This is a genomic window from Nocardioides sp. NBC_00850, assembly GCF_045207335.1.
Classification (GTDB): domain Bacteria; phylum Actinomycetota; class Actinomycetes; order Propionibacteriales; family Nocardioidaceae; genus Nocardioides.
Map to the genome: position 1 here is coordinate 3,836,339 of NZ_CP108845.1, position 224,507 is coordinate 4,060,845.

Annotated in this window: 226 protein-coding genes, 4 tRNA genes and 1 riboswitch (2 of these 231 running past the window's edge); of the genes, 131 read left to right on the plus strand and 99 right to left on the minus strand. The window is 69.4% G+C overall.

Annotation, left to right across the window (positions count from 1 at the left end):
* On the plus strand, positions 1–4,690 hold the 3' portion of the coding sequence (pulA, locus tag OH802_RS18610) for a pullulanase-type alpha-1,6-glucosidase (RefSeq protein WP_406020886.1). It extends 602 nt beyond the left edge of the window; only the last 4,690 of its 5,292 coding nucleotides appear in the window; its start codon lies off the left edge, out of view; the stop codon is at positions 4,688–4,690.
* A 481-nt stretch (positions 4,691–5,171) separates the two neighbouring features.
* On the opposite strand, the gene OH802_RS18615 is transcribed toward pulA, so the two are convergent.
* The 3 genes from OH802_RS18615 to kstD all read right to left on the minus strand — a co-directional run bounded on the left by OH802_RS18615 (position 5,172) and on the right by kstD (position 9,344).
* Entirely contained in the window at positions 5,172–6,638 is a 1,467-nt protein-coding gene (locus OH802_RS18615) for an FAD-binding protein (RefSeq protein WP_406020888.1), read from the minus strand.
* 94 nt (positions 6,639–6,732) lie between these two features.
* Positions 6,733–7,629 (minus strand): MaoC/PaaZ C-terminal domain-containing protein, encoded by an 897-nt coding sequence (locus tag OH802_RS18620; protein WP_406020890.1) that lies wholly within the window; start codon positions 7,627–7,629, stop codon positions 6,733–6,735.
* Positions 7,629–9,344 (minus strand): 3-oxosteroid 1-dehydrogenase, encoded by a 1,716-nt coding sequence (kstD, locus tag OH802_RS18625; RefSeq protein ID WP_406020892.1) that lies wholly within the window; start codon positions 9,342–9,344, stop codon positions 7,629–7,631. Before kstD ends, OH802_RS18620 begins: the two co-directional genes overlap by 1 nt.
* Before the next feature lie 185 nt (positions 9,345–9,529).
* Between kstD and hsaA the strand changes: the two genes are divergently transcribed.
* From hsaA to OH802_RS18660, 7 genes are read left to right on the plus strand one after another with little or no spacing between them, the layout of a single operon-like run.
* The gene (hsaA, locus tag OH802_RS18630; RefSeq protein WP_406020894.1) at positions 9,530–10,723 is read left to right on the plus strand and encodes a 3-hydroxy-9,10-secoandrosta-1,3,5(10)-triene-9,17-dione monooxygenase oxygenase subunit; all 1,194 of its coding nucleotides are present in this window, start codon (positions 9,530–9,532) and stop codon (positions 10,721–10,723) included.
* 1 nt (position 10,724) lies between these two features.
* The gene (hsaD, locus tag OH802_RS18635) at positions 10,725–11,642 is read left to right on the plus strand and encodes a 4,5:9,10-diseco-3-hydroxy-5,9,17-trioxoandrosta-1(10),2-diene-4-oate hydrolase (RefSeq protein WP_406020896.1); all 918 of its coding nucleotides are present in this window, start codon (positions 10,725–10,727) and stop codon (positions 11,640–11,642) included.
* The gene (gene hsaC / locus OH802_RS18640) at positions 11,639–12,538 is read left to right on the plus strand and encodes an iron-dependent extradiol dioxygenase HsaC (protein WP_406020898.1); all 900 of its coding nucleotides are present in this window, start codon (positions 11,639–11,641) and stop codon (positions 12,536–12,538) included. The genes hsaD and hsaC overlap by 4 nt, the downstream gene beginning before the upstream one ends.
* Positions 12,539–12,568: 30 nt before the next feature.
* Positions 12,569–13,150, plus strand: a complete 582-nt coding sequence (locus tag OH802_RS18645) for a flavin reductase family protein (RefSeq protein WP_160023260.1) — start codon at positions 12,569–12,571, stop codon at positions 13,148–13,150.
* Positions 13,151–13,207: 57 nt separating this feature from the next.
* Positions 13,208–13,543 (plus strand): metalloregulator ArsR/SmtB family transcription factor, encoded by a 336-nt coding sequence (locus tag OH802_RS18650; protein WP_141804731.1) that lies wholly within the window; start codon positions 13,208–13,210, stop codon positions 13,541–13,543.
* The gene (locus OH802_RS18655) at positions 13,543–14,460 is read left to right on the plus strand and encodes a cation diffusion facilitator family transporter (RefSeq protein WP_406029343.1); all 918 of its coding nucleotides are present in this window, start codon (positions 13,543–13,545) and stop codon (positions 14,458–14,460) included. The genes OH802_RS18650 and OH802_RS18655 overlap by 1 nt, the downstream gene beginning before the upstream one ends.
* Positions 14,457–15,179 carry a cation diffusion facilitator family transporter gene (locus OH802_RS18660; RefSeq protein ID WP_406020901.1) on the plus strand — a complete coding sequence of 241 codons (723 nt, stop codon included), beginning with the start codon at positions 14,457–14,459 and terminating at the stop codon, positions 15,177–15,179. The genes OH802_RS18655 and OH802_RS18660 overlap by 4 nt, the downstream gene beginning before the upstream one ends.
* Before the next feature lie 32 nt (positions 15,180–15,211).
* On the opposite strand, the gene OH802_RS18665 is transcribed toward OH802_RS18660, so the two are convergent.
* Together OH802_RS18665 and OH802_RS18670 are read right to left on the minus strand one after the other, a co-directional pair.
* On the minus strand, positions 15,212–15,622 hold the full coding sequence (locus OH802_RS18665; protein ID WP_406020903.1) for an RpiB/LacA/LacB family sugar-phosphate isomerase: 411 nt from the start codon (positions 15,620–15,622) through the stop codon (positions 15,212–15,214).
* 22 nt (positions 15,623–15,644) lie between these two features.
* Positions 15,645–16,097, minus strand: coding sequence for a nuclear transport factor 2 family protein (locus tag OH802_RS18670; RefSeq protein ID WP_406020905.1), 453 nt, complete (start codon positions 16,095–16,097; stop codon positions 15,645–15,647).
* Between the two features lie 87 nt (positions 16,098–16,184).
* Between OH802_RS18670 and OH802_RS18675 the strand changes: the two genes are divergently transcribed.
* Positions 16,185–17,057: an alpha/beta hydrolase gene (locus tag OH802_RS18675; RefSeq protein WP_406020906.1), complete on the plus strand. Its 873-nt coding sequence runs from the start codon at positions 16,185–16,187 to the stop codon at positions 17,055–17,057.
* On the opposite strand, the gene OH802_RS18680 is transcribed toward OH802_RS18675, so the two are convergent.
* The gene (locus tag OH802_RS18680; protein WP_406020908.1) at positions 17,058–17,897 is read right to left on the minus strand and encodes an LLM class F420-dependent oxidoreductase; all 840 of its coding nucleotides are present in this window, start codon (positions 17,895–17,897) and stop codon (positions 17,058–17,060) included.
* 62 nt (positions 17,898–17,959) lie between these two features.
* Here OH802_RS18680 and OH802_RS18685 point away from each other — a divergent pair, with 62 nt between their 5' ends.
* Positions 17,960–19,567, plus strand: coding sequence for a GMC family oxidoreductase (locus OH802_RS18685; RefSeq protein WP_406020910.1), 1,608 nt, complete (start codon positions 17,960–17,962; stop codon positions 19,565–19,567).
* Positions 19,568–19,574: 7 nt separating this feature from the next.
* On the plus strand, positions 19,575–20,363 hold the full coding sequence (locus OH802_RS18690) for an enoyl-CoA hydratase/isomerase family protein (RefSeq protein WP_406020912.1): 789 nt from the start codon (positions 19,575–19,577) through the stop codon (positions 20,361–20,363).
* A 6-nt stretch (positions 20,364–20,369) separates the two neighbouring features.
* Here the strand turns inward: OH802_RS18690 and OH802_RS18695 are convergent, their stop codons facing one another.
* The 4 genes from OH802_RS18695 to OH802_RS18710 are packed head-to-tail and all read right to left on the minus strand — an operon-like array spanning position 20,370 to position 22,166.
* On the minus strand, positions 20,370–20,573 hold the full coding sequence (locus OH802_RS18695) for a hypothetical protein (protein WP_406020914.1): 204 nt from the start codon (positions 20,571–20,573) through the stop codon (positions 20,370–20,372).
* 6 nt (positions 20,574–20,579) lie between these two features.
* Complete coding sequence (locus tag OH802_RS18700) at positions 20,580–20,840, minus strand: BON domain-containing protein (RefSeq protein ID WP_406020916.1); 261 nt, start codon at positions 20,838–20,840, stop codon at positions 20,580–20,582.
* On the minus strand, positions 20,837–21,580 hold the full coding sequence (locus tag OH802_RS18705; RefSeq protein ID WP_406020917.1) for a metallophosphoesterase: 744 nt from the start codon (positions 21,578–21,580) through the stop codon (positions 20,837–20,839). Before OH802_RS18705 ends, OH802_RS18700 begins: the two co-directional genes overlap by 4 nt.
* Entirely contained in the window at positions 21,573–22,166 is a 594-nt protein-coding gene (locus tag OH802_RS18710) for a hypothetical protein (protein WP_406020919.1), read from the minus strand. The genes OH802_RS18705 and OH802_RS18710 overlap by 8 nt, the downstream gene beginning before the upstream one ends.
* A 71-nt stretch (positions 22,167–22,237) precedes the next feature.
* Between OH802_RS18710 and OH802_RS18715 the strand changes: the two genes are divergently transcribed.
* From OH802_RS18715 to OH802_RS18770, 12 genes are all read left to right on the plus strand, one after another.
* On the plus strand, positions 22,238–22,786 hold the full coding sequence (locus tag OH802_RS18715) for a TetR/AcrR family transcriptional regulator (protein WP_406020921.1): 549 nt from the start codon (positions 22,238–22,240) through the stop codon (positions 22,784–22,786).
* Position 22,787: 1 nt separating this feature from the next.
* A complete protein-coding gene (locus OH802_RS18720; RefSeq protein ID WP_406020923.1) occupies positions 22,788–24,020 on the plus strand; it encodes a cytochrome P450 in 1,233 nt (410 codons plus the stop codon).
* A gap of 145 nt (positions 24,021–24,165) precedes the next feature.
* Positions 24,166–24,942 (plus strand): SDR family oxidoreductase, encoded by a 777-nt coding sequence (locus tag OH802_RS18725; RefSeq protein ID WP_406020925.1) that lies wholly within the window; start codon positions 24,166–24,168, stop codon positions 24,940–24,942.
* Positions 24,939–26,294: a cytochrome P450 gene (locus tag OH802_RS18730; protein WP_406020927.1), complete on the plus strand. Its 1,356-nt coding sequence runs from the start codon at positions 24,939–24,941 to the stop codon at positions 26,292–26,294. The genes OH802_RS18725 and OH802_RS18730 overlap by 4 nt, the downstream gene beginning before the upstream one ends.
* Positions 26,291–26,485 carry a ferredoxin gene (locus OH802_RS18735; protein ID WP_406020929.1) on the plus strand — a complete coding sequence of 65 codons (195 nt, stop codon included), beginning with the start codon at positions 26,291–26,293 and terminating at the stop codon, positions 26,483–26,485. The genes OH802_RS18730 and OH802_RS18735 overlap by 4 nt, the downstream gene beginning before the upstream one ends.
* On the plus strand, positions 26,486–27,085 hold the full coding sequence (locus OH802_RS18740; protein WP_406020931.1) for a hypothetical protein: 600 nt from the start codon (positions 26,486–26,488) through the stop codon (positions 27,083–27,085). It begins immediately after the preceding gene.
* Positions 27,082–28,566 (plus strand): aldehyde dehydrogenase, encoded by a 1,485-nt coding sequence (locus OH802_RS18745; protein WP_406020933.1) that lies wholly within the window; start codon positions 27,082–27,084, stop codon positions 28,564–28,566. The genes OH802_RS18740 and OH802_RS18745 overlap by 4 nt, the downstream gene beginning before the upstream one ends.
* Complete coding sequence (locus OH802_RS18750; RefSeq protein ID WP_406020935.1) at positions 28,563–29,327, plus strand: SDR family oxidoreductase; 765 nt, start codon at positions 28,563–28,565, stop codon at positions 29,325–29,327. Before OH802_RS18745 ends, OH802_RS18750 begins: the two co-directional genes overlap by 4 nt.
* Complete coding sequence (locus OH802_RS18755) at positions 29,324–30,205, plus strand: NAD(P)-dependent oxidoreductase (RefSeq protein ID WP_406020937.1); 882 nt, start codon at positions 29,324–29,326, stop codon at positions 30,203–30,205. Before OH802_RS18750 ends, OH802_RS18755 begins: the two co-directional genes overlap by 4 nt.
* 16 nt (positions 30,206–30,221) lie before the next feature.
* Positions 30,222–30,647 carry a carboxymuconolactone decarboxylase family protein gene (locus OH802_RS18760; RefSeq protein ID WP_378840031.1) on the plus strand — a complete coding sequence of 142 codons (426 nt, stop codon included), beginning with the start codon at positions 30,222–30,224 and terminating at the stop codon, positions 30,645–30,647.
* The gene (locus OH802_RS18765; protein ID WP_406020939.1) at positions 30,644–32,257 is read left to right on the plus strand and encodes an FAD-dependent oxidoreductase; all 1,614 of its coding nucleotides are present in this window, start codon (positions 30,644–30,646) and stop codon (positions 32,255–32,257) included. The genes OH802_RS18760 and OH802_RS18765 overlap by 4 nt, the downstream gene beginning before the upstream one ends.
* A gap of 65 nt (positions 32,258–32,322) precedes the next feature.
* A complete protein-coding gene (locus tag OH802_RS18770) occupies positions 32,323–32,748 on the plus strand; it encodes a nitroreductase/quinone reductase family protein (protein ID WP_406020941.1) in 426 nt (141 codons plus the stop codon).
* A 3-nt stretch (positions 32,749–32,751) separates the two neighbouring features.
* Here the strand turns inward: OH802_RS18770 and OH802_RS18775 are convergent, their stop codons facing one another.
* The 4 genes from OH802_RS18775 to OH802_RS18790 are packed head-to-tail and all read right to left on the minus strand — an operon-like array spanning position 32,752 to position 38,399.
* The gene (locus tag OH802_RS18775) at positions 32,752–33,996 is read right to left on the minus strand and encodes a hypothetical protein (protein WP_406020943.1); all 1,245 of its coding nucleotides are present in this window, start codon (positions 33,994–33,996) and stop codon (positions 32,752–32,754) included.
* Positions 33,993–35,576 carry a succinic semialdehyde dehydrogenase gene (locus tag OH802_RS18780; RefSeq protein ID WP_406020945.1) on the minus strand — a complete coding sequence of 528 codons (1,584 nt, stop codon included), beginning with the start codon at positions 35,574–35,576 and terminating at the stop codon, positions 33,993–33,995. The genes OH802_RS18775 and OH802_RS18780 overlap by 4 nt, the downstream gene beginning before the upstream one ends.
* Before the next feature lie 34 nt (positions 35,577–35,610).
* On the minus strand, positions 35,611–37,233 hold the full coding sequence (locus tag OH802_RS18785) for a GMC family oxidoreductase (RefSeq protein WP_406020947.1): 1,623 nt from the start codon (positions 37,231–37,233) through the stop codon (positions 35,611–35,613).
* Between the two features lie 2 nt (positions 37,234–37,235).
* Complete coding sequence (locus OH802_RS18790; protein WP_406020949.1) at positions 37,236–38,399, minus strand: steroid 3-ketoacyl-CoA thiolase; 1,164 nt, start codon at positions 38,397–38,399, stop codon at positions 37,236–37,238.
* 200 nt (positions 38,400–38,599) lie between these two features.
* On the opposite strand from OH802_RS18790, the gene OH802_RS18795 reads away from it, so the two are divergent.
* Positions 38,600–39,823 carry a cytochrome P450 gene (locus OH802_RS18795; RefSeq protein ID WP_406020951.1) on the plus strand — a complete coding sequence of 408 codons (1,224 nt, stop codon included), beginning with the start codon at positions 38,600–38,602 and terminating at the stop codon, positions 39,821–39,823.
* On the opposite strand, the gene OH802_RS18800 is transcribed toward OH802_RS18795, so the two are convergent.
* The 4 genes from OH802_RS18800 to OH802_RS18815 are packed head-to-tail and all read right to left on the minus strand — an operon-like array spanning position 39,814 to position 43,565.
* On the minus strand, positions 39,814–40,320 hold the full coding sequence (locus OH802_RS18800; protein WP_406020953.1) for a GNAT family N-acetyltransferase: 507 nt from the start codon (positions 40,318–40,320) through the stop codon (positions 39,814–39,816). The two genes, OH802_RS18795 and OH802_RS18800, sit on opposite strands and share 10 nt — an antisense overlap.
* 53 nt (positions 40,321–40,373) lie before the next feature.
* A complete protein-coding gene (locus OH802_RS18805) occupies positions 40,374–41,537 on the minus strand; it encodes a thiolase domain-containing protein (RefSeq protein WP_406020955.1) in 1,164 nt (387 codons plus the stop codon).
* Positions 41,534–42,604: a thiolase domain-containing protein gene (locus tag OH802_RS18810; protein WP_406020957.1), complete on the minus strand. Its 1,071-nt coding sequence runs from the start codon at positions 42,602–42,604 to the stop codon at positions 41,534–41,536. The genes OH802_RS18805 and OH802_RS18810 overlap by 4 nt, the downstream gene beginning before the upstream one ends.
* A 10-nt stretch (positions 42,605–42,614) precedes the next feature.
* Entirely contained in the window at positions 42,615–43,565 is a 951-nt protein-coding gene (locus OH802_RS18815; protein WP_406020959.1) for a Zn-ribbon domain-containing OB-fold protein, read from the minus strand.
* 61 nt (positions 43,566–43,626) lie between these two features.
* Here OH802_RS18815 and OH802_RS18820 point away from each other — a divergent pair, with 61 nt between their 5' ends.
* The 5 genes from OH802_RS18820 (at position 43,627) to fadD8 (ending at position 49,241) form a co-directional block, all read left to right on the plus strand.
* On the plus strand, positions 43,627–44,676 hold the full coding sequence (locus OH802_RS18820) for an LLM class F420-dependent oxidoreductase (RefSeq protein WP_406020961.1): 1,050 nt from the start codon (positions 43,627–43,629) through the stop codon (positions 44,674–44,676).
* A 31-nt stretch (positions 44,677–44,707) separates the two neighbouring features.
* Positions 44,708–45,565: an SDR family oxidoreductase gene (locus OH802_RS18825; RefSeq protein WP_406020963.1), complete on the plus strand. Its 858-nt coding sequence runs from the start codon at positions 44,708–44,710 to the stop codon at positions 45,563–45,565.
* Positions 45,562–46,788: an NADH:flavin oxidoreductase gene (locus OH802_RS18830; RefSeq protein WP_406020965.1), complete on the plus strand. Its 1,227-nt coding sequence runs from the start codon at positions 45,562–45,564 to the stop codon at positions 46,786–46,788. Before OH802_RS18825 ends, OH802_RS18830 begins: the two co-directional genes overlap by 4 nt.
* Positions 46,789–46,879: 91 nt before the next feature.
* Complete coding sequence (locus OH802_RS18835; protein WP_406020967.1) at positions 46,880–47,596, plus strand: PaaI family thioesterase; 717 nt, start codon at positions 46,880–46,882, stop codon at positions 47,594–47,596.
* Positions 47,597–47,663: 67 nt separating this feature from the next.
* Entirely contained in the window at positions 47,664–49,241 is a 1,578-nt protein-coding gene (gene fadD8, locus OH802_RS18840; RefSeq protein WP_406020969.1) for a fatty-acid--CoA ligase FadD8, read from the plus strand.
* 6 nt (positions 49,242–49,247) lie between these two features.
* Here the strand turns inward: fadD8 and OH802_RS18845 are convergent, their stop codons facing one another.
* Positions 49,248–49,826 (minus strand): dihydrofolate reductase family protein, encoded by a 579-nt coding sequence (locus tag OH802_RS18845; protein WP_406020971.1) that lies wholly within the window; start codon positions 49,824–49,826, stop codon positions 49,248–49,250.
* Between the two features lie 11 nt (positions 49,827–49,837).
* Between OH802_RS18845 and OH802_RS18850 the strand changes: the two genes are divergently transcribed.
* Positions 49,838–50,323: a hypothetical protein gene (locus tag OH802_RS18850; RefSeq protein WP_406020973.1), complete on the plus strand. Its 486-nt coding sequence runs from the start codon at positions 49,838–49,840 to the stop codon at positions 50,321–50,323.
* Between the two features lie 7 nt (positions 50,324–50,330).
* Here the strand turns inward: OH802_RS18850 and OH802_RS18855 are convergent, their stop codons facing one another.
* Positions 50,331–51,134, minus strand: a complete 804-nt coding sequence (locus tag OH802_RS18855) for a crotonase/enoyl-CoA hydratase family protein (protein WP_406020975.1) — start codon at positions 51,132–51,134, stop codon at positions 50,331–50,333.
* A gap of 48 nt (positions 51,135–51,182) precedes the next feature.
* Between OH802_RS18855 and OH802_RS18860 the strand changes: the two genes are divergently transcribed.
* The 3 genes from OH802_RS18860 (at position 51,183) to OH802_RS18870 (ending at position 54,952) form a co-directional block, all read left to right on the plus strand.
* Complete coding sequence (locus tag OH802_RS18860) at positions 51,183–52,847, plus strand: acyl-CoA synthetase (protein WP_406020977.1); 1,665 nt, start codon at positions 51,183–51,185, stop codon at positions 52,845–52,847.
* Complete coding sequence (locus OH802_RS18865; RefSeq protein WP_218131216.1) at positions 52,844–53,953, plus strand: nitronate monooxygenase family protein; 1,110 nt, start codon at positions 52,844–52,846, stop codon at positions 53,951–53,953. The genes OH802_RS18860 and OH802_RS18865 overlap by 4 nt, the downstream gene beginning before the upstream one ends.
* 171 nt (positions 53,954–54,124) lie before the next feature.
* On the plus strand, positions 54,125–54,952 hold the full coding sequence (locus OH802_RS18870; RefSeq protein WP_406020979.1) for an alpha/beta fold hydrolase: 828 nt from the start codon (positions 54,125–54,127) through the stop codon (positions 54,950–54,952).
* A gap of 106 nt (positions 54,953–55,058) precedes the next feature.
* Here OH802_RS18870 and OH802_RS18875 read toward each other — a convergent pair whose 3' ends face one another.
* The gene (locus tag OH802_RS18875) at positions 55,059–55,478 is read right to left on the minus strand and encodes a hypothetical protein (RefSeq protein WP_406020981.1); all 420 of its coding nucleotides are present in this window, start codon (positions 55,476–55,478) and stop codon (positions 55,059–55,061) included.
* Between the two features lie 197 nt (positions 55,479–55,675).
* Between OH802_RS18875 and OH802_RS18880 the strand changes: the two genes are divergently transcribed.
* Positions 55,676–55,996: a hypothetical protein gene (locus OH802_RS18880; RefSeq protein ID WP_406020983.1), complete on the plus strand. Its 321-nt coding sequence runs from the start codon at positions 55,676–55,678 to the stop codon at positions 55,994–55,996.
* Between the two features lie 27 nt (positions 55,997–56,023).
* Here the strand turns inward: OH802_RS18880 and OH802_RS18885 are convergent, their stop codons facing one another.
* Positions 56,024–56,392: a VOC family protein gene (locus tag OH802_RS18885; RefSeq protein WP_406020985.1), complete on the minus strand. Its 369-nt coding sequence runs from the start codon at positions 56,390–56,392 to the stop codon at positions 56,024–56,026.
* A 62-nt stretch (positions 56,393–56,454) separates the two neighbouring features.
* Here OH802_RS18885 and OH802_RS18890 point away from each other — a divergent pair, with 62 nt between their 5' ends.
* Positions 56,455–56,907, plus strand: coding sequence for a MarR family winged helix-turn-helix transcriptional regulator (locus OH802_RS18890; protein ID WP_406020987.1), 453 nt, complete (start codon positions 56,455–56,457; stop codon positions 56,905–56,907).
* A 21-nt stretch (positions 56,908–56,928) separates the two neighbouring features.
* On the opposite strand, the gene OH802_RS18895 is transcribed toward OH802_RS18890, so the two are convergent.
* The 4 genes from OH802_RS18895 to OH802_RS18910 all read right to left on the minus strand — a co-directional run bounded on the left by OH802_RS18895 (position 56,929) and on the right by OH802_RS18910 (position 62,060).
* The gene (locus tag OH802_RS18895) at positions 56,929–57,588 is read right to left on the minus strand and encodes a hypothetical protein (RefSeq protein WP_406020989.1); all 660 of its coding nucleotides are present in this window, start codon (positions 57,586–57,588) and stop codon (positions 56,929–56,931) included.
* A 275-nt stretch (positions 57,589–57,863) separates the two neighbouring features.
* Positions 57,864–59,009 carry a DUF222 domain-containing protein gene (locus OH802_RS18900; RefSeq protein ID WP_406020991.1) on the minus strand — a complete coding sequence of 382 codons (1,146 nt, stop codon included), beginning with the start codon at positions 59,007–59,009 and terminating at the stop codon, positions 57,864–57,866.
* 697 nt (positions 59,010–59,706) lie between these two features.
* Positions 59,707–60,783 carry an acyl-CoA dehydrogenase family protein gene (locus OH802_RS18905; protein ID WP_406020993.1) on the minus strand — a complete coding sequence of 359 codons (1,077 nt, stop codon included), beginning with the start codon at positions 60,781–60,783 and terminating at the stop codon, positions 59,707–59,709.
* A 74-nt stretch (positions 60,784–60,857) separates the two neighbouring features.
* On the minus strand, positions 60,858–62,060 hold the full coding sequence (locus tag OH802_RS18910) for an acyl-CoA dehydrogenase family protein (RefSeq protein WP_406020995.1): 1,203 nt from the start codon (positions 62,058–62,060) through the stop codon (positions 60,858–60,860).
* A gap of 57 nt (positions 62,061–62,117) precedes the next feature.
* Here OH802_RS18910 and OH802_RS18915 point away from each other — a divergent pair, with 57 nt between their 5' ends.
* The 5 genes from OH802_RS18915 (at position 62,118) to pcaD (ending at position 66,252) form a co-directional block, all read left to right on the plus strand.
* Positions 62,118–63,302: a Rieske 2Fe-2S domain-containing protein gene (locus OH802_RS18915; protein WP_406020997.1), complete on the plus strand. Its 1,185-nt coding sequence runs from the start codon at positions 62,118–62,120 to the stop codon at positions 63,300–63,302.
* Positions 63,302–63,607 (plus strand): hypothetical protein, encoded by a 306-nt coding sequence (locus tag OH802_RS18920; RefSeq protein WP_350658522.1) that lies wholly within the window; start codon positions 63,302–63,304, stop codon positions 63,605–63,607. The genes OH802_RS18915 and OH802_RS18920 overlap by 1 nt, the downstream gene beginning before the upstream one ends.
* A complete protein-coding gene (locus tag OH802_RS18925) occupies positions 63,597–64,646 on the plus strand; it encodes a 2Fe-2S iron-sulfur cluster-binding protein (RefSeq protein ID WP_406020999.1) in 1,050 nt (349 codons plus the stop codon). The genes OH802_RS18920 and OH802_RS18925 overlap by 11 nt, the downstream gene beginning before the upstream one ends.
* Positions 64,647–64,795: 149 nt before the next feature.
* Positions 64,796–65,377, plus strand: coding sequence for a hypothetical protein (locus OH802_RS18930; protein ID WP_160023363.1), 582 nt, complete (start codon positions 64,796–64,798; stop codon positions 65,375–65,377).
* Positions 65,378–65,469: 92 nt separating this feature from the next.
* A complete protein-coding gene (pcaD, locus tag OH802_RS18935; RefSeq protein WP_406021002.1) occupies positions 65,470–66,252 on the plus strand; it encodes a 3-oxoadipate enol-lactonase in 783 nt (260 codons plus the stop codon).
* A gap of 17 nt (positions 66,253–66,269) precedes the next feature.
* On the opposite strand, the gene OH802_RS18940 is transcribed toward pcaD, so the two are convergent.
* The gene (locus tag OH802_RS18940) at positions 66,270–67,010 is read right to left on the minus strand and encodes an SDR family NAD(P)-dependent oxidoreductase (RefSeq protein ID WP_406021004.1); all 741 of its coding nucleotides are present in this window, start codon (positions 67,008–67,010) and stop codon (positions 66,270–66,272) included.
* A gap of 63 nt (positions 67,011–67,073) precedes the next feature.
* On the opposite strand from OH802_RS18940, the gene OH802_RS18945 reads away from it, so the two are divergent.
* The gene (locus OH802_RS18945) at positions 67,074–67,463 is read left to right on the plus strand and encodes a winged helix-turn-helix transcriptional regulator (RefSeq protein ID WP_406021006.1); all 390 of its coding nucleotides are present in this window, start codon (positions 67,074–67,076) and stop codon (positions 67,461–67,463) included.
* 4 nt (positions 67,464–67,467) lie between these two features.
* On the opposite strand, the gene OH802_RS18950 is transcribed toward OH802_RS18945, so the two are convergent.
* On the minus strand, positions 67,468–67,923 hold the full coding sequence (locus OH802_RS18950) for a nuclear transport factor 2 family protein (RefSeq protein WP_406021008.1): 456 nt from the start codon (positions 67,921–67,923) through the stop codon (positions 67,468–67,470).
* A 13-nt stretch (positions 67,924–67,936) separates the two neighbouring features.
* Positions 67,937–68,422 (minus strand): nitroreductase/quinone reductase family protein, encoded by a 486-nt coding sequence (locus tag OH802_RS18955; protein WP_406021010.1) that lies wholly within the window; start codon positions 68,420–68,422, stop codon positions 67,937–67,939.
* 46 nt (positions 68,423–68,468) lie between these two features.
* Here OH802_RS18955 and OH802_RS18960 point away from each other — a divergent pair, with 46 nt between their 5' ends.
* From OH802_RS18960 to uvrB, 7 genes are all read left to right on the plus strand, one after another.
* Positions 68,469–69,353 carry a TIGR03619 family F420-dependent LLM class oxidoreductase gene (locus tag OH802_RS18960; protein WP_160023369.1) on the plus strand — a complete coding sequence of 295 codons (885 nt, stop codon included), beginning with the start codon at positions 68,469–68,471 and terminating at the stop codon, positions 69,351–69,353.
* Positions 69,350–70,516, plus strand: coding sequence for a hypothetical protein (locus OH802_RS18965; RefSeq protein WP_406021013.1), 1,167 nt, complete (start codon positions 69,350–69,352; stop codon positions 70,514–70,516). Before OH802_RS18960 ends, OH802_RS18965 begins: the two co-directional genes overlap by 4 nt.
* Positions 70,517–70,595: 79 nt before the next feature.
* Positions 70,596–72,962, plus strand: coding sequence for a serine/threonine protein kinase (locus OH802_RS18970; protein WP_406021015.1), 2,367 nt, complete (start codon positions 70,596–70,598; stop codon positions 72,960–72,962).
* 40 nt (positions 72,963–73,002) lie between these two features.
* Positions 73,003–73,797, plus strand: a complete 795-nt coding sequence (locus OH802_RS18975; RefSeq protein WP_406021017.1) for an SDR family oxidoreductase — start codon at positions 73,003–73,005, stop codon at positions 73,795–73,797.
* Positions 73,790–74,944: a sulfotransferase family protein gene (locus OH802_RS18980; protein WP_406021019.1), complete on the plus strand. Its 1,155-nt coding sequence runs from the start codon at positions 73,790–73,792 to the stop codon at positions 74,942–74,944. Before OH802_RS18975 ends, OH802_RS18980 begins: the two co-directional genes overlap by 8 nt.
* A 72-nt stretch (positions 74,945–75,016) precedes the next feature.
* Positions 75,017–76,711, plus strand: coding sequence for a phospholipid carrier-dependent glycosyltransferase (locus OH802_RS18985; protein WP_406021021.1), 1,695 nt, complete (start codon positions 75,017–75,019; stop codon positions 76,709–76,711).
* 10 nt (positions 76,712–76,721) lie between these two features.
* Positions 76,722–78,863: an excinuclease ABC subunit UvrB gene (uvrB, locus tag OH802_RS18990; RefSeq protein WP_406021023.1), complete on the plus strand. Its 2,142-nt coding sequence runs from the start codon at positions 76,722–76,724 to the stop codon at positions 78,861–78,863.
* A 149-nt stretch (positions 78,864–79,012) separates the two neighbouring features.
* Here the strand turns inward: uvrB and OH802_RS18995 are convergent, their stop codons facing one another.
* Complete coding sequence (locus OH802_RS18995) at positions 79,013–80,203, minus strand: macrolide family glycosyltransferase (protein ID WP_406021025.1); 1,191 nt, start codon at positions 80,201–80,203, stop codon at positions 79,013–79,015.
* Between the two features lie 146 nt (positions 80,204–80,349).
* On the opposite strand from OH802_RS18995, the gene OH802_RS19000 reads away from it, so the two are divergent.
* The 4 genes from OH802_RS19000 (at position 80,350) to OH802_RS19015 (ending at position 86,961) form a co-directional block, all read left to right on the plus strand.
* Positions 80,350–81,975, plus strand: a complete 1,626-nt coding sequence (locus tag OH802_RS19000; protein WP_406021027.1) for an ArnT family glycosyltransferase — start codon at positions 80,350–80,352, stop codon at positions 81,973–81,975.
* A gap of 9 nt (positions 81,976–81,984) precedes the next feature.
* On the plus strand, positions 81,985–83,289 hold the full coding sequence (locus OH802_RS19005) for a nitrate/nitrite transporter (protein WP_406021029.1): 1,305 nt from the start codon (positions 81,985–81,987) through the stop codon (positions 83,287–83,289).
* A gap of 94 nt (positions 83,290–83,383) precedes the next feature.
* A complete protein-coding gene (locus tag OH802_RS19010; RefSeq protein ID WP_406021031.1) occupies positions 83,384–84,934 on the plus strand; it encodes an ArnT family glycosyltransferase in 1,551 nt (516 codons plus the stop codon).
* 41 nt (positions 84,935–84,975) lie between these two features.
* Positions 84,976–86,961 (plus strand): phosphocholine-specific phospholipase C, encoded by a 1,986-nt coding sequence (locus OH802_RS19015; RefSeq protein ID WP_406021033.1) that lies wholly within the window; start codon positions 84,976–84,978, stop codon positions 86,959–86,961.
* On the opposite strand, the gene OH802_RS19020 is transcribed toward OH802_RS19015, so the two are convergent.
* Entirely contained in the window at positions 86,958–87,575 is a 618-nt protein-coding gene (locus OH802_RS19020) for a DUF1707 domain-containing protein (RefSeq protein WP_406021035.1), read from the minus strand. The two genes, OH802_RS19015 and OH802_RS19020, sit on opposite strands and share 4 nt — an antisense overlap.
* A 129-nt stretch (positions 87,576–87,704) precedes the next feature.
* Here OH802_RS19020 and OH802_RS19025 point away from each other — a divergent pair, with 129 nt between their 5' ends.
* Genes OH802_RS19025 through OH802_RS19035 form a run of 3 tightly spaced genes read left to right on the plus strand, consistent with a single transcriptional unit; the run spans position 87,705 to position 90,852 of the window.
* The gene (locus OH802_RS19025; RefSeq protein ID WP_406021037.1) at positions 87,705–88,961 is read left to right on the plus strand and encodes a glycosyltransferase family 4 protein; all 1,257 of its coding nucleotides are present in this window, start codon (positions 87,705–87,707) and stop codon (positions 88,959–88,961) included.
* Between the two features lie 3 nt (positions 88,962–88,964).
* On the plus strand, positions 88,965–89,732 hold the full coding sequence (locus OH802_RS19030) for a class I SAM-dependent methyltransferase (protein ID WP_160023381.1): 768 nt from the start codon (positions 88,965–88,967) through the stop codon (positions 89,730–89,732).
* Positions 89,733–89,739: 7 nt separating this feature from the next.
* A complete protein-coding gene (locus OH802_RS19035) occupies positions 89,740–90,852 on the plus strand; it encodes a prenyltransferase (RefSeq protein WP_406021039.1) in 1,113 nt (370 codons plus the stop codon).
* A 17-nt stretch (positions 90,853–90,869) separates the two neighbouring features.
* Here the strand turns inward: OH802_RS19035 and OH802_RS19040 are convergent, their stop codons facing one another.
* The gene (locus tag OH802_RS19040; RefSeq protein ID WP_406021041.1) at positions 90,870–91,508 is read right to left on the minus strand and encodes a class I SAM-dependent methyltransferase; all 639 of its coding nucleotides are present in this window, start codon (positions 91,506–91,508) and stop codon (positions 90,870–90,872) included.
* A 75-nt stretch (positions 91,509–91,583) separates the two neighbouring features.
* On the opposite strand from OH802_RS19040, the gene OH802_RS19045 reads away from it, so the two are divergent.
* Positions 91,584–92,156, plus strand: a complete 573-nt coding sequence (locus tag OH802_RS19045) for a 2'-5' RNA ligase family protein (RefSeq protein WP_406021043.1) — start codon at positions 91,584–91,586, stop codon at positions 92,154–92,156.
* On the opposite strand, the gene OH802_RS19050 is transcribed toward OH802_RS19045, so the two are convergent.
* The 3 genes from OH802_RS19050 to OH802_RS19060 all read right to left on the minus strand — a co-directional run bounded on the left by OH802_RS19050 (position 92,120) and on the right by OH802_RS19060 (position 94,400).
* Positions 92,120–93,004, minus strand: a complete 885-nt coding sequence (locus tag OH802_RS19050; protein ID WP_406021045.1) for a DnaJ domain-containing protein — start codon at positions 93,002–93,004, stop codon at positions 92,120–92,122. The genes OH802_RS19045 and OH802_RS19050 overlap by 37 nt on opposite strands.
* 168 nt (positions 93,005–93,172) lie before the next feature.
* Positions 93,173–93,248: transfer RNA gene (locus OH802_RS19055), tRNA-Gly, on the minus strand.
* 57 nt (positions 93,249–93,305) lie between these two features.
* Complete coding sequence (locus OH802_RS19060; protein ID WP_406021047.1) at positions 93,306–94,400, minus strand: hypothetical protein; 1,095 nt, start codon at positions 94,398–94,400, stop codon at positions 93,306–93,308.
* A 100-nt stretch (positions 94,401–94,500) separates the two neighbouring features.
* Between OH802_RS19060 and OH802_RS19065 the strand changes: the two genes are divergently transcribed.
* The 3 genes from OH802_RS19065 (at position 94,501) to OH802_RS19075 (ending at position 98,859) form a co-directional block, all read left to right on the plus strand.
* Positions 94,501–95,463, plus strand: a complete 963-nt coding sequence (locus OH802_RS19065; RefSeq protein ID WP_406021049.1) for a tyrosine-type recombinase/integrase — start codon at positions 94,501–94,503, stop codon at positions 95,461–95,463.
* A 149-nt stretch (positions 95,464–95,612) separates the two neighbouring features.
* Positions 95,613–97,196 carry a GMC family oxidoreductase gene (locus OH802_RS19070; RefSeq protein WP_406021051.1) on the plus strand — a complete coding sequence of 528 codons (1,584 nt, stop codon included), beginning with the start codon at positions 95,613–95,615 and terminating at the stop codon, positions 97,194–97,196.
* Between the two features lie 52 nt (positions 97,197–97,248).
* A complete protein-coding gene (locus OH802_RS19075) occupies positions 97,249–98,859 on the plus strand; it encodes an AMP-binding protein (RefSeq protein ID WP_406021053.1) in 1,611 nt (536 codons plus the stop codon).
* Between the two features lie 15 nt (positions 98,860–98,874).
* Here OH802_RS19075 and OH802_RS19080 read toward each other — a convergent pair whose 3' ends face one another.
* Genes OH802_RS19080 through OH802_RS19090 form a run of 3 tightly spaced genes read right to left on the minus strand, consistent with a single transcriptional unit; the run spans position 98,875 to position 100,857 of the window.
* Entirely contained in the window at positions 98,875–99,645 is a 771-nt protein-coding gene (locus OH802_RS19080) for an anti-sigma factor family protein (RefSeq protein ID WP_406021055.1), read from the minus strand.
* Complete coding sequence (locus tag OH802_RS19085) at positions 99,642–100,145, minus strand: sigma-70 family RNA polymerase sigma factor (protein WP_406021057.1); 504 nt, start codon at positions 100,143–100,145, stop codon at positions 99,642–99,644. Before OH802_RS19085 ends, OH802_RS19080 begins: the two co-directional genes overlap by 4 nt.
* A gap of 40 nt (positions 100,146–100,185) precedes the next feature.
* Positions 100,186–100,857, minus strand: coding sequence for a YceI family protein (locus OH802_RS19090; protein WP_406021059.1), 672 nt, complete (start codon positions 100,855–100,857; stop codon positions 100,186–100,188).
* A gap of 137 nt (positions 100,858–100,994) precedes the next feature.
* Between OH802_RS19090 and OH802_RS19095 the strand changes: the two genes are divergently transcribed.
* Positions 100,995–102,179 (plus strand): acyl-CoA dehydrogenase family protein, encoded by a 1,185-nt coding sequence (locus OH802_RS19095; RefSeq protein WP_406021061.1) that lies wholly within the window; start codon positions 100,995–100,997, stop codon positions 102,177–102,179.
* Between the two features lie 956 nt (positions 102,180–103,135).
* Here the strand turns inward: OH802_RS19095 and OH802_RS19100 are convergent.
* Positions 103,136–103,564 carry a DUF4267 domain-containing protein gene (locus OH802_RS19100; protein WP_406021063.1) on the minus strand — a complete coding sequence of 143 codons (429 nt, stop codon included), beginning with the start codon at positions 103,562–103,564 and terminating at the stop codon, positions 103,136–103,138.
* Between the two features lie 102 nt (positions 103,565–103,666).
* Here OH802_RS19100 and OH802_RS19105 point away from each other — a divergent pair, with 102 nt between their 5' ends.
* A complete protein-coding gene (locus OH802_RS19105; RefSeq protein WP_406021065.1) occupies positions 103,667–104,245 on the plus strand; it encodes a TetR/AcrR family transcriptional regulator in 579 nt (192 codons plus the stop codon).
* 9 nt (positions 104,246–104,254) lie between these two features.
* On the opposite strand, the gene OH802_RS19110 is transcribed toward OH802_RS19105, so the two are convergent.
* Complete coding sequence (locus tag OH802_RS19110; protein WP_406021067.1) at positions 104,255–105,142, minus strand: diiron oxygenase; 888 nt, start codon at positions 105,140–105,142, stop codon at positions 104,255–104,257.
* A gap of 82 nt (positions 105,143–105,224) precedes the next feature.
* Between OH802_RS19110 and OH802_RS19115 the strand changes: the two genes are divergently transcribed.
* Complete coding sequence (locus OH802_RS19115) at positions 105,225–105,905, plus strand: TetR/AcrR family transcriptional regulator (RefSeq protein ID WP_406021069.1); 681 nt, start codon at positions 105,225–105,227, stop codon at positions 105,903–105,905.
* The gene (locus OH802_RS19120) at positions 105,902–106,177 is read left to right on the plus strand and encodes a DUF4873 domain-containing protein (protein ID WP_406021071.1); all 276 of its coding nucleotides are present in this window, start codon (positions 105,902–105,904) and stop codon (positions 106,175–106,177) included. The genes OH802_RS19115 and OH802_RS19120 overlap by 4 nt, the downstream gene beginning before the upstream one ends.
* A 14-nt stretch (positions 106,178–106,191) precedes the next feature.
* Here the strand turns inward: OH802_RS19120 and OH802_RS19125 are convergent, their stop codons facing one another.
* Both OH802_RS19125 and OH802_RS19130 read right to left on the minus strand, forming a co-directional pair.
* Positions 106,192–106,953 (minus strand): sulfite exporter TauE/SafE family protein, encoded by a 762-nt coding sequence (locus OH802_RS19125; protein ID WP_406021073.1) that lies wholly within the window; start codon positions 106,951–106,953, stop codon positions 106,192–106,194.
* A complete protein-coding gene (locus OH802_RS19130; protein WP_406021075.1) occupies positions 106,950–107,651 on the minus strand; it encodes a FadR/GntR family transcriptional regulator in 702 nt (233 codons plus the stop codon). Before OH802_RS19130 ends, OH802_RS19125 begins: the two co-directional genes overlap by 4 nt.
* 110 nt (positions 107,652–107,761) lie before the next feature.
* Between OH802_RS19130 and OH802_RS19135 the strand changes: the two genes are divergently transcribed.
* Genes OH802_RS19135 through OH802_RS19145 form a run of 3 tightly spaced genes read left to right on the plus strand, consistent with a single transcriptional unit; the run spans position 107,762 to position 111,831 of the window.
* Positions 107,762–109,090: an SLC13 family permease gene (locus OH802_RS19135; RefSeq protein WP_406021077.1), complete on the plus strand. Its 1,329-nt coding sequence runs from the start codon at positions 107,762–107,764 to the stop codon at positions 109,088–109,090.
* Positions 109,091–109,095: 5 nt separating this feature from the next.
* Positions 109,096–110,277, plus strand: coding sequence for a CaiB/BaiF CoA transferase family protein (locus OH802_RS19140; RefSeq protein WP_406021079.1), 1,182 nt, complete (start codon positions 109,096–109,098; stop codon positions 110,275–110,277).
* Between the two features lie 51 nt (positions 110,278–110,328).
* Positions 110,329–111,831: an MFS transporter gene (locus OH802_RS19145; protein WP_406021081.1), complete on the plus strand. Its 1,503-nt coding sequence runs from the start codon at positions 110,329–110,331 to the stop codon at positions 111,829–111,831.
* Between the two features lie 2 nt (positions 111,832–111,833).
* On the opposite strand, the gene OH802_RS19150 is transcribed toward OH802_RS19145, so the two are convergent.
* A complete protein-coding gene (locus tag OH802_RS19150; RefSeq protein ID WP_406021084.1) occupies positions 111,834–112,325 on the minus strand; it encodes an ion channel in 492 nt (163 codons plus the stop codon).
* Between the two features lie 142 nt (positions 112,326–112,467).
* Here OH802_RS19150 and OH802_RS19155 point away from each other — a divergent pair, with 142 nt between their 5' ends.
* The gene (locus OH802_RS19155) at positions 112,468–112,947 is read left to right on the plus strand and encodes an OsmC family protein (protein ID WP_406021086.1); all 480 of its coding nucleotides are present in this window, start codon (positions 112,468–112,470) and stop codon (positions 112,945–112,947) included.
* 53 nt (positions 112,948–113,000) lie between these two features.
* Positions 113,001–114,719 (plus strand): AMP-binding protein, encoded by a 1,719-nt coding sequence (locus OH802_RS19160; protein ID WP_406021089.1) that lies wholly within the window; start codon positions 113,001–113,003, stop codon positions 114,717–114,719.
* Here OH802_RS19160 and OH802_RS19165 read toward each other — a convergent pair.
* Positions 114,710–115,270: a TetR family transcriptional regulator gene (locus OH802_RS19165; RefSeq protein ID WP_350714125.1), complete on the minus strand. Its 561-nt coding sequence runs from the start codon at positions 115,268–115,270 to the stop codon at positions 114,710–114,712. The two genes, OH802_RS19160 and OH802_RS19165, sit on opposite strands and share 10 nt — an antisense overlap.
* A 97-nt stretch (positions 115,271–115,367) precedes the next feature.
* On the opposite strand from OH802_RS19165, the gene OH802_RS19170 reads away from it, so the two are divergent.
* Complete coding sequence (locus OH802_RS19170; protein ID WP_406021091.1) at positions 115,368–116,807, plus strand: MFS transporter; 1,440 nt, start codon at positions 115,368–115,370, stop codon at positions 116,805–116,807.
* A gap of 4 nt (positions 116,808–116,811) precedes the next feature.
* Here OH802_RS19170 and OH802_RS19175 read toward each other — a convergent pair whose 3' ends face one another.
* The 3 genes from OH802_RS19175 to OH802_RS19185 form a co-directional block, all read right to left on the minus strand.
* Positions 116,812–117,579 carry a thioesterase family protein gene (locus tag OH802_RS19175; RefSeq protein ID WP_406021093.1) on the minus strand — a complete coding sequence of 256 codons (768 nt, stop codon included), beginning with the start codon at positions 117,577–117,579 and terminating at the stop codon, positions 116,812–116,814.
* A 7-nt stretch (positions 117,580–117,586) separates the two neighbouring features.
* Complete coding sequence (locus tag OH802_RS19180) at positions 117,587–119,215, minus strand: AMP-binding protein (protein ID WP_406021095.1); 1,629 nt, start codon at positions 119,213–119,215, stop codon at positions 117,587–117,589.
* Positions 119,216–119,279: 64 nt separating this feature from the next.
* Entirely contained in the window at positions 119,280–120,596 is a 1,317-nt protein-coding gene (locus tag OH802_RS19185) for an MFS transporter (protein WP_406021097.1), read from the minus strand.
* 135 nt (positions 120,597–120,731) lie between these two features.
* Here OH802_RS19185 and OH802_RS19190 point away from each other — a divergent pair, with 135 nt between their 5' ends.
* The 5 genes from OH802_RS19190 to OH802_RS19210 are packed head-to-tail and all read left to right on the plus strand — an operon-like array spanning position 120,732 to position 126,208.
* Entirely contained in the window at positions 120,732–121,619 is an 888-nt protein-coding gene (locus OH802_RS19190; RefSeq protein ID WP_406021099.1) for a response regulator transcription factor, read from the plus strand.
* Positions 121,620–121,671: 52 nt separating this feature from the next.
* Entirely contained in the window at positions 121,672–122,640 is a 969-nt protein-coding gene (locus tag OH802_RS19195) for a helix-turn-helix domain-containing protein (protein WP_406021101.1), read from the plus strand.
* Positions 122,641–122,693: 53 nt separating this feature from the next.
* Positions 122,694–125,099, plus strand: coding sequence for a molybdopterin cofactor-binding domain-containing protein (locus OH802_RS19200; protein ID WP_406021103.1), 2,406 nt, complete (start codon positions 122,694–122,696; stop codon positions 125,097–125,099).
* A 28-nt stretch (positions 125,100–125,127) separates the two neighbouring features.
* Positions 125,128–125,607, plus strand: coding sequence for a (2Fe-2S)-binding protein (locus tag OH802_RS19205; protein WP_357351740.1), 480 nt, complete (start codon positions 125,128–125,130; stop codon positions 125,605–125,607).
* Positions 125,608–125,644: 37 nt separating this feature from the next.
* Complete coding sequence (locus tag OH802_RS19210; protein WP_406021105.1) at positions 125,645–126,208, plus strand: flavoprotein; 564 nt, start codon at positions 125,645–125,647, stop codon at positions 126,206–126,208.
* Between the two features lie 18 nt (positions 126,209–126,226).
* On the opposite strand, the gene OH802_RS19215 is transcribed toward OH802_RS19210, so the two are convergent.
* The 4 genes from OH802_RS19215 to OH802_RS19230 all read right to left on the minus strand — a co-directional run bounded on the left by OH802_RS19215 (position 126,227) and on the right by OH802_RS19230 (position 126,947).
* The gene (locus tag OH802_RS19215) at positions 126,227–126,400 is read right to left on the minus strand and encodes a hypothetical protein (protein WP_406021107.1); all 174 of its coding nucleotides are present in this window, start codon (positions 126,398–126,400) and stop codon (positions 126,227–126,229) included.
* A 262-nt stretch (positions 126,401–126,662) separates the two neighbouring features.
* Positions 126,663–126,734, minus strand: a tRNA-Val gene (locus tag OH802_RS19220).
* A gap of 34 nt (positions 126,735–126,768) precedes the next feature.
* A tRNA-Cys gene (locus tag OH802_RS19225) sits at positions 126,769–126,839 on the minus strand.
* A gap of 35 nt (positions 126,840–126,874) precedes the next feature.
* A tRNA-Gly gene (locus OH802_RS19230) sits at positions 126,875–126,947 on the minus strand.
* Positions 126,948–127,115: 168 nt separating this feature from the next.
* Between OH802_RS19230 and OH802_RS19235 the strand changes: the two genes are divergently transcribed.
* Entirely contained in the window at positions 127,116–127,937 is an 822-nt protein-coding gene (locus OH802_RS19235) for an aminotransferase class IV (RefSeq protein ID WP_406021109.1), read from the plus strand.
* A gap of 115 nt (positions 127,938–128,052) precedes the next feature.
* Here OH802_RS19235 and OH802_RS19240 read toward each other — a convergent pair whose 3' ends face one another.
* The 7 genes from OH802_RS19240 to OH802_RS19270 all read right to left on the minus strand — a co-directional run bounded on the left by OH802_RS19240 (position 128,053) and on the right by OH802_RS19270 (position 135,048).
* The gene (locus OH802_RS19240; protein WP_406021111.1) at positions 128,053–129,417 is read right to left on the minus strand and encodes an OFA family MFS transporter; all 1,365 of its coding nucleotides are present in this window, start codon (positions 129,415–129,417) and stop codon (positions 128,053–128,055) included.
* Between the two features lie 194 nt (positions 129,418–129,611).
* Complete coding sequence (locus OH802_RS19245; protein WP_378831664.1) at positions 129,612–130,049, minus strand: SsgA family sporulation/cell division regulator; 438 nt, start codon at positions 130,047–130,049, stop codon at positions 129,612–129,614.
* 101 nt (positions 130,050–130,150) lie between these two features.
* Entirely contained in the window at positions 130,151–131,059 is a 909-nt protein-coding gene (locus OH802_RS19250) for a 5'-3' exonuclease H3TH domain-containing protein (protein WP_406029345.1), read from the minus strand.
* 50 nt (positions 131,060–131,109) lie between these two features.
* Positions 131,110–131,922, minus strand: coding sequence for an ABC transporter permease (locus OH802_RS19255; RefSeq protein WP_406021113.1), 813 nt, complete (start codon positions 131,920–131,922; stop codon positions 131,110–131,112).
* Positions 131,919–132,779, minus strand: coding sequence for an ABC transporter permease (locus tag OH802_RS19260; protein ID WP_406021115.1), 861 nt, complete (start codon positions 132,777–132,779; stop codon positions 131,919–131,921). Before OH802_RS19260 ends, OH802_RS19255 begins: the two co-directional genes overlap by 4 nt.
* Positions 132,776–133,951 (minus strand): extracellular solute-binding protein, encoded by a 1,176-nt coding sequence (locus tag OH802_RS19265; protein WP_406021117.1) that lies wholly within the window; start codon positions 133,949–133,951, stop codon positions 132,776–132,778. The genes OH802_RS19260 and OH802_RS19265 overlap by 4 nt, the downstream gene beginning before the upstream one ends.
* 26 nt (positions 133,952–133,977) lie before the next feature.
* Positions 133,978–135,048, minus strand: coding sequence for an ABC transporter ATP-binding protein (locus OH802_RS19270; protein ID WP_406021119.1), 1,071 nt, complete (start codon positions 135,046–135,048; stop codon positions 133,978–133,980).
* 87 nt (positions 135,049–135,135) lie between these two features.
* Between OH802_RS19270 and OH802_RS19275 the strand changes: the two genes are divergently transcribed.
* The 3 genes from OH802_RS19275 to OH802_RS19285 all read left to right on the plus strand — a co-directional run bounded on the left by OH802_RS19275 (position 135,136) and on the right by OH802_RS19285 (position 137,110).
* Entirely contained in the window at positions 135,136–135,876 is a 741-nt protein-coding gene (locus OH802_RS19275) for a FadR/GntR family transcriptional regulator (protein WP_406021121.1), read from the plus strand.
* On the plus strand, positions 135,873–136,574 hold the full coding sequence (locus OH802_RS19280; RefSeq protein WP_406021123.1) for a cache domain-containing protein: 702 nt from the start codon (positions 135,873–135,875) through the stop codon (positions 136,572–136,574). The genes OH802_RS19275 and OH802_RS19280 overlap by 4 nt, the downstream gene beginning before the upstream one ends.
* Positions 136,575–136,666: 92 nt before the next feature.
* On the plus strand, positions 136,667–137,110 hold the full coding sequence (locus OH802_RS19285) for an Lrp/AsnC family transcriptional regulator (protein WP_355020057.1): 444 nt from the start codon (positions 136,667–136,669) through the stop codon (positions 137,108–137,110).
* A gap of 38 nt (positions 137,111–137,148) precedes the next feature.
* Here the strand turns inward: OH802_RS19285 and OH802_RS19290 are convergent, their stop codons facing one another.
* Positions 137,149–138,528: a KamA family radical SAM protein gene (locus OH802_RS19290; protein WP_406021125.1), complete on the minus strand. Its 1,380-nt coding sequence runs from the start codon at positions 138,526–138,528 to the stop codon at positions 137,149–137,151.
* A gap of 110 nt (positions 138,529–138,638) precedes the next feature.
* Here OH802_RS19290 and OH802_RS19295 point away from each other — a divergent pair, with 110 nt between their 5' ends.
* The 7 genes from OH802_RS19295 to OH802_RS19325 all read left to right on the plus strand — a co-directional run bounded on the left by OH802_RS19295 (position 138,639) and on the right by OH802_RS19325 (position 145,776).
* Positions 138,639–139,715 (plus strand): L-erythro-3,5-diaminohexanoate dehydrogenase, encoded by a 1,077-nt coding sequence (locus tag OH802_RS19295; RefSeq protein WP_406021127.1) that lies wholly within the window; start codon positions 138,639–138,641, stop codon positions 139,713–139,715.
* Positions 139,712–141,250 (plus strand): amidohydrolase, encoded by a 1,539-nt coding sequence (locus OH802_RS19300; protein WP_406021129.1) that lies wholly within the window; start codon positions 139,712–139,714, stop codon positions 141,248–141,250. Before OH802_RS19295 ends, OH802_RS19300 begins: the two co-directional genes overlap by 4 nt.
* Complete coding sequence (locus OH802_RS19305; protein WP_406021131.1) at positions 141,247–142,881, plus strand: lysine 5,6-aminomutase subunit alpha; 1,635 nt, start codon at positions 141,247–141,249, stop codon at positions 142,879–142,881. The genes OH802_RS19300 and OH802_RS19305 overlap by 4 nt, the downstream gene beginning before the upstream one ends.
* Positions 142,878–143,618, plus strand: a complete 741-nt coding sequence (locus OH802_RS19310; RefSeq protein WP_406021133.1) for an OAM dimerization domain-containing protein — start codon at positions 142,878–142,880, stop codon at positions 143,616–143,618. Before OH802_RS19305 ends, OH802_RS19310 begins: the two co-directional genes overlap by 4 nt.
* On the plus strand, positions 143,615–144,013 hold the full coding sequence (locus OH802_RS19315) for a hotdog domain-containing protein (protein ID WP_406021135.1): 399 nt from the start codon (positions 143,615–143,617) through the stop codon (positions 144,011–144,013). The genes OH802_RS19310 and OH802_RS19315 overlap by 4 nt, the downstream gene beginning before the upstream one ends.
* 534 nt (positions 144,014–144,547) lie before the next feature.
* Positions 144,548–145,300, plus strand: a complete 753-nt coding sequence (locus OH802_RS19320; RefSeq protein WP_406029348.1) for a polyprenol monophosphomannose synthase — start codon at positions 144,548–144,550, stop codon at positions 145,298–145,300.
* Positions 145,297–145,776 carry an FxsA family protein gene (locus tag OH802_RS19325; RefSeq protein ID WP_406021137.1) on the plus strand — a complete coding sequence of 160 codons (480 nt, stop codon included), beginning with the start codon at positions 145,297–145,299 and terminating at the stop codon, positions 145,774–145,776. The genes OH802_RS19320 and OH802_RS19325 overlap by 4 nt, the downstream gene beginning before the upstream one ends.
* Before the next feature lie 76 nt (positions 145,777–145,852).
* Here the strand turns inward: OH802_RS19325 and OH802_RS19330 are convergent, their stop codons facing one another.
* The 4 genes from OH802_RS19330 to OH802_RS19345 form a co-directional block, all read right to left on the minus strand.
* On the minus strand, positions 145,853–146,239 hold the full coding sequence (locus OH802_RS19330) for an RNA polymerase-binding protein RbpA (RefSeq protein WP_008359714.1): 387 nt from the start codon (positions 146,237–146,239) through the stop codon (positions 145,853–145,855).
* Between the two features lie 268 nt (positions 146,240–146,507).
* Complete coding sequence (locus OH802_RS19335) at positions 146,508–147,860, minus strand: MFS transporter (protein WP_406021140.1); 1,353 nt, start codon at positions 147,858–147,860, stop codon at positions 146,508–146,510.
* Positions 147,857–148,765: a glycerophosphodiester phosphodiesterase gene (locus tag OH802_RS19340; RefSeq protein WP_406021142.1), complete on the minus strand. Its 909-nt coding sequence runs from the start codon at positions 148,763–148,765 to the stop codon at positions 147,857–147,859. Before OH802_RS19340 ends, OH802_RS19335 begins: the two co-directional genes overlap by 4 nt.
* Before the next feature lie 184 nt (positions 148,766–148,949).
* On the minus strand, positions 148,950–150,476 hold the full coding sequence (locus tag OH802_RS19345) for a UDP-N-acetylglucosamine 1-carboxyvinyltransferase (protein WP_350844536.1): 1,527 nt from the start codon (positions 150,474–150,476) through the stop codon (positions 148,950–148,952).
* A 139-nt stretch (positions 150,477–150,615) separates the two neighbouring features.
* Here OH802_RS19345 and OH802_RS19350 point away from each other — a divergent pair, with 139 nt between their 5' ends.
* Both OH802_RS19350 and OH802_RS19355 read left to right on the plus strand, forming a co-directional pair.
* Entirely contained in the window at positions 150,616–151,644 is a 1,029-nt protein-coding gene (locus OH802_RS19350; protein ID WP_406021145.1) for a zinc-dependent alcohol dehydrogenase family protein, read from the plus strand.
* 57 nt (positions 151,645–151,701) lie between these two features.
* On the plus strand, positions 151,702–152,205 hold the full coding sequence (locus tag OH802_RS19355) for a GNAT family N-acetyltransferase (RefSeq protein ID WP_406021147.1): 504 nt from the start codon (positions 151,702–151,704) through the stop codon (positions 152,203–152,205).
* On the opposite strand, the gene OH802_RS19360 is transcribed toward OH802_RS19355, so the two are convergent.
* Positions 152,202–153,095, minus strand: coding sequence for a transglycosylase SLT domain-containing protein (locus OH802_RS19360; protein ID WP_406021149.1), 894 nt, complete (start codon positions 153,093–153,095; stop codon positions 152,202–152,204). The two genes, OH802_RS19355 and OH802_RS19360, sit on opposite strands and share 4 nt — an antisense overlap.
* A gap of 25 nt (positions 153,096–153,120) precedes the next feature.
* On the minus strand, positions 153,121–153,819 hold the full coding sequence (locus OH802_RS19365; RefSeq protein ID WP_406021151.1) for an alpha/beta fold hydrolase: 699 nt from the start codon (positions 153,817–153,819) through the stop codon (positions 153,121–153,123).
* Positions 153,820–154,544: 725 nt separating this feature from the next.
* Here OH802_RS19365 and OH802_RS19370 point away from each other — a divergent pair.
* The 5 genes from OH802_RS19370 (at position 154,545) to OH802_RS19390 (ending at position 158,196) form a co-directional block, all read left to right on the plus strand.
* Entirely contained in the window at positions 154,545–155,567 is a 1,023-nt protein-coding gene (locus OH802_RS19370; RefSeq protein WP_406021153.1) for an LLM class flavin-dependent oxidoreductase, read from the plus strand.
* Positions 155,568–155,686: 119 nt separating this feature from the next.
* Positions 155,687–156,184: a DUF4919 domain-containing protein gene (locus OH802_RS19375; protein WP_355019965.1), complete on the plus strand. Its 498-nt coding sequence runs from the start codon at positions 155,687–155,689 to the stop codon at positions 156,182–156,184.
* 7 nt (positions 156,185–156,191) lie between these two features.
* Complete coding sequence (locus OH802_RS19380) at positions 156,192–156,968, plus strand: SDR family oxidoreductase (protein WP_406021155.1); 777 nt, start codon at positions 156,192–156,194, stop codon at positions 156,966–156,968.
* 92 nt (positions 156,969–157,060) lie between these two features.
* Entirely contained in the window at positions 157,061–157,357 is a 297-nt protein-coding gene (locus OH802_RS19385; RefSeq protein ID WP_406021157.1) for a hypothetical protein, read from the plus strand.
* A 47-nt stretch (positions 157,358–157,404) separates the two neighbouring features.
* Positions 157,405–158,196, plus strand: coding sequence for a class I SAM-dependent methyltransferase (locus tag OH802_RS19390; protein ID WP_406021159.1), 792 nt, complete (start codon positions 157,405–157,407; stop codon positions 158,194–158,196).
* A gap of 16 nt (positions 158,197–158,212) precedes the next feature.
* Here the strand turns inward: OH802_RS19390 and OH802_RS19395 are convergent, their stop codons facing one another.
* From OH802_RS19395 to OH802_RS19415, 5 genes are all read right to left on the minus strand, one after another.
* Positions 158,213–158,893 carry a methionine ABC transporter permease gene (locus tag OH802_RS19395; RefSeq protein ID WP_406021161.1) on the minus strand — a complete coding sequence of 227 codons (681 nt, stop codon included), beginning with the start codon at positions 158,891–158,893 and terminating at the stop codon, positions 158,213–158,215.
* Positions 158,893–159,939, minus strand: coding sequence for a methionine ABC transporter ATP-binding protein (locus OH802_RS19400; RefSeq protein ID WP_406021163.1), 1,047 nt, complete (start codon positions 159,937–159,939; stop codon positions 158,893–158,895). The genes OH802_RS19395 and OH802_RS19400 overlap by 1 nt, the downstream gene beginning before the upstream one ends.
* Positions 159,936–160,874: a MetQ/NlpA family ABC transporter substrate-binding protein gene (locus tag OH802_RS19405; RefSeq protein WP_406021166.1), complete on the minus strand. Its 939-nt coding sequence runs from the start codon at positions 160,872–160,874 to the stop codon at positions 159,936–159,938. The genes OH802_RS19400 and OH802_RS19405 overlap by 4 nt, the downstream gene beginning before the upstream one ends.
* Before the next feature lie 149 nt (positions 160,875–161,023).
* The gene (locus tag OH802_RS19410; protein WP_406021168.1) at positions 161,024–161,857 is read right to left on the minus strand and encodes an ABC transporter permease; all 834 of its coding nucleotides are present in this window, start codon (positions 161,855–161,857) and stop codon (positions 161,024–161,026) included.
* Between the two features lie 23 nt (positions 161,858–161,880).
* Positions 161,881–162,789, minus strand: coding sequence for an ABC transporter ATP-binding protein (locus OH802_RS19415; RefSeq protein WP_406021170.1), 909 nt, complete (start codon positions 162,787–162,789; stop codon positions 161,881–161,883).
* Between the two features lie 132 nt (positions 162,790–162,921).
* Between OH802_RS19415 and OH802_RS19420 the strand changes: the two genes are divergently transcribed.
* A complete protein-coding gene (locus OH802_RS19420) occupies positions 162,922–164,106 on the plus strand; it encodes a sensor histidine kinase (RefSeq protein WP_406021172.1) in 1,185 nt (394 codons plus the stop codon).
* Positions 164,103–164,774, plus strand: a complete 672-nt coding sequence (locus OH802_RS19425) for a response regulator (protein WP_406021174.1) — start codon at positions 164,103–164,105, stop codon at positions 164,772–164,774. The genes OH802_RS19420 and OH802_RS19425 overlap by 4 nt, the downstream gene beginning before the upstream one ends.
* Here the strand turns inward: OH802_RS19425 and OH802_RS19430 are convergent.
* A complete protein-coding gene (locus OH802_RS19430; RefSeq protein ID WP_406021176.1) occupies positions 164,771–164,941 on the minus strand; it encodes a hypothetical protein in 171 nt (56 codons plus the stop codon). The genes OH802_RS19425 and OH802_RS19430 overlap by 4 nt on opposite strands.
* A gap of 128 nt (positions 164,942–165,069) precedes the next feature.
* Here OH802_RS19430 and OH802_RS19435 point away from each other — a divergent pair, with 128 nt between their 5' ends.
* The 6 genes from OH802_RS19435 (at position 165,070) to OH802_RS19460 (ending at position 170,048) form a co-directional block, all read left to right on the plus strand.
* Entirely contained in the window at positions 165,070–165,546 is a 477-nt protein-coding gene (locus OH802_RS19435) for a helix-turn-helix transcriptional regulator (RefSeq protein ID WP_406021178.1), read from the plus strand.
* Between the two features lie 5 nt (positions 165,547–165,551).
* The gene (locus tag OH802_RS19440; RefSeq protein ID WP_355021447.1) at positions 165,552–165,974 is read left to right on the plus strand and encodes a VOC family protein; all 423 of its coding nucleotides are present in this window, start codon (positions 165,552–165,554) and stop codon (positions 165,972–165,974) included.
* A 49-nt stretch (positions 165,975–166,023) separates the two neighbouring features.
* Positions 166,024–168,384, plus strand: coding sequence for an ATP-binding cassette domain-containing protein (locus OH802_RS19445; RefSeq protein ID WP_406021180.1), 2,361 nt, complete (start codon positions 166,024–166,026; stop codon positions 168,382–168,384).
* Between the two features lie 125 nt (positions 168,385–168,509).
* On the plus strand, positions 168,510–169,034 hold the full coding sequence (locus OH802_RS19450; RefSeq protein ID WP_406021182.1) for a DUF6069 family protein: 525 nt from the start codon (positions 168,510–168,512) through the stop codon (positions 169,032–169,034).
* Between the two features lie 39 nt (positions 169,035–169,073).
* On the plus strand, positions 169,074–169,544 hold the full coding sequence (locus tag OH802_RS19455) for a VOC family protein (protein WP_406021184.1): 471 nt from the start codon (positions 169,074–169,076) through the stop codon (positions 169,542–169,544).
* A gap of 21 nt (positions 169,545–169,565) precedes the next feature.
* On the plus strand, positions 169,566–170,048 hold the full coding sequence (locus tag OH802_RS19460) for a GNAT family N-acetyltransferase (RefSeq protein ID WP_406021186.1): 483 nt from the start codon (positions 169,566–169,568) through the stop codon (positions 170,046–170,048).
* A gap of 34 nt (positions 170,049–170,082) precedes the next feature.
* Here the strand turns inward: OH802_RS19460 and OH802_RS19465 are convergent, their stop codons facing one another.
* Positions 170,083–170,715 carry a class I SAM-dependent methyltransferase gene (locus OH802_RS19465; RefSeq protein WP_406021188.1) on the minus strand — a complete coding sequence of 211 codons (633 nt, stop codon included), beginning with the start codon at positions 170,713–170,715 and terminating at the stop codon, positions 170,083–170,085.
* Between the two features lie 74 nt (positions 170,716–170,789).
* On the opposite strand from OH802_RS19465, the gene OH802_RS19470 reads away from it, so the two are divergent.
* A complete protein-coding gene (locus OH802_RS19470) occupies positions 170,790–171,284 on the plus strand; it encodes a GNAT family N-acetyltransferase (RefSeq protein ID WP_355021441.1) in 495 nt (164 codons plus the stop codon).
* A gap of 13 nt (positions 171,285–171,297) precedes the next feature.
* Entirely contained in the window at positions 171,298–172,068 is a 771-nt protein-coding gene (gene ddaH, locus OH802_RS19475; protein ID WP_406021190.1) for a dimethylargininase, read from the plus strand.
* On the opposite strand, the gene OH802_RS19480 is transcribed toward ddaH, so the two are convergent.
* Complete coding sequence (locus OH802_RS19480; RefSeq protein ID WP_406021193.1) at positions 172,059–173,432, minus strand: lipase family protein; 1,374 nt, start codon at positions 173,430–173,432, stop codon at positions 172,059–172,061. The genes ddaH and OH802_RS19480 overlap by 10 nt on opposite strands.
* Before the next feature lie 118 nt (positions 173,433–173,550).
* The gene (locus OH802_RS19485) at positions 173,551–174,165 is read right to left on the minus strand and encodes a GyrI-like domain-containing protein (RefSeq protein WP_406021195.1); all 615 of its coding nucleotides are present in this window, start codon (positions 174,163–174,165) and stop codon (positions 173,551–173,553) included.
* An 81-nt stretch (positions 174,166–174,246) separates the two neighbouring features.
* On the opposite strand from OH802_RS19485, the gene OH802_RS19490 reads away from it, so the two are divergent.
* Both OH802_RS19490 and OH802_RS19495 read left to right on the plus strand, forming a co-directional pair.
* Positions 174,247–174,648 (plus strand): MmcQ/YjbR family DNA-binding protein, encoded by a 402-nt coding sequence (locus OH802_RS19490; RefSeq protein WP_406021197.1) that lies wholly within the window; start codon positions 174,247–174,249, stop codon positions 174,646–174,648.
* Positions 174,645–175,157, plus strand: a complete 513-nt coding sequence (locus OH802_RS19495; protein ID WP_406021199.1) for a putative immunity protein — start codon at positions 174,645–174,647, stop codon at positions 175,155–175,157. The genes OH802_RS19490 and OH802_RS19495 overlap by 4 nt, the downstream gene beginning before the upstream one ends.
* A 7-nt stretch (positions 175,158–175,164) precedes the next feature.
* On the opposite strand, the gene OH802_RS19500 is transcribed toward OH802_RS19495, so the two are convergent.
* The gene (locus OH802_RS19500; protein WP_406021201.1) at positions 175,165–176,397 is read right to left on the minus strand and encodes a low temperature requirement protein A; all 1,233 of its coding nucleotides are present in this window, start codon (positions 176,395–176,397) and stop codon (positions 175,165–175,167) included.
* Between the two features lie 259 nt (positions 176,398–176,656).
* On the opposite strand from OH802_RS19500, the gene OH802_RS19505 reads away from it, so the two are divergent.
* Entirely contained in the window at positions 176,657–177,013 is a 357-nt protein-coding gene (locus OH802_RS19505) for a TraR/DksA family transcriptional regulator (RefSeq protein WP_406021203.1), read from the plus strand.
* On the opposite strand, the gene OH802_RS19510 is transcribed toward OH802_RS19505, so the two are convergent.
* Complete coding sequence (locus OH802_RS19510) at positions 177,010–177,183, minus strand: hypothetical protein (RefSeq protein ID WP_406021205.1); 174 nt, start codon at positions 177,181–177,183, stop codon at positions 177,010–177,012. The two genes, OH802_RS19505 and OH802_RS19510, sit on opposite strands and share 4 nt — an antisense overlap.
* 62 nt (positions 177,184–177,245) lie before the next feature.
* On the opposite strand from OH802_RS19510, the gene OH802_RS19515 reads away from it, so the two are divergent.
* Positions 177,246–177,548: a hypothetical protein gene (locus tag OH802_RS19515; RefSeq protein ID WP_406021207.1), complete on the plus strand. Its 303-nt coding sequence runs from the start codon at positions 177,246–177,248 to the stop codon at positions 177,546–177,548.
* Positions 177,549–177,607: 59 nt separating this feature from the next.
* On the plus strand, positions 177,608–177,997 hold the full coding sequence (locus OH802_RS19520; protein WP_406021209.1) for a DUF1304 domain-containing protein: 390 nt from the start codon (positions 177,608–177,610) through the stop codon (positions 177,995–177,997).
* On the opposite strand, the gene OH802_RS19525 is transcribed toward OH802_RS19520, so the two are convergent.
* Positions 177,978–178,976 carry an alpha/beta fold hydrolase gene (locus tag OH802_RS19525; RefSeq protein WP_406021211.1) on the minus strand — a complete coding sequence of 333 codons (999 nt, stop codon included), beginning with the start codon at positions 178,974–178,976 and terminating at the stop codon, positions 177,978–177,980. The two genes, OH802_RS19520 and OH802_RS19525, sit on opposite strands and share 20 nt — an antisense overlap.
* 84 nt (positions 178,977–179,060) lie before the next feature.
* On the opposite strand from OH802_RS19525, the gene OH802_RS19530 reads away from it, so the two are divergent.
* Positions 179,061–180,074 carry a tyrosine-type recombinase/integrase gene (locus OH802_RS19530; protein ID WP_406021213.1) on the plus strand — a complete coding sequence of 338 codons (1,014 nt, stop codon included), beginning with the start codon at positions 179,061–179,063 and terminating at the stop codon, positions 180,072–180,074.
* Between the two features lie 9 nt (positions 180,075–180,083).
* Here OH802_RS19530 and OH802_RS19535 read toward each other — a convergent pair whose 3' ends face one another.
* Positions 180,084–180,923: a class I SAM-dependent methyltransferase gene (locus OH802_RS19535; protein ID WP_406021215.1), complete on the minus strand. Its 840-nt coding sequence runs from the start codon at positions 180,921–180,923 to the stop codon at positions 180,084–180,086.
* 210 nt (positions 180,924–181,133) lie between these two features.
* Between OH802_RS19535 and OH802_RS19540 the strand changes: the two genes are divergently transcribed.
* Positions 181,134–182,402 (plus strand): FAD-binding oxidoreductase, encoded by a 1,269-nt coding sequence (locus tag OH802_RS19540; protein ID WP_406021217.1) that lies wholly within the window; start codon positions 181,134–181,136, stop codon positions 182,400–182,402.
* Positions 182,403–182,482: 80 nt separating this feature from the next.
* On the opposite strand, the gene OH802_RS19545 is transcribed toward OH802_RS19540, so the two are convergent.
* Complete coding sequence (locus OH802_RS19545) at positions 182,483–183,304, minus strand: alpha/beta fold hydrolase (protein ID WP_406021219.1); 822 nt, start codon at positions 183,302–183,304, stop codon at positions 182,483–182,485.
* 105 nt (positions 183,305–183,409) lie between these two features.
* Positions 183,410–183,970, minus strand: a complete 561-nt coding sequence (locus OH802_RS19550) for a TetR/AcrR family transcriptional regulator (RefSeq protein WP_406021221.1) — start codon at positions 183,968–183,970, stop codon at positions 183,410–183,412.
* A gap of 69 nt (positions 183,971–184,039) precedes the next feature.
* On the opposite strand from OH802_RS19550, the gene OH802_RS19555 reads away from it, so the two are divergent.
* Entirely contained in the window at positions 184,040–185,086 is a 1,047-nt protein-coding gene (locus OH802_RS19555) for a GlxA family transcriptional regulator (RefSeq protein WP_406021223.1), read from the plus strand.
* Here the strand turns inward: OH802_RS19555 and OH802_RS19560 are convergent.
* A complete protein-coding gene (locus OH802_RS19560; RefSeq protein ID WP_406021225.1) occupies positions 185,009–185,380 on the minus strand; it encodes a hypothetical protein in 372 nt (123 codons plus the stop codon). The two genes, OH802_RS19555 and OH802_RS19560, sit on opposite strands and share 78 nt — an antisense overlap.
* A 118-nt stretch (positions 185,381–185,498) precedes the next feature.
* Between OH802_RS19560 and OH802_RS19565 the strand changes: the two genes are divergently transcribed.
* Together OH802_RS19565 and OH802_RS19570 are read left to right on the plus strand one after the other, a co-directional pair.
* Positions 185,499–186,029 carry a pyridoxamine 5'-phosphate oxidase family protein gene (locus OH802_RS19565; RefSeq protein ID WP_406021227.1) on the plus strand — a complete coding sequence of 177 codons (531 nt, stop codon included), beginning with the start codon at positions 185,499–185,501 and terminating at the stop codon, positions 186,027–186,029.
* Positions 186,026–187,231: a M20 family metallopeptidase gene (locus OH802_RS19570; RefSeq protein WP_406021230.1), complete on the plus strand. Its 1,206-nt coding sequence runs from the start codon at positions 186,026–186,028 to the stop codon at positions 187,229–187,231. The genes OH802_RS19565 and OH802_RS19570 overlap by 4 nt, the downstream gene beginning before the upstream one ends.
* A 9-nt stretch (positions 187,232–187,240) precedes the next feature.
* Here OH802_RS19570 and OH802_RS19575 read toward each other — a convergent pair whose 3' ends face one another.
* From OH802_RS19575 to OH802_RS19595, 5 genes are all read right to left on the minus strand, one after another.
* Positions 187,241–187,768, minus strand: a complete 528-nt coding sequence (locus OH802_RS19575) for a hypothetical protein (RefSeq protein ID WP_406021232.1) — start codon at positions 187,766–187,768, stop codon at positions 187,241–187,243.
* Between the two features lie 41 nt (positions 187,769–187,809).
* Positions 187,810–188,085, minus strand: coding sequence for a DUF202 domain-containing protein (locus OH802_RS19580; RefSeq protein WP_406021234.1), 276 nt, complete (start codon positions 188,083–188,085; stop codon positions 187,810–187,812).
* Positions 188,082–188,450: a YidH family protein gene (locus OH802_RS19585; protein WP_406021236.1), complete on the minus strand. Its 369-nt coding sequence runs from the start codon at positions 188,448–188,450 to the stop codon at positions 188,082–188,084. The genes OH802_RS19580 and OH802_RS19585 overlap by 4 nt, the downstream gene beginning before the upstream one ends.
* Positions 188,447–189,772 (minus strand): MFS transporter, encoded by a 1,326-nt coding sequence (locus OH802_RS19590; protein ID WP_406021238.1) that lies wholly within the window; start codon positions 189,770–189,772, stop codon positions 188,447–188,449. The genes OH802_RS19585 and OH802_RS19590 overlap by 4 nt, the downstream gene beginning before the upstream one ends.
* A 114-nt stretch (positions 189,773–189,886) precedes the next feature.
* The gene (locus OH802_RS19595; RefSeq protein WP_406021240.1) at positions 189,887–190,492 is read right to left on the minus strand and encodes a TetR/AcrR family transcriptional regulator; all 606 of its coding nucleotides are present in this window, start codon (positions 190,490–190,492) and stop codon (positions 189,887–189,889) included.
* 109 nt (positions 190,493–190,601) lie between these two features.
* Here OH802_RS19595 and OH802_RS19600 point away from each other — a divergent pair, with 109 nt between their 5' ends.
* From OH802_RS19600 to OH802_RS19615, 4 genes are read left to right on the plus strand one after another with little or no spacing between them, the layout of a single operon-like run.
* The gene (locus OH802_RS19600; RefSeq protein WP_406021242.1) at positions 190,602–192,158 is read left to right on the plus strand and encodes a class I adenylate-forming enzyme family protein; all 1,557 of its coding nucleotides are present in this window, start codon (positions 190,602–190,604) and stop codon (positions 192,156–192,158) included.
* Position 192,159: 1 nt separating this feature from the next.
* Positions 192,160–193,344 carry an acyl-CoA dehydrogenase family protein gene (locus tag OH802_RS19605; RefSeq protein ID WP_406021243.1) on the plus strand — a complete coding sequence of 395 codons (1,185 nt, stop codon included), beginning with the start codon at positions 192,160–192,162 and terminating at the stop codon, positions 193,342–193,344.
* Positions 193,344–195,164, plus strand: coding sequence for an alkyl/aryl-sulfatase (locus OH802_RS19610; RefSeq protein ID WP_406021245.1), 1,821 nt, complete (start codon positions 193,344–193,346; stop codon positions 195,162–195,164). Before OH802_RS19605 ends, OH802_RS19610 begins: the two co-directional genes overlap by 1 nt.
* Entirely contained in the window at positions 195,161–196,666 is a 1,506-nt protein-coding gene (locus tag OH802_RS19615; RefSeq protein WP_406021247.1) for an acyl-CoA carboxylase subunit beta, read from the plus strand. Before OH802_RS19610 ends, OH802_RS19615 begins: the two co-directional genes overlap by 4 nt.
* Here OH802_RS19615 and OH802_RS19620 read toward each other — a convergent pair.
* The 3 genes from OH802_RS19620 to OH802_RS19630 all read right to left on the minus strand — a co-directional run bounded on the left by OH802_RS19620 (position 196,663) and on the right by OH802_RS19630 (position 199,614).
* Complete coding sequence (locus OH802_RS19620; RefSeq protein WP_406021249.1) at positions 196,663–197,166, minus strand: DUF5994 family protein; 504 nt, start codon at positions 197,164–197,166, stop codon at positions 196,663–196,665. The two genes, OH802_RS19615 and OH802_RS19620, sit on opposite strands and share 4 nt — an antisense overlap.
* A 95-nt stretch (positions 197,167–197,261) precedes the next feature.
* Entirely contained in the window at positions 197,262–198,140 is an 879-nt protein-coding gene (locus OH802_RS19625; protein WP_406021251.1) for an LLM class F420-dependent oxidoreductase, read from the minus strand.
* Positions 198,141–198,192: 52 nt separating this feature from the next.
* A complete protein-coding gene (locus tag OH802_RS19630; RefSeq protein ID WP_406021252.1) occupies positions 198,193–199,614 on the minus strand; it encodes an aminopeptidase in 1,422 nt (473 codons plus the stop codon).
* Between the two features lie 150 nt (positions 199,615–199,764).
* On the opposite strand from OH802_RS19630, the gene OH802_RS19635 reads away from it, so the two are divergent.
* On the plus strand, positions 199,765–200,187 hold the full coding sequence (locus OH802_RS19635) for a PPOX class F420-dependent oxidoreductase (RefSeq protein WP_406021254.1): 423 nt from the start codon (positions 199,765–199,767) through the stop codon (positions 200,185–200,187).
* A gap of 63 nt (positions 200,188–200,250) precedes the next feature.
* Here OH802_RS19635 and OH802_RS19640 read toward each other — a convergent pair whose 3' ends face one another.
* Entirely contained in the window at positions 200,251–200,670 is a 420-nt protein-coding gene (locus OH802_RS19640) for an SPW repeat protein (protein WP_350713980.1), read from the minus strand.
* A 151-nt stretch (positions 200,671–200,821) separates the two neighbouring features.
* Between OH802_RS19640 and OH802_RS19645 the strand changes: the two genes are divergently transcribed.
* The 7 genes from OH802_RS19645 to OH802_RS19675 all read left to right on the plus strand — a co-directional run bounded on the left by OH802_RS19645 (position 200,822) and on the right by OH802_RS19675 (position 205,702).
* The gene (locus tag OH802_RS19645) at positions 200,822–201,187 is read left to right on the plus strand and encodes an MmcQ/YjbR family DNA-binding protein (RefSeq protein ID WP_406021257.1); all 366 of its coding nucleotides are present in this window, start codon (positions 200,822–200,824) and stop codon (positions 201,185–201,187) included.
* An 84-nt stretch (positions 201,188–201,271) separates the two neighbouring features.
* Positions 201,272–201,547, plus strand: coding sequence for a Fe-S cluster assembly protein HesB (locus OH802_RS19650; protein ID WP_357339827.1), 276 nt, complete (start codon positions 201,272–201,274; stop codon positions 201,545–201,547).
* Between the two features lie 96 nt (positions 201,548–201,643).
* Positions 201,644–202,393, plus strand: a complete 750-nt coding sequence (locus tag OH802_RS19655; RefSeq protein ID WP_406021259.1) for a VOC family protein — start codon at positions 201,644–201,646, stop codon at positions 202,391–202,393.
* A gap of 9 nt (positions 202,394–202,402) precedes the next feature.
* Complete coding sequence (locus tag OH802_RS19660) at positions 202,403–203,527, plus strand: endonuclease/exonuclease/phosphatase family protein (RefSeq protein ID WP_406021261.1); 1,125 nt, start codon at positions 202,403–202,405, stop codon at positions 203,525–203,527.
* Positions 203,528–203,610: 83 nt separating this feature from the next.
* Complete coding sequence (locus OH802_RS19665; RefSeq protein ID WP_406021263.1) at positions 203,611–204,891, plus strand: CehA/McbA family metallohydrolase; 1,281 nt, start codon at positions 203,611–203,613, stop codon at positions 204,889–204,891.
* 95 nt (positions 204,892–204,986) lie between these two features.
* A complete protein-coding gene (locus OH802_RS19670) occupies positions 204,987–205,178 on the plus strand; it encodes a hypothetical protein (protein WP_406021264.1) in 192 nt (63 codons plus the stop codon).
* Positions 205,175–205,702, plus strand: a complete 528-nt coding sequence (locus OH802_RS19675) for a DoxX family protein (protein ID WP_406021266.1) — start codon at positions 205,175–205,177, stop codon at positions 205,700–205,702. Before OH802_RS19670 ends, OH802_RS19675 begins: the two co-directional genes overlap by 4 nt.
* Here the strand turns inward: OH802_RS19675 and OH802_RS19680 are convergent.
* The gene (locus OH802_RS19680; RefSeq protein ID WP_406021268.1) at positions 205,657–205,794 is read right to left on the minus strand and encodes a hypothetical protein; all 138 of its coding nucleotides are present in this window, start codon (positions 205,792–205,794) and stop codon (positions 205,657–205,659) included. The genes OH802_RS19675 and OH802_RS19680 overlap by 46 nt on opposite strands.
* A gap of 479 nt (positions 205,795–206,273) precedes the next feature.
* On the opposite strand from OH802_RS19680, the gene OH802_RS19685 reads away from it, so the two are divergent.
* Positions 206,274–207,002 (plus strand): peptidylprolyl isomerase, encoded by a 729-nt coding sequence (locus OH802_RS19685; protein ID WP_406021270.1) that lies wholly within the window; start codon positions 206,274–206,276, stop codon positions 207,000–207,002.
* 119 nt (positions 207,003–207,121) lie between these two features.
* Here the strand turns inward: OH802_RS19685 and soxR are convergent, their stop codons facing one another.
* Positions 207,122–207,595, minus strand: a complete 474-nt coding sequence (soxR, locus tag OH802_RS19690) for a redox-sensitive transcriptional activator SoxR (RefSeq protein WP_355232463.1) — start codon at positions 207,593–207,595, stop codon at positions 207,122–207,124.
* Positions 207,596–207,656: 61 nt separating this feature from the next.
* Here soxR and OH802_RS19695 point away from each other — a divergent pair, with 61 nt between their 5' ends.
* Both OH802_RS19695 and OH802_RS19700 read left to right on the plus strand, forming a co-directional pair.
* Positions 207,657–208,355 carry an SDR family NAD(P)-dependent oxidoreductase gene (locus tag OH802_RS19695; RefSeq protein WP_406021272.1) on the plus strand — a complete coding sequence of 233 codons (699 nt, stop codon included), beginning with the start codon at positions 207,657–207,659 and terminating at the stop codon, positions 208,353–208,355.
* On the plus strand, positions 208,352–209,413 hold the full coding sequence (locus OH802_RS19700; RefSeq protein WP_406021274.1) for an S-adenosylmethionine:tRNA ribosyltransferase-isomerase: 1,062 nt from the start codon (positions 208,352–208,354) through the stop codon (positions 209,411–209,413). Before OH802_RS19695 ends, OH802_RS19700 begins: the two co-directional genes overlap by 4 nt.
* A 13-nt stretch (positions 209,414–209,426) precedes the next feature.
* On the opposite strand, the gene OH802_RS19705 is transcribed toward OH802_RS19700, so the two are convergent.
* Complete coding sequence (locus OH802_RS19705) at positions 209,427–209,864, minus strand: OsmC family protein (RefSeq protein ID WP_406021276.1); 438 nt, start codon at positions 209,862–209,864, stop codon at positions 209,427–209,429.
* Positions 209,865–209,901: 37 nt separating this feature from the next.
* Here OH802_RS19705 and pepN point away from each other — a divergent pair, with 37 nt between their 5' ends.
* The 3 genes from pepN to OH802_RS19720 all read left to right on the plus strand — a co-directional run bounded on the left by pepN (position 209,902) and on the right by OH802_RS19720 (position 216,546).
* Positions 209,902–212,367 (plus strand): aminopeptidase N, encoded by a 2,466-nt coding sequence (pepN, locus tag OH802_RS19710; protein WP_406021278.1) that lies wholly within the window; start codon positions 209,902–209,904, stop codon positions 212,365–212,367.
* Between the two features lie 61 nt (positions 212,368–212,428).
* A complete protein-coding gene (locus OH802_RS19715; protein WP_406021280.1) occupies positions 212,429–213,628 on the plus strand; it encodes an exonuclease SbcCD subunit D in 1,200 nt (399 codons plus the stop codon).
* A complete protein-coding gene (locus OH802_RS19720) occupies positions 213,628–216,546 on the plus strand; it encodes an AAA family ATPase (RefSeq protein WP_406021281.1) in 2,919 nt (972 codons plus the stop codon). Before OH802_RS19715 ends, OH802_RS19720 begins: the two co-directional genes overlap by 1 nt.
* Positions 216,547–216,596: 50 nt before the next feature.
* On the opposite strand, the gene gcvP is transcribed toward OH802_RS19720, so the two are convergent.
* The 3 genes from gcvP to OH802_RS19735 form a co-directional block, all read right to left on the minus strand.
* The gene (gene gcvP / locus OH802_RS19725) at positions 216,597–219,500 is read right to left on the minus strand and encodes an aminomethyl-transferring glycine dehydrogenase (protein WP_406021283.1); all 2,904 of its coding nucleotides are present in this window, start codon (positions 219,498–219,500) and stop codon (positions 216,597–216,599) included.
* A gap of 59 nt (positions 219,501–219,559) precedes the next feature.
* Positions 219,560–219,650: riboswitch (glycine riboswitch) on the minus strand.
* An 82-nt stretch (positions 219,651–219,732) separates the two neighbouring features.
* Positions 219,733–220,350 (minus strand): MerR family transcriptional regulator, encoded by a 618-nt coding sequence (locus tag OH802_RS19730; protein WP_350658253.1) that lies wholly within the window; start codon positions 220,348–220,350, stop codon positions 219,733–219,735.
* Positions 220,351–220,495: 145 nt separating this feature from the next.
* Positions 220,496–221,902, minus strand: coding sequence for an MFS transporter (locus OH802_RS19735; protein ID WP_406021286.1), 1,407 nt, complete (start codon positions 221,900–221,902; stop codon positions 220,496–220,498).
* Between the two features lie 142 nt (positions 221,903–222,044).
* Between OH802_RS19735 and OH802_RS19740 the strand changes: the two genes are divergently transcribed.
* Positions 222,045–222,881 carry a helix-turn-helix transcriptional regulator gene (locus OH802_RS19740; protein ID WP_406021288.1) on the plus strand — a complete coding sequence of 279 codons (837 nt, stop codon included), beginning with the start codon at positions 222,045–222,047 and terminating at the stop codon, positions 222,879–222,881.
* A gap of 12 nt (positions 222,882–222,893) precedes the next feature.
* Here OH802_RS19740 and OH802_RS19745 read toward each other — a convergent pair whose 3' ends face one another.
* The 3 genes from OH802_RS19745 to OH802_RS19755 form a co-directional block, all read right to left on the minus strand.
* Positions 222,894–223,361: a bifunctional nuclease family protein gene (locus OH802_RS19745; RefSeq protein WP_091042032.1), complete on the minus strand. Its 468-nt coding sequence runs from the start codon at positions 223,359–223,361 to the stop codon at positions 222,894–222,896.
* 64 nt (positions 223,362–223,425) lie between these two features.
* Positions 223,426–224,178, minus strand: coding sequence for a MerR family transcriptional regulator (locus tag OH802_RS19750; protein ID WP_350658248.1), 753 nt, complete (start codon positions 224,176–224,178; stop codon positions 223,426–223,428).
* A 3-nt stretch (positions 224,179–224,181) separates the two neighbouring features.
* Positions 224,182–224,507: the 3' portion of an FHA domain-containing protein gene (locus OH802_RS19755; RefSeq protein ID WP_160023650.1), read on the minus strand. The gene runs 157 nt beyond the window's last position; the window shows 326 of its 483 coding nt (coding positions 158–483); its start codon lies beyond the right edge, outside the window — the gene reads right to left on this strand; it ends in the stop codon at positions 224,182–224,184.

Genomic DNA, 224,507 nt, shown 5'->3' on the forward strand with positions numbered 1-224,507 from the left:
CGACGACGCCGACCCGTCCTCGGACAGCGTGAAGGTCGACGAGGACTCGTTCCCCTACACCCCGGCCAACACCGGCGAGATGGTGCCGTCCTGGCTCAACGACCCGACGCTCTACCACAACCGCGGCGACTCCACCTGGGAGGGCGAGTCGACCACGTACGGCGACTTCAGCGGCCTGGACGACCTGTGGACCGAGCGCCCCGAGGTCGTCGAGGGGATGACGAAGATCTACCAGCGGTGGGTCCGCGACTTCGACATCGACGGCTTCCGCATCGACACCGTCAAGCACGTCGACCTGGACTTCTGGACCGAGTGGGCGACCGCCCTGGACGCGTACGCCGCCAAGCAGGGTCGCGAGGACTTCTTCATGTTCGGCGAGGTCTACTCCGCCGACAGCGACATCACCTCTCCGTACGTCACCCGCGGCCGTCTCGACGCCACCCTGGACTTCCCGTTCCAGGACGCCGCCCGCGCCTACGCCTCGTTGGGCGCTCCGGCCGACCGGCTCGCCAAGGTCTTCGCCGACGACTACAAGTACGCCACCGACAAGGCCAACGCGTACGAGCAGGTCACCTTCCTCGGCAACCACGACATGGGCCGGATCGGCACCTTCCTCGCGGCCGACCACCCCGACGCGACCGACGCCGAGCTCGTCCAGCGTGCCCGGCTCGCCAACGAGCTGATGTTCCTCTCCCGCGGCAACCCGGTCGTCTACTACGGCGACGAGCAGGGCTTCACCGGCGCCGGCGGCGACAAGGACGCCCGTCAGACGCTGTTCGGCTCGAAGGTCGCCGACTACCTCGACGACGACCAGATCGGCACCGACCGCACCCATGCAGACGACGCGTACGACACCAATCACCCGGTCTACAGCGCGATCGCCGCGCTGGCGAAGCTTCGTGAGGACCACCCGGCGCTGACCGACGGCACCCAGCAGGAGCTCTACGCCAAGGACTCCGTGTACGCGTTCTCGCGCACCGGAGAGGACCGCGAGTACGTGGTCGCGGTCAACAACGCCACCGAGGCGAAGACCGTCAGCCTGCCCGTGGAGTCGGCCGCCTTCGAGACGATCTACGGCGGCGACGCCACCGAGACCGCGGCCGACGGCACGATCGAGGTGACCGTCCCGGCGCTCTCCTCGGTCGTCCTGCGCGCCGACGCGGAGCTCCCGGAGGCCGCCGCGAAGCCCACCCTGTCGCTGACCGCCCCGGCTGCCGGCGCCACCGGCACGGTGACCCTCTCCGCCGACCCGGGGGAGACCGCCGGTGCCCGCGTGGTCTTCGCCGCCCAGGTCGGCAACGGCAAGTGGCGCACTCTCGGCTTGGTCGACCACGCCCCCTACAAGATCACCCAGTACGTCCCCGCGACCGTCGCCGCCGGCACCGCCCTGCGTTACAAGGCCGTGGTGGTCGACCGCGACGGACGCACCGCGAGCGACCTGGCCGAGACCACGGCAGGACAGGCGCCCGAGGCCGAGAACCCGAGCGCCGTCGATCGCGACTACGCGGTCGTGCACTACCGGCGGGCCGACGGCGACTACACCGGCTGGACCCTTCGGGCCGGCGGCGCAGCTGGCGAGGGAAGCGGCGAGTTCAGCGGCCGCGACGCCTATGGCGCCTTCGCCTGGGTGAAGCTCCCCGACGGCGCGTCCTCGGTGACGTACACGGTCGAGAAGGACGGCACCGCCGACGGCGGCGAGCGGACGATCGATCTCGCCGAGACCGGCGAGGTCTGGGTCGAGGCCGGCAGCGACGGCCAGCAGACCACGAGGCCCGACGGCGTCTACCCGGCGCCCGACACGTCCAAGGCGGTCATCCACCTGCACCGCGCCGACGGCGACTACGACGGCTGGGGCCTGCACACCTGGACCGGCGCCGCCAGCCCGACCGAGTGGTCCAAGCCGCTGCAGCCCACCGGCGAGAACGCCTACGGCGTCACCTTCGAGGTGCCGCTGGTCGACGGCGCCACCTCGCTCAACTACATCGTCCACAAGGGCGACGAGAAGGACATCCCGAACGACCGCTCGCTGGACCTGACCACGTACGGCCACGAGGTGTGGCTCAACTCCGGCGACACCGGCTACCTGCTGCCGTCGGTCGGCTCGGCACCCGAGCTCGACCTCACCAAGGCGCAGGCACAGTGGATCGACCGAGAGACCGTGGTGCTGCCGAAGGAGATGGCGAGCGGCTCGGCGCTGTCGACGCAGCTGGTCTACGACCGCGACGGCGGCATCACCGTCGAGGACGGCGCCCTCAGCAGCGAAGGCCGCTGGCTGCGGCTGCAGGCCTCGACGCTGAGCGACGAGCAGAAGGCTCGGTTCCCGCACCTGAGCGACTACACCGCGTTCATCGTCGACACCCGCGACCGCGACCGGATCCGGGAGGCGCTCTCCGGCCAGGTCGTGCTCACCCAGCGCATCGGCAACGGCGCCCTGGTCACGGGCACCGGTGTCCAGACGCAGGGCATCCTCGACGACCTCTACGCCGCGAAGGCGAAGACGGCGTCGCTCGGACCGGTGTTCAGGGGCGGCAGGGTCACCCTGTCCGTCTGGGCGCCGACCGCCCACGAGGTCTCGCTCGAGCTCGGTGGCAAGAAGGTCCCGATGCGCCGTGACGACGCCAGCGGTGTCTGGTCGGCGACCAGCTCCGCCTCGGCCTGGCGCGGCAAGGAGTACCGCTACGCCGTGACCGTGTGGGCGCCGAGCGTGCAGAAGCTGGTCACCAACAAGGTGACCGACCCCTACTCGGTCGCGCTCACCGCCGACTCCGAGCGCAGCCTCGTCGTCGACCTCGGCGACAGGTCGCTCGTTCCCAAGGGCTGGACCACCCTGAAGAAGCCGAAGGCCGTGGCCATGAAGGACGCCCAGATCCAGGAGCTCCACATCCGCGACTTCTCGGTCGAGGACGAGACCAGCGACCATCCGGGCGGCTACCTCGCCTTCGCCGACGAGGACAGCGACGGGGTGAGGCATCTGCGCAAGCTGGCCGAGGCCGGTACGTCGTACGTCCACCTGCTGCCGGCCTTCGACATCGCCACGATCCCGGAGAGGAAGAGCGACCAGACCACGCCCGACTGCGACCTCGCGTCCTACGCGCCGGACAGCGAGGAGCAGCAGGAGTGTGTCGCCGCGGCGGCGGCCAAGGATGCGTACAACTGGGGCTACGACCCCTACCACTACACGGTTCCGGAGGGCTCCTATGCCACCGATCCGGACGGTACCGACCGGACGGTCGAGTTCCGGCAGATGGTGAAGTCGCTCAACGAGGACGGTCTGCGCGTCGTCATGGACGTGGTCTACAACCACACCACCAGCAGCGGCCAGGCGAAGACGTCCGTGCTCGACAAGATCGTGCCCGGCTACTACCAGCGGCTCCTCGCCGACGGCTCGGTCGCCAACTCAACCTGCTGCTCCAACACCGCACCCGAGAACGCGATGATGGGCAAGCTCGTCGTCGACTCGATCCTCACCTGGGCCAAGGAGTACAAGGTCGACGGCTTCCGCTTCGACCTGATGGGTCACCACCCCAAGGCCAACATCCTCGCCGTACGCAAGGCCCTCGACGCCCTCACGCTCGAGAAGGACGGCGTCGACGGGAAGAAGATCATCCTCTACGGCGAGGGCTGGAACTTCGGTGAGGTCGCCGACGACGCCCGCTTCGTCCAGGCCACCCAGAAGAACATGGCGGGCACCGGCATCGCCACGTTCAGCGACCGCGCCCGAGATGCCGTACGCGGCGGCGGTCCGTTCGACGCCGACCCCGGCGTCCAGGGCTTCGCGAGCGGTCTCTACACCGACCCCAACTCCTCGACCGCCAACGGCACCGAGGCGCAGCAGCGGGCGCGGCTGCTGCACTACCAGGACCTGATCAAGGTCGGGCTGTCCGGCAACCTCGCCGACTACGCCTTCACCGACACCGCGGGAAACCAGGTGAAGGGCTCGCAGGTCGACTACAACGGCTCGCCGGCCGGCTACGCGGACGAGCCCGGAGACGCGCTCGCCTACGCCGACGCCCACGACAACGAGTCGCTCTTCGACGCGCTCGCCTTCAAGCTGCCCGCCTCGACCAGCGCCGCGGACCGCTCCCGGATGCAGGTGCTCGCCATGGCCACGGCCGCGCTCTCACAGGGCCCGGCGCTCTCCCAGGCCGGCACCGACCTGCTCCGCTCGAAGTCGCTGGACCGCAACTCCTACGACTCCGGCGACTGGTTCAACGCCATCCACTGGGACTGCGACGCCGGCAACGGCTTCGGTCGCGGTCTGCCGCCGGCGGCCGACAACGAGGACAAGTGGCCCTACGCCAAGCCGCTGCTGGCCTCGACCTCGGCGCCGGGCTGCTCGGAGATCGACGGTGCCTCGGCCGCCTACCAGGACCTGCTGAGGATCCGTACGGACGAGCCGGCCTTCCACCTGTCCACCACCGGCCAGGTCCAGGAGAAGCTCGGTTTCCCGCTCTCGGGGAAGGACGAGACGCCGGGAGTGATCACCATGCGCCTCGGTGACCTCGTGGTCGTCTTCAACGCGACCACGACGACGCAGCAGCAGACGGCGAAGAACGCCGAGGGCGCCGGCTACCGCCTGCACCCGACCCAGGCCGAGGGCTCGGACGAGGTCGTGAAGTCGTCCTCGTTCGAGGCGGGCTCGGGCACCTTCACGGTGCCTGCTCGGACGGTGGCGGTCTTCAGCCGCTGATCCGGACCGGTCGAGAAACGTACGCGGCCCCGGCTCATCGAGCCGGGGCCTGCGGTTTCCTTGCCAGAAAGCTCAGGATCAGGAAGGGCTGTTGCCGGCGATTGCGCCGACCACCACGAGCGTGATGACAACCAGGGCGGCGATGACCATGAGGCCGGCCGGGCTCCGGAAGTCGAACATGGGGATTCCTTTCGGCTAGTTCGGCGACAGGCGTCGACTGGGGACCGATGGCCTGCGGACGCGGCGGGGGAGCCAGCACCGGCGATGCCCGTGGCGTCGCGTATACATAACCAGCCCGGCTCGCGATGCGCGTAGGGTCGAAAGGCCCAATTTTTACCAAAGCCATTCACGTCTGCAGAGTTATGTGATATGGCAACAGTTCGCTTGGTGAGCGTCTGTAAAGACTAGCCGGAACCTGGGGTCGGCCGGCGATCGGTCTCGCCGGACGACCCCAGGTTGTGAGGCCCGTCACCCGTGCCGGTCAGTCCAGCCCGGCCGCATGGCGCCCGGCGCGCCGGCCGAAGTAGGAGCCGTCGCCGAGCTGCATGCCGGATGCGTAGCCCTTGGCGTCCTGGGCGAGGTTGGCCGCGCAGGCACCGGCGGCGTACAGGCCCGCGATCGCGGAGCCGTCCTCGCGGCGTACCTCTCCTTCGACGGTGGTCGCCAGACCACCCATGGTGAACCCGGCGTACATCGCCTTGCCGAGGGAGAGGTCGTAGGCGCCCCACGGGCCGGTGTCCTGCGGCTCGGTCCACTCCGGCGCCTTGTGGAGCTCGGGGTCCTCGCCGTCGGCGGCGTGGGTGTTGTAGGAGGTCAGGGTCGCGTTCAGAGCCTCGAAGGGTACGCCCAGGCCGGTCGCCATCTCCTCGACCGTCTCCCAGCCGTCGATGAACGGGCACAGCGGCATCTTCGGGTGCTCGATGTGCGCCGAGTCGACGATCAGGAACGCCGCCGAGTCCGGCTGCTCCATGACGAAGGCGGCCGTACGCGCGTGGTAGGAGTCCTCGGCCACGAACCGCTTGCCGTGCTTGTTGACGATGATCCCGGTGAGCAGGATCGAGGGTGGGTAGAACGGCGCGGTCTGGAACGGCTCGTCCATGAACCGCCAGCGGCCGCCTGCGGAGGCGCCCAGGCGCAGCCCGAGGCCGTCGTCGTAGGTGGAGGCCAGCGGGAAGAGCTTCTCGCCGAGCCGGGGCGTGTGCTCGGCGACCATGTCGGCGTTGCCGACGAAGCCGCCGGCGGCCAGGATCACCGCCTTGGCGCGGAACGCGCCGCGCTCCTCGAACCGGCGCCAGGCTAGGCCGACGACGCGGCCGTCCTCGATCACCAGGTTGGTGGCACCGGTCTCGTAGCGGATCACCGCCGACGTCTCGGCCAGCCGGTCGGCCATCCGGTCGACGACCAGCTTGGCGCCGCCGGTGTCGCCCGGGACCGGCACCTTGTGACCGCGCGGCGCCGGGACGGCGAGGTCACGGAAGGGGTGGACCTTCTCATTGCCGGTGTACATGAGTCCCTCGGTGCCGGGCTGGATGACGGCCTTGCCCGGCCAGAAGGTCCGCTCGAACTCGAAGCCGAGCGCCTCGAGCCAGTCGAAGTGCTCGACCGAGTCGTCGCAGTAGGCCCGGATCTTGTCGTCCTCGGGCTCCTTGGAGACCGCGCGGATGTAGTTGAACATCTCCTCGGCCGAGTCCTCGATCCCGGTCGCCTTCTGCACCGCGGTGCCGCCGCCGAGGTAGAAGTGGCCGCCGGCCATCGCCGAGGTGCCACCGGGCTCGGCAGCGCGTTCCAGGAGGATCGTGCGGGCGCCGGCCCTGGCCGCCTCCAGCGCCGCGGCCCCGCCGGCCACGCCGAAACCGACCACGATCACGTCGGTCTCCTCCGACCAGCCGCCGAAGCGCTCCTCGACGTCGGCGGGGGAGAGTACGTCGGGCAGTGCTGTTCCGCTCATGCCGTCCCCCCGTGTAACACGTCGTTCGTAGGACTATCCGGTCGTTCTAGTAGGGCGAGTAGTCCTACGAACAGCGTGTTACAGCTCGCGCGGCTCATCGCACCTCCAGGTAGCAGTCGGCGAGGACCGGGGCGCCGTCGCGGGCCGCGTCTGCCGACGAGATCGTGGCTCTGATCAGGATCTTCCCGGCCTGTTGACCAGTTTCGTCCCAGGCCTCGATCGAGATCGTCTCGCCGGGGAAGACGATCCCGGCGAACCGGGCACCGAACCCGGCGACCCGGGTGGCGTCCCCGTCCAGGAGCAATGCGGTCGCCTCGCGCAGCACGATGCCGTAGGAGCACAGCCCGTGCAGGATCGGCTTGGGGAAGCCGGCCTTCGCGGCGAATGCAGGGTCGGCGTGCAGCGGGTTGCGGTCGCCGCACAGCCGGTAGAGCAGCGCCTGCTGCTCGGTAACGTCGTACGCACCCACAGCATCCGGCGCGCGGTCGGGAACCGGCAGCGACGTCGACGGCCCGCGCTCACCGCCGAAGCCACCCTCGCCGCGTACGAAGATCGAGCTCCTGACCGTCCACAGCGGATCGCCGGACGGGGTCGTGGCGACGCCCTCCTGGACGATGACGGCGGCCTTGCCCTTGTCCCAGACCTCGGCGATCCGGGTCGAGACGACGGCCTCTCCCGAGGTGGGGATCGGGCCGTCGACGTGGATCTCCTGGGAGCCGTGGAGCACCGAGGCCAGGTCGATGTCGCAGCCCGGCAGGTCGAGGGAGGGTGGCTCGGTGACGTGGAAGGTCGGTGCCACGACTCCGAACGACGGCAGCACCGTCAGAGCGTCGGAGTCCAGCGTGTAGCGCAGCGCTGCCGGGTCGGTCGCGTCGCCGGGACGCGAGCCGGCGCCGATGCCCAGGTGGTAGAGCAGAACGTCGGACGAGCTCCACGAGAACGACTGGGACGGCAGCTCCGCGCCGATGGCCTTGGTCGGGTCGATGGGCATCAGCTGTGCTCCTTGTCCTGGGGGTTCTGGGGCTTCTCGAGCGAGACGGCGCAGTCCTCGGCGGCCAGATAGCCGAAGACCAGGGCGGGGCCGATGGTGGCGCCGGGGCCGGCGTAGGTGCGGCCCATGACGGCGGCGGAGACGTTGCCGGCGGCGTACAGGCCCTCGATGACGGAGCCGTCGGGGCGCAGGACGCGGGCGCGCCTGTCGGTGACCAGGCCACCCTTGGTGCCGAGGTCGCCGGGAGCCATCTTGACGGCGTAGAACGGCGCCTGGTCGATGACGTTGAGCGAGCAGTTCGGCTTGACGGTGGGGTCGGAGTAGTACTTGTCGTAGGTCGACTCGCCGCGGTGGAAGTCCTCGTCGACACCGGACTCGGCGAAGCCGTTGAACCGGGCCAGGGTCTCGCGCAGGCCGTCGACGGGCACCTCGATCTTCTCGGCCAGCGCCTCCACCGACGAGGCCTTCACCACGACCCCGCTCTTGAGCCAGCGGCCCGGGAACGGCTGCCCGGGGCCGAGGCCGGCGAAGATGTAGCGGTTGCGGTAGCGCTGGTCGAAGACCAGCCAGGCCGGGACGTGCGAGATGCCCGTCTCCTGGCCCTTGTAGATCTCGTGGACGGCCTCGACGTAGGGGAGTGCCTCGTTCATGAACCGCTTGCCCGCGCTGTTGACGATGATCGAGCCGGGCAGGTTGCGCTCGGCGAGCGCGAACCACGGCCGACCAGGGAACGGGATCGTCGGACCCCACCAGGACTCGTCCATCAGGTCGGTGTCCGCACCGGCCGCGATCCCGGCCAGGATCCCGCCGCCGGTGTTGGAGAAGGCGCCGGTGGTCCATTCGACCGAAGTCGGGGCGGGCAGGTACTTCTCCCGCATCTCCAGGTTGCGCTCGAAGCCGCCCGAGCCGAGGATCACGCCGCGCCGGGCCCGGATCACCGTCGTCGGACCGGACTCCCCATGGCGCACCTCGACGCCGACGACGCGGCCGCCCTCGGTGACCAGGCCCACGAGCTCGGTCTGGTAGCGGACCTCGACGCCGGCATCCAGGAGCCCCTTGCGCAGCCCGATCGCGAGCGCCGCGCCCATGGCGTACATCTTCTTCCCGAGGAGTCCGGCGAGGATCCGCGCGACCGCGATCTTCACCATCGTGATCGGGCCTCTGATCGTGCGCATGCCGAGGCTGATCTTTCGGAAGTCTGCCTGGGTGACGACCATGTTGGCCGGCGACTTCGTATAGGGCGGATGCAGCCGCGAGAGCTCCTCGCCGATCACCCGGGCATCGAGCGGGACCGGCTCGACGGAGCGGCCGGCGCCGCGGCCGCCCGGGGCCTCGGGGTGGTAGTCGGCGTAGTCGGGGACCCAGCTGAACCGCACCGGCGTCTTCTCGCAGACGAAGGAGAGCACCTCCGGGCCGCGGTCCAGGAACGTCTCGCGCCGGTCGCTGGGCACGACGTCGCCGACGATCGACTCGAGGTAGAGGCTGGCGGCCTCGGGGGAGTCCTTCTGGCGGGCCGCCTCCAGGGCGTGGTTGCGCGGGATCCAGACCCCGCCGCCCGAGCGCGACGTCGACCCGCCGAAGTAGGCGCTCTTCTCGATGACGACGGTCTCGAGCCCGTGGCGGCGGGCGGCCGCGAGCGCGGCGGTCATCCCAGCGCCCCCGGCGCCCACGACGACGACGTCGTAGATCTCCTCGCCGTCGGCTGCCTCAGTCATCTTTCCCATGGTGCTCCCTCAACCTCGCCTATCCCAGAACTGAAACACGTTCTACCATAGACGACGGTCGACGAAACACGCCCAAGGACTCGACAAAACTGAAACGTGTTCTAGTATTGATCCATCGGCAGCGCACGAACCGCGCCGTCCGAGGACATTGGGACACCATGCAGGAAGGCAGAGCGGTGAGCGAACCGACACAGCGCCCCCACAAGGACGCACAGACCGTCAAGGACGGGGTGCAGGACCTGCTGCCCACGATCAGGGAGCGGGCCGAGGAGACCGAGCGTCTCCGGGTCGTGCCCGAGTCGAGCGTCAAGGAGCTCGAGGAGGTCGGCTTCTTCAAGCTGCTGCAGCCGGTCCGGTTCGGCGGTCTCGAGGCGGACCCGGTCGACTTCTACACCTGTGTGCGCGACATCGCCTCGGCGTGCGGATCGACGGGCTGGGTCTCCAGCGTCCTGGGCGTCCACCCCTGGCAGATCGCGCTCTTCGACGACGAGGCCCAGCAGGCGGTCTGGGGCGAGGACCCCGACACCCGGGTCTCCTCCTCCTACGCGCCGATGGGCAAGGCGGCGATCACCGAGGGCGGCTTCACGCTCTCCGGCCGCTGGTCGTTCTCCTCCGGCTGCGCCCATGCCACCTGGGTGCTGCTCGGCGGCCTCGTCTTCAACGACGAGGGCCAGGTGGTCGACTTCCGTACGTTCCTGGTGCCGCGCGAGCGCTACGAGATCGTCGACGTCTGGAACGTCGTCGGCCTCGCCGGCACCGGCTCCAACGACATCGTGGTCGAGGACGTCTTCATCCCGGAGACCTTCACGCTCTCGATGGCCGAGACCGGCCGCTGCAAGGGTCCCGGGCAGGCGGTCAACACCGGTGACCTCTACAAGCTGCAGTTCCACTCGCTGTTCACCACCACGATCACCACGCCGATCATCGGCATGGCCCGCGGCGCCTACGAGGAGCACGTGACCATGCAGCAGAACCGGGTCCGCGCCTCCTACGGTGAGAAGGCATCCCTGGACCCCTTCGCCGCCGTGCGCGTGGCGACCGCCTCCTCCGACATCGACGCCGCTTGGGCGTTGCTGATGGGCAACATCCGCGAGCAGCAGGCCTACGTCGCCCGCGGGGAGAAGATCCCGATCACCCAGCGGCTGCGGATCCGCCGTGACCAGGTCCTCGGCACCCAGCGCGCGATCGACGCGATCGACCTGCTCTTCGAGGCCTCCGGCGGTCGGGCGCTGGCCAACGGCACCCCGCTCCAGCGGGCCTGGCGCGATGCCCACGCGGGCCGCGTCCACGCCGCCAACGACCCCGAGCGGGCGCTGCAGATGTACGGCGCCTCCGAGTTCGGGCACAAGGTCGACCCGGGGATGTACTGAGATGGCGCTCGTGAAGGATGACGTCGCCCACGACGTCCGGATCAAGACCGAGGCGGCGGGCGAGATCTCGCTGCGCTACTACGACCTGGGTTCAGGCGGGGGCGACCGGCTGCCGCTGGTGATGCTTCACGGCGGGGGTCCCGGGGCCTCGTCGTGGTCCAACTTCGGCACCGCGCTGGAGGGCTTCGCGGCCGACTTCCGCACGATCCTGGTCGACCAGCCGGGTTTCGGCGCCTCCGACAAGCCGGAGGTGGTGGGCAACTACTACCGCTTCGCCGGCGATGCGGTGATCGCCCTCCTCGACGAGCTGGGCCTGAAGAAGGTGCACCTGCTGGGCAACTCGCTCGGCGGCGGGACGGCGATGCGGATCGCGCTGACCTACCCGGACCGGGTGGGGCGGCTGGTGCTGATGGGGCCGGGCGGGCTCTCGCTCAACCTCTTCCATGCCGATCCCACCGAGGGCGTACAGCGCCTGATGGACTTCTCCGGCGACCCGACCCGGGAGGCGCTCAAGGCGTTCATCTCGACCATGGTCGTCGACCAGAAGCTGGTCACCGACGAGCTGGTCGAGGAGCGGTTCGCGGACGCGACCGCGCCCGGCGCGCGCGAGGCGATGGCGTCGATGGGGTGGTCGTTCTACAACCCCGAGACCGCCGAGGACGGCATGCTGTGGCGCGAGGCGCACCGGCTCAAGCACCACACCCTGCTCACCTGGGGTCGCGAGGACCGGGTCAATCCGCTCGACGGAGCGTTCCCCGCCCTGAAGCTGATTCCCAAGGCACAGCTGCATGTCTTCCCGCGTTGTGGGCACTGGGCACAGATCGAGGCGGCCGACGAGTTCCGCGAGGTCGCGGTCACGTTTCTAAAACGGCACAGCCTGAAGCGGCACCGCGAACGTACTCCCAAGGAGAAGTCATGACGATCGACCTGAAGTCCATGGGCTACGTACGCGTCACCAGCACAGACCTGGAGGCGTGGCGTACGTTCGCCGGCAAGGTCCTCGGTCTGATCGAGGCCAAGGGCCCGAGCCAGGAGCGCCTCTACTACCGCATCGACGAGGTCTCGGCCCGGCTGGTGATCGAGCCGGGCGAGGTGGACCAGCTCAGCTGTGTCGGCTGGGAGGTCGCCGACCACACCGCGCTGGCGCAGGCACGCGAGCACCTGGAGAAGTCCGGGGTCGAGGTCGAGGAGGGCACCCCCGAGGAGCTCGCCGAGCGGCGGGTGCAGGAGATGCTGCGCTTCCGCGACCCCTTCGACAACGTCTTCGAGCTCTTCCACGGCATCACCTACGAGCGCCGCCCCGCGGTCTCGCCCTACGGCCACACCTTCGTGACCGGCGAGCAGGGGATGGGCCACGTCGTGATCCCGGTCTCCGACGACGTCGAGGCGCTGGAGTTCTACCGCGACACGCTCGGGTTCCGGCTGCGTGACTCTATGAGCATGCCGGGGGAGTTCGCCGGCAAGGAGCCCGGTACGAAGATCTGGCTGCGCTTCCTCGGGATCAACCCGCGTCACCACTCGCTGGCGTTCCTGCCGTTCCCCAACGACTCCAAGTGCGTCCACATCATGCTCGAGGTCGACAAGCTCGACGACGTCGGCCGGGCGCTGGAGCGGGTGAAGAAGTACGGCGCGAAGCTCTCGGCGACGCTCGGGCGGCACATGAACGACGAGATGGTCTCCTTCTACGTGAAGTCGCCGGGTGGTTTCGACATCGAGTTCGGCACCGAGGGACTGCAGGTCGACGACCAGAAGTGGGTTGCTCGGGAGTCCACGGCCGTCTCGTACTGGGGTCACGACTTCGGCGTAGGCCAGTGATCGGGTATGCGTATAGAGGTGCCTGATGGGATGTCTCCCGATGCCGCCGAGAGCTGGCCGCATCCGGAGCTGATCGAGTCCTTCCACGGTCGCTTCGACTTCGAGGCGCCACCGTCTCCACCGGAGACCCCTGCCGACGCGGAGGCGGACGCCCGGTTCCGTACGGTGCTGGGCCGGTTCGCCTCCGGGGTCACCGTGATCGCAGCGCAGACCGCGGAGGGCCCGGTCGGGATGACCTGCCAGTCGTTCTCCTCGGTGTCGCTGCGGCCGCCGCTGATCCTCTTCGCACCGACCAAGTCCTCGCGCGCCTGGGCCCGGATCCGTCGCGCCGGGCACTTCTCGGTCAACATCCTCGCAGCCGGCCAGGAAGCCGTCTCGAACCAGTTCGCCTCACGTGCCGCGGACAAGTATGCCGACATCTCCTGGACCCCGTCGGCCCATCACGGCGACCCGCATCTCGACGGGGCCGTCGGCTACCTCGACTGCGCGGTCCACTCGGTCCACGAGGAGGGCGACCACTATCTCGTCGTCGGCCGCGTCCTGGACCTCGAGGAGGGCACCGCCACCGAGCCGCTGCTGTTCTTCCGCAGCAACTACCGGGAGCTGGACTGACCGGTCCTACCATGGTTCAGCTTTTACTGAATACACGTTTCGATGTACTGTCACGGCATGGTCACCGCCACCACCTCTTCTCTGGATGCGCTCGCCCGGTTCGGGCACGCCCTCTCCGATGCCACCCGGGCCCGGGTCCTGATGCAATTGCGCGAGGGTCCGGCCTACCCGGCCGAGCTGTCCGAGTCGCTGGGTGTGACGCGCCAGTCGATGTCGAACCACCTGGCCTGTCTGCGCGGCTGCGGCCTGGTCGTCGCCGTCCCCGAGGGCAGGCGCACCCGCTACGAGCTCGCCGACGGCCGCCTCGCGCATGCGCTGGCTGACCTGCACGACCTGATCCTGGTCACCGATCCGGAAGCGTGCCGCGACTCCGCCGAGCAGGGCTGCTGCTGATGGGCCACGGACACGGACACGGGCACGGCGCCGCTGTGGGCCACGCCGGCGGCAGGCACCGGTGGCGGCTCGGCGTCACCTTCGCCATGGTGGCGGCGTTCCTGGTCGTCGAGCTCGTCGCCGGCCTGTGGTCGGGGTCGCTGGCACTGATCTCGGACGCCGGGCACATGACCGCGGACGTCGTCGCGCTGGGTGCGGCGCTGGTCGCGACCCGGATCGCCACCCGCGCCGATACCACCGGACGCCGCACCTACGGCTCCTACCGGGTCGAGGTGTTCGCCTCCGGGCTGACCGTCCTAGTGATGCTCGGGGTCGCGGTCTACGTCGTGCTCGAGGCGATCGGCCGCATCGGGGAGGGATCCGAGGTCCAGACCGGGGCGATGCTCGTGGTCGGCGCGATCGGCCTGGCCATCAACCTGGTCTCGATGCTGCTCCTGCGCGCGGGGGCGAGCGAGTCGCTCAACCTCAAGGGCGCCTACTTCGAGGTGGTCTCCGACGCCGCCGGCAGCGTCGGTGTGATCGTGGCGGGACTGCTGGTCGCCGCCACCGGGCAGCCGTTGTGGGACACGGCAGTCGCCGTCGCGATCGGGGTCTTCGTCGCCGTACGCGCCATTTCCCTGGGCCGTCAGGTCCTGGCGGTCCTCGGCCAGCACGTCCCCGAGGGCATGGAGGTCGACCAGGTCGTCGCCGACCTCGAAGCCGTCTCGGGCGTGGACGGCGTCCACGACCTGCACGTGTGGACGTTGACGTCCGGGATGCACGTCGCCACCGCGCATCTCGTCCTGGATGCCGGCGCCGATGCCCAGACCGTGCTGGCCGAGGCGCAGACCGCGCTCGCCACCCGGCACCAGATCGAGCATGCCACCCTTCAGACCGAGACCGCCCCGACCCGGCAGTGCCATGAGGTGAACTGGTGAGCTCCGAGCTTCCGATCCATGTCATCGGCCGACGCGAGGATGTGCCGCCGCCGGTCTCGGGCCACGATCCGTCTCGGCGGGCTGTCCTGGTGCGGCGGGTCCGCCTCCTGGTCGCCTTCACCATCGCCTACAACGTGATCGAGGCCGTGGTGGCGATCACGGCCGGAGCGATCGCCGGCTCCGCGGCGCTGCTCGGCTTCGGTCTCGACTCGGTCATCGAGGTCTCGTCCGCTCTCGCGGTCGCCTGGCAGTTCGCCGGCCGCGATCCCGAGGCCCGCGAGAAGGTAGCGCTGCGGATCATCGCGCTCTCATTCTTCGGGCTCGCCGCCTTCGTCTCCTATGACGCCGCCACCAGCCTGATCGCCGGGAACGCCGCCGACCACTCCGGTCTCGGCATCGGCATCGCCGCGCTGAGCCTGCTCGTCATGCCCGCCGCGTCCTGGATCCAGCGCCGCGCCGGCAACGAGCTCGGCTCCCATTCCGCCGTGGCCGACTCGAAGCAGACGCTGCTGTGCACCTACATGTCCGCCGCGCTGCTCGTCGGCCTGCTCGCCAACAGCGCCTGGGGCTGGTGGTGGGCCGACTCGGTCGCCGCGCTCGTCATCGCGGCACTGGCCGTGGGGGAGGGGATCAACGCCTGGCGCGGTGAGGTCTGCTGCACTCCGGCCGGGGCCCTCGCCGGCCATGATGGCTGCGACAAGGGCTGCGCCTGCTGCTGACCGAGCAGTCGTGGGGCGCCCCGGGATGGCGCTCACAGCTCGTCGAGGCGCTTGATCGCGGCTGCTTCCTCGGGGTCGGGCTCGGTCTCGTCGAGGAATGCCTGGGTGACCTCGACTGCGACGTCGGGGGCGAGGCGCTTGAGGCTCATCGCCAACACGTTGGCGTCGTTCCACAGGCGCGCGTTGCGGGCGATCCAGGGCTCCCAGGCGAGGGCGGCGCGTACGCCGGGGACCTTGTTGGCCGCGATCGCCGTGCCGGTGCCGGTCCAGCACATCACCACGCCGACGTCGGCGCGGCCCTCGACGACTGCCCGGCCGATGCCGGCGCCGAGGTCGGGCCAGGATTCGGTCTCGATGACCTCGACGTCCCCGCGATCCCGCAGCTCGGCGAGCACGGCTCGGGTCGTCTCGTTCTCGTCGTCGCTTCCGAAGGCGATCCGCATGGTGCCGAACCTACCGCCGTTCTCAGGCGTGCGTGGCCGGTCCGCCGGGTCCGGTCAGTTTGGCGCTGGGCTGGTCCTTCAGGCTGGTGGTCAGCTCCCAGGTGCGCTCGTAGCCGGTGTGGGCGATGCGCCAGCCGAGCGGCGTACGGGTGTAGCGGTCCTCGTAGAAGGCGGCGCCTTCGAGGGCGAACTCGTAGGCGGGGGCGAAGACCTTGTCGTAGAGATACCAGCGGCCGGTGGCCGCATCGCCGTCGATCGCGATCTCCGGGTGGTGGAGGTGGTGCATCGTGATGATCTCCGCGGGCAGGTTGGTCCGCATGTAGTCGACCAGCTCGGCGGGCGAGGTGAACGAGAGCCCGGCGTAGTCGGCGGTGGCGTCGTCGCTGAAGCAGGTGGCGAACTCGTCCCACTGCTTGGTGTCGAGGAGGCGTACGTAGCGGTACTTGAGCTGCTCTATCTCGCTGATGTCACTCATGGGCCGACCATAGTAGAACGTGTTCTATTCTGGGTGGCGTCTACGTGAGCTGTGCGGTGACGTTCGACCACCGGTCGGCCGTACGTCATGACGAATACCGCCGTCGAGGTGCAGGATCGCGGTGTGGACGGGATGGTCGAGCTGCGCGAGCGGCGGGCGGCGCTGTTGGCGAACCGCCGTCTGACCTGGGTGTTCGGAGCGGACGACCCGGGCGTGGTGGCGCGCGAGGCATGGGTCGGCGAGATCCGGCTGCGGGTCCACATCCCGCGAGCCCACTCGACCGAGGGGCGGCCGGTCGTGCTGGCCTTCCATGGCGGCGGCTGGTGCTGGGGATCGCCCGAGCAGTCGCGCTGGATGGCCGGCCGGATCGCGGCCCGCACCGGGGCGATCGTGGTCGCGCCTGCCTACCGGCTCGCCCCGGAGCACCCCTATCCGGCGGCGGTCGAGGACTGCTGGGCCGTGCTGACGTGGGTCGTCGCGAACGCCGGCGAGCTCGGCGCCGATCCGACGAGGATCGCCGTGCTGGGTGACAGCGCCGGCGGCACGCTGGCCGCGGTCCTGGCGCTGCGCGCCCGGGACGAAGGTGAGTCCCGGATCCGCGGCCAGGTGCTGATCTATCCGCTGGTCGATCTCGTCGGCCTGCGCGGTCGGGGGCTGGGTGAGGTCGTGAAGAACTACCTCGGCGGCGACGGGTCGCTCGCCGAGGAATGGCAGGCCTCGCCGCTGCGGGCGAGATCCCATGCGGGACTGCCGTCGGCCCTCGTGCTTACCGCACGGTTCGACCCGCTGCGCCCGCATGCCGAGCGCTACGCCGCGGCGCTGCGTACGGCTGGGGTGGAGGTGGCCTTGCATCGTCCCCGGTTGGCGACCCACGCCTACCTCACCCTGCCGGGCATCTCGCCGGCCTCGCGAGGCGGCCTTGCGCGGATCGTCGGCTTCCTGCGCGAGCGGCTGGGCTGATCAGCCGAGGTCGAGCCTGCCCGCGAGCTTGTCGAGGTAGGTGAGCACGCCGGCCGGCTCGGTGTCGGGGACGCCCCAGATCAGCTCGTCGGCCACCGACCACTCGGCCAGGTCGTCGGGTGTCGGCCGCTTCGCGACGAGCACGCGGACCTCGGGCTTGCCCTCGCGGCCGGCCGACTCCCACTCGTCCTGCAGCGTCTTCACCTTGTCGCCGATTCCGGCTTCGGTCGGGGTCGACATCCAGCCCTCCGCGTTGTGGGCGATCCAGCGCAGCGTCTTCGGGCCGCCGCCGGCGCCGACGATCGTCGGGATCCGGCCCTGTGGCGGCTTCGGGTAGGCCCACGACGGGCCGAAGGAGACGAACTCGCCTTCATAGGCCGCCTCCTCCTCGGTCCACAGTGCGCGCATCGCCTCCAGATACTCCTTCAGTGCGGTGCGCTTACGGTCGCCCGGGATGCCGTGATCGGCGAGCTCGTCGGTGTTCCAGCCGAACCCGACGCCCAGCGAGACCCGGCCGCCGGAGAGGTGGTCGAGGGTCGCGATCGTCTTGGCGAGCGTGATCGGGTCGGACTCGACCGGCAGCGCGACGGCCGTCGAGAGCCCGATCCGCGTGGTCACCGCGGCGCAGGTCCCGAGCGTGACCCAGGGGTCGAGCGTACGCAGGTAGCGGTCGTCGGGCAGCTCGGTGCCGCCGGTGGGGTGCAGGGCGTCGCGGCGCACCGGGATGTGGGTGTGCTCGGGCACGTAGAACGTGTCGAAGCCGCGCTCCTCGGCGGCGGAGGCGAGCTCGGCGGGCGCGATGCCGCGGTCCGAGGTGAACAGGACGATGCCGTGGCGCATGACACAACAGTAGAACGTGTTCTAGTCTTTGTGGAAGGGATCGCCGGGAGAGAGAAGTGAACATGGAAGCCGACTACATCGTCGTAGGCGCCGGGAGTGCGGGCTGCGCCACCGCCCGCAGGCTGGCCGAGAGCGGTGCCAGCGTGATCGTGATCGAGGCGGGCACCAAGGACACCGCCTTCGGGATCAAGAACCTGCTCGAGCTCCCCGGCGCGGTCGCCGCGATGCTCTCCACACCACAGCTGAAGAAGCTGGTCGACTGGGGCTACAAGTCGGTCCCGCAGAGTGCCGCCCTCGACCGGGTGATCCCGATGACCCGCGGCAAGGTGCTGGGCGGCTCGTCCTCGATCAACGGCATGCTCTGGGTGCGCGGCAACCGCCAGAACTTCGACGACTGGGCGCCCGACGGCGCGACCGGATGGTCCTACGACGACGTGCTGCCGGCGTTCAAGCGGATGGAGGACTTCGAGGGCGGCGGGGACGAGTTCCGCGGCCGGGGCGGGCCGGTGAAGGTGCGCTACCAGAAGGACCTCACCCCGGCGACGCAGACCTGGCTCGACGAGGCGCCCAAGCGGCTCGGGGTCAGCGCCCTCGACGACTACAACGGCAAGGAGCAGGAGGGTGTCGGCGTCGTCCAGCTCAGCGCCTCCGAGGGGCGCCGCTACTCGGCCTCGAAGGCCTACCTGCGCGAGCAGCCGCTGGACAACCTGCTGATCCTGACCAAGGCCCAGGTCACGCGCGTACGGATCGAGGGCTCGCGCGCCACCGGTGTCGAGGTCGTCGGTGCCGACGGCGACAAGCAGACCATCCGGGCGACCCGCGAGGTCATCGTGGCGGCAGGCGTCTACGGCTCTCCGCACCTGCTGATGCTCTCCGGAATCGGTCATTCCGACCACCTCCGCGACCACGGCATCCAGGTCCACGCCGACCTTCCCGTCGGCGACAACTTCCACGACCACCTCTTCGTGCCGGTCTCGTTCCGGATGGATTCGGCGCTGCGGCGGCCCACGCCCGCCTACTTCGCCGCCGGCTTCGCCAAGTCGCGGCTCACCCGCAAGGGCTGGGCTGCCGGCTCGCAGTTCGAGGCCTTCGGGTTCGTACGCAGCGCCCTGGCCGATCGGGTCCCCGACCTGCAGCTGCACGTCCTCTATTGGGTCTACCCGTTCCCGAACCAGGACGGCGACAAGGCCATCCGGCCGCCGACGAGCAAGCCCGGCCTGTGCATCCTGCCGACGCTGATCTACCCCGAGAGCCGCGGCACCGTACGCCTGGCCAGCGCCGACCCGCTCGCGCACCCGCTGCTCGACCCGGCCTACCTGAAGTCGGGCAAGGACACCGAGGTGCTCCTCGACGGGATCGCGAAGGTGCGCGAGATGATGGTCGGTCTCGGGGACAACCAGGGCGAGATCTCGCCCGGCCCGTCGTACGCCACCCCGGAGGCGACCCGTGAGCTGCTGCCCAACATCGTGCACAGCGTCTACCACGGCGTCGGCACCTGCCGGATGGGGTCGGACGAGCGCGCCGTGGTCGACCCGTCGCTGCGGGTGATGGGCATCGACGGCCTGCGCGTCGCCGACGCGAGCGTGATGCCCTCGATCACCGGCGGCAACACCAACGCGCCCGCCATCATGATCGGCGAGCGCGCCGCCGACCTGATCCTCGGTCGATAGGAGACACATGTCAGACCTGCTGCTGAGTCAGGACCGCGACCGCGTCCGTACGCTCACCCTCAACCGTCCCGACCAGCTCAACGCATTCAGCCAGGCGCTCTACGTCGCCCTGGCCGAGGCGCTGTGCGAGGCCGACGAGGATCCGGAGGTGGCCGTCGTGCTGCTGACCGGGGCCGGCCGCGCCTTCTCGGCGGGCACCGACCTGGTCGAGATGAAGGAGACCGCCTCGGGTGGCGACGAGAGCGCCGCCCACGGGTTCATCGGCCTGGTCGACTCCCTGGCGGCGTTCTCCAAGCCGCTGATCGTCGCCGTCAACGGCCTGGGTCTGGGCATCGGCGTGACGCTCCTCGGCTTCGCCGACCTGGTCCTCGCCTCGACGAAGGCGAGGTTCAAGACACCGTTCACCACGCTCGGGGTCGCGCCGGAGGCGGCCTCCAGCTTCCTGTTTCCGCGGCTGATCGGACGTCAGAACGCCGCCTGGATGCTGATGTCGGGGGAGTGGCTCAGTGCCGAGGAGGCTCACGAGATGGGGCTCGTCTGGCGGGTCACCGAGCCCGAGGAGCTCCTCGAGGTCGCCTGGGGCCACGCCGCCACGCTCGCCTCGAGGCCGATCAGCAGCCTGGTCGCGGTCAAGGAGACGATGACCGCGTCGCTGCGCCCCGGGATCGAGGCCGCCCGGGAGCTCGAGAACGCGAAGTTCGCCGAGCTGCTCGGCGGGCCGGCCAACATCGAGGCGCTCGTCGCCTTCGCCGAGGGGCGAGAGCCCGACTTCACCAGGCTTCCGCCTGGCTTCTGAGCGGGCTCAGCGGGCTCGGTGGGCTCCGTGGGGCCGCTGGTCGAAGCTTCCGTACCGGTCGCTGCCGTCGAGATGGTACTTGCGCTCCATCGCGGTCAGGTCGTCGTCGATCTGACGGCTGCGGCGCCGGTCCAGGAGTGCCGCGATGAGGGTCAGGACGCTCCAGAACAGGATCATCCCGACCACGACCGCGACGATCGTGCCGTTCATCGATGATCAGCTCCTCCGTGGGTCGATCTGCTCGTGGTCGGGTCCGCCCGGACCGGGCTCGGCGCTGAGCATGATGTGGTCGACGATGTCGAGGCCGGTGTCGTGCTCCCGGACGACCTCGATGACCGTGGCCCGGCGCTCCTGGGAGGCCACCTCGCCTGAGACGACGAGGTGGTCGCCGCGTACCTGGATCCGGATGCCCAGCTCGTTCGTGCGCGGGTCGGTCGCGATCGCGCGCTCGAGATCTCGCGCCTGCTGCTCGTTCATGCCGACCTCCTGGGGAAGACGTCGTAGACACGGAACGCTGCCTGGATGACGGGTTGGGCGACGTTTCGTACGGGCACCCCGGCCGGGGTGAGACCCTTCTCGCGCCCGGCGTGGGCGTGGCCGTGGACTGCCAGGTCCACACCCGTCTCGTCGATCGCCTCGCCGAGCCGGTAGTTGCCGAGGAACGGCCAGATCTCCTTCGCCTCGCCGATCAGCGTGTCGTCGACCGGGGAGAAGTGGGAGAGCGCGACGGTGACGTCCGGCTCCTCGGCCGCGAGGTCGTCGAGGGCCTGGCGCAGCAGGCCGGCGGTCTCGATGCCGTGCCCGGTGAAGGCCTTCATCTCGGGTTCGCCGAAGTCCGCTGCGCACCGGCCGACGAAGCCGAGGCAGAAGCCTTTGATGCCGGCGACGCCGAGGCGGCCGGAATCGGTGTCGAGGGTGGTCGAGGTGCCCTCGAGGACGGTCACCCCGCGGTCCTCCAACAGGTGGACGATGTCACGCTCGGCGCCGGAGTGGTAGTCGTGGTTGCCGAGCACGACGAGAACCGGTACGTCGGCGGCGTCGAACTCGTCGGCGAACGCCTCCGCCTCCTCGAGCGTCCCGTGCTGGGTCAGGTCTCCGGCGACCAGCAGCGCATCGGCCTCCTCGGAGATGTCCGTGAGCAGCGGCGCGTAGCGGCCGCGCAGGTCGTCGGCCAGATGTACGTCACCCACTGCTGCCACACGAATCGGGTCAGGCATCATCGCCTCCAATACTGCTTCCTTCCATGATGGCGAGCGCGTCCAGCAGGCCGATCGCGGTCTGCGCGAAGGGGCTGCGCTTCGCCTCCTGTCGCACCAGCCGCCAGTCGATCTGCTCGCGCAGGGCTCGGGCGGAGCCGAGAATCGGGGATAGGTCGCAGGCGTGCTCGCTCAGGGCCAGCATGCGCGAGATGAGCAGGTCCGTCGCGGACATGACGGGCATGGTGACGGAGTCGACCGGCAGGTCGGTGCACCGCGCCAGCAGGTCGTCATCGACGGGCCCGGTCGGGAGCCGGTGGATCAGGTCGACGACCACGGTGTCGCGCCCGACCTTCACCAGCCAGTCCTCCGGGGCGGCGACCGGATCCATCCCGTTCAGGACCAGAGCGCGCACGGCGTCCTCGACGCACTCCTGGGGGAGCACGAAGTCCACGTCGTGGGTGCTCTCCGGCCCGCCTCGCGTCCAGACCGCGTACCCGCCGGCGAGTGCGAACGGGATCTCGGCGGCCTTCAAGGTCGCACCGACCAGCTTGAGGACGTCGCGTTGTCGCTGGAGCTCCTCGCCCAGCACGTCTGTTCTCGGCATGAAGGTGCGGTACCCCGATTCGGTCGCCTTCACCCCTTGCCCGAAACGAGAACGTGTTCTAATCTGGACACGTGTCCAGCGCAACGAGCACCCGCCAGGCGGAGACGGTCGAGCGAGTATTCGCGGCAGGTCTGGCGGAGCTGCGGGAGGTCGGGCACGAGGCGCTGACTGTCCGTTCGGTCGCTGCCCGGGCCGGGGTCTCCCCGGCCACGGCCTACACCTACCTCGCCTCCAAGAACCATCTCTTCGCCGAGCTCTTCTGGCGCCACCTGGCCGAGACGCCGACGGTCGAGGAGACCGGATCCCGCGTGGAGCGGGTGCAGGCGGCCGTACGCAGCCTCACGACCCGGATCGCGGAGGAGCCGGCGCTCGCTGCGGCGGTCACGCCGGCACTGTTGGGCAGCGATGCCGATGTCGAGCGGCTGCGGCTGCGGATCGGGGCCGAGTTCGCTGCCCGGTTCGAGGCGGCGCTCGGCGAGGGTGCTGCCGAGGCGGAGCGAGAAGCCCTGCTGCTCGCCTTCTCCGGGGCGCTGCTGCAGGCGGGCATGGGCCTGATGACCTACGACGAGATGGCCGACCGGCTCGCCCCGGTCGTCGCCGTGATCGTCGGTGAGGAGTGAGATGACGAGCACCACCACCGAGATCTTCGACCCCTACGACTACGACTTCCACGAGGACCCCTACCCGGTCTATGCCCGGCTGCGGGACGAGGCGCCGCTCTACTACAACGCCTCCGACGACTTCTGGGCGCTCTCCCGGCATGCCGACGTGCACGCCGCGGTGAAGAACGACGTCACCTTCTCCAACCGGATGGGGGTCTCGCTCGACGCCAGCGCCTGGAACGCCGACGCCCATCGGGTGATGTCCTTCCTGGCTCTGGACGGCAAGGAGCAGACCCGTCTGCGCAAGCTGGTCTCAGCCGGGTTCACGCCGCGCCGCGTACGCGAGCTCACCCCGCAGATCCAGGCGCTCGCCGACCACTACCTCGACGGTTTGATCGCGGCCTGCGCCGAGACCGGAGAGGCGGACTGGATCGCCGAGCTCGCCGGCAAGCTCCCGATGGACGTCATCTCGGAGATGATGGGCGTCCCCGTCGCCGACCGCGACGAGGTGCGCCGCTTGGCCGACCTGGTGGTGCACCGTGAGGACGGCGTACGCGACGTACCGGAGGCCGGGATGACGGCCGCGCTCGAGCTGATCGGCTACTACGCCGAGATGGTCGCGCAGCGGCGCAAGCAGCCCAGCGAGGACCTCACCTCGGCACTCATCGAGGCCGAGGTCGACGGCGACCGGCTGCTCGATCACGAGGTGATCGCGTTCCTTTTCCTGATGGTCGTGGCAGGCAACGAGACCACCACCAAGCTGCTCGGCAACGCGCTCTTCCACCTCGGCGCCCACCCCTCCCAGCTCGCCGAGGTCTTCGCCGACCCCGAGGACACCGCGCCGGTCGGCGCATGGATCGAGGAGACCCTGCGCCACGACACCTCCAGCCAGATGCTGGCCCGCTACGTCGCCGAGGACGTAGAGCTCCACGGCCAGGTCGTTCCGGCCGGGTCGAAGCTGCTCGTCCTGCTCGGCTCGGCCAACCGCGACGAGCGCGTCTTCACCGCCCCGGACGTCTTCGACATCCATCGCCCCTCCGACGAGCTCGGCAGGATCATGAGCTTCGGCGTCGGCCGGCACTTCTGCCTCGGCGCCAACCTGGCTCGGCTCGAGGCCCGAGTCGTGCTGGCGGAGCTGGTGCGGCGTACGTCCGGGTTCGAGGTCCACGCCGACCGCGCTGTCCGCGTGCACTCCACCAGCGTGCGTGGGTTCGCCGAGCTGCCTGTCACGTTCACCCGGAGGGTGCGATGAGCGGGGCGGATGCTCACCGAGGTAACTCGGTCAGCGCGACGGATGCTCACCGAGGTACCTCGGTCGGCAGTCACCTACTTCGTGGAACTCCGCGAGGTCAGTACGCATTCGCCGAGTTACCTCGGTCAGCATCCAGGGAGGACGCGTGAAGTACGCACAGCCCGACCGCCGTCCGGCGGTGATCACCGGCGCCTCCTCCGGGATCGGCGCGGAGACCGCGAAGTCCCTGGCAGCGGCTGGATTCCCGGTCGCGCTCGGCGCCCGGCGGCTCGACCGGGTCGAGGAGATCGCCGCCGCGATCCGGGCCGACGGGGGAGAGGCGGTCGCGCATCCCCTCGACGTGACCTCGGACGAGTCGGTCGCCGAGTTCGCCGCGAAGGCGGTGGCGGACCTGGGCGAGGTCGAGGTCGTGGTCAGCAACGCCGGCGTCACCCATCCGGGCGCGACCGTAGACGTCTCCACCGAGACCTTCGGCGGCCAGGTCGACATCAACCTGCTCGGCGCCCACCGGATCCTGCGCGCCTTCGGGCCGGGGATGATCGAGCGGCAGCGCGGCGACCTGGTCTTCCTCTCCTCCGACGTGGCGGTCAAGCCGCGGCCGTTCATGGGAGCGTACGCAGCCTCCAAGTGGGGCCTGGAAGGCATGGTCAGCGCGCTCCAGATGGAGCTCGAGGGCACCGGCGTCCGGGCCTCCATCGTGCGACCCGGTCCGACGCACTCCGACATCGGCAACGAGTGGCCCGCCGAGCTCGGCGGGTTCGTGCTGGAGCAGTGGGTCAGGTGGGGCCTCGCGCGCCACCCGCACTTCCTCAAGGCCCAGGCGCTGGCCGACGCGATCACGTCGGTCGTGACCGCCAAGCGCGGTGTCCACATCAGCACCATCGACGTCAACCCCGAAGCCCCTGTGCAGGAGCCACGATGACGATCCCCACCGTCTCCACCGTCCTGGACGACCAGGACCCGAGCGTCCCCGAGATCATCCGCGGCACCGGACACCTGCCCGAGATGCGGGTCGACCCGATCTCACTGTTCTCCCGCGTCCGCGAGGAGTGCGGCGACCTCGGGCGCTTTCGCCTCGCTGACAAGGACGTCGTCCTGGTCACCGGTGCCGAGGCAAACGAGGCGTTCTTCCGGGCGCCCGACGACGTACTCGACCAGGCGGCGGCGTACCCGTTCATGACCCCGATCTTCGGCAAGGGCGTCGTCTTCGACGCCTCTCCGGAGGAGCGCCAGCAGATGCTGAAGAACCAGGCGCTGCGCGGCGACATGATGCGCGGGCACGCACAGACGATCGAGGCCGAGATCCGCCGGATGATCGCCGGCTGGGGCGATGAGGGCGAGATCGACCTGCTCGACTTCTTCGCCGAGCTGACCATCTACACCACCTCGGCGTGCCTGGTCGGGAAGCCGTTCCGCGAGGAGCTCGACTCGTCCTTCGCCCAGCACTACCACGAGCTGGAGCACGGCACGGACGCGATCGCGTACGTCGACGCCTACGCCGACATCGAGAGCTTCCGGATGCGCGATGACGCCCGGGAGAAGCTCGTCGCGCTGGTCCAGGCGATCATCGACAAGCGGGTCGCGCGGGGCAAGGTCGCTCGCGAGGAGCGCGACCTCCTCGACGTGCTCATCTCGATCGACATGGACACCGACACCATCACCGGGGTCTTCATCTCGATGATGTTCGCCGGCCACCACACCTCCTCCGGCACCGCGTCGTGGGCGATGATCGAGCTGCTGCGGAACCCATCGGTGATGGCCGACGTCGTCGGCGAGCTCGACGACCTCTACGCGGATGGCTCGGAGGTGAGCTTCCAGGCGCTGCGCTCCATCCCGGTCCTCGAGGCGGCGCTGAAGGAGACGCTGCGGCTGCATCCGCCGCTGATCATCCTGATGCGGCTGGTGCAGGAGGACTTCGAGCTGCTCGGCGAGACCATCCCGGCCGGCACCCTGCTCGCCGCCTCGCCGCGGGTCTCCAACCGGATCGAGGACGACTTCCCGAAGGCGGAGTCCTTCGACCCGAGCCGCTACATCGACCCGCGCCAGGAGGACATGCAGAACCGCTGGACCTGGATCCCGTTCGGCGCCGGCAAGCACCGCTGCGTCGGCAACGCGTTCGCGATGATGCAGATGAAGGCGATCTTCTCGGTCATCCTGCGCGACTACTCGTTCGAGGCGGCGCAGCCGCTGGAGTCGTACGCCGACGACTTCACCAAGATGGTGATCCAGCTCCAGCAGCCCTGCCGGGTCCGCTACCGGCGGCGGTCGTCGTGAGACTCGTTGCTGACCTGGGGCTGTGTCAGGGGCATCAGGAGTGCCTCGCCGAGGCCCCGGAGCTCTTCGCCTTCGACGACGACGCTTACCAGGTCGTCGTACGCATCACTGAACCGTCCGAGGAGCAGCTTCCCGCCGCCCGCGCGGCTGTGAAGTACTGCCCCGCTTTCGCTCTTACCTTGGAGGACTGAATGGACCGCGCCGAGATCGAGGGGTTCTGGGCCCACTGGCTCGACCTCAACCGGAAGGCGGAGGCCGACGGCAACTGGTCGCCGCTGGCCGACGTGTATGCCGAGGACGCGACGTACGGCTGGATGTACACGCCCGACGAGCACTTCATGGCGGTGGGCCGCGAGCAGATCCGGGAGTGGGCGCTCGGCACCGAGATGGCCGGGCTCGAGGGCTGGCACTACGACTACCAGGCGACAGTCATCGACGACGTCAACGCCATGGTGATCGGCTTCTGGCGGCAGCGGGCCGGAATCGTCGACGACGCGACCGGCGAGGAGTACGAGATCCTCGGGATCGGCGGTTCCTGGTTCGGGGTCGCACCGCGGCCGGACGGCGACGGGCTGGAGTTCGCCTGGCAGCGGGACTGGTTCGACCTCGGGTCCACCGCGACCACCTTCCTCGACATCGTCAAGGCCAAGAAGGCCACCGCCGGGCTGCTGGAGCGGATGTCGCTGAACGGCATCGAGCAGCCCGGCCACTACCGACTCGCCGACCTGCCCTCGACCGTCTGGCCGCCGCCGGTGGCGGCCGGGAAATTCGTGACCCAGGAGCCCGTGTGACGACCCGAACCCCCACCAATCCGCCCGCCCAGCAGCTCGTCGACGGCAAGCTCGGCGCGGCCAGCTCCGGCGAGACGTACGCCATCCTCAACCCGGCCACTGGTCAGGAGATCGGGCGCGCGCCCGACTCGACGGCCCAGGACATGGACGTCGCCATCGCCGCCGCGCGCAAGGCCTTCGACGAGACCGACTGGTCGACCGACGTGGGCCTGCGGATCCGGTGCCTGCGCCAGCTCCACCAGGCGATCCTCGACAACGCCGAGGCGTTGCGCGAGCTGACGACCGCCGAGGTCGGCGCGCCCGCGTTCCTGGTCGCCGGGCCGCAGTTCGACACCCCGGTCGAGACGTTGAAGTGGACCATCGACCTCGCCGAGTCCTTCGAGTGGGAGCGGGACCTCGGCGTCGGAGTCACGATGGGCATCTCCTCGCGGCGTACGGTGCGGCGCGAGGCCGTCGGTGTCGTCGCGGCCATCACGCCCTGGAACTTCCCCAACCAGATCAACCTGGCCAAGATCGGCCCGGCGCTGGCGGCGGGCAACACGGTGATCCTCAAGCCCGCCCCGGACACGCCGTGGCTGGCCGCGGAGCTGGGCCGGCTGGTGGCCGAGCACACCGATCTTCCGCCTGGCGTCTTCAACGTCGTCACCCCGCGCGACAACCGGGTGGCCGCGATGCTGGCCGAGGACCCACGGGTCGACCTGGTCTCCTTCACCGGATCGACGGCCACCGGCCGGGCGATCATGGCGGCCGCTGCACCCAGCCTGAAGAAGGTCTTCCTCGAGCTCGGTGGCAAGTCCGCGGCGATCGTCCTCGACGACGCCGACGTCGCCTCGGCCGCCTCGATGGCGGCCTTCTCGGTGGCCGTTCACGCAGGTCAGGGCTGTGCCCTGACCACCCGGCTGCTGGTGCCTCGTGAGTCCTACGACACGGCCGTCGAGGCGGCAGCGGCGACGATGTCGTCCCTCGGCGCGGGCGACCCGGCCGATGCCGGCACCATCTGCGGCCCGGTGATCTCCGCGGTCCAGCGCGACCGGATCCTCGGCTACCTCGCGCTCGCCGTGGAGGAGGGTGGCCGCATCGCCACGGGCGGAGCCGTCGCGGTCCAGGACGGCGACCTCGCCGGCGGCTTCTGGATCCAGCCCACCGTCGTCGCCGGCCTCGACAACACCGCCCGCGTCGCCCGCGAGGAGATCTTCGGCCCCGTGCTCACGGTGATCCCGCACGACGGCGACGACGATGCCGTACGCATCGCCAACGACTCGCCCTACGGTCTCTCCGGCTCCGTGGAGTCCGGGGCGCTGGAGCGCGCGAAGTCGGTCGCCGCCCGGATCCGCACCGGCACCATCGGCGTCAACGGTGGCCAGTGGTTCGGCCCCGATGCGCCTTTCGGCGGCTACAAGCAGTCCGGCCTCGGCCGGGAGATGGGCGTCGAAGGCTTCGAGGAGTACCTCGAGACCAAGCTGATCGCGGAGCCCGCATGAGCACAGGAGAGACCATGAGGTTCAAGGACAAGGTCATCGTCGTCACCGGCGCCGCCCAGGGGATCGGCGAGGCGTACGCGAAGGGACTGGCCACCGAGGGCGCCGCCGTCGTCGTCGCCGACCTGAACGAGGAGAAGGGGCAGCAGGTCGCCAAGGAGATCGAGGCGGCCGGCGGAGTCGCCAGGTTCGTACGCTGCGACGTCTCCGACCACGCGTCGGCGGCGGCGCTGGTGGCCGAGACGACCGAGGCGTACGGCGGGATCGACGGGCTGGTGAACAACGCCGCGATCTACGGCGACATGGCCTTCGACCTGCTGATCACCGTCGACTGGGACTACTACGAGAAGTTCATGAGCGTGAACCTCAACGGGGCCCTGGTGATGACGCGCGCCGTCTACCCGGCGATGCAGAAGCGGGGCGGCGGGGCGATCGTCAACCAGTCCTCGACCGCCGCCTACCTCTACTCCGGCTTCTACGGGCTGGCCAAGGTCGGCATCAACGGGCTGACCCAGCAGCTCGCCCACGAGCTCGGCGGGATGAACATCCGGGTCAACGCGATCGCGCCGGGGCCGACCGACACCGAGGCGACGCGCACCCAGGCCGGTGACGCGGCCAAGGAGATGACGAAGCAGATGGCGATCAAGCGCCTCGGCACGACCGAGGACATGGTCGGGACCGCGAAGTTCCTCCTCTCCGAGGACTCCTCGTGGATCTCCGGCCAGATCATCGCCGTCGACGGCGGCGGGACGTTCCGGCTGTGACCGCGGTGCCCAGGACGCGCGCCGGGTTCGTCGGGCTCGGCAACATCGGCAAGCCGATGGCGCTCCAGCTCGCCGGCACGGACGGGATCGAGCTGTGGGTGCACGACATCGCCGAGGAGCCCGTCGCCGAGCTCGGTGCCGCCGGTGCGAAGGCGGCAGGCTCGGTCGCCGAGCTGGCCTCGGCCGTCGACGTACTCAGCGTGATGGTGCGCGACGACGACCAGGTGCGCCAGGTGCTCGCCGAGGTGCTCACCTCCGTGGGTGACCGTCCGGGGCCAGACCCGCTGACGGTCCTGGTGCACTCCACGGTGGCCCCGGAGACACCGGCCGAGCTGGCCGCGATCGCCGAGCCACACGGGGTGAACGTGCTCGACGCCCCCGTCTCCGGCGGCCCGATGGGAGCCGCCGAAGGCACCCTGGCCATCCTCGTGGGCGGCAGCCCGGAGGCGTACGCAGCGGCCGGCCCGGTCCTGACCGCGATGGGCTCCAAGGTGGTCCATGCCGGCCCGGTCGGCGCCGGGACCAGGTTCAAGCTGGCCCGCAACCTGCTCCACTTCGCCTCCTTCACCGCCGCCACCGAGGCCCAGCGCCTCGCTGAGGCGGCCGGGCTCGACCTGGTGGCGCTCGGCGACGTCGTACGCCACACCGACGCGATCACCGGTGGCCCGGGCGCGATCATGCACCGCGACACCACCGCGCCGATCGAGGAGACCGACTTCTGGCACGGCGTCTTCGGCCACGTGGTCGCGCTGGGGGAGAAGGACCTCGGGTTCGCGATCGCGCTCGCCGACGAGCTCGGCGTCGAGGTGCCGCTCGCCCGGCTCGCGCTCGAGCGCCTGGCACCGGGGCTCGGCCTCCCCAAGGACTCATCCCACTGATCAAGGAACCATGGACATGAGTACAGAACACATGAGTGAAGGCCCCGACAAGTTCGCCGACCTCCCCGAGCAGCGCGCCAAAGGCCTGCGCAAGATGGAGGAGGTCTACGGCTTCGACATGGCCGACGGCGAGGGCGACTTCTTCCGCTACACCGCCGACCATCTCTTCGGGGACATCTGGCAGCGCCCGGGCCTGACCACCCGCGACCGCCGGCTCCTGCTGATCGGCCTGCTCGCCGGCCAGGGCGCCGCGGACGTCCTCGGGATCCAGATCCCCGCGGCGTACGCCAACGGCGAGCTCTCCGAGGACGAGCTGCGCGAGATCGTGGTGTTCCTGAGTCACTACGCGGGGTGGCCGAACGGTGCCAGGATGAACACGGTCGTCGAGGAGGCGATCGGCAAGGCCCAGAAGACGGCTCAGCGGAAGGCTCAGCGCTCATGACGTACGTCATCACCCAGTCGTGCTGCAACGACGCCTCCTGCGTGGAGGTCTGCCCGGTCGACTGCATCCACCCCGGGCCCGACGAGCCGGGTTTCGGCGCCGCCGAGATGCTCTACGTCCATCCCGACGAGTGCATCGACTGCGGAGCCTGCGAAGACGCCTGTCCGGTGAACGCGATCTTCCCGGACTACGAGGTCCCGGACGCGTTCGCGCCCTACGTCGACATCAACGCCGCCTTCTTCGAGTTCACCGGCGAGCAGGAGGAGCCCGCGCCGCTGCCGCCGCCGGGTGCCAAGATCACCGGCACCGGCCCGCTCAAGGTGGCAGTGGTCGGGGCCGGCCCGGCCGGCTGGTACGTCGCCGACGAGCTCGCCACCACCCGTCGCTGCGACGTCGAGATCACCGTCATCGACCGGCTCGCGACCCCTTACGGTCTGGTCCGCTACGGCGTCGCACCGGACCACCTGGACACCAAGGAGATCGTCTCCGGGTTCGCGAAGACGGCCCGCCACCGCCGCGTGCGGACGCGCTACAACGTCGAGATCGGACGCGACGTCACCCACGAGGAGCTGCTCGGCGCCCACCACGCGGTCGTCTACACCACCGGCGCCGGCGAGGGCCGCAGCCTCGGCCTGCCAGGGGAGGAGCTGCCGGGCTCGACCTCCGCGGCGGAGCTCGTCGGCTGGTACAACGGCCATCCCGACCGTGCCGAGCTCACCTTCCCGCTCGCGCACGAGCGGGCCGTCGTCATCGGCAACGGCAACGTCGCCCTCGACCTGGCCAGGCTGCTGCTGGCCGACGAGGCGGCCCTGACGGCTTCCGACCTGGCCCCGGCCGCGCTCTCCGCCCTGGCAGCCAGCGGCATCCGCGAGGTCGTCGTCACCGCCCGCCGCGGCGCCGAGCACGCCGCCTTCACCAGCCCGGAGCTGCGGGCACTGGCCGACTCCCCGGGCATCGACGTCGTCGTCGACGAGGCAGACCTGGCCGCCCTGCCGACCGAGGCGGACACGACCGAACGCAACGCCCACACCTTCGGGGCGCTCCAGAAGGCCGACCTGCTCCGCGACCTGGCCGCCCGGCCGCGTACCGACGCCGCGAAGCGGCTGGTCCTCCGCTTCGGCCTGACGCCCACCGAGATCCTCGGCACGGAGACCGTCACCGGAGTGCGCTTCGCCAGCGGCGAGGAGATCGAGGCCGGGCTGGTGGTCCGGGCCACGGGCTACCGCTCCGCGGGCGTCCCCGGCGTCCCGAACGAGGCGGGCACCGGCCGGTTCCTTCACGAGGCCGGCCGGGTGATCGGGGCCGAGGCCACCTACACCGCGGGCTGGGCGAAGCGCGGTCCCAGCGGTGTGATCGGCACCAACCGCGCCTGCGCAGCCGAGACCGTACGCACCCTCGTGGACGACTACGCCGCCGGCTCGCTCGCCGACCCGGCCGGAGAGTCCCTCGACGATCTCCTGGCCGAGCGCGGCGTGATCGTGGTCGACCAGACCGGCTGGAACACGCTCGACACCCACGAGTGCGAGTCGGGCAAGGAGATCGGCCGGCCGCGGGCGAAGGTGACCGACCGGGAGGAGCAGGTGCGGATCGCGGCCCTCGCTCGCGTTTGACCGGTTCTCGTTGGGGATGTCTGCAAGAGTGGTCGAAAACCGATTCCTCGGGGGAAAGGCACTCCATGTCAGGCAGCGACTACAAGGACTGGAACCAGTCGATCATCGATGAGTTCCGCTCGAACGACGGCAACGTGACCTCGGTGCCGTTCGGACGCGGGCTCGTGCTCGTGCACCACACCGGCGCCAAGACCGGCACCGAGAGAGTCTCGCCGGTGGCCAACCTCCACCCGGATCCCGACACCTGGCTGATCGCCGCCTCCAAGGCCGGCGCGCCCGAGAACCCGGCGTGGTACCACAACCTCCTGGCTCACCCGGAGACCAAGATCGAGACCCCGGACGAGGGGGTCGTCGAGGTCGAGGTGACCGAGCTGACCGGTGCCGAGCGCGACGACGCCTGGGAGCGCTTCAAGGCGATGAGCCCCGGGTTCGGCGAGTACGAGGCGAAGACCGACCGGGTCATCCCGGTCCTCGCGCTGCACCGCCGCTGAACCTCAGACCGGCGTGATCGGCAGCGACCGGCGCGGCTCGAAGTCGAAGTCCGCGCCGGTGCTGAACCTCACCACCGCGACCTCGGAGGCCTCGGGAGCGGGTTCGGGACGGCGTACGACCTCGACCCGCCAGCCGCCCTCGACCGCACCGACCTCGACGTCGAGGTGAGGGTCGAGAGCCTGCACCGCAGCCCGGAGCGGAACGAGCCATTCCGGCCCGATCAGCGAGACCCAGGCACCGTCCTCGTCGGCGGCCGACGGCCGGACGACCAACGCGTCGGTATCCACCTCGACCGAGACGTACGCAGCGGGGTTGAGCATCGGATGGAGCGCGAGCAGCCGCAGGGCGCCCTTGGTGTCCGGCGGCAGGGAGAGCGCCCGGGCGAGGCGTGAGCCGGCGATACCGGCGACCCCGACCAGCTGCTTGCGGCGGATGTCGCCGAGCTGCTCGGGCGAGGTCACCCGGGACTCCAGCGCGAGGGTGAAGCCGCGATCGAGCAGCGCCATCTGCAGGCAGACCTCGTCGGCGATGCGCACCAGCGCCGAGTGGGAGAAACCGGCCAGGTCGAGGTCGGAGACCAGCGGCCCGGCGTAGTCGGCGGCGCCGTCGTCGGACGGATCGATCGGCGCGAGCTCGAGCCGCGCTGCCCGGGAGAGCTCGTTGACGGCCAGCTCGGGGATCGCCACCGCCTCGGGATGGGCGTCGTCGATGGTCACGGTCCAGCGGCAGTGGGGCGTCCGGCCGGCCGGCGTCCGCGGCGGCCGGTGGACCGGGCGCACCTGGGCCCGGGGGTGGGTCGCGATGGCGGTGGCGTCGAAGGTGGGGTCCTCGATGTCGTGGCACATCCCGCGGACGTACTCCTCGCCCATCGGCTCGACGTCCATCAGCGCGCCGCAGTGGTCGAGGTGGAACTCGCCGTGGCGGGCGTCGTGGACGGTGTAGCGGAAGTCCATGAACTGCGGCGGCGCGCCGATGTCGAGCTGGAGGCCCTTGAAGATGGTCGGTACGTCACCCTGCCCGGCAACGGCCGGCGCGTAGCCCAGCGCGGTCTGCATCCGCCGGGTGTAGATCGGCGAGGCGGCGGCCCACTCGACGATCGCGATCCGGAGCATCTCCTCGCGCCCGAAGGCGGAGATGCACCACGCCATCCCGGAGCGGTCGATCAGCTGGCCGATCAGGAGGAGCTCGCGGACGACCTCGGCGAGCTCCTCCCGGGTCAGCTCGGCATAGCGGGAGACGGGCTTCAACGGATGTGGAGCTTCCGCATCCAGCGCAGCGACGCCTGCATCTGCTTGGCGTAGTCGTCGAAGGTCTGCTTGCCCTGCGGCCCCATGACCTGCTTCTTCAGGGTGGCGACGTTCTGGGTCTCGGTGTACTTCAGCAGCCCCTGGTCACCGTGACGGGCACCGACACCGGACTGCTTCATGCCGCCGGAGGGGGTGGACTTCGAGGCGTACGCGGTGGCGAGGCCGTCGTTGATGTTGACGTTGCCCGACTCGATGCGTGCCGCGATCGCCTGGGCGCGCTTGAAGTTCGTGGTCCACACCGACGCGTTGAGCCCGTAGTCGGTGTCGTTGGCCAGCTCGATGGCCTCCTCGAGGGTGGAGTAGCGGTGCAGCGAGACCACCGGCCCGAAGGTCTCGGTCACCCCGTGGAGCATCTCCTTGGTGGTGCCCTCCAGGATGGTCGGCTCGAAGAAGGTCGGCCCGATGTCGGGGCGCGCCTTGCCGCCGGTCAGCACGGTGGCGCCCTTGGCGACCGCGTCCTCGACGTGCGACTGCACCCGCGCCAGATGGTCGGGGGAGACCAGCGCCCCGAGGTCGGGCCCGAAGGCGTACGCCGCCTCGATCCGCATGCTCTCGACGGCGGCCACGAACTTGTCCCGGAACTCGTCGTACATGGCCTCGGGGATGTAGATCCGCTCGATGTGCATGCAGATCTGGCCGGTGTTGCCGAAGACGGCGAACATCGAGCCGCCGACGGTCTCATCGATGTCGGCGTCGTCGAGGAGGATCATCGGGTTCTTGCCGCCGAGCTCGAGGCAGGCGCCGATCAGGTTGCGCCCCGCCTGTTCGCCGATCACCCGGCCGGTCGCGGTCGAGCCGGTGAACATCGCGTAGTCGACGTTGTCCAGCATCGTCGGACCCACGTCCGGGCCCTCGCCGCAGACCACCTGGAACAGGCCCTTCGGCAGGCCCGCCTCCTCGAGCAGCGAGATCCCGAACAGCGGCGAGAGCGCAGTCTTGTTGTCCGGCTTGAGCAGCACCGCATTGCCGGCCATGAGCGCCGGGATCGCGTCGGAGAGACCGGTCGCGAACGGGAAGTTCCACGGCGCGATGATCCCGACCAGACCCCGCGGCGGGTGGCGCTCGATCGAGCTGGACAGCACCGGCATCACGCCAGGACGCTTCTTGTCCTTGAGCAGCTTCGGCGCCCGCTTGAGGTAGTGCGAGATCACCATCGGCGGGTCGCAGACCTCTTCGAACGCGATCCGCCGGGCCTTGCCCGACTCGGCCTGGATGAGGTCGGCGATCTTGTGCTGGTTGCGCAGGATCAGCTCGTGGGCGCGCTTGAAGACGGCCAGCCGCTCCCGGAGCGGGGTCGCCGCCCATGCGTGCTGGGCAGCCCGTCCGGCCTCGGCGGCCCGCTCGACGTCTGCCGGTGAGGACTGCGGCAGCGCCACGAGCACCTCACCGGTGTAGACCTCGGTCAGCTTCCAGGACGCACCCGTCGAGGACGGGACCCGGGAGACCAGCTCGGCCAGCAGCTCCTCGGTGATCCAGTCGGGGCGGCGTACGTCTGCTGTCTTCGCGGTGTCAGTGCTCATGTCTGCTTCCGATCAGCGGTTGTCGAGGACGGCTCTACAGATTTTCGTCGAGAATGAAGGTCGCGCAACGGTCACCGATCATGACCGCGGGAGCGTTGGTGTTGCCGCCGATGATCGACGGCATGATCGAGGCGTCGGCGACGCGGAGGCCGTCGATGCCGCGTACGCGGAGCTGCGGGTCGACCACGGCGCGCTCGTCGACGCCCATCCGGCAGGAGCCGACACCGTGGTAGATCGAGGTCGCGCGGTTGGTGACCTCGTCCTTCATCGCCTCGGCGTCGATCGCCTTGCCGGGGTGGATCTCCGACTTGACCTGGTCGCCGAAGGCCGGGGCGGCCATGATCTCGCGGATCATCTCCACGCCCTCGAGCAGGACGCGCTTGTCGTCGGGCTCGGCGAGGTAGTTGAAGTCGATCAGCGGCTCGGCGGTCGGGTCCGCGTTGCGCAGCCGCAGCGTTCCGCGCGAGCGCGGGTAGATCAGCGACGACATCACCGTCAGCGCCGCCCGCGGGTCGACCTCGTGGCGGATCGGCGCATCCTGGTTGGGGGAGGGGTAGGCCCAGGGGAGCACGTGCAGCTGCAGGTCGGGTACGTCGGTGGCCAGCGAGGTGCGTACGAAGCCGACCGTCTCGAAGACGGTGTGGCCGAGGATCGACCTGCCGACCGTCTGCTCCTTGAGGACCGCCTTGCCGAAGTAGCCGGCGGTGCCGTGGTGCAGCGCGGTCGGCATCTCCCAGGTGGTCGGCACGAACATGTGGTCGTGCAGGTTGTCGCCGACCGGCAGGTCGTGGACGGTCTGGATCCCGTGCTCGGCGAGGTGGGCGGAATGACCTATTCCGGAGAGCATCAGCAGCTGCGCGGAGCCGAAGACGCCCGCGGAGACGATGACCTCCCGGGTTGCCGAGATCGTCTGCGGGCCCTGCCTGGTGAGGATCTCGACGCCCTTCGCACGGCCGTTCTCGATCACGATCCTCGAGACGTGCACCTGGGTGAGCGTGGTCAGGCTCGGCAGCTCCTGGTCGTGAAGGTAGCCCCGCGAGGCCGAGTAGCGCAGCCCGTCGATCGCGCTCTGCTGGAACGTCGAGACGCCTTCCTGCTCGGCGCCGTTGTAGTCATCGAGCACCTTCACGTCGAGGGTCTCGGCTGCGGCGCGCTGGAAGGAGAGCGACGCCTCGGTCGGCCGCGGGTGCTTCATGACCTTGATCGGCCCGCCTGTGCCGCGGTAGTCGGAGCCACCGCCCTCGTAGTCCTCGACCCGTCGGTACGCCTCGTTGACCGAGTCCGCGTCCCAGCCGGTGTTGCCCTCGGCCGCCCAGGCGTCGTAGTTGGCCCGGTTGCCCCGGACCCACAGCAGGCCGTTGATGGAGGAGGAGCCGCCGAGCACCTTGCCGCGCGGCTGGGGGAGCTCGCGGTTGCGGGCGTGCTGCTGGGGGACCGTGTGGTAGCCCCAGTCGACGAGCTTCTTCAGCCGCGGCTCGGCGTGGAGCGGGCCGATCATGCCTGGCTTGGTCACCAGGTAGTTGCGCCTGTCGTTCTTCCCGGCCTCGAGGAGGATGACCGACTTGCCGGCCGCGGCCAGGCGGCCGGCGACGGCACAGCCGGCCGAGCCGGCGCCGACGACGACGTACTCGGCCTCGGTGAGTTTGGACTTGGGCACGATCAGATCCTCTCGATGATCGTCGCGGTGGCCTGAGCGCCACCGGCGCACATCGAGACCAGCGCGGTGCTGGCGTCGCGACGCTCGAGCTCGTGCAGCGCCGCGGTGAGCAGACGGGTGCCGGTCGAGCCGACCGGGTGACCGAGCGCGATCGCGCCGCCGTTGACGTTGATCTTCTCCTCGGGGACCTGATGCACCTTGGCCCAGGACATGACGACGCCGGCGAAGGCCTCGTTGACCTCGGCGATGTCGATGTCGCCGATCGTCATCCCGGTGTCCTTCAGCGCCTTCTCGGTCGCCTGGACGGGGCCGTCGAGGTGGTAGTAGGGGTCGGATCCGACCAGGTTGGAGGTGACGATCCGGGCCCGAGGCTTGAGCCCGAGCGAGGCGGCGACGGCCGAATCCATCAGCAGCAGCGCCGAGGCGCCGTCGGAGATCTGCGAGGAGGTGCCGGCGGTGTGGGTGCCGCCCTCGAGCACCGGACTGAGCCCGGCCAGCTTCTCGAGCGAGGTGTCGCGGATGCCCTGGTCCTCGGTGACGGTGCGTACCTCTCCGGTGGGCTTGCCCTCGTCGTCGAGCATGGGGGCTTCGACGGCGAAGATCTGGCTCTTGAAGTGGCCGGCGTCGCGCGCCTGGCGCGCCTTGACCTGCGACCACAGGCCGAACTCGTCGACCTCGTTGCGGGAGAACCCGCGGTTCTTCACGATCCGGTCGGCGCCCTCGAACTGGTTGGGCAGATCGATGTTCCAGTCTGCGGGACGGGGATCGCCGGCGCCCTTGGGCACGTTGGCGCCCAGCGGGATGCGTGACATCGACTCGATGCCGCAGGCGATGCCGACCTTGATCTGGTCGGAGGCGATCATCGCGTTGATCAGGTGCGTGGCCTGCTGGGCCGAGGAGCACTGCGCGTCGATGACGGTGGACCCGGTGTGGATCGGCAGGCCCGCGTGGAGCCAGGCACGACGGACCATGTTGTTGGACTGCTCGCCGGCCTGGGAGACGCAACCGCCGATGACCTGATCCACCAGGTCAGGGTCGATCCCGGCGCGCTTGAGCACCTCGACCTGGGCGGCGCCGAGCAGGACGCCCGGGTGCAGGCCCGCGAGCCAGCCCTTGCGCTTGCCGATGGGGGTACGGACGGCTTCGACGATGACGGGCGTGCCCATGGAACCTCGCTCTTCGGGGGTTTCGACAAGTCGCTGGTGCGCGGGCGCGCACCGCCACGCCTGATGACGTGACACCGGTTACACTCGATTGTTCCAAAGTAGAACGTGTTCTCGTTTGGCGCAACCCTTGTGTGATGCTGGGCACTGTGTGAACATAAACTAGAACGTGTTACAGAAAAAGACCTCGAAGGAGCACACCCGTGACCGCTCTCCCCGTGGATTTCGATCCGACTGATCCCGTGCTCAACGAGGAGCGCGTCCCGCTCCAGGAGTTTCTCGAGCTCCGCAAGTCCGCCCCGGTGTGGTGGGTGGAGCAGACGCCGGAGGCACGCGCTGGCTTCCTCGACACCGGGTTCTGGGCGGTGAGCAAGCACGAGGACATCCTTGCCGTCTCCAAGGACAGCGAGAACTTCGGCACCAACGAGAACGGTGTGATCATCCGGTTCGCGCCCGACATGACCCGCGAGCAGGTCGAGCTGCAACGCGCGATGCTGATCCACCACGATGCGCCCGACCACACCAAGCTGCGCCAGATCATCAGTCGCGGGTTCACGCCGCGTGCGATCAACGCTCTCAAGGACCGTCTGGTCGAGCGGGCACACAGCATCGTCGACGACGCCCTGGCCAAGGGCGAGGGCGACTTCGTCGCCGAGGTCGCCGCCGAGCTCCCGCTCCAGGCGATCGCCGAGCTGCTCGGCGTCCCGCAGGAGGACCGGCGCAAGCTCTTCGACTGGTCCAACCAGATGCTCGCCTACGACGACCCGGAGTACAACGCGGACCCCGAGGCCGCCTCCATCGAGATCCTGACGTACGCCATGACGCTGGCCGCCGAGCGCAAGGCGGACCCCAAGGACGACATCATCTCCAAGCTCGTCAACGCCGAGCTGGAGGGCGGGGCGCTGGGCGATGACGAGTTCGGCTTCTTCGTCATCCTGCTCGCGGTCGCCGGCAACGAGACCACCCGCAACGCGATCTCCCACGGCATGCAGGCCTTCTTCGACAACCCCGACCAGTGGGAGCTGTGGAAGAAGGAGCGCCCCGACACGATGGTCGACGAGGTGATCCGCTGGGCCACCCCGGTCACCGTCTTCCAGCGTACGGCGCTCAACGACGTCGAGGTCGGTGGCCAGCTCGTCAAGAAGGGCCAGCGCGTCGGCATCTTCTACGCCTCCGGCAACCACGACGAAGACGTCTTCGACGACCCCGACACCTTCGACATCACCCGAGAGCACAACCCCCACCTCGCCTTCGGTGGCCACGGCGCCCACTACTGCATCGGCGCCAACCTGGCTCGGATGGAGGTGCGGATCATGTTCGACGTGATCGCCGACCGGATGCCCGACCTGAAGCCCAACGGCGCACCGCGCCGCCTGCGTCACGCGTGGATCAACGGCATCAAGGAGCTTCCGGTCACCTACGCCTGACCAGGGATCTTCACATTGGAGAAGTGGGGCCGGCGAAACGGATAATTCGCCGGCACCCACTTCTTCAGCGCTTCGTGGACCACCTCGTAGAGCCCCTGCTCGTACGCCTCGGTGGTCACCCACCAGCTGACGTCGACGTCGTAGGCGGCCAGCTCCTCGCTCAGCTCCTGCCGGACACCCAGCGGGTAGAGATAGGCACACCCGACGTAGCCGAGCCCGGGCGTCTCCAGGACGTAGGAGAACGACTTGTTCTCCTTCCACTCGCCCTCATGCCAGACCAGGTCGATGTAGTCGTCCTCCTCCGACGTCGGCCCCTCCGGCCACCCGCCACCTCTGGTCGCGTTGATCAGGTCGCGGTCGGCGTTGATGGCGCGTACGTCATCGGCCAGGCACTCACGCGACAGCGGCCGCGCCGTCAGGTCGCCGTGGGTGAGCACCCGCGGCGCCTCGAACCCGTCGGGGACGACCAGCAGCTTGCTGAACCCTGCGTAGCTCATGCACACGAACGATAGGGCCCGGCGAGGAACGCCGGGCCCTATCGGTGGGTGTCTCAGTTCGAGGGTGGCTGCGACCCCACGACCCACATGGAGAAGAACTGCGACCCGCCGCCGTAGGCGTGCCCGAGTGCGCGTCGGGCGCCGCCGACCTGATGCTCGCCGGCCCGGCCCCTGACCTGCAGGGCGGCCTCGGCGAAGCGGAGCATGCCGGAGGCGCCGATGGGGTTGGAGGAGAGTACGCCGCCGCTCATGTTGACCGGGAGGCTGCCGTCGAGGGCGGTCTCGCCGGCCTCGGTGAGCTTCCAGCCAGAGCCCTCGGCGGCGAAGCCGAGGTTCTCGAGCCACATCGGCTCGAACCAGGCGAACGGCACGTAGATCTCGGCACAGTCGATCTCACGGGCCGGGTCGGTGATCCCGGTCGCCTTCCACAGTGCGGCCGCGGCCTCGCGGCCCGCCTGCGGGTTGACTTGGTCGCGTTCGGCGGCCGAGGTGGGCTCGGAGCGCATCACGGTGCCATGGATCCAGGCGGGCGCCTCGTACGTCTTGGCGACGTCCTCGGCGGCGATCACCATCGCGCAGGCACCGTCGGAGGACGGGCAGGTCTCGTCGTAGTGGATCGGGTCCCAGAGCATCTGCGAGGCCAGGACCGACTCGACCGTGGTGCCTTCGTTGTGGAGGTGCGCGTAGGGGTTCTTCAGCGCGTTGTTGCGATCCTTGGCCGCCACGATGGCGCCGATGTGCGAGGGCGCCTCGGAGCGGCGGATGTAGGAGCGTACGTGCGGAGCGAAGTAGCCGCCGGCGCCGGCGTGCACCGGCATCACGAACGGAATCGGCACCGAGAGCGCCCACATCGCGTTGGACTCCGACTGCTTCTCGAAGGCGACGGTGAGGACCTTTTTGTGTACGCCGGCCTGCACCAGCGAGGAGGCGACGATGGCGGTCGAGCCGCCCACCGAGCCGGCGGTGTGCACCCGGAGCAGCGGCTTGCCGGCCGCGCCCAGCGCCTCGGCGAGGTAGAGCTCGGGCATCATCACGCCCTCGAACAGGTCCGGTGCCTTGCCGATGACGATGGCGTCGACCTCGTCCAGGGTCAGCCCGGCGTCCTCGAGGGCCCGGTCCATGGCCTCACGGCACAGCCCGGCCATCGAGACGTCCTCGCGCTTGGCGCGGTGGTGGGTCTGGCCGATCCCGATCACGGCCGCGGGAACCTTGCTCACTTGCCACTCCCGTTCTCTTGGGCTTCCATCACGCACACGAGGTTCTGCTGCAGTGCCGGACCGCTGGTCGCGTGGCCGAGCACCTTGTCGGCCGACCCGTCCCAGATCCGCTTGGCTGCCTCGCCGATCCGGATCGCGCCGGCGCTGAACATCGGGTTGGCGGCGAGCGCACCACCCGAAGGACTGATCTGTACGTCGTCACCCAGCCCGAGCGCCGAGCGCAGGACGAGTTCCTGGTGGCTGAACGGCGCGTGCAGCTCGGCGACCTGGACGCCCGCGGTGCCGCCCACGGCGGTAGCTGCCCGCTGGGCCGATCCGGAGATCGTCAGGTCGCGCGTGCCGAGGTGGAGACCGTCGGAGCTGTGCGCGATGCCAGTGATCCAGGCCGGACGCTGGTTGGCGTCGTACGCCCGGTCGCCGGCGGCGAGCACGATCGCGGCCGCGCCGTCGGTCACCGGAGCGCAGTCGTGCTTGCGCAGCGGGTCGGCGAACATCGGCCGGGCGAGCAGCTCGCTCACCGAGGAGCCACCGGCCCGGACGGCGTACTCGTTCTTTTCCGCATCGGTCAGCGACCGGTTGACGACCTCGGCCAGCGCGGCCTCGTCCCAGAGCCCGGCGTCGAGCCCGAGGCGCGCCTGGAGCGCGGCCAGGGAGACGGTGTCGGGCCACAGCGGCGTCATCGTGTAGGGGTCGAGCTGCAGCGACAGCGTACGGCGCAGCACGCCGGCCGACGCCTTGCCGAAACCGAAGACCAGCGCGGTGTCGACCTCGCCGGTCTGGATCTTGATCCAGGCCTCGTAGAGGGCCCAGGCGGCGTCCATCTCGACGTGCGACTCGTTGACCGGAGGCAGCACCCCGATCGCGTCGATCGCGCTCACGAACGAGAACGATCGGCCGGCCAGGTAGTCGGAAGAGCCCGAGCACCAGAACCCGATGTCCTTCTTGGCCCATCCGGTCTGCTCGTAGCACTCGGCCAGGATCGGCACGAGCAGCTCGGCCATGCTCGGCGACCCGTCGAAGTCCTTCATCTGTCGCTGGGCGAACCCGACGACGGCAACGTCTCTCACTGAGCGCTCCTCACAGGTGGTGCTTGTAGCTGTCGAAGTCCGCGTCCGGCTCACCGGTCGGCGCGAAGTGGCTGATGTTCTCGATGCTGGTGCCCCACTCGTCGCGCGGCTTCCAGACCGCCTTTACCCGCATCCCCATCCGGACCTCTTCGGCCGGGATGTCCAAGATCAGGTGCTGCAGCGCGATGTCGGCGCCGTCGAGGAGGACGTACGCGGAGACGTACGGCGGTTTGATCTTCTGTCCCAGGAACGGGACGTTGACGACGCAGAAGGTGGTCACCGTGCCGACCTGGGAGAGCTCGATCTCCTCCGCGGTCGGCACCCCGTCGGTCGGGCAGGCGCCGCGTGGCGGGACGTAGACCTTCCGGCACTTCGGGCACCGCTGGCCCAGAATCCGGCCTTCGGCCAGGCCGCGGAAGAACGATGACTCCTCCGGTGAGGCCGCATAGTGGTAGTCGAGGCTGACCGGGGTCACGATCAGGCTGACGTCCTCGCCTCCGGCGGGCGCCGGGGTGCCTGGCTGGTCGCCGCCGTCGGCCTCGAAGACGAGGTCGTTGACCGAGCCGGTGCGCTCCTCGGCCCATCTGGCTCGGACCCTCATCCCGGTCTCGATGTCGTCGGGGGAAGCGACGTCGACGGCATGCAGCCACGGGGTGTCGGCGCCGTCGATGGTGATCAGGGCGTACGCGAACGGCCTCTCGAACGGCTGTCCGGCGACGGGCTCGCTGACCCAGGTCCACGAGGTGACCGTGCCGGTGTCGGGGAGCTCGACGAACTCGGTGACCGCCTGGTGTGTGACCGGGTCGTACTCAGGGGGTGGGACGGCGACTCGACCGTCGCCGAGCCGGCCGCCGACGATGGTGGTGTCTCGCAGTCCGGTGAGGAAGCGGCCGATCACCGGGCCTGTGGATCTGGTGTAGTCGAAGGCGACCGTCACGGGTGCCTGCAGGGTGCGACTCATGACAGAAAGTGAAACACGTTCTAGTATTGGCCACAACCCGTAAGAGGCGACGAAGGAGTCGATGAGAGTGAAGTTGGGGCTACAGCTTGGCTACTGGGGAGCACAGCCACCGACCGGTGTCGGCGAGCTCGTCGCCGCCGCGGAGGAGGCCGGGTTCGATGCGATCTTCACCGCCGAGGCGTGGGGGAGCGATGCGCTGACGCCGCTGGCCTGGTGGGGCCGGGAGACGTCCCGGGTCCGTCTCGGCACCTCGATCGTGCAGATGTCCGGGCGTACGCCCACCTCGATCGCGATGCACGCGCTGACGCTCGACCATCTCTCGGGCGGCCGGTTCGTCCTCGGGCTCGGCGTGAGCGGTCCGCAGGTGGTCGAGGGGTGGTACGGCCAGCCGTTCGGCAAGCCGCTGGCCCGCACCCGTGAGGTCGTCTCGATCATCCGGCAGGTGCTTGCCCGGGAGGCGCCGGTGACCAACGACGGGCCGCACTATCCGCTGCCCTTCACGGGCGAGGGCTCGGTCGGGCTCGGGAAGCCGCTCAAGCCGATCGTGCACCCGCTGCGCGCCGACATCCCGATCTGGCTGGGCGCCGAAGGCCCCAAGAACGTCGCCCAGACCGCCGAGATCGCCGACGGCTGGATCCCGATCTTCTACACCCCCAGGTCCGCTCCGATGTACGCCGACTGGCTGGCCGAGGGCTTCGCGCGACCTGGGGCGCGGCGTACGGCCGACGACTTCGAGATCGCCGCGACCTGCCACCTCCAGGTCGTCGCGGACGCGGAGGAGAAGCAGGCCGCGCTCGAGGCGATGAAGCCGTTCGCGGCCCTCTACATGGGCGGGATGGGCGCCAAGGAGCAGAACTTCCACAACCAGGTCTTCGAGCGGATGGGCTACGCCGAGCTCGCCGGGCAGGTCCAGGCGCTCTACCTGACCGGCGACAAGACCCAGGCCACCGCCCTCATCCCCGACGAGCTCGTCGACGACCTGCACATCATCGGCACCGAGGACGAGGTACGCGACAAGGTGGCGCAGTGGGAGGAGACCGGTGTGACGACCCTGCTGCTGAGCCTCGGCTCGGCCGCCGAGGTCCACCGCATCGCCGAGGTGCTCGGATGACGACGGCGCCCCTCTTGGGCGACGCCCGCTGATGGCGGTCTACGCCGTCACCGGATCGGCCTCGGGCATGGGGGCCGCGGTGGTCGAACGGCTCCTCGCCGCCGGAGACCGGGTCGTGACCGTCGACATCGCCGAAGCCGATGTCGTCGCCGACCTGTCGACAGCGGAGGGCCGTCGCGACGCCACCGAGAAGGTGCTCGCCGCCTGCGGTGGCCGGCTCGACGGCGCGGTCCTCGCAGCCGGGCTCGGGCCGGCGCCGGGGCGCGACCGGCCCGCGTTGATCACGCAGGTCAACTACCTCGGCGTCGTCGAGCTCCTCGAGGGCTGGCGCGAGGCGCTCGCCGTCACCGGGAACGCCAAGGTCGTGGTCTTCTCCAGCAACTCGACCACCACGATGCCTCTGATCCCGGCACGGGCGGTCGCGGCGCTGCTCGAGGGCGACGCGGAGCGGGCGCTGAAGGCGTACCGGATCTTCGGGAAGGGGGCGCCGGCGATGGCCTACGGCGCCTCGAAGGTCGCCGTGACCCGCTGGGTGCGGCGACGGGCGGTCGAGCCGGAGTGGGTGCGGGCCGGGATCCGGCTCAACGCGATCGCGCCGGGCGCGGTGCTGACGCCGCTGCTGGAGAAGCAGCTCGCGACGCCGGGGGAGGCGAAGGCGATCCGGTCGTTCCCGGTCCCGGCCGGCGGCTACGGCGACCCCGGGCTCCTCGCCGACTGGGTGATCCACATGCTCGGCCCGGCCGCGGACTTCATGGTCGGCAGCGTCGTCGTGGTCGACGGCGGCACCGACGCCTGGTTCCGGGCCGACGACTGGCCGCGGCCAGTGCCCGGCAGGCGGCTGCGGGGCTATCTGCGCAGGATGCGCGAGTTCAGGAAGGTGCGTCGATGACCGACTCGTCGACCGACCCGCTCGCTCCGGCGAGGCTGGGTCCGGTGACCCTGCGCAACCGGGTGATCAAGGCGGCGACCTTCGAGGGAGCCTCGCCCCGGGCGCTGGTCTCTGACCGGCTGATCGACTACCACCTCGCCGTCGCCGAGGGCGGCGTCGGGATGACCACGGTCGCCTATCTCGCGGTGTCCCCGGAGGGACGTACGCATGCCGACTGCATCTACTGGCGCCCGGAGGCGCTGGCCGGGCTGCGGCGGCTGACCGAGGAGGTCCACGCGACCGGCGCCAAGATCTCGGCCCAGATCGGTCACGCCGGTCCGGTGGCCAACGCCAAGTCCAACGGGGTGCCGTCGCTGGCGCCGACGCGGTCGTTCAACGCGCTGGGGATGGCGTTCAACCGCGCTGCGACCGCGGCGGACCTCGCCCGGGTCGTCGAGCAGCACGCGGACGCTGCCCGGATGGCGGTCGAGACCGGCTTCGACGCGATCGAGGTGCACTTGGGCCACAACTACCTGCCCAGCTCGTTTCTCAGCCCGCGCCTCAACCCGCGCACCGACGAGTTCGGCGGGTCGCTGGCCAACCGGGCCTCGTTCCCGCGCCGGATCCTGGCCGCGGTGCGGGAGGCGGCAGCCGAAGCAGGTGGCGGTCAGGTCGCCGTGCTGGCCAAGATGAACATGCGCGACGGCTACCGCGGCGGGTTCGACCTGCCGGAGTCGGTCGAGTTCGCGCGGCTGCTCGAGTCCGATGGCCACCTCGATGCACTCGAGCTCACCGGCGGCTCCTCGTTCATGAACCCGATGTATCTCTTCCGCGGAGATGCTCCCTACCGCGAGATGGCCGCCAACATGCCGCTGCACCCGGTGATCAGGATGGGCATGCGGATGGTGGGCAAGGGCTTCTTCAAGGAGTACCCCTACAAGCCGCTCTACTTCCTCGACAACGCCCGCGAGTTCCGCCGTGCGCTGAGCATGCCGCTGGTTCTCCTCGGCGGGGTCACAGACCTGACCGGGATGCGGACCGCGATGGACGAGGGCTTCGAGTACGTCGCGATGGCCCGCGCCCTGCTTCGCGAGCCGGACCTGGTCAACCGCCTCCGAGCCGATCCCTCGGCGGTGTCCCGATGCACCCACTGCAACCTGTGCATGTCGACCATCTATCCGGGGACCCACTGCCACCTCGATGCCGAGCACGTCTACGGTGAGGCCACGCCGTCGCCTCCGTAGCGCAAGCGCCAGAATACGGACGCGGCGGCGTGTTGTGCTGATGGTTCACTCGCTGACGCTCGCTCACCCGATCCAGGAGACGAGGACCTAGATGTCGATGCACTATGGACGAGCCCACCACCCGCAGGCTCCGGCCGGATACGTCCACGACGACATGACCGACGCTGAGGTCAAGGAGCGTGAGGCCACGCTGGTCCCGCTGACCGACTCGGTGCGCGGGCTCGTCGACGCCGTCGTACGCACCCAGGTCTCGGACTCGGTCCTCGATGACGTACGCCGCCGGGTCGAGGCGCTGACCGATGAGCTGCTCGCCGAGGCGCTGCCCGGCCCGCACGGGGTCCGGTTCGGGGCGGACGGCGGCTTCCGCAACTACGGCAACCCGGTGGTCGGGAAGGGCAACGCCTTCGCCCCGCCGCTGGAGGTCCAGCGCGACGGCGAGGACGTCTCGGCCGACTTTTCACTCGGGCCGGCCTACGAGGGCCCGCCAGGACTGGTCCACGGTGGTGTCTCGGCGCTGATCCTCGACCAGCTGCTCGGCGAGGCCGCCTCGGCGGGTGGTCGCCCCGGGATGACCGGCACCCTGACGATCGTCTACAAGCACGGGACCCCGCTGGGGCCGCTGCGCGGCGAGGCGCGGATCGCGTCGACCGAGGGAGTGAAGGCGGTCGTACGCGGCCGGCTGCTGACCCGGCCCGCCGACGGCTCCGAGCCGGTGGTGTGCGTCGAGGCCGAGGGAATCTTCATCCTGCCGCGCTGGGCACGCGAGGCGATGGCCGCCGCCGACCGGGACCACGTCGGCGACGCCTGATCGGCACCCGACGCAGCAGCCTTTCCCAGGGCTAGAACACGTTCTAGTTTCGCGGTAAGGTGCGGGCATGGATACCAGCCGCATCGGTCCCCACAACGGTCATCTGATGGTCTCGGCGCTGGAGCGCCACAAGAACCGTCCAATCATTCATCTCGGAGACGTGAGTCTGACCGGCGCGGAGGTGGCGGCGCGGATCAGCCAGTACGTCCAGGCCTTCGAGGCGCTCGGCGCCGGCACCGGCTCGGCGACCGCGTTGCTCGCGCTCAACCGCCCCGAGGTGCTCTTCATCCTCGGCGCCGGCCAGACCCAGGGATTCCAGCGCACGGCGCTGCACCCGCTGGGCAGCGCGGAGGACCAGGCGTACGTCATCAACGATGCCGGGATCACCGGTCTGATCATCGACCCGTACTTCGCCGATCGCGCCGTCGAGCTGCTGGAGATGTGCCCGGGGCTGAAGCGGGTGCTGACCATCGGGCCGGTCCCGCCGCAGCTGGCGGATGTCGGCGTCGATCTCGTCGCCGCCGCGGAGACCTATCCGGTCGAGCCGCTCGCGGCGAGGCTGCTCCCGCCCGACCACGTTACCTCGATCACCTATACCGGCGGGACGACCGGGAAGCCGAAGGGCGTGATCGGGCTGTCCGGGTCGTTCGCGACGATGACCCAGGTGCAGCTCTCGGAGTGGGAGTGGCCCGAGGCGCCCCGGTTCCTGATGTGCACACCGCTCTCGCACGCCGGTGCCGCCTTCTTCGTGCCCGTCGTGATCAAGGGCGGCACCCTCTTCGTGATGCCGAGGTTCGACCCGGCCGCCGTCCTGGAGACCATCGAGCGCGAGCGGATCTCCTCGCTGATGGTGGTCCCGACGATGCTGTACGCCCTCCTCGACCACCCGGACTCCCGCACCCGCGACCTGTCGTCGCTCGAGACCGTCTACTACGGCGCCTCCGCGATCAACCCGGTGCGCCTGGCGGAGGCGATCGGGCGGTTCGGGCCGATCTTCGCGCAGTACTACGGCCAGTCCGAGGCGCCGATGGCGATCACCTACTTCGCCAAGGGCGACCACGTCGACGCCGACGGGAAGCCGCTCACCCATCGGCTCACCTCCTGCGGCCGGCCGTCCGCCCTGGTCCGTACGGCCCTGCTCGACGCGGACGGTCAGCCGGTCGCTCCTGGCGAGCCCGGTGAGATCTGCGTCGCCGGACCGCTGCTCTCCGGTGGCTACTGGCAGCTGCCCGAGGTCACCGCCGAGACCTTCCGGGACGGCTGGATGCACACCGGCGACGTCGCCCGGGAGGACGAGGACGGCTTCTGGTACATCGTCGACCGCACCAAGGACATGATCGTCACCGGCGGCTTCAACGTCTTCCCCCGTGAGGTCGAGGATGTCATCGCGACCCATCCCGCAGTCGCCCAGGTCGCCGTCATCGGCACCTCGCACGAGAAGTTCGGCGAGGCCGTCACCGCCGTGGTCGTCCCTCGTCCCGACGCCGTCCTCTCGGACGAGGTCGTCGCCGAGATCCAGGCCCTGGTCAAGGAGCGGAAGGGCTCCGTCCATGCACCGAAGTCGGTCATCGAGATCGACGCGATCCCGATGACCGCCCTCGGCAAGCCGGACAAGAAGGCCCTCCGCGCCCGCTTCTCGCAGTGACGTACGTCAGGGGTAGCGCACCAGGTAGCGAAGGTGGGTCACCCCGCGCCCCTCGAGGCGCCGGGTGAGCTCGAGCTCGACGGGCCCGACGCCGTCGCCGGGAAAGAGCCGTCTGCCGGCGCCGAGGAGCACCGGCACCAGATGGATCTCGATCTCGTCGAGCTGGCGCGCGGCGAGGAGCGCCTGGGCGAGCCCGGCGCCGTGCGCCATGACGACCTTGTCGCCGGACGCCTGCCGGGCCTCGTCGGCGCACCGGTCGACGTCGGTGAAGTAGCGGGCGCTGCCCGGCGGGACGTCGTCGGGGTGATGGGTGAGCACGTGGATCGGCACGCCGTCGTGATGGTCGCCGCCCCAGCGGTCGGCGAGCTCATAGGTACGCCGCCCGGAGATCAGTGCCCCCGTGGCGAGGTACTCGCGATAGACGTCGCCGTTCACGCCGGCGCCGTGACGGTCGTCGAGCCAGTCGAAGATCCGCCCGCCACCCCGACCGAGCCCTTGGCCGTGGCGGTCGTCCGGCCCGGTCACGAAGCCGTCCAGGGTCATGGACATGGACAGACGGACGAGTGTGCGTGAGGTGCTGGACATGGATCCTCCTGGTGGGTGGTCAGGCACCGCGGACGGCGGCGCTCACCAACACCACGATCGGAGTCCTGTCGATCCGACACGATGAGCTCGGCGGTCCCGCTACGCTGCCTCCTGATGTCAGGCGCGTCGGCAACGGGCTATGGGGTCGTCGCCAAGACCCTGCACTGGCTGACCGTCGCCGCCTTCGTGCTGCAATTCGTGGTCGGCTACGCCATGTCGACAGAGACCGACTCGACCAGCCGGGGGAGGACCGCAGCGGCAGTGACACCTCCGACGCGGAGGAGGAGCGGATCGACCGCCTCGAAGAGGCCTGCGAGGCCCGGGTCGGCGACGAGGACTCGCTCGGCACTGCGTGGTCCGACCTGTGGGGCGGAAGCATCGCCGCCCACATCGCGTTCTTCGTCGCGCTCGGCGCCCATCTGCTGCTGGTGCTGCGGCGTGAGTTGCTTCCGCGGATGCTGCCAGGGGCTGCGTACGTCAGGAAGGGTGGGGTCTGACGGAGTCTCAGCGTCCCTTGAACTCGGGCTTGCGCTTCTCCAGGAAGGCCTTGGGGCCCTCCTTGGCATCCTCGGAGGCGAAGACGGCGGCGCCGACCTTGGCGTCGTCGGCCCAGGCCTCCTCCTCGTGCTTGCCCTCGGACTCGCGCATGGTGCGGAGGATCGCCTGGACGGCCAGAGGCCCGTTGGCGGCGATCATGTCGGCGAGCTCGTGGGCCTTCTCGAGCGCGGTGCCGTCGGGGACGACGTGGCCGATGAGGCCGAGCTCCTTGGCCTCGGGGGCGAGCAGCGTACGTCCGGTCAGGAGCAGCTCGGCGGCGACGGTGTAGGGGATCTGGCGGGGGAGACGGACCGCGGAGCCGCCCATCGGGTAGAGCGACCAGCGGGCCTCGGCGACGCCGAACTTGGCCGACTCGCCGGCGACCCGGATGTCGGTGCCCTGCAGGATCTCGGTGCCGCCGGCGATGGCGGGACCCTCGACGGCGGCGATCAGCGGCTTGGTGAGCCGGAAGCCCTTGAGCAGGCCCTTGATCACCGTCGGGTCGAAGCCCTCCTCGAACGACTCCGAGGGCGGCTTCTCGTCGGCCTTCTTCAGGTCCATCCCGGCACAGAAGTAGCCACCCGCGCCGGTCAGGATGCAGACCCGGATCTCGGGGTCCGAGTTCACCCGGTCCCAGGCGTCCTCCATGATCCGCAGCATCTCGGAGGAGAGGGCGTTGCGGCGCTCGGGACGGTTCATCGTGACGATGAGCTTGTGGCCGTCCTGCTCGACGATCGCGTGCGGCTGAGCAGAAGATTCTGTGATCGGCATAACATCAGACCCTAGCGGAAAACTGAAACGTGTTCTAGTCTCGCAGTCATGGCGCTGAACCTTGCTGACCTCTTCGAACACGCCGTCGACGCCGCGCCTGCGAAGGTGTCGGTCCAAGTCGGCGACCGCAAAGTGACCTACGCAGAGCTCGAGCGTGAGTCCAACAAGCTGGCCCACTACCTGGCGGGCCAGGGGATCGGAAAGGGCGATCACGTCGGGCTCTACTCCAAGAACTCCGTCGAGCACGTCGTCGCCCTGCTTGCGATCCTCAAGATCCGTGCCGTCGCGATCAACGTGAACTATCGCTACGTCGCCGGCGAGCTGGAGTACCTCTTCGGCAACGCCGACCTCAAGGCCCTGGTCCACGACCGCGTCTACGCGCCGCTGGTCGCCGAGGTCTCCCCGAAGCTGGAGGGGCTGAAGACGTTCGTCGCGGTCCCCAACCCGATCGAGCCCCACGACGACTCCGACCTGAGCCCGTTCGGCGGCATCACGCTCGAGGAGGCCCAGGCCGGGCAGTCCGACGTACGCGACTTCGGCGAGCGCAGCCCCGACGACATCCACGTCATCTACACCGGCGGCACCACCGGCTTCCCCAAGGGCGTGATGTGGCGCCACGAGGACTTCTGGCGCGTGCTCGGCGGCGGCATCGACTTCATGACGGGCGTGCCGCTGGAGGAGTACGACCAGTCCAAGCAGGCCGCCGGCGACGGGCTCATCACCCTGCCGCTCAGCCCGCTGATGCACGGCGGTGCCCAGGCGAGCCTGCTGATGCACCTCTTCGCCGGCCAGGTGACGATCCTGGAGCCCAAGTTCGACCCGGTACGCACTTGGGAGATCGTCGACCGCGAGAAGGTCCAGATGATGTTCATGACCGGTGACGCGATGGCGGTGCCGCTCATCGACGCGTACGAGGCCGGTCCCGGCAACGGGCAGAGCTTCGACGGCCAGTCGCTGTTCGCCATCGCCTCCTCGGCCGCGATCTTCTCCAAGTCGGTCAAGGAGCGCTGGATGAGGGCCTTCCCGAACGCGGTCTTCACCGACTCGATCGGCTCGACCGAGACCGGCTTCCAGGGCACCGGCCTGCAGGACGCCTCCGCACTCTCGACCGACGGCCCCGTGGTGACCGCGGGTGCCCACACCGCAGTGATCGGCGACGACGGCCACCCGCTCGACCTCGCCACCGACGTCGGCAAGATCGGCCGCACCGCCCGCAAGGGGCATGTGCCGGTCGGCTACTACAAGGACCCCGAGAAGTCGGCGAAGACCTTCGTGGAGATCGACGGCATCCGCTACGCGATCCCGGGGGACTACGCCCGGATCGAGACAGACAACCGCCTCACCCTCCTCGGACGAGGCTCAAACTGCATCAACACCGGCGGCGAGAAGGTCTACCCCGAGGAGGTCGAGGCGGCCGTCAAGGCGCACCCCGACGTCTACGACACGCTCGTCGTCGGCATCCCGGACGAGCGCTACGGCCAGGCCGTCGCCGCGGTCATCCAGCCGCGACCGGGCGCGACCATCGAGCTGGAGGGGCTGCGTACGTTCCTGCGTGCTCACCTGTCCGGCTACAAGCTGCCGCGCGCCCTGACCATCGTCGACGAGGTGCCCCGCAACGCCACGGGCAAGGCCCAGTATCCCAAGGCCAAGGAGATCGCCCTGGCCACCCAAGCGACCGCAACTGAGCAGGACCCCGAAGGAGCAAAGGCATGATCCGTACGGCACTGTGCGAGGCGTTCGGGATCGACTACCCGATCTTCGCCTTCACCCCCTCGGAGCACGTGGCCGCGGAGGTCTCCAAGGCCGGCGGGCTGGGCGTGCTGGGCTGCGTACGCTTCAACGACGCCGAGGAGCTCGACCGCACCCTGACGTGGATGGACGAGAACACCGACGGCAAGCCCTACGGCGTCGACGTGGTCATGCCGATGAAGGTGCCGACCGAAGGCACCTCGACCGACCTGTCCGCCTACATCCCGGCGGAGCACACCGAGTGGGTCGACAAGACGCTGCTCTCCCTGGGCGTACCGCCGCTGCCGGAGGGGGAGGGGCGCGAGGGCGTGCTCGGCTGGCTGCACTCGACCGCGCGCTCGCACGTCGACGTCGCGCTGCAGCACCGGCCGGTGCTGATCGCCAACGCGCTCGGCACCCCGCCCAACGACGTGATCGAGAAGGCCCACGAGCACGGGGTCAAGGTGGCTGCCCTCGCAGGAGCCCCGAAGCACGCGGTGTCGCACGTCTCGAACGGCGTCGACATCATCGTCGCCCAGGGCTACGAGGCCGGCGGGCACACCGGGGAGATCGCCTCGATGGTGCTCCAGCCCGACATCGTCGATGCGGTCGGGCCGGACGTGCCGGTGCTGGGTGCCGGCGGGATCGGCTCGGGCCGTCAGATCGCCGCCTCGCTGGCGCTCGGTGCGCAGGGCGTCTGGACCGGCTCCATCTGGCTCGGGACGAGCGAGTATCGCAACCTCAACACCCACGCCGGCTGGGAGAGTGCCTTCACCCGCGCCACGTCCGCAGACACCCGCCGGATGCGGATCTACACCGGCAAGCCCGCCCGGCTGCTGAAGTCGAAGTGGACCGACGCCTGGGAGGCCGAGGGCTCGCCGGCGCCGCTGCCGATGCCGCTGCAGAACCTGCTCGTCTCCGACGCCCACAACCGCATCAACGCCGCCGGCGATCCCGACGTCGTCGCGATGCCGGTCGGGCAGATCGTCGGCCGGATGAACGAGGTACGCCCCGTCGCCGCGGTCATGGCCGACCTCATCGCCGAGTTCGAGGCCACCGTCAAGCGCCTGGACGCGATCGCCGAGGGATAGTCCGAAAGCACCACGAAGGCGCCGGCTCGTCGACCGAGCCGGCGCCTTTCTCATGCCGTGGTTCCTTTGCGCCTTACCTCAGCGCGCTATCGCACACCCTGGTCGCTGCCGCCGCTAACGCACGCCGCAACCCCGCCGCAGAGGCGGGAGAGGCACTGACAGGATGGCCGCGTGACGATCTCGAGCTACGTACGTGATGGACTCACCTTCGACGTGATCGACTCCGGCCCGGCCGACGGCGACCCGGTCGTGCTCCTGCACGGTTTCCCGGAGCGGGCGACCTGCTGGCGCGAGGTGTCACCGATCCTGCACGAGGCCGGCTTCCGCACGATCGCCCCGGACCAGCGCGGCTACTCGCCGGGCGCCCGGCCGCGTACGCGTCTCGGCTACGGCGCCGGCAAGCTGGTCGAGGACGTGGTGGCGCTCATCGACGAGATCGGGCGGCCGGTGCACCTGGCCGGCCACGACTGGGGGAGTGCTGTCGGTTGGGGAGTGGCGGCCAAGCGACCCGACCTGGTCCGGAGCTGGACCGCGATGTCGGTGCCGCACCCGGTCCCGTTCGTGCGGTCGATGAAGGGTCCGCAGCGGCGCAAGTCGGTCTACATGGCACTCTTCAACATCCCGCTGCTGCCCGAGCTGGTCTCCGGGCGAGGCGGCCGGATGGAGCGGATGATGCGGGGGAGTGGCTGGAACGACGACGACGTCGAGCGCTTCCGGGAGGAGATCGTCGACTACGGCGCTCTCCCCGGCGGTTTGGGCTGGTACCGGGCCATGTTCCTGGCGCGGCGCGTCGGCCGAGTCTCGGTCCCCACGACGATGCTCTGGAGCGATGGCGACGTCGCGATCGGCCGGACGGCCCTGGAGGGCAACGAGGACTGTATAACCGGACCCTACGAGTTCATCGAGCTGACCGGGGTCAGCCACTGGATCCCCACCAAGGCGCCGCAGGCGGCCGCCGACGCGATCCTCTCGACCATCGTTAGGGCGACTCGGTCGTGAGTCAGGGCTCAGCCCTCCTCGGTCCCGCCGACCGTCGGAGAGGTCGACCGGGGCGTGGTGTCGCGAGCTGTGATCGCATCGCTGACACCGCGGATCGCCGTACGAATCATGTCGCCGTACGGCCCTTGCGGCAGCGCGGCCACACGCTCCTCTGCCTTGCCGATCTGCTCGGTGGCTGCCTCGAAGGAGCCCAGGCGACGCAGGTTGCGGCGATGTTGAGGTGCAGGCTCGGATAGAAGCCGGCGACCTCGAGGCCGGCATGGTGCTCACCGGCCCGATGGTCGGTGAGGGCGCTGGCGGCGTCGAGGGCGCGTACGTCCCAGATGAGTGCCTCGGCCGGATCGGGATACAGGTCGGCGAGGTAGTGGGCGAGCGTGCAGCGGTGAAGCGAGTCGCCCAGGACTCCGAGGTCTTCCCAGATGGCGAGCAGCTCCTGACGTGCTCTGGCGGTCTCGCCTTGGTGGCCGAGGGTCACGGCGGTGGTGATGGCGCCCATCGTGGGGTCAACTGCAGGGGTCGCGGTCATGTCTCGATGCTGGGGCTTCGACCGACCTGAAGGTCAAGAGTTGAGTACGCGGGCTCATCACGCCACGCCGCGGCGCCGCGAGACTCGTCGCATGCTCGCTTTCGACCGCCCGGCCAGTGTCCGCTGGCGCATCCGGGTTCCCCGTCACCACGGCTCTTGCGTCCGTCGTGGCTCTTCTCGCCATCGGGAATCTGGCCATGAACTGGCTGGACGTCTATCTCGTCTTCTTCGGTGAGCAGCCGGAGATCGACCCGGCGAACATCGCCGCGTACCGCGTCTGGGGTGCGATCGCGCTCGCCGCGCTCCTGTGCGGCGCGCTCGCCCACACGCTCAACCCCGACCGCCGAATGCTCGGGACCTTCTGGCAGGGCCTGTTGGTCATCGTCGGTACGGCGATGGTCCTGCTCTCCTACATCCCTGGCGCGGTGGATCTACCGGCGCCGGAGCGGGAAGATGACGGGTATCGCGCCCCGCCCTGCTACTCCGGCGGCGACAACGACGAGTGTGTCGGTGGCTGACGCTGCCGACCGTCCTTTCAGTTGCCGTCAGGCGCGGTCGTGGAGCGTGATCTGGTAGCCGTCGGGGTCGGCGAAGGTGAACGTACGCCCGAAGGGGCCGTCGATCGCGGGGGAGACGATGGTGTGCCCGTCGGCGACGAGAGCATCGTGGATGGCCTGGACGTCGGTGGCATGGAGCCAGATCGCAGCACCGATCCCAGGCTGGGCGACAGACGCGAGATCGGTGCCCGGCACGACCTCGCGAAGCGCGAACGCGATCGGCTTGGTCTCGAAGACGACGGCATGCGGAGGCCCGGCCGGCGAGCGGACGAGGCCGAGGTAGTGCTCGTAGAACGCCTGCGACGCGTCGAGGTCGCGCGCCTGCAGGGAGATGAAGTCGGGGCCGGTGACGGGCATGATGATGCTCCTTCGATGTGTGTCAGTTATCTGACACAAAGAAGCTATGTCAGAATACTGACATGAGTCAAGACGGCGTCGACCTGGACAAGTCACTGGGCTACCTCCTGAAGGAGGCGTCGAGCGCCCTGCGCGCCGCGATGGAGGAGGTTCTGCGCCCGCTCGGGATGAGCGTCACCCACTACGCCTGCCTCGAGCTGCTGGCGCAGCGGCCCGGTCTGTCGAACTCCGAGCTTGCCCGAGGAGCGTTCGTGACGCGCCAGACGATGAACGTGCTGCTCCGCTCCTTGGAGCGAGACGGCGACGTGACCAGGCCGGCGGAGGCCCCTGTCGGAAAGGTCCTCCCCGCGCGGCTCACGCCCCAAGGCCGGCGGAAGCTCGAGGAGGCCACCGTCGCGGTCCGATCTGTCGAGGTCAGGATGCTGACCGGCATGAGTCCGACCGATCAGTCCGACGCGTTCCGGATCCTGCAGGGCATGATCCACTCCCTGCGCGATGGTGGCGTCGGCGCCTGACCGACCTGCGGCTGCGAGGAGCTACGAGCGGACCCTCGAAGCACGCCAGAGCGCAGCGGCAAGCCATAGCGCCGCGATGGCGACGAGTACGCCCCAGACGATCCGCCAAGCGTGCGGGAGGAAGTACTGGGGGAGCATGGTGACCAGGAGAGCGGCGAGCGGGACGGCGCTCCAGCGGGGCAAGGTGCCCGAGCGCCAGACCGCGATCGAGGCGAGTACGGCGGCGACGGCGATGAGCAGCAGTCCGATCGCGAAAATGGTCATCGCGGTCGGGTCGAGGCGGAAGTCGTTGCCCACGTCGGTCAGGCTGGGGTCGCCGTCGGCCACGGCGCGCTCGCCGATGGCCTTGAGTCCGTAGACCTCTGCGCCGTAGTAGGAGATGGTCAGACCGGAGCCGATGTAGCCGATGACGGCCGCGAGGTGCGCGGTCCTCTCCTGTGGTGTGCCGTCGAGAAAGCCACGGATCGCCCCATAGCCGAGCGGAATGAGAATGAGGCCGACGATGGCACTGATGTGCGCGATGGCCCATCCGGCGGAAGCCCACGCCGCCGCTCCGTCGAGCGTGGTCTCGTCGGCGCGTGGGGCAACGACCTCGTAGACGGCAAAGAGGACACCGGCGATCGCGAACGCGACGGCGCCCATCTGGGTGCGGCGGTCGGGGTAGACGTGGGGGACAGGCACTGCGGAGCTCCTAGGTGGATGCAGTGAGAGCAGTGCTCTCAATTGCGAGCGATGATGACATGCATCCGCCTGCACCGCACGCGATTTGACCGGCATTCGTCCGAGACCGATCCGGTCGGCCTTCAGTAAGCGACGGATAGGCCGAGGCGCTATTGCACACGATGGTGATTTGGCGCGATACAGCACAGACAGCCGCCACGAAGATGGGGAATCGCGTCCATGCGCGCGTGTCTGATGGGCAGGCGGACATGCGGCCCCAGGTGATCCTGGAATCTCTATGTGCGTCTGGTGAAGCGGATGTCGCCGTTGGGTAGGCGTTCGTGGAGGTATGCGGTGTCGTGGGCGCGGTGGTGGTGATGGGAGCAGAGCAGGGCGGCGTTGTCGAGATCGGTGGCACCGCCTTGGGCCCATTCGATCCAGTGGTGGGCCTCGGCCCAGGTGCCGGGGATGTCGCACCCCTCGGCCTCACAGGTCGCCGAGCGCAGCAGGAGGGCGCGGCGTTGGGCGGCGGTGAAGAAGCGGTCCTTGCGCCCGAGATCGAGGACCTCGGAATCACCCCCGAGGACAGCCGGAATGATGTTGGCGGTGCAGGCCAGGCGTCGAGCCTCGGCGGCGGTGATCTGAGTTCCGCCAACGATGTCGCCGACGCCAGCCTCTTTGCGGAGCTGGTCGGTATCGATGGTGACGATCACCGTGGTGGCGTCCCCACCGTGGATCGGTAGCCGGGTCGGGTCGAGGGTTTCGAGCATTTGGCACAACGCCCGACCCAGGCGCCGGTCGTAGGGCAGGTATTCGCCGGTCTCGGTGCGGGTGCCGTCATCGCGCCGGGGTGAGGCGAAGGCCTCGAGGTTGGTGGCGAGCCGGTCCGCGGCCGCATCCGGGATGACCGCGGAGATGCGGGTGGTGCCGTCCCCGAGTCGGCGCATGGCCAGCCGGGTCTTCTTGCGGGCGTGGGTCTCCTCTGCGGCGAGGCGTCGGGCTTCTTCGGCCTCGGCGATCTCGGGCGCGATGACATCGAGGATCCGGCGACCGAGACGACGCAGTTGGGTGGGGTCGAACCGGGTCGCGTAAGCGACCAAGGCCTCCTCGGCCTTGGTCTTGATCTCGGGGTCGAGGTCGGCGGGCAGGTCGTCGAGGGCGTTGACGATGACGTGGGCTTGGGCCGGGTTGCAGTCCCCGCGGCGCATCGCGGCCGCGACCAGCCCGTAGGAACGGTCCAGGGCCTGGGCTAGCCGGAGGTCGGCGCGCAGGGTCTCGGGGCGTTGGTGGGTGTGGTGGTGCAGCCATGCCGCGACATCCCGGGCAGCGGACTCGGCGGCTACGTCATCGGCGGCCACCATCACGCGCAGCTCGAGCTCAGCCAACTGCGCCTTCGCGCGGGCGATCTCGAGCAGCGTGGCGGCCTTCTGATCGGTGGCCATGAACGAGGGGTTTCCGTCCGCAACCTCGCCAAGCGAGGCGGTAACCGAAACCACGGCCCCGAGCACAGGGTGTTGTGGCTGCTGCAGCATGGTCATCGAACCGGTCACCTCCCGAGGTACGAACTCTCCACACCCGCGCACACGGATGTGTTCTGGTTCGCTGGTCTCGGAGGCCCGGCAGTACGGGCTATTACTTACCCTCGCAGCTCAGCGTTCACGCCCCCGGTTCCCCTGGATTACCCCACACCCGTTATCTCCCGGGTGGATGGGGCACGCCTCATTCTGAGGTGGTCGGCCTTCACGTTTACGCCTGCGCCGAGCCTACCACATCAAAGCAAACCAAGGCCACGAAAAATTCTCGGGAACCCAATCAGGGACAGGTATCCCAAGCCAAAGCCAGACCGCTGCTGGAAGCCCGCAAGACAGCCAAATGGCACCCAACCCAGGCACCCTGTTTCTAAATCTCCCAACCCAGACAACGTATTGGCCCCACCCGCGCTGGAACTCCGCACGAGACCAACGGACACACATCCAGATCCCCACTCGAAGGCGTTCAGCCCTGGACGAGGAATTGACTGTGGTCAATAAGACGAAGCGCTATCGCACACAATGGGGACTTTCCGCGATACAGCACAAACACCAGCCACAAAAGAGAGGCCCCGGCAGCCGCCGGGGCCTCTCATGACGTCGGTACGAATCAGGACGCAGCGAGAGATCGTCCGATCCGCAAAGCCTGCTCGGTAGCCCCGCCAAAGACGAACTCGAAGCGCTTGGCGGTCGTGAAATAGCGATGGGCCTCGCCGTCGAGGTCGATGCCGACACCGCCGTGGACGTGGACGGTGGTGTGGGCGAGGCGGTGGGCGGCGTCGGCGGCCCAGAGCTTGGCGACGGCGACCTCGTCGGCGGCGGGGAGGCCGGAGGAGACCCTCCAGACGGCCTGCCAGAGGGTGAGTCGCTGGGCGAGTACGTCGATGAACCCGTCGGCCAGCCGCTGGGAGACGGCCTGGAAGGTGCCGATGGCGCGGCCGAACTGCTCCCGGGTCTTGGCGTACGACGAGGTGAGCGAGAGGGCTCCTTCGGTGATGCCCAGCAGCTCGGCGGCCGCCGCCACGGTCAACAGCGAGCCGAGCCGGGCAGCGGCCGAGGAGTCCCCGACACGTCGGGCGGGGGCCGAGGCGAACGAGACCAGCGCAGTGACGTCGCCGTCGCTGGTGTGCTGCGCACGGCGGTCGACACCCTCGGCGGATGCCTCGACCAGGAAGACCCCGATGGTGCCGTCCGGGGATGCCGCGGTCACCAGGAAGGCATCGGCGATCATCCCGGCCCTGACCAGCGTCTTCACGCCGGTGACCGTGTCCCCCGTGGCGACGACCATAGGGACGTCGGGCAGGTGGGAGTGCTCCTCGGCGACCGCGGCTGTCAGGATCCGGGATCCGTCGGCGACGCCGGTCAGTGCGTCCGCGGCGGTCTCGGCGAGGAACAAGCCGCACGGCCCGTGCGCGGCGAGCGGCACCGGCGCGACCTGCCGTCCGGCCTCGACCAGTACCCGGCACAACTCGACGAGCCCGAGCCCGGCCCCGTCGTACGTCTCAGGCAGATGCAGCCCGAGCAGCCCGGCCTCGCCGAGGGCGGACCAGAGGGAGGCGTCGAAGCGGCCGCGGTCGCCGGCAGCCGCCTCGACCGTACGCAGCCGGTCGAGCGAGGTCGCATCGCCGATGATCTTGGCCGCGAGCTCGGCGGCGTCGTCGGATTCGGTGGTGAAGGAGAAGTCCATGGTGTTCTCGCAATCGACTGTGTTGGTCTCGACACGCTCGCTGGCGCTCGCGGCTCGACCGACGGGTGGATGGGTCAGCGCTTGGCGGCGGGGAGGCCGAGGCCCACGTAGCCGATGATGTCTCGCTGGATCTCGTTGGTTCCGCCGCCGAAGGTCATGACCAGCGAGGAGCGGTGGAACCGCTCCAAGCGGCCGGCGAGCACGGCGCCGGGGGAGTCGGCCGTCAGGCCGGCCTGCGGTCCGACGATCTCCATCAGCGTGCGGTAGACCTCGGTCGCGAGCTCGGAGCCGTAGACCTTGGTCGCCGACGCCTCGGCCGGCGAGAGCGCGACCCCGTGGTCGGCGTCCGAGGCGAGCTTCCAGTTGATCAGCGAGAGCGCCTCGATGCGTGCATGCGCTCGCCCGAGGGCCAGCTGGACCCACTCGGCGTCGATCACTCGGCTGCCATCAGGGAGCACCGTGGTCAGCGCCCACTCCTTCACGAGTCCGAGCGAGTGGACCAGCGGTGCCGCCGAGGTGAGCGCGACCCGCTCGTGGTTGAGCTGGTTGGTCATCAGTGCCCAGCCCCCGCCGCGCGAGGAGACGAGGTTCGACGCCGGCACGCGCACGTCGGAGTAGTAGGTCGCCGAGGTACCCACCCCGGCCACGGTCTGCACCGGCGTGTACGAGAACCCCTCGGAGGACGTCGGCACCAGGATCATCGACAGCCCCTTGTGGCGCGACGCCTCCGGCTCTGTCCGACAGGCGAGCCAGATCCAGTCCGCATACTGGATCAGCGAGGTCCACATCTTCTGGCCGTTGATCACCCACTCGCCGGACCCTTCATCGAGCACCGCGCGAGTCTGCAGCGAGGCGAGGTCCGTCCCGGAGCCCGGCTCGGAGTAGCCGATCGAGAAGTGCAGCTCGCCTGCGAGGATCTTCGGCAGGAAGTACGCCTTCTGCTCCTCGGTCCCGAACCGCATGATCGTCGGTCCGACCGTGTTGAGCGTGAGATAGGGGATCGGCACCCCGGCCACGGCGGCGGCGTCGGTGAAGATCAGCTGCTCCACCATGGAGCGGTCCTGGCCGCCGTACTCCTTCGGCCAGCCGATCCCGAGCCAGCCGTCCGCGCCGATCTGCCGGATGGTCGAGAGGTAGACCTCCTTGTCCGCTTCATCCCCGAACTCGCCCGAGGCCCGCGCGAGAGCAGCCCGGCGCTCCGGCGTGACCAACTGGGCGAAATAGGAGTTGAGCTCTGAGCGAAGTTGCTCCTGGGCGGGTGTCAAGGCCACATGCATGTGATAAAACTAGAACAGGTTCCACTTCTTGGATAGACCCCAGCGGAAGGTACGACGATGGCCGACCCCACCACCCAGACCCGCACGCTCGACCACGGCTCCCAGCCGGAGCGCTTCGCGCGCGGTTGGCACTGCCTGGGTCTGGCCAGCGAGTTCAAGGACGGCAAGCCCCACGCCGTCGAGGCGTTCGGCGGCAAGCTGGTCGTCTGGGAGAACACCAAGGGCGAGCTGGGCGTGCTCGACGGCTACTGCCGCCACATGGGTGGCGATCTCACTCAGGGCACCGTGAAGGGCGACGAGGTCGGCTGTCCGTTCCACGACTGGCGCTGGGGCGCCGACGGCCGCTGCAAGCAGATCCCCTACGCCCGCCGCGTCCCGCTGCGCGCTCGCACCAAGGCGTACGAGACCGTGATCCGCAACGACTCGCTGCTGATCTGGCACGACCCCGAGGGTTCGAAGCCCGACTACGACATCCTGCCGCCGGAGCTGCCCGACGTCAGCAACCGCGAGGTCTACACCGACTGGATCTGGAACACCGTCCCGATCAAGGGCAGCCACTGCCGCGAGCTGATCGACAACGTGGTCGACATGGCGCACTTCTACTACGTGCACTTCGCCTTCCCGACCGACTTCCGCAACGTCTTCGAGGACCACACGGCCACGCAGTACATGGCCTCCCGAGGGCGGCCGGACGTGTCCGGCGGCTACGGTGACGCCGAGATGTTCCTCAAGTCCGAGGCGACCTACTACGGCCCGGCGTACATGATCAACTGGCTCGAGGTCGACTACAAGGGCTTCGTGACCGAGGTGATCCTGATCAACTGCCACATCCCGACCGGCCCCGACTCGTTCCTCCTGCAGTACGGCATCACCGTCAAGAAGCCCGAGGGTCTCGACGACAAGACCGCCAACTTCATCGGCAAGAAGTACGCCGACATGTTCGGCGACGGGTTCCTCCAGGACGTAGCGATCTGGGAGAACAAGGCGCCGGTGCAGAACCCGCTGCTGTGCGAGGAGGACGGCCCGGTCTACCAGCTGCGCCGCTGGTACGAGCAGTTCTACGTCGACGTCGCCGACATCGAGCCCGAGATGCGTGCCCGCTTCGAGTTCGAGGTCGACACCACCAAGGCCAACGAGTTCTGGCACGAGGAGGTCGCCGAGAACCTGCGCCGGATCGAGGCCGAGGCTGAGTCGTCAGCGAAGGGCGAGAACCCTGAGTCGAGTGACGCAGGGGTCAGTTGATGGCCTCGTTCGTCCCGACGTCCGAGGACACCGTCGAGGACCAGCGGCTCTACACCCAGGCCCGCCTGGTCGAGGTGGAGTGCCTCGACTGCCTCGCCTGCGTCGGGGTGAAGAAGAACAGCGAGCACCAGACCTCCGTCCAGTGGACGGCCGAGGCGCAGGCCCAGTGCCCGGACCTCGTACGTCGCAAGGCCGCCGCCAACGGCGAGCGGCTCGTCCACGCCCGCTGCCCTCGTCTGGCCGCGTCCATCGAAGCAGCCGTCGCCGACGGCCGGATCCAGATCGGAGCCGAGGATGGCTACTGACTCTTTCCTGCTGCCCGTCAGCGACGTGGTCAAGGAGACCGCCGACGCCCACTCGATCGTCTTCGAGGTCCCCGAGGACGTGAGGCACGCGTTCCAGCCGAAGCCGGGCCAGTTCCTCACCGTCGCCGTGCCGAGCGACCGGGACGGCCTTGCGGCGCGCTGCTACTCGCTCTCCAGCGCCCCGGGCGACCCGCTCACGGTCACCGTCAAGCGCACCGTGGACGGCTACGCGTCCAACTGGATCTGCGACAACCTCCGCCCCGGCGACACGCTGCGCGTGCTGCCGCCGAGCGGGATCTTCACCCCTGCCGACATCGACGCCGACTTCCTGCTCTTCGCCGGCGGTTCGGGCGTCACCCCGATCATCTCGATCGCCCGCACGGCCCTCCGAGAGGGCACGGGAAGGATCGTGGTCTTCTACGCCAACCGTGACGAGCGCTCGGTGATCTTCGCGGAGGAGTGGGCGCGACTGGCCAGCGAGCACCCGGACCGGCTCCAGGTGGTCCACTGGCTCGAGTCGATCCAGGGCCTGCCCACCGGTGAGCAGCTCAAGGCGTTCGCGGCCGACCGTCTGACGTACGACGCCTTCGTCTGTGGGCCGGCGCCGTTCATGAAGGCGACGATCGCGGCGCTCAAGGAGCTCGAGTTCCCGCGGGCGAGGCGGCACCAGGAGAAGTTCGCCTCCCTGGGCGGCAACCCGTTCGGCGAGGTCGCCCCGGTCAAGGAGGCGGAGACCGAGGTCGTCGACGACGGCCCCAAGCAGCCCGCCACGCTCGAGATCGAGCTGGACGGCACCACCACGACGTACGACGACTGGGACCCCGGCACCCCGATGCTCGAGTTCCTCGAGGCGAAGGGTGTGAAGGCGCCGTACTCGTGTCGCGAGGGCGAGTGCTCGGCGTGCGCGTTCCGGCTGCTCGAGGGTGAGGTGAAGATGGTGCGCAACGACGTGCTCGAGCAGGAGGACCTCGACGACGGGATCCGGCTCGGCTGCCAGTCGTTGCCGACCACCGACACCGTCCGCGGCACCTACTCCTGAGGGACTCGCGAGAGACACAGATCACCAACCGGTTGCCAGGTCGAGACGCGCGGCGCGATAGTGTCGCGCTGCCCGAACCACATCCCACCGTGTCACCCCGAGGAACGTCGTCGGCTGACCGGTAGGGCTCAAGCGAGGTTTCCCCCAACGTGTTCAATCGCAACTTCTACGCCGCCCAGGACGATCGGCGCTTCGTCGTCGGCTATGCCCTCGACCTCGGCTTCCGAGTCTTCGATGCCTACTCGGCACCTGGCCAGCCGTTGACCGAGATCACCACGACGGCATCAGCCTCGCTGCTCGCCGCGAGGCCCGCGTTCAAGCTGTACGCCCCCAACACCGGCCCCGAGCCGGTGATCACCCGGGTCGAGCTGGAGGAGTCGGAGTTCGGTCCCTCGGCCTTCGAGTACCGGTGCAACGGCTGGGGTCTGATCGGGCTCAACTTCGGTGGCGTCGTCGGTCTCGGCGGCCTCGGCTGGAGCACGCTCAACACGATGGCCGAGGCCCGTGCGGCTCGCTGGCACGCTGTGGAGCCGATCGGTGCCGCTCCCTCGGAGTGGAACTGGCCGGCTGTCGACGACGCCGCGATCAAGATGTTCGAGGCGATCGCCTCGATGGCCGGCTCCGCCGTGGGCGACAGCCCGATCCTGGCCGCCGCGGGCCAGCTCATCAAGGACAAGGGTCTGCTCTACGAGTCCGGTGGCGGGCTGCACGCCCGTCCGGGTCTCGGCTGAGCGCGCCGCGCGGAGGTTGATACGCCGGGCGTATCAATCGCCCGCGAATCGATACTTCCCAACAACAGGTCGGCGATCCTAGATTCTCGGGCATGGACGCCACCTACGAACCCATCCGAGTGCACCACGTCGTCTCGGGCCGGCCGGACGGTCCGGTGGTGGTGCTGTCCAACTCGTTGGGGGCGACCCACGCGATGTGGGACGAGAACCTGCCCGACCTCGAGCGGCACTTCCGCGTGGTGCGCTACGACACCCGGGGACACGGTCGCTCGCCGGTACCTCCCGGCCCGTACTCGATCGACGACCTGGCCGACGACGTCGTCGCCCTCCTGGACCGCCTCGGTGTCCAGCGGGCCCACTTAGTGGGCCTCTCGCTCGGTGGCATGACCGGGATGCGCCTCGCCACGCGCAACCCCGAGCGCGTCGACCGCCTCGTCCTCCTGTGCACCGGAGCACATCTGACCCCTTCCTCCGCCTGGCACGACCGTGCCGCCACGGTGCGAGCCGACGGCACTCAGGCCGTCGCCGAGGCGGTCGTCGCCCGCTGGTTCACGCCGGGCTTCCTCGAGGCGAACCCCGAGGTGAAGGCGACCTGCGAGGCCACGGTCGCTGCCACCCCGGACGAGGGCTACGCCGGCTGCTGCGAGGTCATCGCCGCGATGGACCTGCGCGGCGACCTCCCGGCGATCACCGCCCCGACCCTGGCCATCGCCGGTGCCGACGACCCCGCCACGCCGCCCCCGCACCTGGAGGCCATCGCCGATACCGTCCAGGACGGCCGGCTCCTGGTGGTCCCCGACTCGGCGCACCTGGCCAACGCCCAGCAGCCGGAGATCATCACCCGCGCCATCATCGACCACCTCGAGGCGCGTTGACGGACCCAGGAGCGATGTCAGCCCTCTGCCGGGTCCTGCGTGAGCACGTCGAAGACCACTTCGTCCTCGGTTCCTGAGGCCAGGCGCCAGACCGCGCCGGCGAGCTCGTCAGGGTCGAGAGTGGCGTAGGGGGCGGGGGTGGCGGGGTCGGTGAGCATCCGGTGGATGTCGCCGCGCTCGATCAGGCCGCCGACGACGAGGGAGCCGACGTGCACTCCGTCCTCGGCTGCGGCGGCGGCCAGCGTGCGGGCGTAGGTGCGCAGGGCGCCTGAGGCCGGGGCGTAGGGGCCGAGGAAGGGCAGGGGGACGAGTGCGCTGAGCCCGGAGACGTACACCAGCGCGCCGCGGCCGCGCGAGCGCATCGTGGGGAGGGCCAGGTTGGCCACCTCGACGGCCGGTTCGAGGGTCTCGGCCATGGCACGTCGGATGTCGGCAGGCTGGGTCTCGAGGATCCCGACCGTGGGTGCGCTCAGGTTCTGGGCGCCGGGGCCGTGGTAGACGACGTCGATCGGTCCGAGAGCCGCCGTGATCTCCGCGAGAGCATTCGCCGCGGCGCCTGGAGCCCGCAGGTCAGCGGCGACCGCGACAGCGGGTACGCCGCTCGCCGACAGCTCCTCCAGGTAGCCCGGGTGCCGGTCCGTGCTGCGTGAGACCAGCCCGACGGCGTACCCCTCCTTGGCGAACCTCCTCGCCACCGACATTCCGAGGCCGGGGCCGGCGCCGAGGACCGCGATCGTGCTCATCTTCTTCTCCCTCATGGATAGGTTGCTGATGTCAGCAACCCTCGCCGCCGAGCGGCGTTCGCGGAAGAAGGCACTTCAATGTCAGATGGGAACACCGATGTGCCCCGGCACATCGTGAGCGCGGCGCTCGGGCCAGGACTGCCGGCGAAGGTCCCGGCGGGTGAGTACGAGGACTGTCCGGTGACGCAGGCCGTGCAGATGCTCGGCGACAAGTGGACGCTGCTGATCGTGATGATGCTGGCCGAGCGCCCGCATCGCTACAACGAGCTGCGGCGCCGGGTCGAGGGGATCAGCCAGCGCATGCTCACCCGGACGCTGCGCGTCCTGGAGGAGGAGGGGATCGTGACGCGTACGGTCTTCCCGACGGTGCCGCCGGGTGTGGAGTACGGACTGAGCGAACGCGGCCGGGAGCTGTTGGTGCCGCTCTCCGGGCTCGCGGACTGGGTGATCCGGGGTCGCGCGGCCTGAGGGTTCAGAAGCCGCGGGTCCAGAAGACCTCCTCGTGGAGGTGGCGCGAGCGCCAACCCTCCGGCGTACGCACGAAGAAGTGGCGGTAGCGACCGCCCACCTCGACGACGCGCTCGCCGCCGGACCCGTCGGAGATGACCATCGGGTTGTCGAAGTACGCCACGACCTCTGCCGAAGCGAAGCCTGAGGCATCCGGTGCCGCGCCCTCGTCCGTGAACGTGATGCCGACCTGACCGATGGTGTGCAGACGCTTCTGGGAGAACGCGGGCAGCATCTCGGCGAGCCACTTCTTGACCTCGGCGAGCTCGCCGACCGTACCGCCGGACTCGGAGTAGTCGATCGTCGCGTCGGCGGCGAAGACCGTGTCGAGCGCGTCCCAGTCGCCGTCGTCGACGGCCAGGGTGTAGCGGGTCAGTGCGTCGGTGATCTCGGCGCGGTCGATCAGCTCTTGAACGTCCATGAATGTCTCTCCTTCAGCGGGGCGAGAGGACGATGACCGGGATCTCCCGGTCCGTCCAGGTCTGGTAGGTCTCGAAGTCGGCGTACGTCTCCAGCAGCCGCGGCCACAGCGCGGCCCGCTCCTCGGAGTCGGCGACGCGTGCCCGGACGAGCCGGCGCCCGCGACGAGGGACGCGGACCGCCACGTCGGGCTGAGCGCGCAGGTTGGCGACCCACTGCGGGTCCTTCGGAAGCCCGCCCTGGGAGCCGACGACCACGAGATCGGAGCCCGAGCGCATGAACAGCAGGGGAGTGGTGAAGGTGCGGCCCGACTTGCGGCCGATGTGCTCGAGCAGTAGGACCGGAGCGGGCTTGCGCCAGCCGGCCATCACCCGCCACGTGCCGCCGATCCGGCCGTTGGTCAGCTTGAACAGCGCGGTGTTGGCGCGGGCGGCGTACTTGATGAATCTCGCCGTCAGCGGCGAGTCGAGGCCTGCGGGACGTTCGAGAGAAGGCGACATGACGAACACTCTGGCAGAAACTTAGAACGCGTTCTAGTGTTGGCACATGCGCTTCACCTATGCCGAGGCAATGACGCAGGCCGACTACTACGCACCGCTCGCCCAAGCGGCGGAGGCCGCCGGCTACACCAGCATGACGGTGGCCGACAGCCTGATCTATCCCGAGGAGTCCGACTCCACCTATCCCTACACCGATACCGGCGACCGGGAGTTCCTGCAGGGCAAGGAGTTCATCGAGGCGTTCATCCTGTGCGCCCATCTCTTCGCGGTGACCACGACGCTGCGCCTGACGCCGTTCGTGGTGAAGCTGCCCGTACGCCCGCCGGTGCTGGCCGCCAAGCAGGCCTCGAGCCTCGCCTTCCTCTCCGGCAACCGGCTCGGACTCGGCGTCGGCCTGTCCCCGTGGCCGGAGGACTTCGCCGCCCTCGGCGTCGACTGGAAGCGCCGCGGCAAGCGGATGGACGAGTGCATGGACATCCTGCGCGGCCTCACCGATCCCTCCGGCGACTTCTTCGGCTATGAGGGCGAGTTCTACGAGTTCGCCCCGCTCCAGCAGCGCCCCGCGCCGACCGAGAAGATCCCGCTCCTCGTCGGCGGTCACGCCGACGCCGCACTGCGCCGAGCGGTCCTCAAGGGCGACGGCTGGATGCACGCCGGCGGCGACGGTGAGGAGCTCGACCGCCTCCTGGTCCGCCTCGCCGAGATCCGGCGCGAGGAGGGTGACACCCGGGACGATTTCGAGGTCCACGTGATCAGCTACGACGCGTACGACCTCGACGGGATCAAGCGGCTCGAGGACAAGGGCGTCACCGACTGCATCGTCGGATTCCGCGACCCGTATGTGAAGGGCGCCGACCCCGAGCCGCTGGAGAAGAAGATCAAGCACCTGGAGTGGTACGGGGAGAACATCATCGCGAAGGCTGCACAGTGACCGAACAGAGCGCGGCGTACGGCCTGACCGAGCCGCTGCAGCGGGCGATCGCGGAGGCGGAGGAGCTGATCGCGAACGCGCAGTTCATCCGCACCGAGGCAGACCGGCTCGAGGGATATGAGTATCTCTCCGGCCGGATCCGGATGGCGATGCAGACGGCGTTCGACTACGACCTCGAGCAGCCGCTCTTCGTGAATCCGACCCACCAGTTCTCCAAGCAGGGTCTCGACAACCCCGACGCCATCTACTTCAACGCCTACCTGCGAGAGGGCGTCGAGTACGTCGTCCGCGGGCGGCGCGGGACGAGCGCCGACCTCTCCTTCCAGGTGATGGGCGGCGCCTACACCGCGGACTCCGCCGCGACCAGCCTGATGGCGTTCGACGACCGCAAGCTCCAGCTCGACGACAACGGGTCCTTCGAGTTCACCTACACCGCCGAGCCGGGCGCGAAGACCCTGATCGTGCGCGAGGTCTTCAACGACTGGGACACCGAGACCCGCGGCACGATCACCATCGAGCGCCCCGACACCCTCGGCCGGCCGCGCCGCCCGCTCACCCAGGAGCTGCTCCGGAAGAAGTACGAGGTCGCCGCCCGGTCGCTGACCGGCTCGATACAGACCTGGTTCGCCTTCCCCCAGTTCTTCCAGTACAAGGAGCCGGTCAACACCCTCACCTTCCCGGCCCGGACGCCGGGCGGGCTGGAGTCGCAGTTCTCCTCGATCGGTCACTACGAGCTGGCCGAGGACGAGGCGCTCGTGGTGGAGGTACCGCGCTGTGACGACTGCAGCTACCAGGGCATCCAGGTCGGCTCCGACTGGTACGCCTCGACCGACTACGAGACCCACCAGACCAGCCTCACCAAGGCCCAGGCCGTCACCGATCCCGACGGCGTGATGCGCTTCGTGATCTCCGAGCACCCACCCCTGGATGGCAAGCCGATCGCGAACTGGCTCGAGACCACCGGCCACCGCACCGGCTCGCTGATGCTGCGCTGGCAGCGGCTCGAACGCGACCTCACTGCCGCCGACGGGCCCGTGGTGCACAAGGTGGCCATGGATGACGTACGCGACCTGCTGCCGCACACCGAGACGTTGAGCCCCGGGGGGTATGCCGAGCGGATCACTGCACGTCAGCGGTCGGTTGCGCGCAGGATGCTTAGCTGAAGCGGTAAGCCCGAAGCCATTCAATTCAGCTGAGGAGGGGGCGCGACGCGAAGGCGTAGGACGCCTATGCTTGCCGCCCATGGCCAGTCCCCACCACGAGCCACCGACGATCCCGGGCTTCCGTCATCGTCGGCTGATCGGCGCAGGCGGCTCCTCCGAGGTCTTCCTCTACGAGTGGCCGCAGGAGAAGGTCGACGTCGTCGTCAAGGTCTGGAACGACCGGCTCAGCGGCGAGACCCAGGACGCGCTCGCCAAGGAGACCAAGGAGGTCGCCGAGCTCGCCGCCCATCCCCATGTGCTGCCGCTGCACGCTGTCGGCGTCAGTGACGACGACCGGTGCTTCGTGGTGATGGATCATCGCGCCGGGGGCGATCTGCAGGCCCGCTGGCAGCGCGAGCGGCTCTCGGTCGCCGAGGCCTTGAGCATCACGATCAAGATCGCGGGCGCGCTCGACGTCGCCGCTCGGCACGGGATCCTGCACGGCGACGTCAAGCCGGCCAACATCCTGCTGACCAGTGGCGGTGAGCCGCAGCTGGTCGGCTTCGGAGGTCTCTCCTCGGCCGGGCGCCCCGGCGGCACCGATTCGACCTCGCTGCCGTGGATGGCTCCGGAGATGCTCTCCGATCCGCCCGAGCCGAGCGGCTGGGCGGACATCTGGAGCCTGGCCGCGACCTGCTACACGCTGTTGGCGGGACGTACGCCGTTCGAGGGGCCGGGCGGTGGCAACGCCCCCGCGGCGCTGTCGGAGCGGATCCGGGAGTACGACCCGCTGCCCATCGAGCGCGACGACGTCCCGGCGTCGTTCGACGAGGCGCTGCGCAAGGCGATGTTCAAGCGCCGGGCCGGACGGCACTGGAGTGCCGCCGACTTCGCCAAGGCTCTCCAGGCGGTCGAGGAGGAGCTCGGGCTGACGGTCACGCCGCTCGCGGACATGTCCGAGCCTCGGGACGATGTGATCGAGGTCGCCGAGGTCGCTCCGGACCCGGTCGTGTCGCCGACCGAGTCGCCGGGGGCGGGGGACACGGCCGAGGTGCCGATCGTCACCGGCCCTGTGATCGAGCCCGTGATCGAGCCCGTGATCGAGCCGGTGGCGGCACCCGTGATCGCCCCCGCGCCGGTGCTCGACCAGACCGACGACGACGTCCTCGGACACCGGGCCGACGTCGACCGGCTGGCCCGCCTGCTCGCCTCCGCGCGCACCCAGCTCCCGATCTCGGTCGCCGTCCAGGGACAGCCCGGCAGCGGCCGGTCGACCTTCCTGCGGAAGGTCCAGGAGCGCATCGAGTGGCTCGCCGAGAACGACGAGACCTACCCCGCCCGCACCACCCACGTACGTATCGACGCCCGCCAGTACGCCGAGGGAGACGTGGCGGGCGCGGTGCTCGAGAGTGTGCGGAGCGCCGGGAAGAGCGAGCCGCCGCCGCTGGTGGCGAAGCATCAGGCCGCACAGCGGCGGACCGCCGAGCTGCGGGCCGCGCTCGCGGGCGTACCGGAGGACGACGGGCACCGCGGGAAGCGGCGCGCGCAGCCGATGAGCACCACGATGGCCCTGGCGGCCATGGACCGTGAGGTCGCGGCCTACGAGGCAGCGCTGCGGGCAGCCCCGCCCGGACCACCGCCGCGCCCGCCGGCCGGCTCGCCGAGAGGGCCGGTGGCGAGCCGCACCATCGTCTACGTCGACGACCTGGACAGGTGCGACCCGGCCACGGCGGCCGGGGTGCTGCAGGCGATCGACGAGCTGAGCAGCCAGGAGGGTGTCGCGGTTGTGGCGGCCGTGGACGCCCAGACGCTGCGTCGAGCGATCGGGGGCCGAGTGGCGGAGCCCGCGGCGTACCTCTCCCGGGTCTTCGACGTGCCGTTCGGGCTGCGGGCGTTCGCGGGTGACCCCGCGGTGCGGTTCATGCGGTCGCTGATGCGTCAGGCGGTGCCGTCGTGGCCGGCCGCGCTGGCCGCCGGCACGGGCGATCGGACCGGGCGTACCAGTCCGGTCGAGAGCTTCGAGATGACCCCGGGCGAGGCGCTGTTCGCGAGCGAGCTGGCCAGGTTCTGCCCGACGCCCGGAGCGGCCCGGAAGCTGCTCGCGGTCTATCGGCTGGCGCGCACGGCCCCGGTGGCGAGCGTGAGCACCGAGCCGGCCGGCCACCAAGCCCTCGGGATCCTGATGGCGATCCTGGTCGGGGCGCCGGCGCAGGCCGTCCAGGTGCTCGGGGCCGTCGTCGAGTCGCTGGCGGCGGGCGAAGACGGGACGACGTTCCGGAAGCTGCTCGAGAAGGTCGCGCGCGAGCACACCGCGGGCTGCGGGCGGGCCACCTGTGGCTCGTGCGCCGACTGGTCCCGTGTGCTCCGTGCCCACGCCGACCTCGTCAGGGCTCAGCAGGTGCCGCAGGAGGTCGGGGCGTACGCCGCCTGGGTCGACGAGGTCGCCAGGTTCAGCTTCCCGACCTGACCCCTTCCGCAAAAGTGAAACACGTTCTAGTCTAGGCGCCATGACTGGACTCCTGGATGGCAAGGTCGTCGTGCTCTCGGGGGTCGGCCCCGGCCTCGGCCGCTCGCTGGGCGAGCAGGCTGCGCTGATGGGCGCCGACCTGGTGCTCGCCAGCCGCACCGAGAAGCGACTGCAGAAGATGGCCGGCGTCATCGAGGAGCATGGACGACGTGCGCTGGTGGTGCCGACCGACATCACCGACGAGGATGCGCGCCGACACCTGGTCGACGCCGCGCTGGAGGAGTTCGGGCACGTCGACGTGCTCCTCAACAACGCCTTCGGCATCCCGCCGATGGATCCGCTCACCCAGATCCCGCTCGACGCGCTCCGGCTGGCCCAGGAGTCCAACGTGTACGCCCCGCTTCGGCTATCGGCGCTCTTCGCCGACACGCTCGCGGCCACCCCGGACAAGCCGGGTGGCGCGATCGTGATGATCAACTCCGCGGTGCTCTACCAGAGCCAGCCGGAGTTCGCGGGCTACAAGCTCTCCAAGGGCGCCCTCGCCCATCTGGCCTCCTCGCTGGCCACCGAGCTCGGCCCGCGCGGCATCCGGGTCAACTCCGTCGCGCCGTCCTACATCTACGAGGACGTCAACAAGGCCTACTTCGACTGGATGGCCTCGGAGTCGGGGCGTACCCACGAGGAGGTGTACGCCGAGAAGGCCGCTCCCACCGACCTGAAGCGCCTCGCCACCCCCGAGGAGGTCGCCCGGGCGGCGCTGTTCCTGGGCAGCGATCTGGCCTCCGCGGTCACCGGGACGGTGCTCAACGTGGACTGCGGGGAGTTCCATGACTGAGGCGGCGCCCCGTGAGCGGGCGGATGTCGGGACGTACGAGGACATCTGCGCCGCCGCTGTCCGCACCACCGGGCTGAGCACCTTCGGCGGGACCGACCACGAGGAGGGGCTTCGGCTCCTGGTCGAGGACCTCGCCTCGCCCGAGGCCGGGCTGACCCCGGTCGGCAACTACTTCCATCGGTCCCAGGTGAAGTCGGCCCTCGTGGGCCGGCTCATGACGCAGGCCCGGCTCGCGGAGTTCCCCCAGCACCAGGACGTACGCATCGAGCGTCCGATCTTCGTCACCGGCCTCGTCCGCACCGGCACCACCGCCCTGCACCGGCTCCTGGCCGCCGACCCCGCGCACCAGGGTCTGGAGACCTGGCTGACCGAGTTCCCCCAGCCACGACCTCCGCGCGAGACCTGGGCGCAGGACCCGGTCTTCAACGCCCTGCAGGGCGCCTACCGGCAGCACCACGTCACCAACCCCGAGTTCATGGGGATCCACTACATGGACGCCACCAGCGTCGAGGAGTGCTGGAGGGTGCTGCGCCAGAGCGGCAAGTCGATCTCGTTCGAGTCGCTGGCCCACGTCCCGCGCTACTCGGCCTGGCTGGCGAAGCAGGACTGGCGCGATGCGTACGAGCTGCACCGCCGCACCCTGCAGCTCATCGGGCTCAACGACACCGACAAGCGGTGGGTGCTCAAGAACCCCTCGCACCTGGTCGCCCTCGAGGCGCTGATGGAGGTCTACCCGGACGCGCTCGTGGTGGTCACCCACCGCGACCCGGTCGTCTCGGTCGCCTCCGGCTGCTCGCTCTCCGCCGAGGCGACCACTGGCATGTCGACCACGTTCGTCGGGGAGACCATCGGCCAGACCCAGCTCGAGATGCTCTCCCGCTCGTGGCGCTCCTTCGGTGAGACCCGGAAGCGGTACGACCCGGCGCAGTTCCTCGACGTCGACTACCGCGGGTTCGTCAAGGACCCGGTCGGCACCGTCGAGAACATCTACGCCCACTTCGACATCCCCTGGAGCGACGCGGCGCGAGCCGAGGTCTCCCGCATCGACGCCGAGTCGCGTTCGGGGAGCGCCCGGCCCAAGCACGCCTACAGCCTGGCCGACTACGGGCTGACGGAGGACGAGGTTCGCCAGGCGTTCACCCTCTGATTCCGCACGGCGTCCACCACTGCTCCATCGAGGTGTCCTACGGTTCGACGCGAGCTCACGGGGGTGCGGCTCATGACGCCGTCCGACCACGGGAGCCATGTGATGAGCCATGCCGCTGCGGTGCTGAGCGCCGAGCCGACGGACGCGCCCGCCAGGCCGTCGGCCAGACTGGTCACGGTGCTCGCCCTGCTGGCCGCGTTCGCGGCCTCGATGAGCCTCTACGTCGCCACCACCCAGGCGCTGTCGTACCACGCGCGTGACGAGGGCCCGAACGCCTCGTACGCCATCTCGCTCCACGCGGGCGACCTGCCCACGATCGACACGCCTGTGGCGCACGATCGGGACCGCTTCCCGCAGATCACCCGGGGCGCGAACCGGGAGGAGTTCGATCGCCACCGGTTGATCTGGACCGCCAACCACCCGCCGCTCTACTACCTCCTCGGCGCGCCATGGGTCGCCCTCGCCGACGCGCTCGACAGCCCGCAGGTGCTGATCGCCGGGATGCGGGCGATGAGCGCTCTGGCGTACGCGGTGCTGGTGTTCCTGGTCGGGCTGATCGCCTTCGAGGTCACCCCACGGCGCCCGGCCGCCGCGATGCTCGCCACCGCGATCACGGCCTCGCCGGCGGTGCTGGCGATCGCGGCGGGGTTCATCATGAACGACAGCATGGCGGTGGCGGCCTCGTCGCTGACCGTGCTCGCGACCCTGCGCATCCTCCGCCTCGGGGTCACCCGGAACCGGATGATCGTGATGGCTGTCGCCGGCACCCTGGCCGCCGCGACGAAGGCGCCCGGCGTGATCACGGTGATCATGTGCGGTGCCGCGCTCGGGGTGACGCTGCTGCTTCGCGACCGCACCTGGAAGGGCTTCCTCCGGGCGACCTGGCTGACCGCGATCGCCACCGGGGTGCCCGGCCTGGCGATCGGCTGGTTCTACGTACGCAACATCGTGCTCTACGGCGATGCGACCGCGAGCTCGGCGCTCTTGGAGCGCTACCAGCGGGTGCAGGTCGACACCTGGTTCGAGGTGATGACCGCGCCGCGCTTCTGGCACGGCTGGTACGACCACCTGTGGGTGCCGATCCAGCTGCGCGGCACGTCGCTGCACTGGGTGATCGACGCCATCACCTTCGTCGCTCTGCTCGGACTGGCCCTGGGGGTCGTCGCGCGTCTGCGGGACCACGGTCGCGAGCGGGGTCTCGTCGTCAGCGCTCCCCGAGTCCCCTCGGTGGCGACCGTCGGTCTGCTCGTGCTGATCGCGCACGCCTTCGTCATCATCGTCAACCTCGCCCAGTTCCGCTCCGGCGGCGGCAACCCGCACGAGCGCTACCTGATGACGATCATGCCGCTGGTAGCGATCGTGCTCTCGGTCGGCCTGCTGGCCATCGTCGACGCGCTGCCGTGGGGCGAGATCCGTCGGCGTGAGGAGATCGCGGCAGTGCTGATCTCGGCGTTCCTGGTGGGGATGGCGGCCGCCACCTTCGCCGTCTGGGTGCGCACCCAGATCCGTCTCGGGGTCGATCTCATGCTTCCCGAGATCCGACCGGTGCCGTACGTCATTCTTCTAGTTGGCGCATTCTGTGCGCTCGCTGCCCTGCTCCTCCCGCTCGCCTGGCGGCCGCGTGGTGATGCTCCGGGAAACAGCACGGGTCTCGACCCGCTTCGCGGGTTCGCAAGCTCACCCGCTGCGCTCGCTCGACCTTCTCGCGTTGCGCCGTCGCTCGTTCCTCGCGACGGCGCAGGCTCGAATGTCGGTGGTCCCGCGTAGCCTGGTTGTCATGCGTCCTGTCACCGATCTCGAGCGTCGTGTCGCCCCGTTCAAGGTGGTCTCCGACTACCGGCCCTCGGGCGACCAACCCGCCGCGATCGCGGAGATCACCAAGCGGATCGAGGGCGGCGTCAAGGACGTCGTCCTGCTCGGCGCGACCGGCACCGGAAAGACGGCGACGGTCGCCTGGACCGCCGAGCAGCTGCAGCGCCCGCTGCTGGTGCTACAGCCCAACAAGACCCTCGCCGCTCAGTTCGCCAACGAGCTGCGCCAGCTCTTCCCGGACAACGCGGTCGAATACTTCGTCTCCTACTACGACTACTACCAGCCTGAGGCGTACGTCCCCCAGACGGACACCTACATCGAGAAGGACTCCTCGATCAACGAGGAGGTCGAGCGGCTGCGCCACTCGGCCACCAACTCGCTGCTGACCAGGCGCGACGTCATCGTGGTCTCGACCGTCTCCTGCATCTACGGCCTCGGCACCCCGCAGGAGTACGTCGACAGGATGCTCCGGCTGCGGGTGGGGGAGGAGCACGACCGCGACTCGATCCTGCGGCGACTGGTGGAGATCCAGTACACCCGCAACGACCTCTCCTTCACCCGGGGCACGTTCCGAGTGCGCGGCGACACCCTGGAGATCTTCCCGGTCTACGAGGAGCACGCGGTCCGGATCGAGTTCTTCGGCGACGAGATCGAACGGCTGATGACGCTGCACGCCGTCACCGGAGAGGTCCTCACCGAGGACCAGGAGCTCTACGTCTTCCCCGCGACCCACTACGTCGCCGGCCCCGAGCGCATGGAGCGCGCTATCAACGGCATCGAGGCCGAGCTCGACCAGCAGCTGAGCACCTTCGAGAAGCAGGGCAAGATGCTCGAGGCGCAGCGGCTGCGGATGCGTACGAACTATGACATCGAGATGATGCGCCAGGTCGGGTCCTGCTCCGGGATCGAGAACTACTCGATGCACATCGACGGCCGTGAGCGGGGCTCGGCGCCCAACTGTCTGCTCGACTACTTCCCGGAGGACTTCGTCCTCGTTGTCGACGAGTCCCACGTCGCGGTCCCGCAGGTCGGCGGGATGTACGAGGGCGACATGTCCCGCAAGCGAAACCTGGTCGAGCACGGCTTCCGGCTGCCCAGCGCCCAGGACAACCGCCCGCTGAAGTGGGAGGAGTTCCTGGAGCGGATCGGCCAGACGATCTACCTCTCCGCGACCCCGGGCAACTACGAGCTGGACCTGGTCAGCCGCGACGGCGGCGACCCTGATGTGGTCGAGCAGATCATCCGCCCGACCGGCCTGATCGACCCCGAGGTGATCATCAAGCAGACCAAGGGCCAGATCGACGACCTGATCGGCGAGATCAACGACCGGGTCGCCAAGAACGAGCGCGTCCTGGTCACCACGCTCACCAAGAAGATGTCCGAGGACCTCACCGACTATCTCCTCGATGCCGGGATCCGCACGCGATATCTCCACTCCGAGGTCGACACGCTCAAGCGGATCGAGCTGCTCCGCGACCTGCGGCTGGGGGAGTACGACGTCCTGGTCGGCATCAACCTGCTCCGTGAGGGTCTCGACCTTCCCGAGGTGTCGCTGGTCTCGATCCTCGACGCGGACAAGGAAGGCTTCCTGCGCTCGGACAAGTCGCTGATCCAGACCATCGGCCGTGCGGCCCGAAACGTCTCCGGTCAGGTGCACATGTACGCCGACAAGATCACCCCCTCCATGGAGTCGGCGATCGAGGAGACCAACCGCCGCCGCGCGATCCAGACGGCCTACAACGAGGCCAACGGCATCGACCCGCAGCCGCTGCGCAAGAAGATCGCCGACATCACCGACATGCTCGCCCGCGAGGAGGAGAGCACCCAAGAGCTGCTCAACACCTGGGCTGGCACCGAGGCCAAGGGCCGCGCCGGCAAGACCGCTGCCAAGTCCCCGACCCCGATGCTCGGCGACGCCGCCCGCGAGGCCCGCGAGCGCGGCCTCGTCGGCCTCCCCTCCTCCGACCTGGCCCAGCTCATCGGCGACCTCACCGAGCAGATGAAGGGCGCCGCCGCCGAGCTCCAGTTCGAGGTCGCCGCCCGTCTGCGCGACGAGATCTCCGACCTCAAGAAGGAACTCAGGCAGATGATGGAAGCAACGAAGTAAAACCGCTGGTCGAGCCGCCGGAGCCGCTAGGCGAAGGCGTGTCGAGACGAACACGGTCCCATCGGCGCTCGATGGGACCGTGTTGGTCTCGACCCGCTCGCTCACCCGAGGGTCTGAACGAAGTGGCCCTCGACCAGCGGGGTGCTGGATCAACCAGCGAGCATGGACTCGATCAGGTCCGCGGCGCGACTGGTGCCGCCCTCGGCGATCGCGTCGGCACGCAGCTGAGCCGAGCGCGCGGCGCGGTCGGGGTCGTCGAGCAGCTCGAGCAGTGCCGTACGCAGTGCAGCGGCAGTGACGTCCTCGGCGTCGATCCGGCGGGCGACGCCGAGCTCGACGAGACGGTCGGCGTTCATGAACTGGTCGACCGCCTGTGGGACGGCGACCATGGGGACGCCTGCCATCAGACCCTCGCTGCTTCCACCCATCCCGGCATGCGTGACGAACGCGTCGGCACGGGCGAGGACGGCGCGCTGCGGCAGCCAGGAGTGGACCTCGACGTTGCCGGGGAGGTCGCCGAGGTCGGCCGGGTCGAGCTGGGTGCCGATCGACATCACGACGTGCCAGCCGGGGAGGGCGGCGTACGCCTCGATGCAGGCGCGGAAGAAGCCCGCGTCGGCGGTGTAGGCCGAGCCGAGGGAGACCAGCAGGACGCGATCGGCGCCGGCGGGGCGGGTCCAGGTCTCGTCGGAGTCGAGCGCGAAGCACGGTCCGACGAAGGTGACGACCTCCTCGTCGACCTTGTCGGCGTTGGGCTGCATCGCCCGCGGAATGAGGGCGAGGGCCCGCTTCGGTGCCCCGGCGAACGTCTCCGGGTCACGAGTGCTTGCCCCGGCGTCCGCGAGCCAGGCCCGGAACCGGTCCAGGTAGCCGCCGTAGCCCGGCAGCTGCCGCACCTGGGCACCGACCTCCTCGGCGTACCCGTCCCAGGCGACGAACGTCGGCGAGAGCTGCACGAACGGACGCTGCTGCTTCTCCGCGAGAGCCCGGGCGGCATAGCCGCCGATGTCGTAGAGGTAGAGGTCGGCCGGCTCGGCTCCGTAGAACGCCTCCAGATGCGGGAGCACCTGAATGGCGTCATCGAGGAATACGCCCATCCCGGCGACCGGGTCCTCGGGCCAGAGCCGGTCCTCGACGGGCAGCACCGTCGGCACCGGAACCAGCTCGGCCCCGGTCGGCTTGATCGCGTCGGACATCGACTCGTGGGTGGCGTAGGTGACCCGGTGGCCGCGCGCGACCAGCTCCTTGATCAGCTCGACACTCGGCAGGAGATGGCTGATCGCGGGGGAGGCGACCATGGCGATGTGGTGCGGCGACGACCGCTGCGGTGAAGTAGTCATGACACCTCCGGACGCTATCGGCCCGTCAAGGACCGATGCGACCGAGTTTTGCGTCAACCTTCGCTCACCCTCCCGTCGCGTGCTGTTCACCGCCCGTGAGCCGTGGCTCGTGTGTCTCGTCAGTTTCGGCGATTACCGTCGTTGGCGTGACTGTTCCACGGGTCTCGATGTCCCAATCCACGATCTGCGTCCTGCTGCTGGGTGTGCTCGGCTTCGCGATGAGCGCCCAGGTGGCGATCGCGATGCCGGCCCTGTTCAAGGCCGACGAGCGGGCCCATGCGGCGTACGCGGTGGCGCTGTCCCAGGGGACTCTGCCGACGATCGACACCGACATCCCCGACGACCCGGCGCGCTACCCGCAGCTGGCCGAGAGCCTGTTCGGGGCCGATGAGGCTCACCGCGACATCTGGGTCGCCAACCACCCGCCGCTGTTCTACGCGATGAGCCTGCCGCTGGTCTGGCTCGGCGACGCGGTCGGATCGCCGGGCCTGACGCTGCTCGGGATGCGGCTGCTCAATGCCCTCGGGTTCGCATTGACCACGATCATGGTCGGCCTGCTGGCGCGCGAGCTGGTGCCACGACGCCCGGCGGTGCCGGTGATCGCCTCGGCGATGTGCATCGGCTGCGGCGCGATGACCTTCGTGGGAGGCGGGATCTACAACGACGGCTGGTCCTCGGCGGCGGCGTTCATGACCCTCTATCTCGGGTTCCGGATGATCCGCCGGGGAGTGACCCGCGAGCGCCTGATCGCCGCGGCCGCGGTCGGTGTCGCGGCCGCCGGGTTCCGCTCCACCGGCCTGGTCGCGGTCCTCTTCCTCGGCGTCTGCGTGCTGGTGGCCATGTGGCTGCGGGAGCCGTCGCTGCGTACGTTCCTGCGCGGTACGTTCTGGCGCGCTGTCGGGATCGCGGCCTGTATCGGGATGGCGCCGGTGGTCGTGTTCGGCTGGTTCTACGTGCGCAACATCCAGATCTACGGTGACCCGACCGCGTCGGGCTCGCTCTTCGAGAAGTTCGGGCGCGAGCCCAACGGCACCACCCTGTTCCAGCTGGTCAACCCGGAGTTCTACGGGCATCTGCTCGGCAGCCTGTGGACCGACGGCAACATCGCCAACACCTGGAGCCAGGCGGCCGTCATCGTGCTGACGCTCACCGTGGTCGGCCTGGTGCTCGATGCCGCCGCGAAGGCCAACCCGCGTCGTACGGGAGTCCTGCGGCGCATCCAGCTCGCCCCGCAGAGCACGATGCAGCACCGCCAGGACCTGGCCATCTGGGCGCTCCTGGGTGGCTACTGCCTGCTGATCCTGGTCAACGTCGCCGGCTTCATCGCCGGGGGCGGCTGGATCCATGCTCGCTACGCGGTGCCGTTCCTGCCGTTCCTCGCCGCCGGCGCCGGGATCGCCGCGCTGCGCCTGGGACGGCTCCTGCCGCTGCGGATCCCGACCGGCTCGCGCACCGGCGTCACCGCGATCGACGAGGCGCGCGACCTGCGTATCGGCCTGGGTGTCTCGCTGGCCTTCATGGTCGTCGGCCTGGTCTGCCACCTCGACACCGAGCAGTACGTCGACGGGCCGGTCAGCAGCACCTTCGCGCTCGTCGCCCTGGTGGCCGCCGACCTGGTGATGTTCGCGGTCGCCGCGTACGTCGCCACCGAGCTGCGCCGGCGGATGCGGCCGAGCACCTTCGACACTCCCCGCACTCTCGCCGCGCCTGTGACCGAGATCGCGCGTCCACGCCAGGACGCCCGTACCTCGACGGGCCAGCAGGCAAAGTAGCCTCTCTATGTGAACGAGCACGATCCCCAGCAGACAACACGAGCATGGGTCGTGTGGGGTATCGCCCTCGCGGTCTACGGCTTGGCCGTCTTCCACCGCAGCAGCCTCGCGGTGGCCGGTCTGGTGGCGACGGAGCGCTTCGGGATCGGCGCCGGACAGCTGGCGACCTTCGTCATGCTGCAGCTGCTCGTCTATGCCCTCATGCAGGTGCCGGTCGGACTGCTGGTCGACCGGTTCGGTTCGCGTACGGTCCTCTCCGCGGGTGCCCTGATCCTGGCGGTCGCTCAGGTGGGTTTCGCGTTCGCGGACTCCTACGCGCTGGCTCTGCTCGCACGTACGTTCGTGGGGATGGGCGACGCGATGACGTTCATCTGCGTGCTGCGCCTGGTCCCGTCGTGGTTCCCGCGTCGACGGGTGCCGCTGATCAGCCAGCTGACCGGCACCGTCGGACAGCTGGGCGCGATCGCGGCCGCGGTCCCGATGACGTGGGCACTGAGCCATCTCGGCTGGACCCGGGCCTACCTCACGGCCGCGTTGATCGGCCCGGTGCTTCTCGTGCTGCTGCGCCTCTTCGTCCACGACGGACCCGGTGACCGGCACCGCCGAGGCACCACCCTCAAGCCGCGCGAGCTCAGCCGGAGCCTGATGGCGTCCTGGTACCAGCCGGGCACCCGCCTCGGGTTCTGGATCCACTTCTCCACCCCGTTCAGCTCCCACCTGATGGGGCTGCTGTGGGGCTTCCCGTTCCTGGTGACCTCCGAAGGGCTCTCCGACACCCTCGCCGGCACCCTGCTCTCGGTCACCGTCGTCGCCGCCCTGGCCGCTGGTCCGGTGATGGGCATCCTCGCCGGACGCCACCCGTGGCACCGCTCGACGGTGGCGCTGACGATGATCGCCGCGCTGGTGTCGGTGTGGACGCTCGTGCTCGCCTGGCCGGGCGAGGCGCCGCTGCCGGTGCTGCTGCTCCTGATGGCCGTGGTCGGCTTCGGCGGACCCGCCTCGATGATCGGCTTCGACGTCGGCCGCACCAGCAACCCGCCCGCGCGGATGGCGAGCGCCAGCGGGATCATCAACCAGGGCGGCTTCGTCGCGGCGCTGCTCGTGATCGTGCTGGTCGGCTGGATCCTCGACTGGCGTACGCCGGGGGCCTCGACCTCCTACACGCCGGAGGCGTTCCGCTGGGCGATGTCGGTGCAGTACCTGTTCTGGGGCCTCGGGGTGGTGCAGATCTGGCGTCACCGGCGCGACGTGCGGCGGCGTACGACCAGGGAGCAGGTCGCCTCTGGCTCCTCGATGGTCGCCGACCGAGGCTAGGCCCGATAGGGAGCGAAGAGTTTTCGCCCACTCGTCACCTGAGCGCAAACCACGACGGCGGCTGAACGACGTCTGGGCCCACTAGCTTGTCGAGGTGCTCACGCCCTCGCGCTCGCTCTCCCAGGTGACCTTATGCCTGCTCCTGCTCGGGGTGCTCGGCTTCGCGATGAGTGCGCAGTACGCGATCGGGATGCCGGCGCTGCTGAAGGCCGACGAGAAGCAGCACGCTGCCTACGCCATCGTGCTGTCCCAGGGCGTCCTGCCCACGATCGACACGAACACACCTGCCGACCCGGTGCGCTACCCGCAGTTCGCCGAGGCGCTCTTCGGTCTCGACGAGCCGCGCCGCGACATCTGGGTCGCCAACCACCCGCCGCTCTTCTACGTGATGAGCCTGCCGCTGGTCTGGCTCGGCGACGCCGTCGGCAACGTCGGGGTGACCCTGCTCGGAATGCGGCTGCTCAACGCGCTCGGCTACGCGCTGAGCATCATCCTGGTCGGGCTGCTGGCGCGCGAGCTGGTGCCCAGACGTCGGGTGGTCCCGGTGCTCTCCGCGGCGATGGTGCTCGGCTGCGGTGCGGTGACCTACGACGGGGGCGCGATCTACAACGACGGCTGGGGCACGGTCGCCGCCTCGCTGACCCTGCTGCTCGGCTTCCGGATGGTCCGCGAGGGCGTCACCCGGGACAGGCTGATCTGGGCGACGGTCGCCGGCGTCGCGGCGGCCAGCTTCCGCTCGACCGGCCTGGTGGTGGTGCTCGTGCTCGGCGCTTGCGTGCTGGCCGCACTGTGGCTGCGCGACCCGACGCTGCGTACGTTCCGCCGGGGTGTGGTCCTGGCGATCCGGATCGGGCTGGCGCCGGTGGTGGTGATCGGCTGGTTCTACGTACGCAACATCGTGCTCTACGGCGACGCGACCGCCTCCGCGGCACTCTTCGAGAAGTTCTCCCGCCAGACCCACGGCGACACGCTCTTCCAGCTGGTCAACCCGGAGCTCTACCTCCATCTGTACGGCTCGCTGTGGGCCGATGACGTGATCCCGAAGATCTGGATCCTCGCCGCCGCGGCCACGCTGGCCGTCACGGTCACCGGCATGGTGCTCGACGTCAACGCGAAGGCCCGGCCGAGACCGGACGGGCTGATGCGCCGCGTCGTGATCGCCGGGCCGGAGCAGACGCCGCTGGAGCGCCGGCTCGAGCTGGCCGTGCGGGTGCTGATGGGGATCTACTGCGTGATCATCGTCGTCAACCTGGCCTCGTTCCACGCCGGCGGCGGCTGGATCCACGCCCGCTACGCGGTGCCGTTCCTGCCGGTGATCGCGGCGCTGACCTCGCTCGCGATCCTGCGGGTCGGCCGCCACTGGGTGCGCGGCGTCGATGAAGAGGGAGTGGATCTGCGCATCACCCTCTATGCCAGCGTCGGGTTCATCGTCTCGGCGATGGTCGCCCACCTCCACATCCAGCAGCGGATCGACGGACCGGCCGACGCCTCCTGGCTGTTCGCGCTGATCGCGGCCGACCTGGTGATGTTCGTCGTCGCCGCGTACGTCACCGCGCAGCTTCGCCGCCGGCTGCGCCCGGACGGCGAACTCTTCGCCCGCCGGTCATCTGGCGACCAGTCACCTGTTGCCGCGGCGAACATCTGAGCCGCGATGGTGGCCGTCCACCCCCACGTCAAGGAGCTTCTGTGGTTGACATCGATCGTCGTCGGTTCCTAGGTCTCGCCGGCGGCGCAGCCGCGCTGACCATGCTCGACCAGAGCATCGCGCGAGCCGCCTCCATCCCCGCCGCCCGCCGGACCGGCACGATCCGGGACATCGAGCACGTGGTCGTCCTGATGCAGGAGAACCGCAGCTTCGAGCACTACCTGGGCACCCTGCGCGGCGTACGCGGCTTCGGCGACCCGCACCCGGCGATCCTGCCCTCGGGCAAGCCGGTGTGGCACCAGCCGAACGGTGACGGCGAGCTGCTCCCGTTCCACCCCGAGGTCGACGACCTGGGCGCCGCCTTCCTCGAGGGCCTCCCGCACGGCTGGACCGACGGCCAGCAGGCGATCAACGGCGGTCGCTACGACCAGTGGGTGCCGGCCAAGGGCACCACCACGATGGCGTACCTCCAACGGCAGGACGCCGCCTTCCACTTCGCGCTGGCCGACGCGTTCACGGTGTGCGACGCCTACTACTGCTCCTTCATCGGCAACACCGACCCCAACCGCTACTACATGCTCTCGGGCTGGACCGGCAACGACGGCAAGGGCGGCGGGCCGGTGCTCTACAACGACGAGGCCGGCTACGACTGGACCACCTACGCCGAGCGGCTCGAGAAGGCCGGGGTCAGCTGGAAGGTCTACCAGGACGAGGGCACCGGCCTCAACGCCGAGGGCGACAACTGGTGGGGCTGGACCAAGGACGCCTACATCGGCAACTACGGCGACAACTCGCTGCTCTACTTCAACAGGTTCCAGGACGCCCAGCCCGGAGACCCGCTCTTCGAGAAGGCTCGCACCGGCACGCGTGCGATCGACGGCCAGGACTACTTCGAGATCCTGCGTGCGGACGTCGAGGCCGACAACCTGCCCTCGGTCAGCTGGATCGCGGCGCCGGAGGCGTTCTCCGAGCACTCGAACTGGCCGACGAACTACGGCGCCTGGTACATCGCCAAGGTCCTCGACGCGCTCACCTCCAACCCCGAGGTGTGGGCCAAGACCGCGCTGTTCATCACCTACGACGAGAACGACGGCTTCTTCGACCACCTGGTGCCGCCGCACATCAACAGCCCGCTGGTGCCGGGGGAGTCGACCGTCTCGACCGAGAACGAGCTCTACACCGGCTCCCACGGCGACGGCCACTACGGCCTCGGGCCGCGGGTGCCGATGTTCGTCGTCTCCCCGTGGAGCGTCGGCGGCTGGGTCTCCTCGGAGACCTTCGACCACACCTCGATCCTGCGGTTCATGGAGAAGCGCTTCGGTGTCGCCGAGCCCAACATCACGCCCTGGCGTCGCGCCGTCTGTGGTGACCTGACCTCGGCCTTCGACTTCTCCCGCACCGCCGAGCCGCCCGCGCTCCCTGACACGAGCGGGTGGGAGCCCGCCGACCGCGAGCGTCACCCGGACTACGCCCCGGAAGCGCCGGCGAACGGGACGATGCCGACGCAGGAGCGCGGCACCCGCCCGGCTCGTCCGACCCCCTACCGGCTCGAGGTCGTCGAGACCGCCGCCGTCGGCGAGATCGCCGTCGAGATCCACAACACCGGCAGCGTCGGCGCCCACTTCCAGGCTCGGCTGCTCGCCCCGGAGGGTGCGCCGCACAGCTACACCGTCGGCGCCGGCGACACCCTCTCGGTGCGCTGGCCGGTCAGCGGCGACTACGAGATCCACCTGCACGGGCCCAACGGGTTCTTCCGCTCCTACACCGGCACCGCAGGCGCCGACCCCGCGCCCGCGAACCTGCGGCGGGAGGGCCGCTCGCAGCGACTCACCGTGACCGCGCCCCGCAAGGCCGAGATCACCAGTGCGTACGCCGGCCCGATCCGCTCCCGCCACCTGGACACCCGCGCCACCGGGGGCTGGTACGACCTGACCCTCACCGTCCCGGGCACCACCTGGGCACGCGGGTTCGCCGGCCACCTGGAAACCGGACGTCCCTCCGTGAGCGACCCGCAGCTGGGCGCTTAGGTGGGATCGCCGGGCCGGTCCTTTTCGGGCTGGGCCGGCGGGTCGAGGATCGGGGCAGCTGTCTCGGGGGCTGCCTCGATCTCGGCCTTGGCCGCCTTCTTCGCCGCCTTCTTGGCGGCCTTCTTCTCGAGGCGGTGCACCTCGCGCTGGACGATCGCCTCGCGGCGTACGCCGGTGCCGACCAGGTTCACCACCAGGAACAGCATCGGGTAGATCGGCCACGGATGCCCGTCAGGGGCTGCGGTGAACAGCCAGATACCCCAGGTGATGAGGCTGACCATCAAGAAGGTGGCGATCGCCTCCTGGAGCTCCTTGCGGTACGCGGCCGCGCCCTGCTCGCGGAAGCCGAGGGTCTCGGGCAGGTTCGCTCCGGGTTCGCCGGGAGCGGGTTCGACGATCCCCAGATCGTCCACGAGCCCGGGCAGTTCCCCGAGCGTACGGGCCTCGAGCAGGGTGCCGATTCGCTCGTCGTGCTCCTCGCGGGTCAGCCTGCCGTCGGCGAAGGCATCGGCGAGAACGTCGCGCACAACCTCCCGATCGGCATCGGAGGCGCGCATGCGTGCGTTGTCGGCCTGCCTCGGGTCGAGACGGAACCGGGTCCAGAAACCCTCCACACCACCAGCCTAGACGCCAAGCCCGACACCGTCTGTTGAAGCGCCTGCATTAGAGTGACTCGCGCTGGCTACCTGCTAGTATAGAACACGTTCTAGTTTTGCTCTGCCTAGGTTTGAGGGAGGTGGCGGATGCGGATCGCTCTGCTGTCGTATCGCAGCAAGCCGCACGTCGGCGGTCAAGGCGTCTATATCCGCCATCTGAGTCGGGAGCTAGCCAAGCTCGGGCACACCGTTGAGGTCTTCTCCGGTCAGCCCTATCCCGATCTCGACCTCGTAGGGGAGGGCGTCACCCTCACCAAGGTGCCGAGCCTGGGCCTCTACGAGGAGCCCAACCCGTTCGGCAACCCGAAGCTCTCCGAGCTCCGCGACCTGGTCGACGTCGAGGAGTGGGCCCGGATGCGTACGGGCGCCTTCCCCGAGCCGCTGACCTTCGCCAAGCGCGTCCTGAAGGTGCTGAAGGAGCGGAAGGACGACTTCGACATCGTTCACGACAACCAGACGCTGGCCACGCCCCTGCTGAGCATCGAGCCCGAGGTCGGTCTGCCGCTGGTGACCACGATCCACCACCCGATCTCCTTCGACCGACGCATCGAGCTGGACAGCGCGGTGGGCTGGAAGAAGAAGTTCGGCGTCTGGCGCTGGTACTCGTTCGTGAAGATGCAGGCGAAGGTCGCCTCGCAGCTGCGGCACGTGATCACGCCCTCGGACAACTCCAAGCGCGACATCCTCACCGACTTCGGCGTCCCCTCCGAGCGGGTGCAGACCGTGCATCTCGGCGTACCGGAGGAGTTCGTCCCGCCGACCGGACCCCGCATCCCGGGCCGGATCCTGGCCATGGCCAGTGCCGACGCCCCGCTGAAGGGCATCGCCTTCCTGCTCGAGGCCTTCGCCAAGCTGCGTACCGAACGTGACCTGGAGCTGGTCCTGGTCTCCAAGCCCAAGAAGGGCGGTCCGACCGAGCAGCTCATCGAGAAGCTCGCGATCAAGGACCACGTACGTTTCGTCAACGGCATCTCCGACGCCGAGCTCGTCGAGCTGATGGGCTCCGCGGAGATCGCCTGCGTGCCCTCGCTCTACGAGGGGTTCTCGCTGCCCACCGCCGAGCTGATGGCGTGCGGCACCCCGCTCGTCGTCTCCCGCGCCGGTGCGATCCCCGAGGTCGTCGGCCCCGACGACCTGTGCGCGAAGCAGGTCACCCCGGGGGAGACCGAGGAGCTCGAGCAGGCCATCGCGGCGCTGCTCGACGACCCCGAGCGCCGGGCCCGTTACTCCGCCGCCGGACGCGCCCGGGTTGAGGAGCACTTCTCCTGGCACGCCGTGGCCGAGCGGATGACGGCCCTGTATCAGCAGTCCATCGACGAGTTCACCACAGACGAGAGGAAGTGAGCCGTGCTCACCGTTGACTTCGACCGCCTTGGCCTTCAGGCCGGAGAGCGCGTGCTCGACATGGGTGCCGGCGGTGGCCGGCACGCCTTCGAGATGTACCGCCGCGGCGCCGACGTGATCGCGTTCGACCAGGACGCCGAGGAGCTGGCCAAGGTCAGCGACTGGTTCTTCGCGATGCGCGACGAGGTCCCTGAGGGCGCGAACGCGGAGGTCAAGGAGGGCGACGCCCTGTCGCTGCCCTTCGCTGACGGTGAGTTCGACCGGATCGTGGCCGCCGAGGTGCTCGAGCACATCCACCGCGACGTCGACGCGATCAAGGAGCTCGTCCGGGTGCTGCGTCCCGGTGGCACCCTCGCCATCTCGGTGCCGCGGTGGCTGCCCGAGGTCGTCAACTGGAAGCTCTCCGAGGACTACCACAACACCACCGGCGGCCACATCCGCATCTACACCGACCACGAGCTCATCGACAAGGTCACCAAGGCCGGCCGGCCCAACGACGGCACGCCCGGTGAGGCGATGATCTTCGAGGGCAAGTCCTACGCCCACGGCCTGCACGCGCCCTACTGGTGGCTGAAGTCGGCCGTCGGCGTCGACAACGACAAGCACGTCCTGGTGAAGGCGTACCACCAGATCCTGGTCTGGGAGATCATGAAGAACCCGCTGCCGCTGCGCCTCGCCGGGAAGGTCCTCGACCCGATGATCGGCAAGAGCATGGTTCTCTACTTCCGCAAGCCGGGCCCCATCGCCACCGACCCCACCTCGGCTGCCTGATTCGCGGATGAGAGTCGAGATCCCGTACGTCGACGGGGTGCTGACCCCTGCCCAGATCGTCGCCACGGCCGGGTCGATCGCCCGCGCTCAGGAGGCGTCGGGCGCGATCCCGTGGGTCCCCGGTCAGCACACCGACATCTGGAACCACGTCGAGGCGGCCATGGGCCTGCTCGTCGGTGGCCTGGTGGAGGAGGCCGAGGCTGCGTACGACTGGATCCCGTCCCTGCAGAACGGCGACGGGTCCTGGCCGATGAAGATCGTCGCCGGCTCGGCGGTGGAGACGATCGGCGAGTCCAACATGTCGGCCTACTTCGCGGTCGGGCTCTGGCACCACTGGCTGATCCGTCGTGACCGTACGTTCGTGGAGCGGCTGTGGCCCTCGGTGCGCGCCGGACTCGACTTCGTGGTCGGCCTGCAGCTGCCCTTCGGCGGGATCGCGTGGACCCCGCGCGACCCGTTCGCGCTGCTCACCGGCTCGTCCTCGATCTACCAGTCGCTGCGTGCCGGGGTCGCCTTGGCAGACCTGATGGACGACCCGCAGCCGGAGTGGGAGATCGTCGGCGGCAGGCTCGGTCACGCCCTGCGCCACCACCGTGACTCGTTCGAGGACAAGTCGCACCACTCGATGGACTGGTACTACCCGGTCCTCGGCGGCGCCGTCGTCGGTGCCGACGGGCACGACCTGATCGCGTCGCGCTGGGACCATTTCGTACGCCCCGGCCTCGGGGCTCTCTGCGTCGACACCAACCCGTGGGTGACCGGCGCGGAGACCTGCGAGCTGGCGATGGCGCTCGACAACATCGGCGACCACCGCCGCGCGCTCCGCCTGCTGACCGAGATGCAGCACATGCGCGCGGACGACGGCGGCTACTGGACCGGCTGGGTCTACGAGTCGCCCGACTACCCCAACCCCAACCCCAACGCCTACTGGCCCGAGGAGCACTCCACCTTCACCGCCGCCGCCGTCATCCTGGCCGCGGACGCGCTGGGGGAGCGCTACGGCGGGTCCACCCCGGGCTCCGCCATCATGCGCGGCACCTCCCTCGCCGCTCCGTTCGAGGAGCTGGCGCTGGAGTGCGGGTGCGAGACGAGTTCGGCTGGGATACCCCGATCGATGTGACTCCTGTTGCGCCTGGGTCAGCTGAGCCGACGCAGGACCCGCAGCGACCCGACGGCGTCGATCTCCTCGAACTGCTTCGAGGCGAGAGCGGGGAGGTAGATCTCCTCGTACGGCGGCCGTCCGCCTTCGGCCGGGTCGGGGAACACGTCGTGGACCAGGAGCAGCCCGCCGGGCATGACCTTCGGGGCCCAGCCGCGGTAGTCCAGCTGCGCGGGCTCCACGCCGTGGCCGCCGTCGATGAACAACAGCGAGACCGGCGTCGTCCACCACCGGCTCACCGTCGTCGAGGCGCCGATCACCGCGACCACCTCGTCCTCGAGGCCGGCCTGCTCGATCGTGCGCCGGAAGGTCGGCAGCGTGTCCAGCCGCCCGGTGCGCTCGTCGACCAGGGTCGTGTCGTGGTGCTCCCAACCCGCCTGGTTCTCCTCGCTGCCGTGGTGGTGGTCGACGGTGAACACCGTGCCTCCGGTCAGCTTCGCCGCGGCGCCGAGATAGACCGACGACTTTCCGCAGTAGGTCCCGATCTCGACCGCCGGCCCGTGCGGCAGTCGCTCCACGGCGTACTCGAACAGCGCCATGCCCTCCTCAGGAGGCATGAACCCCGTCGCGTCGAGAGCGTGCTTCAGCAGTTCCGCGGGCATCTCAGGCGTAGACACCCGGGCACCTTAGCCGAGTGGCGCGCGGCCTGCGTCGAGTGGTCATCAACCTGGGGTCACGGCGAGAATCCCGCCATGAGCAGATCCTCCGCCGGACACTCGGTGATCGTCGTTCCGGTGCCCGAGCTGGAGGCGTACGTCCTGGAGCGGACGCGCCACTATGACGACTCGTTCGTCTCCGCGGACCCCAGGTTCGTGCACGCGCACATCACGCTGCTCGCACCGTTTCTGACCTCACCGACCTCCGACGATCTGGAGGGGGTCGGCAAGATCGCGGCCGCGGCGACCGCGTTCGGCTTCGTGCTGGACGACGTACGCCTCTTCGCCGGCGGCACTATCTATCTGCATCCTGAACCCGCGGAGCCCTTCGCGGCGCTGACCGCCGAGCTGAGCGCGGCGTTCCCGCAGTGCCCGCCTTATGACGGCCTCTTCGAACCGGTGCCGCACCTGACCGTCGACCACATCGCCGGGGGAGTGGACCTCGACTCGACACGTACGTCCCTGGCGCCGTTCCTCCCCGCGCGATGTCACGCGGACCGAGTCAGCCTGCAGTGGTACGCGAACCACGGCTGTAGGACTATCGCCGATTGGCCGCTGGGACGATCACCGCGTCAGGGCGAAGGGGCGGACATCGCCTGCATCACGTAGCCGACGGCGACGAGCATCGTCAGGCTGCTGATGGCGATGCCGGCGACCGCGGCCCAGCGGCCGCGACGCTTGTCGTCGGCGGTGCGGGCCAGGCCGATGATGCCGAGGATGAAGCCGAGCGGGCCGCACATCAGCACGCTGGCGAGCAGCGACGCGACCGAGACCGCGTCGAGCGGCACCGAGTAGAGCGACCAGGCGTTGGCCGGCTTGTCCGCGGACGGTGCGGTCTGCTGCTGCGGGGCAGCCGGCTGCGGAGCCACCGGCTGAGGGTTCGGGTGGTGTGGCGCGGCGGGCTGGGCCTTCATCGTCTGCTGCTCGACGGGCTGTGAAGGAGGCGGCTCCGTCACGGTGTGAGGAGGCTTCGGCGCCGGGGTCCGCTGTCGCGAGGACAGCGCGGCGTTGGCCGCTCGGGCCTGCCGCGTGGCCTGCCGCAGCCGGTTGGCCGACGGTCGCACCCGGGCGGGCGGAGGAACAGGGGCAGGCGAGCTGCCTCCGGGCGCCGGGGCGGGCCGCGGAGTCGCGGCACCCCACTCGGCTCGCCAGCGCCGGTCGCGGCTGAGCGGCGGAGTAGAAGAAGCAGACGCGGGCGCCTTCCCCGCGGCCGCCGAGGCAGCGGCCTTACGGCGGCGCCGGGCGAGCTCCTCATCGAGGGTGGCTCTGGCGACCGGGTCGAGCAGCACATCGCGCGCCCTGTTGATGCGCATCATCAGCTCGCCGTCGGCGGCACGACCGCCACGGTCGGGATGAAACTGCTTGGCGAGCTCACGATGGCGAGCTCGGACGGCCGCGTCGTCCGCGTCCGGACCGATCTCGAGCACGGCATAGGCGTCGATGAACTTCCCGCTCACTCAACGCCCCCCACGCACAGTCCTTCGGTTGTCGGCTTCGCCTCCGGGCTGACCCACACCCGGTGCACAAGAATCCCAGAACAGTGAAATCCTAGAGCAGTTGCGGCGAGATGCTGGTTTCGCCACGGGAAATTGATCGAGGGCCGCCCGATCGGGCGGCCCTCGAAGTGGAGCGGACGACGAGGCTCGAACTCGCGACCTCAACCTTGGCAAGGTTGCGCTCTACCAACTGAGCTACGTCCGCTTGCGAGAAGAACAGTAGCGGATGTGGTCCGTTCACCTCCAACTGGGGTCCCGCGTGTCACGCACCCTCTTCCGGCACATCGGGTGGTGCCGTACGCCGCTCGATCTGCTCCACCAGCTGCGCGACCTGGGCCTGGTGTGCCGACCGCAGATCCTCGAGCCGTTCGCTCGCATGGGCGCGTTCACGGTCCAGCTCGGCGCGGGTGGCATCGCGATCCGCCTTCGCCGCCGCCTCGCTCCCGCGAAGGTCGGCCACCTGGTCCCGCAGGGCGTCGATCTGCTCGCGGGCGGCGTCGCGCTGCGTACGCAGCCCAGAGATCGTCGCCTCCGCACTCGCCGCCGCCTTCTCAGCGGCCTTCTTCTCCGCGATCAGCTGCTCCTGGAGCCGTGCCATCGCCTTCTCGGCGTGATCGGCACGCGCGGTCTCACTCCGCCGGCGCTGGACGGCCGAGGCGTGCTCGGCCTGCAGCGCCTCGAGCTTCTCGACGAGGGCATCGTGCGCCGAGGCCGTCTCGTCGAGACGCCCCTCGAGGGACGCGATCGTCGCGGAGGCGGTCTTCGCCGCGGCTGCCGCGTCGGACTCTGCTCTCTCCCGCGCCGCCTGCGCGGCCTGACGGGACTCCTCGGCCGCGGTCGTGGCGGACAGCGCCTCCCGCAGGATCTCGGCGGAGCGCTCCGACTCCTCCACCGCCTCCGCAGCAGCGGCGTCTGCCTCGTCGCGCTCAGCCTCGGCCGTACGTTGCGCCTGCTCGGCGCGCACGGCACGAGCGCTCGCGGCGGCGATTTGCTCCTGTGCCTCGCTCTGCACGGTCGCGATCTGGGCCTCGGCAGCGGTCAGGTCGCCGAGCGTACGCAGCTCATCGAGTGCCTTCGGGAGCTGGTCGAGGAACCTGTCGGCGAGCTGGGTCAGCTGGGTGGTGATCTCCGCGGCCCGCTGCTGGGCGGCCTGCACCGGTCGCGCGGTCTCCTCGGGATCCCGTGTCTCGACGAGCCGCTGCAGGCGCTTCCGCTCGCGCCAGGCGGCGGCTCGGTTGTGGGTGGGGTCGTCGCAGTACTCCGGCGGCCGGCCGCTTCCGCTCTCCGACGCCGCCGCGGGCAGCGGACAGCCGGGGAAACGGCAGAGCTTCTCATCGACAGCAATCGCTTCCGTCATTACGTCAGCATAGCGTGACGAAAGACGTAACGAATACTCAATGTCCTCCAAATGAGATCCCGATGAGGCACACAACATAACCGGCATTATGATGTGTGGCGTGAGCACGCTCGAGCACCGTCCGCAGACCCCCTCCACAGACCTGGCTGTGACGGAATCCGTCAGAGAGCTGTTCCTCGAAGACCTCAGGGAACTGCCCCGCGAAAAACGTGCCGAGGCTCTCGCCAGAAGGTTCCTGCTCTCGTACGCAGGGCACACCCGCGCGGCGTACGGACGAGACCTCGCCGACTGGTTCGGCAGGTGCGCCGCGCTGGAGATCGACCCGCTCGCCGCCAACCGGGCGATGGTCGACGGCTACGCCCGTCATCTCGAGACGCGACGGAGCCCGGCGACGATCGCCCGACGACTGTCAGCGATCGCCGGCTTCTACCGCTACGGCGTGGCGGAGGACGTCCTGAGCGCCTCACCGGCCGAGCACATCAAGCGCCCCAAGACCAGCAACGACTCCCAGACCCTGGGCATGGACAGGGGAGAGGCGCGCGCCTTCCTCGCCGCCGCGCGTGACCACTCCAGCCGCGCCGCCGCGCTGGTGACCCTCCTGCTCCACGACGGCCTGCGCATCTCCGAGGCCCTGGGCGCCGACGTGACCGACCTCAGCCACTCCCGCGGCCACCGCATCCTGACGATCACCCGCAAGGGCGGCGCCCGGCGCGACGTCGTCCTCAACCCGGCGACCTCCCAGGCGCTCGACGCCTACCTCGACGCCCGCGCCGACGGCCCGGTCTTCATCACCGGCACCGGCAACCGCTGGCACCGCTCCGAGGCCTTCCGGCTCATCCGCAAACTCGGCGCCTCTGCCGGCATCGAGCACGGCGACAAGCTCTCCCCGCACAGCCTCCGCCACACCTTCGTCACCCTGGCCCGCGAGGCCGGCGTACCTCTCGAGGACGTTCAGGACGCCGCCGGGCACGCCGACCCCCGCACCACCCGCCGCTACGACCGTGGCCGCCACAACCTCGACCGCCATCCCGCCTACGCCCTGGGCGCCTTCCTCGCCGACTGACCCCACGCCGAAGCGTCAGATCTTGACCGCGAGACGTCAGAAATCCTGACTTCTCGCGATCAAAAACTGACTTCTCGCGATCGAGAAATGACGTCTCGACGGACGGTAGGCTTTCGGAAGCCCGTCATCGTTGACGAAGGAGATCCGGTATGAGCCAGGAACTGACCAGCGACTACGTGGTGGTGGGGGCCGGATCGTCAGGGGCCGTGCTCGCGGCGCGTCTCAGCGAGGACCCGAGCGTCAAGGTGACGCTGCTCGAGGCGGGACCGCGCGACAAGAGCATGAACATCCACATCCCGGCGGCGTTCTCGAAGCTCTTTCAGTCCGAGCACGACTGGGACTACTCCACCGAGCCACAGCCTGCGCTCGGCGGCCGGCGGATCTACTGGCCACGTGGCCGGATGCTCGGCGGCTCGTCCTCGATGAACGCGATGATGTGGGTCAAGGGCCTCCAGGCCGACTACGAGGAGTGGGGCGCGGCGGCGGGGCCCGAGTGGGGCTGGGACGTCGTCAAGAAGACGTACGCGAAGCTCGAGGACGTCGAGGACGCCACCGCGCTGGACGGCACCGGTGGTCCGGTCCGCGTCGAGCGGCAACGGAGCCCCCGTCCCTACACCGAGTCCTTCCTCCAGGCCGCCGAGCAGGCCGGCTACCGGCGCGGACGGGCCAACGGCCCCAACCCCGAGGCGTACGCCGAGACCATGGTGACCCAGCGCCGAGGCGCCAGGTGGAGCACGGCCGCGGCCTACCTCAAGCCCGCCGCCAGGCGCGCCAATCTGAACGTGGTGACTGGCGCCCTGGTGTCGCGGGTGACCTTCGACGGCACCCGCGCCACCGGTGTCGAGGCCGTCGTCGACGGCCAGCAGACGACCATCACCGCCCGGCGCGAGGTGATCCTCTCCGGCGGCGCGATCAACACCCCGCAGCTGCTGATGCTCTCGGGGATCGGTCCGGCGGCCCACCTGAAGGGCCTCGGCATCGATGTCGTCCGTGATGCGAAGGAGGTGGGGGAGAACCTCACCGACCACCTCGTCGCCGGCATCGGCTGGGAGGTCGAGCAGGGTTCGCTCGCGACCGCGGAGTCGGCACGTCACCTGCTCAACTACCTCCTGCGCAGGCGCGGGATGCTCACCTCCAACGTCGGCGAGGCGTACGGCTTCATCCGCTCTCGCCCCGACCTGGAGGCGCCCGACATCGAGATGATCTTCGCCCCGGTCGGCTTCTTCGACGAGGGTCTGATTCCGTACGTGGGTGAGGCGGTCGTCGCCGGTCCGATCCTCGTCGACCCGGCCAGCCGCGGCAGCGTCACGCTCACTTCCAAGGACCCGGCGGCCAAGCCGATCATCGACCCCCGCTACCTCTCCGACCCCGAGGGCCGGGACCGCGCTGCCATCGTCGAAGGTGTCCGGGTGGCGCTGGAGATCGCCTCCCAGCCCGCGCTCAAGCCGTTCCTCGGCAAGTTCCTGCGCCCCGACGTCCCGGTGGACTCGTCCGCGGAGGAGGTCGCCGACGCGCTCCTGGCACGTCACGCCCACACCCTCTACCACCCGACCGGAACCTGCCGGATGGGCACGGACGAGGCCAGCGTGGTCGACCCCCGCCTTCGCGTACGCGGCGTCGAGGGCCTCCGCGTCGCCGACGCCTCGGTCATGCCCAGGATCGTGCGCGGCCACACCAACGCGCCCGCGATCCTGATCGGCGAGCGCGCTGCGGAGCTCATCACCAGCGACTGACACCCTCAGCTGACCCTTGGAACCCACCCGTGACTCAGGTCACACTGGGCTCATGACGGATTCCTACGCTGCCGGAGAGACCACCACCCCGCTGCTGGAGGAGACGATCGGCGCGAGCTTCGACCGCACCGTCGCCAGATGCGGTGACCGGGAGGCCTTGGTCGAGGTGGCGTCCGGTAGACGCTGGACGTACGCCGAGATGAGCCGTGACGTCGACGCGCTGGCCGTCGGGCTTCGCAAGGCCGGGATCGGGAAGGGCGACCGGGTCGGCATCTGGGCACCGAACTGCGCGGAGTGGACGCTGACCCAGGTGGCGACCGCGAAGATCGGCGCGATCCTGGTCAACATCAACCCGGCCTACCGCACCCACGAGCTGGCGTACGCCCTGACCCAGTCGGGCATCAGGCTGCTCGTCTCCGCGCCCGCGTTCAAGACCTCCGACTATCGCTCGATGGTGGCCGACGTCCGGGGCGACTGCCCCGACCTCGAGCAGACCGTCTTCATCGGCGACCCGGAGTGGACCGCTCTCCTCGAAGCCGGCGCCGGGGCGCGGCTGACCGACCACGTCACCTATGAGCTGAGCCCCGAGGACCCGATCAACATCCAGTACACCTCGGGCACCACCGGCTATCCCAAGGGCGCGACGCTGAGCCACCGCAACATCCTCAACAACGGCTACTTCACCACCGAGACGATCAGGTTCACCGAGAACGACCGGCTGGCGATCCCGGTCCCCTTCTACCACTGCTTCGGGATGGTGATGGGCAACCTGGGCTGCATCACCCACGGAGCCACGATGGTGATCCCGGGCCCCGCCTTCGATCCGGCGGCCACACTGAAGGCGGTCCAGGACGAGCGCTGCACGGCCGTCTACGGCGTACCGACCATGTTCATCGCGATGCAGAGCCATCCCGACTTCGCCGCCTTCGACCTCAGCACGCTGCGCACCGGGATCATGGCAGGCAGCCCGTGCCCGGTCGAGGTGATGAAGCGGTGCGTCAACGAGATGCACATGAGCGAGGTCTCGATCGCCTATGGGATGACCGAGACCTCGCCGGTCTCGACCCAGACCCGGATGGACGACGACCTCGAGCACCGCACCGCCACCGTCGGCCGGGTGCACCCGCACGTCGAGGTACGCGTCGTCGACCCGACCTCCGGCGCGGTGCTGCCCCGGGGCGAGGCGGGCGAGTTCCAGACCCGCGGCTACTCGGTGATGCTCGGCTACTGGGCCGACGAGGAGAAGACCCGGGCGGCGATCGACGAGGACGGCTGGATGCACACCGGCGACCTCGCAGTGATGAACCCCGACGGCTACTGCAACATCGTCGGCCGAATCAAGGACATGGTCATCCGTGGCGGCGAGAACATCTACCCCCGCGAGATCGAGGAGTTCCTCTACACCCACCCCGACATCGAGGACGTCCAGGTAATCGGCGTGCCCGACGAGACCTACGGCGAGGAGCTCTGCGCCTGGGTCCGCCTGCGCCCGGGCGCCGAGCGGATGACCGCCGAGACCCTGAAGGCGTACGCCACCGGCAAGCTCGCCCACTACAAGATCCCGCGCTACGTCCTGGTCGTCGAGGAGTTCCCGATGACCGTGACCGGCAAGGTCCGCAAGGTCGAGATGCGGGAGAAGACGGTCTCCGAGCTCGGACTCTAGGGGCTCTTCACAGCCTCAGGTCAGCGAGGCCGCCGCGACCGCGGTGTCCTCGCCGACCAGGGTGATCTCGACCCGCTCGACGTCGGCGATCGGCACCGCGGAGGAGGCGTCCAGCCCGAGCGTCTCCCCACCCGACCAGGTCCACGACCCAGCGACGGTGCGTGCGCCGTCACGGCCGACCAGCACCAGGTCGTACGTCACCGGCTCACCCGGATAGTCGGACGGCCCCGGCGGGCTCTTGCCGGGCTCGGGCGGGTAGTGGCAGCTCCACTTGAGCTTGGTGCCCCAGGAGGTCGGGGTGACGACGAGCTGGGCCCACATGTCGACGCTGCCCACGGGGCGCAGGTCGACGGTGCGTACGTTCGCGCCCGCAGAACCCGATGGCGTGGCGGAGGTCGACGGGGCCGCGACCGGCGGCTGGGTGCCGTCACGACCGAGCGCCAGACCGCCGATCGCCGTGCCGCCGGCGAGGAGGATGACGGCGGCCGCGACCGCGAACACCCGGCGGCGCAGCCGCGACCTGCGTACGGCTCCGGCCAGCTCCGCCAGCGGCGGAGTCACGACGGCGGCAGGCTCCTCGAGCAGCTCCTCGGCCTCCTCGCGCGAGAGCGCGCCGAGCAGCCCGGGCATCCCGGCGAGCTCGGCGACGGCGTCGTGGCACACGCTGCAGCTGGTCAGGTGCCGCTCGTAGGCCCTCCGCTCGCTCGGGCTCAGCGCCCCGAGCACGTAGGACGCGTCCCAGTCGGCGTACGTCTCGTGTGCGGAGGCGTCCAGGTCGTCGTTCATGAGGTGACCCCCTTCTCTTGCAGGGCGAGACGCAGGGCTCGCAGACCGTAGTGCAGCCGGGACTTGACCGTGCCGGGCGGGATGTCGAGCTCGTGGGCGAGCTCGGTGACCGACCGGCTGCCGTAATACGCCCCCACCACCACCGCACGGTGCTCGGGGGAGAGGGCGAGCAGCGCATCGGCGACGACCCAGGAGTCGAGCACCGCCTGGGTCTGGTCAGCTCGGGTCTCCTCGGGCGGCGACTCGGCGGCGTACTCCCGCTTCCGGCGGGCGCTGCGCAGGTCGTCGATGACGAGGTTGCGGGCGGTGGTGAACAGCCAGGCGCGTACGCCCTCGTCGGGCCGCTGCAGCACCTCCGGATGACGCCAGGCGCGCAGCAGCGTCTCCTGCACCACGTCGCGCGCCTCCTCGGCGTCACCGGTGCGGCGTACGACGTAGCGGTAGAGCGCCTCCGAATGGGCGTCGTGCACCGCTACGAGCAGGTCGTCCTCCGCACCCATGTCACCTCCCGCCACGCACCCAGGATCCCAGAGACCCGGATCAGCCCTTGGCCAGGTCGAGGGAGAACTCGACGCTGCCGGTGTCCTCGACGCTCACGAAGCCCAGGTTCGGCGCCTCGACGCCGAAGTCCGCGAAGGTGATCGGGACGCTGCCGACGACCTGGAGCGCGTTGGTGCCGTCGCCGCCGACCTCGGCGTCGACGGTCACCGACTTCGTCTCGCCGTGGACGGTGAGGTCACCGACCAGCTCGACCTCGGTGGCGCCCTCCTCGAGTGCGGCGGGCTCGGTCAGCTCGAAGGTGGCGGTGGGGAACTGGTCGGCCTCGATCGCGTTCTCGCGGAAGTAGCCGTCGCGGTTGCCGGAGTCGGTGGCGATCGTGGCCACCTTCACCTCGATGTTCGCCTCGGTGACCTCACCCTCGGCGATGGTGACCTCGCCGGTCACGTCCTCGGTGCGGCCGGTGACGGTGACGTCCTCGCCCTGCAGCACCTCGTCGAGGCGGTAGCCGGCGTAGGAGCCGTCCGAGACGGTCCAGGTCCCGCTGCTGTCGGCGCCATCCGCGGGCGCCGCCGACGCGCTGAGGCTGGGCTCGTCCGCGGCCGCGTCCTCGGCTCGGTCCGCGTACCAACCGGGTCCGAAGATCACCGCGGCGCCTCCGACCACGACCACTGCCGCACCGATCCCGACTGCTGCTTTCGTACGTGTCCGCACGCCGTTTCCTCTCGCCTGGAGGCTGACCCGATGCCGGCCTTCACCCCTACTACGGAGCGCGGTGGCGAACGGTTCAAACGACTTCCAGTGACGGGTGACACAATCGGCAGCGCCCTCTCTCGACCCAAGGAGACCCCATGCCCCAGACCCCGCTCGAGCTCTTCGGCACCGAGGCCCTCATCGGCGATGAGGACCGCGCGATCCGCGACACGGTGAGATCCTTCGCGGAGAAGGAGATCAAGCCGCACCTCGCGGGCTGGTTCGAGGCCGGCGAGGTCCCGGTCCGCGAGCTCGCTCCCGAGCTCGGCAAGCTGGGCGTGCTCGGGATGCACCTGGAGGGCTACGGCTGCGCCGGCACCAGCGCCACGGCGTACGGCCTGGCCTGCATGGAGCTCGAGGCGGCCGACTCCGGGATCCGCTCGCTCGTCTCCGTGCAGGGTTCGCTGGCGATGTTCGCGATCTGGAAGTGGGGGAGCGAGGAGCAGAAGCAGGAGTGGCTGCCGCGGATGGCCGCCGGCGAGGCGATCGGCTGTTTCGGGCTCACCGAGCCCGACTTCGGCTCCAACCCCGCCGGGATGCGGACCCGGGCGCGCCGAGACGCCTCGGGCGACTGGATCCTGTCCGGCACCAAGATGTGGATCACCAACGCCCCGGTCGCCGACGTCGCGGTGGTCTGGGCCCAGACCGACGAGGCACCCGACGGCAAGGGGATCCGCGGCTTCGTGGTCCCCACCGACACCCCGGGGTTCTCCGCGCCGGTGATCAAGCAGAAGCTGTCCCTGCGTGCCTCGGTCACCGGCGAGATCGTCCTCGACGACGTACGCCTCCCGGAGTCTGCCGCGTTCCCCGACGTCAGGGGCTTGAAGGGTCCGCTGTCGTGTCTGAACGAGGCCCGCTTCGGCATCGTCTTCGGCGCAGTCGGCGCGGCCCGCGACTGCCTCGAGTCCGCGATCGCGTACGCCGGCTCCCGCGAGATCTACGACAAGCCCCTGGCCGGATTCCAGATCACCCAGACCAAGCTCGCCGACATGACTCTCGAGCTCGGCAAGGCGATGCTCCTCGCGCTCCACCTGGGCCGCCTGAAGGACGAAGGCACCCTCCGCTCCGAGCAGATCTCCCTCGGCAAGCTCAACAACGTCCGCGAGGCCATCGCCATCGCCCGCGAGTGCCGCACCATCCTCGCCGCCGCCGGCGTCACCCTCGAGTACCCGATCCTCCGCCACGCCAACAACCTCGAGTCGGTCCTGACGTACGAGGGCACCAGCGAGGTCCACCAGCTGATCATCGGTCAGGCGCTCACGGGGGAGTCCGCCTTCCGCTGACCCGTTCTCGCTCGCTCAAGTACCGCCTCACGGGGCGAACGAAAATTCGTTCGCCCCGTGAGGCGCTTCGATCAACTCACCGCAGGTGAGTTGATCGGTGAAAGAAACATTTCTTTCAGCGCCAGGACCCTTCTCCTCGAGAGGAAGCGGCAAGCGAACGAATTTTCGTTCGTTACAGAGTGCCGCTCGCGACGGCCGCCCCGTGCATCAATCATCTAGGGCAACTTGATCCCCGTCAGCTGTACGTAGAGCGATGCCGCACCGACAAGCAATGCGAGGACAGCGACAGGGCCGCCGATGACAGCCCATCGTTTGACCGATTCAGCGGATGGGTTCCAGCGCGTGAGCCTGTGACTAGCGCTGAGTGCGGCAGGTATCGTGATTGTGCTGGTCCATCTCGGGGTAAGGATGACATCGATCATCCAGAAGAATGACAGCGTCACCACACCAACCGTGATCCAGCCGGTCGGACTAGTTTTCGGGTTGCCCTCTGCGTCGACGGGGAACCAAGAGAGCCTGGGCGGCCCGCAGCAGCAACTCGGCGGTACGCGGATCTGAATGCCTGATCGTGGTGGTCGTGATCGCGCGCCGCCATCGAACTTGAGCACCGACGTCGACCTGAACGCTGCCCCTCGTCCCTGCAGCACGCAGATCGCAGCGCAATGCGCCAACGTACTTGGACTCTCCGCGCGGGCGCTTTAAAGGTCTGTCGAATGGACCCGCGTCCCGAAGGCCAGCAAGCGACTCGACGGTCTCCTTGAAAGAGAAATTGTCGCTGAGGACCGCGCGTACGGTCAGATCGTCTCCAAGACTTGATGATGCGGTCTCGACGAACTCAGCCAGTTCATCTATCGGCACGCGGCCGCAGATCTGGGACGTCCGACGCAGCTGTACTCGCACGACTGACGATCTTAGATGCACTCGGCCCGCTCTCTGACCGATCGACGCTCCGAGCCTCAGACTGCAAGAATCTCGGAGCTTGGGATGGAGGCATCAGCGGGCTTGCGCGTCTCCCAGAGGATCAACAGGCCGCTGATCGCGATCACTACGGCGGTCAGGCCATGGATGCCGAGGGCGGCCGCGACGGTGCCGTCGTGGGTCAGAACGTTGATCATGTCGCCGAACGGGGCGACGGCCTCCATCAGCAGGACCAGACCTAGGGCACGGCGATGGCCGGTCACCAGCAGGATGGCGAGCACCAGGCCCATCGAGAACTCGCGGATGCCCTTCATCACGAGGAAGCCGTCGCCGTCGCCCTCGGGCCAGGTCGGCAGCCCGACGCCCGGCGCGGACGACTCGGGGATCAGGATGAACGACAACCCGAGGTAGAGCACGAACAGAACGACGATCGCGGCCAGGACGGTGTTGATCTTCTTCAATGACATGGGGGCTCCTCAGCAGGAAGGGATCACATCTAGCGGCGCTAGCAGATGATGTGACGCTAGCACTGCTATCGCTCGGATGTCTAGCAATGCTAGGATGGACTCATGTCCGTACAGGAACGCAAGCAGCGCGAACGCGCCGACCGGGAACGCCTCATCCTCGCGACGGCCCGCGAGCTCGCCGAGCAGCAGGGCTGGGACGCGGTGACCACACGCCGGCTCGCCGAGCGCATCGAATACAGCCAGCCGGTCCTCTACAGCCACTTCCGCGGCAAGCGCGAGATCATCGGCGCCGTCGCTCTCGAGGGCGCCTCGGAGATGGCTGTGGCGATGCGGTCGGCGACGGCCGCCGCGAGCACCCCGCGCGAGCGGGTCGCCGCCCTCGCCCGCGCGTATCTCGACTTCGCCGAGCGCAACCCGGCGGTCTACGACGCCCTGTTCCAGCTCGACGGCGGCCTGGCGTACGCACAGGAGGACACTCCCGAGCAGCTGAAGGATGCCTTCGCGGCGCTGATGGAGACGCTGGGCGAGGTCGCCGGCGACGGCGTCGCGCCGGAGCTGTTCACCGAGGTCTTCTGGGCGTCCCTGCACGGAGTGGCGACCCTGACCCGGTCGAGGCGTCTCCTGCCGGAGGACGCCGAGCGCCGGATCGAGCTGCTGGTCGACCGCCTCGCCGTGCTCTGACGCGCCGCCTCAGTCGCGCGGCACCAGGAAGGACGCCCGCCAGAGCTTGCGGTCCTTCTCCGAGACCATCCCGTGCTCGGTGAGGTACGGCATCATCTTCTCGCCCATCCAGGCCAGCGTCGCGCGGTAGTGCTCGTTGCCGAGCGCCTCGCGGCGGGCGGCCATCGGGTCGAGGCCGACGGCCGCGTAGCAGTCCGGGTGGACCAGCGAGCGCGCCATCACGTAGGCCGAGCGGGCGGTGAGGTTCTGGTGCATCCGGAGCTGCGTACGCCCCATCTTCTGCGACATCGCCGCGGCGAGCTCCTCGCGGGCGAAGGTGACGTGGCGGGCCTCCTCGGTGACGTGGATGCGGGAGGCCATCCGGGTCAGCGGCTGGCAGCGCTCGTCCTTCATCAGCTCGCGCTGCCATCGGTCGAGCGGCTCCTCGCCGACCAGGGTGGCGGAGAAGACGCTGGGTCCGTGCAGCAGCGGAGCGAACTTCCCGATGCGCAGGACGGCGGGCCGGGGGCCGTACGCCGGTGCGCCCATCGCCGCGATCGCCCGGCCGAACATCACCGAGTGGCGGGTCTCGTCCCCGATCTCGGTCAGCGCGTACTGGGTCCGCGCCGTGCGCGGGTCCGCGCCGTAGACCTCGCGAAGCAGCAGCTGCATCAGCAGCACCTCGAACCACAGCCCGACGCTCATGATGCTGGCCAACTCGTGCCGAGAGAGCTCGATCTGCTGCTCCTGGCTGAGCCGGTCCCAGGTCGGGGTGCCGTAGAGGGAGACGCGCTCGGGCTGCATCCACCACAGTCCCTCGACCGGCGCGGCATCCCAGTCGAGGTCGACCTCCGGGTCGTAGGACTGACGCGCGGTGGAGCGTAGGAGCCGGTCGGAGGTCGGGTCGGCGATGGTCATTCTTCTCCCTGACTGAGCGGTCTGACTGAGCGATGGAACTAGGTGTTACCCAGAGTTACGGGTAGTTGCTAGAGTGCAGGACATGACACGGAAGGTCAAGGACGACGGCCGCTCCTCGCGCTGGGACGCCCACCGCGAGACCAGACGGGCGGAGCTGGTGGCCGCAGCCGTACGCGCCGTCGACTCGGCGGGGGCGGAGGTGTCGATCGCCGACATCGCCGCGGAGGCCGGGGTCAGCAAGCCGGTGCTCTACCGCTACTTCGCTGACAAGGCCGAGCTGCACGGCGCGGTGGGGATGTGGGCCGCGCGGCAGATCCTCGACGCGGTCGTCGACGCCGTGCTCGCCCCCGCACCGACCCGCCAGCGGGTCGAGGCCGGGGTCGCGGCGTACGTCGAGACCATCGCCGAGCACCCCAACGTCTACCTGCTCCTGGTGCGCCAGCACACCGGCGGCACCGACCCGCTGGCGGACGGCAAGCAGCTCATCGCGGCGACCTTCGCGCGGCTGCTCGGCGACACCTTCGGCCGTCTCGGCGTCGACGCCGCCGGCGCCGAGCCGTGGGCGCACAGCCTCGTCGGGATCGGTGAGTCCGCTGGCCAGTGGTGGCTCGACCGGCGCACCATGTCCCGCGCCGCGTTCACCCGCTATCTGAGCGAGTTCGTCTGGCACGCGCTCGAGGGCACCACTGCCGAGTACGGCGTCGACCTGAGCGCCCTGGACCGTCCCGCGATCGTCACCCCGCTGCGAAAGAGCCCCCGATGAGCGACCACGAGCCCCAGCACCTCTACGACGGTCCCGCGCGCCTCGAGTCCGAGCAAGGCACCTGGGAGGTCGATGTCGCGCTGCGCGGCGTCTTCCAGCCGATCGACGGCCACTTCCACTGGTACGGCCGCGTCGGCACGGCCCTCGACGGCGTACGCAACGGCCAGACCGTCACGGTCCGCACCGACCACGGCGAGGCCGAGGGGCGGCTCTCCGACATCGACCCCTGGGGACGGTTCCGTGTCTCCGGGACGGGAAAGCCGCCGTTCTGACGCCCAGAAGAACCTCAGCGCACGAGCATGAGCGTCGCGGCGCCGATCCCGACGACGACGATCAGTGACCTCAGGACCGTGGCCGGCAGCCGGCGGCCGATGTGCGCCCCGACGTACCCACCCACGACCGATCCCGCGGCGAGCAGGCCGACGGCCCGCCAGTCGAGGTCGGCGATGGCCACGAAGATCACCGTCGCGACCACGTTCGAGGCCATCACCGCGAGCGTCTTGAGCGCATTGACCGTACGGAACTCCAGGTCGGTCCCGAGCCCGAGCACGGCCATCATCATCACCCCGGAGCCGGCACCGAAGTAGCCGCCGTAGGCGCCGGTCAGCGTCGCGAAGACCGTGGTGAACCCGGAGATCCGTACCCGCGGCTCGTCATCGGTGGCGTGCTGGCGCAGGAAGCGGCTCAGCCGCGGCTGCGCGCCCACGAGTACGCAGGTGCCCAGGATCAGCCACGGCACGACCGCCTCGAAGACCGATCCCGGCAGCCACAGCAGCAGCAACGCTCCGGCGATGCTGCCGGCGCCCGCGGTGATCAGCACCGCGGCGGTCGCTCCCGGATGTTCGGCCAGCTCGCGCCGGTAGCCGAAGGAGCCGCTGAGCCCGGCCGGCGTCATCCCGACCGTGTTGGACGTGTTGGCCACGACCGGCGGGAGACCGACCGCGACCAGGACGGGAAAGCTGAGCAGCGAGGCGACGCCGACGGTGGAGGTGAGGATGCCCGCGCCCAGGCCCGCGGCGAGCACCACGAGCTGGTCGAGCGGCGTCATGCGTCGCGGAGCAGCGCCACGTCGCTGACCATCATGACGTGGCCGTGCATCGCGGCGGCGGCACGTTCGGCGTCACCGGCAGCGATCGCGTCGGCGATCTTCCGGTGGCCGGCGAGCGAGGTCCGAGGGCGGTCGGGCTGGGAGAGCGACTCGATGCGGGTCTCGCGGATCAGCTCGCTGATCTCGGACATCATCTGCTCGAGCAGAGGGGAGTGGGCCGCCTGGGTCACCGCCCGGTGGAAGAGCTCGTCGCCGTGGACGCCGCGCCCGCCGCCCGTGATGTCCTCGTCCATCGCCTTCAGCGCCGCATCGATGCGGTCCAGGTCCTCCTGCGTACGCCGCTGCGCCGCCAGTGCGGCGAGCTTCGTCTCCAGCGCGTCACGCGCCTCGATGACGTCGGGGATCCGCTCCGCGTGCGCCCGGATCGCATCGGTGATGCGCTCGACCCGCGGCTTGTCGGTCAGCACCGTTCCGTCGCCGTGGCGTACCGCGACGACGCCGATGACCTCGAGCGCGACCAGGGCCTGGCTGAGGGTCGCTCGGCTCACGCCGAGGCTGGTCGCGAGCTGTCTCTCCGGCGGCAGACGGTCTCCGGACTTCAGATCGTTCTCCGAGATCCAGGCCGTGATCTGCTCCGCGACCTGCTCATACAGGCGGGTTCGCTGCAGTGGACGTGGAAAGCGCGCGGACTCACTCATGGCTACAGGGTATTGACGTTCGGCCGATTGTCCTATTGGCTAGGCCACTGAGCCGAGGGTGATGCGAGTCACACCGGTGCCAGACGGGGGCCAAACAGAAGGGAAGTCCGATGGGACCGGAATGGGTGGCGATCATCGCGCTGGTCGCCTTGTTCGTGGCAGGCACGTTACTGCCGATCAACATGGGAGCGCTCGCGTACGTCGCAGCGTGGCTTGTCGGGATGTTCGCGCTGAACCTCGACGAGAAGGAGATCCTGGCCGGAGTCAGTGCCGACCTGATCCTGACACTGATAGGCGTGACCTATCTGTTCGCGATCGCGAGGAACAACGGCACGGTCGACCTGATCGTCAGCAGTGCCGTACGCGCGGTGGGCGGCAGGGTCGCCCTGATCCCGTGGGTGATGTTCGGCGTGACCGCACTGTTGACCGCCATGGGTGCCGCCAGCCCGGCGGCCTGCGCGATCATCGGGCCGGTGGCGCTCGGGTTCGCGGGCCGCTACAAGATCAACCCGCTGATGATGGGCATGTTCGTCGTCCACGGTGCCCAGGGCGGTGGCTTCTCGCCCATCAGCATCTACGGCACGATCACCAACTCGGTCATGGTCGACAACGGCCTGCCCGCCAGCGAGATGACGATCTTCGTGGCCAGCCTGGTGGTCAACCTGATCATGGCGACCATCCTGTTCTTCGCCCTCGGCGGACGATCGCTGATGAGCATGCGGCTCGACCCGGCCGAGGCGGCCAACGCCGCCGCCGGCGTACCGAACGAACTGAACGAGGGCGGCGTGACCGTCCCGGCCCGCGGCTACGGCACCGTCGCCCCGACCGGGACCAAGCCTGGCATCCGCACCGAGCAGGTCCTCACCCTGGCCGCCTTCGTGATCGTCGCCGCCGTCGCCCTGTTCTTCGACAAGAACATCGGCTTCGCCTCGATCACCGCGGCGACCGTCCTGGCGGCCCTCTCGCCGAGCCAGCACAAGGACGCCATCCGCCAGATCGCCTGGCCGACGGTCCTCCTGGTCGCCGGCGTCTCGACGTACGCCACGATCCTCAACACCGCCGGATCGCCGGAGTTCGTGGGTGGCTGGGCGGCGGGCCTGGGCGTCGCGGCCATCGGCGCGCTCATCCTCTGCTACGTCGGCGCGGTCGTCTCCGCGTTCGCCTCCTCGACGGCACTGCTCCCCATCATCATCCCGATCTCGGTGCCGCTGATCGCCGAGGGCGGGATCGACGCCGCCATGTTCGTGGCCGCGCTGGCGATCTCCTCGACCATCGTCGACGTGAGCCCGTTCTCCACCAACGGTGCGCTGATGCTGGCCAACCGGCCCGACACCATCACCGAGGAGCGCTACTACAAGCAGATCCTCGGCTACAGCGTCATCGTGGTGCTCGTCGGTCCCCTCCTGGTCTGGGCCACCATGGTCCTCCCGGGCTGGTGACGGGCATGCGTGGACCACTCGACGACGTCGTCGTCCTCGACCTCTCCCGCGCCCTGGCCGGGCCGCACGCCGCGATGATGATGGGCGACCTCGGCGCCCGCGTGATCAAGGTGGAGGCGCCCGGGCACGGCGACGACACCCGGGGCTGGGGACCGCCGTTCGTGGGGGAGGAGGGGCAGCGGGAGGCGACGTACTTCCTCTCCGCCAACCGAAACAAGGAGTCGATCACCCTCGACCTCAAGGACACCGACGACAAGGACGTGCTGCTGCGCCTGGTCGACCGGGCCGACGTGCTCATCGAGAACTTCCGCACCGGCGTCCTGGACCGGCTCGGGCTCGGCATCGACGAGCTCCAGGCCCGCAACCCGCGCCTCGTCGTGCTCTCGATCACCGGGTTCGGCCACGACGGCCCCGAGGGCGGCCGGTCCGGCTACGACCAGATCGCGCAGGGCGAGGCCGGTCTGATGTCGCTCACCGGATCGGGTCCCGACGACCCCCAACGGGTCGGCACCCCGATCGCCGATCTCCTGGCCGGGATGTACGGCGCCTACGGTCTGCTCGCCGCTCTCCACGAGCGGGACCGCAGTGGCCACGGCACCGTCGTACGCACCTCGCTGCTCTCCGCCGTCGTCGGCGTCCACGGCTTCCAGGGCACCCGGTGGACCGTGGCAGGCGAGGTCGGGCGAGCCCAGGGCAACCATCACCCGAGCATCTCTCCGTACGGCCTGTTCCGCTGCGCCGACGGGACCGTGCAGATCGCGGTCGGGAGCGAGGGGCTGTGGCGGAGGTTCTGCACCGCCTTCGACATCTCACCGGACCTCGAGGGAATGGCCACCAACCCCGAGCGGGCCGCCAACCGGGAGAAGGTCGTCGAGCTGGTCGAGGCGCTCTTCGCGCCCTGGCCGGCCGAGGAGCTGCTCGCCAAGCTCGCCGAGGCCGGTGTCCCGGCGGGCAAGGTGCGCTCCCTGGACGAGGTCTACGCCTGGGAGCAGACCGCCAGCCAGGGTCTGCTGATAGACGTCGACCACTCCACCCTCGGCCACCTGACCCTCCCCGGACCGCCGCTGCGGTTCTTCTCTGACGGGTCGGAGGTCACTCCCACCAACCATGCCGCGCCACCCACCCTCGACCAGCACGGGCCCCGGCTGCGTACGTGGGTGGCGGACCAGCCTGAACCCGGCCCCTGACTGGGATACTGCTCGCACCGCGTCTCTGTCGCCGAGGGAAGGAGCCCGATCATGAAGGAATCCACGAGTGATCGGGCTCCTCTCCGGCTGGGTACCGCCCGGGGCCGCTGGGTGCTGGCGACGACCGTGCTGGGCTCTGGCCTGGCGATGCTCGACTCGACCGTCGTCAACGTCGCCCTCGGCCGGATCGGGGAGGACCTCGACGCGGGCTTCTCCGGTCTGCAATGGACGGTCAACGCCTACACGCTGAGCCTCGCGTCCCTGATCCTCCTCGGCGGTTCCCTCGGTGACCGCTTCGGACGGCGCCGGGTGTTCCTCGTCGGTGTGGTGTGGTTCGCCGTCGCCTCGCTGCTGTGCGGGCTCGCTCCCGACATCGAGCTGCTGATCGCCGCGCGGGCGCTGCAGGGGGTCGGCGGCGCGCTGCTGACACCGGGGAGCTTGGCGATCATCGCCGCGTCGTTCCATGTCGACGACCGTTCCGCGGCCGTGGGCGCCTGGTCGGGTCTGAGCGGCATCGCGGCTGCGGTCGGACCGCTCGTCGGCGGCTGGCTGGTCGAGATCGACTGGCGGCTGGTCTTCCTCATCAACGTGCCGGTCGCGGTGCTCATCGTCATCGTCGCCCTGCGCCACGTCCCGGAGAGCCGAGACCCGGACGCCGCCGGCCGGCTCGACCTGATCGGCACCCTGCTCGCCGCGGCCGGGCTCGGCGTACTCACCTTCGGGCTGACCCGGGCGGGCGACGTGGGGTTCAACGGCTCTGTGGCGCTGACCGCCGCAGCCGGAATCGCCTGCCTGGTCGCCTTCGTCGTCGTCGAGGCCCGCTCCACCCACCCGTTGGTTCCGCTAGAGCTGTTCCGCAATCCCCAGTTCAGCGCGGCCAACGCCGTCACCCTGCTCGTGTACGCGGCACTCGGCGTGATCTTCGTGTTCCTCGTCCTGCAGCTCCAGGTCGTCAGCGGCTGGTCGCCCATCGCCGCGGGATCGGCGCTGCTGCCGGTGACCGTGGTGATGTTGCTCTTCTCGTCGCGTGCGGGCGCGCTGGCGCAGCGCATCGGTCCGCGCCTGCCGATGACACTCGGGCCGCTGCTCGCGGCCGGCGGCGCCCTCTGGATGGGGCAGATCGGCCCGGAGGCGTCGTACGTCGGCGACGTGCTGGCGCCCGTCCTGCTCTTCGCCATCGGGCTGACGCTGCTGGTCTCGCCGCTGACCGCCACCGTGCTCGACGCCGCAGACGACCGGCATGCCGGGATCGCCTCGGGCGTCAACAACGCGGTGGCCCGGACCGCCGGGCTGCTGGCAGTCGCGGTCATCCCGGCGGCGGTCGGGATCGCCGGCGACGACTACACCGACCCGCAGACCTTCGACGAGGGCTACGGCATGGCGATGATCATCAACGCCGCTCTCCTGATCCTCGGCGCGGCACTCTCCGTGGTGTTCGTACGCCGCCCCCTCGCCGCCGGATCCGAGGCCGAGGAGCACCGGGTGCACATCGAGACCTGTGCGCACTGCGGTGTGACCGGCACCCAGCTGCACCCCGCCGACCACGACCACTGACATCACGGTCTCGGTGGAGTGGGGGGAGTCGGGGAACGAGTCTGGGCCCGGACGAGCGACGCCACCACCACGATGTTGAAGACGATCATCACGCACACCAACGCCCGCGCGATCTGACCCTCGGCGTGGACATCGCCGTACCCGACCGTCGTCATGGTGCTCAAGGTGAAATAGAGAGCATCGGTCCGCGTATCCAGACCGGTGATCTCGTGAGGACGAATCTGGTCGAGCAGGAAGAAGGTCAGGGATGCCGCCATCACCAGCACGATCAGCAACATGGCCAGCACCCGCGTGCTGCGTCCAGGCGCGCCCCTGCGGACGGAGCCGAGCTCTTTGACCATCACCGTCCCGACGAGTGAGAGTGCCCCCACTGTCGCCAGCAAGCTCGTGCCAACGGCCAGCACCGAGTCTGCCGCCCACCTCAAAGGGAAAGCGTAGTAAGCGACCAGTAGGCCGACGAAGATCCAGATCGGACGCCACTTGGCTTTCCCCATGGAACTCTCGATTCATCGTACGACTGAGTCCTCAGGATGCGTTCGCGGGTCGAGTGACGCGTCACCCGTCCTGGGTGACACCGGATCCAGTCAGCCGAAATGCAGGGTCGATCACCGGACAGACCGGCACTAAGGTGTGCGCATGGCTCTGACCCATGACTACACGGTCTCGGTTGAGTGGACGGGCAACCGAGGCACCGGGACAAGCGGCTACCGCGACTACGCCCGAGACCATGTCGTACGCATCGAGGGCCTGCCCGACATCCTGGGCTCGTCCGATCCGACCTTCCGCGGCGACGCGAGCCGGCACAACCCTGAGCAGCTGCTGCTGACCTCGCTGGCGCAGTGCCACATGCTCTCCTACCTGCACCAGGCGGTGACGGTTGGCGTGGTCGTCCTCGACTACCACGATGCCGCGACCGCCACCATGGAGACGCAGGGGACCGGCGGCCGGTTCACCCGCGCCGTGCTGCACCCGGTCGTCACCGTCGCGGACGCTGCGATGATCGAGGCCGCGACCTCCGCCCACCACCAGGCCCACCTGGACTGCTTCATCGCGAGCAGCGTGAACTTCCCCGTCGACGTCGAACCGACCGTGATCGTCGGTGGACTGACGCCGTAGTCCCCTCTTCCGGGGGTAGGGCGGGTGTCGGCCTCGCGACGATGATGACCGCCATGACTGGATCGACCTCGACCGACGCCCTGCTCGCCGCCCGGGACGCGCTGATCGCCCAGCGCCTGGACTACGCCGAGGCGCTCGACACCTTCCGCTGGCCCGACGTCGGGGAGGGCTTCAACTTCGCCCACGACTGGTTCGACCCGATGGCGCGGGGCAACGACGCTCCGGCGCTGGTCATCGCCGAGTCGGACGGGGCGCGGGCTGCGTACTCCTTCGACGAGCTGGCGCGTCGCTCGGATGCGGTGGCCCGCTACCTTCGGCGTCTCGGCGTCGGCACGGGCGACAGCGTGGTCGTCATGCTGGGCAACCAGGTCGAGCTGTGGGAGACGATGCTCGCGGCGATGAAGGTCGGTGCGGTCCTGATGCCGACGACGACCGCCGTCGGCACCGCCGAACTGGTCGACCGGCTCGCCCGGGGCCGGGCCAAGGCCGTGGTCTGCAACGCCGAGGACGCGGACAAGTTCGACGGCGTCCCCGGCGACTACGTACGGATCGGCGTTGGGCTCAGTGCGGGGGAGCGGGAGGGCTGGAACGACTACGCCGCGGCCGCTGCCGAGGCCCAGGAGCCGCTCGAGCACCCCGGCAATGCCACCACCGATGCTCTGCTCCTCTACTTCACCAGCGGCACCACGAGCCGTCCGAAGCTGGTCGAGCACACTCACTACACCTACCCGGTCGGGCACCTGTCGACGATGTACTGGCTCGGGCTGCGCCCCGGCGACGTCCACATGAACATCTCCAGCCCGGGGTGGGCCAAGCACGCCTGGTCGAACTTCTTCGCGCCGTGGCTCGCCGGCGCGACCGTCTTCGTCCTCAACTACGCGCGCTTCGAGGCGGCCACGCTGCTGCAGCGGATCCGCGAGGAGCACGTGACCAGCATGTGCGCTCCGCCGACCGTGTGGCGGATGCTCATCCAGGCCGACCTCTCCGGCGGCTGTGGCTCGCTGCGCGAGGCGATCAGTGCCGGTGAGCCGCTCAACCCCGAGGTGATCAGCCAGGTCCAGCGCGCTTGGGGCCTGACCATCCGCGACGGGTTCGGGCAGACCGAGATGACCGCGACGATCGCCAACAGCCCGGGCCAGCCGGTACGTCCGGGGTCGATGGGCCGGCCGCTGCCCGGTGTCCCGGTCGTGCTCGTCGACCCGATCGAGGGCAGCGTGATCGAGGGGCCGGGTGAGGGCGAGCTCTGCCTGGACCTCTCGATGAAACCCGCCACCCTGATGACCGAATACCGCGACGACGAGAAGCGCACCGCCGACGCGATGCGCGGCGGCTTCTTCCACACCGGCGACGTCGCCAGCCGCGACGAGGAGGGCTACATCACCTACGTCGGCCGCACCGACGACGTCTTCAAGGCCTCCGACTACAAGGTCTCGCCCTTCGAGCTGGAGTCGGTCCTGATCGAGCACCCCGCGGTGGCCGAGGCGGCGGTCGTACCGGCCCCGGACCCGGTGCGACTCGCGGTCCCCAAGGCGTACGTCTCACTCACCGCCGGCCACGAGCCGACCGCCGAGACCGCCCGGGCCATCCTCGAGTTCGCCCGCGACCACCTGCCGCCCTACCTCCGCGTACGCCGCCTGGAGTTCTTCGACCTGCCCAAGACGATCTCGGGGAAGATCCGGCGCGTCGAGCTCCGGACCCGCGAGCAGGAGGCCGTCGACCAGCGGCCGCCGGGGGAGCACCGCTACGAAGACTTCTTCTCCCGTCAGTCCTGAGCCACCAGGCGCCGGACGCTCTCGACGACGATCTCCCGGCACCGAGCGCGGCTGGGCCGGCGCACCAGGGCCAGCTCGGGCGTGTGCAGGTGCCAGCTCATCGCCAGCGCGCGAACCTCGGTGAGCAGCTCGAGCGGCGAGTAGGCGGTCGTCAGCTTCCCTGCCTGCTGCGCCTCCTCGATCTTGGCCAGCTTGGCGTCGTTGGAGGCGACGATCGCCGGGAGCTTCCCGGTCGGGCGCTCGAGCTGGTACCAGGTCGTCAGCCGTAGCGTCGTGGGGAAGCGCTCGTAGAGGTCGAAGGACCGCCCGGCGTAGGCGGGAAGGTCGGTGGCGTCGAACTCGACCTCGTCGACGAACGCGAGCACCCGGTGGGCGAAGACGGCGTCGAAGAGCTCGTCCTTCGTGCCGAAGTACTTGTAGATCAGCGCCTTGTTCGCCAGCGCCGTCTCCGCGATCCGGTCGACGCGCGAGCCGGCGATGCCGTACGCCGCGAACTCGGCCTCGGCGGCGTCGAGGATGCGTGTACGGGTCGCCTCGGAGTCTCTGGCCATGCGTCCACCCTAAAGCAAGTAACTAGTTAGTTGCATTTCGTGGCACTCAGTGCTTCACTGAAATAACCAACTCGTTAGTTACTTAGGAAGTGCACACATGTCTCCGACACCCCCGCGCGCCGGTGCCCGTCACCGGGCGGTGGTCCTGATGGTGATCCTCGGCTGCCAGCTGATGATGACCCTCGACGCCTCGATCGTGACCACGGCGCTCACCCACATCAAGGCGGAGCTCGGCTTCACCGACTCGTCCTTGTCGTGGATCCAGAACGCCTACGTGCTCGCCTTCGGCGGGCTCCTGCTGCTCGGCGCACGAGCCGGTGACCTGCTCGGTCGGCGCCGCGTGTTCATCGCCGGGACGGCGCTCTTCACCGCAGCCTCACTCCTGGCCGGGCTCGCGCCGTCGGCCGAACTTCTCATCGTCGCGCGCACGCTGCAGGGGCTGGCGTCGGCCTTCGCGATCCCGTCCACGCTGGCGCTGCTGATCACGAGCTTCCCCGAGCCCGAGGAGCGCACCCGGGCGATCGCGATCTACAGCGCGGTGATCGGTGCCGGAGGCAGCGTCGGGATCATCGTCGGCGGCGTCTTCACCGAGTACCTCTCCTGGCGCTGGGGTCTCCTGGTCAACGTCCCGCTCGGGATCCTGATCCTCGCCCTCTCACCGCGCTACCTCCCCGAGACCGAGCCCCGGCCCGGCCGGGTCGACATCCTGGGCGCGCTGAACGTCACCGTCGGCATGTCGGCGCTCGTCTACGGCCTCGTCGAGGCAGCTGAGATCGGCTGGGGCAGCGCCCGGACCCTGCTCCCGCTGACCGCGTCAGTAGTCCTGCTCGTCGCCTTCGTGCTCATCGAGCTGCAGGCCGCCCAGCCGATCGTGCCGATCCGGCTCTTCTTCAGCCTGCAGCGCTCCGGGGCGTACCTCGGCCGGATCCTGATCGTCGGCGCGATGTTCTCGACGTTCTACTTCCTCTCGCAGTATCTCCAGAACGTACGTGGTCTCAGCCCGCTCGCCACCGGACTCGTCTACATCCCGATGACCGGCATGTTCTTCGCCATGGTCTACGCCGTGCGCTGGGCCGGACCGAGGATCAGCAAGCCCGTGCTGCTGCTGACCTCTCTGGTCACCGCGGGGGTCGGCATGGCCTGGCTGAGCCGGATCGACGCGACGACCCCGGTGGCGTCGATCCTGCCGCCGCTGCTCGTGCTGGGCATCGGCCAGGGCATCGCGATCATCCTCCTCACCGACTTCGGGATGGCCGAGGTCGACCCGGGTGACGCCGGGGCCGCCTCCGGCCTGGTCAACACCGCCCACCAGATCGGTGGCTCGATCGGACTCGCGCTCCTCACCGTCGTCTACGGCAGCGCGGTGCACCACGACTCCGCGCCGGGCGCCGTCGCCCAGGCCCATGGCTACTCGACCGTCTTCGACGTCGCGACCGGCTTCTACGCCCTTGCCGTGATCGTCGCCCTGGTCATGCTCACCGCCCAACGGCGTGCCAGCAGGTCGACCGCGCCGGTCACGGTCGCGGCCGCCAGCTGAGCCGTCAGGGACGGACCGTCAGGCACTGCGTACTGACGCCGAAGGCGCCCTGCTCGTCATGGAGCACGGATGTGGTCACACCGGCTCCCTCCGGGCCGAACGAGACGGTCGTGTCGAGCCCCAACCAGCCGGGAGCCGGAGTACGGAACAGGTGCGCGGTCAGGTCGAGATTGGGGAAGCTGACGACCTTCGGGTCGACCCGGACGGCGACACCGTTGGTGATGTCGAGCAGCCCGGCGACCTGCGCCAGCCGGCTCACCTCCTCGTCGGCGACGAGGGGGTGAGCCGTACGCACCCAGGACTGTGCCCGCCCAGGACCGAGGTCGTGGCGGCGCACCTCCACCGAGGCGATGAAGCCCCCGTCCCACAAGGTGGTCATGTCCCAGGCCGGCACCTCGTCCGGTGCGGACATCGGCAGGTGGCGGGTGCCCTCGAGCTCCGCGGTCGGGTAGCCGGCGGTCAGCCAGGCACGCAGGAGCACCACGGGCCGGCCGCCGTGGCAGGCTCGGGCCTCGACGAGCTCGATGGTGCGCCCGGCGCGGAGCACGGTGACCTCGATGTCGACCGGCTCGAGCGGGACGGTGCCAAGGATGTCGTAGCTGATCCGGGTGATCTGGAGCCCGTCGCCGCGGCGGGCGTCGCGGTCCCGTTCGACCTCGTGCGCGAGCACGCCGAGCAGGGTGGCGATGTGCTGCGTGTCCAAGTCCCACGCGCCGCCGACGTGCTCGGTCGGGGCGAAGGTGCGCGGACCGGTTCGGTGCCAGTACGTCATCGGCCGCTCAGAGCCCGAGCAGAGCGACGCTCTGCTCGCGCATGTCGATCTTGCGGACCTTGCCGGTCACTGTCATCGGGAACTCGTCGACGAGCAGCACGTAGCGCGGTGCCTTGTAGTGGGCGAGCTTGCCGCTGGCGAAGGCGCGGACGGCCTCGACGTCCAGCGGCTCGGCGCCGGGTCGCATCCGGATCCAGGCGCAGAGCTCCTCGCCGTACCTCTCGTCCGGGACGCCCACGACCTGGGCCTCGGCGATGTCGGGATGGGTGAAGAGGAACTCCTCGATCTCGCGCGGGTAGATGTTCTCGCCACCACGGATCACCATGTCCTTGATCCTGCCCACCACCACGCAGTAGCCGTCCTCGCGCATGACCGCCAGGTCGCCGGTGTGCATCCAGCCGTCGGCGTCGATCGCGTCGGCGGTCTTCGTCTCGTCGTCCCAGTAGCCAAGCATCACCGAGTAGCCGCGAGTGCAGAACTCACCCGCCGTACCGCGCGGGACCACCTCACCGGTGGCCGGGTCGACGATCTTGATCTCGACGTGCGGGGCAGCGCGGCCGATCGTCTCGGTACGCCGCTCGAGGTCGTCGTCGGTGCGGGTCTGGCAGGAGACGGGCGAGGTCTCGGTCATCCCGTACGCGATCGCGACCTCGCTCATGTGCATCTCGCTGACGCACCGCTTCATGACCTCGATCGGGCACAGCGCCCCGGCCATGATCCCGGTACGCAGCGTCGAGAGGTCGTAAGAGGCGAAACCCGGGTCGTTCTGCATCGCGATGAACATCGTCGGCACACCGTACAGCGCCGTGCACCTCTCGTCCTGGACCGTCTGCAGCGTCGTAGCCGGGTCGAAGCCGGGTCCGGGGATGACCATCGTCGCGCCGTGGGTGGTGCAGCCCAGGTTGGCCATCACCATGCCGAAGCAGTGGTAGAAGGGCACCGGGATGCAGAGCCGGTCCTGCTCCGTGAAGTGGATCGTCTCGGTGACGAAGAAGCCGTTGTTCAAGATGTTGCGGTGCGACAGCGTCGCGCCCTTCGGGAAGCCCGTGGTCCCGGAGGTGTACTGGATGTTGATCGCGTCATTCGGGTCGAGCGTGTAGTCGACGTGATCGGCCAGCCGCTCGCCACGGCCGGCGGCCAGCAGCTCATCCCACTGCGGCGTACCCAGGAAGATGGTCTGCTCGAGAGCGCCGCAGTCGCCCGCCACCTCGCCGACGAGCGAGACGTAGTCGCTGCTCTTGAACTCGGTCGCGCTGATCAGCAGCCGCACCCCGGACTGGTTGAGCGCATAGGCGAGCTCGTGGGTTCGGTAGGCGGGGTTGATGTTGACCAGGATCGCGCCGATCTTGGCCGTGGCGAACTGGACCATCGTCCACTCGGCGCAGTTCGGAGCCCAGATGCCGACGCGGTCACCCTTCCCGATGCCGGCCTTGCGCAGGCCGACCGCGAGGGCGTCCACGTCGGCATTCAGCTCGGCGTAGGTCCAGCGTCGTCCGGTGGCGATCTCGACGAGCGCCTCACGGTCTCCGTGGCGGGCGACGGTACGCTCGAAATTGGCTCCGATCGTCTCCTCGAGCAGCGGAACGTCGATGTCGCCACGAGCCGACGAAGCGGTGATGGATGAGGTCTCGGTCATGCCGCGAGCATGACCGAGACCGCGGTGGCAGCCACACCCCCGAAAGAGGGTGAGCGGTGCCGGATCAGGCGAGTGCTGGCTCCGCGTCTAGCTCCACGCGGCTGGTCTCCTTGGCCACCAGCAGGCAGCCGATGCTCAGCACGGCCAGGGCGCTGAGGAAGTACGCGATGCCGTCGGTGCCCCACCGGGCCAGCAGGTCCTCGGCGATGACCAGCGGGACGGCGCCGCCGAGGATGCCCGCGATGTTGTAGCCCAGACCGGCTCCGGTGTAGCGGTACTTCGCCTGGAACATCTCGGGCAGGAACGCCGCGATCGGACCGTAGTTGAGGCCGAGTACGCACAGCATCAGGCTGTTGCCGAGGGCGAAGCTCGCGAAGCTGCCGGGCTCCATGATGGCGAACGACAGCGGGCCGGCGACGAGGCCGAAGGCGGCGCCGATGAGCAGGACCACGCGGCGGCCGAGCACGTCGGAGAGCCACGCGGAGGCGATCACCGTCACGCTCATCGCGAAGGCCGCGACGATGACGCCGAGCAGGGCCTGGCTCATGCTCAGGCCGAGGGTGCCGACCGCGTGCGCGACCATGAAGCTGGCGCCGGTGTAGAAGGCGCCGAAGACCACCGCCATGATGCCGCCGCCGAGCAGCACCTGCCGCCACTGGTCACGGATGCAGCCGACGAACGGCAGCGCGCTGCGGGTGCCTGCCGACTGGACCTTCTTGAACGACGGCGTCTCGGCGATCTTCAGCCGGACCCAGAGGCCGACCGCGATGAGGACGGCGCTGGCCAGGAACGGGATCCGCCAGCCCCAGGCCGCGAACGCAGCGGGCTCCATCAGGCGGAAGGTGATGAGCATGGCTGCGGCGGCGAGGATCAGCCCCAGGCTGGGGCCGAGCTGCGGGAACATGCTGTAGCGCCCGCGCTGGCCGCGGGCGGCGTACTCGGTGGTGAGGAGTGCCGCTCCCGCCCACTCGCCACCGAGCGCGATGCCCTGCAGTGCGCGCAGCAGAACGAGGATCACCACGGCGCCCTTGCCGATCGAATCCACGCTCGGGAGCAGGCCGATCGCGAAGGTCGAGGTGCCCATGATCATCAGGGTGGTGATCAGCGTGGCCTTGCGACCGATCCGGTCGCCGTAGTGGCCGAACAGGATCGCTCCCAATGGGCGAAAGACGAACGCGACGCCGAAGGTCGCGATCGAGGCCAAGGTGCCCTCGGGTCCGCCCATCGACGGGAAGAAGACGGCATTGAAGACCAGGGCTGCCGCGAGCCCGTAGATGAGGAAGTCGTAGAACTCGATGGTGGTGCCGGTCAGTGACGCCGTCGCGACGCGGCGCATGGTGCGCCCGTCGACCTCGGCTCGGTCAGCCGCGATTTGGGCCATGATCGTGCCTCCTACTCGGATTGGTGAACCGAGTGTGGGACCGACACCACCAGCCCGATACCCCCGGACGAGTGCCCTCGAAAGAGGGGGTACGCCTCTTGTTGCCTGTGATCGTCGTCACTTACGCTCAACACCATGAGCACCACCGCCATCGCCCCAGAGGCGCCGTACGACGGGTCCCGGATCGCCCAGACGCTGGCCTCCTTCCGGACCGCGTCGGGGCTGGACCTCGCCTTCGGTGGCCCGGTGCGCGGTGACGGCACGGCCATCGACATCACCGCGACCTGTGGCGCGAAGGGCGCCTCGCTGCGCGGCCTGCGGGTGGTCAACGGGGAGGGCCTGGGCGGCAAGACCCTGCAGACCCGGCAACCCGGCTCCGTCGACCACTACTACACCGCTCGCGGGATCACCCACCTCTACGACACCGCCGTCGCTCAGGAGCAGATCCAGACCGTCGCCGCCCTGCCGATCATGGTCGACCGGGCCCCGCGGATGCTCATCTACCTCGCCTCCCGCTCGCGGCTCGGTCTCGGCGGCGTCTGGTTCGACTCGCTTCGTCCGCTGATCCGCACCCTCGAGCGCGAGATCCTGATCGACGACGAGGTCCGCAACCGGCTCTCCCGGCTGGCCCCCGCGCCGAGCCGGGCTCCTCGCCCGGACGAGACGGCCGCGAAGCGCGATCTCGCCGAACGCCGGGAGATGGCGGCCGAGCTCACCGATCTGGCCGGCCAGGTGGTCGACCCCGAGGTCCGCAGCCGCCTCGAGGCCATGGTCCTGCGGCTCACCGCCGCACCGGGGGAGAAGCAGCCGGCTCAGCTCGCTCCGGCCGTACGTCTGGCCGCCCGCGAGCTCGACGTCCTGCGCCAAGTGGCGCTCGGCAGCAGCAACCGGCAGGCCGCCGAGGCGCTCGGGATCGTGGAGAGCACGGTGAAGTCCTACCTCAAGAGCGCCACCCGCAAGCTCAACGCCAACAACCGCGTCCACGCCGTCCGGATGGCGCGCGAGGCCGGCCTGATCGACTGACGCCCCTCGTACGGGGGTACCGCTCGGCCCGTGACATACGCAGTATCACGGCATGACGCATGGGGACTCGGGCGACGTGTCGGAGAGGTGGCGGACCGCGCTGGCGGCCGCCTTCGCGGGCTTGCAGTCGGAGCGGTTGCCGCCCGGCCTGCACGTGGTGTCCGGGCCGTTGGCAGGGGCGATCGAGCACGCCAGCCTGGGACGCGTCGACGCGTTCCGGGTGGGCGGCACCCCGCAGGTCGTACGCCGCACCCGCCGCTCCCTCGCGGACGTACCCGACGATCCGTTCAAGGTGTGCATCCAGCGCCGTGGGCAGTCGGTCGTCCGGCAGGGTGACACCGAGCTCGTCCTGGCGCCCGGGGACATCGCGATCTACGACACCAGCCGCCCCTACGAGCTGCGCTTCGACGAGGGGTGGGAGTGTCTCGCGATGACGCTTCCGCGCCGTGCACTGGCGGCGTCGGACGCCGTGATCGAGCGGTCGATGTCGCGCGGCTGGACGTCGCTCGACGGCCGGACCGGGGTACTCGGGCATCTGCTGGGGAGCGCCGTTCGCGAGGTGCCGCAGGCCGGGGGAGCGGCGCATCTGGGCGAGGCCGCCATCCAGCTGCTCTCGTGTCTGGTCGGGGGCGTGGACCAGGGCGACCCGGGGGAGGCGCTCCGCACGCGAATCATCGCCTACGTCGAGGCGCACGCCTCCGACCCCGACCTCGGCCACGATGCGGTGGCGGCCGCCCACGGGCTCTCGCCGCGTAGCCTGCACCGGCTCTTCGAGGACCAACCGCGCTCCGCGATGGCCCATCTGCGGGAGTTCCGGCTGCTGGCGATCCGGGACGCGCTGCTCGACCCGGCTTACGCGTCCTATTCGACAGCGGCGATCGCCGCCCGTTGGGGCTTCCTCGACCCATCGCACTTCGCCCGGACATTCCGGGCACGCTTCGGAATCACACCAGGCGCGCTCCGGCGCGAAGGTGGCGCGGAAAGTCAACGAGGTTGGCGTTCCATGGCGACACAGGTGTGACGGCGCGCACATAGCGTGACGGGGACCCGACCGGACCAACGGAGGTAACCGCCTTGTCAACACATCCCGAGACGTCATCAGGCCTGTCGGTATCCGGCCTGGCCGAGCACGAGATCGGACGCCGTCGCTTCGTCGGCTACCTCGTGGCCGCTGCCACCGTCACCGGCGCGGCCCAGCTCGGGATCGGCCTCGGCAGCCCGGCCGCGGCAGTCGTCCCGGGGGTGCCGCAGCCGGCCGACCTCTACGACCTCAACGACCTGCTGACCGATGCCGCCCGCCCGACCGCGAACCTGATCCAGGTCGTTGTCGACAAGGACGGCACCGCGTCGTTCGAGCTGCCCCGCGCAGAGGTCGGGCAGGGCATCACCACCTCGATCGCGATGCTGATCGCCGAGGAGCTCGACCTGCCCCTCAGCAAGGTGAACGTGACCTTGTCGAAAGCGCGCCCCGAACTCATCTGGAACCAGATGACCGGCGGCTCCAACACGATCCACGCGATGTACACGCCCGTACGTGTGGCCGCCGCCATCGCTCGTGGCGCCCTGCTCGACGCCGCGGCGATCGCGCTCGCGCAGCCGCACGACACCCTCTCCGTCTACGAAGGGGTGATCACCGCACCCGGCGGTGCCTCCATCTCCTATGGCGAGCTCGCCACCTCCGCCGCGGCTCTGGTGACGAAGGTCGTCGACGTCGACCTCAAGCCGAAGTCCGACTTCGCGGTCATCGGCACCCCGCAGCGCCGCAAGGACGCCATGGACGCGGTCACCGGCACGAAGCAGTTCGCCATGGACCTGGACGTCCCCGATGCTCTGCCCGCGATGGTCTGCCGCGCCCCCGAGCACAACGGCACGGTGCGATCGGTCCGCAACCAGAAGGACGTCGAGGCGATGCCGGGTGTGACGCATGTCGTCACCATCCCGACCGGGGTCGCCGTACGCGCCGGGACGTTCGGTCAGTGCATCAACGCCGTCCGTGCCCTCGATGTCGAGTGGAATCCGGGTTCGGTGAGCGGCAGGTCCGACGCCGATGTCCTCGAGGAGCTCCGCGGCATCCAGCGCCCGATGCTGGTGCCGGACGTGGACGAGCTCCTCGGCACGGTGACCGACGCGGTCGGCGGCCTGACCGGTGGGCTCGGCGCGGCCGACGTCAAGACGCTCGACACCGACTTCGTCTTCTACACCCGCAGCGGCTCGCCGCTGGAGACCAACTGCGCCGTGGCCGATGTCCGTGCCGACGAGGCGACTATCTGGGCGGGCTCGAAGACGCCGATCGTGGCTGCCGAGGACATCGCGCTGAAGCTCGGCCTGCCGCCGACGGCGGTGACGTTCAACGTCGTGGAGTCCGGCGGCTCCTTCGGCCGCAAGCTCTTCTGGGACGCGGCGCTCGAGGCCGCCCTGATCTCGCAGAAGTGCCAGGCACCGGTCCGGCTGATGTGGCACCGCGCCGACGAGCCACGCCAGGGCCGCAACCATCCGATGGCGACGTCCCGGGTGCGTACGGTCTGGGCGGGGGACAACATCCTCTCCGTCGAGCAGCAGCACACCTGCACCGCCACCGACTACCGCCACGGCTTCGGCGAGATCCTGACCTCGTCGGCCATCTCGCTCCCGGCCGGGGTGAGCAACCTGGGCGTGTCGGAGACCATCTTCGTGACCTCCCAGCAGGTGCCGTACGACTTCGGCGTGACCACCCAGGGACTCATGGAGACGACCAGCCGCGCGATCAACTCCGGCGCGGTGCGCAACGTCTACTCGCCCGACGTACGCACGGCGCTCGAGCTCACGATCGACCAGGTCGCCAAGAAGATGCGGCTGAGTCCGGTCGAGTTCCGGCTGAAGTACGCCAAGGAGGACCGCCTGCGGCGAGTCATCAAGCAGGTGGCGGCTGCCGGCAACTGGGGCAGGTCGATGCCCGCCGGCACGGCCCAGGGGATCGCGGTCCACCAGGAGTACAAGGGCTACTCCGCCTGCCTCGTCGAGATCGACTGCCGTCCCGAGACCGTCAACCGCAAGGTCTACAACGGCGTCACGGGTCCCCGGGTCACCAAGGTGACCTTCGCGATCGACTGCGGCGAGGTGATCAACCCAAAGGGCGTCGAGGCGCAGATGCAGGGCGGGATCATGGACGGCATCGCGCTCGCGCTGACGGCGAGCACCCACCTGGAGGACGGTCACTACCTCGAGGCCAGCTGGGACAACTACTTCTACACCCGCCAGTGGAACACCCCACCCGACGTACGCGTCTTCGTGATGGACCCGGTCACCGACATCCCCGGCGGGGCGGGGGAGGCCGGCGTCGCCGCGTCGTTCGCGGCGGTGGCCTGTGCGTACGCCCGGGCGACGGGCACCACGCCGACCTCGTTCCCGATCAACCACCACGACCCGATCTCCTTCGAGGTGAAGTCCTTCGCCCCGCCCGTGCCCGCCTCGCCGACCGACGGCCTCAGCTACACCTACTGACCAGAGACTGATCGAAAGGGATTGGCCAATGCCCAACTACACCTTCAAGCTCAACGGGGAGAAGGTCACGGTCGACGTCGAGGACAGCGAGCGCCTGCTGTGGGTGCTGCGCGACGTACTCGGCGTGCGTGGCCCCAAGTACGGCTGTGGCATCAACGTCTGCAAGGCCTGTACGTCGCACATCAACGGCAAGGCCTTCAACCCCTGCGCCACCCCGATCAGCGCCCTCGACGAGGACGACGAGATCACCACGATCGAAGGCCTCGCCGCCTCCGTCGGAAAGGATCTGCACCCCATGCAGGAAGCCTGGCTCGACGTCGATGTCGCCCAGTGCGGCTACTGCCAGCCCGGTCAGATCATGGCCGCTGTCGCGACCGTCAACAAGGCTCACGCCGAGGGCCGTTCGGTCACCGACGCCGACATCGACCAGATCCGCAACATCTGCCGCTGCGGCACCTACGTACGGATCCGGGAGGCGATCAAGGCCGGCGCCGGCAAGATGGGCTGACCCCTCGGCCCCGGTCCCCGTCACGTACGCTCGCGGGGTGGCCATCGTCGGAGTCATCGCCTGCGCTGCAGGAGGCGTGGAGCAACTCTGCGACGAGCTGGTCACCCCGCTGGCGGAAGCCGGCCACCAGGTGCCGGTGACCCTTACCCCGACGGCCTTCACCTGGCTCAGGGCGAACGGCGAGGCCGACCGGATCGAGGCGCTGACTGGGTTCCCCGTGCGGGGACCGAGCCGCCTCCCGTGGGAGCCCCGCACGCACCCGGCACAGCTCGACGCAATCGTCGTCGCCCCCGCGACCTTCAACAGCACCGCCAAGATCGCCCTCGGCCTGGCCGACAACCAGGCCCTCACCGTCGTCACCGAGAGCCTCATCACCGTCCCGGTCGTGCTCTTTCCCCTCATCAACGCCGCCCACGCCGATCACCCCGCCTGGCCCTCCCACGTGGCAGCCCTACGCGCCGCCGGCGTCGACGTCATCGAGGGCCCCGACGTCTGGCCCCTCCACCCGCCCCGCCAGATGCCACCGGACCAGAAACTGCCGTGGGAAGCGATTGTCGGGGCCACCCAGCGGGGACTCAAAACAGCCGGACAGCGTGGGTGACCGCGTCCAGCCTGGTGTTTAGCCGCCGCAGCCGCTGGTGATCGTCCCGGCTCCGTCGGTGTCGATGCCCCACTCGCAGAGCCACCCGTCATGGCCGCCGCTCGCTTCGAGCAAGAGCAGGCACCAGGCGAGGAGAAGCAGGCCGACGGCGAGGCTCACCCCCCAGACGGCCACCTTGACGAGCGTCTTCATGCCAGCAGTCTCGTGGCACCGTCGCGCGCGGTGCCCGACTTCGCACCCTAAGTCCCGAATCCCGGGGAGGCGTCGCTTCCGCAGGCGCCGGACCGGCGCACAAGGCATGGACGACGTCTTTTCGCGATCTCGCGACGGAAGAGCGCTCCGGAGATGCACTTAGTCAGGCACGTAGTCAGGCATCGCTCAAACGTACTTTCGACGGCTGAAAACGAACTGACCCCTGACTCGCGTTTCCGCAGGTCAGGGGTCAGTTTCTCGGTGGACGATACTGGGTTTGAACCAGTGACCTCTTCCGTGTCAAGGAAGCGCGCTACCGCTGCGCCAATCGTCCGGGGTTATTCAGTTTATATCAGGGTGGTGCTTCGAGGTGGGTACGGGATTTGAACCCGTGTACACGGATTTGCAGTCCGTTGCCTCGCCTCTCGGCCAACCCACCGCTGGAGGCAATGCCTCCGGTGGAGACCTACTCCGAGCGGACGACGAGGCTCGAACTCGCGACCTCAACCTTGGCAAGGTTGCGCTCTACCAACTGAGCTACGTCCGCTTGCTGCTTCAGGCCCGGTTTCCCGTGCCCTTGGCGACGAGAAGAACATTATCTGAGCCGGTGCCCGAGGCCAAATCCGGGGTCACCTGCGTGTCATTCACTTGTCATCTCCAAGGTCACACCGGCGCGCTTTCCGGCCTCTGACCAGGGACGTTTTAGAGTTGCCGCATGCGCGCGTGGATCGATGGTCAGCTTCTCGACAACCCAACCGCCCCGGCGGTCTCCATCAGAGACCACGGTCTGGTGGTCGGCGACGGCGTCTTCGAGACGCTCAAGGTGATCAAGGACCAGCCGTTCGCGCTCGCCCTTCACCTCGACCGCCTCGAGCGCTCCGCGAGCGGCCTCGGCCTGCCGACCCCCGACCGCTCGCTCATCACCAAGGGCGTCGAGGCCGTGGTGGGCGCGGCGCCGACGGCGTATGGACGGCTGCGGATCAACGTCACGGGCGGGCCGGCGCCGTTCGGGTCTGGCCGCGCGGACGTGGCGCCCACGATCATCATCGGCCTCGAGGACGCGGACCCCACCCCGGCCGAGACCAAGGTCGTCAGCGTGCCGTGGCGCCGCAACGAGCACGGTGCGACGACCGGCCTGAAGACGACGTCGTACGCCGAGAACGTCATCGCCCTCGCCGAGGCCCGTAAGCACGGGGCCAGCGAGGCGATCTTCGCCAACACCGTGGGCGATCTGTGCGAGGGCACCGGGAGCAACATCTTCTACGTGCTCGACGGCGCACTCAAGACTCCGAGGCTCTCCAGCGGCCCGCTGGCCGGGATCACTCGCGCCCTGGTGCTGGAGTGGTTCGGTGCCGAGGAGACCGACGAGCCGCTGGCCGAGGTCGAGGAGTACGCCTCGGAGGTCTTCCTCACCTCCAGCCTGCGCGACGTCCAGGCTGTGACGGAGTGGGGCACGCGCACGCTCCCGCACGGCCCGGTCACCCGGGCGGCGCAGGAGGCGTGGCGTACGAACGAGCCGAGCCTGCTCGGCCTCTGACCTGACTGGAGCCGAGCTCAGCCCGTGAAGAGCTGCGCCGCACGGCGCAGCGTCTCGATGACTCCGTAGGCCAGCGGGATCCCGACCAGGGCCCAGGCACCTGCGATCTTGGCGTTCATGCTGCGCTCCTCTCGGTCTCGGTGGAGTCGGCGGACTTCGGCTCGTGGAACCGGTCGGGGACCTGGTGCACCAGCAGGTTGGCGATGAAGCCGACCGCGAGGACGCCGACCATGGTCAGCAGCGCCGGCCGGTAGGCGGCCGCGGTGAGCGTGCCGGGTTCACCCTGCGCGTCGAGAAAGGCGTTGATGATGAGCGGTCCGGCGATGCCGGCAGCCGACCAGGCGGTCAGCAGCCGGCCGTGGATGGCGCCGACCTGGAAGGTGCCGAAGAGGTCGCGTAGGTAGGCGGGGACGGTGGCGAAGCCGCCGCCGTAGAAGGACAGGATCACGACGGCGAGCAGCACGAACAGCGCCATCGAGGTGTCCCCGATGGTCGCCAGCAGGAGATAGAGCACCAGTCCGACCCCGAGATACATCATGTAGATCGGCTTGCGACCGATGACGTCGGAGGTCGAGGACCAGATGAACCGGCCGCTCATGTTGGCGATCGAGAGCAGCCCGACGAAGCCACCGGCCGCGACCGCGCTGACCGAGGAGACTCCGTCGGTGCGGAAGAAGTCCTGGATCATCGGAGCCGCCTGCTCGAGGATGCCGATGCCGGCGGTGACGTTGCAGAAGAGGACGATCCACACCAGCCAGAACGACCGGGTCCTGATCGCGTTGTTCGCCGAGACGCTCGCCGTGGTGACGAGCTTCTTCTCCTTCACGCTGGCCGGGTCCCAGCCCGCCGGCGTCCAGCCCTCGGGTGGGACGCGGACGGTGGCCGCGCCGAAGGACATGAAGACCAGGTAGACGACACCGAGGGTGAGGAAGAGCATCATCACCGCGTGGCCGTCGGGGACGGTGCTGGCGTCACCGGTGTAGGACGGGTCGTAGAGCGCCAGCAGCCGGCCGCTCAGCGGGCTGGCGATCATCGCGCCGCCGCCGAAGCCCATGATTGCCATGCCCGTGGCCAGGCCCGGTCGGTCCGGGAACCACTTGATCAGCGTGGAGACGGGGGAGATGTAGCCGATCCCGAGTCCGATGCCGCCGATGACGCCGTAGCCGAGGTAGACCAGCCACAGCTGGCCGGTGCCGATGCCGAGGGCGCCGACGAAGAAGCCGGAGGACCAGAAGATCGCGGCCGCGGTCATCGCCGCACGCGGTCCGTTGCGGTCGACCCAGGTGCCCATCACGGCGGCCGAGAGGCCGAGCATCACGATCGCGATCGAGAAGATCACCCCGATCGCGGTCTGGCTCGTGTCGAAGTGCTCGACCAGGGCGGACTTGTAGACGCTGGTGGCGTACACCTGGCCGATGCAGAGGTGTACGGCGAGGGCGGCGGGCGGGATGAGCCAGCGACTGAAGCCGGGACCGGCCACCGTTCGCTCGCGAGAAAGGAAAGCTGGCAGCACTGTGACCTCCGAGGTGGTGGTGCGGGTGACGCACATCACTACCACAGTTGACGTGGCAACGGCGAGCGATCGCTTCCGACCAGCGAAAAGAACGAACCCTCCAGCCCCGGGGAATCCGGGACGGGAGGGTTCGTGAACGAATGAGCAGGCGGGCGGAGTGCCTACTCAGCGTCGAACGAGCTGCCCAGCAGGTCTGCGATCAGCGCGTCGAGATCCAGGTGCTGGCTCTCGGAGCCGACCGGAACGGCCGAGAAGGACTTGCCGAGGAACATCTGCACCTCGCGCGAGTCGGCGGTCGCGATCAGGCGGCCGTCGGGGGAGCTGAAGTCGAAGACGGCGACGGCCTTCGCGTCCTCGTCGATGCTGGGGTAGATCTTCACGTCGCCCTCACCGGCGGGGGCGGCCAGGCCCTGCAGCATCAGCGTGCGCGACACGACCCACTCGACGTCACCGGCGCCGGAGTGGAAGGTCAGGCTCACTGCGTACGGGTCGTTCTCGCGGTAGCCGAGGGTCGTCGGCACCTCCACGGTCCGACCCCAGGGGTCGAGGCACGAGATCTTGATGTCCTGCTGCACTGCCGGGTGCTTGATGTCGCTCATTCGTCCGCTCCTTCTTGGTGGTCTTGCCAAGGAGACGGAGCGGTACGCGGCTGATGATGCCGTTTCTACGAACTTTCTGAATCGAGTTGTGGAGACCTGTGTCACGCCCGCGCGAGAGCGGCTTCCAGGCGGGCGACCGGGGAGGCGAGGTTGTACGTCGCGGCCAGCTCGTGCAGGCGTTCCGGGTCGGCCGGAGCGCTCGGCAGAGCGGTGCCGGTGCGGTCCAGCGGGATGTCCCGAGCGACCGCCACGACCTTCGGCGCGACCGCCAGATACTCGACGGCGTCGATGAACTTCTGCCGCTGCGCCTTGGTGATCGGGGTGGTCGGGTCGGCGACGGCGGCGATGATCCCCTCGAGGTCCCCGTACTGCTCGAGCAGCTTGGCGGCGGTCTTCTCGCCGACGCCCTTCACCCCCGGCAGCCCGTCGGAGGTGTCACCACGCATCGTGGCGAAGTCGGCGTACTGCGCCGCGCTGATGCCGTACTTGGCGAGCACCCACTTCTCGTCGACAAGATCCGGGTCGCTCACGCCCCGGGTCGGATAGAGGATGCGTACGCCGGCAGCGTCGTCGACGAGCTGGAAGAGGTCGCGGTCGCCGGTGACGACGTCGACCGGCATCCCCGCGCCGGTCGCGAGGGTTCCGATCACGTCGTCGGCCTCGTAGCCGTCGGCGCCGATGACGCAGATCCCGGCCGCGGCGAGCACCTCGCGGATGATCGGCACCTGCACCTGCAGCGGGTCCGGGACCTCCTCGACGTCGGGGGCGGTCTCGACCTCCTCCACCACCCGGTGCGCCTTGTAGGACGGGATCAGGTCGACCCGCCACTGCGGTCGCCAGTCGTTGTCCCAGCAGCACACCAGGTCGGTGGGGGAGTAGTCGTTGACCAGCCGGGAGATGAACTCCAGCAGGCCGCGGACGGCGTTGACCGGAGTGCCGTCCTCGGCTCGGATGTCGGGCACGCCGAAGAAGGCGCGGAAGTAGAGCGACGCGGTGTCCAGCAGGAGCATTCGAGGTTCAGCCACGCTCTGCACATTATCCGCTGACGCGGAGGGCAAGCCTAGTGAATCGCCCTCGTCGTATCGCTCGGGTCGGACGAGAGTCGCTGGGCGAGCCAGATCGGCGCGACCGAGACGACGATCATGACGACCGCCACGACGTTGACGATCGGCGCCTGACCGGGTCGGAACAGGTTGGTCAGGATCCAGACCGGCAGCGTGGTCACACCGGGGCCGGCGGCGAACGTCGTCACGATGATCTCGTCGAAGCTGAGCGCGAACGCCAGCAGCCCTCCGGCCAGCAGCGCCGAGCGCAGCTGGGGGAGCGTGACCAGCCGGAACGTGGTCCACATCCCAGCCCCCAGGTCGGCGGAGGCCTCCTCGAGGTTGCCGCCCATCCGCCGCAACCGCGCCTGCACGTTGTTGAAGACGGTCACGATGCAGAAGGTCGCGTGGGCCACCACGAGCGTGAAGAACCCCAGGCGTACGCCGAGGATCGAGGAGAACGCGTTGGACAGCGCGATCCCGGTGACGATGCCGGGCAGGGCAATCGGGAGCACCACCAGCAGGTTGACGGTGTCCTTCCCGAAGAAGGAGTAGCGCTGCATCGCCAGGCCGAGCAGGGTGCCGAGGAGGAGCGCCATCACGGTCGCGCACGCGGCCACCGTCAGTGAGGTGAGGATCGCGTCGTGGGCTCCCGGGTTGACCGCCGCCCGCTGCCACCACTGGGTGGTGAAGCCGCTGGGCGGCCAGGTCAGCGCCTGGGAGGTGTTGAACGAGTTCACCACGACCAGGGCGAGCGGCGCGTAGAGCATGGCGAGCACCAGGCCGGTGATCACGGCGAGCAGGCGCCGGGTCGATCTCGAGATGGTCATAGGTTCTCCAGAGCTCCGGTGCGGCGTACCAACGCCAGGTAGATCATGATCACGACGATCGGGATCAGCGCGATCGCAGCAGCCAGCGGCAGGTTGGACCCCGAGTTGATGAAGACGAGGTTGCCGAGCATCTGGTTCGCGCCGCCGACGATGTTGACCGTGATGTAGTCGCCCATGGTCAGGGAGAACGAGAAGATCGAGCCCGCCACCAGCCCCGGGACGACCAGCGGCAGCACCACCGTGCGGAACGTCAGCGCCGGCCGGGCACCGAGATCGCCGGCGGCGTCGAGCAGCGAGTCCGGGACACGTTCATAGGACGCGTAGACGGGGAGGATGACGTACGGAAGCCAGATGTACGCCTGGGTGAGCACGATCGCGGTGAGGCCGAATCCCGGCGTACCGAGACCGACCAGGCCACCGGCCCAGTCCAGCAGTCCGCCGTTGGACAGCAGCGAGCGCCAGGCGAGCGCCTTGACCAGGTAGGACGCCCACAACGGCATGAGGAACGCGATCACCAGCAGGTGGCGCGAGCGCCGCGAGGCGACCTTGGCCATGTAGAAGCCGACCGGCAGCGCGATCAGGCAGTCGATGAGCGTCACCAGGAGGGCTACGCCGATGGTGCGCAGCGTGACGGTCCGGTAGAGCGCCTGACCGGTGATCTCACGGATGTTGTCGAGGGTGAAGGTGCGCTCGAGCTCGTTGGTGAAGGAGTCGATCGTCCAGAAGGCCGTCACCAGCAGCGCGGCGAGGGCGACGACGTAGACGAGCACCAGCCAGGTGAGGGGTGCGGCCAGCAGGAGGCCGAGGCGGAACCCCGGCCTCCTGCTGAGCGTGCTGCTGACAGAGCTCAAGGTCACCCCTTGATCTCTGCCCAGGCCTTGGTCCAGTCCTGGTAGTCGGTGCACTTCACGTCGGTCCGGCCGTCCAGGCACTTCTCGATCGGCGTGTTCCAGAACCAGATCTTGCTGGCATAGTCCTCGTCGCCGGCGTGGAAGGTCTCGCAGTGACCCTCGGAGGCGAACTCGCAGGCCTCGTCCGAGTTGGGCGCCTCACCGAAGTACTCGGTCGCCTGGGCGTTGGTCTCCGGGTCGGAGATGTGGTTGAGCCAGGCGTAGGCGCAGTTGGGCGACTTCGCGTTCGAGGAGACCATCCAGGTGTCGTTCCACCCGGTCGCTCCCTCGGAGGGGAGGATCGCCTCGACCGAGGCCTTCTTCGGGTCGATCAGGTTGGCGATCACCTGCCAGGTGGTGCCGACCACGGTGTCACCGGTCTCGAAGGAGGCCTGCGTCTTCGTGTAGTCGGACCAGTACTCACCGACGGAGGCCCGCTGCGACTTGAGCAGATCGACGGCCGCCGCGAGCTGCTTCTCGTCGAGCGAGTAGGGGTTCTCGATGCCCAGGTCGGGCTGGTGCGCCATCAGGTAGACCGCGGCGTCGGCGATGTAGATCGGCGAGTCGTACGCGGTGACCTGGCCCTTGTGCTTCGGCGCGTCCTCGAAGACCGCCTTCCACGAGGTCGGGGCCGGGGTGACGTCCTTGGTGTTGTACATCAGCAGGTTCGCGCCGTAGCCGTGCGGGATGCCGTAGTTCTTGTCGTCCACGGTGTTCCACTCGCGGTCCTTGAGGAAGTCGTAGATGCCCTCGTAGTTGGGGATCAGGTCGGTGTTCACCTCGGCTGCCTCGCCCGCCGCGATCATGCGCAGGGTGAGGTCGCCGGAGGCGGCCACGACGTCGTACTCGCCCGACTTGGCCAGGTTGAAGGCCTCGTCGGAGGTGCCGTAGACCTTCGCGGTGACCTGACAGCCGGTCTCCTCCTCGAAGCCGGAGACCCAGTCGACCTCGGGGTCGGTCGAGCCGTCCTCGACGTAGCCGGGCCAGGCCAGGATCGAGACCTCGCCCTCGTTCTCGCCGAGCTTCTCGACCGCTCCGGTCGAGGAGTCGCCGTCGTCCCCACCACAGGCGCTCAGCGTGATCAGGGACAGGGCCGCTAGGGCGCCCCCGATGGTGTGTCTGGTTCGGATGTTTCGCATGGTCAACCTCTCTGGTGTTCTCTGGCTCATCGGTGTTGCACGGCACGGGACGAATCGGTGCCCAGGGGGACCAGGTCGCCCGGCGACCAGGAGGCGACCACGCGGTCGCCCCGAGACTCTGGTTCGGAGGCATCCGGGTGCAGCGAGCCACGGCTCTGCTCGAGGGCGACCAGCCTGGTGCCGTCCTCTAGCTCGATGTGGACTCGGTGCCCGGTGCCGATGTAGATGGACTCGGTGATCACGCCGGCGGCGGTCATCGCGCCGACCGGGGCGCTCTCGGTCTCCGGGGACAGCAGGATCTTCTCGGGCCGCAGGGCGAAGGCGCCGTCCATCTTCAGCATCCGCTTCGACGCCTGCTCGTCGAAGACGTTGGAGGTGCCAACGAAGTCGGCGACGTACTGCGAGGTGGGCCGCTCGTAGATCTCCTTCGGCGTGCCCAGCTGCACGATCTGGCCGCTGTCGAAGACCGCGATCCGGTCGCTGAGGGTGAGCGCCTCCTCCTGGTCGTGGGTGACGAAGACGAAGGTGATCCCCAGCTCGCGCTGGATCTGCTTGAGCTCGACCTGCATCTGCTCGCGGAGCTTGAGGTCGAGCGCGCCGAGCGGCTCGTCGAGGAGGAGCACCCGAGGACGTACGACGATGGCGCGAGCCAGCGCCACCCGCTGGCGCTGCCCGCCGGAGAGCTCGGTCGGCTTCCGGTTCGCGACGTGGCCGAGGCGGACCATCTCCAGCGCCTCGCGTGCCCGGGCGCTTCGCTCGGCCTTCGGCACGCCACGCACACGTAGGCCGTACGCGACGTTCTCGAGCACGTTGAAGTGCGGGAAGAGCGCGTAGTCCTGGAAGACGGTGGTGACATCGCGGTCGAAGGGCGCCAGGGCGGTGACGTCCTCGCTGCCGAGGCGGATGGTGCCGGAGTCGGCGTGCTCGAAGCCCGCGATCAGGCGCAGCACGGTCGTCTTCCCGGAGCCGGAGGGCCCGAGCATCGAGAAGAACTCACCATCGCTGATGGTCAGGTCGAGGGCGTCGACAGCCATCACGTCGCCGTACGCCTTGGTCACAGCTTCGAGCTGGATCTGCGGAGATTCGGTCGGTCCCATTGCTGAATCATATGGAACCAGATCTTAGATTTTAAAGGGTATCTGCGTAAGTTCTTTGTAAACCCACTCGAAGGAGGGACCCGGATCGTGGCCAACGCCCGTGCGATGACCTCGCGCGCCCGGTCGGCGATCTTCGCGCCGATCGGCGACGAAGGCAGAGCCGTACGTGTCGAGAACCGTCTGGCGGAGGCGATCCGCTCGGGCGTGCTCGCCGACGGTGACCGGCTCCCGAGCGAGCAGGAGCTCGCCCAGATGCTGGGAGTGGCCACGGTGACCGCTCGGGAGGCGCTGGTCTCGCTGCGGGCACAGGGCCTGGTGGTGACGACACGAGGCCGCGGCGGTGGCTCCTTCGTGCGTGCGCCCGACCCCGGCGACGTCGTGAAGGGGCGGCTCGCCACCATGTCGCGGGTGGAGCTGCGCGACCGGGCGAGTCTCTATCAGGTGGTGCTGACCGGCTGTGCGGAGCTCGCGGCCGAACGAGCGGCCCCCGACGAGGTCGAGGACCTCCAGGACCTGCTGATCCCGATGGGCGAGGACGACCTCGGTCGGTGGCGCGACGCGGAGAGCGAGCTCTATCTCTCCGTGGCGGCGCTGACCCAGTCGGCGCGGCTCACCCGGGAGGTGGTGCGACAGGAGGCCGACTTCGGTACGTTGCTGCGCGTGCCGCTGAGCGAGTCGGACTTCCGTCAGGCATCCGCCGCGCGGCATCGGGCGCTCGTCGCCGCGCTGGAGACGGGCGATGTCGCCGCGGCGCGGGGGAGCGTACGCGACCACGTGACCCACGCCGTTGAACGTCTGACCGAGATCCATGAGGTGGTACGACCGTGAACATCGATGTGTCGGCCGACTGTGCCGTCCGGATCGAGCAGCACTTCGGTTCCATCCTCACCGAGCTCGAGCGGGTGCGCGCCCAGGTCGGCGCGCTCTTCGCCGCGGGACCGGTCACCTCGGACGAGCTGATCGCGCAGGTCGAGACGAGCACGCTGGCCTTCCTCCAGGACCCGAGCCTCCTGGGCGGCGGGTTCGTCGTCGCACCAGACGCGCTCGCCGACCGGCGGCTCTACCTGGCCTGGTGGCAGGGTGCCGGCCGTGACTTCCTCGGTGACGCAGTGGTGCCGGCGACGGGCGAGGTCCTCGATTACACCCGGCAGCCGTGGTTCCGGATCCCGGCGCGCACGGGAGCGCTGCACCTCGCCGGGCCCTACGTCGACTTCGTCTGCACCGACGAGTACGTCATCACCATGACGCTGCCGGTCTACGCGGACGGCCGGATGGTCGGTGTCGCCGGCGCCGACACCTCGGTCGAGACGCTCGAGCGGATGCTGCTGCCCGGCCTGCGCGAGGTCGTTGCGACGCTGGTCAACTCGCACGGTCGGGTCGTCGTCTCCGCCGACCCGCACCTGGCCACCGGCGAGGTCATGAACGCCGCCCCCGACAAGGCTCGTGGCGAGCGGCTGCTGTCGGTGGTCCAACCCTCTGCGGACGGTCACGGCGACCTGAAGACGCTCGCCGGCTGGCCCTCCTGAGGCCGGAAATCTTTCGACATCAACTACTTTTTTGGACGTTACGGCGGAGATATTGCTGTTGTGGGTACGCTGTCGCCGTGACTGCACCTGAGATCGAGGCCACCGACCGTAAAATCCTCCAGCTTCTCGCGGAGGACGGTCGGATGTCCTACACCGACCTGGGCAAGGCGACCGGCCTGTCGACCTCGGCGGTGCACCAGCGCGTCAAGCGGCTGGAGCAGCGCGGTCTCATCACCGGCTATGGCGCCACCGTCAACTACGCCGCGATCGGCGTGCCGCTGACCGCGTTCGTCGCGGTGCAGCCCATGGACCCCTCCCAGCCCGACGACACCCCTGAGCGGGTGGCGGACCTCCACGAGGTCGAGGCCTGCTGGTCCATCGCCGGCGTCGAGTCCTACATGCTCAAGGTGCGCGTCGCCACGCCCGAGGCGCTCGAGGAGCTGCTCGGCCGGATCCGCTCGGTCGCCAACGTGTCCACGCGCACCACGATCGCGATGTACACCTACTACGAGAACCGCCCCACCATGACGCACTGAGACCCGGCGCCCAGCGCCGGGTCCCAGTCACGCCCGGGTCACTCCCCGTGCGTACGCCACCACTCCTGGCCCGACTCGGGCAGGGTGTGGATCGGGTCGTAGTACTCGTAGGTCCTGGTCAAAGCCTCGGAGTCCGATGCCTCGATCGAGGTGCGATAGTTCTTGGTCCAGTAGGAGATGCCGCGCTCGGTGTCGTAGTCGGCGATCTGGTGGACCCAGCGCTTGCCGACGAAAGGTACGTCGCACACGATGCGCGGGGTGGCGAACCCGGGCAGGTAGCCCATGATGTCGTGCTGCAGCCGCTGCGCGTCGGCGACCGAGACCCGCCAGTGCTCGCTGAACGGGATCATGTCGCACATGTAGAAGTAGTAGGGCATGATCTGCGCGCCGTCGAGCAGGCGGAAGCTCAGGTCGAGCAGGCTGTGGCTGTCGGCGTTGACGCCGGCCAGCAGCACTCCCTGGTTGCGTACGTCGCGAACCCCGGCCGCCAGCAGCGCCTTGGACGCCTCGGCGACCAGCGGAGTGACCGAGTTGGCGTGGTTGGCGTGGGTGTGTATCGCCAGCGAGACGCCGCGCTCACGGGCGATCGTGGTCACCCGGTTCATCCCCTCCAGGAGCGGCTCCTGGAGCCAGTGCTGGGGGAGACCGATCAGGCCCTTGGTGGCCAGCCGGATGTCGCGGATGTTGTCGATCGCCATCAGCTTCGTGAGGAAGTCCTCCAGCCGCGGCCAGGGCAGGTTGGCGACGTCGCCGCCGGAGACGACCACGTCGCGCACCTGCGGGGTGTTGCGGAGGTATTCGAGCATCGCCTCGTGGCGGTCGACCGGCTTGCCGGTGAGCTTGAGCTTGTCGATGACCGGGGTCGAGTTGCCGACGAGGTCCATCCGGGTGCAGTGGCCGCAGTACTGCGGGCAGGTGGAGAGCAGCTCGGCGAGCACCTTGGTCGGGTAGCGGTGGGTCAGCCCCTCGGCGACCCACATGTCGTGCTCGTGCAGCGAGTCGCGGCTCGCCTGCGGGTGTGACGGCCAGTCGGTGCGGCGGTCGGAGAAGACCGGGATCATGTAGTGCCGGATCGGGTCGGCGTAGAACGCCGCGGTGAACTCCTCGCCCGCCGACGCGCCCGAGGGCACCATCGTGTTGACCATCTGCGGCGGCACCAGCATCGACATCGTCGCCCGCTCGGCCATGTCGCGCTCGAGGTCGGCGTAGAACCGCTCGTCGAGAAGATCGCCCATCAGCGCGCGGAGCTGGCGGATGTTCTTGATGCAGTTGACGCGCTGCCACTGCACGTCGCGCCACTGCTCGTCGGTGATGTCGGCCCAGCCTGGGAACCGGGTCCAGTCAGGTTCGACCAGCTCTACGCGCTGGTAGGCGTAGGGCTGTCCGTCTCGGGTCGTAGGCTCGATGGTTGCCGTCATGTCCTCCACCATAGCGGGAGATCCTGCGGCATCTGCAACCATCGGCCGCAATTCTTCCCGCAACCGCTGGTAGGGTCCGCCGTGAGATGGACGCAAGGAGGCGTACGACGATGACCACTTCTGACCCGACAGGCCTGCACCGAGTGCTCGATGAGCCGGTGAGCGGCTCGTTGCCGCTGCCCCAGGCCGCCAGGAGACTCGACACCCGCAAGACCTTGTGGCCCGACGAGGTGCGGATCCGGGTGGAGCGTCTGAACCTGGACGCCGCCTCGTTCCGGCAGCTCGAGTCCGCGCACGACGGAGACGGAGAGGCCGTACGCCGCGAGGTGCTCGACATCGTCGCCGAGCGCGGCAAGATGCAGAACCCGGTGACCGGGTCTGGCGGCATGCTCGTCGGTGTCGTCGAGGAGGTCGGCCCCGAGTCGCCTCTGGGGCTGAAGGTCGGGGACCGGGTCGCGACGCTGGTGTCGCTGACGCTGACGCCGTTGGTGATCGAGGACGGGCTCGTCGGCTGGGGCGGTGATTCCGAGCAGGTGCCGTGCGACGGCTACGCGATCCTCTTCGGCCGCTCGATCGCAGCCGTCCTGCCCGACGACCTCGCCCCCGAGCTCGCGCTGTCGGTGATGGACGTGTGCGGTGCCCCGGCACTGACCCGGCGGGTCGTCTCGGAGCGCTACGCAGGGGGCGTCGTCGCAGTGATCGGTGGCGGCGGCAAGTCCGGATCGCTGTCGCTGGCCGCCGCCCGCGACGCGGGAGCCGGCCACCTGATCGGCATCGTCCCGACCGAGGCCGAGGCCGAGCGGCTTCGCGACGCCGGCCTGGCCGACGAGGTCGTGATCGCCGACGCCCGCAACCCGGTGGCGCTGCGCGACGCGGTCGCCAAGGCCGCGCCTTTTGCCTCGGGCTCCGCTTCGGCAGGTGGCCCCGCCGACGTCACCGTCGTCTGTGTCGACGTACCCGGCTGCGAGGGCGGCGCCATCCTCGCCACCGCCGACCGCGGCACGGTCATCTTCTTCTCGATGGCCACCTCCTTCTCCGCCGCCGCGCTCGGCGCCGAGGGCCTTGCCGCGGACGTCACGATGCTCGTCGGCAACGGCTACGTCCCCGGGCACGCTGCGTACGCACTGGATCTTCTCCGCGCGCACGCGGGCGTTCGGGCGCTCTTCGAGGGCAGACTGGCGCCGTGACCCGCATCCTCCTGCGCAACGGTGTGTTCCACACCGGCCTCGCTTCGGGCGAGCCGGTCTCGGCGATGGCCGTCGAGGGCCGGCGCATCGTCTGGACCGGAACCGACCCCGGTGCCTTTGCCGGCCCCGACGAGGTGGTCGACCTCGAGGGGCGCCTGGTCACGCCGGCCTTCGTGGACGCTCATGTCCACGTCGTCGAGACCGGAGAGCAGATCCTCGGGCTCGATCTCGTCGGCCTCTCCAGCCGCGAGGCGGTGCTCGAGAAGGTCGCGGCGTACGTCACCGACCTCGGACCCCAGGACCTGGTGCTCGCCCAGGGGTGGGACGAGACCCTCTGGCCGGACCCGACCCTGCCGACCGCGGCCGAGCTCGACCGCGCCTCGGACGGGCGCAAGGTCTATCTCAACCGCATCGACGGTCACTCCGCCGTCGTCTCCACCGCACTGATGGCCCAGGTGCCCGGCATCGCCGGGCTCCCGGGCTGGGCGGCGGACGGACGGGTCGAGCGGGAGGCGCTGCGCGCACTGCTGCCCCTGCTCGCCGACTTCACCCCGGCCGGCCACGCCGAACGTGGTGCGCGAGCGGCGCTGCAGAGCATGGCTTCCCTGGGCATCGGTGCCTTCCATGACAACGCCGGACCCGCGATCGGCCCCGAGTCTGACCTCGAGGCCGTGCAGTCGGAAGCGACCGCGGCCGGCCTGCACGGCACCTACTACTGGGGCGCTCACCTCGGGTTCGGCGACCTCGACCGCCTCCGCGACATCTCCGGTCTCGCCGGCGATCTCAGCGCGGACGGCTCCATCGGATCCCGAAGCGCGGCCCTGACCAGCGACTATGCCGACCTGGCCGGACATCGTGGCCACGCCTACCTCGACCCCGAGGAGCTGGCCGAGCACATCATCGGCTGCACGCGGCGCGGCATCCAGGCCGGCTTCCACTGCATCGGCGACCAGGCGATCGACAACATCGCTCAGGCGTTCCGGCTCGCCGAGGCGGAGCTGGGCGCCGAGACCGTGCGAGCCCGGCGCCACCGCCTCGAGCATTGCGAGCTGCCCTCGCCGACGGCGATCAAGACCTTCGCCGACCTCGGGGTCATCGCGAGCGTGCAACCGATGTTCGACGGGCTGTGGGGCGGCCCGGAACGGATGTACGCAGCCCGGCTGGGGGAGCGCTGGCAGGAGATGAACCCGTTCCGGACCCTGCTCGACGCCGGTGTCCGCGTCGCCTTCGGCTCCGACTCGCCGGTCACGCCGCTGGACCCGTGGGCGGCCGTCCACGCGGCCGTGCATCACCGCACGCCCGGCCAGGGCATCACCCCGGCCGAGGCGTTTGCGGGCCACACGGTCGGCGGCTGGTACGCGGCCGGCGTCGACGATGCCGGCACGCTCGCGCCCGGGCAGCGGGCGACGTACGCCGTCTGGGACCGCGCCGCGTTCCCCGACCTGACCTCATCCGACGTCGCCGACGTCATCACTCCCTGCCTGCAGACCGTCGTCGACGGCAGAACCGTATTCGAGAAGGAGGGTGTCCGGTGAGACTCGATCTGGACCCACGCACGATCGCCCAGGCCCGCGCGCTGGCCGCGAAGGTCGGCGACCCGATCGTCGAGATGGCCAAGAAGCACACCACGGTCGCCGTCGAGCGAGCGACGCTGCGCCTGGCCGGGCTCGCCGGAGCCGACCCGGACGGCACCCCGTGGGTGAACCACCTGGTCGACGCGGTGCGCGCCGACATCGGGCTGGAGCACGGCGTCGCGCTGCCGGTGTGGCAGGCGCTGGCCGCCCACGAGACGACCGGAGTGAGGCCGAGCGGCGAGCTTGCTCGTCCGCTCGCGCCGAACGAGGGAGTAACCGCGCGGAGCGCGGCCAACGATCTCTCGCGGCTCGCCGAGGAGGCCGCCGCCGGGCAGGTGACCTTCAACCTGCCCGAGGGCGCCGAGGCCGAGCTGGCCGCGAAGCACGCCCGCGAGGCGGTCGGGGTCGGCATCGCCCGCCTCGACGCCAGCCGGGTGGCGCGCGAGCGGATGATCGCCGAGATCGGCGACGCACCCCGCAAGCCGTGGATCTACCTGATCGTCGCGACCGGCGACATCTACGAGGACATCCCGCAGGCGCAGGCAGCCGCGCGTGAGGGCGCCGACATCATCGCGGTGATCCGCTCGACCGGCCAGTCGCTCCTCGACTACGTGCCCGAGGGCGCCACCCGGGAGGGGTTCGCCGGGACGTACGCGACCCAGGAGAACTTCCGGCTGATGCGGGCCGCGCTCGACGAGACGAGCCGCGAGCTCGGCCGCTACGTGCGGCTCACCAACTACGCGAGCGGGCTGTGCATGCCCGAGATCGCCGCGCTGGCGGGCATGGAGCGTCTCGACATGATGCTCAACGACTCGATGTACGGGATCCTGTTCCGCGACATCAACCCGGTGCGTACGTTCGTCGACCAGCGGCTCTCGCGCCAGATCCACGCCCGGGCGGGGATCATCATCAACACCGGCGAGGACAACTACCTCACCACCGCCGACGCGGTCGAGGCGGCGCACACGGTGACCACCTCGCAGCTGCTCAACGAGTACTTCGCCAAGGAGGCCGGCCTCGAGGACTGGCAGCTGGGCCTGGGCCATGCCTTCGAGATCAACCCCGACGTACCGGACTCGTTCCGTCTCGAGCTCGCGCACGCGCTGCTGGCGAAGACGATCTTCCCCGACGCCCCGCTGAAGTGGATGCCCCCGACCCGGCACATGACCGGCGACATCTTCAAGGGCTACCTGCTCGACGGGTTCTTCAACCTGGCCGGCGCGATGACCGACCAGGGCATCCTGCTGGTCGGGATGATGACCGAGGCGGTGGTGACGCCGTGGATCTCCGACCGCGACCTGGCCCTGCAGAACGTCCGGTACGTCATGGACGCGGCCGGACGTCTCGGCGAGGACTTCCACCCGGCCCCCGACGGCTTCATCGCCAACCGGGCGCGCGACGTCCTGGGGGAGTCGATCGACCTGCTCGGAAAGATCATCGACGAGCCCAACGGGCTCCTCGACGCGATCGCGGACGGCACCTTCGGCCTGATGAAGCGCCCCGCCGACGCCGGCAAGGGCCTCGAGGGCGTGGCCGTGAAGTCCGAGGCGTACTACAACCCCGCGAGCACCATTCTGGAGGGCGAGGAATGAGCATCATCAGGCCGTACGGCGACACCACGGGCGACGGGATGGTGCAGGTCTCCTTCACGTTGCCGATCAAGCACTCGAAGGTCGCCGACGGCGCCGCGCTGCAGCTGGCCAACAAGATGGGCATGGAGCCGGCGATGGTCGTCCACTCCAAGCCGATGGGCGACGACTTCACCTTCTTCGTCGTCTACGGGCAGGTGAACCATCTCGTCGACACCGACAAGGTGCAGGTCGTCGAGCGTGACTTCCCGCTGCTGACGCCGAAGGAGGCCAACGCGGTGATCAAGGAGACGCTGCGGCGTCCGATGGTCGTCGTCGGCGCCTGCATCGGCACCGACGCCCACACCGTCGGGATCGACGCGATCCTCAACATCAAGGGGTTCGCGGGGGAGAAGGGGCTGGAGTACTACAAGGAGATCGAGGTCGTGAACCTCGGCGCCCAGGTCTCCGTGCCCTCTCTGGTCGAGGCTGCCGTCACCCGGCGCGCCGACGCCGTGCTCGTCTCCCAGGTCGTCACCCAGCGTGACGCGCACCTGCTCAACACCCGGGAGATGTCGGCGGCGTTCCGTGAGGCCTATCCGGCGGGGGAGCGGCCGCTCCTGGTCGCCGGTGGTCCACGATTCGACGAGTCCATGACCGCCGAGCTCGGCGTCGACCGTATCTTCGGCCGCGGCACCACCCCCGCCGAGGTCGCCTCCTACCTCGTCCACCGCACCACCTCGAAGGAGCCCGCGGCATGAGCAGTCCCAAGGTCGGCCCCGAGATCGGCACCAAGGTCGTCCACCGCCGCTACGTGCCCTACTCCCACGCCCACTACGCCGGGAACCTGGTCGATGGCGCTTACAGCTTGGGACTGTTCGGCGACGTCGCGACCGAGATGTGCATCCTCACCGACGGCGACGAGGGTCTGTTCGCCTCCTACGACGACGTGCAGTTCAAGGCACCCGTGCGGGCGGGCGACGTCCTGGAGATCACCTGCGAGCTGATCAAGGCCGGGACCCGGTCCCGGGTGATGGAGTTCGCCGTGTACGTCGTCGCCCGAGGGGCCGCGACCGAGGCCCGTCCTGGGGCCGCTGAGATACTGGGGGAGCCGCTCCTGGCCACCTCCGCACGCGGTACTGTCGTCGTTCCGTGAGTGCTGTAACGAGTACGCGAAGGCGACACGCCGAAGTTCCTCGATAATTCGTCACTTTCTCGCGCTCCGCAGGCTGTGGTTGACCTGCGGAAACACATGTTTCCGCAGGTCAGAGGCTTGTTGACTTCTGCGGAGCCAGCGGGTGATGGTGGCAGCGTTCGCCCATGCAGAGTTGCGGTCGGCGGACCGGCGCTCGACGAATCGGGTCGGGGGGTGTCGAGCCAGGCATGCCTTCGACGCGTTTTCGTGGGCGCGGTCAACGGCCGCGAGGGCAACGCGGGAGGGCCAAGGCGCCCTTAGACAACGATCGTCCCCTTGCCGCCAGCAGGGATCGGAACGGCCCGAAGAACGTCTTGCTCCTCCCGCGCTCTGTCTGTCTGCGATCGCCTCGCCATCGCGCCGTCCCGCTCGATCGGGATCTTGGGATCAACCGGTGGGCGGATATCCTGTGATCTCCACCCCCATTCCTTGACAAGGCCGGCGTACGTGACGAACGAGCAGCTTCCACCCTGGACCGAGATCGGCCGGGCGGTGATGGTCATCCCGACCTACAACGAGGCGGACAACCTCGCCTGGATCGTCGGGCGGCTACGCAAGGCGCAGCCACGTGTCGATGTGCTGATCGTCGACGACGGCTCGCCCGACGGAACCGGCACGATCGCCAACGAGCTGGCCGACAACGACGAGCAGATCCATGTGCTGCACCGCACCGAGAAGGCCGGGCTGGGGGCTGCGTACCTGCACGGCTTCGGCTGGGCCCTCGAGCAGGGCTACGACGTCGTCGGGGAGATGGACGCCGACGGCTCGCACCAGCCCGAGGAGCTCCACCTGCTGCTCGAGGCGATCAGCTCCGCCGACCTGGTGATCGGCGCCCGCTGGATCCGCGGCGGCTCGGTGGTCAACTGGCCGCTGTCGCGCCGCGTGCTGTCAGTGGGCGGCAACTTCTACGTCCGGCTCCTGCTCGGCATCGGCGTCCACGACGCCACCGCGGGCTACCGCCTCTTCCGGCGTACGACGCTGGAGAAGCTGCAGCTGAACAGCGTCGAGTCGACCGGCTATGTCTTCCAGACCGAGATGGTGACGCGTACGCTGCGGGCCGGCCTGACCGTCAAGGAGGTCCCGATCCAGTTCATCGAGCGGGTCCGGGGCGAGTCGAAGATGAGCCCCGCGGTCGCCGCCGAGTCGATGCGCCGGGTGACCCGCTGGGGCCTGGCCGAACGTCGCGACCAGATGCTTCGCCTGCTGCGCCGATTCGGGCTGGACCGTTTCGTGGGGGGCCGTCGATGACGACGCGTCGCCGCCGGTTCTCCTGGGTGCTGGTGCTGCTGTTCCTGGTGATGCCGCTGGCCGAGCTGTTCGTGCTCATCCAGGTCGGCCAGGTCATCGGCGTGTGGTGGACGATCCTGCTGCTGGTCGCCGACTCGATCTTCGGTGCGTGGTTGATGCGCCGCGAGGGCTCCCGGGCCTGGTCGGCGCTGTCCACGGCGCTCTCCTCGGGCAAGCTGCCGTCCAATGAGATCGCCGATGGCGCGCTGATCCTGCTCGGTGGCGCGCTGATGCTGAGCCCCGGGTTCGTGACCGACATCTTCGGCATCGTGCTGATCCTGCCGTTCACCCGCCCGTTCTTCCGCCGCATCCTGGCCAAGGTCGTGCAGAAGCGCCTGGTGGCCGCCGCGATGCCCTCCACGTTCGGTGCCGGAGCCAGGCCGCGCAACGACGACATCGTCACCGGCGAGGTCATCGACAAGGACAACCTGGCCTGACGATCTGGCCCGAGATACGCCGAAGGCGGCCTTCCTGATGGAAGGCCGCCTTCGGCGTATCTGGCTGTGTCAGAAGTCAGGCGTTGGCCTTCTTCTTCCCCGGTCCCTTGCGGTGCAGGTGAGCCGGGCCGATCTCGCCACCGCGAAGCAGGTCGAGGCGCTCCTTGAGGATGTCCTCGAGCTCCTTCTCGGAGCGCCGCTCCAGGAGCATGTCCCAGTGCGTACGCGCCGGCTTCTCGGCCTTCTCCTCCGGCTTGGCACCGGAGAGGTTGAGAGCTTCCATGCCGCAGCGCGGGCACTCCCAGATGGCCGGAACCTCGGCCTCGTCCGACATCGTGATCTCGAAGTCGTGACCCTGCGGGCAGCGGTATGCCACCTGCTGACGACCCGCGAACTCGATCCCGCGTTCGTCCTCAAAACTTTGTCCGCCCAGTCGGGCGCCGCGCAACGTGCGCTCGGCCATGAAGCACCTCCTGAGTCGATCGTCCCCCGTTGAATGAGCTGAAGAGCGAAGCGGTCTGCGGACTCATGACGCAGGCCGGTCAGGCCTCTTCACATCGTCAACGGTACAGAGGAGGTGATGATTCCGTGAATTGTCGAGATCCTCGCCGTGTTGTTCGACACAGGACCCGCCTGACCTGCGGATCTCTCTGAGAAAGTCCTGAGCGGCCGATGTCCCGAACCCGCCAGCCGCCCGGCGCGGTCTGGCACCCTCCGGGCGCCTTGCTCCCTCAGACTCGTTCGGGCGCCCGGTTGCCCGCCTGCTCGATGCCCTTCGCGGTGTTCACCAGCGCGAGCAGCCCGCCGCCGAGGACGAAGAAGGCGATCAGGGCCAGGATCGCGGGCCGGTAGGAGTCGGTGATCTGGTAGACGAGGCCGAAGACCAGGGTGCCGAGCCAGGAGGTGCCGCGGTCCATCGCGTGGTAGAGGCTGAAGTACTCCGCCTCCTTGCCCGCCGGGATGAACAGCGAGAAGTAGGACCGGGCCAGCGCCTGGGTGCCGCCCATGACCAGACCGATCCCGACCGCGACAACCAGGAGCGGCAGCAGGGTCTGCTCGGGCACGAAGTAGGCCGCGACGACGATGACCATCCAGCCGACCAAGCCGCCGAGGATCACCCGCTTGGCGCCGAAGCTCTTGGCCAGTCGACCGAAGAAGATCGCCCCGCCGACGGCGACGAACTGCACCAGCAGATAGATGCCGAGCATCGTGCCGGTCTCGAACCCGAGCTCCTCGACGCCGTAGATCGACGCCGAGCTGATCACCGTCTGGATGCCGTCGTTGAAGAAGAGGTACGCCAGCAGGAACGTCAGCGCGACCGGATACTGAGGCAGCTCCCGGAGCGTCACGAACAGCTGACCGAAGGAGCGCGCCACGACACCGCCGGAGACGTCCTCGACGTCGGCCGGCTCACGCCGGCGGATCCGGCGCCACGGGATGATGATGAACCCCGCCCACCACAGCCCGGCCGAGAGCATCGAGATCCGCACCGCCAACGCCGTCCCGAGCCCGAGTGGGTCGGCGAAGGTGACCAGGAGGAAGTTGATCGCGAGCAGCAGCCCGCCACCGGCGTACCCGTAGGCCCAGCCGATCGAGGAGACCCGGTCGCGCTCGTCCTCGGTCGAGATCAGCGGCAGGATCGAGTCGCTGACCACCACCGCCGCGCCGGCGCACAGGTTGGCGATGATGAACATGATCGAGCCGAACCACCAGTTGTCCCCGGTCATGAAGAACAACAGCGCCGCGCAGAGCGCGCCGGCCCAGGCGAATCCGGCCATCAGGTCCGGCTTGCGCGAGGTGCGGTCGGCGATCGCGCCGACCAGCGGGTAGATGATCGCCGACAGGATCGTCGAGAAGGTGATGACGAACGACGGCAACGCGCCGGGCGCGATCGAGAGCCCGAGGACGTCGATCCGGTTGTCGACGGCAGCTGCCTTCGCGATCTCGATCAGGTAGGGCGCGAACAGCACGCCGGCCACCGTCGTCTGGAAGGCGGAGACGGCCCAGTCGGTGAAGAACCAGCCCTTCTGCTCCCGCGCCCGCTCGACCGGCGTGAAGTCGCCGATCCCGGCTGATGTGGTCACTTCTCGGGCTCCTCGTTGTTTTCGCTGGGCTCAGCCCGAGACGGCTCCGCGCTTCGCGCGGTCACTCCCTCGCTCGACTCGGGCGGACGAGCAAGCTCGCCGCCCGGCCTCGCTCCGGTCGTAGCAGCCTCCCATAGGCCACGTTCCTCCAGGAACGCTTTCAGTACGTCGGTGCGATCGGTCATCAGACCGTCGACATCGCGCTCGAGCAACCGCTCCATCTCGGCCGGGTCGTCGACGGTCCAGACATGGACCTCCTTACCCGCCTTGTGGGCGCGGCGGACGAGACCACGAGATGCCACCCGGATCGACAGCGGCCCGCGAAGGCGCTGGTGATGGGGGATCTGGAAGGCGTCGAACCGTGACCCGACGAGTCTCTTGGCGATCCCGGTGGTCGGCGCCAGCAGGTAGGCCAGCACCTCGCGTGGATGCGCCGAGGTCCGCACCCGCCCCTCGGTCAGCCGGCGGAACGCCTTCAGTCGCCGGACCGAGAACGAGCCGACGATGACCTGGTCCTCGTGGTCGGTCGCGGCGAGCAGCTCGGCCACCGCGCCGACCGCGCCGTCGGACTTGAGGTCGATGTTGAAGGTGACCTCGGGGAACGCCTCGAAGAGCTCCGCCAGCGTCGGTACCCCGTGCAGACCGCCGATCCGGGCGGCCCGTACCTCGGCGTACGTCATCTCCGCGATCAGTCCGCTCACGTCGGTCACCCGGTCGAGCGCCTCGTCGTGGAAGGCGAGCAGGACACCGTCGCGGGTGACGTGCACATCGGTCTCGAGATGGGTGTAGCCGAGCTCCACCGCATGCCGGAACGCCTCCATGGTGTTCTCCATCCCGACCAGGTCGGGATGGAGCGCTCCACCACGGTGCGCATAGGCGCGTACGCGTCGTTGCTGCTCCCTCACGGGGAGCATCTAACCACCCGTGAGTCCCGGATCACATGAGCCCGCAGACTCAGATGTCGCCACAACCCAGCAAGCGCGTCGAGTCGGCTCGTCCTGACCCAAAATCCAGTCGAGCCGGCGCGTCATGACGCGCCGACTCGACGGGGAACTCGGTCAGGATGAGCCGACTCGGCCCGATCTTCGATCAGATGTCGCGGAAGGCGGTGATGTTCGCGCCGAGCTGGTTGAGCCGCTCGGCGAGGTCCTCGTAGCCGCGGGCGATGACGTAGGTCGAGCGGAGCACGGAGGTGCCCTTCGAGGCGAGCATCGCGAGCAGCACGACGACGGCGGGACGCAGCGCCGGCGGGCAGACGATCTCGGTGCCGGAGAAGTGGGTCGGCCCCTCGATCATCACCCGGTGCGGGTCCATGAGCGTGACGTTGCCGCCGAGCTTGTTGAGCTCGGTCAGGTAGATCGCCCGGTTCTCGTAGACCCAGTCGTGCAGCAGCGTCTGACCCTGCGCCACCGCGGCGATCGCGGCGAAGAACGGCAGGTTGTCGATGTTGAGGCCCGGGAAGGGGAGCGGGTGGATCTTGTCCAGCGGGGCGTGCAGCACCGAGTGCTTGGTGTTGATGTCGACCAGGCGGGTCTTGCCGTTGAGCGCCAGGTACTCCTCGGAGAGGGTGTAGTTGAAGCCCATCTCCTCCAGCGTCGCCAGCTCGATCTCCATGAACTCGATCGGGACGCGCTTGATGGTGATCTCGGAGTCGGTCACGATCGCGGCGGTCAGCAGCGACATCGCCTCGATCGGGTCCTCGCTCGGCGCGTAGTCGACATCGACGTCGATGACCTCGCGGCCGGTGACGCGCAGCGTGGTGGTGCCGATGCCCTCGACCTCGACGCCCAGCTTCTGCAGGTAGAAGCAGAGGTCCTGGACCATGTAGTTGGAGGACGCGTTGCGGATCGTGGTGGTGCCCGGGTGCAGCGCGGCAGCCATCAGGGCGTTCTCGGTGACAGTGTCGCCACGCTCGGTCAGCACGATCGGGCGGCCCGGCTGGATCTCCCGGTTGACGCTCGCGTGGTAGGCGCCGTCGGTCGCCTTGACCTCGAGGCCGAAGGGGCGCAGGGCCGACATGTGCGGCTCGACGGTGCGGGTGCCGAGGTTGCAGCCGCCGGCGTAGGGCAGCTCGAAGGTGTCCAGGCGGTGCAGCAGCGGACCGAGGAACATGATCACCGAGCGCGTACGGCGCGCGGCGGCCTCGTCCACGGCGTCGAGGCGCAGCTCCTTCGGCGGCACGATCTCGAGGTCGTTGTCGTCGTTGAGCCAGCGGGTCTGCACGCCGATCGAGTTGAGCACCTCGATGATCCGGTTGACCTCTTCGATGCGTGCGACCTTGCGCAGCGTCGTACGGCCTCGGTTGAGGAGAGAGCCGACCAGGAGGGCGACCCCGGCGTTCTTCGAGGTCTTGACCGTGATCTCACCCGAGAGCGTCGTCGGGCCGGTGACGCGCAGGTGCGTGGGGCCGGCGCCGATGTCCACGAGGGAGGAGTCCAGAGCGGCACCCACCCGGGCGATCATCTCGAGCGACAGGTTCTGTTGCCCCTGCTCGATGCGGTTGATCGCGCTCTGACTGGTGTTGAGAAGGTCGGCGAGCTGTGCCTGGGTCAGGCCCTTGTGCTTGCGCGCATCGCGAATCAGATTCCCGATACGACCTTTGTATCCGTCGGTCATGGTGCACCACCGTAACTCATATATGAGATAAGCCTGGATTCCCCGCGAAGTGTCGGCGTTTCGTTTCAGGTCTGTTGCTCCGGAGCCCGCGAGGGCCACCATGTGCAACATCTCGTACGCCGGGTGACAGGATGCCACCATGCGCGCGACGACTATCCATGGGGTGGGCGACATCCGCTTCACCCAGGTACCCGATCCTGCTCTTACGAAGCCCACGGACGCAATCGTGAAGGTCGTGGGCTCCTGCATCTGCGGCTCCGATCTGTGGAACTACCGCGGCTCCAACGGCGACATCGAGGAGCCGCGCACCATCGGCCACGAGTGCATCGGCGTGATCGAGGAGGTCGGTGCCGACGTACGCGACTTCAGGGTCGGCGACTTCGTGATCGTCCCCTTCGACCACTGCGACAACACCTGCCCGCACTGCCTGGCCGGAGTCCAGTCGGTCTGTGAGAACCTCGGGTTCACGGTCAGCGGACAGAGCGAGTACGCCCTGGTAAACCAGGCCGACGGCTCGCTGGTCAAGCTCGACGAGACGCCGGACCCGTCGATGTACCCCGACCTGCTGGCGCTCACCGACGTGATGGCCACCGGCTGGCACGCCGCGGTCATGTCCGGCCTCGGCAACGGAGCCAAGGGCGGCACCGCGGTCGTGGTCGGCGACGGCGCGGTCGGTCTGTGCGGCGTGCTGGCTGCTGCCCAGCTCGGCGCCGAGCGGGTGGTGGCGATGTCGCGCCACGAGGCCCGCCAGGAGATCGCCAAGAAGTTCGGCGCCACCGACATCGTCGCGGCCCGCGGCAAGGAGGGCGAGGCGGCCGTACGCGAGCTCACCGGCGGCATCGGCGCCGACTACGTCCTGGAGTGCGTGGGCACCGACCAGTCCTTCAAGACGGCCTCCAAGGTGGCTCGCCCGGGTGCGACCGTCGGGTTCGTCGGCGTCCCGCACGACGTCAACCTTCCGGTCAACGCGCTCTTCCGCACCAACGTCGGCCTCAAGGGCGGAATGGCGCCGGTACGCCGCTACCTCCCCGACCTCCTGCGCCTGACGCTGGAGGGCACGATCAACCCCGGTCTGGTCTTCGACAAGGCGCTGCCGTTCTCCGAAGCCGCCGAGGGCTACCGCCTCATGGATGAGCGGCTCGCGACCAAGGTCCAGCTCACCTACTGATCCACGCTGATCCCGGGCGGGGGATCGGCCGAGCGCCTCATCTGAGAGACTCGACCGATGCCCCGCACCGACACCATGCGCCTGCGCCCGCTGTCACCGGGCGACGAACACGTCTTCGCCGACTGGGCACACGATGAGGAGTTCCGGGTGGCCAACGGCTGGCCGGAGCGCGACCGTGACGGTCACCTCCGCCACTGGCGCCGGTTGATCGATGCCCCGCCGCCCGAACTGATCAGGCTCGCGGTCGAGCTCGACGAGGAGGTCGTCGGCTACGCCGATCTCCACGGCCTGGCCCCCGACACCCGCGAGCTCGGTCTCGCCATCGGCCCCAGCTCGCGGTGGGGCCATGGTCTCGGTCAGCGAGCCATCAAGACCGCGCTCACCTACGGCTTCTCCGTCCTCGACCTGACCCGGATCTGGGCCGAGACGCACGAGACCAACACCCGCGCCAAGAAGCTCTTCGACGCGACCGGCTTCATCGAGACCGGCCGCCACGGCTCCGACACCTACCGCGGCGAGGACGTCAGCCTCGTCCAGTACGCCGTCGAGCGCCCCTACTAGTCGCCGATGCGTACGGGCTTCTTCTGGGGGTAGCCCTCGGGGAGGAGCATGGTGCCGTCCTGGTGGCGGTAGAGCACCTGCCAGTGCCAGTACAGGTCGTACGCAGCGGGGGACCGCTTCATCTGCTCGGCGTAGGCCCTGACGGCCGCCACGTAGCGGTCTGAGTGGTTGTAGGACCACAGGGCGCCGGCCATGTCGCCGGGAGCGCCGTTGTTGGCGAGCATGCGGCCGGCGGCCATGATCGCGTCGGCGGGGTCGTTGATGTCGCCGCCGGCGCCGTACTGGGCGAAGGTCGAGGGCAGGAACTGCATCGGGCCCTGGGCGCCCGCGGTGCTGGTGCCGCGGATGCGACCCATCCGGGTCTCGACCAGATGGACGGCGGCGAGGTACTCCCACGGCGTCCCGGTCTCCTGCTGCGCCGTGCGGTAGAGCGGGCGCAGATCGTTCGGCGTCGGCGGTGTCAGGATCCTCCAGTCCGGGAGCTCGGGCTGAGGGTCGGTCATCACCATGAGCTCGCGCGCCGCGGTGATGTCTGACTCGAGCTGGGCGCGGTCGGCGCGGCCCAGCGCACCCAGCACGTCGTCGGCCTTCGCCTTCGACCCGCGGGCGAGGTCGCGGGCGGTCGTCTGCTCGAACAGCGCGGCGTCGCGTACGTCCTCGGCTCCTGGCTCTCCAGCGGCGACCGTCGCCATCGCCTGGGTGAGGCGGTCTGCCAGTGGCACCGACGCGTCGTCCAGAGGGACCGTCGTCGGTGACGGGACTGGCGTCGAGGACGGGGCGCGCGATGATGCCGACGGGCTGCCGGCCGGATCCGAGGTCGGCTCACCGCCACAGCCGGCGACGAGCGCCAGGGCTGTGACGGTGGTCAGGGCAGCGAGCCGAGTGCGCACGCGATCGACGCTACCCGACGGCCGCCTAGGCGCCGCTGCGGCCGACGCTCTGCCCGATGATGGCCGCGAGCTCGGCCGGCTTGGTCAGCTGCGGCCAGTGTCCAGTGGGCAGGTCGACGAAGGTCGCGTCCTTGTGCTTCGGGATGGCGGCGACCGACTCGGTGCCCTCAGCGATCCACCCCTTCAGATCGGCTGCGGTGTATTCGGGGCAGACGAACACTGCCGGGACCGAGTAGCGACGTTCGTCGCTGAGCTCGAACGGCTCGGAGGTGAGGCTGGCGGGGGAGGGCCGCAGCAGCGCCTCGAAGGTGGCGCGGTCCAGGTCGCGTACGTCGGCCTCGTCGAACTCCTCCCACGGCACCGGCGGCAGGTCGGCGCCGTCGGTGGGGAAGTTCTTGGCCGGGATCATGCCCGGCTCGGCCGGCCAGCCGCCGACGTAGACCACGGCGGCGACCTTGTCGACGCGAGCATCGAGGGCGGCGCCAGCCACCGCGCAGCCCATCGAGTGGCCGACGAGGATCACCGGCGCAGCCGACTCGTCGATGGCCGCCACCACTGCGGCGACCTGGTCAGCGACATGCACGTCGGATCGGTCCGTCTCGGCCGACTCGAGGCCGGGCAGGGTGAGCGGCCGCGGAGTGTGGCCGGCGTCGGTCAGATGGGGGACGACGAGGTCCCATGAGGAGGCGTCCAGCCAGAGGCCGGGTACGAGAACGATGTCCATGAATCGATCCTCCACCTGGTTGCGGACGATCTACTTCCGCCACCGAGCCGTCTTTGAGATTTCCGGCTTTCGAACAAAAGAACGGTGACCACCGCGACTGCGGTGGTCACCGTTTCTGGACGCCCGAGACAGCTGACGCCAGTGGTTCAGCGAGCGCCGGCGACCTCCAGTAGCTCCGCTACCTCGTGGGCGCGGCAGTCGCAGTCGGAGTCGCACGGCAAGAAGCGGTGACGTGCGTGACCGCAGTCGCGGCACGGCATGTCGTGAGAAAGCGTGAAGCTCTGCACCTCAACGGTGTCCCACATAATTAATTCATCCCCCAGAGAATGTTGGTCGGTCTTTATCGGTGAAGCTGCCTGATATGTAACACGATAATCCGCGAGTTCGGAAGAGCTCGGACAACACGCCGAGACATTGTTTTCCCTGGTCAGTCGACCGATATGATTATTCGGTCGACCGATAGATAAACTCATAAGGGGCTGCTGTTGATGCCGTGTGGACGTCCGCTTTACCGGGCGCACGAACGTGCTCCTGCGTGTTGATGGAATGAGAACAGAACGCAGAACTGCAGGTCACCACCGACAAGCTGGTGTCAGTTCGGAGCCGATTCCGGAGTGCAGAACAGTCAGAGGCGAAGGTCCCAGCCGCCCTGGGCCACCCGACCCGGTCGTCGTCTGCGGCCGCTCTGAGGGAATCCTGGCGGACTGTTGAGAGTTCTACTAGTCGTGAAGAACATCGGATTCTTGTCTTTCGGCCACTGGACACCGTCGCCCTACTCGCAGACGCAGTCGGCACGCGACGCGCTGATCCAGGGGATCGAGCTCGCGGTCGCCGCAGAGGAGCTGGGGGTCGACGGTGCGTACTTCCGGGTTCACCACTTCGCCCGCCAGTACGCCTCGCCCTTCCCGCTGCTGTCCGCGGTCGGCGCCCGCACCTCGAAGATCGAGATCGGCACCGGTGTCATCGACATGCGCTACGAGAACCCGCTCTACATGGCCGAGGACTCGGCGGCCGCCGACCTGATCTCCGGCGAGCGCCTGCAGCTCGGGATCAGCCGCGGCTCACCCGAGCAGGTCATCGAAGGCTGGCGCTACTTCGGCTACGACCCCGGCGAGAACGCCTCCGAGGCAGACATGGCCCGTGCTCACACCGAGACGTACCTCAAGATCATCGAGGGGGCGCAGTTCGCCGAGCCCAACCCGCGGCCGATGTTCCCCAACCCGCCGGGCAAGCTCAGGGTCGAGCCCTACTCCGAGACGCTGCGCGACCGGATCTGGTGGGGTTCGAGCTCGCTGGCGACCGCGCGCTGGGCCGCGGGGCTCGGCATGAACCTGCAGAGCTCGACCCTCAAGAACGACGAGAACGGCAAGCCGTTCCACATCCAGCAGCGCGAGCAGATCGAGGCCTACCGCGAAGCCTGGAAGGAGGCTGGACACGAGCGTGAGCCGCGCGTCTCGGTCTCGCGCTCCATCTTCGCCCTCGTCAACGACGAGGACCGGCGCTACTTCGGCCTCGACCGGCAGACCAAGGACCAGATCGGCAACATCGACGACCAGACCCGCGCGATCTTCGGACGCTCGTACGCCGCCGAGCCCGACGTCCTGGTCGATGAGCTCGCCGAGGACGAGGCGATCCAGGCCGCGGACACCCTGCTGCTCACGGTGCCGAACCAGCTCGGCGTCGACTACAACGCGCATGCCCTGGAGAGCATCCTGACCCACGTAGCCCCTGACCTGGGCTGGCGGTAGAAACCTGTGGACCGCGCAACTTCCGGGTCACAAAAGGGCGCATAATCGTTGTCAACCGCCCCACGTAGCCGCGCTATTGGCTACCGTGCACGGCGACCGTTATTCAAGGGGGACCCCTGTTGGCTACGTACGCTGAGCTGCTTGACGTCTATCTTCGCGAACCGAGCCCGGAGTCGCTGAGAGCCCTGCGGGAGGCGATCCTCGAGGCTCCGAACTTCCGGCCCGATCTCGAGATCACCGAGATGATCGCTCCGATGATGTCGGTCGGTGACTACGCCGGCGCGATCGCCGCCGTCCACGGGCTGATGCCCGGCGCGATCTTCAGCCCGTCGGCCCACGCCGCCCTCGCCGACGCTCAGCGCGGCCTCGGCAACCTCGAGCAGGCCCAACGCGAGTCGATCCTGGCCCAGTCAGCGCTCGACAGCATCATCAGCACCGGAGAGGGCACCGAGTCCGAGCCGTGGTCGGTGCTGCGGACCAGCGACGCCTACGACGTGGTGCTGGCCTCGGGCAAGACGCCGCGTTCACAGGTCGCGGTCGGCAAGCTCGACCGGATCGTGTGCACCGACTCGACGGTCTGGTTCTTCGACACCAGCAACGACTTCGCCAGGGCCTGACCGCGGCGTGCCGAGATCCGTACTGATCACCGGCGCGGCCGCCGGCATCGGCCGGGCGACCGCGCTGCGTTTCGCCCGTGAGGGATGGCTGGTCGGCGCCTACGACATCGACCTCGGTGGCCTGGCATCGCTGGCGACCGACGTCGAGCCGCTCGCCGGGGAGCTGGTCACCGGAACCCTCGACGTACGTGACGCCGTGTCCTGGCAGACCGCCTTGGACGGCTTCGTCGCCGTGAGCGGCGGCAGCCTCGACGTACTCGTCAACAACGCCGGCATCATCCAGATCGGCAAGTTCGCCGACCTGCCGCTGGACCGGCAACAGGCGATCATCGACGTCAACGTCAAGGGCTTGGTGAACGGCTGCCACCTCGCGCGCCCGTTCCTGCGGCCCGGCTCCCACGTCGTCAACCTCGCCTCCGCCTCGGCCATCTACGGCCAGCCGGGCATGGCGATCTACTCCGCCACCAAGTTCGCCGTACGCGGCCTCTCCGAGGCCCTCGACCTGGAGTGGTCCGGCGACGGGATCACGGTGACGGCTCTGTGGCCGCTCTTCGCCGACACCTCCATGGTGTGGGGTCATGACTTCCCGGCGCTGCGGCGGCTCAAGGTCTCGCTCACTCCCGACGACGTCGCGGAGTCTGTCTACGCCGCCGCGACCAGCGGCCACGGCCTCCTCGGTGGAGTCCATCGCGGCGTCGGCACCAAGGCGCGCGTCCTGCTCGGCCTCTCCGGAGTCACCCCGAGCTGGGCCAACCGGGTGTTCAACCGGCTGATCTCGACCTGATCGACGCCTCCTGATTGTTCACCGGGTTGTTGCCGGTAGGGACGGTGTGCGTCGGGTTCCTGACGGGCCCGGCGCGCACGCTCGGGAGCATGATGAGTCGCACCTTGCGGATTCTGCTCGCCGGGATGGTTGCCGTCGTACTCGCCTCCGCGGCGCTGAGCGCGGCTACGGCCGACGAGCCCCGGGCCTCCGACCAGGAGCAGGTCGTGTTCGACCGTCACGAGGTCCCGCCCGAGGATGCGCGGCCGGGCGGTGGCGCGGCGCCCTTCGAGACCGGCGTGGTCATCGTGCTCAACACGCTGCTCCTCGGCGGGCTCCTGGGCGGGATGCTCTGGGCCCGACGGCGGCTCGGCTGCGCCGACTCGACACTCCAGCGCGTGTCCGTATAGTGATATTTACGTCTCACCTTTCGGGATTCTACGCGTAGAGTCGATGCATGTCGACCTACACCCATGGCCACCACGAGTCGGTCCTGCGCTCGCACAGGTGGCGTACGGCGGAGAACTCCGCTGCGTACCTGCTGCCCCGGCTGAGCCCTGAGCAGCGGCTGCTCGACGTGGGTGCCGGACCGGGGACCATCACGCTCGATCTCGCTGGCCGGGTCGCTCACGTGACCGCCACGGAGATCGGGGAGCCCGAGCTCGAGCTCTCCCGGCAGTCCGCCGAGGCCGGGGGAGTCACGAACGTCGACTTCCGGGTCGAGGACGTGCACGCACTGAGCATCGAGGACGATACGTACGACGTGGTTCACGCCCATCAGGTGCTGCAGCACGTGAAGGACCCGGTGCAGGCGCTGCGGGAGATGCGACGGGTGACGAAGCCCGGAGGCATCGTGGCGGCACGGGACAGCGACTACGCGGCCTTCGTCTGGTGGCCGGAGTCGGCCGAGCTGGCCGAGTGGCTGCGCCTCTACCGTCATGCCGCGCGGGCCAACGGCGGTGAGCCCGACGCCGGGCGCCGGCTGGTCTCCTGGGCGCGCGCGGCCGGGTTCGACGACATCGAGGCCACCTCGAGCACCTGGTGCTTCTCCACCCCCGAGGACCGGGCCTGGTGGGGCGGGATGTGGGCCGACCGGTTCACCGACTCGGCGGTCGCTCGCCAGCTCGTCGACTCCGGAGACGCCACGACCGCCGACCTCGCCCGGGTCGCGGACGGGTGGCGGTCGTGGGCTGAGGCGGAGGACGGTTGGTTCTCCGTCCTCCACGGCGAGATCCTGGCTCGCGCCTGAGGGTCGTGGCCGAGCCTCAGCGGCGCAGGATCCGCGCCGAGAGCGTGTTGCCGAGCAGCTGGATGACCTGCACGAGCGCGACCAGGATGAGCACGCAGACCCAGGTGACGGTCGGGTCGTACTGCCGGTAGCCGAAGGTCTGGGCGAAGCTGCCCAGACCGCCACCCGCGATCAGGCCGGCGACGGCCGACATGTCGACGACCGCCACGAAGGCGAAGGTGAAGCCGAGGATGATCGGCGCCAGCGCCTCGGGAAGGACGATGGTGGCGGCGATCCGGGCACGGCTCGCACCCATCGCCCGGGCAGCCTCGATCACTCCCGGCGGGACGGTCACGAGGTTCTGCTCGATGATCCGGGCGATGCCGAACATCGCGGCGAGGATCAGCGAGAACACCACCGCCGGCATGCCGATACCGGTGCCGACGACCAGCCGCGCCGCCGGTTGGACGGCGGCGATGAAGATGATGAACGGGATCGGCCGGAAGAAGTTGACCAGGACGTTGAGGACGACCGAGACGACGGCGTTCTCGTACAGCCCACCCTTGCGGGTCAGGTAGAGGCCGAGCGCGAGCAGCAGACCCAGGGTGCCGCCGATCAGCATCGTCAGCGCGACCATGAGCAGCGTCTCGCCGGTGGCCTGCCAGATGTCCGGCCACAGCTCGCCGAGGCGGGTGTCGGTGGGGAGAGCGGTCAGCATCACACCTCCTTGGTGGTGACGAGGGCGGCCAGCTCGCGTACGGCCTCGTCGACCGAGGTCGCAGGACCGTCGAGGGCAAGCGTCAGGTTGCCGAAGGTGGCGCCCTGGATCTCCTCGATGCCGCCGAAGACGAGCTCGAAGGCAATCCCGCGCTCGAGGAGGACCGAGAAGATGTCAGTCTGGCGGGGCCCGCCCTCGCGCAGCTCGACCTTCACGAACCGGCCGGGATGGCGGGACCGTAGCGCCGCCAGCGCCTCGGGGGCGGGCTCGTCGTCGACGACAGTGCCGACGAAGCGCCGGGTCACCGGCTGTCGCGGCGCCGAGAAGACGTCGTAGACGGCTCCGGACTCGACCACGCGCCCGTTCTCCATGACCGCGACGTGGTCGGCGAGCTCGCGTACGACCTCCATCTCGTGCGTGATCGCCACGATCGTGGTGCCGAACTCCTCGTTGACCTTCTTCAGAAGGCGCAGCACCTCGTGGGTGGTCTCCGGGTCGAGTGCGCTGGTGGCCTCGTCGGCAAGCAGCAGGGAGGGGTTGGTCGTGAGCGCGCGGGCGATGCCCACGCGCTGCTTCTGTCCGCCCGAGAGGTTGCGCGGGTAGGTGTGGGCCTTGTCGGGGAGCCCGACGAAGTGGAGCAGCTCGGAGATCCGGCGCTGCTGCTCGTCCTTGGCGATGCCGGCGATCTGCAGCGGGTAGGCCAGGTTGCCCCAGACCGTACGCGACTCGAAGAGGTTGAACTGCTGGAAGATCATCCCGATGCCGAGGCGGATCGGCCGCAGCTGCCGCTCGTGCAGGCCGACCAGCTCGGTGCCACCGACCTGGATGGAGCCCGAGGTAGCCGGTTCGAGGCCGTTGAGCAGCCGGACCAGGGTGGACTTGCCGGCCCCGGAGTAGCCGACGATCGCCTGTACGTCACCGGCGGCGATGTCGAGGTCGACGTCGACCACGGCGTGGACCTCGTTGCGCCCCTTCGCCGCCGGGTAGGTCTTGGTGACGTTGCGGAGCCGCACCAGCGGCTCCGCAACGGTGGCCGAGTGCGTCACTGACGCTCCTCGACCTGCTTCTCGGTGTCATCGAGCGACTTCTGCAGGTCCTCGACCGGGATCTTCACCAGCTCGGCGGTGTTGCCGGAGGTCTCGTAGACCCCCTGCTGTACGTCCTCGTTGGTCTGGAAGATCTCGACGAGCTTCTTGTAGGTCGCGTTGTCCTTGTCCTCGGCGCGTACGGCGAAGATGTTGACGTAGGGGAGCGCCTTCGGGTCGGAGGGGTCGTCGGTCGCGAGCGCGTCCTCGAACTTCAGGCCGGCGTCCTCGACGAAGTCGTTGTTGATGATCGCCGCGGCGACGTCGGGGAGCGAGGAGGCGGTGATCGAGGCCTGGACCGCCCGGACCTTCACCTTGGACGCTGCCGTGTCGACCTCCTTGATGGTGCTGAACGGGGTGCCACCGTCGGTCAGCTCGATCAGGCCCTTGGACTGCAGCAGCACCAGGCCGCGGGCCTGGTTGGTCTCGTCGTCGGGGACGATCACGGTCTCGCCGGCCTTGATGTCGTCGAGCGAGGTGTACTTCGAGGAGTAGAGACCCAGGGGATAGGTCGCGGTCGAGCCGAGCGCCACCAGGTCGTCGTCGTTCTGGACGTTGTAGTCGGCCAGGAAGATGATGTGCTGGAACTGGTTGAGGTCGAGCTCGCCCTCCGACAGCGCCGGGTTGGGCTGGTTGTAGTCACCGAAGTTCTTGACCTCGAGGTCGATGCCCTCCTCGCGAGCGGCATCCTGGAACGTCTTCCAGTAGGGGTCGTCGGCGCCGACGACGCCGATGGTGACCTTGGTCAGCTCGCTGCCGGCGTCGTCGTCGCGGGTGAGGAAGAAGGCGAGGCCGCCGATCACGATGGCGGCGGCGACGACGATCCCGATGATCAGCGGGAGCTTGGACTTGGGAGCCTCGATGAGCGGGGTGGGCTCAGGCGTGCTTGAGGACACGGGTGGGAACCTCTTCTGGATGTCGAAAGTGCTGAGACAACGCGGTTGTTGTCCACAAACACAGTAGACTTAACGAAGATCACACTCGCGTACGCGGCCACACCCCGAGATCATGTCAACGACATGCCTCGAGGTGTGTTAAGCGCCGTTCACGCGAGGTCGCGTCGCCTCATCACGACCACCGCCGCGGCCGCGGCGACCAGGACGTACGCCGCCACGGTGATCAGCGCCCGCTCGCCGGAGATCGCGTCGAGGACGCCCGGGGTGCCGTTGGGTCCGCCGATGATCGCGCCGGCCAACGAGCCTCCGGCGGTGCCCGGAAGGGCGTCGGTGACGGTCTCGATGCCGGGGAGCAGGCTGCCGACGCCGCGGAGCAGGTTCTCCACCACCAGCGACCAGACCAGGCCCAGTCCGACGGCGAGCGCCGGCCCCTTGGCGAGCACGCCGACGAGGAACCCGAGCAGCGCCCACATCTCCAGCACCAGGAACCCGGAGCCGAAGGACTGCGCCAGGTCGCTCAGGGCCGGCATGGTGATCGACTGGCCCTCGGTCGCCGCGATCGCCACCGAGACGCCCGCGCACAGAGCCAGGGTCGCGGTCATCATCGCGAAGATGAAGATCGTCACCGCGGTCAGTGAGCCGCCGACGGCGGCGAACCGGCTCGGCCCCTGGGTGAAGACGGTCTTCCAGGTGCCCCACCCGAACCCGTTGCCGGCCACCAGCGCACCGACCACCATCGCCAGGGCCCCGCCGAACATCGGCAGGCCGCTGACGATGACGTCCGGGATCGCGCTCGGCATCAGCTCGGCCAGCAGCTGGGCGTTGCTGGCACCGTCGCCGGCGAAGTTGTCGTCGCCGGTCTTGTATGCGACGTAGTTGAAGACGTACCCGAAGGAGAGCGACAGCGCCAGCCAGGCCCCGACGATCACCCAGATCGCCGACCACTTGCGAAGTCGCAGCAGCTCAGCGGAGGTGCTGTTCATCCAGCTTCTTGCATTCAGCGCATTCATGACACGAGCTCCTTGTTGCTGGTCATCTCAAAGAAGACGTCCTCCAGGGAACGCTCCGCGACGGTGACCTCGTGGACATCGATGGAGTGGGCGACCAGCTGACGTACGACGTCGGGAGCCGCGGTGACGGGCAGGTCGACCTCGAGCGTCTCGTTGCCGATGCGGCGTACGCCCTCGTCGCCGGCCATCCGCATCAGAGCCGCCAGGGCGGCGTCCTCGGGGGTGGCCCGGACGCGTAGGGTCGCGCCACCGCGCAGGTCGGCGACGGTCGACTCGCGCAGCAGACGGCCGTTGTCGATCACGCCGACGCGATCGCAGATCTCCTGCACCTCCGCGAGGATGTGGCTGGAGAGGATCACCGTCTGACCGGCCTCGGCGAGCGCGACGACCAGGGCCCGCATGTCGGCCATGCCGGCCGGGTCGAGCCCGTTGGTGGGCTCGTCGAGCACCAGCAGGTCCGGTGAGCCGAGCATCGCGGCGGCGACGCCGAGGCGCTGCTTCATCCCCAGCGAGTAGCCCTTGAAGGCGTCCTTCGCCCGGTCCGCGAGGTCGACCATCTCGAGCACCCGGTCGACCTCGGTGTTCGGCAGCCCCTGGTAGCGGGCCATCGTGCGCAGGTTGTCGCGGCCGTTCAGGTAGGGGTAGAAGCCGGGGCCCTCGATCAGGGCGCCGATGCGGGCAGTGACCTCGGGTCGTCCGGCGGGACGGCCCAGGACGCTGGCCGATCCGGCGGTGGGCCGGATCAGGCCGAGCATCATCCGCAAGGTGGTCGTCTTGCCGGCCCCGTTGGGGCCGAGGAAGCCGTACACCTCGCCACGCATGACGGTCATGCTGACCCGGTCTACAGCGAGCCTGTCGCCGTACCGCTTGGTCAGCCCGTCGGTCTCAACCACTCGTTCGTTCATGCCTCTCACGCTCTCGTGACCGCCCCTGGGTCGCATCGGCGTCGGCGATGCTCCCGGTTACGCAGATCTGCGTAGGCGGCTGGCCGCATTTGTCGTACGCCTCGCGCGGCCGCGCGAACTAGGGTCGGGTCCATGTCCCGGATCCGTCGCCACTGGCTGCCGTGGCTGGTCGTCGTGGTGGAGCTGGTCGGCTCGCTGGGCAGCAACGCCCGCACCGACACCCGCGGGCCGGCCCTCCTCGGGGCACTGCTCGCCCTCGTCGCCGTCCTCCCGGTGCTCCTGCAGCGGCCCCGCGGCTGGATGCTCGCGGTCAGCGGGCTGTGCGCCGGGGCCTACTTCACCGCGGGCTATGCCGAGGGACCGATCTTCATGGCGGTGCCCGTGGTCACCTTCGCGGTGGCACTGGCGCTGCCGCCGCGACGCTGGATCGGGTGGGCGGCCGTTGCCGCGACGCTGGTCGCGACCGGGATGGTGCTGAACCCCGAGAGCCCTCAGTTCGACGGCGGTCCCGGACGAGGGCCCTGGGGACAGGGTGGCGGCCCGGAGGGTGACCTCTCGCTGTGGCAGGCCTTCGGGCAGGTGGCGCTCATCGCCGCCTGCGGTGCGATCGCGAGCGCGCTGCGCTCACGCAACGAGGCCCGGGCCCAACGGCAGCGGCGGGTGGTCAGCGAGGAGCGGGTGCGGATGGCCGCCGACCTGCACGACGGCGTCGGTCACGGGCTCGCGGTGATCGCGATGCAGGCCGGTGCCGCGCTGCACGTCCTCGACCGCGATCCCGGGGCGGCCCGCCGCAACCTGGAGGCGATCCGTGCCGAGAGCAAGGAGTCGCTCGACCTGCTGCGCCGGCAGCTGGCCCGGCTGACCGACACCGAGACCGGCGCCGGTTCGGCCCCGCGGGCACCGGAGCACGGGCTCGCCGACCTGCCTGCTCTCGTCGAGCGGGTGCGCACCGGGGGACTGGAGGTCTCGCTCCGCCTCGAGGTGGATTCGGCGTCGGCCGAGGCCGAGCGGGCCGCGTACGCCGTGGTCCAGGAGGGGCTCACCAACGTGCTGCGGCATGCCGGAGCGACGCGAGCCGAGGTGGCGATCGTCTCGACCCCCGCGGCCGAGATGGTCGTGACAGTCGACGACGACGGGCGGGGATCGGACATGTTGAGCGGGGAAAGGCGTCCTGGGATGGGAATTGAGGGAATGCGGTCGCGCGTGGAGGCACTTGGGGGCACCCTAGAGGCGGGGCCGGAGGTACGGGGCTTCCGGCTGCGGGCTTCCCTCCCGCTTTCAGGGTCCTCGGCGGGTGGCGCGGAGGGGCTGGCATGAGCATCACCGATCACACGCTGATCAGGGTTGCTCTGGTCGATGACCAGCCCCTCGTGCGCATGGGCCTGGCGACGATGATCGGCGCCGAACCCGACCTGGAGGTCGTCGGCGAGGCCTCCGACGGCAGCGCGGCGCTGCCGATGCTGCGCCGCACCCACCCCGACGTGGTCCTGTGCGACATCCGGATGCCGGTCCTCGACGGCCTCGGCCTGCTGGAGCAGGTCACCCGCGACCCCTCGTTGAAGGACGTACGGGTGGTGATGCTGACGACCTTCGAGCTCGATGAGTACGTCTTCGAGGCGCTGCGGCTGGGAGCGAGCGGGTTCCTGCTCAAGGACGCCGAGCCGGTCGCGCTTCTGGACGCGATCCGGGTGGTCGCTGACGGTGGTTCGCTGCTCGCGCCGACGGTGACCAAGCGGGTGATCGAGGAGTTCGGCTCGTCACGCCGGGCGGCGAACCCGCATCCTCGTCTGGGGGATCTGACCGAGCGTGAGCGGGAGATGGTCGCCTGGGTGGCCACCGGCCGCTCCAACGCCGAGATCGCCGCCGAGCTCGTGGTCAGCCCCGACACGGTCCGTACGCACGTCTCGCGTGCGATGGTGAAGCTGCATGCCCGTGATCGCGCCCAGCTCGTCGTCTTCGCGATCGAGTCGGGCCTGAAGGTCTAGGCCGCCAGCGGGACGCTGCCCGGCATCACGACGGGCGCACAGCCGCAGGTCTCGCTGCAGGCGAGGTAGGTGTGCACCTCGTGGCCGCACCGCGGGCACGGCAGGAAGTGCGACATCGGGAAGCTGCGTACGTTGGTGTTCTCTGAGTGCTGAGCTGTGTCCCACATGACTTTCTCCTATCCGCGTTTTGTTCCTTCACCTACTCCACGAATGGCAGCACGTGTTTTCGACATCGTCGGCTCGACGAGTTCTGGCTTCCCCAAAATGGGCTGCCTCGAAATGCGAAGATCCTGTGGTGACGACGAAGGCCAGTGGTGGGCAGAGCCAGGAGCAGCGCCTGCGCGACCTCAAGCTGCTGCGCAAGGTCAAGGACCGCATCGACAGGGAGTACGCGCAGCCCCTGGACGTGGAGGCTCTCGCCGCTGGCGTACACATGTCGGCCGGCCATCTGAGCAGGGAGTTCCGCAAGGCCTACGGCGAGCCGCCCTACTCCTACCTGATGACCCGCCGGGTGGAGCGGGCCATGACCCTGCTGCGGCGCGGCGACCTCAGCGTCACCGACATCTGCTTCGCGGTCGGCTTCGGGTCGCTGGGGACGTTCTCGACCCGGTTCAGCGAGCTCGTCGGGATGTCGCCGAGCCTCTACCGCGAGAAGGCCACCGAGGGTGGCGGCGGGATCCCACCGTGCGTCTCCAAACAGGTCACCCGGCCGATCCGGCGCAGTTCGATCAGGAATGAAGAAGCGAAGGTGCCGGACCCCTACATAGGTTGAGGTCCATGGACATCAACATCTGCCACAGCTACCTTCCGCACACCGACCCCGAGGCCTCGCTGAGGTTCTACCGCGACCTGCTGGGATTCGAGGTGAGGAAGGACGTCGGGTACGAGGCGATGCGCTGGCTCACGATCGGGCCGCCGGCGCAGCCCGCCGTGAGCGTCGTGCTCTACCCGCCGCTGGCCGACCCGAACATCAGCGAGGAGGAGGGCCGGGTCATCCAGGAGATGATGGCCAAGGGCACCTTCGCCAGCCTGATGCTCTCCTCCACCGACGTCGACGCCGCGTTCGAGAAGATCCAGGCCGGTATCGAGGCCAGCGGCGGCGAGATCATGTCGGAGCCGACCGACCAGGACTGGGGGATGCGGGACTGCTCCTTCCGTGATCCGGCCGGCAACACCATCCGGCTGCAGCAGGTCAAGTGAGTCGGAAATGTGCAGGCCTGGATTCACGCCTCCGACTAGCCTGATCGCCATGACCGACCCCGGCTCGAACGAGCACAGCGCAGACACTCACGACCTGATCCGAGTCCAGGGGGCACGGCAGAACAACCTCAAGGACGTCTCGGTCGAGATCCCCAAGCGCCGGCTCTCGGTGTTCACCGGGGTGTCGGGGTCAGGGAAGTCGTCGCTGGTCTTCGGCACGATCGCGGCGGAGTCGCGGCGGCTGATCGACGAGACGTACTCGACCTTCATCCAGGGGTTCATGCCCAGCCTGCCGCGACCCGAGGTCGACGCGATGGAGGGGCTGACCACCGCCATCCTGGTCGACCAGGAGCGGCTCGGCGCCAACCCGCGCTCGACGCTCGGCACGGTCACCGACGCCTACGCGATGCTCCGCAGTCTGTTCAGCCGGCTCGGCGACCCCTATATCGGCGGTCCGACCGCGTTCTCCTTCAACATCCCGACCACCCGCGCGAGCGGGGTGATGACCGGGCCCAAGGGCGAGAAGACGATCGTCAAGGACGCGGTCTACCTCGGCGGCATGTGTGCCGAGTGCGAGGGCCGCGGGACGATCTCCGATCTCGACCTGACGGTCATCATCGACGAGTCGAAGTCGCTGGTCGACGGGGCGATCCTGGTGCCCGGCTACACCGCCGACGGGTGGATGGTGGCCGCCTACAAGGTCGTCGTGCCGCCGGACGTCCCGGTCAAGGACCTCACCGAGGAGCAGCGCCACGACCTGCTCTACGCCGAGCCGCGCAAGATCAAGCTCGAGGGCATCAACGCGACCTACGAGGGCCTGATCCCGAAGATCCGCAAGTCGATGTTCAGCAAGGACGTCGAGGCGCTGCAGCCCCACATCAAGAAGTTCGTGGAGGCGGCGGCGGTCTTCCAGCCGTGCCCGGCCTGCGGTGGGACCCGGCTCAACGAGTCGGCGCTCTCCTCGAAGATCCGCGGCAAGTCGATCGCGGACGTGTGCGCCATGCAGGTCACCGACGCCGCAGAGTGGCTCAGGACGATCGACGATCCCGGGGTGGCGCCGCTGGTCGCCGGGCTGCTGCATCTGTTCGACTCGTTCGTCGAGATCGGTCTCGGGTATCTCTCCCTCGACCGGCCGTCGGGCACCCTGAGCGGCGGTGAGGCGCAGCGTACGAAGATGGTCCGTCACCTCGGCTCCGCGCTGACCGACGTGACCTATGTCTTCGACGAGCCCACCGTCGGGCTGCACCCGCACGACATCCAGCGGATGAACAAGCTGCTCCTCGACCTGCGCGACAAGGGCAACACCGTGCTGGTCGTCGAGCACAAGCCGGAGACCATCGCGATCGCCGACCACGTCGTCGACCTCGGTCCGGGGGCCGGCAGCGACGGCGGCACGATCTGCTTCGAGGGGACCTTCGAGGGGCTCGCCGAGGCCGACACCCTGACCGGGCGCCACCTCGGGCACCGCGCGTCGCTGAAGGAGTCGGTCCGGGTTCCGAAGGGGCACCTGGAGATCCGCGGGGCGACCTCCCACAACCTGCGCAACGTCGACGTGGACGTGCCGCTCGGTGTGCTCACGGTCGTCACCGGCGTGGCCGGTTCCGGGAAGTCGTCGCTCATCCACGGTTCCATCCCCGCCAGCGCCGACGTGGAGTTCGTCGACCAGAGCGCGATCAAGGGATCGCGGCGCAGCAACCCGGCGACGTACACCGGACTTCTCGAGCCGATCCGCAAGGCGTTCGCGAAGGTCAACGGGGTCAAGCCGGCGCTCTTCTCGGCCAACTCCGAGGGCGCGTGCCCGACCTGCAAGGGCAACGGGATGATCTACACCGAGCTCGGGTTCATGGAGACGGTCGCCTCGCCCTGTGAGGACTGCGGCGGCAAGCGGTTCCAGGCGCTGGTGCTCGAATACCGTCTCGGCGGGCTCAACATCGCCGAGGTGCTCGACCTCTCGGTCGCCAAGGCGCACGCCTTCTTCTCCGAGGGCGAGTCGAAGGTGCCCGCGGCCGCCAAGATCCTCGAGCGGATGTCCGACGTCGGCCTCGGCTACCTCAAGCTCGGCCAGCCGCTCAACACCCTCTCCGGCGGCGAGCGGCAGCGGATCAAGCTGGCCATGCATCTGGGGGAGAAGGGCGGGACGTACGTTCTGGACGAGCCGACCACCGGTCTCCACCTCGCCGACGTCGACAACCTGCTGGCGCTGCTCGACAAGCTGGTCGACGCCGGCAAGTCGGTGATCGTGATCGAGCACCACCAGGCGGTCATGGCTCACGCCGACTGGATCATCGACCTCGGCCCGGGTGCCGGTCACGACGGAGGTCTCGTCGTCTTCGAAGGTACGCCCGCCGAGCTCGTCGCCAAGAAGTCGACGCTCACCGGCGAGCACCTGGCGGCGTACGTCGGGGCCTGAGGCCTAGCAGCTGGACGGGTTCGGGTGGCGGGAATCACGCCTGTTTGAGGGCATCTGGATGCGGTCGACCGTGAGCGGTGCGCTTAGTGTGCGTTGGTTGCAGCATCAACGAAGGAGCAGCCGCGATGACCCTCTACGTTCCCGAGCACAGGCGTACGCCCGGGCAGTCCGAGCACACCGCTTGGACCCGTCCGGCCCAGCCGGCGGTGGAGATGACTCCGGTGCGGGAGCGGCCGGCGCCGGTATGGCCACGCGGGCTGGTGGCCACCGCCATCGCCGCGGTCGCCACCAGCCTGATGGCCGTGACCGCCAAGGCGACCGGGGTCGACTTCGGCAGCAGCGTGGGGGACGTACCGCTCTCGGCGTTCCCGATGCTCACCGTCTACTGCTCGCTGATCGGCATCATCATCGCCGAGGTGATGATCCGGGTGGCCACGATGCCCCGCTCGACCTTCCAGATCACCATGATCGTGCTCACCGGGCTCTCGCTGGTCCCCGACGTGCTGCCGTTCCTCGAGTTCGATCTGGCCTTCGTCGGGGTCCTGTGCCTGACCCACATCGTCGCCGCCGCGATCGTGGTCCCCATGATCGCCGGGCGGATGGAGGAGCGCCGCGGCCTCGGGCTGCCCGCTCCCGCTCATCGCCGATAGCGGACGCCGACCGTCCTGTTTCGGTGTCATGGTGGAGCCATGGCACTCGAGACCCGCACCTTCCAGGTCACCTTCGACGCGCACGACCCACGCGCGCTCTCCACGTTCTGGCGTGATGTCCTCGGCTACGTCCACCCGGGTCCACCGGGGGTCGACGTCCCCGAGGGCAGCGACCCGCTGGATGCGTGGGACGAGTTCCTCGCTCGCGTCGGCGTGCCGGAAGACCAGCGCAACAACGCCTCGGCGATCGAGGATCCCGCAGGCACCGGTCCGCGCGTCTTCTTCCAGCGCGTGCCGGAGTCGAAGACCGCCAAGAACCGCGTGCACCTCGACGTCCGGGCCGCTCCCGGGCTGCAGGGTGAGGACCGGATGGCCGCACTCGAGGCGGAGTGCGAGCGCGTCGTCGCGCTGGGCGCCACCCGCGTACGCCGCTTCGAGCCCGACCCGCCGATGAGCCTCGGCTTCATCGTCATGCAGGACCCCGAGGGAAACGAGTGGTGTCTCGACTGAACTTCTCCCTATCCTCCGGGCATGAGGATCAGGGCGGCTGTAGTCGGTGACGCCGAGGCGTTGACCGACCTCCATCTCGACGTGTGGGAGGAGGCGTACTCCGGCCTGATGCCCGACCGGATCTTCGCCGAACGGAGATCTCTGCGGTCGGTGAGGGTCGATCGCTGGCGTACGAACATCGAGACCGGTCCGATCTCCAACCTGGTGGTTGAGGGCGACGAGCCGGGGCGACTGCTGGGCTTCGCCAGCTCCGGGCCCGCTCGCGAGCATGACCCGGGGTTGCCACCGCTCGAGCTCTCCGCCCTCTATGTCCGCTCGGAGAGGTATGGCACCGGTCTTGGCCATGCACTGTTCGAGGTCGCCGTCGGGGGTTCCGCGGCGTACCTCTGGGTACTCGACGGCAACCAGCGCGCAACGGCGTTCTACGAACGCCAGGGCTTCCGGTTCGACGGCGAGAGCAAGGCCGACCTCGTCGGCATCGAGCGCAGGATGGTCCGCGACTGAGGACCCTGCCCTCGGCGTGAAAGGAATTTTTCTTTCACGCCGGTAGGGCGCGGCGGGCGAGCAGGGTCGAGTCGTCGATCTGGACCGGGACGCCGTCGCGGATGGTCAAGCGGGGGCGCTGCTCGACGACGATCGGCTCGAAGCCGTCTGGGAGGCCGGGGACCAGGTCTGAGGCGAGGAACATCGCGTTGTGATGGCCATGGCGCGCGAAGACCTCGGAGGGCGCGTGGCCGACGACGAGGAGGTGGCCCCCGGGAGCGACCGCGGTGGCCAAGCGGCCGGCGACGTCGACCATGCTCCCGTCCGGGGTGTGCAGGAAGTGGCAGGTGACCAGGTCGAACTGCCGGCCCTCGGCGTCGAAGGTGCGCGCGTCGAGCTGCCACCAGGACGTACGGTCCGCGACCCCGGCGTTCTCGGCATGTCGCCTCGCCCGGGCCAGCCCGTTGGCCGAGAAGTCGGCGCCGGTGACCGTCCAGCCCTGCTGCGCGAGCCAGATGACGTCGCCGCCCTCGCCGCAGCCGACGTCGAGCGCCGTGCCGGGCGTCAGCTCGGAGACCTCGGCGACGAGCTGGGGGTTCGGGTTGCCGCTCCAGACCTTCTCCTCGCCGGCGTAGCGCTCCTCCCACGACTCCGGCTCGAACATCCTGCGGTCCTCGTCCTCGCTCATGGTGCTCAATCTATCCGCCGCCACAGTCAAAACCCGGTGCGTTCGGAGCATGCCGTGTGGTTGCATCGCCGGCGATGATCACGCTGAGCGAACCACCTCGCCTGGTCCGTCCGACGACGGCCGTACGCACCTCCTATCTCACCGGCGAACAGGCCGACTGCCTCCTGCGCGGCACCGACACCGACTGGCTCGGACCGGCCAGCAAGGACTTCGACGCGTTCGTCGCCGCCCGGGACCACGACAAGGAGCGCTGGGACGTGATGTCGACGGTCTACTGGTACGTCTCCGAGGAGCACTATCTCGGCACCCTCGTCGTGCGCCACACGCTGACCCCCGAGCTCGCCGTCGACGGCGGTCACATCGGCTACCACGTCGTCGCCCCGTGGCGGCGCCAGGGCCACGCGACCCGGATGCTCGAGCTCGGCCTCGAGAAGGCCCGCGAGCACGGCGTATCCCGTGCCCTGCTCACCTGTGTCCCCTCCAACGAGCCGTCCCGGCGGGTGATCGAGAAGAACGGGGGCGTGCTCGACGAGCAGCTCGGCAACGAGCTCCGGTTCTGGATCGGGTAGGGATACTTCACCCATGCACGCTCTCGTACGCCGCCCCTCGCCCCGCCTCGCCGAGGGGCTCGTCACCCACATCGAGCGGAGCCCGGTCGACGTCGGCCTCGCCCACGAGCAGTGGGAGGCGTACGTCGCCGCGATGCGCTCCGCCGGCTGGACCACCCACGAGGTCGATCCCGCCGAAGACTGCCCGGACTCGGTCTTCGTCGAGGACACGATGGTCGTCTTCGCGGACCTGGCCGTGATCAGCCGGCCGGGTGCGCTGGAGCGGCGCCCGGAGATCGACGCGGCCGAGGACGCCGTCCGCGCGCGGGGCTACCGGATCGCCCACATCGAGGCGCCCGGAACTCTCGACGGCGGCGACGTGCTCAAGCACGGGGACACCGTGTGGGTGGGGGAGGGCGGGCGTACGAACGCCGAGGGGATCGCCCAGCTCCGGGCACTGCTCGGACCCCTCGGCGCCGAGGTCGTCGCCGTCCCCCTCACGAAGGTGCTCCATCTCAAGTCGGCCGTCACCGCGCTGCCCGACGGCACCGTCATCGGCCACGAGCCGCTGGTCGACGACCCGAGCGTGTGGGGAGCCCGGTTCCTGCCGGTCCCCGAGGAATCGGGCTCCCACGTGGTCGTCCTCGACGACCACACGCTGCTGATGGCCGCCTCGGCACCGCTGAGCAGAGCGATGTTCGAGGAGCGCGGCTATACGGTCGTGCCGGTCGACATCTCCGAGTTCGAGAAGCTCGAAGGCTGCGTCACCTGCCTGTCCGTGCGGCTACGCGCGGCTCAGGGCTGAGCGGGCATCGTCGCGCAGTTGGATCCGGCGGCGACGCCCTTGACCCGGTCGGTGATCCAGTTGATCGCGGCGGTCTGGTCGACGAGCAGCGGGGTGACGTGGTTGGTGACCAGCCCGTCGCCGAGGTTGGGCAGGATGACCGCCTGGTAGGTCACCTTCGCTCCCCGACCACACCAGTCGACGGCCAGCTGCCGAGACTGCTCGTGCGGGACGATGTCGTCCTGGGTGCCGGTGGCCAGGCGTACCGGGATCCGCGGGGCCACGTGCCCGAGCTTCTGCTCGGAGATGATCGACCGCACCGCCGGCTCACGCTCGATGATGTCGTCGAGGCTCTCGCCGGTCGTGGTCCAGCTGGTGCTCCGCTGGAACGGGTAGCCGAAGATCCCGTCCGCGACGCACGCCGTCGAGAGGTCCTCCAGCGCAGCGTGGCCGGCCTCGTTGAGGTTCTCGTCCAGGATCGGCCGCAGCTCCGGGTTGGACTGGGCGAGACCGTTGATGGTCCAGGCCAGCGCAGCCACCAGCGCCGACCCGTCGATGCCGATCGCGGTCGCGCGCAGGTCGGCGGGCGGAGCGCCCACGTAGGCGCCGACGAGGTTGATCTCGGGAGCGTACGTCGGGGCGAGCTCGGAGGCCGATCCGGTCGCGCCACCGCCCTGGCTGTAGCCGTAGAGCGCGACCCGAGACCCGGCGGTCACCGATGCGTCCGAGACCTCGCGCGCTGCCCGCGCTGCGTCGAGGACGGCGTGACCTCCGTCGACGCGGTCGACATAGGTGTGGAGCCGGTCGGTGGCGCCCAGGCCGACGTAGTCGGTGACCATGACCGCCACGCCGCGCGCCAGGAGACGGTAGATCCCGATGTCCTCGTAGCCCACCGAGACGGTCTTGCCGTTGAAGAGGATCGGGCGCTCCAGGCCGAGCGAGGCCGAGCACTGGTCGCCCTGGCCCATGGTGCCGGGAGCGACGACCACGAGCGGCCGGTCGCCGGCACCGCTCCAGGCCGCGAACGGCTCGATGTAGGCGCCGGTCACCGCGGCCGGGGAGCCGTTGTTGTCGGTCGTCTTGTACATGACCCGGGTCGCGGTGCCGGGCAGCGAGCCGATGCCCGGGATCGAGAGGCCGACGCCGAGGGGGAGGGGCTCGGTGCGTACGAGCGCACCGTCGGCGTCAGGAAGCGTTGCCGGTGGGTTGTAGAACTCCGGGATCTCGACGCCGCGGGAGACGACGGCGGTGCTCTGGTCGGCGGCCTCGGCCGGCGCGGCCAGGGCGGTGGGCATGACGGCGGCGACGGCCAGAGCCGTCACCAGGGTGCGTACGGCGTGCCTGCCGGGACGCTTCACGAACAGCCTCGATGCGTGCTGAGCCATGGGGGGACTCTCCTCACGTAGGCGGGACCGCTGCGTCCCGAGTTACTGAAGAGTAATGTGAGCGCCGTCACGCTGACAAGGGTTTCAGTCCACACTTGTACACCGAGATTCGCGGAGCCTACGAGGCGACCGGCTGACGCAGGATCGTCCGAAGCTTCGCGGGCTCCACCCGCCGCGGGTCACCCAGATAGATCTCGTGGTGCTTCCCGGTCATCCGCAGCCCGTTCTCGGGGATGAACCGCTCGTGCAGCTCCTCGAGCACCGGCCCCTCGTCGTCGTAGGACCCGATGTGCAGCGTCTGCACGCAGGTGCCTTCCGCGAGCGTCTCCAGGCGTACCTCGCCCAGGCTCGCCGGGCGGTCCTTGGCGCCGACCTTCGCGACCGCCTCGTCGAACATCTGTGCGGTGACCCAGTCGGGCGTCATGATCATCGCGGTCCAGTCCCAGCGCGACTTGTCGCGTGCCCGGGTGAACGCGTCCATGTCCTCGGCCCACCACAGCGCTTCCAGCGGCGGCACCACATAGTCGCGGCCCTCGTTCTTGCTGGCGAACTTCAGCTTGTACGCCACCGGGTAGAGCGCCGCGAGCGCATCGGCGTACTCCTGGGAGGTGTTGGGATCACCGTGCCCGTCGACCATCAGGTAGGGGAGCGGTGGCACCTCGAGCACCCGGAACTCACCCTGACGTGCCCGATAGCTGTCGAGCGTCCTCTTCAGATCCACCTTCGCCGCCATGAGGTCATGATGTCGCGGTGGCGAGGCCGATGGGCGCGAAACTCGGGTGCCGTCGGGGGAGTCTGCGCCTACGCTCCGAACATGGCAACCGTGGCGGACGTCCGCTGGCTCGGCTCGAGCCTGGAGCGGTCCTACGAGGTCTTCGTACGCGGCCGGCTGAAGTTCCGGGTCGGCTCGATCGTCTATGTCGCCTTCTCCCTGGACGAGACCGAGATGGGGTTCGGCTTCCCGAAGGAGGAGCGCGCCGCACTGGTCGCCAGCGCGCCCGACAAGTTCCACCTGCCCCGTGAGTCGGAGATGCGGTTCAACTGGGTGGAGTCGTCCCTGGCCGCGCTCGACCCGGTCGAGGCGTGTGAGTTCGTCGTCGACGCCTGGCGCCTGTGCGTCCCGAAGAAGGTCTCCGCCGCCTACGACCTCACTCATCCCGACGGCCCCGGACCGGACCGTCCAGAGACCGGGCCCGAGACCGGGGGAGAGCGATGATCCTGGCCAAGGAACGCGACCCGCGCCTGATCACGGTCCGCCGAGGCGGCACGCTCACCGACGCCGACCACCAGCTGCTCGCGCTGTGGGCCGCGACCTGCGCAGAGCACGTCCTCCCGCTCTTCGAGGCGGAGTGCCCCGACGACGCGCGGCCGCGGGAGGCCATCGAGGCCGCGCGCGCCTGGACCCGCGGTGAGCTGAAGATGATGGAGGCTCGTGCACTCGGCGGTCACGCGATGGGCGCGGCCCGGCCCTTGCGTGGGGCCGCCCGCAACGCCGCCTACGCCGCCGGACAGGCCGGCGTGGTAGCCCATGTCGCGGCCCACGACCTGGGCGCGGCGGCGTACGCCATCAAGGCCGTACGCGACGCCGCGCCACCCGGCGAGGCCATCGAGACCGGGCGCCGGGAGTGCCGCTGGCAGCGCGAGCAGCTCCCGGAGCCCATCCGCGAGCTCGTCCTCGACGACCAGCGAATCCGCAACGAGATCTGCTGGTCGGTCTTCGACTGAGGACGTCTCAGAGAGCCTCGACATCGGCGGCAACGTGGCGATAGCCCCACGATTCGAAGACGACGACCGTCACGTACGGCGCAGCGGCGATGATCAGCAGCGACCAGCCGAGCGAGACACCAGCTGTTGCCGCGACCACCCCGAGCGCCAGGACCGCGACCATGCCGAGGGCCAGGTTGACGTGCAGCATGTCGACGCGCCCCATCAGCGATGAGTAGATGCCGAAGTAGGCGATCGTGAAGACTCCCAGCGGGATCGCGACCGAGAGCACCGCCCCGAGCACGCCGATGGTCGCCTCGCCCTCCATGACGTACGCCGCCACATGGATGCCACCGCCGAAGGCTGCCACCGAGGCGAAGATGATGATATGGCCGTAGGCGAAGATCCAGGCCCGTTGTCGATGGCGCTCGATGAAGTGCGCGAACGGAATGATGTAGTAGTCCCACCAGATCCCGAAGGCCAACAGTGTGCCGGCGACCACGAGCAGGATCGACTCCTGCGACCAGCCGACATGCTCGACCGCCGAGGCCACTGCCGCGACTGTTCCGAGGATGACCTCGCCCAGCGTGATGATGAGCAGCAGCCCGTAGCGCTCCGCGATGTGCTCGGCATTCCAGGGCATGCCCCAGCGGCGTTTGGCGTAGATCGGGCCGATCATCTCGATGCCGTAGAAGACGACCGACGCGAGCACTACCAGGGCCACCGAGCTCGTCTGAGCCACCGCGAGGCACACCCAGCCGATCTGCGCGACAAGGATCGAACCAGCGTAGGTGAGCGCAGTATTACGGTAGGCGGGGGATTGCGACGCAGCCCGGAGCCACTGGGCGACCATCGCGACGCGCATCACGATGTAGCCCCCGACCAGGACGCGGTTGTCGAGCACTCCGCCGTGGTCGATCGACTCGAACAACGGCGCGACGCCGAGAGCCACAACGATGGCGCCGGCCATCTGCACGATCGTGAGAGCGCGGAAGACCCAGTCGTCGGTGTCGAACCCGGAGGCGAACCACGCGAAGTTGATCCATGCCCAGCAGATCGCCACGACGGTGAACAGGAACCCGCCGATCGCGGGCCCCAGGTGCTCCTCGGCGACCAGGTGAGCGAACGCGTTGCCGGCTTGCGCGAACGCGACGACGAACGCAAGGTCGAACAGCAACTCCAGGGGAGTGGCGGAGCGGCCCTCCTCGTCGGGGTCGCGCCCGCTCATCCGCATCAGCCGATGAGGTTGCACCACGGTCATGGCGAAGATCTTGCCACCACGGCGCCGTCGCGGCGAGAGGGTCAGGCCGACAGACGACCCTGGACAACCAGGCTCCAAGCCAGACATCCGAACGCGGCGGTCGTCGTGAGGGTCCGTACGACGTTCCAGCGGACCCATCTCGCCTCGTCGAACGCCGCGCGGACCTGGCCGAGATCGGCGATCCGGTCCCGGTGATCCGGCCGCCTTGAGCGCATCGTTGAGCGGGAGATCGACCGCGATTCGGATTACCGTCGACCACATGGATCAACCGCGCGAACGGCTCGAGGCGGAGCGCCGGCAGACGCTCGCGCGCCTGGCGGACCTCAGCGACGACTTCGACGCCGTCGTCGCGGCCTCGCGCGACACCAACGCCGACGACGAGCACGATCCCGAGGGCGCCACGATCGCCTTCGAGCGGTCCCAGGTCCAGGCGCTCGTACGTCAGGCCCGCGAGCATCTCGCCGAGATCGACGCGGCGCTGGGGCGCGTGAGCGCGGGCACGTACGGGAACTGTGAGGACTGCGGCCTGCCCATCGGCGCGGGCCGCCTCGAGGCGCGCCCGGTGGCGCGCACGTGCATCAGCTGTGCCGGGAAGCCGAGGGAACGGCTGCGCTAGCGGCGATGCCGACCGGGCTGGTCACGCATCTCGACGAGATCGTCGTGGATCCGGCGTGCACGCCGTCTCTCCAGCCTCGCCACCAGGAAACCGGCTGTGGCCGCGAGCACCATCAGGACCAGGAGCACCAGCACCGTGGCGCCCACCATGTCCAGGACGGAACTCGTCATTGCGGGCAGGTACCCGATGTCGCCTGCGTTCATGCGCGAGGCTCTTGGATACGGTGGCCGTCATGTCAGGTGAACCCGAAGACTCGATCCGCCTGTGCTGCCTCCTGTGGGCGCGCGGGGGAGAGGCCGAGGCCCTCCACGCCTACGAGGACCGTGTCCTGAGGCTGATCTCGGAGCACGGCGGGGAAGTGGTGCACCGGGCGATCGCCGACGACGCGCCCGGGCAGCCCGACGAGGTCCAGCTCTTCCGGTTCCCGGACCAGGCCTCGCTGGACGCCTACATGAACGACGAGCGGCGTACGGCACTCAGCGCCGAGCGCGACGCGGCCGTCGCGCGCACCGAGGTGTTCCCGGTTCGGTTCTGAGGATCCGTTACTGTCAGCCTCATCTGGTGCTCGAGCACCCAACCCGGAAGAGGTCTGTGATGGTCGTTGCTGGATTGGTGCTCGCCGCCCTGGCCGCCCTGGTGCACGTCTACATCTTCGTCATGGAGTCGTTGACCTGGACGAGCCCCAAGACGCGGGCGGTGTTCGGGATCGGCGCCGAGGAGGCCGAGGCGACCAAGGAGCTGGCCTTCAACCAGGGCTTCTACAACCTGTTCCTCGCCATCGTCACCGCGGTCGGCATCGTCCTGTACCCGGTGTGCTCCGCAGCGGTCGGCTCGGCTCTGGTCTTCGCCGGAGCCGGCTCGATGGCGGCTGCCGCGGCAGTGCTGTTCATCTCCTCGCCCGACAAGCGCAGCGCGGCTCTCAAGCAGGGCGTCATCCCGCTGCTCGCCGTCGTCGCCCTGGCGATCAGCGTGGCTCTGAGCTAGCCAGGAACTCGAGCAGGAGCTGGTTGGTCTCCTCGGGGCGCTCCTGCTGGACCCAGTGTCCACACCGGGGGAGTACCACCGAGCGAGTGAGGCCCGGCAGGGTCTGGTCGAAGCGTTCGATCTGGCGGCGGCCGGTGATCGCGGGCCCGTCGTACTCGCCCGCGACGAAGAGCGACGGCACGGTGATCGGCACGTCGCCGAAGGCCGCGAGATCCTCCCAGTCGCGGTCGATGTTGCGGTAGCGCGCGAGCGGTCCGAAGAAGTCGGAGTCGGCGAACTCGCGCGCGTAGAAGTCGACATCGGCCCCGGTCAGCCACTCGGGCATCTCGGTGGGGTAGATGAACTGGTCCGAGAGCCGGTCGCCGCGTGGCACCAGCCCGAGCGCCCCGCGCGGATCCCCGCCGGCGGCGAGCACGCCGTCGCCCGAGATCGAGTAGTACATGCCGAGCAGCCAGCGGCGTACGTCGGGCAGGATCTCGGCCTCGACGACACCCGGGGTCTGGAAGTAGGAGATGTAGAAGTCTTCGTCGTCACCGCCGGCCTGTGCCATCGCCTCGGTGGGCCGACGGCGTCCGGAGGGGCTGAACGGCACCGACAGACCGGCTACGGCGGTGAAGACGTCCGGCCTCAGCTGAGTCGTTGTCCAGGCGATGGGAGCGCCCCAGTCGTGCCCGACGATGGTGGCCGTCTTCGCGCCCAACGTGTGCACCAGACCGACGTTGTCGCCGACATGGCGCAGCATCCGATAGTCCTCGATGGCACTCGGTTTCGAGGAGCCGCCGTAGCCGCGGACGTCGATCGCGACCGCCCGGTAGCCTGCGTCGGCGAGCGCGGCGATCTGGTGGCGCCAGGAGTACCAGGACTCCGGAAACCCGTGCACCAGGATCACGAGCCGGCCGTCCGCCGGCCCTGACTCCACCCAGTGCAGGTCGATTCCGTTGATGTGTTCGGTGCGGTGAGTTACAGCGGTGTCGGCCACGGCTGGAGTCTGCCACCTCGCCGGAATTCCGCGATAGTACCCCCTATCGCAGAAATGTTCGAAAAGACTGTAATATCGGGGGATGTGAGCGTACCTGACGATGGTGTGATGTTCGGCGACGTCGTCGAGGACTTCCTGACCGACCGGGCAACACTCACGCGTCGCGGACTCAACGACAAGTCCCGCAACGCCTACCGGCAGGACATCGCCGCCTGGGCACGGCAGCTGCATGTCGACGCGGGCGGCGAGCCTGATGCCGAGGTGCTGGCGCTGGTGCCGATCTCGGCGCTGACCGACCAGAACGTACGCATCGCCTACAGGTCGCTGCGGGAGAGCTCGGCCGCAGCGACCTGTCAGCGCCGCGTCGGCACGCTGCGGCTCTTCACCCACTGGCTGCAGCTCGAGGGACACCTGCTGGTGGATCCCACGTTGCGTATCGAGGCACCCGAGCGGCCCAGCCGGCTGCCGGCGGGCTGGAGCGTCGACGAGCTCCGCCGCCTGGCTCGGGTCGCTTCGACTCCGCGCGATGGCACCGACCGGCGCCGCTGGCCGGCTCGAGACCGGGCGATCTTCGCGGTGCTGGTCACCACCGGCGTACGCGCCGCGGAGCTGTGCGGTCTCACCATCGGCGCCATCCGGCGCGAGCCCGACGGCGAGACGCTGGTGCGGGTCATCGGCAAGGGCGACAAGCAGCGCAACCTGCCGCTGCCACCCGAGGCCGTGGATGCGGTCGACATCTACCTGGCCGAGCTGGAGGCCCGCTTCGGCGCTCGTGACGCGGGCGACAACCTGTTCGTGCTCACCTCGGGCAAGCAGCTGCGTCCTGGCGCGCTCAACCATCTGGTCGAGACCTGGATCCGCCTTGCCGGCGTCCCGAAGCAGCCTGGCGAAGCCGCGCACGCGTTTCGGCACAGCGCGGCCAAGGGACTGATCCGTTCCGGCGTACCGGTACCTGCGGTGCAGGGGTTGCTCGGTCACGAGGACCTCAAGACCACCGGGATCTATGTCAAGGCGACCGCCGCCGACACACGGGACGCCGTGCTGCTGTCACCGGCGCGCGAAGTGCTGCGAGAGACGGCTGTGCCACCGCCTTACTGAACGCGGCGCTCACACGCGTGGCTTGACCGCGCGGGTTGCGATGTAGGCGGACAGGTGCTGGGCCGTGACGTCTGCGTGATGCGGCGCTTCGCTGAGGTGGGTCAGGACGAACCCGGCCGCCAGCTGCCCGCCGATCTGCTCGGTCAGCGAGTGGCTGTACTCGATCGGGCCGCTTCCGTAGGCACGCATCCGGTCGGACTCGGAGAGGTCGAGCGAGCTGAACGGCAGCCGGTGACGCACCACCAGCTCCTGCCGGTCGAGCGCCACCTCGTCGAAGATGTAGACGTCCGGGTTCATGAATCCGACCATGAGCGTCCCGCCGGGGCGCAGCACGCGGAACGTTTCCTCCCAGACCGGCGTCAGGTCGGGACAGAACACGTTCGACACCGGGTTGACGATGACGTCGAAGCTGGCGTCGTCGAAGGCACCGAGGTCGCGCATGTCGCCGAGGACGGTACGAAGCTCCAGCCCGTCACGAGCGGCCACCTCGTCATCGCGCGCCAACTGCTTGGGCGAGTTGTCGAACACGGTCACCCTGGCGCCAGCTGCCGCGAGGACTGGACCTTGCTGGCCACCGCCGGAGGCAAGGCAGAGCACCCGAGCACCGGCAAGGTCGGACGGGAACCAATCACGCGGGATCGGTTCGTGACCGATCAGAACCACCGACCAGTCGCCTTGACGAGCCTTCGCGATGATCTCGGGACCAACCGGCCGAGACCATTCGTTGTCATTGTCGACCAGTTCGTCCCACGCGACGCGGTTGTGCGCGGTCGGGTCGAAGTCTTCAGTCACAACAGCGAACCCTAACGCCCCCTGTTTCGACCGCTGGCTTATTCGCCGATAATGCACATTATGTCAACTCACGTCGCCTTGGGTCCCCTCTCGCGACCGCTCCCGTGTACCGGAACTCGATGACGTGGCGTCGCCGGACTGGTTGCTGCGACTGCGGCGGATGACGCTGGCGTCATGACATCCATCGACGAACTTCGCAAACAAGTGACGCGGGTCATCGTGCCCGACGATCCAGACTACGAAACGGCTCGAGCCGTTTGGAACGGAATGATCGACCGTCGTCCGGCCGCCGTCGTGCCGGCCACAAACGTCAACGACGTCATCGCCGCAGTGAACTTCGCACGCGACGCAGGCCTGCCGCTGGCCGTACGTGGCGGCGGGCACAGCGCACCCGGTTACGGCACGATCGACGACGGCTTGGTCGTCGACCTGTCCCCCATGCGTTCCGTCGAGGTCGATGCCACCGCGCGAACCGCTCGCGTGGGCGGCGGCGCCACCTTGGCCGATCTCAACGAAGCCACCCATGCACATGGCCTCGCCGTGCCTGGCGGGATCGTGTCGACGACCGGCGTCGCCGGCCTCACGCTCGGCGGCGGCATCGGCTACCTCACGCGTGGTTTCGGTCTCTCGATCGACAGCCTTCGCTCAGCCGACGTCGTCACCGCAGACGGACAGCTCCGTCGCGCCAGCGAGTCCGAGAACCCCGACCTGTTCTGGGCGCTCCGGGGAGGCAGCGGCAACTTCGGGGTCGTCACGAGCTTCGAGTTCGACCTGCATCCTGTGGACCAGGTCGTCGTCGGACTCTTCTTCTACGAGCTGGAGCACGCCGGCGACCTGCTGCGGTTCTTCCGCACCTGGGTCCCCGAAGCCGACGAACGATACGGGGCCTTTCCGGCGTTCCAGGTGGCCCCTCCCCTCCCCTTCCTCCCGGAGGACCGCCACGGCGACACGCTCTGCGCCGCCGTCGTCCACTGGAGTGGGCCGGTCGAGGAGGGCGAGGCGGCGATGCAGCCGTTCCGTGACCTCGCGCCGCGCGTCGGCGAGATGGTCGGGCCGATGCCGTATCCGTGGCTCAACAGCGCGTTCGACGACCTGTTCCCCCGCGGCGTACGCAGCTACTGGAAGGGCAACTACGTCACCGAGCTGACCGACGAGGCGATCGAGGTGCACCTGGCCCACGGCCCGAAGGCGCCGAACGCGAGCTCGACGATGCACCTGTACTCGATCAACGGGGCTGCCTCCCGTGTCGGCGCGACGGACACCGCGTTCTCCTACCGCCACGCGACGTTCTCGACGGTCATCGTCTCCGCCTGGCCGGACGCCTCCGACGACGCCGCCAACATCGCGTGGGTCCGCGAGTACGCCGACGCGCTCACCCCGCACTCCGAGGCAGGCGGGTACGTGAACTTCATGTCCGACGACGACCAGGGCCGCGTCACCGACACCTATGGCAGCAACTACGCGCGACTCAGGAAGGTCAAGCAGGCCTACGACCCGGGAAACCTGTTCAGCCACAACCAGAACATCGCGCCCTGACCGCTGATCCCTGGATCCAGGACGAGGGCCGGGTGCGGCACCGCACGAGGCGGCACCGCACCCACGGAGTCACTCCTTGATCACTTCTTGATGAAGTCGAGGATGTCCTGGATCAGAGCCTGCTGGTATGCGCCGAAGATCCCGTGCGGGGCGCCCGGGTAGACCTTGAGCGTGCCGTCCTTGACCAGCTCGATCGACTTCAACGCCGCGTTCCCGATCGGCACGATCTGGTCGTCGTCGCCGTGCGCGATGAAGATCGGCACATCGAGAGCCTTCAGGTCCTCGGTGAAGTCGGTCGCGGAGAAGGCCGCGACACACTCGTACGCCGCCTGGATCCCGGCGAGCATGCCCTGGCGCCAGAAGTCGTCGATCGCGCCCTGCGACGTCTCGACACCGTCGCGGTTGAAGCCGAAGAACGACGGCGCGAGCTCGCGGTAGAAGTTCGAGCGGTCGGCGAGCACGCCGGCCCGGATCCCGTCGAAGACGTCGATCGGAAGCCCCTCGGGGTACGCCTCGGTCTGGAGCATGATCGGCGGCACCGCTCCGATCGTGACGACCTTGGCGACGCGGCCGTTCCCGTGCTGGGCCGCGCAGCGGACGACCTCTCCCCCGCCGGTCGAGTGGCCGACGAACACCGCGTCGCGCAGGTCGAGATGCTCGACGAGCTCGGCGAGGTCGCGCGCGTAGGTGTCCATGTCGTTGCCCTGCCAGGGCTGGGCGGACTTACCGTGGCCACGGCGGTCGTGGGCGATCACCCGGTAGCCGGCGTCGGCGAGCGTCTTGCGCTCGAGCGACCAGGCGTCCGAGCTGAGCGGCCAGCCGTGGCTGAACACGATCGGCTGACCGGTTCCCCAGTCTGAGTAGTGGATGTCGGTGCCGTCGGACGTGGTGAAGAAGGGCATGGTGCTCCTGTTGGATCGGTACAGCGAGGACACCACCATCCTCGCTGCGCACATCGCCCCGAGTCGCCTGCCGGATCGGCCGCGAATCCCTCGGAATCGGACGCGTCAGGCCAGGGCGAGCCGGTCCACGTAGGCGTTCGCCGACTCGCGCAGCTCTCGCCGCGACGTCGCCGTGGCCCCGGCCTGGATCAGAGCCTGCGAGAAGAGCAGAATCTCGCGCGCCAGCGTGCCTGCTCCGGTGCCGGTTCCGATGCGGGCCGCGATCCGTTCCTCCATCACGTCGAGAGTCCGCCTGCAGATGCCGACCACCTCGGGGTCGCGGTCGGCGAGCTCTGCGAGCGACCGCACCATGAGGCAGCCGAGGCGCCGCGGATCTCCGGTGCAGTCGTCGGCGATGCGCAACAGGTAGCGGCGTACGGCTTCACGGGCTCCGCCCTCCCCCGCCAAGGCGTCGGTCGTCAGGGTGATGCGGCCACCGCAGTACGCCTCGAGGGCTGCGAGGAAGAGACCGCGCTTGCTCCCGAACGCCGCGTAGATGCTGCCGTTGCCCGCGCCGGTGTGCTCGGCGAGGTCATGCATGGAGGTTCGCTCGTAGCCATGCTCACGGAACACGTCGAGCGCTGCGTCGCGTACCGCCGTGACTGAGATCTCCCGAGGTCTGGCCATCCCCCGAATCTACCGGTCTTCATGACCACGGTTGTGGAATACTCAATCCACAACTAAGAGAGGATGTCGATGGCTGGTACGAGGCGACGGATCGGGTTCCTCCTGTTCGACGGCGTGAAGGCGCTGGACTATGTCGGTCCCGCTGAGGTTTTCGTGGAGGCCAACCAGGGGACAGAGGCGTACGAGGTGGTCCTGCTCTCGCCTACGGGCGCCGCGGTGACCTCGTCGATCGGCGGCGGTGTCGCCGTGAGTGCTGCCGCAGCCGACGCCCCACCGCTCGACACGCTCATCGTCCCGGGCAGCGAGCGTGCGCCGTCGGTCTTCGTGACCGAGGAGCTGCTCACCGCGGCGCAGACGCTGGCCGACCGGGCCAGACGCGTCGTGTCGATCTGCAGCGGGGCGTTCGTGCTCGCGGAGCTCGGCCTGCTGGACGGGCGCAGCGCGACCACCCACTGGAAGTTCACCGACGACCTGGCACGTCGGTTCCCCCTCATCGACGTGCAGCCGGACCGGATCTTCGTACGCGATCGCCACGTCGCGACGTCCGCCGGCGTCGCCGCCGGCATCGACCTCGCGCTGGCCCTGGTCGAGGACGACCTCGGCGCGGCAACCGCCCGGCGTGCCGCGCAGGGGCTGCTCGTCTACCTGCGGCGCTCGGGCGGACAGACCCAGTTCTCCGCTCCCCTGCGCGCTGTAGGGGTGCCCGAAAGCCCGTTGCGCGTCATCACCGAGCTCATCGCCCAGGACCCGTCGTACCGGCACAGCGTCATCTCACTGGCCCGTCACGTCAGCATCAGCCCGCGCCACCTCACGCGCCTCTTCCAGGACGAGGTCGGGATGAGCCCAGCCGAGTACGCCGCCAGCGTACGTTTCGATCTGGCGCGGAGCTGGCTGGAGGCCGGCCGCTCGGTGGCGCAGGCGGCCTCCGATGCCGGGTTCTCGAGCGCCGAGGCCCTCCGCCGCACCTTCGTCGCACGCCTGGGTGTCTCGCCCTCGGCCTACCGCCGCGGCATCCGCACCCAGATCGGTGTCGCGACGTCAGGGCCGGCGACTCTCACCTTCGCGAAGGGCAAGGATCGTGCGGGCGTCGGCAGCGGTAGCGACCGCCAGCGCTGACGCGGCGATCTTCGGCCCGATGTTGCCCTCGCTGCGGGCGAGGCTCACGCAGTACGCCGCGATCGCCACGTTGAGCCCGGCGCGAGCAGCCATCCACGGCAGTCTGCGGCGACCCGCCAGCAACCCGGGCACGAGCGCCAGGTCCGCGACCCCGATCGCTCGCAGCGCCGTGGGGTGGTCGCCGAGCTTCAGTGCCCGGCTCACCCGCTCCGGCGCGAGGAGGATCGCTGCCCCGATCGGCAGCGTGGCCAGTCCTACGAAGGCGGCCGAGCGCCGCGCACTCTCGTGGTCCATGAGAACCATCTTGTCCGACGGCTGGTGATCTCCCGCGCCGGATGTAGAGACGACGCGAACGTCTCCGTTCATGGAGTGAATGCGACCAGCCGAGGTCGCCACATCCGAGGAGACGCAGATGTCGAACACCATGCGGCCCGGCGAGATCGACGAGGTCCTCAGCCGTCCGCTGAGCCAGGAGCTCCTGGCGCGTGACCTGACCCGACTGGCGTACGTCGCCAAGGACGGCACCCCGAGGAACGTGCCGATCGCGTTCACCTGGAACGGCTCAGAGGTCGTCATGTGCACCACACCCAACTCCCCCAAGCTCATCTCGCTGCGCCACAACCCGGTGGTCGCGCTGACCATCGACACCGAGGTGCACCCACCCAAGATCCTGTTCATCCGCGGCACGGTCGAGCTCGACCTCGTCGAGGGAATCCCCGAGGAGTACCTCGAGATGAACGGCTCCTACGAGATGACGCCCGAGCAGCGGGTCGTCTGGGAGGCCGAGGTCCGCTCGCTGTACGCCAGCATGGTCCGGATCGTCGTCACGCCGACCTGGGCGAAGCTGATCGACTTCGAGACCACACTTCCGACCCAGGTCGAGGAGCTGGTCCAGCAGCGCGCCGAGCGGGAGGCCACCCGTTCTGGTAGTTTCTGGACATGATGTCCAGTAACGCCGGGTTCGTGTCTCGGGTCCTCGCTTCCGCCGAAGCGCTCGTTCCCGACCTGGTCGAGCTTCGCCGGAGCATCCACGCCCAACCAGAGCTCGGACTCGACCTGCCGGCCACGCAGCGTCGAGTGTTCGAGGCGTTGTCCGGCCTGGACCTGGAGATCACCGAAGGACGATCACTGTCGTCCGTCACCGCCGTGTTGCGCGGCGGGATGCCCGGTCCGACCGTGCTGCTGCGCGCCGACATGGATGCATTGCCGATCACAGAGGCGGTCGAGGTTCCCTACCGATCCACCAACGGGGCGATGCACGCGTGTGGTCACGATCTGCACGTCGCCGGCCTCGTGGGCGCAGCCCGGCTGCTCGCCGAAAGCCGCGCTGACCTCGCCGGAAACGTCATCCTGATGTTCCAGCCGGGCGAAGAGGGGCACGGCGGCGCGAAGCTGATGATCGACGAGGGCGTGCTCGACGCCACCGGCGACCGGCCGGTGGCGGCGTACGCGATCCATGTCGGCAACGCGCCGCGCGGGATCTTCCTCACCCGGCCGGGCACGGTGACGGCGAGCTCGACGCATCTGACGATCGACCTCGTAGGTCGTGGTGGGCACGGGTCGCGCCCCCACGAGGCTCTCGATCCGGTCCCGATCGCGGCCGAGATCGTGCTGGCCCTGCAGACCTACACCGCGCGCCGCTTCGACTCCTTCGACCCGGTCGTCATCTCGGTGACGAACCTGACCGCCGGCACCGGCGTCGACAACGTCATCCCGGAATCGGTCCACCTGACCGGCACCGTACGCACGGTCGAGCCGAACACGCTGTCCAGGATCGAGCGAGAGCTTCCCCAGCTCGTCGAGGGCATCGCGGCCGCCCATGGCCTGGTCGCGCGGGTCGGGCTCGAGACGGGCTACCCCAGCGTCGTCAACGACGGCGAGAACACTCAGCGCGCGATGGGGACGCTGCGCAACGCCTTCGGGCCGCGCGTGGTCGAGGTGCCACGACCGACGATGGGAGCCGAGGACTTCTCGTTCGTCAGCCAGCAGATCCCGACCACGATGGTGCTGCTGGGCGCTGCCCCGAGCGCGGATGCAGCCCCCAACCACTCCCCTGGCGCCGCCTTCGACGACAGCGTCCTCGGCGACCAGGCGGCGGCACTCGCGCTGCTCGCGCTCGACGCTCTCACTGCCGAGCGGGAGTGACAGGCCTGGCTAGGACGCGCTCGACGACGGCCCGCCAGGCCCCTTGGCGCGGACCTTCTCGACATTGACCAGCGACTCCTGCAGCTCGTCGAGCCACTCGCTCGAGTGCTGCTGTACGAGCTTCACGCACCAGCCGAGCGCGTCGCTCCGACTCCGGGCGACGCCGCCGGAGACGAGCAGGTCGAGAACCGCACGCTCCGGCTGACGCAGCCGGGTCATCACCGGCGCGGAGACGGTGGTGAACATGTGCCGCTCTCCCCCGACCTCCACGCCCCAGGAGACCTTCCGGTCGAACCGTCGCTCGGCCTGCCGCGCGACGGCCATCCGGTCCTCACGGGTGCGCTCACGAAACTCGCTCGCCCGCCCTTCGTACGCGGCAGCCTTCTCCTCGTCCGAAGCGCCCTCGGCTGTCTTCGGCTCCTTGATCCTCCCGACGACGGTGATCTCCTCGCGGTCGACCACGACATCGACGATCTCGTCGTACACACCATCGGGCAGTCGTCCGGTGAACCACCCGCGCAACTCAGTTGTAAGCATGTAATCATGCTTACTCTCTTGCCCCGGGAAATCAAGGGGAGCTACGGCAGTTCAGTGATCCCGGCCACCTCGACGACAGCGATCGCGGCGGCGACTGCCGCGGTGACGTGGACGCGGCGGCGCCCCAGGAGCAGGTACGCCGCCAGCGCGGCCACCACCAGCGCCGCGCCGAGGCGCCACCACAGGTGGCCGTCGGCCAGCGGGTGGCGGACCACCACGAGCGCGGCGACCACGAGTGACAGGTGCGTACGCCGCCAGGCGAGCTCGGTCCGCTCGGGCTGCAGCCCCGGGTCGCCGCCCGCACCGGCCCCGTTCACACCAGCAGCGCCATCGAGACGACCGCGACCGAGCCGAGCACCCCGAAGACCAGGGGAAGCGGTGCTCGGCGGGTCGGGAGGGCGTCGCGCCGGCGGATCGCCCGCTCGCTGCGTACCCAGCTCCACCAGGACCACGCAGCGCACCCGGCCGCGAGGATCGCGAGGCTGAGTGGAGCGAGCACGGCCAGGGCCGTGCCGCCGCCCACCTCGAGAGTGTCGACCGCGACCGCGACGGCGAGGAACGCCAGCGAGGTGCGGATCCAGGCCAGGAACGTACGCTCGTTGGCCAGCGTGAACCTGACGTCGGGCTCGTCGGTCGAACTGTAGAGCCAGCCGTCCAGCCGGCCCCGGCGTTCGCGGGTCACGAGGCAGGCTGCGTGACGGCCCCGGCCTCGGCGTCCGTGTCGGTCCGGGAGTGGCGACCGGTCACGCCGGGGACGAGTGCCGCGGTGATGGTGAACAGGACCGTCGCCACCCAGGCGATCGTCATCCAGCGCTCCCAGCCGCCTGTCGCCTCGACCACTCTCGGCGCGAAGAGGACCGTCGCCAGGATGAAGGTGCGGTTGAGCAGGTGGTTGAGGCCGAAGGCTCGGCCCTGGATGTCGGGGTGGACCTCCTCGACGTGCTCGGAGAAGCTCGCCATCCACGGCCCGAAGATCGACGCGAGCGCCACACCGATACCGACGAACAGGACGATCACCACGCTCGCGGACGCTTCGCTCCCCTGACCCATGAGCGCCAGGAAGGCGCCGAGGAAGATCGCCGCGGCGACACCGCCGCCGACCATGAGGGCCTTGCGCCGCTGCGTACGGTCCGAGAGGCGGGCGAAGACCAGGCTCATCGCCAGGTTGCTCAGCCAGAAGACCATCGTCATCGCCGAGGCGGCACGGACAGAGACGCCGAACTGCTGGACGAGCATCGTCTGGGCGTAGGCGTTCATGGTCGCCAGCAGGACATAGAGGAACGACATCGCCAGCACGTGGGTCCAGAAGGCGCGGCGCGCGAGGAGGAGGCCCAGACCCTTCCCGCCCTGCGGAACCTCGACGGTGTGGGCCTCGCTCTCGGTGAGGCGTACGGCGCGGCGGACCTCCGGGGCGAGGTCACGCAGGGTGAGTGCGATCACGACGGCACCGACCAGAGCGGCCCCGGCCATGATGAACAGCTGTGAGCGCCACTGGTTGCCGAAGACACCCAGGGTCGCCGAGGCCACGGCGGCGGCGAAGAAGTTGGCGCCGACCGAGCCCCAGCTCCAGAAGGCGAACGCCTGCGCGCGGCCCATCCGCGGGGTGAAGTCGCGGATCAGTGGCTGGGTGCCGGCGACGGCCACGCCCTCGACGAACGCGAGCACGATCCTGGCGAGCGCGAAGTGGGCCACCGAGTCCGCGGTCGCCATGAACAGGCAGGCGGCGGCGGAGAGGAACATGAACGGCACCAGGATCCTCACCCGGCCGATGCGGTCGGCGAGCTCCCCGCCGAGGTAGCCGGCGAGGGCACCGAAGATCAGCGACGCGGCCGTGATGAGGCCGTACGTCTTGAGCGACATCCCGAGGTCGTCGAGCAGCAACGGCAGAACGGGGGCCAGCTGGCCCTCGAACGCCGAGATGAACAGTGCGAGCACGACTACAGCCAGCAGCACGCGACGGCGCGCTCCGACTGGGTACTCGGTGAGCAGGGTGCGGTAGGACACGGAGATCCGCCCTTCAAGATATTAGACAGAGCGTCTAGTAACGGTCGTCACGTCCGACTGTAAGGTCAGTGACCCGCGACACACAAGACACCCTGTCCAAATCAGCACCGCCACTCAGCGCGCGCCCGGGTCGAATCCCGTCGCCCAGAAGCGTCCGCGGCGCGAGAGCTCGACGAGCGTCTCGACGACCTGATCGGTGGCCGGCCGCGGCTCCGGGGCATCCAGCCACCACAGCAGCACGGCCATCTGCTCACCGACCCACGCCCGCGCCAGCACCTGAAGATCCACCCGCGGGCGGACGGCGTGTGCTTTCACCCGAGCCGTGAAGATCTCGTGGGCGGCGGCGCTCCAGGCGTCCTCGAACGCGCGCAGGCCGCGCCCGTCCCCTTCACCCCGCAGGATCATCCGGTACGCGTCAGGCTGCTCGGTCGCATGCCGGAACACCTCGGCCACCGGCTCTCCGGTGAACCCGGCGTCCTCCGGGGCCAGCACCTCGGCCAGTCGCTCCTTCAGGTCCAGGAGGACCGATGACACCACGTGGTCGTAGAGCGCCTCCTTGTCCTTGAAGTGTGTGTAGAAGGTCGCCCTGCCCACGTCGGCCGCAGTGACGATGTCCTCCACCGTCACCGCGGCGTAGCCACGCTCGAGCACCAAGGAGACGAGCGCATCGCGGAGCGCTCCTCGCGTTCGCCGGCTGCGCCGGTCCTCAACCACGGTCATGGGCACTGTTCTAGCACTTTGCCGAACGGCTGGACTGTTTCTGGACACGCTGTCTATGATCTCGGTGACCGCGCTCACAGCAGCGAACCCGACAACCAGGAGGGCATCCGTGAATCTCGGCAGCTATCTCACCCGCACCGCGACCTTCACCCCCGACGCCACCGCCCTGGTCTCCGGCACCGACCGATGGACCTACCGCCAGCTCGAGGACGACACCAACCGGCTCGCCGCTGCCCTCATCGCCCGCGGCTGCACGCCGGGCACTCCCGTCGCCACCCTCGCCACCAACCGAGGCGAGCTCGTCGTCGCGGAGATGGCGACCTGCAAGGCGGGCGCGCTCCGCGTCCCGATCAGCGCCCGGCTCGCCGCCGCCGAGGTCGAGCACGTGCTCCTCGACGCGGCCGTGAAGGTCGTCTTCACCGGCGGCGCCCACCTCGAGCTGGTCCGCAAGATCGTCGACGCTCATGGCCTGGAGTGTCTGATCATCGATCTCGACAACCGCGCCACCGTAGCCACGGCGTACGACGCGCTGCTCGCCGAAGGCTCCACCGACACGGTCGCCGTCGACGTAGAAGAGGACGCTCCGGCAGTCCTCAACTTCACCTCCGGCTCGACCGGGACTCTGAAGGCGGCGGTCCAGACCGTCGGCAACCGGCTGGCCAACATGCGCAAGCTGGCGATGAACCCCTACGGCTCGCTCTCTGCCGAGGCCGTCTACCTCGCCCCCGGACCGATCACCCACGCCAGCGGCATGGTGATCCTCGGCTGCTTCTTCCGCGGCGCGGCCGTGGTCGTGCTCCCGGCCTTCGAGGTCGAGGCCTACCTCGACACGCTCGAGCGCGAGCGGGTCACCCACACCTTCGTCGTGCCCGTCATGCTCAACCTCGTCCTCGCCTCCCCCACCCTGCGCGAGCGCGACCTCTCCGCGCTGCGGAGCATCACCGTCGGCGGCGCCCCGGTCAGCCCGGCGCGGCTGCGCGAGGCCGTCGAGGCCTTCGGCCCGGTGGTCAACCAGGGCTACGGCCAGGGTGAGACGACGAGTGCGATCACCTTCCTCAGCTCCGAGGACGTCGTACGCGGCATCGAGTCCGACCCGGAGCTGCTGCTCTCCTGCGGCCGTCCGGTCTACGACACCGAGGTGATCGTGGTCGACGAGGACCACAACCCGCTGCCCGCCGGCGAGATCGGCGAGATCGTGGCGCGCGGCCCGGACTGCGTCCGGGAGTACTTCCACGCACCCGAGGCGACCACCGAGACCTTCCGCGACGGCTGGGTGCACACCGGCGACCTGGGCCGGATCCGCGAGGACGGGTTCGTCTTCATCGTGGACCGGAAGAAGGACATGATCATCTCGGGCGGCTACAACGTCTACTGCTCCGAGGTCGAGGCCGCGCTCTACGAGCACTCGGCCGTCGGCGAGGCCTGCGTCGTCGGCGTGCCCAGCGAGAAGTGGGGCGAGACGGTGAAGGCGTACGTCTCCCTCGCCGCCGGCGCCACCGCGACCGAGGAGGAGCTGCGCGACTTCTGCCGCACGCGTCTCTCGGGGGTGAAGGTGCCCCGGATCATCGAGTTCGCCGACGCCCTCCCTCTCAACCGCAACGGCAAGGTCGACCGGCGGGCACTGCGCGAGCGCGACTGGGCCGGCACCGAGCGGAAGGTCGGCTGAGATGACCTTCTCCCTCACCCCGTCCTACCCCGACAATCCGCGCCTCGACGAGCTGGTGACCCGGCTGCGCGACTACCTCGACGGTGAGCTCGCCGACTACGAGCGCGGCCTCGGCCTCGGCCCGGAGACGCCGCTGGACCGCTCGATGCTGGAGCCGGTCTGGCAGCGCAGCCGTGAGCTCGGCTTCTACGGCATCCACCTGCCCGAGTCGCTCGGTGGGCAAGGTCTGAGCTTCACCGAGCTCGCCGCGCTCAAGGAGGAGATCGGTGCATCCGGTCGCCAGCTCGCCACCAGCGTGCTCGGTGACATGGGCGGACCGCTGCGGGTCGGCGCGATCTTCGAGCACGCGACCGAGCACCAGGTCGAGAAGTACCTGATGCCGGTCGTCCGCGGTGAGCGCGCCGGCTGCTTCTCGATGACCGAGGACGACGCGGGTTCCGACGTACGCCGGATGCGGACCACCGCCACGCCCACCTCGGGCGGCTTCCTGGTCAGTGGACGCAAGGTGTTCAGCACCGGCGGCACCTTCGCCGACTTCGCGATCCTGGTGGCCCGGATGGCCGGCGAGGAGGAGTCGTACGCCGCGTTCTTCGTCGACCTCGACTCCCCCGGCTGCCGGGTGCTGCCCGGCGACCTGCCGCTGTCGGGTCAGAACATCGAGAGCGACGTCGTGCTCGAGGACTGCTTCGTGCCGCAGGAGAACCTGCTCGGCGAGGTCGGCGAGGGGCTGCGGATCGCGCTCGGCCGGGTCACCGCCAACCGACTGCTGCACTGCCCGACCGCGCTCGGTGCCGCCCGCCGCGCGCTCGCGCTGGCGCTCGACTTCGCCGCACACCGCACCGTCTTCGACGGGCTGCTGCTGGAGAAGCAGGCGATCCAGCACCGGCTCGCCGACATGGCCACCGACTACTACGCCGCCCGGTCGATGACCTACGACGCCCTCGCAGACCTGGACGCCGGCAAGCGCCCGCGCATCGAGTCGTTCATGTGCAAGCTGTTCGTGGCCGAGCGGTCCTTCGAGATCGCGGACGCGGCGCTGCAGCTGCACGGCAAGGCCGGCATGGTCCGTGGCGCGGAGATCGAGGTGATCTGGCGGCGGCTGCGGATGTTCCGGGTGCTGACCGGCTCCTCGGAGATCCAGCGCAACGGCGTCATCCGCGACCTGGTGAAGTCGCTGGGGGCGTGATGACCAACTTCCACCAGGAGGAGGCCGACGCCCACCGTGGATTCGTCGCGGCGCTGAAGCCCGGCGTCGTGACCAGGGCCGACGGCACCGTCACGTTCGACGCGGACGCCACCGCTTTCCTCGACTCCCCCGCGCCGGCCACCGCACACGCCGGGCTGTGGCAGCACAGCCGGCTCACCTCGCTGCAGGGCCTCTTCGAGGTCACCGACGGCATCTACCAGGTCCGCGGTCTCGACCTCGCCAACCTCACGATCGTCGAGGGCGATCGCGGGATCATCGTCATCGACACCCTCACCACGGCCGAGACCGCGACCGCCGCACTGGGGCTCTACCGCGAGCACCGTGGGGACCGCCCGGTCACCGGGGTCGTGCTGACCCACCCCCATGCCGACCACTTCGGCGGCATCGGCGCCGTGCTCGCGGCAGCCGATGGTGACGTACCTGTCGTGGCGCCGGAGGGGTTCCTGGAGCACGCGGTCTCGGAGAACGTCTATGTCGGGCCGGCGATGGGCCGGCGGTCGGGCTTCATGTACGGCAGCCTGCTGCCGGTCGCGCCGGAGGGACACGTGGGCTGCGGTCTCGGTCCCAGGCTCGCCTCCGGGACCATCGGGCTGGCCGAGCCGACCGACTCGATCACCCGCACCGGGGAGACGCGCGTCATCGACGGCGTGGAGATGGAGTTCCAGCTCACGCCGGGCAGCGAGGCGCCGGCGGAGATGAACATCCTCCTTCCCGGACGCCGAGCGCTCTGCCTGGCCGAGAACGCCGTCCACACGCTGCACAACATCGTCACGCTGCGTGGCGCCGAGGTGCGCGACGCCCGGCTGTGGGCGCGCTATCTGACCGAGGCGATCGACCTGTTCGCCTCGCGTTCCGATGTCGCGTTCGCGACGCATCACTGGCCGACCTGGGGTGCGGAGCGGATCGAGGCGTTCCTCGCCGGGCAGCGTGACGTCTACGCCTACCTGCACGACCAGACCGTACGTCTCATCAACCGTGGCCTGACGCCGAAGGAGATCGCCGAGGAGCTGGTCCTGCCGCCGGCCCTCGACGCGCAGCCGTCGACGCGTGGCTACTACGGCTCGCTGAGCCACAACGTGAAGGGGATCTACCAGCGCTATCTGGGCTGGTACGACGCCAACCCGGCCCACCTGTGGGAGCTGCCGCCGAGGGCGGAGGGCGAGCACTGGGTGCGCCTTCTCGGTGGCGCGGCCGCTGCCGTGGACCACGCCGCGGCGCTGGTCGCCGGCGGAGCGACCGACGACCTGCGGTTCGCCGCCACTCTGCTCAACCATGTGGTCTTCGCCGAGCCGTCGGAGCGCGCTGCGCGGGAGCTGCTGGCCGACGTCTACACCCGGCTCGGGCACGGCGCCGAGAACGCCACCTGGCGCAACATCTACCTGACCGGCGCCCGCGAGCTCGTCGACGGCCCGGAGGTGCCGCCGCGCGGTGGCGGGCGCGGGCTGTTGGCCGCCCTCACCGTCTCGCAGTTGCTGGACTCGCTCGCGATCCGCGTGGACGGGCCTCGTGCGTGGGACCTCGATCTGCGCATCGACTGGCATCTCACCGATCACGACGGCACTCCCGAGGGTGGCTGGTGGCATGCCCGGCTGCACAACGGTGTGCTCGTGCACCGGCGTGACAGCGATCCGGACCCGGAGGCGGAGCTCACCCTGACGCTCACCCGTCCCCAGCTCGCCGGCCTGATGGGCAGGCGGAGTCTCGACGGGATCGAGCACTCCGGTGACCTCGGCGTGCTCCAGCGGCTGCTGGGGGTGCTCGAGGCACCCGAACCGGCATTCCCTATCGTGACCGCGTGACCGACGACACACCCGCCACTGGACTGACCGAGCTCCACGCCCGCCGCTTCCTGACGACGGACGCGGCGCGATCCGACAAGGTCGCCCGGTGGCACGCCAAGGGGCGGCGTACCGCTCGGGAGAACATCGCCGACCTGGTCGATCCGGGCTCGTTCGTCGAGTACGGAAGGTTCATCACCGCGGCCCAGGAACGCCGCCGTGACCTGGCCGAGCTAGTCGTCGAGACGCCCGCCGACGGGATCGTCGGCGGGACTGCCACGGTCGCCGGGAAGCCGTGCGCGGTGCTGTCCTACGACTACCTGGTGATGGCCGGCACCCAAGGCATGCGCGGGCATCGCAAGTCGGACCGGCTGATCGAGGTCATCGGGCGGATGCGGCTGCCGGCGGTCTTCTTCACCGAGGGCGGCGGCGGTCGTCCCGGTGACACGGACATCCCGCTGGTCTCCGCGCTCGACGTCGGCTCGTTCGCGCTCTGGGGTGAGCTCGAAGGCGTCGTGCCGCGGATCGCCGTCGTCTCCGGGCGGTGCTTCGCCGGCAACGCGGTCCTGGCAGGCAGTGCCGACCTCCGCATCGCCACCCCGGACGCCAACCTCGGCATGGCCGGTCCGGCGATGATCGCCGGCGGCGGGCTCGGCAGCTTCGCACCTGAGGAGATCGGGCCGGTCAAGGACCAGACCGCCAACGGCGTCATCGACCTGCTCGTCGAGGACGAGGCAGCAGCAGTCGAGGCCGTACGCAGCATCCTCTCCTACCTCGAGCCCAGCGCCGAGGCCGGCGAGGCCGGCGAGGCCGTCGACCAGACCGATCTACGGACGCTCCTCCCCCACAACGACCGCGAAGCCTTCGACGTACGTCCGGTCGTCGAGGCCCTCGCCGACATCGACTCGGTCACCTGGCTCCGCGAGGCGTACGCCCCCGAGCTCGTGACCGCGCTGGCGCGGATCGACGGGATCGCGGTCGGCGTGATCGCCAACCAGTCGACCCACCTTGCCGGAGCGCTCACCAGCGAGGCATCGGTCAAGGCCGCCGACTTCCTCGCGCTCTGCGAACGCTGGGGCCTCCCGGTGGTCTCCCTGGTCGACACCCCCGGGTTCATGGTCGGCCCCGAGGCCGAACGCGGCGGCCTGGTGCGTCACGCGTCCCGGATGGTCGTCGCCGGCGCACAGCTGTCGACCCCGCTGGTCGGGGTGGTCCTGCGTCGTGGCTACGGGCTCGGCGCGCAGGCGATGCTCGGCGGCAGCACCCACCGCCCGCTGCTCACGGTCGCCTGGCCCGACGCCCACCTCGGCCCGATGGGCCTGGAGGGTGCGGTACGCCTCTCCATGGCCGCCGAGCTCGCCGAGATGCCCGAGGCCGAGCGTGAGGAGCGAGTCAGCGCACTCACCGACGAGTACCGCAAGCAGGCCAGCGCGCTCAACGCCGCACGGATGTTCGAGATCGACGATGTCATCGACCCTGCCGAGACTCGCAGCGTCATCGCTGCGACGCTACGCCGCGCCTAGGAGGCACCGCCTTCGTCGTCCCAGATCTGCTGGCCGATCTCGCTCTGGTCGGGACCGTCGAGGCCCAGCAGCTGCGCCGGGCTGTGGGTGTTCCGGTCGTCGGCCGCCTGCTCCATGATCCTCTCGGCGCGCTCGGGGGCGGCGTCGTGGGGCACCACCAGCAGACGCAGCCGGTCCCCGGTGGCCATCGACAGCACCACGAGGTGGGTGTCGTCGGACGGGAACGAGCCGACCTTCACGATCCCGCGCGCGGCGCGGATCTTGCGGACGCTCGGCGCCCCGGCGACCGAGTCCCAGTCGGGCCGGGAGAACAACAGCCGCGAGATCCGGCCCACGCGATGGGGAAAGTGGTCGATCAGATCGGCAGCCTCGGCCTCAAGGTCGCGTGACTGCGGCCACCAGGCTCCGTCGAGCGGACCGGACGAGAAGCTGTTGTCCAGGCGGATCCGAAGATCGACGCGAACCGCGGTGATGAGTTCTACTGTCGGTGACGTCGTCATGACGCCCACCCTTCGTGCTGCCCTGCAGACTCGACGAGTCCGGCCGGCAACGTGGTTAGAACAAGTGTACTACGCCGCCAGCCGGATCCGTCTTCCTAGACCTCCTTCAACCGCGGCACCAGGTCGACGAGCGAGGTGGTCCACGGCACCGGGTCGACGTACGGCGTCGGCATCAGCCCGACGAGCGTGATACCCAGAGCGGCGTACTCCTCCATCGACTTCAGGAAGGCGTCCGGGTCCTCGACCGAGGGGCCTTGGAAGAGGATGGTCTTCTCGATCGCGTCGTAGTCGGTGCCGAGGTCGTCGCAGTGGCCGCGGAGCACCTCGAGTTTGTGCCGGACGGACTCGACCGCCTCGGGGCCGGGGCCGCCGAAGAGGTTGGTGCCCTGTCCGTACTTGGCGACCAGGCGCAGCGTCTTCTTCTCGCCTCCCCCGCCGATCAGGACCGGGACCGTGCCGTTGACCGGCTGCGGGAGCGAGATCGTCTCGGCGAGCTGGTAGTGCTTGCCCTCGTAGGCGCCGTCGTTCTCCGACCACATCTGGCGGCAGATCTCCAGGGTCTCCTCCAGGCGCTCGAACCGCTCCGCGGTCGGCGGGTAGGGCACGCCGAGCCCCTGGTGCTCACGCTCGTACCACGCCGCGCCGATGCCCAGCAGCGCGCGGCCACCGGAGAGCCGGTCCAGGGTGGTGACGATCTTGGCGAGCAGCCCGGGGTGGCGGTAGGTAACTCCGGTGACGAGCAGGCTGAGACGTACGTTGTCGGTGATCCCGGCGAGGTAGCCCAGCGTGGTGTAGCCCTCGAGCATCGGTTCGAAGGGGCCGCCGGCCTGCTCCATCTGGAACCAGTGGTCCATGACGGTGAGCAGGTCGACGCCGCCCTCGTCCGCGATGCGGGCCGTCTCGGTCAGCTTGTCGGCCAGCGTGGTCTCCCACTCGGGGTGGGTGAACGTGAAGTAGTGGAGTCCAAGATCCATACCTCTGACGCTATGTCTTCGAGCGCGCTCGAAGACAAGGGCCATTGGCCGATTACGGCCGCATTCTCCGCTCCTGACGCAGGTCACGCTTGTCGAGCTTCGCGTCGTAGGTGGCCAGCGGCTTCGCCTTCGACGCGTCGGCCTCGACCGCGGCGGTCGCGACTCCGGCCCACTCCAGGATCCGGGCCGTGGCGAGCTCGCGCTCGTCGGCGACCAGGCCGGCAACATTGGCACCGTGGTTCATGCCCGGCGCGGTGAAGACGTAGGAGTCGTTGGCGAAGATGCCCGGGCGGAAGCGCTCGGCACCCCACGGGTCGGCCTCTCCGTAGACGAAGAGCATCTGGTTGGCGTGCTTGCGCACCCAGGAGTCGACGTCACGCATCGCGGACGGGTCGAACCGCATGTCGATGTCGCGCGGGACGAAGCTGCGCGGCGGCTGGTAGCCATAGCGGATCAGCTCGTCCTCGATGTGCGGGAAGCCGATCGTCGGCGCACCGAGCTCGGTGCCTGCCTGGTAGTAGTAAGGCGTGTAGGGGCTCAGGCCCTGGTCGGTGTAGAAGCTGAAGCCCGAGTAGTAGTTGATCGAGTCCCAGATCGCCTGGTCGCTGGCGGTCGCCGCGTCAGCGGGGATGTTCGAGCACTCGGCGGTGCCGGCGTACTGCCAGAAGGCCCACACGTAGTCGAGCACGACCATCTCGTACGCAGCGTCCAGGCTGCCCACGGTGTCGAAGGTGTATCCCTCGGTGTCGGCGAGGTCGGCGTAGGTCGCCTTCAGCGCCTCGCGGCGGACGAGCGCCTCGCGCTGGACGCCGTTGAGCCGGTCGCGGCAGTCCTCGGTGCCGACGGAGGCGAAGAACTTGTCGTAAGCGGAGTCCTCGCGGTTGACCACGTCGTTCGGCGCGACGTAGGCGACGATGCCGTCCATGTCACGGGGATAGAACCGCTCGAAGTAGGTCGCGGTCATGCCACCCTTGGAGCCGCCGGTGGCGAGCCAGTTGGCGGAGTAGATCGGCTTCAGCGCCTTGAAGATGGCGTGCTGGTCGCTGGCGGCCTGCCAGATGTCGAGGTCGTCCCAGTCGGCCGGGTCGGGCCGCGACGGGGTGAAGAATCGGTATTCCATCGAGACCTGGTTGCCGTCGACGATGCGGGTCGGCTCGCTGCGGCCGGGGTTGGTCGAGACGTTGTAGCCGCTGGTCTGGAACACCGTGGGGCGGGCGGTGTCCTTGTGCAGCACGGTGAACCGCTGCTGGAAGGTGTCACCGTCGGGCCGGCGGTGGTCGACCGGCTGGGTGAAGTTCAGGACGAAGTAGCGGTAGCCCTGGACGGGCTTCTCCTGGATCAGGCTGACGCCCTCGATCGCGAGCAGGCGGTCGAGGATGTCGTCCTCGGCGGCTGCCGCGGGGCTGGCGGGTGTGACGAGGAGCAGGGATGCCAGCCCCATCGCCACCAGAATCCGGCCGATCAATGCACGCATGTGGGGTCTCCTTCGGTGCGGGTCCTCGGCAACCTAGCCGGTCCGCGCGCGGCGCACCTCTGAATTAGGAACCGGGAAGGAAGTCGTGCCCGGTGGCCTTCTAGAAGGCAACGACCACACGGGCGACGCCCGACGAGGAGGCGCTTCACCATGACGTTCGACGCACACGAGCTGCTGGCCACCACCCGCCATGGGATCCTGGCCACGATCAAGGCCAACGGCCTGCCACAGCTCTCACCCGTGTGGCAGTTCTACGACCGCGAGCGCAGCGAGATCCTGATCTCCACCCGCGAGGGGCTGGTGAAGACCAAGAACCTCCGCCGCGACCCGCGCGCGGCGATCGAGGTCGACGGCCCCGGAGGGCGATCCTGGGCGACGGCCGAGGGCACGGTCACGCTGACCGGGGCCGGCGCCTCCCCCGACAGTCCCGAGATCGACGCGCTCGTCGACTACTACCGGCGTGGCGCCGGCGAGCACCCCGACTGGGACGAGTACCGCCAGGTGATGGTCTCGGACCGCCGGGTTCTCATCACCATCGCGGTCACCAAGGTCTACGGCGCGGACATCGGCTGATCCAGCGGGCGGAGGGCCGGCCGAGCGCTTCTCGCTCGGCCGGTCGGTGACGGTTCCGCGGGCTTACCTACGCGGATTGAACAACGTGCCGAACCCGGACGCACCGAGTCCGCACAGCATGATGACAGCTCCGACGATCACGTTGGAGGCGATCATTCCAGCGGTGGTGTCGACGCCGTTCATGAGCCACGGCGAGACGATCGCCCATGCACCCATGAGCGGGACGGTCCAGGCCAGACCGTGTGTGCGGCCGAACGCCGACGCGAACCCGAGCGCCAGCAGAGCGACAGCGAGGCCGATGATCAGGTTGCTGACCATCAGTGGTGACGCCGTGGTGTTGAAGCCCACGACCCACGGCGATATGGCCAGATAGAGACCGGCCATCATCGTGACACCGTCGACCACCTGGGCGGTGGCGGAGGAGCCGGTCAGATCGAACCGGTCCCGGAGTGCCGCGATGTCGGGATGTTCCTGAATGGACATGTGTTCAGACGACATTTGAATTTCACCTCCTCAGCCCAATGCCAAAGGAAGAACGACTGTCCTCGCGATCAATTCTAGGCCCGCCAAGCGGCAATTGACCCGACTGAAATCGCCGGCCCGGGCGGCCTCCAACGGTGGCACCATGGTCGCCATGGACGTGACGTCGCTGCAGGCCTACTGCCTCACCAAGCCGGGCGCCTGGCCGGACAACCCGTGGGATCACGAGCACCCGGTGATCAAGGTCGGGCCGGGTGAGCGCGGCAAGATCTTCGCCTTCCTCGGCGACGCGAAAGTGGGGCTGAAGTGCGGGCCGTCCCGGGAGATCGCCGACGAGTGGCTGCTGCGCTATCCCGACGATGTGACCGTCACCGGCTACATCGGCCGCTCGGGCTGGAACGACCTCGCCTGGGGCGGCTCGATCCCGGACGAGGAGATCCTGGAAGCGGTCGACGAGTCGTACGCCACGGTCGTCTCGAAGCTCCCGAAGAAGCTCCGTCCGGAGGGCTGGGACGCCTGAACGCGGCATGCCGGGCTTGAACGAGGCCGATCTGTGAGGAATGGTGGAGCGGGTACTCCGTACCCAACCATGGAAGATCTCGACATGCTTCAGCTGACCGAGAACGCCACCACGATCGTCCGCTCGATCTCCGAGCAGTCCCAGGGCGCCGGCCTCCGGCTCGCCTCCAACGCAGAACCGGACGGCGCATTGAGCGCCGCTCTCGTCCCGACCGCCGAGGCGGAGGACCAGGTCATCGAGCAGGAGGGTGCGCGGGTCTTCCTCGACCAGGGCGCTGCCGCCGAGCTCGACGACAAGGTCCTCGACGCCGGGATGGATGCCTCCGGCAACGTACAGTTCGGGATCTCTCAGCAGGGCTGATCCCGTGCTACGCCGGGGTGTGCCGCAGTCGCGGTGCACCCCGGCGTACGTCGTTTTCGGCCACATCCGCCTCGACGCACGCGTAGGGTCGCGGACATGAGCACCACCGGCGAACCTGCCTGGTTCCACCTCTTCCTAGACGTCCCACGGGAACGATGGGAGGAGGCGGTCGGATTCTGGTCCGCGGCGACCGGATGGGCGATCTCGCCGCCGAGGGGCGAGGACGGGCAGTTCCTCACGCTGGTGCCGCAGACGGGCGATTCCTGGCTGAAGATGCAGGCTCTCGACGACGGCGAGCCGCGGATCCACGTCGATCTCGACGCCGCCGATCGTGAGGCTGCGGTCGAGCGATCGACGTCGCAGGGAGCGAGTCCGGCGTGGAACTACGACGGTGTTCCGGTGATGCGCTCCCCTGGCGGCATGCTCTTCTGTCACACGCTCGGCGAGGGGTCGCGTCCCCGCTTCGCGCGCTCGGAGCCGGAGCGGGTCCTCGACCAGGTGTGCATCGACATCCCTCGCTCCCGCTGGGACCAGGAGGTCGCCTTCTGGGCTGGGGTCACGGGACGAACGCCCGAGCAGGCCAAGACCCCCGAGTTCGTACGCCTCGCCGACCCCGACCCGCACGGCGGGCTCCGGATCCTCCTGCAGCGGCTCGAGGACGAGGACGGCGAGGTCGGGGCGCATCCCGACGTGGCGGTCGCCAACCGTGCCTCGGAGACCTGCCGTCACGAGGCGCTCGGCGCCGACACGGTCGGCGTCTTCGAGTGGTGGACGGTGATGCGCGCGCCGTACGGGCAGATCTACTGCCTCACCGATCGCGACCCGGTGACGGGTCGAGTGGCTTAGCCTGGGGAGATGCGCCTCGCATCGTTCAATGTCGAGAACCTCTTCGCCCGGCCGAAGGCGATGGACGCCGACGAGGCCGATGCCGCGACGCGTCGAGCGGTCCTGACCGCTCACGCCCGCGTCTCCACCCTTCTCGCCCAGCCCAGCTATCAGGGCGATGAGCAGGAGATCCTGGACAACCTCGAGAAGCTGGGGCTCCTGAAGAGCGACGAGGGCGAGTTCGCGCGGCTGCGGAAGATGCGCGGCAAGCTGCTCAAACGCCCGCGCTCGGGGCCGGTGCAGCTGGTCGCACAGGGGCGCAACGACTGGGTCGGGTTCGTCGAGCTCAAGACCACCGCTGTCGACGAGGTCGCCACCGAGAACACCGCGCGCGTCTTCGCTGAGCTGCGGGCCGAGGTCGCGGTGGTCGTCGAGGCCGACGACCGGCCGGGGCTGCACATGTTCTCCCAGACGCTGCTGCCGGAGGTCGGCGCCGAGGCGTACGAGCAGGTGATGGTCGTGGAGGGCAACGACGAGCGCGGCATCGACGTCGGCGTCATGGTCGGCGACGGCTATCGCCTGGTGCAGCTCCGCACACACATCTTCGACCGCGACGAGGAGGGCGTGATCTTCTCCCGCGACTGCTGCGAGTATCACCTCGACGCTCCCAGCGGCGCGCGGATCGTGGTCCTCGCCAACCACTTCAAGTCCAAGGGCTACTCGGAGAAGGGCGACCCGCTCGGCGCCAAGCGGCGCGGCCGGCAGGCGAAGCGGGTCGCGGAGATCTACCAGGGACTGCTCGAGGAGGGGATCGAGCACGTCTGCGTAGCCGGCGACCTCAACGACTCCCCCGCCAGCGAGTCGCTGAAGCCGCTGCTGTCCGTCGAGGGGCTCGCCGACGCCAGCGAGCACGAGCACTGGGACTGGAACCACCGACGTGGAACGTACGGTTCCGGCAACGAGGACGACAAGATCGACTATCTGCTCCTCTCCCCCGCGCTGCGCGCGAAGCAGACCGGCGGCGGCGTCTTCCGCAAGGGCGTGTGGCACGGGCCGCGGACCAAGGATCCCTGGGACCTGTTCCCGACGCTGACCGCGGAGCAGCACGCGGCCTCCGACCATGCCTGTCTCTACGCCGACTTCACCGACCTTTGATCTGAAAGCCTCCCGTACGCCGCTGGGATCTGCGTGAAATAGGGGCCATGTGCCTCGGACAGCAGCACGGGACTCTTCGGTCGATGAGCGGGCCGCTCACGCGGCGTACGGCCCTGGGAGCGGCGGGAGCCGGGCTCCTGCTGGCGTCGATGTCCTCGTCGTTCACGGGTGCGGCGGCCTCGGCGACCGCTCGGTCCGGCGTCGGGGCGAGCCGGCTGTCGCGGCTCTCGTCCGGGACCACGCTGGTCCATGCCGACCTGCACAACCACACGCTGATGTCGGACGGCGACGGCGACCCTGACCTCGCCTTCGACTCGATGCGGAGCGCCGGGCTCGACGTCGCGGCGCTCACCGACCATGCCACGGTCTCCGACCACATCCTCGGTGATGCGCTCGCGGGGCTGCTGCCGGCGGCGTACAAGCAGATCGGCGGCATCACCCGCTCGGACTGGGCCCGGACCCGCGAGCTGGCCGATGCGGCCAACGCCGACGGCACCTTCACCGCGATCCGAGGCTTCGAATGGTCCGAGCCGTTGTTGGGTCATATCAACGTGTGGGGAAGCGAGCACTTCACCGACATCGTCGACGTCGGCGCGATGCGGCCGTTCTTCGACTGGCTGATGCGCTCGCCTTCCACGCCGCTGATCGACGGTGGGGCTGACGGGATCGCCGGGTTCAACCATCCCGGGCGCGAGCCGTTCCGGTTCCAGGAGTTCCGCTACGACGCGCGAGCCCGAGAGCGGATGGTGTCGCTGGAGATGTTCAACCGTGGCGACGACTACCTCTTCGAGGGGTACGCCGACGGGAAGACCTCACCGCTGTGCCAGTGCCTCAACGCCGGCTGGCGCACCGGGATCAGCGGGGTCACCGACGAGCACGGCACCGACTGGGGCCACCCGGAGGGCAAGGGACGTACGGGGCTGTGGGTCGCCTCCCACGACCGTGCCGGCGTCTTCGAGGCGATGCGGGCGCGGCGGTTCTTCGCCACGCGCACCTCGGGACTCCGGGTCGACGCCGTGGCCACGCTGGACGGCGTCGAGCACCGGATGGGCTCGGTGGTCCCCGGCCGCGGCGGTGACATGCGGTTCACGCTCGACCTGGCTCGCGACGAGGAGTGGGTGGGCAGGGAGCTCCACCTGCAGGTGCTGCGCCCCGGTCCGTCTGTGCCCGTCGTGGCCTCCGTCGTCGCGTTCCGCGTAGGCGACCCGGTCTCGGTCACCGTGCCGGTCTCCGTCGACGACGGCGACTGGGTGCTGCTGCGGGTCAGCGACCCGACCCAGGCCAACGCGACGCCAGGGCCGGACGGCCATCCCTGCAACGACCTGGGCATCGCCTACACCAGCCCGTGGTGGCTGCAACCCTGACGTGTTTCCTGAGAAGGCGGCCCGCAGCCTGAAGATGCGCTGAAGGCGGGCGTCCTGGCGGTGGTTGCGGGCCTCGACTGTGGCACGCTGGCGACGTGAACGAGGTGTGGTACGTCGTCGGGCTGGTCGCGGTCTCCGTGGCCGTGCTGGCGCTCGGGGTGTGGTTCGTGCGGCGTGAGATCAGGGACGAGGTCTCGCCGGCGCCGGTGCTGTGGGCCGGCTACGCAGTCGTGACGGCGTTCGTCGTCTTCGGCGTCCTGCGCACCTCCTGGGTGGTGCTCTCATGAGCACGCGCGCTGATCTGTTGGGCTGGATCGGTCTCGTCGGCCGCCTCTACCTCGGCTTCGTGTTCCTCGCCGCCGGGCTCGCCAAGCTGCCCGAGCCGGCGATCACCGAGCAGGCGGTGCGCGGCTACCAGCTGCTGCCGTGGCAGCTGGCCCCTGCGTACGCGATCGCCATGCCGATCGCCGAGATCGTCCTCGGCGCGCTGCTGATCCTCGGGCTGTTCACCCGGACGGCGGCGGTGGCGACAGCGCTCGGCCTGTGCTCATTCCTCGTCGGGATCACCTCGGCCTGGGCGCGCGGGCTCAACATCGACTGCGGCTGCTTCGGGGGCGGCGGCGCCTCGGCCGACCCCGCCTATCTCGCCGACACCCTCCGCGACCTGGGCTGGCTCGCGATCGCGGTCTACCTGATCGTCGTACGCCGCACCAAGCTCGCTCTCGACGACCTGCTGTTCCGGCGGGACGCGCCGCCGGTCGACGACTACAGCGAGAGCTCGAAGAAGACCGAGTTGGGATCGAGCACGTAGCTGCCGAAGGGCGGGCGCTCGGTGAAGCCGTTGCCCGCGTAGAGACGTCGGGCGGGCTCGTAGAAGCCTTCGGTGCCGGTCTCCAGAAGCACCCGGTGACCGCCGCGTGACCTGGCCTCGGCCGCGGGCGGCGGCCGTGGTGCGCATCGACTTGAGCTCGTAGTCGCCCTCGCCGAGCGACTTCAGCGCGCCGCAACCGACGAGCTCGGTGGCCTCCCACGCCGACCAGAACGCGATCTCGGGCACCTTCAGTGCCTCGAGATCGAGCGCATGCACCGACTCGGCCGGCGTCACCGAGTACATGTCCTCGAGGTGGTCCTCCAGGAGCCCGATCACCTCGGGCCGGGTCAGGTCGTCGAGCTCGAAACGCAGGGAAAGCACAGGCACGGCTGGAGGCTATCCGAGCCCTCCCCTGTCGTGGCGAATGGGTGAGGTGAGGCTGGTGCAGTATCGCGGGCGACGACGATCGTGTGCGATAGTGCGTGGCCCCAACGCTGGCAGAAGATGCCACCGGCATCGCCACGCGGGGTCCGTCGCGGAATCGTTCGGACCGCTCCCCTAGCATCTGGGCATGCCTTCTCGTGCGCTCCCGGCCGTTGCCGCCGCTGCCCTGCTCCTGACGCTGTCCGCCTGTGGTTCCGACGATGGCGGGTCCGGTTCCGGCGAGGCCGCGGAGAGCAAGGGCCCGAAGTCGAGCGAGTCCAGCGACTGGAAGTCGATCGTGAAGCCCGGCTCGACGAGCTGCGACTACGCCGAGGACCCGATGGGCGCCTCCAAGGAGGTGGACAAGCCGGAGAAGACCGCGCAGTACACCGGCAAGGTCGCCGCCACCATCAACACCTCCGTCGGCCCGCTCGCGATCACCCTCGACGCCGACAAGGCGCCCTGCACCGTCAACTCGTTCCTCTCGCTGGCCTCGCAGGACTACTACGACGGCACCAGCTGCCACCGCCTCGGCGCCAACCCCGGCTTCGAGTTGCTGCAGTGCGGCGACCCGACCGGCCAGGGCACCGGCGGCCCCGGCTACACGATCCCCGACGAGTTCAAGGACAGCGACACCTTCCCCGCCGGCACCCTCGCGATGGCCAACACCGGCCAGCCCAACTCCGGCGGCAGCCAGTTCTTCATGGTCTTCGGCGACACCCAGCTCCCGCCCGCCTACACCGTCTTCGGCACCCTCGACGAGGCCGCCATCAAGACCCTCCAGGAGGTCGGCGAGGCCGGCGTGGGCGAGGCCGGCCCCGACGGCACCGGCGCCCCCAAGACGCCTGTCGAGTTCGAGACGATCACCGTCGGCTGATCACCCTCGAGCCGAATCCGCACGTATGGCGCGTCGAATCGGTAGTTGTGGGCGACGAAACTCCAGTTTCGTCGCCCACAACTGCATTCTCGGCACGCAGCTTCTACCGATTCGGCGGGTCAGGCGCGGCGGCGGGGTGGGTCGCGGCGCAGGACCTTGGGGAGGTACGCGGCGCCGGGGCTCTGGGCCGCCGCGGCGTCGTTGGGATTGGAGATGCCGCAGCGCTGCAGGGACAGGCAGCCGCAGCCGATGCAGGAGTCGAGGTTGTCGCGGAGGCGCTCGAGGGCGTGGATCTGCTCCTCGAGGCGGCGGCGCCAGTGCCTGGACATGCGCGCCCAGTCGGCCTTCGTGGGGGTGCGGTCCCCCGGCAGGCAGTCGAGCTCGGCCTTGATCTCGTCCAGGGAGAGCCCGACGTTGGCGGCCGCTCTGATGAAGGCGAGCCGGCGCAGGACGCTGCGCTCGAACGTACGCTGTCCCCCGGCCGATCGCTCGGCCTGGATCAGGCCCTGGCTCTCGTAGTAGCGCACCGCGGAGGCGGCGTAGCCGCTGCGCCGGGTCACCTCGCCCATCGTGAGCAGGTCGTGGGTGTTCATCTCACTCTTTTCTGTCACAGCCCTTGATCTCAAGTTCACTTTAGGTTGAATCCTAGGGGGCATGAACAGATCAGACAACGAAGTAGCCGTCATCACCGGCGGTTCCGCAGGGCTGGGACTCGCCCTCGCGACCTCCCTCATCGACAAGGGCTGGAGCATCGTCACCGACGCCCGCAACGCCGACCGTCTCCATGCCGCCCTGCCGGACAGCGCCCGGGTGACGACGCTGAGCGGCGACGTACGCGATCTCGACCATCAGGACGCCGTGGCGGCCGCGGTCGCCCGCCACGGGCGCCTCGACCTGCTGGTGCACAACGCCAGCGAGCTCGGCCCGATGCTGCCGCTGGCCGAGGTCCCCGAGAGCCTCTTCTCCAGCGTGCTCGCGACAAACGTACTGGCCCCGCTCTCGCTCACCCAGCGACTCCTCCCCTACCTGATCGCCTCGCGCGGCACCCTGGTGGGCATCTCCAGCGACGCGGCGGTCGAGCACTACCCGACCTGGGGAACGTACGCAGCGAGCAAGGCCGCGCTCGACCACCTGATCCTCACCCTCGGCGAGGAGAACGGCATCCGCGCGTACGCCGTCGACCCCGGTGACATGCGCACCGCGATGCACCAGGCCGCCTTCCCCGGCGAGGACATCTCCGACCGGCCGCTGCCGGAATCGGTCGTTCCGCACCTGCTCGCACTGCTCTCCGGCGAACAGCCGTCCGGGCGCTACCGCGCCACCGAACTCGTATCCGTAGGAGCAACCCGATGACCATGCTCGCCGAACGACCGACCACCACGTTCCCCTTTCCCGACGAGACCACCGCTCCCGCGCCCGCGGAGTGGCGCGGCATCGAACGCGACGGGGTGCGCCTGCTCGTGGCGTCCCCGGGCGGCGTACGACATGCCCGGTTCCGCAACCTTGCCGACCACCTCTCCCCCGGCGACCTGGTCGTGGTCAACGACTCGGTGACCGAGGCCCGCCAGCTCGACGCCGACCTGATCGGGCGCGGCCGGGTCGTGCTCCACCTCGCCCAACGCCTCGACACGGGCTGGGCCGTGGAGCTCCGTTCAGCTCCAGACGCCTCCCGGTCCGTGCTCGACGCCGCCGAGGGGGACGTGGTCGTGACCGCGGGCCTACGGGTGACCCTCCTCGAGCCGTACCCGGACGGGCGCCCCTCCTCCCCCACCGGCGAGGGCAACCGGCTGTGGCGCGCCCGCGTCACCGGCGACGTGACCGCCGAGCTCGAGCGGGCCGGACGCCCGATCGCGTACGGCTATCTCGACCGCCGCTACCCGCTCTCCGTCTACCAGACTGTCTTCGGGCACCGCCCCGGGAGCGCCGAGATGCCCTCGGCGGCGCGCCCGTTCACCCACCCGCTGGTCACCGAGCTGGTCACCCGCGGGATCCAGGTCGCGCCCATCACCCTGCACACCGGCGTCTCCTCCCAGGAGGCCGGCGAGGCCCCCGGCGCGGAGTGGTTCGAGGTCTCCGAGACCACGGCCCGGCTGGTGGAGCAGACCAGGTACGCCGGGGGCCGCGTCGTCGCGGCCGGCACCACCGTCACCCGCGCCCTCGAGTCAGCGGTCATCCCCGCGACGGGCGCGGTCAGGGCGGCGAGCGGCTGGACCGACCGGGTCATCACGCCCGCCAACCCGCCGTACGTCGTCAACGGGCTCATCACGGGCTGGCACGACCCTCAGGCCAGCCATCTGCTGCTGGTGGAGGCCGTCGCCGGCCCCGAGCTCACCCAGGCGGCCTACGACGCCGCCGTCGCCGACGGCTACCTGTGGCACGAGTTCGGCGACTCCGCCCTCCTGCTCCCCTGAGCGCCGAGGCGGGCTAGGAGAGGGCGCCCTCTCCGTAGCTCACCGGGGTGCCGACGGCGACGGTGCGGCCGACGGTGCACAGCCGGGTCTCGGACTTCTTGATCGCGTCCGGGAGGACCTTGCGAGCGGCGTCGCCGGCCTCACCCTCGGGGAAGGTGATGTCGAAGGTGACCGCGATGTCGACCAGGCGGTTGCCCTGCTCGTCGCGGATCTTCCGGGCCGCGGCGAGAGCCTCGAAGGTCTCCATCGGGGACCGCTTGCCGGTGATGAAGTCGACGTCCAGGGCGCTGCAGCCGGCCAGGGCGGCGAGGAGCAGCTCGACCGGGGTGAAGTCGGGGTCGTCGCCGTGGCCGATCACCACGCTGCCGCCGCGCGCGTTGGTCGCACGGAAGCGGTGCTCGCCGATCTTCTCCAGAGATACCGAGCGCAGGTCTGCAGCAGAGTCAGTCATGGGGAAAGAGTGCCATCCGCCCGTTAGCCTGTGCGACGTGAGCACCCAGAGCCTGCCCCTGCGCCGAGACGAGGCCGCCGCCCGTGCCAGCCTGCTGAAGATCGAGGACTACGACGTACGCCTCGATCTCGCCTCCAGCGAGGAGACGTTCGGCTCCGTGACGACGATCCGGTTCACCTCGAGAGGCGGACCGACGTTCCTCGACCTGAAGCCGGTCTCGGTCGAGCGGATCAGCCTCAACGGTGCTTCGATCGACCCGGCCACGCTCGCCAAGGGGCGTCTCCCGATCAGCACGCAGGAGGGCCCGAACGAGCTCGTCGTCGAGGCCACCATGCCGTTCCGCAACGACGGCGAGGGACTCCACCGCAGCGTCGACCCGGCCGACGGACGGGCCTACGTCTACGGGATGTGCTTCATGGACGCCGCCCCGACGATCTTCGCCTGCTTCGACCAGCCCGATCTGAAGGCGCCCTACACCTTCCACGTGACCGCGCCGCACGACTGGACGGTGATCGGCAACGCTCCGGGCACCCAGACCTCCCCCGGGACCTGGGAGTTCGAGCGGAGCCAGCCGCTCTCGACGTACTTCGTCACGCTCGTCGCCGGCCCGTGGCACATGATCCACGACGAGCACGACGGGATCCCGCTGTCGCTGAGCTCACGGCAGAGCATCGCCGCCGACCTCGACAAGGACGCCGAGGAGCTCTTCACGATCACCAAGCAGTGCTTCGACGAGTTCCACCGGCTCTTCGGCATCCGCTACCCGTTCGGCAACTACCACCAGGCGTTCGTGCCGGAGTTCAACGCGGGCGCGATGGAGAACCCGGGCTGCGTGACCTTCCGGGACCCGCTCGTCTTCACCTCGCGCGTGACCCGTGGCATGCGGATCCAGCGCGCCACCACGGTCGCCCACGAGATGGCTCACCAGTGGTTCGGCGACCTGGTCACGCCGGAGTGGTGGGACGACCTGTGGCTCAACGAGTCGTTCGCCGAATACATGGGCAACCGGGTGACCGCCGAGGTCACGGAGTACGCCGACGCCTGGGCCGACATGTCCTACGCCCGCCGCCAGTGGGGTCTGACCGCCGACCAGCGCGGCTCGACGCACTCGGTCGCCGGCAACGGCGCCGAGGACGCCGTCTCCGCGCTGCAGAACTTCGACGGGATCTCCTACTCCAAGGGCTCCGCGATCCTGCGCCAGCTCGCCGCATCGCTGGGCGACGACGTCTTCTTCGCGGGCGCGATCGACCACTTCACCAAGCACCGGTTCGGCAACGCGACGATGCACGACCTGTTCGGCTCCTGGGACGCCGCTGCCGCCGAGGCCGGGGTTGAGTTCGACCTCGACACCTTCACCTCCCAGTGGCTGCTCAAAGCCGGCCCGGACACGCTCTCGTGGGACCCGGCCAAGATGGTCGTCAACCGCACCGCTCCATCGCGGCACCCCGCCGACCGCTCGCACACCTTCCGCGCGGCGATCCTCAACGGCACCCAGTGGACCACCGAGGAGATCACGGTGAGCGGTGACCAGACGCCGCTCCCCAGTTCTTCAAATGCCAGTGCCGCCAACGCCGTCGTGCTCGACCCCTACGACGACACCTGGGCCTCGGCCATCCCCGACTGGGAGACGGTGCAGGCGCTCAAGGCGGCCCTCCCGGAGATCACCGACGACGGCCTGCGCGCGGGCGTGTGGAACAACCTGCGCAGTGCCTGGTTCAACGCCGCGGTCGACCCGGCCGACGTCATCGACATCGCCGAGGCGTCGCTGCCGGTCGAGGACCTCGAGGACACCCCGAGGCGCACCATGCCGTGGCTCTTCGGCTCGGTGGTGCCGCTGGCACCTGCGGGGGCGCGCGAGCGGCTCCACGAGGCCGCCCTCCGCAAGCTCGCCGAGGTCGCTCCCGGCTCCGAGCTGCAGCTGTCGTCCTACCGCGCGGCGATCCGCTCGGCGTCGTCCGAGTCGCTGCTGCGGGAATGGCTCGCCACTCCCCCGGCCGGGATCGAGACCGACCTCGACCTGCGCTGGCGCATCCTGGCCAAGCTCGCCGAGAACGGTTTCGCGGATCGTCCGGAGCTGCAGGCTGCCTATGACGCCGAGCCCGCCAACGAGGCCCGCATCCACCTCAACGGCGCCCTGGTCAGCATCCCCGACGCGGAGGCGAAGGCGTACGGCTGGTCGGTGTTCACCGGCGAGACCGACCTGCCCAACTACGACATCCTGGCCGCCGGACGGGCGTTCTGGACCGGTCCGGCCGAGCTCACCGCGGGCTATGTCGAGCGCTACTTCGCCCAGCTTCCCGCCACCGCCGAGAAGCGGTCGGGCTGGAGCCTCGCCGAGGCCGCCGAGGCGTTCTTCCCGAGCGGCTCGGTGACCGAGGAGACTCTCGCTGCCGCGCGGGCGGTCATCGAGCTGGATCTCGACCCGGGCGTACGCCGCCGGGTGTCCGACGCAGCCGACAACCTGCAGCGGCAGCTGGCGATCAAGGTGACCTATCCCGCGTAGCCGACGCTCCGGCGGTGAGTCGGGGGCAAGACTGTCCGTGCTCACCGATAGTTTTCGTTTCATGCGGATCCTGCACACCTCCGACTGGCACCTGGGCCGGTCCTTCCACCGGGAGGGCATGCTCGGGCACCAGGCGGCGTACGTCGACCATCTCCTCTCCGTGGTGGAGCAGGGATCCGTCGACGTGGTCTGCGTATCCGGCGACGTCTACGACCGGGCGCTTCCGCAGGTCGACGCCGTGCGGCTGGCCTCGGAGGCGCTCTCGCGGCTCGCGGCCTCGAGGGCGAAGGTCGTCATCACCAGCGGCAACCACGACTCGGCCCAGCGCCTGGGCTTCGGCTCCGAGCTGATCGACGCCGCCGGCATCTTCATCCGCACCGACCTGGCGGGGGTCGGCCGCCCGGTGATGCTCCCCGACGAGCACGGCGAGGTGGCCTTCTACGGACTCCCCTACCTCGATCCCGACGCCGCCAGGGCGTCGTGGGGGCTCGAGTCGCGCTCCCACCAGACGGCGCTCGGCGAGGCGATGCGGCGGGTCCGCGCCGACCTCAACCGCCGAGGTGGCCGCAGCGTGGTGATGGCCCACGCCTTCGTCACCGGGGCGGAGCCCTCCGACTCCGAGCGCGACATCTCCGTCGGCGGCGTCTCGATGGTGCCCGCCAGCCTCTTCGAGGACATCTCCTACGCCGCCCTCGGCCACCTCCACGGCCGCCACACGATCACCGACACGGTGCGCTACAGCGGCTCCCCGCTGGCCTACTCCTTCTCCGAGGCCAACCACCTCAAGGGGTCATGGCTCATCGATCTCGACGAGTCCGGCTTCGTCGCCAGCGAGTTCGTGGAGGCGCCGGTCCCGCGCAACCTGGCCAGGCTGCGGGGCACGCTCGAGGAGCTCCTGAGCGACCCCCGCCACGAGGTCCACGAGCAGTCGTGGCTGCAGATCACCCTGACCGACCGGATCCGCCCGGCCCAGGCCATGGAGCGGCTACGGCGGCGGTTCCCGCACACCCTCGTGCTGGGGTTCGAGTCGACCGCGCCGGTCCTGGGTGCCCTGTCGCAGCCCGACCCGTCCCGGCCGCGGCGTGACATCGACCTGGTCACCGAGTTCGTGGCCGAGCTCCGCGGCGAGCCCGCAGCCAAGGCCGAGCTGGCGCTGCTGCAGACCGCCGTGGACGCCTGCTGTGAGGATCCCGAGGCCGACTCGCTCGACTCGCGCTCCGGCGTCGCCGAGGAAGAGGAGTGGCTCGAGGTGCTCTTCTGATGCGCCTTCACCACCTGGAGGTCGCCGCGTTCGGCCCGTTCACGGGCACGGTGAGCGTCGACTTCGACCAGCTCTCCGAGGCGGGGCTCTTCCTGCTCTCCGGCGCCACCGGCGCCGGGAAGACGAGCGTCCTGGACGCGGTCTGCTTCGCGCTCTACGGCGACGTCCCCGGTGACCGTTCGGTCGCGAAGCGGCTGCGCAGCGACCGGGCCCCGGCCGAGGTCGCGACGCGGGTCGTCCTGGAGGCGACGCTCGCCCAGCGACGCTTCCGGATCACCCGCTCCCCGTCCTGGGAGCGCCCCAAGCGGCGTGGCGCCGGCACCACGACCCAGCAGGCCTCCGTCGTGCTCATGGAGCAGGTCGGCGAGGAGTGGCGCACCCTCACCACCCGCCTCGACGAGGCAGGCCACCTGGTCTCGGACCTCCTCGGCATGACGCTCACCCAGTTCGTGCAGGTCGCGATGCTCCCCCAAGGGCGTTTCCAGGCCTTCCTCCGCTCCAGCGCCGAGGAGCGCAAACGGCTGCTCGAGCGGCTGTTCCGCACCGAGCGTTTCGCCGATGTCGAGCGCTGGCTGCGTGAGCGCCGCGTCGAGCTCCGGCGGCGCTCCGAGGAGCTCAACGCCGGCGTCGCCGAGGTGGTCAGCCGGATCAGCGAGGCCGCGGCCGTCACGCTCCCCGACGACTGGGACGTCCACGACCTCGGCCTCCCCGCCGGCGACGGCACGATCGCCACCTGGGCCCGCGCTCTGGCCGAAGAGGCCACCGAGTCGCAGGCCGTCACCTCCGGCGCCGCTATGGAGGCTCTGGCCGCGGAGTCGGAGACCCTCGCCGCCCTCGACGCCGCTCGGGCGATGGCCGAGAAGCAGCGCGGCCTCCGGGCAGCAGCCGCCGCCGAGAGCCGTCTCGTCGCCGCTGCCGAGGAGCAGGAGGAGCGCGTACGCCGCGTCGAGGCCGCCCAGCGGGCCGAGGCCGTGGCCGGGGTCAGCGAGCTGGCCGACCAGGCGCGGCGCGAGCACGCCAGGGCCACCTCGCTCGCCCCGAGCGACCTGACCCTGACCGATGCCAAGGCGGCCGTGGACCGGATCTCGGCCCGTCTCGCCCAGGCCCGTGCCCTGGCGCCGGTCCAGCAACGTCTCAGCGAGGTCACCCGCGAGCTCGCGGCCACCGGCATCCAGCGGGACCGGCTCCTCACCCAGACCCGCGAGCAGGCCCGGCTCGCCGAAGAGCTGCCGCAGCAGGCCGAGGCCCTCACCGCGGACCTCGCGGCGGCCACCGAGGCCGCCGCGGCGATCCCGGTGCTGCGTGCCCAGGTCGCCGCCGTCACCGAGCTCGGCCGGCTGAGCCGGGAGCTCGTCGACGCCCGAGCCCGGCACGAGTCGGCCAGGACGGCCGCCATGGAGGCGCGCACCCACTATCTCGACGTACGCCAGGCCCGGCTGGACGGCATCGCCGCCGAGCTCGCCGGGGCCCTCGCCGTCGGTGCGGACTGCCCGGTGTGCGGGTCCCACGAGCACCCCCACAAGGCCTCCCCCGCCGACGGCGCCCCCGACGCGGCTGCCGAGAAGGCCGCGCAGGCGACCTACGACAACGCCAGCGCCGAGGAGCACGCCCGCGACCAGCACGTGCGCGACCTCACCACCCGTCTCCAGCTCGCCCAGGAGGCTGCTGGGGAGACCGGCGAGCCGGCCGCGTCGATGGCCGAGCGCCTGGCCGGTCTGGAGCGTACGGCTGCCCGCGAGCCGAGCCTGCGCGCCGAGCTCACCGCCGCCGAGGAGACCCGGGCCCGCTCGGCAACGCTCCGTGCCGAGCTGGAGACCCGCGCCGCCGAGCTCGAGACCACCCTGCGTCACCTCACCGAGGAACGCGAGCGTCTCGAGGAGCAGCTGACCGACGTCCGTGGCGACCACCGGGATCTCGACGCCCTGCTCACCACGCTCGATCGCGACCACCGCGCCGCGACCACGAACCTCGAACGCCTCGAGGCCGCCACCCGCGCCGCCGAGGCGCTCGCCGGGGCCGAGCGCACCCTCACCGCCACCGCGGTCCGGGCCGGCTTCGACACCCCCGAGAGCGCCCTCGCGGCCGCACTACCGCCGGAGCGGGCCGCGGCGGTGAACAGCCAGATCAAGACGTACGCCGACAGCCTGGCGGCCGCCCGAGCGACCCTCGACTCCCCCGGCGCCGCGGATATCCTGGCCACCGAGGAGCCGGACCTGCCGGCGCTCGCCACCGCCCACCGCAAGGCCGCCGACGCCGCCGACGCCGCCCGCTCGGCGGCCGACACCGCCGCCAACCGGGCCGCCCGCCTCGACTCCCTGCAACGCGACCTGACCCGTGCGCTCTCGACCTGGGCCCCCGTACGTGACGACCTCGAGGTCGCCGTCCGGATCGCCTCCTTCGCCGAGGGGAAGAGCAGCGACAACCAGCTCCAGATGAGCCTGTCGGCCTACGTCGTCGCCTACCGTCTCACCCAGGTCGTCGCCGCCGCCAACGAACGCCTGGCGAAGATGAGCGACCAGCGCTACGCCCTGGAGCACTCCGCGGCCAAGGGCGCCGGCGACCGCCGCGGCGGCCTGGCGCTGATGGTCCGCGACGACTGGTCCGGCGAGTCGAGGGACCCGGCCACCCTGTCGGGCGGAGAGACCTTCGTGGTCTCCCTCGCCCTGGCGCTGGGCCTGGCCGACGTGATCATGAACGAGGCCGGCGGCCAGATGCTCGACACCCTCTTCGTCGACGAGGGCTTCGGCTCCCTCGACGCCGACACCCTCGATGACGTACTCGACGTCCTCGACACGCTCCGCGAGGGCGGCCGCATCATCGGCGTGGTCAGCCACGTCACCGAGATGCGCGAGCGCATCCCCACCCAGCTGGCAGTCGCCAAGGGCCGCGAAGGCTCCACCCTCACGATCCAAGCCTGACCAAGACCTCGCCGAGTCGGCGCGTCATGACGCGCCGACTCGGCGGGAGGTCACTCGGCGAAGGACTCCACGGGCGGGCAGGAGCAGACCAGGTTGCGGTCGCCGTAGGTGTTGTCGATACGGGCCACCGGAGGCCAGTACTTGTCGGGGTCGATGCCGCGCGGGAAGACGGCCTCCTCCCGGGAGTAGGCACGGTCCCAGTCACCGACGAGGGCACGGGAGGTGTGCGGGGCGCCGCGCAGGACCGAGGTCTCGGCGGTCCACTCACCCGTGGCGACCCGGTCGATCTCGCCCTTGATCGCGATCATCGCGTCGATGAACCGGTCCAGCTCGCCGAGGTCCTCGGACTCGGTGGGCTCGACCATGAGCGTGCCGGCGACCGGGAAGGACATCGTCGGGGCGTGGAAGCCGTAGTCGATGAGCCGCTTGGCGACGTCGTCGACGGTGACACCGGTATCCTTCGTGATCGGCCGCAGGTCGAGGATGCACTCGTGCGCGACCAGGCCGGTCTCGCCACGGTAGAGCACCGGGAAGTGCTCGTTGAGGCGCGAGGCGACGTAGTTGGCCGACAGCACCGCGGCGGACGTCGCCCGGGTCAGACCCTCGGCGCCCATGAGCCGGACGTACGCCCACGAGATCGGCAGGATGCCGGCCGAGCCGTACGGAGCAGCCGAGATCGCGCCGATGCCCGAACGCTTCGAGGTGTCCGGGTGCAGGGAGTGCGAGGGCAGGTAGGGCGCCAGGTGGGAGCGGACCGCGACCGGACCGACGCCCGGACCACCACCGCCGTGCGGGATGCAGAAGGTCTTGTGCAGGTTCAGGTGGGAGACGTCGCCACCGAACTCGCCGGGCTTGGCGTAGCCCAGGAGCGCGTTGAAGTTGGCGCCGTCGATGTAGACCTGACCGCCGGCCTCGTGCACCAGCGAGCAGACCTCGGTGATGCCCTCCTCGTAGACCCCGTGGGTCGAGGGGTAGGTCACCATGATCGCGGCGACGTTCTCGCCGTGGGCGTCCAGCTTCGCCCGCAGGTCGTCGAGGTCGACGGTGCCGTCCTCGGACGACTTCACGACCTCGACCTTCATCCCGGCCATCACGGCCGAGGCGGCGTTGGTGCCGTGGGCGGAGGAGGGCATCAGGCAGATCTTGCGGTGACCCTGGCCCTGGGCGTCCAGGTAGCCGCGGATCGCCATCAGGCCGGCGAACTCGCCCTGCGAGCCGGCGTTCGGCTGGATGGAGACCTCGTCGTAGCCGGTGACCTCGGCCAGCCACCCCTCGAGCTCCCCGACGAGGCGCGTGTAGCCGGCGGCGTCCTCGGCGGGCACGAACGGGTGCAGGTCCGCGAAGCCGGGCAGCGAGATCGGCTCCATCTCGGTGGTCGCGTTGAGCTTCATGGTGCACGAGCCGAGCGGGATCATGCCCTTGTCGAGCGCGTAGTCGCGCGCCGCCAGCTTGTGCAGGTAGCGCAGCATCTGGGTCTCGCTGTGGTGCGCGTTGAAGACCTCGTGGGTGAGGTAGTCGGTGGTGCGCAGCAGGCCGTCGGGCAGCGCGCTGGCCGTGGTGCGGTCGATCTCGTCCAAGTCCGCACCCGAGATGCCGAAGGCGTTGAGCACGGCAGACAGGGTCGAGCGAGTGGTCGCCTCCGAGGTCGAGATGCCGACGGTGTCGGCGTCCACGAGACGAAGATGTACGCCGAAACGACGCGCCGCGGTGACGACATCGGCCGCCCGGCCTGGGACGGTGACACCCAGCGTGTCGAAGAAGGTCTCCGAGACCAGGGGGAGCCCGGCCGACTTGAGCGCGGCGGCCAGGACGGCGGCGTAGCGGTGGGTGCGGGTCGCGATCGTCCGCAGCCCGTCGGGGCCGTGGTAGACGGCGTACATCGAGGCGCCGACGGCCAGCAGCACCTGGGCGGTGCAGATGTTGGAGGTCGCCTTCTCCCGGCGGATGTGCTGCTCGCGCGTCTGCAGCGCGAGACGGTACGCGGGCCGCCCCTCGGCATCGACCGAGACGCCGACGAGACGACCGGGCAGGTGCCGCTCGATCCCCTCGTGGACGGCCATGTAGCCGGCGTGCGGGCCGCCGTAGAAGAGCGGGATGCCGAAGCGCTGGGTGGAGCCGACGACGACGTCGGCGCCGAGGGTGCCGGGCGCCTCCAGGACGGTGAGCGCGAGCAGGTCGGCGGCCACAACGGCCAGCGCGCCCCGCTCATGGGCGGCGTCGATGACCGGCTTCAGGTCGGGCACGCGACCGGAGGCGCCGGGGTACTGCACCAGCACGCCGATCACGTCGCCCTCGGGCAGACCCTGCGAGAGGTCGGCCACGACGACCTCGAGGCCCATCGCCTCGGCGCGCACCTTCACGACCTCGATCGACTGCGGCAGGGCGTCGGCGTCGATGACGAACGGAGCCCCGCCATTTTTCTGGGAGACCTTGCGGTTGGCCCGGTGCACCAGCGCCAGCGCCTCGGCGGCCGCGGTGCCCTCGTCCAAGAGCGAGGAGTTGGCCACCGGCAGGCCGGTCAGGTCGCCGACCATGGTCTGGAAGTTGATGAGCGCCTCGAGACGACCCTGGGAGATCTCGGGCTGGTAGGGCGTGTAGGCGGTGTACCAGCTCGGGTCCTCGAGCACGTTGCGACGGATAACCGGTGGCGTCACGGTGGCGTGGTAGCCGAGTCCGATCATCGCCTCGCCGGGCTTGTTGGAGGCCGCGATCTCCCGCGCCAGCGACGCGACCTGCGCCTCGCTCAGCGCGGCCGGCAGGTCCAGCGACTCGACCGAGCGGATCCCGGCCGGGACGGCGGCGTCCATCATCGCTGCTACCGAGTCGTACCCGAGCCGCGCGAGCATGGTCGCCTCGTCGGCGGCCGAGAGTCCGACGTGGCGCGCCACGAACGGGGAGGCGGCGTCGAGCTCGGACAGAGTGGGCGTGTCGGACACAGTGGCTCCTGAGGGCATCTAAGACAACTCGTACGCCCTCCCCCTCTGTCACCGCACCTGCGCCGCTTCAGAGTTGCCTGGTCCGCACAGTCGTGGATGCCTGAGAGTTTCCGGGGAGGAATTGCCCCTTCGGCGCCCCTTCGAGAGGAGCTCTCCCGTGCGGGATGGTCAGCACCACCAGCATAAACGACTCGACCCCGAGCCCCCGCCTCAGCGGGGACCTCGGGGTCGAGTGTTACGTGAGGTTTACTTACCCGGCGTTGCGGGCGGCGCGGCGGGCGGAGAGCTCGTCGGACATCGAGGCGACCTGCTCGCCGTCCTCGGCCGCACGCTCGCTGGGGAGCTCGGAGAGGGTGCCCTCGATCTCGCGCCAGACGCCACCGATGGCGATGCCGAAGACGCCCTGCCCGCCCTGGAGCAGGTCGATGACCTCGTCGTTGCTGGTGCACTCATAGACCGAGGCGCCGTCGCTCATCAGCGTGACGCGGGTCAGGTCGTCGGTGCCCCGCTCGCGCAGGTGCTGCACGGCAGCACGGATCTGCTGCAGCGAGATGCCGGCGTCGAGGAGTCGCTTGATGACCTTGAGAATCAGGATGTCGCGGAAGGAGTAGAGCCGCTGGGTGCCGGAGCCGGTGGCCCCGCGCACGCTCGGCTCGACGAGACCGGTGCGGGCCCAGTAGTCGAGCTGGCGGTAGCTGATCCCCGCAGCGTTGCAGGCCGTGGGCCCGCGGTAACCGGTGTCGCTCGGCAGGGGCGAGACATCGTCGGTGAAGAGAAGGCCCTGCTCGTCAGCCTGCTCCGCCGCGCGTTGCGCGTCGTCGGCGCCGTGGCCGGGCTTCTGTTCGTGGTCGAACACGATGTCCTCCATCGTCTACTCCGTTGTGCGTAACTCCACTCGGGGAATGAACGGCTGCGGCGGGGGGACCACATCGTTGGAGTTACAACAGAGACAACTACAAGGTAAGCGTCGCAAGGGCCCTGGTCAAAGAACCCTCTCCGGCGTGTCGTCGGGGCTAACCCTCACGTAGAGCCTGAGGCTTTCGGCGTCTGGCGGTCGCAATCAGTGCGGTCAGCACCAGTACCACGGCTCCGACGAGGAGGCAGACCCGCATCCCGGGAAGGGTGAGGATCCCGCTCGCGCCGGCTCCCAGACCGCCGAAGACGGCGACCGCGATCGCGCCGCCGGTCTGCCGGAACGTGCTCAGCGCGCCGGTGGCGACACCCACCCGGGCGGGCTCGACGGCATCGATCAGGTCGGCGGTGACGAGGGTGATCGCCAGCGCGCCGCCGGTTGCGAGCGGGACGAGCAGCACCAGGACCAGCCAGACCGGCGTGGTCGTCGAAAGCGGGAACAGGGCGAGCATCCCCACCGCGAGGATCAGCTGGCCGCCGACGATGAGCGGGCGCCGGCCCACGACATACGCCAGGCGCGGCGCCACGACATTGGCGCAGGTGGTCATGGCCGCCGGGATGACGAACATCAGCCCCGCCTCGGCACCGCTCCAGCCCCGCACCTGCTGGTAGTAGAGCCCGAGCAGGAAGATCCCACCGTAGAACCCGAAGTTGATGCCGAACCCGGAGACCAGCGCGACCGCCACCCTGCCCCGAGCCACCAGGCCGAGCGGCAGCACCGGCGCCGCGGAGCGGTGCTCGACCACCACGAAGGCGCCCGCCGCCGAGACCGATATCGCCGCTGCGAGCAGCGCGCCCGCGTGCCAGCCGCTGTGGCCGGCCTCGATGACGGCGTACGTCAGAGCCGACAGCGCGACCACGGCGAGCGCCTGGCCAGGGAGGTCGAGCGGCGACCGGCGCCGCACCGCCCGGATCCGCAGACCGGCCAGCAGGGCCACGATGAGGATCCCGACCGGGACGTTGACCAGGAACACCCAGCGCCAGCCGGCGTACTCGCTCAGCAGGCCTCCGGCCACCGGACCCAGCGCCATCGCCGCAGACCCGCCGATGGTCCACACGGCGATGGCCTGACCCCGGGCCCGCGCGTCGTCGTACGCCACCCTGACCAGCGCCAGCGACGCCGGCATCACCAGCGCGGCGGCAGCACCCTGGAGCACCCGCGCCGCGATGAGTGCCGGCATCACCGGAGCGGCCGCGCAGGCCACGGAGGCGACGGTGAACAGCACCACCCCCAGGGCATAGGCCCGTACCGGGCCGACCCGGTCGGTCACCGCGCCCGCCGAGAGCATCAGCGCCGCGAACATCAGCGTGTACGCGTCCACGACCCACTGCAGCCCGGCCATCCCGCCACCCAGGTCCCGGTGCAGATAGGGCAGCGCGATGTTGACCGCGGAGACGTCGACGGTGATCACCGTGAACCCCAGGAGAGCGGCGAGCAGTGCTCGAACGCTCCCCGCCGGCGCCGCTGCCGGGCCTCCGCTCGGCACCTCGTGGGCAACTGCGGTCATCGTGCTCCTCCTCCAGGTCGTTGTCCCCGAAAGTCTGGTCTCGCCTCGCGCGCAGAGGCAGACCGCGCGATGCCGGGGTGTCACCAGGGGTGGGTGTGACACGGCCCCTCACCCGAGCCGGACCTGCGGCACACTGGTAGGGATGAGCGACATGGCTGCGACCGAGCTGGGGCGCTACCTGCGCGCCCGCCGGGCACGGGTGACCCCGGAGGAGGCAGGCCTGCCCGCCGGCACCGGCGTACGGCGTACGCCTGGGCTGCGGCGCGAGGAGCTGGCTGCCCTCGCTGGCGTCTCGGTCGACTACTACACCCGACTGGAACGCGGACGGGAGACCAACCCGTCGACGGCGGTCCTGGACTCCCTGGCCCGCACACTGCGCCTGAGCGGCGATGCCCACCAGCGCCTGCACGAGCTGGCCGAGGTCGCCTCGGGGCGCGCCAGCGTGCCCCAGGCGACGACCGACACGACCGTACGTCCCTCGGTGCTCGTCATGCTCGAGCAGCTGGGCCCGCTGCCGGCCTTCGTGTTCAGCAGGCACAACGACGTCCTCGCGGCCAACCGGCCGGCCCGGCGGCTCTACCCGGGCCTGTGGGACGGTCCGCGGGAGCACCGGAACCTGACTCGCTACCTCTTCCTCGACCCGATCGGGCGACACCTGCTCGACCCGTGGCACCAGACGGTGACGAGCTCGGTCGCCCACCTGCGCGCCGTCGGTGGCGCCGATGTCGACTCACCCCGGTTGGCCGCGCTGGTGGGCGAGCTGCTGCTCAAGTCGCCGGAGTTCGCCGCGATCTGGGAGCTCTACGACGTGTGCGAGCGCAGCGGTGGCACCAAGACCTTCGAGCATCCGCGGGTGGGCCGGATGACGCTCACCTACGAGGTTATGCAGCTGGCCCGCACCGGCGGTCAGCGCATGATCGTCTACCAGGCGGAGGCAGACACGATCGACGAGAAGGCGATGCTCGCGCTGAGCGACTGATCTTGCCGAGCGTCAGTGGGACTCGAAGTCCTCGGGCGTGATCTCGTCGAGGAACTCGCGGAACTTCTCGATCTCGTCCTCCTGCTCGGCCGGGACAGCGAGCCCCGCCTCGTCCAGGACCTCATCGGAGACCACGATCTTGGTCCCGGTACGCAGAGCCAGCGCGATCGAGTCCGAGGGCCGCGCGCTCACCTCGACACCCGAGGCGAAGACCAGGTTGGCGTAGAAGACGCGGTCGGTGACCGAGGTGATCTGCACCTCGGTGAGCTCGTTGCCGGTCGCCTCCAGCACGTCCTTGAGCAGGTCGTGGGTCAGCGGCCGCGGCGGCACCACGCCCTGCTGGGCGAAGGCGATCGCGGTCGCCTCCACCGCGCCGATCCAGATGGGCAGGTATCGCTCACCCGCCACCTCGCGCAACAGCACGATCGGCTGGTTGGAGGGCATCTCCACTCGGACTCCGAGCACATCGACCTCGCGCATGACATCCACCCTACCCGTCTCCGGGTCGCGACAGCAGCCCGGTTGACCGGCGACATGGACCGAGTCAGCGGTCGCGCAGTCCTGACTTCACCAAGGTGGCGTGCAGACGGACCGCCAGGGAGGCGATCTCGCTGCCGATCTCCTCGGCCCGGCCCTGCGCTCCGGCGTTCCCGGGGCGCCGCAGCGGCGCCACGATCTGCTCGATGAGACCGACCTCGCGGTCGGCGGCGGCCTTCATGCCACGCAGGTGACGGGGCTCGATGCCGAACTCGGCCAGCTCCTTGGCCGTGCGCGCGATCGCGAGGGCGTCGGTGTCGTAGTGACCGCTGCGCAGCGGCACCACCAGCGCCATCTTCTCCAGCTCGGTCAGCAGCGCGTCGTCGACCTCGGCCACCTTGAGGAGCTCGCGCCGCGAGATCCGCATGTTGTCCGTACGCCGGAACGACTCCGCGCCCGGCGCGCCGCTGGGCGTCAGGGCCACCGTCGGGACCGTGGGCACGGTCGCCTCGATCGCCGGCGGCTCGAGGCCTCGGTCGATCGCGTCGAGGTGCTCGCCGATGACCTTGAGCGGCAGGTAGTGGTCGCGCTGCATCCTCAGGACATAGCGAAGCCGCTCGACATCGCGGCGGGAGAACTTGCGGTAGCCCGCAGGCGTGCGCTCCGGCTTGATCAGTCCCTTGTCCTCGAGAAACCGGATCTTGGGGATCGTGACCGTGGGAAAGTCCGGACGCAGCTGATCCAGGACCTGCCCGATGTTGAGCCGCTCCCCCGAGTCGCTAGCCGGCCGTTGAGGGTCAGGCATCGCGGCGGCGGCCATCGGCTACGCCCCTTCGTGCCCGGCGTAGAAGACGAGCCGGAACTTCCCGACCTGGACCTCGTCGCCGTCCTTGAGGACGACCTTCTCGATCCGGTCCCGGTTGACGTAGGTGCCGTTGAGGCTGCCGACGTCGGAGACCTCGAAGGTGTCGCCGGTGCGCGCGAACTCCGCGTGGCGACGCGAGACGGTGACGTCGTCGAGGAAGATGTCGCTGTCCGGGTGACGACCCGCGACCACGGTGTCCTGGTCGAGGAGGAAGCGGCTTCCGGCACCGGGACCACGCTGCACGACGAGCATGCCGTTGCCCCGCGGCAGGGCCTCGACGGTTG

Bases quoted from the DNA above. Each gene is read 5' to 3' on its own strand.
- OH802_RS18615 (WP_406020888.1), bottom strand. From the start codon at position 6,638: ATGAGCGGAACAGCACTGCCCGACGTACTCTCCCCCGCCGACGTCGAG.
- OH802_RS18620 (WP_406020890.1), bottom strand. From the start codon at position 7,629: ATGCCCATCGACCCGACCAAGGCCATCGGCGCGGAGCTGCCGTCCCAG.
- kstD (WP_406020892.1), bottom strand. From the start codon at position 9,344: ATGACTGAGGCAGCCGACGGCGAGGAGATCTACGACGTCGTCGTCGTG.
- hsaD (WP_406020896.1), top strand. From the start codon at position 10,725: ATGGCGCTCGTGAAGGATGACGTCGCCCACGACGTCCGGATCAAGACC.
- hsaC (WP_406020898.1), top strand. From the start codon at position 11,639: ATGACGATCGACCTGAAGTCCATGGGCTACGTACGCGTCACCAGCACA.
- OH802_RS18645 (WP_160023260.1), top strand. From the start codon at position 12,569: ATGTCTCCCGATGCCGCCGAGAGCTGGCCGCATCCGGAGCTGATCGAG.
- OH802_RS18650 (WP_141804731.1), top strand. From the start codon at position 13,208: ATGGTCACCGCCACCACCTCTTCTCTGGATGCGCTCGCCCGGTTCGGG.
- OH802_RS18655 (WP_406029343.1), top strand. From the start codon at position 13,543: ATGGGCCACGGACACGGACACGGGCACGGCGCCGCTGTGGGCCACGCC.
- OH802_RS18665 (WP_406020903.1), bottom strand. From the start codon at position 15,622: ATGCGGATCGCCTTCGGAAGCGACGACGAGAACGAGACGACCCGAGCC.
- OH802_RS18670 (WP_406020905.1), bottom strand. From the start codon at position 16,097: ATGAGTGACATCAGCGAGATAGAGCAGCTCAAGTACCGCTACGTACGC.
- OH802_RS18675 (WP_406020906.1), top strand. From the start codon at position 16,185: ATGACGAATACCGCCGTCGAGGTGCAGGATCGCGGTGTGGACGGGATG.
- OH802_RS18680 (WP_406020908.1), bottom strand. From the start codon at position 17,897: ATGCGCCACGGCATCGTCCTGTTCACCTCGGACCGCGGCATCGCGCCC.
- OH802_RS18685 (WP_406020910.1), top strand. From the start codon at position 17,960: ATGGAAGCCGACTACATCGTCGTAGGCGCCGGGAGTGCGGGCTGCGCC.
- OH802_RS18690 (WP_406020912.1), top strand. From the start codon at position 19,575: ATGTCAGACCTGCTGCTGAGTCAGGACCGCGACCGCGTCCGTACGCTC.
- OH802_RS18695 (WP_406020914.1), bottom strand. From the start codon at position 20,573: ATGAACGGCACGATCGTCGCGGTCGTGGTCGGGATGATCCTGTTCTGG.
- OH802_RS18700 (WP_406020916.1), bottom strand. From the start codon at position 20,840: ATGAACGAGCAGCAGGCGCGAGATCTCGAGCGCGCGATCGCGACCGAC.
- OH802_RS18705 (WP_406020917.1), bottom strand. From the start codon at position 21,580: ATGCCTGACCCGATTCGTGTGGCAGCAGTGGGTGACGTACATCTGGCC.
- OH802_RS18710 (WP_406020919.1), bottom strand. From the start codon at position 22,166: ATGCCGAGAACAGACGTGCTGGGCGAGGAGCTCCAGCGACAACGCGAC.
- OH802_RS18720 (WP_406020923.1), top strand. From the start codon at position 22,788: ATGACGAGCACCACCACCGAGATCTTCGACCCCTACGACTACGACTTC.
- OH802_RS18730 (WP_406020927.1), top strand. From the start codon at position 24,939: ATGACGATCCCCACCGTCTCCACCGTCCTGGACGACCAGGACCCGAGC.
- OH802_RS18740 (WP_406020931.1), top strand. From the start codon at position 26,486: ATGGACCGCGCCGAGATCGAGGGGTTCTGGGCCCACTGGCTCGACCTC.
- OH802_RS18750 (WP_406020935.1), top strand. From the start codon at position 28,563: ATGAGCACAGGAGAGACCATGAGGTTCAAGGACAAGGTCATCGTCGTC.
- OH802_RS18760 (WP_378840031.1), top strand. From the start codon at position 30,222: ATGAGTACAGAACACATGAGTGAAGGCCCCGACAAGTTCGCCGACCTC.
- OH802_RS18765 (WP_406020939.1), top strand. From the start codon at position 30,644: ATGACGTACGTCATCACCCAGTCGTGCTGCAACGACGCCTCCTGCGTG.
- OH802_RS18770 (WP_406020941.1), top strand. From the start codon at position 32,323: ATGTCAGGCAGCGACTACAAGGACTGGAACCAGTCGATCATCGATGAG.
- OH802_RS18780 (WP_406020945.1), bottom strand. From the start codon at position 35,576: ATGAGCACTGACACCGCGAAGACAGCAGACGTACGCCGCCCCGACTGG.
- OH802_RS18790 (WP_406020949.1), bottom strand. From the start codon at position 38,399: ATGGGCACGCCCGTCATCGTCGAAGCCGTCCGTACCCCCATCGGCAAG.
- OH802_RS18800 (WP_406020953.1), bottom strand. From the start codon at position 40,320: ATGAGCTACGCAGGGTTCAGCAAGCTGCTGGTCGTCCCCGACGGGTTC.
- OH802_RS18815 (WP_406020959.1), bottom strand. From the start codon at position 43,565: ATGAGTCGCACCCTGCAGGCACCCGTGACGGTCGCCTTCGACTACACC.
- OH802_RS18820 (WP_406020961.1), top strand. From the start codon at position 43,627: ATGAGAGTGAAGTTGGGGCTACAGCTTGGCTACTGGGGAGCACAGCCA.
- OH802_RS18825 (WP_406020963.1), top strand. From the start codon at position 44,708: ATGGCGGTCTACGCCGTCACCGGATCGGCCTCGGGCATGGGGGCCGCG.
- OH802_RS18830 (WP_406020965.1), top strand. From the start codon at position 45,562: ATGACCGACTCGTCGACCGACCCGCTCGCTCCGGCGAGGCTGGGTCCG.
- OH802_RS18835 (WP_406020967.1), top strand. From the start codon at position 46,880: ATGTCGATGCACTATGGACGAGCCCACCACCCGCAGGCTCCGGCCGGA.
- fadD8 (WP_406020969.1), top strand. From the start codon at position 47,664: ATGGATACCAGCCGCATCGGTCCCCACAACGGTCATCTGATGGTCTCG.
- OH802_RS18845 (WP_406020971.1), bottom strand. From the start codon at position 49,826: ATGTCCAGCACCTCACGCACACTCGTCCGTCTGTCCATGTCCATGACC.
- OH802_RS18855 (WP_406020975.1), bottom strand. From the start codon at position 51,134: ATGCCGATCACAGAATCTTCTGCTCAGCCGCACGCGATCGTCGAGCAG.
- OH802_RS18860 (WP_406020977.1), top strand. From the start codon at position 51,183: ATGGCGCTGAACCTTGCTGACCTCTTCGAACACGCCGTCGACGCCGCG.
- OH802_RS18865 (WP_218131216.1), top strand. From the start codon at position 52,844: ATGATCCGTACGGCACTGTGCGAGGCGTTCGGGATCGACTACCCGATC.
- OH802_RS18875 (WP_406020981.1), bottom strand. From the start codon at position 55,478: ATGACCGCGACCCCTGCAGTTGACCCCACGATGGGCGCCATCACCACC.
- OH802_RS18880 (WP_406020983.1), top strand. From the start codon at position 55,676: ATGAACTGGCTGGACGTCTATCTCGTCTTCTTCGGTGAGCAGCCGGAG.
- OH802_RS18885 (WP_406020985.1), bottom strand. From the start codon at position 56,392: ATGCCCGTCACCGGCCCCGACTTCATCTCCCTGCAGGCGCGCGACCTC.
- OH802_RS18890 (WP_406020987.1), top strand. From the start codon at position 56,455: ATGAGTCAAGACGGCGTCGACCTGGACAAGTCACTGGGCTACCTCCTG.
- OH802_RS18900 (WP_406020991.1), bottom strand. From the start codon at position 59,009: ATGGCCACCGATCAGAAGGCCGCCACGCTGCTCGAGATCGCCCGCGCG.
- OH802_RS18905 (WP_406020993.1), bottom strand. From the start codon at position 60,783: ATGGACTTCTCCTTCACCACCGAATCCGACGACGCCGCCGAGCTCGCG.
- OH802_RS18910 (WP_406020995.1), bottom strand. From the start codon at position 62,060: ATGCATGTGGCCTTGACACCCGCCCAGGAGCAACTTCGCTCAGAGCTC.
- OH802_RS18915 (WP_406020997.1), top strand. From the start codon at position 62,118: ATGGCCGACCCCACCACCCAGACCCGCACGCTCGACCACGGCTCCCAG.
- OH802_RS18920 (WP_350658522.1), top strand. From the start codon at position 63,302: ATGGCCTCGTTCGTCCCGACGTCCGAGGACACCGTCGAGGACCAGCGG.
- OH802_RS18925 (WP_406020999.1), top strand. From the start codon at position 63,597: ATGGCTACTGACTCTTTCCTGCTGCCCGTCAGCGACGTGGTCAAGGAG.
- pcaD (WP_406021002.1), top strand. From the start codon at position 65,470: ATGGACGCCACCTACGAACCCATCCGAGTGCACCACGTCGTCTCGGGC.
- OH802_RS18940 (WP_406021004.1), bottom strand. From the start codon at position 67,010: ATGAGGGAGAAGAAGATGAGCACGATCGCGGTCCTCGGCGCCGGCCCC.
- OH802_RS18945 (WP_406021006.1), top strand. From the start codon at position 67,074: ATGTCAGATGGGAACACCGATGTGCCCCGGCACATCGTGAGCGCGGCG.
- OH802_RS18950 (WP_406021008.1), bottom strand. From the start codon at position 67,923: ATGGACGTTCAAGAGCTGATCGACCGCGCCGAGATCACCGACGCACTG.
- OH802_RS18955 (WP_406021010.1), bottom strand. From the start codon at position 68,422: ATGTCGCCTTCTCTCGAACGTCCCGCAGGCCTCGACTCGCCGCTGACG.
- OH802_RS18960 (WP_160023369.1), top strand. From the start codon at position 68,469: ATGCGCTTCACCTATGCCGAGGCAATGACGCAGGCCGACTACTACGCA.
- OH802_RS18970 (WP_406021015.1), top strand. From the start codon at position 70,596: ATGGCCAGTCCCCACCACGAGCCACCGACGATCCCGGGCTTCCGTCAT.
- OH802_RS18975 (WP_406021017.1), top strand. From the start codon at position 73,003: ATGACTGGACTCCTGGATGGCAAGGTCGTCGTGCTCTCGGGGGTCGGC.
- OH802_RS18980 (WP_406021019.1), top strand. From the start codon at position 73,790: ATGACTGAGGCGGCGCCCCGTGAGCGGGCGGATGTCGGGACGTACGAG.
- OH802_RS18985 (WP_406021021.1), top strand. From the start codon at position 75,017: ATGACGCCGTCCGACCACGGGAGCCATGTGATGAGCCATGCCGCTGCG.
- uvrB (WP_406021023.1), top strand. From the start codon at position 76,722: ATGCGTCCTGTCACCGATCTCGAGCGTCGTGTCGCCCCGTTCAAGGTG.
- OH802_RS18995 (WP_406021025.1), bottom strand. From the start codon at position 80,203: ATGACTACTTCACCGCAGCGGTCGTCGCCGCACCACATCGCCATGGTC.
- OH802_RS19025 (WP_406021037.1), top strand. From the start codon at position 87,705: ATGCGGATCGCTCTGCTGTCGTATCGCAGCAAGCCGCACGTCGGCGGT.
- OH802_RS19035 (WP_406021039.1), top strand. From the start codon at position 89,740: ATGAGAGTCGAGATCCCGTACGTCGACGGGGTGCTGACCCCTGCCCAG.
- OH802_RS19045 (WP_406021043.1), top strand. From the start codon at position 91,584: ATGAGCAGATCCTCCGCCGGACACTCGGTGATCGTCGTTCCGGTGCCC.
- OH802_RS19060 (WP_406021047.1), bottom strand. From the start codon at position 94,400: ATGACGGAAGCGATTGCTGTCGATGAGAAGCTCTGCCGTTTCCCCGGC.
- OH802_RS19070 (WP_406021051.1), top strand. From the start codon at position 95,613: ATGAGCCAGGAACTGACCAGCGACTACGTGGTGGTGGGGGCCGGATCG.
- OH802_RS19075 (WP_406021053.1), top strand. From the start codon at position 97,249: ATGACGGATTCCTACGCTGCCGGAGAGACCACCACCCCGCTGCTGGAG.
- OH802_RS19080 (WP_406021055.1), bottom strand. From the start codon at position 99,645: ATGAACGACGACCTGGACGCCTCCGCACACGAGACGTACGCCGACTGG.
- OH802_RS19085 (WP_406021057.1), bottom strand. From the start codon at position 100,145: ATGGGTGCGGAGGACGACCTGCTCGTAGCGGTGCACGACGCCCATTCG.
- OH802_RS19095 (WP_406021061.1), top strand. From the start codon at position 100,995: ATGCCCCAGACCCCGCTCGAGCTCTTCGGCACCGAGGCCCTCATCGGC.
- OH802_RS19100 (WP_406021063.1), bottom strand. From the start codon at position 103,564: ATGTCATTGAAGAAGATCAACACCGTCCTGGCCGCGATCGTCGTTCTG.
- OH802_RS19105 (WP_406021065.1), top strand. From the start codon at position 103,667: ATGTCCGTACAGGAACGCAAGCAGCGCGAACGCGCCGACCGGGAACGC.
- OH802_RS19110 (WP_406021067.1), bottom strand. From the start codon at position 105,142: ATGACCATCGCCGACCCGACCTCCGACCGGCTCCTACGCTCCACCGCG.
- OH802_RS19115 (WP_406021069.1), top strand. From the start codon at position 105,225: ATGACACGGAAGGTCAAGGACGACGGCCGCTCCTCGCGCTGGGACGCC.
- OH802_RS19120 (WP_406021071.1), top strand. From the start codon at position 105,902: ATGAGCGACCACGAGCCCCAGCACCTCTACGACGGTCCCGCGCGCCTC.
- OH802_RS19125 (WP_406021073.1), bottom strand. From the start codon at position 106,953: ATGACGCCGCTCGACCAGCTCGTGGTGCTCGCCGCGGGCCTGGGCGCG.
- OH802_RS19130 (WP_406021075.1), bottom strand. From the start codon at position 107,651: ATGAGTGAGTCCGCGCGCTTTCCACGTCCACTGCAGCGAACCCGCCTG.
- OH802_RS19135 (WP_406021077.1), top strand. From the start codon at position 107,762: ATGGGACCGGAATGGGTGGCGATCATCGCGCTGGTCGCCTTGTTCGTG.
- OH802_RS19140 (WP_406021079.1), top strand. From the start codon at position 109,096: ATGCGTGGACCACTCGACGACGTCGTCGTCCTCGACCTCTCCCGCGCC.
- OH802_RS19145 (WP_406021081.1), top strand. From the start codon at position 110,329: ATGAAGGAATCCACGAGTGATCGGGCTCCTCTCCGGCTGGGTACCGCC.
- OH802_RS19150 (WP_406021084.1), bottom strand. From the start codon at position 112,325: ATGGGGAAAGCCAAGTGGCGTCCGATCTGGATCTTCGTCGGCCTACTG.
- OH802_RS19155 (WP_406021086.1), top strand. From the start codon at position 112,468: ATGGCTCTGACCCATGACTACACGGTCTCGGTTGAGTGGACGGGCAAC.
- OH802_RS19160 (WP_406021089.1), top strand. From the start codon at position 113,001: ATGACTGGATCGACCTCGACCGACGCCCTGCTCGCCGCCCGGGACGCG.
- OH802_RS19165 (WP_350714125.1), bottom strand. From the start codon at position 115,270: ATGGCCAGAGACTCCGAGGCGACCCGTACACGCATCCTCGACGCCGCC.
- OH802_RS19170 (WP_406021091.1), top strand. From the start codon at position 115,368: ATGTCTCCGACACCCCCGCGCGCCGGTGCCCGTCACCGGGCGGTGGTC.
- OH802_RS19175 (WP_406021093.1), bottom strand. From the start codon at position 117,579: ATGACGTACTGGCACCGAACCGGTCCGCGCACCTTCGCCCCGACCGAG.
- OH802_RS19180 (WP_406021095.1), bottom strand. From the start codon at position 119,215: ATGACCGAGACCTCATCCATCACCGCTTCGTCGGCTCGTGGCGACATC.
- OH802_RS19185 (WP_406021097.1), bottom strand. From the start codon at position 120,596: ATGGCCCAAATCGCGGCTGACCGAGCCGAGGTCGACGGGCGCACCATG.
- OH802_RS19190 (WP_406021099.1), top strand. From the start codon at position 120,732: ATGAGCACCACCGCCATCGCCCCAGAGGCGCCGTACGACGGGTCCCGG.
- OH802_RS19195 (WP_406021101.1), top strand. From the start codon at position 121,672: ATGACGCATGGGGACTCGGGCGACGTGTCGGAGAGGTGGCGGACCGCG.
- OH802_RS19205 (WP_357351740.1), top strand. From the start codon at position 125,128: ATGCCCAACTACACCTTCAAGCTCAACGGGGAGAAGGTCACGGTCGAC.
- OH802_RS19215 (WP_406021107.1), bottom strand. From the start codon at position 126,400: ATGAAGACGCTCGTCAAGGTGGCCGTCTGGGGGGTGAGCCTCGCCGTC.
- OH802_RS19235 (WP_406021109.1), top strand. From the start codon at position 127,116: ATGCGCGCGTGGATCGATGGTCAGCTTCTCGACAACCCAACCGCCCCG.
- OH802_RS19245 (WP_378831664.1), bottom strand. From the start codon at position 130,049: ATGAGCGACATCAAGCACCCGGCAGTGCAGCAGGACATCAAGATCTCG.
- OH802_RS19250 (WP_406029345.1), bottom strand. From the start codon at position 131,059: ATGCTCCTGCTGGACACCGCGTCGCTCTACTTCCGCGCCTTCTTCGGC.
- OH802_RS19255 (WP_406021113.1), bottom strand. From the start codon at position 131,922: ATGACCATCTCGAGATCGACCCGGCGCCTGCTCGCCGTGATCACCGGC.
- OH802_RS19265 (WP_406021117.1), bottom strand. From the start codon at position 133,951: ATGCGAAACATCCGAACCAGACACACCATCGGGGGCGCCCTAGCGGCC.
- OH802_RS19270 (WP_406021119.1), bottom strand. From the start codon at position 135,048: ATGGGACCGACCGAATCTCCGCAGATCCAGCTCGAAGCTGTGACCAAG.
- OH802_RS19290 (WP_406021125.1), bottom strand. From the start codon at position 138,528: ATGACGGCAACCATCGAGCCTACGACCCGAGACGGACAGCCCTACGCC.
- OH802_RS19295 (WP_406021127.1), top strand. From the start codon at position 138,639: ATGACCACTTCTGACCCGACAGGCCTGCACCGAGTGCTCGATGAGCCG.
- OH802_RS19310 (WP_406021133.1), top strand. From the start codon at position 142,878: ATGAGCATCATCAGGCCGTACGGCGACACCACGGGCGACGGGATGGTG.
- OH802_RS19315 (WP_406021135.1), top strand. From the start codon at position 143,615: ATGAGCAGTCCCAAGGTCGGCCCCGAGATCGGCACCAAGGTCGTCCAC.
- OH802_RS19320 (WP_406029348.1), top strand. From the start codon at position 144,548: ATGGTCATCCCGACCTACAACGAGGCGGACAACCTCGCCTGGATCGTC.
- OH802_RS19325 (WP_406021137.1), top strand. From the start codon at position 145,297: ATGACGACGCGTCGCCGCCGGTTCTCCTGGGTGCTGGTGCTGCTGTTC.
- OH802_RS19330 (WP_008359714.1), bottom strand. From the start codon at position 146,239: ATGGCCGAGCGCACGTTGCGCGGCGCCCGACTGGGCGGACAAAGTTTT.
- OH802_RS19345 (WP_350844536.1), bottom strand. From the start codon at position 150,476: ATGACCGACGGATACAAAGGTCGTATCGGGAATCTGATTCGCGATGCG.
- OH802_RS19350 (WP_406021145.1), top strand. From the start codon at position 150,616: ATGCGCGCGACGACTATCCATGGGGTGGGCGACATCCGCTTCACCCAG.
- OH802_RS19355 (WP_406021147.1), top strand. From the start codon at position 151,702: ATGCCCCGCACCGACACCATGCGCCTGCGCCCGCTGTCACCGGGCGAC.
- OH802_RS19365 (WP_406021151.1), bottom strand. From the start codon at position 153,819: ATGGACATCGTTCTCGTACCCGGCCTCTGGCTGGACGCCTCCTCATGG.
- OH802_RS19385 (WP_406021157.1), top strand. From the start codon at position 157,061: ATGAGTCGCACCTTGCGGATTCTGCTCGCCGGGATGGTTGCCGTCGTA.
- OH802_RS19390 (WP_406021159.1), top strand. From the start codon at position 157,405: ATGTCGACCTACACCCATGGCCACCACGAGTCGGTCCTGCGCTCGCAC.
- OH802_RS19395 (WP_406021161.1), bottom strand. From the start codon at position 158,893: ATGCTGACCGCTCTCCCCACCGACACCCGCCTCGGCGAGCTGTGGCCG.
- OH802_RS19410 (WP_406021168.1), bottom strand. From the start codon at position 161,857: ATGAACAGCACCTCCGCTGAGCTGCTGCGACTTCGCAAGTGGTCGGCG.
- OH802_RS19415 (WP_406021170.1), bottom strand. From the start codon at position 162,789: ATGAACGAACGAGTGGTTGAGACCGACGGGCTGACCAAGCGGTACGGC.
- OH802_RS19420 (WP_406021172.1), top strand. From the start codon at position 162,922: ATGTCCCGGATCCGTCGCCACTGGCTGCCGTGGCTGGTCGTCGTGGTG.
- OH802_RS19425 (WP_406021174.1), top strand. From the start codon at position 164,103: ATGAGCATCACCGATCACACGCTGATCAGGGTTGCTCTGGTCGATGAC.
- OH802_RS19430 (WP_406021176.1), bottom strand. From the start codon at position 164,941: ATGTGGGACACAGCTCAGCACTCAGAGAACACCAACGTACGCAGCTTC.
- OH802_RS19440 (WP_355021447.1), top strand. From the start codon at position 165,552: ATGGACATCAACATCTGCCACAGCTACCTTCCGCACACCGACCCCGAG.
- OH802_RS19445 (WP_406021180.1), top strand. From the start codon at position 166,024: ATGACCGACCCCGGCTCGAACGAGCACAGCGCAGACACTCACGACCTG.
- OH802_RS19450 (WP_406021182.1), top strand. From the start codon at position 168,510: ATGACCCTCTACGTTCCCGAGCACAGGCGTACGCCCGGGCAGTCCGAG.
- OH802_RS19455 (WP_406021184.1), top strand. From the start codon at position 169,074: ATGGCACTCGAGACCCGCACCTTCCAGGTCACCTTCGACGCGCACGAC.
- OH802_RS19460 (WP_406021186.1), top strand. From the start codon at position 169,566: ATGAGGATCAGGGCGGCTGTAGTCGGTGACGCCGAGGCGTTGACCGAC.
- OH802_RS19465 (WP_406021188.1), bottom strand. From the start codon at position 170,715: ATGAGCGAGGACGAGGACCGCAGGATGTTCGAGCCGGAGTCGTGGGAG.
- OH802_RS19470 (WP_355021441.1), top strand. From the start codon at position 170,790: ATGATCACGCTGAGCGAACCACCTCGCCTGGTCCGTCCGACGACGGCC.
- ddaH (WP_406021190.1), top strand. From the start codon at position 171,298: ATGCACGCTCTCGTACGCCGCCCCTCGCCCCGCCTCGCCGAGGGGCTC.
- OH802_RS19480 (WP_406021193.1), bottom strand. From the start codon at position 173,432: ATGGCTCAGCACGCATCGAGGCTGTTCGTGAAGCGTCCCGGCAGGCAC.
- OH802_RS19485 (WP_406021195.1), bottom strand. From the start codon at position 174,165: ATGGCGGCGAAGGTGGATCTGAAGAGGACGCTCGACAGCTATCGGGCA.
- OH802_RS19490 (WP_406021197.1), top strand. From the start codon at position 174,247: ATGGCAACCGTGGCGGACGTCCGCTGGCTCGGCTCGAGCCTGGAGCGG.
- OH802_RS19495 (WP_406021199.1), top strand. From the start codon at position 174,645: ATGATCCTGGCCAAGGAACGCGACCCGCGCCTGATCACGGTCCGCCGA.
- OH802_RS19500 (WP_406021201.1), bottom strand. From the start codon at position 176,397: ATGACCGTGGTGCAACCTCATCGGCTGATGCGGATGAGCGGGCGCGAC.
- OH802_RS19505 (WP_406021203.1), top strand. From the start codon at position 176,657: ATGGATCAACCGCGCGAACGGCTCGAGGCGGAGCGCCGGCAGACGCTC.
- OH802_RS19510 (WP_406021205.1), bottom strand. From the start codon at position 177,183: ATGACGAGTTCCGTCCTGGACATGGTGGGCGCCACGGTGCTGGTGCTC.
- OH802_RS19515 (WP_406021207.1), top strand. From the start codon at position 177,246: ATGTCAGGTGAACCCGAAGACTCGATCCGCCTGTGCTGCCTCCTGTGG.
- OH802_RS19520 (WP_406021209.1), top strand. From the start codon at position 177,608: ATGGTCGTTGCTGGATTGGTGCTCGCCGCCCTGGCCGCCCTGGTGCAC.
- OH802_RS19540 (WP_406021217.1), top strand. From the start codon at position 181,134: ATGATCGACCGTCGTCCGGCCGCCGTCGTGCCGGCCACAAACGTCAAC.
- OH802_RS19545 (WP_406021219.1), bottom strand. From the start codon at position 183,304: ATGCCCTTCTTCACCACGTCCGACGGCACCGACATCCACTACTCAGAC.
- OH802_RS19550 (WP_406021221.1), bottom strand. From the start codon at position 183,970: ATGGCCAGACCTCGGGAGATCTCAGTCACGGCGGTACGCGACGCAGCG.
- OH802_RS19555 (WP_406021223.1), top strand. From the start codon at position 184,040: ATGGCTGGTACGAGGCGACGGATCGGGTTCCTCCTGTTCGACGGCGTG.
- OH802_RS19560 (WP_406021225.1), bottom strand. From the start codon at position 185,380: ATGGACCACGAGAGTGCGCGGCGCTCGGCCGCCTTCGTAGGACTGGCC.
- OH802_RS19565 (WP_406021227.1), top strand. From the start codon at position 185,499: ATGTCGAACACCATGCGGCCCGGCGAGATCGACGAGGTCCTCAGCCGT.
- OH802_RS19570 (WP_406021230.1), top strand. From the start codon at position 186,026: ATGATGTCCAGTAACGCCGGGTTCGTGTCTCGGGTCCTCGCTTCCGCC.
- OH802_RS19575 (WP_406021232.1), bottom strand. From the start codon at position 187,768: ATGCTTACAACTGAGTTGCGCGGGTGGTTCACCGGACGACTGCCCGAT.
- OH802_RS19595 (WP_406021240.1), bottom strand. From the start codon at position 190,492: ATGACCGTGGTTGAGGACCGGCGCAGCCGGCGAACGCGAGGAGCGCTC.
- OH802_RS19605 (WP_406021243.1), top strand. From the start codon at position 192,160: ATGACCTTCTCCCTCACCCCGTCCTACCCCGACAATCCGCGCCTCGAC.
- OH802_RS19610 (WP_406021245.1), top strand. From the start codon at position 193,344: ATGACCAACTTCCACCAGGAGGAGGCCGACGCCCACCGTGGATTCGTC.
- OH802_RS19620 (WP_406021249.1), bottom strand. From the start codon at position 197,166: ATGACGACGTCACCGACAGTAGAACTCATCACCGCGGTTCGCGTCGAT.
- OH802_RS19625 (WP_406021251.1), bottom strand. From the start codon at position 198,140: ATGGATCTTGGACTCCACTACTTCACGTTCACCCACCCCGAGTGGGAG.
- OH802_RS19630 (WP_406021252.1), bottom strand. From the start codon at position 199,614: ATGCGTGCATTGATCGGCCGGATTCTGGTGGCGATGGGGCTGGCATCC.
- OH802_RS19635 (WP_406021254.1), top strand. From the start codon at position 199,765: ATGACGTTCGACGCACACGAGCTGCTGGCCACCACCCGCCATGGGATC.
- OH802_RS19640 (WP_350713980.1), bottom strand. From the start codon at position 200,670: ATGTCCATTCAGGAACATCCCGACATCGCGGCACTCCGGGACCGGTTC.
- OH802_RS19645 (WP_406021257.1), top strand. From the start codon at position 200,822: ATGGACGTGACGTCGCTGCAGGCCTACTGCCTCACCAAGCCGGGCGCC.
- OH802_RS19650 (WP_357339827.1), top strand. From the start codon at position 201,272: ATGCTTCAGCTGACCGAGAACGCCACCACGATCGTCCGCTCGATCTCC.
- OH802_RS19655 (WP_406021259.1), top strand. From the start codon at position 201,644: ATGAGCACCACCGGCGAACCTGCCTGGTTCCACCTCTTCCTAGACGTC.
- OH802_RS19660 (WP_406021261.1), top strand. From the start codon at position 202,403: ATGCGCCTCGCATCGTTCAATGTCGAGAACCTCTTCGCCCGGCCGAAG.
- OH802_RS19665 (WP_406021263.1), top strand. From the start codon at position 203,611: ATGAGCGGGCCGCTCACGCGGCGTACGGCCCTGGGAGCGGCGGGAGCC.
- OH802_RS19675 (WP_406021266.1), top strand. From the start codon at position 205,175: ATGAGCACGCGCGCTGATCTGTTGGGCTGGATCGGTCTCGTCGGCCGC.
- OH802_RS19685 (WP_406021270.1), top strand. From the start codon at position 206,274: ATGCCTTCTCGTGCGCTCCCGGCCGTTGCCGCCGCTGCCCTGCTCCTG.
- soxR (WP_355232463.1), bottom strand. From the start codon at position 207,595: ATGAACACCCACGACCTGCTCACGATGGGCGAGGTGACCCGGCGCAGC.
- OH802_RS19695 (WP_406021272.1), top strand. From the start codon at position 207,657: ATGAACAGATCAGACAACGAAGTAGCCGTCATCACCGGCGGTTCCGCA.
- OH802_RS19700 (WP_406021274.1), top strand. From the start codon at position 208,352: ATGACCATGCTCGCCGAACGACCGACCACCACGTTCCCCTTTCCCGAC.
- OH802_RS19705 (WP_406021276.1), bottom strand. From the start codon at position 209,864: ATGACTGACTCTGCTGCAGACCTGCGCTCGGTATCTCTGGAGAAGATC.
- OH802_RS19715 (WP_406021280.1), top strand. From the start codon at position 212,429: ATGCGGATCCTGCACACCTCCGACTGGCACCTGGGCCGGTCCTTCCAC.
- OH802_RS19720 (WP_406021281.1), top strand. From the start codon at position 213,628: ATGCGCCTTCACCACCTGGAGGTCGCCGCGTTCGGCCCGTTCACGGGC.
- gcvP (WP_406021283.1), bottom strand. From the start codon at position 219,500: ATGCCCTCAGGAGCCACTGTGTCCGACACGCCCACTCTGTCCGAGCTC.
- OH802_RS19730 (WP_350658253.1), bottom strand. From the start codon at position 220,350: ATGGAGGACATCGTGTTCGACCACGAACAGAAGCCCGGCCACGGCGCC.
- OH802_RS19735 (WP_406021286.1), bottom strand. From the start codon at position 221,902: ATGACCGCAGTTGCCCACGAGGTGCCGAGCGGAGGCCCGGCAGCGGCG.
- OH802_RS19740 (WP_406021288.1), top strand. From the start codon at position 222,045: ATGAGCGACATGGCTGCGACCGAGCTGGGGCGCTACCTGCGCGCCCGC.
- OH802_RS19745 (WP_091042032.1), bottom strand. From the start codon at position 223,361: ATGCGCGAGGTCGATGTGCTCGGAGTCCGAGTGGAGATGCCCTCCAAC.
- OH802_RS19750 (WP_350658248.1), bottom strand. From the start codon at position 224,178: ATGGCCGCCGCCGCGATGCCTGACCCTCAACGGCCGGCTAGCGACTCG.